Source organism: Paenibacillus amylolyticus, from assembly GCF_001570725.1.
GTDB classification, from domain to species: Bacteria; Bacillota; Bacilli; order Paenibacillales; family Paenibacillaceae; genus Paenibacillus; species Paenibacillus amylolyticus_A.
In genome coordinates this window covers 230,687-461,372 of sequence record NZ_BCNV01000001.1, presented here as the reverse complement: position 1 = coordinate 461,372, position 230,686 = coordinate 230,687, and the positions used below count along the sequence as shown (strand labels likewise).

The 230,686-nt window shown below is 46.3% G+C and carries 221 protein-coding genes, 6 tRNA genes, 1 pseudogene and 2 riboswitches (2 of these 230 cut by a window edge); of the genes and pseudogenes, 63 read left to right on the top strand and 165 right to left on the bottom strand.

Annotated features, from left to right (window positions below; translation table 11 throughout):
- The 18 genes from PAHA3_RS02100 to PAHA3_RS02015 form a co-directional block, all read right to left on the bottom strand.
- On the bottom strand, window positions 1-1,488 hold the 5' portion of the coding sequence (locus PAHA3_RS02100; protein ID WP_062833249.1) for a serine hydrolase domain-containing protein. It extends 318 nt beyond the left edge of the window; 1,488 of the gene's 1,806 nt are visible here — the first part of the coding sequence; it begins with the start codon at window positions 1,486-1,488; its stop codon lies beyond the left edge, outside the window.
- Window positions 1,489-1,592: 104 nt separating this feature from the next.
- Window positions 1,593-1,973: a hypothetical protein gene (locus tag PAHA3_RS02095; protein ID WP_062833248.1), complete on the bottom strand. Its 381-nt coding sequence runs from the start codon at window positions 1,971-1,973 to the stop codon at window positions 1,593-1,595.
- A 108-nt stretch (window positions 1,974-2,081) separates the two neighbouring features.
- Window positions 2,082-2,540: a hypothetical protein gene (locus PAHA3_RS02090; protein WP_062833247.1), complete on the bottom strand. Its 459-nt coding sequence runs from the start codon at window positions 2,538-2,540 to the stop codon at window positions 2,082-2,084.
- Window positions 2,541-2,902: 362 nt separating this feature from the next.
- Window positions 2,903-3,232 carry a hypothetical protein gene (locus PAHA3_RS02085; RefSeq protein ID WP_153028166.1) on the bottom strand — a complete coding sequence of 110 codons (330 nt, stop codon included), beginning with the start codon at window positions 3,230-3,232 and terminating at the stop codon, window positions 2,903-2,905.
- 96 nt (window positions 3,233-3,328) lie between these two features.
- A complete protein-coding gene (locus PAHA3_RS02080) occupies window positions 3,329-3,793 on the bottom strand; it encodes an SRPBCC family protein (RefSeq protein WP_062833245.1) in 465 nt (154 codons plus the stop codon).
- A 21-nt stretch (window positions 3,794-3,814) separates the two neighbouring features.
- Window positions 3,815-4,123, bottom strand: a complete 309-nt coding sequence (locus tag PAHA3_RS02075; protein WP_062833244.1) for a hypothetical protein — start codon at window positions 4,121-4,123, stop codon at window positions 3,815-3,817.
- 85 nt (window positions 4,124-4,208) lie between these two features.
- Window positions 4,209-4,619, bottom strand: coding sequence for a hypothetical protein (locus PAHA3_RS02070; protein ID WP_062833243.1), 411 nt, complete (start codon window positions 4,617-4,619; stop codon window positions 4,209-4,211).
- Window positions 4,620-4,665: 46 nt separating this feature from the next.
- Window positions 4,666-5,037, bottom strand: a complete 372-nt coding sequence (locus tag PAHA3_RS02065; RefSeq protein WP_062833242.1) for a retropepsin-like aspartic protease — start codon at window positions 5,035-5,037, stop codon at window positions 4,666-4,668.
- Entirely contained in the window at window positions 5,027-5,284 is a 258-nt protein-coding gene (locus PAHA3_RS02060) for a hypothetical protein (protein ID WP_062833241.1), read from the bottom strand. Before PAHA3_RS02060 ends, PAHA3_RS02065 begins: the two co-directional genes overlap by 11 nt.
- Window positions 5,285-5,512: 228 nt before the next feature.
- The gene (locus PAHA3_RS02055; protein ID WP_062833240.1) at window positions 5,513-7,234 is read right to left on the bottom strand and encodes a helix-turn-helix domain-containing protein; all 1,722 of its coding nucleotides are present in this window, start codon (window positions 7,232-7,234) and stop codon (window positions 5,513-5,515) included.
- A 45-nt stretch (window positions 7,235-7,279) separates the two neighbouring features.
- Window positions 7,280-8,056 (bottom strand): IucA/IucC family C-terminal-domain containing protein, encoded by a 777-nt coding sequence (locus PAHA3_RS02050; RefSeq protein WP_062833239.1) that lies wholly within the window; start codon window positions 8,054-8,056, stop codon window positions 7,280-7,282.
- 1 nt (window position 8,057) lies between these two features.
- The gene (locus tag PAHA3_RS02045; protein WP_062833238.1) at window positions 8,058-9,098 is read right to left on the bottom strand and encodes an ABC transporter substrate-binding protein; all 1,041 of its coding nucleotides are present in this window, start codon (window positions 9,096-9,098) and stop codon (window positions 8,058-8,060) included.
- A gap of 137 nt (window positions 9,099-9,235) precedes the next feature.
- On the bottom strand, window positions 9,236-9,514 hold the full coding sequence (locus tag PAHA3_RS02040) for a hypothetical protein (RefSeq protein WP_062833237.1): 279 nt from the start codon (window positions 9,512-9,514) through the stop codon (window positions 9,236-9,238).
- A gap of 153 nt (window positions 9,515-9,667) precedes the next feature.
- Window positions 9,668-9,973, bottom strand: a complete 306-nt coding sequence (locus PAHA3_RS02035; protein ID WP_062833236.1) for a hypothetical protein — start codon at window positions 9,971-9,973, stop codon at window positions 9,668-9,670.
- 5 nt (window positions 9,974-9,978) lie between these two features.
- Window positions 9,979-10,575, bottom strand: a complete 597-nt coding sequence (locus PAHA3_RS02030; protein ID WP_062833235.1) for a chloramphenicol phosphotransferase CPT family protein — start codon at window positions 10,573-10,575, stop codon at window positions 9,979-9,981.
- Between the two features lie 92 nt (window positions 10,576-10,667).
- On the bottom strand, window positions 10,668-11,396 hold the full coding sequence (locus PAHA3_RS02025) for a hypothetical protein (RefSeq protein ID WP_062833234.1): 729 nt from the start codon (window positions 11,394-11,396) through the stop codon (window positions 10,668-10,670).
- A gap of 34 nt (window positions 11,397-11,430) precedes the next feature.
- Complete coding sequence (locus PAHA3_RS02020) at window positions 11,431-11,781, bottom strand: hypothetical protein (RefSeq protein ID WP_062833233.1); 351 nt, start codon at window positions 11,779-11,781, stop codon at window positions 11,431-11,433.
- Window positions 11,782-11,865: 84 nt separating this feature from the next.
- Window positions 11,866-12,429 carry a histidine phosphatase family protein gene (locus PAHA3_RS02015; RefSeq protein ID WP_062833232.1) on the bottom strand — a complete coding sequence of 188 codons (564 nt, stop codon included), beginning with the start codon at window positions 12,427-12,429 and terminating at the stop codon, window positions 11,866-11,868.
- A 122-nt stretch (window positions 12,430-12,551) separates the two neighbouring features.
- Between PAHA3_RS02015 and PAHA3_RS02010 the strand changes: the two genes are divergently transcribed.
- A complete protein-coding gene (locus tag PAHA3_RS02010; RefSeq protein WP_062833231.1) occupies window positions 12,552-13,157 on the top strand; it encodes a hypothetical protein in 606 nt (201 codons plus the stop codon).
- On the opposite strand, the gene PAHA3_RS02005 is transcribed toward PAHA3_RS02010, so the two are convergent.
- The 18 genes from PAHA3_RS02005 to PAHA3_RS01920 form a co-directional block, all read right to left on the bottom strand.
- Window positions 13,132-13,509 (bottom strand): hypothetical protein, encoded by a 378-nt coding sequence (locus PAHA3_RS02005; protein ID WP_062833230.1) that lies wholly within the window; start codon window positions 13,507-13,509, stop codon window positions 13,132-13,134. The genes PAHA3_RS02010 and PAHA3_RS02005 overlap by 26 nt on opposite strands.
- 170 nt (window positions 13,510-13,679) lie before the next feature.
- Complete coding sequence (locus PAHA3_RS02000; protein WP_062833229.1) at window positions 13,680-14,324, bottom strand: DUF3885 domain-containing protein; 645 nt, start codon at window positions 14,322-14,324, stop codon at window positions 13,680-13,682.
- A gap of 57 nt (window positions 14,325-14,381) precedes the next feature.
- Window positions 14,382-14,549: a hypothetical protein gene (locus PAHA3_RS31190; protein WP_371327891.1), complete on the bottom strand. Its 168-nt coding sequence runs from the start codon at window positions 14,547-14,549 to the stop codon at window positions 14,382-14,384.
- 165 nt (window positions 14,550-14,714) lie between these two features.
- Window positions 14,715-16,037: an LLM class flavin-dependent oxidoreductase gene (locus PAHA3_RS01990; protein WP_062833227.1), complete on the bottom strand. Its 1,323-nt coding sequence runs from the start codon at window positions 16,035-16,037 to the stop codon at window positions 14,715-14,717.
- Window positions 16,038-16,101: 64 nt separating this feature from the next.
- Window positions 16,102-17,439, bottom strand: coding sequence for an LLM class flavin-dependent oxidoreductase (locus tag PAHA3_RS01985; protein WP_062833226.1), 1,338 nt, complete (start codon window positions 17,437-17,439; stop codon window positions 16,102-16,104).
- Between the two features lie 24 nt (window positions 17,440-17,463).
- Complete coding sequence (locus tag PAHA3_RS01980; protein WP_082762692.1) at window positions 17,464-18,045, bottom strand: GNAT family N-acetyltransferase; 582 nt, start codon at window positions 18,043-18,045, stop codon at window positions 17,464-17,466.
- A complete protein-coding gene (locus tag PAHA3_RS01975; RefSeq protein WP_062833225.1) occupies window positions 18,045-18,539 on the bottom strand; it encodes a DinB family protein in 495 nt (164 codons plus the stop codon). Before PAHA3_RS01975 ends, PAHA3_RS01980 begins: the two co-directional genes overlap by 1 nt.
- 51 nt (window positions 18,540-18,590) lie before the next feature.
- On the bottom strand, window positions 18,591-19,607 hold the full coding sequence (locus PAHA3_RS01970) for an LLM class flavin-dependent oxidoreductase (protein ID WP_062833224.1): 1,017 nt from the start codon (window positions 19,605-19,607) through the stop codon (window positions 18,591-18,593).
- A gap of 145 nt (window positions 19,608-19,752) precedes the next feature.
- On the bottom strand, window positions 19,753-20,505 hold the full coding sequence (locus tag PAHA3_RS01965; protein WP_062833223.1) for an amino acid ABC transporter ATP-binding protein: 753 nt from the start codon (window positions 20,503-20,505) through the stop codon (window positions 19,753-19,755).
- Window positions 20,502-21,212, bottom strand: coding sequence for an amino acid ABC transporter permease (locus PAHA3_RS01960; RefSeq protein ID WP_062833222.1), 711 nt, complete (start codon window positions 21,210-21,212; stop codon window positions 20,502-20,504). Before PAHA3_RS01960 ends, PAHA3_RS01965 begins: the two co-directional genes overlap by 4 nt.
- Window positions 21,209-21,904 (bottom strand): amino acid ABC transporter permease, encoded by a 696-nt coding sequence (locus PAHA3_RS01955; protein WP_062833221.1) that lies wholly within the window; start codon window positions 21,902-21,904, stop codon window positions 21,209-21,211. Before PAHA3_RS01955 ends, PAHA3_RS01960 begins: the two co-directional genes overlap by 4 nt.
- Before the next feature lie 27 nt (window positions 21,905-21,931).
- Window positions 21,932-22,759 carry a transporter substrate-binding domain-containing protein gene (locus PAHA3_RS01950; RefSeq protein WP_062833220.1) on the bottom strand — a complete coding sequence of 276 codons (828 nt, stop codon included), beginning with the start codon at window positions 22,757-22,759 and terminating at the stop codon, window positions 21,932-21,934.
- Window positions 22,760-23,101: 342 nt separating this feature from the next.
- Complete coding sequence (locus tag PAHA3_RS01945; protein WP_062833219.1) at window positions 23,102-23,479, bottom strand: hypothetical protein; 378 nt, start codon at window positions 23,477-23,479, stop codon at window positions 23,102-23,104.
- A 194-nt stretch (window positions 23,480-23,673) separates the two neighbouring features.
- The gene (locus PAHA3_RS01940; RefSeq protein ID WP_235599353.1) at window positions 23,674-24,270 is read right to left on the bottom strand and encodes a hypothetical protein; all 597 of its coding nucleotides are present in this window, start codon (window positions 24,268-24,270) and stop codon (window positions 23,674-23,676) included.
- Window positions 24,271-24,487: 217 nt separating this feature from the next.
- A complete protein-coding gene (locus PAHA3_RS01935) occupies window positions 24,488-24,871 on the bottom strand; it encodes a nuclear transport factor 2 family protein (RefSeq protein ID WP_062833217.1) in 384 nt (127 codons plus the stop codon).
- Window positions 24,872-25,003: 132 nt separating this feature from the next.
- Window positions 25,004-25,552 (bottom strand): DUF2716 domain-containing protein, encoded by a 549-nt coding sequence (locus PAHA3_RS01930; protein ID WP_235599352.1) that lies wholly within the window; start codon window positions 25,550-25,552, stop codon window positions 25,004-25,006.
- Between the two features lie 84 nt (window positions 25,553-25,636).
- Entirely contained in the window at window positions 25,637-26,290 is a 654-nt protein-coding gene (locus PAHA3_RS01925) for a hypothetical protein (RefSeq protein ID WP_062833216.1), read from the bottom strand.
- Between the two features lie 170 nt (window positions 26,291-26,460).
- Window positions 26,461-26,685, bottom strand: a complete 225-nt coding sequence (locus PAHA3_RS01920) for a helix-turn-helix domain-containing protein (RefSeq protein ID WP_062833215.1) — start codon at window positions 26,683-26,685, stop codon at window positions 26,461-26,463.
- 153 nt (window positions 26,686-26,838) lie between these two features.
- Here PAHA3_RS01920 and PAHA3_RS01915 point away from each other — a divergent pair, with 153 nt between their 5' ends.
- Window positions 26,839-27,126: a DUF6809 family protein gene (locus PAHA3_RS01915; protein WP_062833214.1), complete on the top strand. Its 288-nt coding sequence runs from the start codon at window positions 26,839-26,841 to the stop codon at window positions 27,124-27,126.
- A gap of 540 nt (window positions 27,127-27,666) precedes the next feature.
- Here PAHA3_RS01915 and PAHA3_RS01910 read toward each other — a convergent pair.
- The 9 genes from PAHA3_RS01910 to PAHA3_RS01870 all read right to left on the bottom strand — a co-directional run bounded on the left by PAHA3_RS01910 (window position 27,667) and on the right by PAHA3_RS01870 (window position 40,590).
- Window positions 27,667-28,995 (bottom strand): protein kinase domain-containing protein, encoded by a 1,329-nt coding sequence (locus tag PAHA3_RS01910; RefSeq protein WP_062833213.1) that lies wholly within the window; start codon window positions 28,993-28,995, stop codon window positions 27,667-27,669.
- A gap of 184 nt (window positions 28,996-29,179) precedes the next feature.
- The gene (locus tag PAHA3_RS01905) at window positions 29,180-29,884 is read right to left on the bottom strand and encodes a hypothetical protein (protein ID WP_153028165.1); all 705 of its coding nucleotides are present in this window, start codon (window positions 29,882-29,884) and stop codon (window positions 29,180-29,182) included.
- A 113-nt stretch (window positions 29,885-29,997) separates the two neighbouring features.
- The gene (locus PAHA3_RS01900; protein ID WP_062833211.1) at window positions 29,998-31,068 is read right to left on the bottom strand and encodes a hypothetical protein; all 1,071 of its coding nucleotides are present in this window, start codon (window positions 31,066-31,068) and stop codon (window positions 29,998-30,000) included.
- Between the two features lie 166 nt (window positions 31,069-31,234).
- The gene (locus tag PAHA3_RS01895) at window positions 31,235-32,008 is read right to left on the bottom strand and encodes a hypothetical protein (protein ID WP_062833210.1); all 774 of its coding nucleotides are present in this window, start codon (window positions 32,006-32,008) and stop codon (window positions 31,235-31,237) included.
- A gap of 126 nt (window positions 32,009-32,134) precedes the next feature.
- The gene (locus PAHA3_RS01890) at window positions 32,135-33,256 is read right to left on the bottom strand and encodes a hypothetical protein (protein WP_062833209.1); all 1,122 of its coding nucleotides are present in this window, start codon (window positions 33,254-33,256) and stop codon (window positions 32,135-32,137) included.
- Window positions 33,257-33,425: 169 nt separating this feature from the next.
- Window positions 33,426-34,541 carry a tyrosine-type recombinase/integrase gene (locus PAHA3_RS01885; RefSeq protein WP_305778486.1) on the bottom strand — a complete coding sequence of 372 codons (1,116 nt, stop codon included), beginning with the start codon at window positions 34,539-34,541 and terminating at the stop codon, window positions 33,426-33,428.
- A 336-nt stretch (window positions 34,542-34,877) separates the two neighbouring features.
- Window positions 34,878-36,920, bottom strand: coding sequence for a B12-binding domain-containing radical SAM protein (locus tag PAHA3_RS01880; protein WP_062833208.1), 2,043 nt, complete (start codon window positions 36,918-36,920; stop codon window positions 34,878-34,880).
- A 623-nt stretch (window positions 36,921-37,543) separates the two neighbouring features.
- Window positions 37,544-39,424 (bottom strand): DNA helicase RecQ, encoded by a 1,881-nt coding sequence (gene recQ / locus PAHA3_RS01875; protein ID WP_062833207.1) that lies wholly within the window; start codon window positions 39,422-39,424, stop codon window positions 37,544-37,546.
- 311 nt (window positions 39,425-39,735) lie between these two features.
- Entirely contained in the window at window positions 39,736-40,590 is an 855-nt protein-coding gene (locus tag PAHA3_RS01870; protein ID WP_062833206.1) for an Rpn family recombination-promoting nuclease/putative transposase, read from the bottom strand.
- Window positions 40,591-40,905: 315 nt separating this feature from the next.
- Between PAHA3_RS01870 and PAHA3_RS01865 the strand changes: the two genes are divergently transcribed.
- Window positions 40,906-41,427 carry a DUF5412 family protein gene (locus PAHA3_RS01865; RefSeq protein ID WP_062833205.1) on the top strand — a complete coding sequence of 174 codons (522 nt, stop codon included), beginning with the start codon at window positions 40,906-40,908 and terminating at the stop codon, window positions 41,425-41,427.
- Window positions 41,428-42,010: 583 nt separating this feature from the next.
- Here the strand turns inward: PAHA3_RS01865 and PAHA3_RS01860 are convergent.
- The 5 genes from PAHA3_RS01860 to PAHA3_RS01840 all read right to left on the bottom strand — a co-directional run bounded on the left by PAHA3_RS01860 (window position 42,011) and on the right by PAHA3_RS01840 (window position 47,686).
- Window positions 42,011-43,141: a glycosyltransferase family 2 protein gene (locus tag PAHA3_RS01860; protein WP_062833204.1), complete on the bottom strand. Its 1,131-nt coding sequence runs from the start codon at window positions 43,139-43,141 to the stop codon at window positions 42,011-42,013.
- 515 nt (window positions 43,142-43,656) lie between these two features.
- The gene (locus PAHA3_RS01855) at window positions 43,657-44,406 is read right to left on the bottom strand and encodes a class I SAM-dependent methyltransferase (RefSeq protein WP_062833203.1); all 750 of its coding nucleotides are present in this window, start codon (window positions 44,404-44,406) and stop codon (window positions 43,657-43,659) included.
- Window positions 44,393-45,922, bottom strand: coding sequence for a nucleotide sugar dehydrogenase (locus PAHA3_RS01850; protein ID WP_235599465.1), 1,530 nt, complete (start codon window positions 45,920-45,922; stop codon window positions 44,393-44,395). Before PAHA3_RS01850 ends, PAHA3_RS01855 begins: the two co-directional genes overlap by 14 nt.
- A gap of 66 nt (window positions 45,923-45,988) precedes the next feature.
- Window positions 45,989-46,978 carry a polysaccharide biosynthesis protein gene (locus PAHA3_RS01845; protein WP_062833202.1) on the bottom strand — a complete coding sequence of 330 codons (990 nt, stop codon included), beginning with the start codon at window positions 46,976-46,978 and terminating at the stop codon, window positions 45,989-45,991.
- An 18-nt stretch (window positions 46,979-46,996) separates the two neighbouring features.
- Window positions 46,997-47,686, bottom strand: a complete 690-nt coding sequence (locus tag PAHA3_RS01840; RefSeq protein WP_062833201.1) for a glycosyltransferase — start codon at window positions 47,684-47,686, stop codon at window positions 46,997-46,999.
- A gap of 310 nt (window positions 47,687-47,996) precedes the next feature.
- On the opposite strand from PAHA3_RS01840, the gene PAHA3_RS01835 reads away from it, so the two are divergent.
- Entirely contained in the window at window positions 47,997-48,707 is a 711-nt protein-coding gene (locus PAHA3_RS01835; protein ID WP_062833200.1) for a GT-D fold domain-containing glycosyltransferase, read from the top strand.
- 223 nt (window positions 48,708-48,930) lie between these two features.
- Here PAHA3_RS01835 and PAHA3_RS01830 read toward each other — a convergent pair whose 3' ends face one another.
- Window positions 48,931-49,338, bottom strand: a complete 408-nt coding sequence (locus PAHA3_RS01830; RefSeq protein ID WP_062833199.1) for a hypothetical protein — start codon at window positions 49,336-49,338, stop codon at window positions 48,931-48,933.
- 189 nt (window positions 49,339-49,527) lie between these two features.
- On the opposite strand from PAHA3_RS01830, the gene PAHA3_RS01825 reads away from it, so the two are divergent.
- From PAHA3_RS01825 to PAHA3_RS01765, 13 genes and pseudogenes are all read left to right on the top strand, one after another.
- A complete protein-coding gene (locus PAHA3_RS01825; RefSeq protein WP_062833198.1) occupies window positions 49,528-50,676 on the top strand; it encodes an RluA family pseudouridine synthase in 1,149 nt (382 codons plus the stop codon).
- A 51-nt stretch (window positions 50,677-50,727) separates the two neighbouring features.
- Window positions 50,728-51,306: a DUF1273 domain-containing protein gene (locus PAHA3_RS01820; RefSeq protein WP_062833197.1), complete on the top strand. Its 579-nt coding sequence runs from the start codon at window positions 50,728-50,730 to the stop codon at window positions 51,304-51,306.
- A gap of 157 nt (window positions 51,307-51,463) precedes the next feature.
- On the top strand, window positions 51,464-52,279 hold the full coding sequence (speD, locus tag PAHA3_RS01815) for an adenosylmethionine decarboxylase (RefSeq protein ID WP_036610662.1): 816 nt from the start codon (window positions 51,464-51,466) through the stop codon (window positions 52,277-52,279).
- A gap of 184 nt (window positions 52,280-52,463) precedes the next feature.
- The gene (gene flgB, locus PAHA3_RS01810; RefSeq protein WP_062833196.1) at window positions 52,464-52,874 is read left to right on the top strand and encodes a flagellar basal body rod protein FlgB; all 411 of its coding nucleotides are present in this window, start codon (window positions 52,464-52,466) and stop codon (window positions 52,872-52,874) included.
- Window positions 52,875-53,022: 148 nt separating this feature from the next.
- Window positions 53,023-53,511, top strand: a pseudogene (locus PAHA3_RS01805) (GNAT family N-acetyltransferase); the annotation flags it as partial.
- A gap of 159 nt (window positions 53,512-53,670) precedes the next feature.
- A complete protein-coding gene (locus PAHA3_RS01800) occupies window positions 53,671-54,126 on the top strand; it encodes an NUDIX domain-containing protein (protein ID WP_062835936.1) in 456 nt (151 codons plus the stop codon).
- A gap of 32 nt (window positions 54,127-54,158) precedes the next feature.
- Window positions 54,159-54,680: an ankyrin repeat domain-containing protein gene (locus PAHA3_RS01795; RefSeq protein ID WP_062833195.1), complete on the top strand. Its 522-nt coding sequence runs from the start codon at window positions 54,159-54,161 to the stop codon at window positions 54,678-54,680.
- A gap of 178 nt (window positions 54,681-54,858) precedes the next feature.
- The gene (locus PAHA3_RS01790; protein ID WP_062833194.1) at window positions 54,859-55,374 is read left to right on the top strand and encodes a sigma-70 family RNA polymerase sigma factor; all 516 of its coding nucleotides are present in this window, start codon (window positions 54,859-54,861) and stop codon (window positions 55,372-55,374) included.
- Window positions 55,371-56,708 (top strand): DUF4179 domain-containing protein, encoded by a 1,338-nt coding sequence (locus PAHA3_RS01785; protein ID WP_062833193.1) that lies wholly within the window; start codon window positions 55,371-55,373, stop codon window positions 56,706-56,708. Before PAHA3_RS01790 ends, PAHA3_RS01785 begins: the two co-directional genes overlap by 4 nt.
- 99 nt (window positions 56,709-56,807) lie before the next feature.
- Window positions 56,808-57,851, top strand: coding sequence for a S66 family peptidase (locus PAHA3_RS01780; RefSeq protein WP_062833192.1), 1,044 nt, complete (start codon window positions 56,808-56,810; stop codon window positions 57,849-57,851).
- 64 nt (window positions 57,852-57,915) lie between these two features.
- Window positions 57,916-58,221 (top strand): hypothetical protein, encoded by a 306-nt coding sequence (locus tag PAHA3_RS01775; protein WP_062833191.1) that lies wholly within the window; start codon window positions 57,916-57,918, stop codon window positions 58,219-58,221.
- Window positions 58,222-58,458: 237 nt separating this feature from the next.
- Window positions 58,459-59,220, top strand: coding sequence for a threonine/serine exporter family protein (locus PAHA3_RS01770; protein WP_062835935.1), 762 nt, complete (start codon window positions 58,459-58,461; stop codon window positions 59,218-59,220).
- Window positions 59,221-59,238: 18 nt separating this feature from the next.
- Window positions 59,239-59,697 (top strand): threonine/serine exporter family protein, encoded by a 459-nt coding sequence (locus tag PAHA3_RS01765; RefSeq protein ID WP_062833190.1) that lies wholly within the window; start codon window positions 59,239-59,241, stop codon window positions 59,695-59,697.
- A 116-nt stretch (window positions 59,698-59,813) separates the two neighbouring features.
- Here PAHA3_RS01765 and PAHA3_RS01760 read toward each other — a convergent pair whose 3' ends face one another.
- The 7 genes from PAHA3_RS01760 to PAHA3_RS01730 all read right to left on the bottom strand — a co-directional run bounded on the left by PAHA3_RS01760 (window position 59,814) and on the right by PAHA3_RS01730 (window position 66,213).
- On the bottom strand, window positions 59,814-60,365 hold the full coding sequence (locus tag PAHA3_RS01760) for a DUF2569 family protein (protein WP_062833189.1): 552 nt from the start codon (window positions 60,363-60,365) through the stop codon (window positions 59,814-59,816).
- Window positions 60,366-60,566: 201 nt separating this feature from the next.
- Window positions 60,567-61,700: a sensor histidine kinase gene (locus PAHA3_RS01755; RefSeq protein ID WP_062833188.1), complete on the bottom strand. Its 1,134-nt coding sequence runs from the start codon at window positions 61,698-61,700 to the stop codon at window positions 60,567-60,569.
- Window positions 61,701-61,773: 73 nt separating this feature from the next.
- Complete coding sequence (locus PAHA3_RS01750; protein WP_062833187.1) at window positions 61,774-62,478, bottom strand: response regulator transcription factor; 705 nt, start codon at window positions 62,476-62,478, stop codon at window positions 61,774-61,776.
- A gap of 294 nt (window positions 62,479-62,772) precedes the next feature.
- Window positions 62,773-63,240, bottom strand: coding sequence for a DinB family protein (locus PAHA3_RS01745; RefSeq protein WP_235599351.1), 468 nt, complete (start codon window positions 63,238-63,240; stop codon window positions 62,773-62,775).
- 175 nt (window positions 63,241-63,415) lie between these two features.
- Window positions 63,416-64,357 (bottom strand): DUF1963 domain-containing protein, encoded by a 942-nt coding sequence (locus PAHA3_RS01740; protein WP_062833185.1) that lies wholly within the window; start codon window positions 64,355-64,357, stop codon window positions 63,416-63,418.
- A 150-nt stretch (window positions 64,358-64,507) separates the two neighbouring features.
- A complete protein-coding gene (locus PAHA3_RS01735) occupies window positions 64,508-65,797 on the bottom strand; it encodes an ammonium transporter (protein WP_036610695.1) in 1,290 nt (429 codons plus the stop codon).
- Window positions 65,794-66,213, bottom strand: coding sequence for a hypothetical protein (locus PAHA3_RS01730; protein WP_062833184.1), 420 nt, complete (start codon window positions 66,211-66,213; stop codon window positions 65,794-65,796). Before PAHA3_RS01730 ends, PAHA3_RS01735 begins: the two co-directional genes overlap by 4 nt.
- A 287-nt stretch (window positions 66,214-66,500) precedes the next feature.
- On the opposite strand from PAHA3_RS01730, the gene PAHA3_RS01725 reads away from it, so the two are divergent.
- A complete protein-coding gene (locus tag PAHA3_RS01725; protein WP_062833183.1) occupies window positions 66,501-66,992 on the top strand; it encodes a DinB family protein in 492 nt (163 codons plus the stop codon).
- Window positions 66,993-67,106: 114 nt separating this feature from the next.
- Here the strand turns inward: PAHA3_RS01725 and PAHA3_RS01720 are convergent, their stop codons facing one another.
- Both PAHA3_RS01720 and PAHA3_RS01715 read right to left on the bottom strand, forming a co-directional pair.
- On the bottom strand, window positions 67,107-67,610 hold the full coding sequence (locus PAHA3_RS01720) for a GNAT family N-acetyltransferase (RefSeq protein ID WP_062833182.1): 504 nt from the start codon (window positions 67,608-67,610) through the stop codon (window positions 67,107-67,109).
- A 297-nt stretch (window positions 67,611-67,907) separates the two neighbouring features.
- The gene (locus PAHA3_RS01715; protein ID WP_062833181.1) at window positions 67,908-69,008 is read right to left on the bottom strand and encodes a peptidoglycan DD-metalloendopeptidase family protein; all 1,101 of its coding nucleotides are present in this window, start codon (window positions 69,006-69,008) and stop codon (window positions 67,908-67,910) included.
- A 221-nt stretch (window positions 69,009-69,229) separates the two neighbouring features.
- On the opposite strand from PAHA3_RS01715, the gene PAHA3_RS01710 reads away from it, so the two are divergent.
- The 3 genes from PAHA3_RS01710 to thrS all read left to right on the top strand — a co-directional run bounded on the left by PAHA3_RS01710 (window position 69,230) and on the right by thrS (window position 74,220).
- Window positions 69,230-69,991: a response regulator transcription factor gene (locus PAHA3_RS01710; RefSeq protein ID WP_062833180.1), complete on the top strand. Its 762-nt coding sequence runs from the start codon at window positions 69,230-69,232 to the stop codon at window positions 69,989-69,991.
- Window positions 69,988-71,748 carry a sensor histidine kinase gene (locus PAHA3_RS01705; RefSeq protein WP_082762691.1) on the top strand — a complete coding sequence of 587 codons (1,761 nt, stop codon included), beginning with the start codon at window positions 69,988-69,990 and terminating at the stop codon, window positions 71,746-71,748. The genes PAHA3_RS01710 and PAHA3_RS01705 overlap by 4 nt, the downstream gene beginning before the upstream one ends.
- A 471-nt stretch (window positions 71,749-72,219) precedes the next feature.
- Window positions 72,220-74,220 (top strand): threonine--tRNA ligase, encoded by a 2,001-nt coding sequence (gene thrS, locus PAHA3_RS01700; protein WP_235599350.1) that lies wholly within the window; start codon window positions 72,220-72,222, stop codon window positions 74,218-74,220.
- Window positions 74,221-74,262: 42 nt separating this feature from the next.
- Here thrS and PAHA3_RS01695 read toward each other — a convergent pair whose 3' ends face one another.
- A complete protein-coding gene (locus PAHA3_RS01695; RefSeq protein WP_062833178.1) occupies window positions 74,263-75,126 on the bottom strand; it encodes an SDR family oxidoreductase in 864 nt (287 codons plus the stop codon).
- A 103-nt stretch (window positions 75,127-75,229) separates the two neighbouring features.
- Here PAHA3_RS01695 and PAHA3_RS01690 point away from each other — a divergent pair, with 103 nt between their 5' ends.
- Window positions 75,230-75,772 (top strand): hypothetical protein, encoded by a 543-nt coding sequence (locus tag PAHA3_RS01690; protein ID WP_062833177.1) that lies wholly within the window; start codon window positions 75,230-75,232, stop codon window positions 75,770-75,772.
- A 56-nt stretch (window positions 75,773-75,828) separates the two neighbouring features.
- Complete coding sequence (locus tag PAHA3_RS01685; protein ID WP_062833176.1) at window positions 75,829-76,560, top strand: MBL fold metallo-hydrolase; 732 nt, start codon at window positions 75,829-75,831, stop codon at window positions 76,558-76,560.
- Window positions 76,561-77,184: 624 nt separating this feature from the next.
- Here the strand turns inward: PAHA3_RS01685 and PAHA3_RS01680 are convergent.
- Window positions 77,185-78,399 (bottom strand): PQQ-dependent sugar dehydrogenase, encoded by a 1,215-nt coding sequence (locus PAHA3_RS01680; protein ID WP_062833175.1) that lies wholly within the window; start codon window positions 78,397-78,399, stop codon window positions 77,185-77,187.
- Window positions 78,400-78,617: 218 nt separating this feature from the next.
- On the opposite strand from PAHA3_RS01680, the gene PAHA3_RS01675 reads away from it, so the two are divergent.
- Window positions 78,618-79,706: a M24 family metallopeptidase gene (locus PAHA3_RS01675; RefSeq protein ID WP_062833174.1), complete on the top strand. Its 1,089-nt coding sequence runs from the start codon at window positions 78,618-78,620 to the stop codon at window positions 79,704-79,706.
- Window positions 79,707-79,855: 149 nt separating this feature from the next.
- On the opposite strand, the gene PAHA3_RS01670 is transcribed toward PAHA3_RS01675, so the two are convergent.
- From PAHA3_RS01670 to PAHA3_RS01660, 3 genes are all read right to left on the bottom strand, one after another.
- Window positions 79,856-80,209 (bottom strand): hypothetical protein, encoded by a 354-nt coding sequence (locus tag PAHA3_RS01670; protein WP_062833173.1) that lies wholly within the window; start codon window positions 80,207-80,209, stop codon window positions 79,856-79,858.
- Window positions 80,210-80,419: 210 nt separating this feature from the next.
- Window positions 80,420-81,103, bottom strand: a complete 684-nt coding sequence (locus PAHA3_RS01665; protein WP_062833172.1) for a queuosine precursor transporter — start codon at window positions 81,101-81,103, stop codon at window positions 80,420-80,422.
- 378 nt (window positions 81,104-81,481) lie between these two features.
- Window positions 81,482-82,879 carry an L-cystine transporter gene (locus PAHA3_RS01660; RefSeq protein ID WP_062833171.1) on the bottom strand — a complete coding sequence of 466 codons (1,398 nt, stop codon included), beginning with the start codon at window positions 82,877-82,879 and terminating at the stop codon, window positions 81,482-81,484.
- Window positions 82,880-83,229: 350 nt separating this feature from the next.
- Between PAHA3_RS01660 and PAHA3_RS01655 the strand changes: the two genes are divergently transcribed.
- Complete coding sequence (locus tag PAHA3_RS01655) at window positions 83,230-84,930, top strand: methyl-accepting chemotaxis protein (protein ID WP_062833170.1); 1,701 nt, start codon at window positions 83,230-83,232, stop codon at window positions 84,928-84,930.
- 133 nt (window positions 84,931-85,063) lie between these two features.
- Here the strand turns inward: PAHA3_RS01655 and PAHA3_RS01650 are convergent, their stop codons facing one another.
- From PAHA3_RS01650 to cobD, 11 genes are all read right to left on the bottom strand, one after another.
- The gene (locus PAHA3_RS01650; RefSeq protein WP_062835933.1) at window positions 85,064-86,608 is read right to left on the bottom strand and encodes a cobyric acid synthase; all 1,545 of its coding nucleotides are present in this window, start codon (window positions 86,606-86,608) and stop codon (window positions 85,064-85,066) included.
- Window positions 86,609-86,711: 103 nt separating this feature from the next.
- Entirely contained in the window at window positions 86,712-87,596 is an 885-nt protein-coding gene (gene cobS / locus PAHA3_RS01645; RefSeq protein WP_062833169.1) for an adenosylcobinamide-GDP ribazoletransferase, read from the bottom strand.
- A complete protein-coding gene (gene cobU, locus PAHA3_RS01640) occupies window positions 87,593-88,153 on the bottom strand; it encodes a bifunctional adenosylcobinamide kinase/adenosylcobinamide-phosphate guanylyltransferase (protein WP_062833168.1) in 561 nt (186 codons plus the stop codon). The genes cobS and cobU overlap by 4 nt, the downstream gene beginning before the upstream one ends.
- Window positions 88,150-89,307, bottom strand: a complete 1,158-nt coding sequence (gene cobT, locus PAHA3_RS01635; protein ID WP_062833167.1) for a nicotinate-nucleotide--dimethylbenzimidazole phosphoribosyltransferase — start codon at window positions 89,305-89,307, stop codon at window positions 88,150-88,152. The genes cobU and cobT overlap by 4 nt, the downstream gene beginning before the upstream one ends.
- Before the next feature lie 45 nt (window positions 89,308-89,352).
- Window positions 89,353-90,156, bottom strand: coding sequence for an ABC transporter ATP-binding protein (locus PAHA3_RS01630; protein WP_062833166.1), 804 nt, complete (start codon window positions 90,154-90,156; stop codon window positions 89,353-89,355).
- The gene (locus PAHA3_RS01625; RefSeq protein ID WP_062833165.1) at window positions 90,153-91,199 is read right to left on the bottom strand and encodes a FecCD family ABC transporter permease; all 1,047 of its coding nucleotides are present in this window, start codon (window positions 91,197-91,199) and stop codon (window positions 90,153-90,155) included. The genes PAHA3_RS01630 and PAHA3_RS01625 overlap by 4 nt, the downstream gene beginning before the upstream one ends.
- A complete protein-coding gene (locus tag PAHA3_RS01620; protein ID WP_062833164.1) occupies window positions 91,196-92,194 on the bottom strand; it encodes an ABC transporter substrate-binding protein in 999 nt (332 codons plus the stop codon). Before PAHA3_RS01620 ends, PAHA3_RS01625 begins: the two co-directional genes overlap by 4 nt.
- A 371-nt stretch (window positions 92,195-92,565) precedes the next feature.
- Window positions 92,566-92,712, bottom strand: a riboswitch (cobalamin riboswitch).
- 144 nt (window positions 92,713-92,856) lie between these two features.
- Entirely contained in the window at window positions 92,857-93,516 is a 660-nt protein-coding gene (locus tag PAHA3_RS01615; protein ID WP_062833163.1) for a histidine phosphatase family protein, read from the bottom strand.
- A complete protein-coding gene (cbiB, locus tag PAHA3_RS01610) occupies window positions 93,510-94,487 on the bottom strand; it encodes an adenosylcobinamide-phosphate synthase CbiB (RefSeq protein ID WP_062835932.1) in 978 nt (325 codons plus the stop codon). The genes PAHA3_RS01615 and cbiB overlap by 7 nt, the downstream gene beginning before the upstream one ends.
- 44 nt (window positions 94,488-94,531) lie before the next feature.
- Window positions 94,532-95,353 carry an adenosylcobinamide amidohydrolase gene (locus PAHA3_RS01605; RefSeq protein ID WP_062833162.1) on the bottom strand — a complete coding sequence of 274 codons (822 nt, stop codon included), beginning with the start codon at window positions 95,351-95,353 and terminating at the stop codon, window positions 94,532-94,534.
- Window positions 95,334-96,488, bottom strand: a complete 1,155-nt coding sequence (gene cobD, locus PAHA3_RS01600; RefSeq protein WP_062833161.1) for a threonine-phosphate decarboxylase CobD — start codon at window positions 96,486-96,488, stop codon at window positions 95,334-95,336. The genes PAHA3_RS01605 and cobD overlap by 20 nt, the downstream gene beginning before the upstream one ends.
- Before the next feature lie 253 nt (window positions 96,489-96,741).
- Between cobD and PAHA3_RS01595 the strand changes: the two genes are divergently transcribed.
- Together PAHA3_RS01595 and PAHA3_RS01590 are read left to right on the top strand one after the other, a co-directional pair.
- Window positions 96,742-97,746, top strand: coding sequence for a lipoate--protein ligase (locus PAHA3_RS01595; protein ID WP_062833160.1), 1,005 nt, complete (start codon window positions 96,742-96,744; stop codon window positions 97,744-97,746).
- A 59-nt stretch (window positions 97,747-97,805) separates the two neighbouring features.
- Complete coding sequence (locus PAHA3_RS01590) at window positions 97,806-98,609, top strand: Cof-type HAD-IIB family hydrolase (protein WP_062833159.1); 804 nt, start codon at window positions 97,806-97,808, stop codon at window positions 98,607-98,609.
- Window positions 98,610-98,737: 128 nt separating this feature from the next.
- On the opposite strand, the gene PAHA3_RS01585 is transcribed toward PAHA3_RS01590, so the two are convergent.
- Window positions 98,738-99,061, bottom strand: coding sequence for a hypothetical protein (locus PAHA3_RS01585; RefSeq protein ID WP_062833158.1), 324 nt, complete (start codon window positions 99,059-99,061; stop codon window positions 98,738-98,740).
- Window positions 99,062-99,333: 272 nt separating this feature from the next.
- Window positions 99,334-100,272, bottom strand: coding sequence for a DMT family transporter (locus PAHA3_RS01580; protein WP_062833157.1), 939 nt, complete (start codon window positions 100,270-100,272; stop codon window positions 99,334-99,336).
- Between the two features lie 120 nt (window positions 100,273-100,392).
- On the opposite strand from PAHA3_RS01580, the gene PAHA3_RS01575 reads away from it, so the two are divergent.
- Entirely contained in the window at window positions 100,393-101,814 is a 1,422-nt protein-coding gene (locus PAHA3_RS01575) for an aminotransferase-like domain-containing protein (RefSeq protein WP_235599349.1), read from the top strand.
- A 143-nt stretch (window positions 101,815-101,957) separates the two neighbouring features.
- Here the strand turns inward: PAHA3_RS01575 and PAHA3_RS01570 are convergent, their stop codons facing one another.
- The 11 genes from PAHA3_RS01570 to cysT form a co-directional block, all read right to left on the bottom strand.
- Window positions 101,958-102,584, bottom strand: a complete 627-nt coding sequence (locus PAHA3_RS01570; RefSeq protein WP_062833156.1) for an ABC-2 transporter permease — start codon at window positions 102,582-102,584, stop codon at window positions 101,958-101,960.
- Entirely contained in the window at window positions 102,577-103,443 is an 867-nt protein-coding gene (locus tag PAHA3_RS01565; RefSeq protein ID WP_062833155.1) for an ABC transporter ATP-binding protein, read from the bottom strand. Before PAHA3_RS01565 ends, PAHA3_RS01570 begins: the two co-directional genes overlap by 8 nt.
- Window positions 103,444-103,448: 5 nt before the next feature.
- Entirely contained in the window at window positions 103,449-103,823 is a 375-nt protein-coding gene (locus PAHA3_RS01560) for a GntR family transcriptional regulator (protein WP_062833154.1), read from the bottom strand.
- 229 nt (window positions 103,824-104,052) lie between these two features.
- Window positions 104,053-104,634: an ATP-dependent Clp endopeptidase proteolytic subunit ClpP gene (gene clpP, locus PAHA3_RS01555; protein ID WP_017689971.1), complete on the bottom strand. Its 582-nt coding sequence runs from the start codon at window positions 104,632-104,634 to the stop codon at window positions 104,053-104,055.
- 18 nt (window positions 104,635-104,652) lie between these two features.
- The gene (locus tag PAHA3_RS01550) at window positions 104,653-105,525 is read right to left on the bottom strand and encodes an RNA polymerase sigma factor (RefSeq protein ID WP_062833153.1); all 873 of its coding nucleotides are present in this window, start codon (window positions 105,523-105,525) and stop codon (window positions 104,653-104,655) included.
- Between the two features lie 136 nt (window positions 105,526-105,661).
- On the bottom strand, window positions 105,662-106,447 hold the full coding sequence (locus tag PAHA3_RS01545) for an MBL fold metallo-hydrolase (RefSeq protein WP_062833152.1): 786 nt from the start codon (window positions 106,445-106,447) through the stop codon (window positions 105,662-105,664).
- A 288-nt stretch (window positions 106,448-106,735) separates the two neighbouring features.
- On the bottom strand, window positions 106,736-107,182 hold the full coding sequence (locus PAHA3_RS01540) for a hypothetical protein (protein ID WP_062833151.1): 447 nt from the start codon (window positions 107,180-107,182) through the stop codon (window positions 106,736-106,738).
- A 157-nt stretch (window positions 107,183-107,339) separates the two neighbouring features.
- On the bottom strand, window positions 107,340-108,404 hold the full coding sequence (locus PAHA3_RS01535) for a sulfate ABC transporter substrate-binding protein (RefSeq protein WP_062833150.1): 1,065 nt from the start codon (window positions 108,402-108,404) through the stop codon (window positions 107,340-107,342).
- Window positions 108,405-108,430: 26 nt separating this feature from the next.
- Window positions 108,431-109,495 (bottom strand): sulfate/molybdate ABC transporter ATP-binding protein, encoded by a 1,065-nt coding sequence (locus PAHA3_RS01530; RefSeq protein WP_062833149.1) that lies wholly within the window; start codon window positions 109,493-109,495, stop codon window positions 108,431-108,433.
- Between the two features lies 1 nt (window position 109,496).
- Window positions 109,497-110,294, bottom strand: coding sequence for a sulfate ABC transporter permease subunit (locus tag PAHA3_RS01525; protein ID WP_062833148.1), 798 nt, complete (start codon window positions 110,292-110,294; stop codon window positions 109,497-109,499).
- Complete coding sequence (gene cysT, locus PAHA3_RS01520; RefSeq protein ID WP_062833147.1) at window positions 110,291-111,106, bottom strand: sulfate ABC transporter permease subunit CysT; 816 nt, start codon at window positions 111,104-111,106, stop codon at window positions 110,291-110,293. Before cysT ends, PAHA3_RS01525 begins: the two co-directional genes overlap by 4 nt.
- Before the next feature lie 347 nt (window positions 111,107-111,453).
- On the opposite strand from cysT, the gene PAHA3_RS01515 reads away from it, so the two are divergent.
- Window positions 111,454-111,855, top strand: a complete 402-nt coding sequence (locus PAHA3_RS01515) for a secondary thiamine-phosphate synthase enzyme YjbQ (protein WP_062833146.1) — start codon at window positions 111,454-111,456, stop codon at window positions 111,853-111,855.
- Window positions 111,856-112,045: 190 nt separating this feature from the next.
- On the opposite strand, the gene PAHA3_RS01510 is transcribed toward PAHA3_RS01515, so the two are convergent.
- From PAHA3_RS01510 to tkt, 5 genes are all read right to left on the bottom strand, one after another.
- The gene (locus tag PAHA3_RS01510; protein WP_017689980.1) at window positions 112,046-112,648 is read right to left on the bottom strand and encodes a TetR/AcrR family transcriptional regulator; all 603 of its coding nucleotides are present in this window, start codon (window positions 112,646-112,648) and stop codon (window positions 112,046-112,048) included.
- Window positions 112,649-112,653: 5 nt separating this feature from the next.
- A complete protein-coding gene (locus PAHA3_RS01505) occupies window positions 112,654-113,286 on the bottom strand; it encodes a YigZ family protein (RefSeq protein ID WP_036610785.1) in 633 nt (210 codons plus the stop codon).
- Between the two features lie 182 nt (window positions 113,287-113,468).
- Window positions 113,469-114,824, bottom strand: a complete 1,356-nt coding sequence (locus tag PAHA3_RS01500; protein WP_017689982.1) for a glucose-6-phosphate isomerase — start codon at window positions 114,822-114,824, stop codon at window positions 113,469-113,471.
- A gap of 185 nt (window positions 114,825-115,009) precedes the next feature.
- Window positions 115,010-115,327 (bottom strand): pyrimidine/purine nucleoside phosphorylase, encoded by a 318-nt coding sequence (gene ppnP / locus PAHA3_RS01495; RefSeq protein WP_017689983.1) that lies wholly within the window; start codon window positions 115,325-115,327, stop codon window positions 115,010-115,012.
- A 334-nt stretch (window positions 115,328-115,661) separates the two neighbouring features.
- On the bottom strand, window positions 115,662-117,704 hold the full coding sequence (tkt, locus tag PAHA3_RS01490; protein ID WP_062833145.1) for a transketolase: 2,043 nt from the start codon (window positions 117,702-117,704) through the stop codon (window positions 115,662-115,664).
- A gap of 434 nt (window positions 117,705-118,138) precedes the next feature.
- Between tkt and PAHA3_RS01485 the strand changes: the two genes are divergently transcribed.
- Window positions 118,139-118,615 carry a hypothetical protein gene (locus PAHA3_RS01485; protein WP_062833144.1) on the top strand — a complete coding sequence of 159 codons (477 nt, stop codon included), beginning with the start codon at window positions 118,139-118,141 and terminating at the stop codon, window positions 118,613-118,615.
- Window positions 118,616-118,689: 74 nt separating this feature from the next.
- On the opposite strand, the gene purU is transcribed toward PAHA3_RS01485, so the two are convergent.
- Window positions 118,690-119,583, bottom strand: coding sequence for a formyltetrahydrofolate deformylase (gene purU, locus PAHA3_RS01480; RefSeq protein ID WP_062833143.1), 894 nt, complete (start codon window positions 119,581-119,583; stop codon window positions 118,690-118,692).
- A 43-nt stretch (window positions 119,584-119,626) separates the two neighbouring features.
- On the bottom strand, window positions 119,627-120,733 hold the full coding sequence (locus PAHA3_RS01475; protein WP_062833142.1) for a deoxyribonuclease IV: 1,107 nt from the start codon (window positions 120,731-120,733) through the stop codon (window positions 119,627-119,629).
- 169 nt (window positions 120,734-120,902) lie between these two features.
- Between PAHA3_RS01475 and PAHA3_RS01470 the strand changes: the two genes are divergently transcribed.
- The gene (locus tag PAHA3_RS01470) at window positions 120,903-121,370 is read left to right on the top strand and encodes a DUF2621 domain-containing protein (protein ID WP_062833141.1); all 468 of its coding nucleotides are present in this window, start codon (window positions 120,903-120,905) and stop codon (window positions 121,368-121,370) included.
- A 161-nt stretch (window positions 121,371-121,531) separates the two neighbouring features.
- Window positions 121,532-122,443 (top strand): TIGR01777 family oxidoreductase, encoded by a 912-nt coding sequence (locus tag PAHA3_RS01465; RefSeq protein ID WP_062833140.1) that lies wholly within the window; start codon window positions 121,532-121,534, stop codon window positions 122,441-122,443.
- Between the two features lie 25 nt (window positions 122,444-122,468).
- Here the strand turns inward: PAHA3_RS01465 and PAHA3_RS01460 are convergent, their stop codons facing one another.
- The 16 genes from PAHA3_RS01460 to PAHA3_RS01385 all read right to left on the bottom strand — a co-directional run bounded on the left by PAHA3_RS01460 (window position 122,469) and on the right by PAHA3_RS01385 (window position 136,834).
- Window positions 122,469-124,244 carry a DUF6382 domain-containing protein gene (locus PAHA3_RS01460; protein WP_062833139.1) on the bottom strand — a complete coding sequence of 592 codons (1,776 nt, stop codon included), beginning with the start codon at window positions 124,242-124,244 and terminating at the stop codon, window positions 122,469-122,471.
- 298 nt (window positions 124,245-124,542) lie between these two features.
- Window positions 124,543-125,052, bottom strand: coding sequence for an A24 family peptidase (locus tag PAHA3_RS01455; RefSeq protein ID WP_062833138.1), 510 nt, complete (start codon window positions 125,050-125,052; stop codon window positions 124,543-124,545).
- Window positions 125,053-125,070: 18 nt separating this feature from the next.
- Window positions 125,071-126,102 (bottom strand): hypothetical protein, encoded by a 1,032-nt coding sequence (locus PAHA3_RS01450; RefSeq protein ID WP_062835930.1) that lies wholly within the window; start codon window positions 126,100-126,102, stop codon window positions 125,071-125,073.
- A gap of 29 nt (window positions 126,103-126,131) precedes the next feature.
- A complete protein-coding gene (locus PAHA3_RS01445) occupies window positions 126,132-128,360 on the bottom strand; it encodes a hypothetical protein (RefSeq protein ID WP_235599348.1) in 2,229 nt (742 codons plus the stop codon).
- Window positions 128,341-129,015 carry a TadE/TadG family type IV pilus assembly protein gene (locus tag PAHA3_RS01440; protein WP_062833136.1) on the bottom strand — a complete coding sequence of 225 codons (675 nt, stop codon included), beginning with the start codon at window positions 129,013-129,015 and terminating at the stop codon, window positions 128,341-128,343. Before PAHA3_RS01440 ends, PAHA3_RS01445 begins: the two co-directional genes overlap by 20 nt.
- Window positions 128,999-129,187 (bottom strand): Flp1 family type IVb pilin, encoded by a 189-nt coding sequence (locus PAHA3_RS01435; protein WP_062833135.1) that lies wholly within the window; start codon window positions 129,185-129,187, stop codon window positions 128,999-129,001. Before PAHA3_RS01435 ends, PAHA3_RS01440 begins: the two co-directional genes overlap by 17 nt.
- Window positions 129,188-129,198: 11 nt before the next feature.
- Window positions 129,199-130,068, bottom strand: coding sequence for a type II secretion system F family protein (locus PAHA3_RS01430; RefSeq protein WP_062833134.1), 870 nt, complete (start codon window positions 130,066-130,068; stop codon window positions 129,199-129,201).
- Window positions 130,069-130,080: 12 nt separating this feature from the next.
- Entirely contained in the window at window positions 130,081-130,824 is a 744-nt protein-coding gene (locus tag PAHA3_RS01425) for a type II secretion system F family protein (RefSeq protein WP_062835929.1), read from the bottom strand.
- A gap of 40 nt (window positions 130,825-130,864) precedes the next feature.
- Window positions 130,865-132,169: a CpaF family protein gene (locus PAHA3_RS01420; RefSeq protein WP_062833133.1), complete on the bottom strand. Its 1,305-nt coding sequence runs from the start codon at window positions 132,167-132,169 to the stop codon at window positions 130,865-130,867.
- The gene (locus tag PAHA3_RS01415; protein ID WP_062833132.1) at window positions 132,166-133,383 is read right to left on the bottom strand and encodes a nucleotide-binding protein; all 1,218 of its coding nucleotides are present in this window, start codon (window positions 133,381-133,383) and stop codon (window positions 132,166-132,168) included. The genes PAHA3_RS01420 and PAHA3_RS01415 overlap by 4 nt, the downstream gene beginning before the upstream one ends.
- Window positions 133,384-133,544: 161 nt before the next feature.
- Window positions 133,545-133,928, bottom strand: a complete 384-nt coding sequence (locus tag PAHA3_RS01410) for a VOC family protein (RefSeq protein WP_062833131.1) — start codon at window positions 133,926-133,928, stop codon at window positions 133,545-133,547.
- Window positions 133,929-134,073: 145 nt separating this feature from the next.
- On the bottom strand, window positions 134,074-134,937 hold the full coding sequence (locus PAHA3_RS01405) for a DUF6612 family protein (RefSeq protein ID WP_062833130.1): 864 nt from the start codon (window positions 134,935-134,937) through the stop codon (window positions 134,074-134,076).
- Between the two features lie 61 nt (window positions 134,938-134,998).
- Window positions 134,999-135,421, bottom strand: coding sequence for a thiol-disulfide oxidoreductase DCC family protein (locus tag PAHA3_RS01400; protein WP_062833129.1), 423 nt, complete (start codon window positions 135,419-135,421; stop codon window positions 134,999-135,001).
- A 157-nt stretch (window positions 135,422-135,578) separates the two neighbouring features.
- Window positions 135,579-135,857 (bottom strand): hypothetical protein, encoded by a 279-nt coding sequence (locus PAHA3_RS01395; protein ID WP_017690003.1) that lies wholly within the window; start codon window positions 135,855-135,857, stop codon window positions 135,579-135,581.
- A 99-nt stretch (window positions 135,858-135,956) separates the two neighbouring features.
- Complete coding sequence (locus PAHA3_RS01390; RefSeq protein WP_062833128.1) at window positions 135,957-136,202, bottom strand: zinc ribbon domain-containing protein; 246 nt, start codon at window positions 136,200-136,202, stop codon at window positions 135,957-135,959.
- Between the two features lie 212 nt (window positions 136,203-136,414).
- On the bottom strand, window positions 136,415-136,834 hold the full coding sequence (locus PAHA3_RS01385; protein WP_017690005.1) for an organic hydroperoxide resistance protein: 420 nt from the start codon (window positions 136,832-136,834) through the stop codon (window positions 136,415-136,417).
- Window positions 136,835-137,218: 384 nt separating this feature from the next.
- Between PAHA3_RS01385 and PAHA3_RS01380 the strand changes: the two genes are divergently transcribed.
- On the top strand, window positions 137,219-138,514 hold the full coding sequence (locus tag PAHA3_RS01380) for an Nramp family divalent metal transporter (protein ID WP_062835928.1): 1,296 nt from the start codon (window positions 137,219-137,221) through the stop codon (window positions 138,512-138,514).
- A 130-nt stretch (window positions 138,515-138,644) separates the two neighbouring features.
- Here the strand turns inward: PAHA3_RS01380 and PAHA3_RS01375 are convergent, their stop codons facing one another.
- Both PAHA3_RS01375 and PAHA3_RS01370 read right to left on the bottom strand, forming a co-directional pair.
- A complete protein-coding gene (locus tag PAHA3_RS01375; RefSeq protein WP_062833127.1) occupies window positions 138,645-139,328 on the bottom strand; it encodes an HAD family hydrolase in 684 nt (227 codons plus the stop codon).
- A 168-nt stretch (window positions 139,329-139,496) separates the two neighbouring features.
- On the bottom strand, window positions 139,497-139,892 hold the full coding sequence (locus PAHA3_RS01370) for a hypothetical protein (RefSeq protein WP_017690008.1): 396 nt from the start codon (window positions 139,890-139,892) through the stop codon (window positions 139,497-139,499).
- Between the two features lie 118 nt (window positions 139,893-140,010).
- A riboswitch (cyclic di-AMP (ydaO/yuaA leader) is annotated at window positions 140,011-140,186 on the bottom strand.
- A 371-nt stretch (window positions 140,187-140,557) separates the two neighbouring features.
- On the opposite strand from PAHA3_RS01370, the gene PAHA3_RS01365 reads away from it, so the two are divergent.
- Window positions 140,558-141,037 (top strand): glutathione peroxidase, encoded by a 480-nt coding sequence (locus PAHA3_RS01365; protein ID WP_036610823.1) that lies wholly within the window; start codon window positions 140,558-140,560, stop codon window positions 141,035-141,037.
- Window positions 141,038-141,186: 149 nt separating this feature from the next.
- On the opposite strand, the gene PAHA3_RS01360 is transcribed toward PAHA3_RS01365, so the two are convergent.
- A tRNA-Leu gene (locus PAHA3_RS01360) sits at window positions 141,187-141,269 on the bottom strand.
- Between the two features lie 425 nt (window positions 141,270-141,694).
- Here PAHA3_RS01360 and PAHA3_RS01355 point away from each other — a divergent pair.
- From PAHA3_RS01355 to PAHA3_RS01345, 3 genes are all read left to right on the top strand, one after another.
- Complete coding sequence (locus tag PAHA3_RS01355) at window positions 141,695-142,396, top strand: urease accessory protein UreF (protein ID WP_167350837.1); 702 nt, start codon at window positions 141,695-141,697, stop codon at window positions 142,394-142,396.
- A 263-nt stretch (window positions 142,397-142,659) separates the two neighbouring features.
- Entirely contained in the window at window positions 142,660-142,863 is a 204-nt protein-coding gene (locus PAHA3_RS01350; RefSeq protein WP_017690011.1) for a hypothetical protein, read from the top strand.
- 27 nt (window positions 142,864-142,890) lie between these two features.
- Window positions 142,891-143,526, top strand: a complete 636-nt coding sequence (locus tag PAHA3_RS01345) for a hypothetical protein (protein WP_062833125.1) — start codon at window positions 142,891-142,893, stop codon at window positions 143,524-143,526.
- A 31-nt stretch (window positions 143,527-143,557) separates the two neighbouring features.
- Here the strand turns inward: PAHA3_RS01345 and urtE are convergent, their stop codons facing one another.
- From urtE to urtA, 5 genes are all read right to left on the bottom strand, one after another.
- Window positions 143,558-144,253, bottom strand: coding sequence for an urea ABC transporter ATP-binding subunit UrtE (gene urtE, locus PAHA3_RS01340; protein ID WP_062833124.1), 696 nt, complete (start codon window positions 144,251-144,253; stop codon window positions 143,558-143,560).
- Window positions 144,231-145,040 (bottom strand): urea ABC transporter ATP-binding protein UrtD, encoded by an 810-nt coding sequence (urtD, locus tag PAHA3_RS01335; RefSeq protein ID WP_062835927.1) that lies wholly within the window; start codon window positions 145,038-145,040, stop codon window positions 144,231-144,233. Before urtD ends, urtE begins: the two co-directional genes overlap by 23 nt.
- Window positions 145,003-146,094 carry an urea ABC transporter permease subunit UrtC gene (gene urtC, locus PAHA3_RS01330; RefSeq protein WP_062833123.1) on the bottom strand — a complete coding sequence of 364 codons (1,092 nt, stop codon included), beginning with the start codon at window positions 146,092-146,094 and terminating at the stop codon, window positions 145,003-145,005. The genes urtD and urtC overlap by 38 nt, the downstream gene beginning before the upstream one ends.
- A gap of 21 nt (window positions 146,095-146,115) precedes the next feature.
- On the bottom strand, window positions 146,116-147,021 hold the full coding sequence (urtB, locus tag PAHA3_RS01325; RefSeq protein ID WP_036610830.1) for an urea ABC transporter permease subunit UrtB: 906 nt from the start codon (window positions 147,019-147,021) through the stop codon (window positions 146,116-146,118).
- Between the two features lie 199 nt (window positions 147,022-147,220).
- The gene (gene urtA / locus PAHA3_RS01320; RefSeq protein ID WP_062833122.1) at window positions 147,221-148,471 is read right to left on the bottom strand and encodes an urea ABC transporter substrate-binding protein; all 1,251 of its coding nucleotides are present in this window, start codon (window positions 148,469-148,471) and stop codon (window positions 147,221-147,223) included.
- A gap of 261 nt (window positions 148,472-148,732) precedes the next feature.
- Here urtA and PAHA3_RS01315 point away from each other — a divergent pair, with 261 nt between their 5' ends.
- The 6 genes from PAHA3_RS01315 to PAHA3_RS29750 are packed head-to-tail and all read left to right on the top strand — an operon-like array spanning window position 148,733 to window position 153,516.
- Window positions 148,733-149,035 (top strand): urease subunit gamma, encoded by a 303-nt coding sequence (locus PAHA3_RS01315; RefSeq protein WP_062833121.1) that lies wholly within the window; start codon window positions 148,733-148,735, stop codon window positions 149,033-149,035.
- A gap of 17 nt (window positions 149,036-149,052) precedes the next feature.
- Complete coding sequence (locus PAHA3_RS01310) at window positions 149,053-149,442, top strand: urease subunit beta (protein ID WP_062833120.1); 390 nt, start codon at window positions 149,053-149,055, stop codon at window positions 149,440-149,442.
- Window positions 149,439-151,157, top strand: a complete 1,719-nt coding sequence (ureC, locus tag PAHA3_RS01305) for an urease subunit alpha (RefSeq protein ID WP_062833119.1) — start codon at window positions 149,439-149,441, stop codon at window positions 151,155-151,157. The genes PAHA3_RS01310 and ureC overlap by 4 nt, the downstream gene beginning before the upstream one ends.
- A 36-nt stretch (window positions 151,158-151,193) precedes the next feature.
- A complete protein-coding gene (locus PAHA3_RS01300; RefSeq protein WP_062833118.1) occupies window positions 151,194-151,886 on the top strand; it encodes an urease accessory protein UreF in 693 nt (230 codons plus the stop codon).
- 33 nt (window positions 151,887-151,919) lie between these two features.
- On the top strand, window positions 151,920-152,639 hold the full coding sequence (gene ureG, locus PAHA3_RS01295; RefSeq protein ID WP_062833117.1) for an urease accessory protein UreG: 720 nt from the start codon (window positions 151,920-151,922) through the stop codon (window positions 152,637-152,639).
- Window positions 152,614-153,516 carry an urease accessory protein UreD gene (locus PAHA3_RS29750; RefSeq protein WP_167350836.1) on the top strand — a complete coding sequence of 301 codons (903 nt, stop codon included), beginning with the start codon at window positions 152,614-152,616 and terminating at the stop codon, window positions 153,514-153,516. The genes ureG and PAHA3_RS29750 overlap by 26 nt, the downstream gene beginning before the upstream one ends.
- A gap of 108 nt (window positions 153,517-153,624) precedes the next feature.
- On the opposite strand, the gene PAHA3_RS01285 is transcribed toward PAHA3_RS29750, so the two are convergent.
- From PAHA3_RS01285 to PAHA3_RS01270, 4 genes are all read right to left on the bottom strand, one after another.
- On the bottom strand, window positions 153,625-154,050 hold the full coding sequence (locus tag PAHA3_RS01285) for a helix-turn-helix domain-containing protein (protein ID WP_062833115.1): 426 nt from the start codon (window positions 154,048-154,050) through the stop codon (window positions 153,625-153,627).
- A 172-nt stretch (window positions 154,051-154,222) separates the two neighbouring features.
- Window positions 154,223-154,305, bottom strand: a tRNA-Leu gene (locus PAHA3_RS01280).
- A gap of 17 nt (window positions 154,306-154,322) precedes the next feature.
- Window positions 154,323-154,398 (bottom strand) — tRNA-Lys (locus tag PAHA3_RS01275).
- Between the two features lie 105 nt (window positions 154,399-154,503).
- Window positions 154,504-154,575: transfer RNA gene (locus PAHA3_RS01270), tRNA-Glu, on the bottom strand.
- Window positions 154,576-154,883: 308 nt separating this feature from the next.
- Between PAHA3_RS01270 and PAHA3_RS01265 the strand changes: the two genes are divergently transcribed.
- Window positions 154,884-155,660 (top strand): DeoR/GlpR family DNA-binding transcription regulator, encoded by a 777-nt coding sequence (locus tag PAHA3_RS01265; RefSeq protein WP_062833114.1) that lies wholly within the window; start codon window positions 154,884-154,886, stop codon window positions 155,658-155,660.
- A 4-nt stretch (window positions 155,661-155,664) separates the two neighbouring features.
- Window positions 155,665-156,561: a Cof-type HAD-IIB family hydrolase gene (locus tag PAHA3_RS01260; RefSeq protein WP_062833113.1), complete on the top strand. Its 897-nt coding sequence runs from the start codon at window positions 155,665-155,667 to the stop codon at window positions 156,559-156,561.
- 69 nt (window positions 156,562-156,630) lie between these two features.
- Here the strand turns inward: PAHA3_RS01260 and PAHA3_RS01255 are convergent, their stop codons facing one another.
- Both PAHA3_RS01255 and PAHA3_RS01250 read right to left on the bottom strand, forming a co-directional pair.
- The gene (locus tag PAHA3_RS01255; RefSeq protein WP_062833112.1) at window positions 156,631-157,302 is read right to left on the bottom strand and encodes an MgtC/SapB family protein; all 672 of its coding nucleotides are present in this window, start codon (window positions 157,300-157,302) and stop codon (window positions 156,631-156,633) included.
- A 93-nt stretch (window positions 157,303-157,395) separates the two neighbouring features.
- On the bottom strand, window positions 157,396-158,055 hold the full coding sequence (locus PAHA3_RS01250) for a flavin reductase family protein (RefSeq protein ID WP_062833111.1): 660 nt from the start codon (window positions 158,053-158,055) through the stop codon (window positions 157,396-157,398).
- 108 nt (window positions 158,056-158,163) lie between these two features.
- Here PAHA3_RS01250 and PAHA3_RS01245 point away from each other — a divergent pair, with 108 nt between their 5' ends.
- Window positions 158,164-158,862: an ArsR/SmtB family transcription factor gene (locus PAHA3_RS01245; RefSeq protein WP_062833110.1), complete on the top strand. Its 699-nt coding sequence runs from the start codon at window positions 158,164-158,166 to the stop codon at window positions 158,860-158,862.
- Between the two features lie 105 nt (window positions 158,863-158,967).
- On the opposite strand, the gene PAHA3_RS01240 is transcribed toward PAHA3_RS01245, so the two are convergent.
- The 3 genes from PAHA3_RS01240 to PAHA3_RS01230 all read right to left on the bottom strand — a co-directional run bounded on the left by PAHA3_RS01240 (window position 158,968) and on the right by PAHA3_RS01230 (window position 159,693).
- Window positions 158,968-159,056, bottom strand: a tRNA-Ser gene (locus tag PAHA3_RS01240).
- A 6-nt stretch (window positions 159,057-159,062) separates the two neighbouring features.
- Window positions 159,063-159,138, bottom strand: a tRNA-Asn gene (locus PAHA3_RS01235).
- A gap of 93 nt (window positions 159,139-159,231) precedes the next feature.
- A complete protein-coding gene (locus PAHA3_RS01230; protein ID WP_062833109.1) occupies window positions 159,232-159,693 on the bottom strand; it encodes a SprT family protein in 462 nt (153 codons plus the stop codon).
- Between the two features lie 119 nt (window positions 159,694-159,812).
- On the opposite strand from PAHA3_RS01230, the gene PAHA3_RS01225 reads away from it, so the two are divergent.
- Window positions 159,813-160,169, top strand: a complete 357-nt coding sequence (locus PAHA3_RS01225; protein ID WP_062833108.1) for a hypothetical protein — start codon at window positions 159,813-159,815, stop codon at window positions 160,167-160,169.
- 178 nt (window positions 160,170-160,347) lie between these two features.
- A complete protein-coding gene (gene cmpA / locus PAHA3_RS29745; RefSeq protein ID WP_017690033.1) occupies window positions 160,348-160,491 on the top strand; it encodes a cortex morphogenetic protein CmpA in 144 nt (47 codons plus the stop codon).
- A gap of 160 nt (window positions 160,492-160,651) precedes the next feature.
- On the opposite strand, the gene PAHA3_RS01220 is transcribed toward cmpA, so the two are convergent.
- From PAHA3_RS01220 to PAHA3_RS01195, 6 genes are all read right to left on the bottom strand, one after another.
- Window positions 160,652-162,874, bottom strand: coding sequence for a Tex family protein (locus PAHA3_RS01220; protein ID WP_062833107.1), 2,223 nt, complete (start codon window positions 162,872-162,874; stop codon window positions 160,652-160,654).
- Between the two features lie 539 nt (window positions 162,875-163,413).
- A complete protein-coding gene (locus tag PAHA3_RS01215) occupies window positions 163,414-165,603 on the bottom strand; it encodes an alpha-galactosidase (protein ID WP_062833106.1) in 2,190 nt (729 codons plus the stop codon).
- A gap of 235 nt (window positions 165,604-165,838) precedes the next feature.
- On the bottom strand, window positions 165,839-166,189 hold the full coding sequence (locus tag PAHA3_RS01210) for a type II toxin-antitoxin system PemK/MazF family toxin (RefSeq protein WP_024630714.1): 351 nt from the start codon (window positions 166,187-166,189) through the stop codon (window positions 165,839-165,841).
- 3 nt (window positions 166,190-166,192) lie between these two features.
- Window positions 166,193-166,474 carry a CopG family ribbon-helix-helix protein gene (locus tag PAHA3_RS01205; RefSeq protein ID WP_017690037.1) on the bottom strand — a complete coding sequence of 94 codons (282 nt, stop codon included), beginning with the start codon at window positions 166,472-166,474 and terminating at the stop codon, window positions 166,193-166,195.
- A gap of 260 nt (window positions 166,475-166,734) precedes the next feature.
- A complete protein-coding gene (alr, locus tag PAHA3_RS01200; RefSeq protein WP_062833105.1) occupies window positions 166,735-167,922 on the bottom strand; it encodes an alanine racemase in 1,188 nt (395 codons plus the stop codon).
- 396 nt (window positions 167,923-168,318) lie between these two features.
- Complete coding sequence (locus PAHA3_RS01195) at window positions 168,319-169,518, bottom strand: outer membrane lipoprotein-sorting protein (protein ID WP_062833104.1); 1,200 nt, start codon at window positions 169,516-169,518, stop codon at window positions 168,319-168,321.
- A 249-nt stretch (window positions 169,519-169,767) separates the two neighbouring features.
- Between PAHA3_RS01195 and PAHA3_RS01190 the strand changes: the two genes are divergently transcribed.
- On the top strand, window positions 169,768-171,261 hold the full coding sequence (locus PAHA3_RS01190) for a serine hydrolase (protein ID WP_062833103.1): 1,494 nt from the start codon (window positions 169,768-169,770) through the stop codon (window positions 171,259-171,261).
- Between the two features lie 40 nt (window positions 171,262-171,301).
- On the opposite strand, the gene PAHA3_RS01185 is transcribed toward PAHA3_RS01190, so the two are convergent.
- On the bottom strand, window positions 171,302-173,182 hold the full coding sequence (locus PAHA3_RS01185) for an ABC transporter substrate-binding protein (protein ID WP_062833102.1): 1,881 nt from the start codon (window positions 173,180-173,182) through the stop codon (window positions 171,302-171,304).
- Between the two features lie 165 nt (window positions 173,183-173,347).
- Between PAHA3_RS01185 and PAHA3_RS01180 the strand changes: the two genes are divergently transcribed.
- From PAHA3_RS01180 to PAHA3_RS01165, 4 genes are all read left to right on the top strand, one after another.
- Complete coding sequence (locus tag PAHA3_RS01180; RefSeq protein WP_062833101.1) at window positions 173,348-174,643, top strand: MFS transporter; 1,296 nt, start codon at window positions 173,348-173,350, stop codon at window positions 174,641-174,643.
- Window positions 174,644-174,805: 162 nt separating this feature from the next.
- The gene (locus PAHA3_RS01175; protein ID WP_062833100.1) at window positions 174,806-175,015 is read left to right on the top strand and encodes a helix-turn-helix transcriptional regulator; all 210 of its coding nucleotides are present in this window, start codon (window positions 174,806-174,808) and stop codon (window positions 175,013-175,015) included.
- 1 nt (window position 175,016) lies between these two features.
- Window positions 175,017-175,787 carry a DUF3169 family protein gene (locus PAHA3_RS01170; RefSeq protein WP_062833099.1) on the top strand — a complete coding sequence of 257 codons (771 nt, stop codon included), beginning with the start codon at window positions 175,017-175,019 and terminating at the stop codon, window positions 175,785-175,787.
- Between the two features lie 50 nt (window positions 175,788-175,837).
- Window positions 175,838-178,045, top strand: a complete 2,208-nt coding sequence (locus tag PAHA3_RS01165) for a serine hydrolase (RefSeq protein ID WP_062833098.1) — start codon at window positions 175,838-175,840, stop codon at window positions 178,043-178,045.
- A gap of 150 nt (window positions 178,046-178,195) precedes the next feature.
- On the opposite strand, the gene PAHA3_RS01160 is transcribed toward PAHA3_RS01165, so the two are convergent.
- Both PAHA3_RS01160 and PAHA3_RS01155 read right to left on the bottom strand, forming a co-directional pair.
- Window positions 178,196-179,245 carry a hypothetical protein gene (locus tag PAHA3_RS01160; RefSeq protein WP_062833097.1) on the bottom strand — a complete coding sequence of 350 codons (1,050 nt, stop codon included), beginning with the start codon at window positions 179,243-179,245 and terminating at the stop codon, window positions 178,196-178,198.
- A complete protein-coding gene (locus PAHA3_RS01155; protein WP_062833096.1) occupies window positions 179,245-181,080 on the bottom strand; it encodes an HSP90 family protein in 1,836 nt (611 codons plus the stop codon). Before PAHA3_RS01155 ends, PAHA3_RS01160 begins: the two co-directional genes overlap by 1 nt.
- A 518-nt stretch (window positions 181,081-181,598) precedes the next feature.
- Here PAHA3_RS01155 and PAHA3_RS01150 point away from each other — a divergent pair.
- Window positions 181,599-182,444, top strand: coding sequence for a MurR/RpiR family transcriptional regulator (locus PAHA3_RS01150; protein WP_082762844.1), 846 nt, complete (start codon window positions 181,599-181,601; stop codon window positions 182,442-182,444).
- A 3-nt stretch (window positions 182,445-182,447) separates the two neighbouring features.
- On the opposite strand, the gene PAHA3_RS01145 is transcribed toward PAHA3_RS01150, so the two are convergent.
- Window positions 182,448-183,434, bottom strand: coding sequence for a Gfo/Idh/MocA family protein (locus PAHA3_RS01145; RefSeq protein ID WP_062835925.1), 987 nt, complete (start codon window positions 183,432-183,434; stop codon window positions 182,448-182,450).
- A 29-nt stretch (window positions 183,435-183,463) separates the two neighbouring features.
- Complete coding sequence (locus PAHA3_RS01140) at window positions 183,464-184,477, bottom strand: Gfo/Idh/MocA family oxidoreductase (protein WP_235599347.1); 1,014 nt, start codon at window positions 184,475-184,477, stop codon at window positions 183,464-183,466.
- Between the two features lie 240 nt (window positions 184,478-184,717).
- Here PAHA3_RS01140 and PAHA3_RS01135 point away from each other — a divergent pair, with 240 nt between their 5' ends.
- Both PAHA3_RS01135 and PAHA3_RS01130 read left to right on the top strand, forming a co-directional pair.
- A complete protein-coding gene (locus tag PAHA3_RS01135) occupies window positions 184,718-186,004 on the top strand; it encodes a hypothetical protein (protein ID WP_062833095.1) in 1,287 nt (428 codons plus the stop codon).
- 183 nt (window positions 186,005-186,187) lie between these two features.
- Complete coding sequence (locus PAHA3_RS01130; RefSeq protein WP_062833094.1) at window positions 186,188-187,813, top strand: helix-turn-helix domain-containing protein; 1,626 nt, start codon at window positions 186,188-186,190, stop codon at window positions 187,811-187,813.
- A 136-nt stretch (window positions 187,814-187,949) separates the two neighbouring features.
- Here PAHA3_RS01130 and PAHA3_RS01125 read toward each other — a convergent pair whose 3' ends face one another.
- Window positions 187,950-188,525, bottom strand: a complete 576-nt coding sequence (locus tag PAHA3_RS01125; RefSeq protein WP_062833093.1) for a GbsR/MarR family transcriptional regulator — start codon at window positions 188,523-188,525, stop codon at window positions 187,950-187,952.
- A 500-nt stretch (window positions 188,526-189,025) separates the two neighbouring features.
- Here PAHA3_RS01125 and PAHA3_RS01120 point away from each other — a divergent pair, with 500 nt between their 5' ends.
- Together PAHA3_RS01120 and PAHA3_RS01115 are read left to right on the top strand one after the other, a co-directional pair.
- A complete protein-coding gene (locus PAHA3_RS01120) occupies window positions 189,026-190,255 on the top strand; it encodes a quaternary amine ABC transporter ATP-binding protein (RefSeq protein ID WP_062833092.1) in 1,230 nt (409 codons plus the stop codon).
- Window positions 190,221-192,812, top strand: coding sequence for a glycine betaine ABC transporter substrate-binding protein (locus PAHA3_RS01115; protein ID WP_062833091.1), 2,592 nt, complete (start codon window positions 190,221-190,223; stop codon window positions 192,810-192,812). The genes PAHA3_RS01120 and PAHA3_RS01115 overlap by 35 nt, the downstream gene beginning before the upstream one ends.
- A gap of 244 nt (window positions 192,813-193,056) precedes the next feature.
- Here PAHA3_RS01115 and PAHA3_RS01110 read toward each other — a convergent pair whose 3' ends face one another.
- From PAHA3_RS01110 to PAHA3_RS01050, 13 genes are all read right to left on the bottom strand, one after another.
- Window positions 193,057-193,269: an immunity 17 family protein gene (locus tag PAHA3_RS01110; RefSeq protein WP_047842001.1), complete on the bottom strand. Its 213-nt coding sequence runs from the start codon at window positions 193,267-193,269 to the stop codon at window positions 193,057-193,059.
- Between the two features lie 294 nt (window positions 193,270-193,563).
- Window positions 193,564-199,122, bottom strand: coding sequence for an S-layer homology domain-containing protein (locus tag PAHA3_RS01105; protein WP_062833090.1), 5,559 nt, complete (start codon window positions 199,120-199,122; stop codon window positions 193,564-193,566).
- Between the two features lie 430 nt (window positions 199,123-199,552).
- Window positions 199,553-200,926, bottom strand: coding sequence for an ABC transporter substrate-binding protein (locus tag PAHA3_RS01100; protein WP_062833089.1), 1,374 nt, complete (start codon window positions 200,924-200,926; stop codon window positions 199,553-199,555).
- Between the two features lie 386 nt (window positions 200,927-201,312).
- Window positions 201,313-202,134 (bottom strand): carbohydrate ABC transporter permease, encoded by an 822-nt coding sequence (locus PAHA3_RS01095; protein ID WP_036669010.1) that lies wholly within the window; start codon window positions 202,132-202,134, stop codon window positions 201,313-201,315.
- Entirely contained in the window at window positions 202,131-203,093 is a 963-nt protein-coding gene (locus PAHA3_RS01090; RefSeq protein ID WP_062833088.1) for a carbohydrate ABC transporter permease, read from the bottom strand. The genes PAHA3_RS01095 and PAHA3_RS01090 overlap by 4 nt, the downstream gene beginning before the upstream one ends.
- Window positions 203,094-203,436: 343 nt before the next feature.
- Entirely contained in the window at window positions 203,437-205,254 is a 1,818-nt protein-coding gene (locus tag PAHA3_RS01085; protein WP_062833087.1) for an APC family permease, read from the bottom strand.
- Window positions 205,255-205,532: 278 nt separating this feature from the next.
- Window positions 205,533-206,378 carry a rhamnulose-1-phosphate aldolase gene (rhaD, locus tag PAHA3_RS01080; RefSeq protein ID WP_062833086.1) on the bottom strand — a complete coding sequence of 282 codons (846 nt, stop codon included), beginning with the start codon at window positions 206,376-206,378 and terminating at the stop codon, window positions 205,533-205,535.
- Between the two features lie 382 nt (window positions 206,379-206,760).
- Complete coding sequence (locus tag PAHA3_RS01075) at window positions 206,761-207,282, bottom strand: GNAT family N-acetyltransferase (protein ID WP_062835923.1); 522 nt, start codon at window positions 207,280-207,282, stop codon at window positions 206,761-206,763.
- A gap of 200 nt (window positions 207,283-207,482) precedes the next feature.
- Complete coding sequence (locus tag PAHA3_RS01070) at window positions 207,483-207,770, bottom strand: hypothetical protein (protein WP_062833085.1); 288 nt, start codon at window positions 207,768-207,770, stop codon at window positions 207,483-207,485.
- A gap of 187 nt (window positions 207,771-207,957) precedes the next feature.
- Complete coding sequence (locus tag PAHA3_RS01065; RefSeq protein WP_062833084.1) at window positions 207,958-208,446, bottom strand: DinB family protein; 489 nt, start codon at window positions 208,444-208,446, stop codon at window positions 207,958-207,960.
- Window positions 208,447-208,473: 27 nt separating this feature from the next.
- Window positions 208,474-209,409 carry a helix-turn-helix domain-containing protein gene (locus PAHA3_RS01060; protein WP_062835922.1) on the bottom strand — a complete coding sequence of 312 codons (936 nt, stop codon included), beginning with the start codon at window positions 209,407-209,409 and terminating at the stop codon, window positions 208,474-208,476.
- Window positions 209,410-209,624: 215 nt separating this feature from the next.
- On the bottom strand, window positions 209,625-210,791 hold the full coding sequence (locus tag PAHA3_RS01055) for a hypothetical protein (protein WP_062833083.1): 1,167 nt from the start codon (window positions 210,789-210,791) through the stop codon (window positions 209,625-209,627).
- Between the two features lie 61 nt (window positions 210,792-210,852).
- Complete coding sequence (locus tag PAHA3_RS01050; protein WP_062833082.1) at window positions 210,853-212,073, bottom strand: metal-dependent hydrolase family protein; 1,221 nt, start codon at window positions 212,071-212,073, stop codon at window positions 210,853-210,855.
- 225 nt (window positions 212,074-212,298) lie between these two features.
- Here PAHA3_RS01050 and PAHA3_RS01045 point away from each other — a divergent pair, with 225 nt between their 5' ends.
- Window positions 212,299-214,353, top strand: a complete 2,055-nt coding sequence (locus PAHA3_RS01045; protein WP_062833081.1) for a helix-turn-helix domain-containing protein — start codon at window positions 212,299-212,301, stop codon at window positions 214,351-214,353.
- Between the two features lie 5 nt (window positions 214,354-214,358).
- On the opposite strand, the gene PAHA3_RS01040 is transcribed toward PAHA3_RS01045, so the two are convergent.
- Window positions 214,359-215,225: a helix-turn-helix transcriptional regulator gene (locus PAHA3_RS01040; RefSeq protein WP_235599346.1), complete on the bottom strand. Its 867-nt coding sequence runs from the start codon at window positions 215,223-215,225 to the stop codon at window positions 214,359-214,361.
- A 93-nt stretch (window positions 215,226-215,318) separates the two neighbouring features.
- Here PAHA3_RS01040 and PAHA3_RS01035 point away from each other — a divergent pair, with 93 nt between their 5' ends.
- The 3 genes from PAHA3_RS01035 (at window position 215,319) to PAHA3_RS01025 (ending at window position 220,835) form a co-directional block, all read left to right on the top strand.
- On the top strand, window positions 215,319-218,438 hold the full coding sequence (locus tag PAHA3_RS01035) for a glycoside hydrolase family 2 TIM barrel-domain containing protein (RefSeq protein ID WP_062833079.1): 3,120 nt from the start codon (window positions 215,319-215,321) through the stop codon (window positions 218,436-218,438).
- Between the two features lie 175 nt (window positions 218,439-218,613).
- A complete protein-coding gene (locus tag PAHA3_RS01030; protein WP_062833078.1) occupies window positions 218,614-220,041 on the top strand; it encodes a VanZ family protein in 1,428 nt (475 codons plus the stop codon).
- 185 nt (window positions 220,042-220,226) lie between these two features.
- On the top strand, window positions 220,227-220,835 hold the full coding sequence (locus PAHA3_RS01025) for a hypothetical protein (RefSeq protein WP_153028161.1): 609 nt from the start codon (window positions 220,227-220,229) through the stop codon (window positions 220,833-220,835).
- A 118-nt stretch (window positions 220,836-220,953) separates the two neighbouring features.
- On the opposite strand, the gene PAHA3_RS01020 is transcribed toward PAHA3_RS01025, so the two are convergent.
- The 10 genes from PAHA3_RS01020 to PAHA3_RS00975 all read right to left on the bottom strand — a co-directional run bounded on the left by PAHA3_RS01020 (window position 220,954) and on the right by PAHA3_RS00975 (window position 228,523).
- Window positions 220,954-221,301 (bottom strand): hypothetical protein, encoded by a 348-nt coding sequence (locus PAHA3_RS01020; RefSeq protein WP_062833076.1) that lies wholly within the window; start codon window positions 221,299-221,301, stop codon window positions 220,954-220,956.
- 145 nt (window positions 221,302-221,446) lie between these two features.
- Window positions 221,447-222,505, bottom strand: a complete 1,059-nt coding sequence (locus PAHA3_RS01015; RefSeq protein ID WP_062833075.1) for a flavin-containing monooxygenase — start codon at window positions 222,503-222,505, stop codon at window positions 221,447-221,449.
- A gap of 208 nt (window positions 222,506-222,713) precedes the next feature.
- Window positions 222,714-222,950 (bottom strand): hypothetical protein, encoded by a 237-nt coding sequence (locus PAHA3_RS01010; protein ID WP_062833074.1) that lies wholly within the window; start codon window positions 222,948-222,950, stop codon window positions 222,714-222,716.
- Window positions 222,951-223,134: 184 nt separating this feature from the next.
- Window positions 223,135-224,769, bottom strand: a complete 1,635-nt coding sequence (gene groL / locus PAHA3_RS01005; protein WP_036611259.1) for a chaperonin GroEL — start codon at window positions 224,767-224,769, stop codon at window positions 223,135-223,137.
- A gap of 73 nt (window positions 224,770-224,842) precedes the next feature.
- Window positions 224,843-225,124, bottom strand: a complete 282-nt coding sequence (gene groES / locus PAHA3_RS01000) for a co-chaperone GroES (RefSeq protein ID WP_017690077.1) — start codon at window positions 225,122-225,124, stop codon at window positions 224,843-224,845.
- A 398-nt stretch (window positions 225,125-225,522) separates the two neighbouring features.
- On the bottom strand, window positions 225,523-226,305 hold the full coding sequence (tatC, locus tag PAHA3_RS00995; RefSeq protein ID WP_062833073.1) for a twin-arginine translocase subunit TatC: 783 nt from the start codon (window positions 226,303-226,305) through the stop codon (window positions 225,523-225,525).
- A gap of 78 nt (window positions 226,306-226,383) precedes the next feature.
- A complete protein-coding gene (gene tatA, locus PAHA3_RS00990; protein ID WP_036668966.1) occupies window positions 226,384-226,632 on the bottom strand; it encodes a twin-arginine translocase TatA/TatE family subunit in 249 nt (82 codons plus the stop codon).
- A gap of 210 nt (window positions 226,633-226,842) precedes the next feature.
- Window positions 226,843-227,328 (bottom strand): MogA/MoaB family molybdenum cofactor biosynthesis protein, encoded by a 486-nt coding sequence (locus PAHA3_RS00985; protein ID WP_017690080.1) that lies wholly within the window; start codon window positions 227,326-227,328, stop codon window positions 226,843-226,845.
- A gap of 37 nt (window positions 227,329-227,365) precedes the next feature.
- The gene (gene moaC / locus PAHA3_RS00980) at window positions 227,366-227,869 is read right to left on the bottom strand and encodes a cyclic pyranopterin monophosphate synthase MoaC (protein ID WP_303048966.1); all 504 of its coding nucleotides are present in this window, start codon (window positions 227,867-227,869) and stop codon (window positions 227,366-227,368) included.
- A 15-nt stretch (window positions 227,870-227,884) separates the two neighbouring features.
- The gene (locus tag PAHA3_RS00975) at window positions 227,885-228,523 is read right to left on the bottom strand and encodes a 5-formyltetrahydrofolate cyclo-ligase (RefSeq protein WP_062833072.1); all 639 of its coding nucleotides are present in this window, start codon (window positions 228,521-228,523) and stop codon (window positions 227,885-227,887) included.
- A 279-nt stretch (window positions 228,524-228,802) separates the two neighbouring features.
- Between PAHA3_RS00975 and PAHA3_RS00970 the strand changes: the two genes are divergently transcribed.
- Window positions 228,803-230,686, top strand: the 5' portion of a protein-coding gene (locus tag PAHA3_RS00970) for an ABC-F family ATP-binding cassette domain-containing protein (RefSeq protein ID WP_062833071.1). Its footprint extends 75 nt past the window's final position; only the first 1,884 of its 1,959 coding nucleotides appear in the window; its start codon is at window positions 228,803-228,805; the stop codon falls past the right edge of the window.

Genomic DNA, 230,686 nt, shown 5'->3' with positions numbered 1-230,686 from the left:
TCGTTTGTTAAGAAGCTTCCGGATCACATAGCCGATCAAAGCGATTAAAGTGAAAATGGCAGCAAGCACAGCAGGAATAAAAGATATTTTAATCAAGTTCACCTTTACATTCGATACAGGCAAATAATCAATGTAAGGAGTGACGGAAATTTTCTCAACAAGGCCATTATGCTCGACAACATTATAAGACTTTGCTAAATCAGCTTTTGTGAATTTCCTTATATCAAGGACCGTAAATAAATTAGTAAATCTAGATGCTGCCCGTCGTGCGGATTGAAAATATCCTCCCCCCTCCGAAGTAACTCTATTAGAATTGACGTTATCACCGAAAATCTCTTTAATAAGTCCATAATAATAAATTTCCTCAAAAGACTGGTTTGTCATAACTACCATCCCAAATTTAGTTTCGGGATCAAAGACAAGTTTACTGGAGAATCCTTTCAAATTCCCCTCGTGCATCAGCGTAGGCACCCAGTATTCCATCTCAACGAACCCATGCGCAAATCGCGGAGTAGAGGTCCCGTCATAATAGAGACTTGTTGATAACATTTCGTTTAACGTATCCCTGTTCTTAAATAATACATTGCTATCATCTACTGGCATCAGCGCTGCAAGGAATTTGCCTAAATCTTCTGCTGTCCCAATCGCTGCCCCTGTAGGATAAAACGTTACGTATACTCTGTTCTGAGGGATCAGTTTCAAATCTTTCGTATACCCTTCAATCTCATTCCTTCTTTGTACTAGGTCTGGATGATCTTGCCCCGTTGGATGAATCGAAGTGTCGTTCATATGAAGTGGTTCGAAAATATGTTGATCGACATATTCATAAAACGGTTGGCCACTTATCACTTCCACGATGTAACCGGCTAGACCAACGCCATAGTTCGAATAACCTACTATGCTATTCGGTTTATAGATCTGTTTCGGCTCATTTTTACGCAGCGTTTCTCCTAATTCTAACGTTTCATCCTCGGAGTAATAAAACACCTCGGCCGCTGTCTGATCTTCCCAACCCGCATTGTGATGCATCAGATTCATTAGCGTAATCGGATCATCATATTTCAGCTTTTTGAAAAATCCCTCTGGCAGATATTCTTGGATATCCGTCTCCAAATCAAGCTTTCCTTGTTCGACAAGTTGCATCACACTCGTATAGACCAACAGTTTCGAGATGGAAGCCCATTCAAACACAGTAGAGGTATCCGCCTTTCGCTGCTTCTCAATATCCGCGTAACCATATGCCTTATTCACAATGGTTTCACCATCTTTAATAGCCACAACCGAAACGGCAGCGGTATACTTCTCATACGAGGCAACATAAGCATCAATCGTTTCCTCTAACTTGGATAAAGGAATCCTGGATGGTGTAGTCTCAACCTGTTTCTCTTCAGCGTGGGCAGGTACCGCTATTGTCATAATGATAAATATGAATGACAGAACACAAGCGATTACTTTGTTTACCGTGTGATGTCTAAGATTCATCTGCATAGCTTCTCTCCTTTTATATTAAATGTTAATTACATCTCTTGTTTTCGAGTATGCGTTTTCAAAAGAGTCCACATGACTCTAAATTATTTTCAAATGCAATTACACTACATACAGGAGAGAGGTCGGAGAATTTCACCTTTCCAATTAACAATGTTTATTTCTTTATCTTTCAAGAGACACCAATCAATAATTTCTCCTATCAACTTTGGCGTGATGATCTCATCCCTCCATTGCGGTGTTAGTACTCTTCTGTATCCTACATATTCTGTTGTCCAACCTTCGAATTCTTCTCCGATGATGACTATAAATGGGGGCTTGATCTTAATACTGTTTTGTCCCACTTCATAAGTGACGATTAACTTCTTATCCTCAGAAACGATATGTAATTTGATTATTCCTTCATCGTCAATATCCGGTTCAACATACCAATAAAATAATCGTTTGGATCGAACGATTTTACGTTTATATTTTTTTCTTACGCCCATAGCTCACCTCACATATTCCTTTTTCTCTGTATGCAGTACTTCAACAGTTTGCCCATCCACATGAACACTTCATTATCCGATGTTGATGGGCCTTATGATTCATTCATTTTATTGCTTGGTTATTCTTTCTTTATTGCCTAATATGACTTCATGAATTTCATCATATAATTGTAAATCTATGAATTCTTCATGAATCCATAGTCCTTCCTCAACATCTCCTCCCCCCATACCTCCACTAATCCCATCACCAGGAAAGAGTTTTTCGTAAAATAGTCCTTGGCCCTCTCCCTCATTACAGTCCCATGCAATGGTATCTAAATCTTTTAATAGAGTATGTAATGTCTCCTCACTGCAATTTACTAATTTCATAGGGCAAGACAAGTAGATTTGTCCTCCATCATCACCTTCCATAATTACATATGCATCTGGAGTATCTAGAGCTTTCTTAAAACTGTCTATAAATTGATTGTTCGGTTGTCCATTTGCTTCATTAAGGATATGTCGAATAGGGCTATGGTGCTCTGGAATTACAGCCATCTCATTGTTTTCATCTTTTTTTCTTTCCAAAAGATACACCTCTTTGTTTGATATGTTTTCTTGGAGATATCTCAAATTAGTTATTTACTCCATAAACTCTTAATATCTTCTACTATAGTTTTTGAAATATGTTTGGATGAATCCTGCGGATACAACCATACTGTTACGATAAGAGTTAAACATATTGTTAATCCTAGAATAACTCGCCCAACAACTCTAAATTTGGTGTATCTAAGCGGATAATAAACTAAACTAGATAAGATCAGAATAATCATACCATTCACCAAAAAGGTCATGGGCAAGCTTATAATCCTGCCCTCCAACTCTTTTAATACAATTGCACATAACCTTTGGTGTTTACGAGCCCGAGAACCCTAACTGACCAGTAATTATTATTCTTGCTTCCATTGATGTGATTCGTGTAGTTTACCAGTTTCATAAAAATACTTTAGCACTTCAAGCATGGGTATTAGTTCTATACAAATGTTATCGCAATAATTTCCCAACTGACCACCAATAACTAGAGAAATCTCACTATTTCCCTTCTTATCGTTCATGAGCGTATATATATGTTCATCCATTGTAATAGACACTACAAAATATTCCGGTCCGCCTCCAACTAATGCTGAACCTGTGTCTGATACCTCAAAAAAAACTAATGTAAATTTATCTCCATCGAGTTTTCTCAAAAAACATAAACTGTCTGCCCATGTAGGGTTCATAACGATCTCTTCCTTAAATGTGGTCCCATTCCGTTCATCAATGCTAATAGAGTTTATCATTTTTTCCTTTTATCCTTTTTAAATCATTTTATTGGTTTAGATCCTCCACCTTAAATGCTTCACTACAGTTGAGTTATCTTGCCACTGAATAGGTGTACCATTGATGATCTGCACCAACACATCCAGACACCTATGCCATCCTGCGGCGGTATTCACTGCCCATGAATCATCGTTAAACGTATGGGTAAAAATCATTCGACAGCCTTTATCTTCTGCCTTCAATGAAATGTTAACCAGATCATCAACTTCACGGAAACCAAATACATATGGCTGCTCTAGCTCAGTAATAGTCCCCTCATATGTCGTTCCTTCACCATCATCAAAGGCAATCTTGCCACCCAGTCTGAGTTCCATCTCTCCTGTTGCGAAAGGATACCATTGGGCGAAGGAACTAGGCTTCGTGATCACAAGGAAAACATCTTCTGGATTTTGATGAAAAGATCGTTCAAACCTCAAAACATACCGACCGTTTGACTCATGTAATGTACCATATTCACTCATCATCAGATCCTCCTTCTTTCATCAGACATATCCATCTTCAGGTTCACGAACATCAAAACCCAACACTTTTGACGCTTCCAACTTAAATGTTTCTATCCAAGACGTCCATACATCGCTATCCATCTGTGCATAAAATGATAATCCACTTGGCTCATCGGATGTTTCAATGAAAACATCATCCCCTTCAGTGCCAAACCAATATGGAATTCCACTTTTATAACCAATCCAGCCTGGCATACTCTCATATACTTTAGAAACTTTATTCCATACCTCATCAGGCAGGTCATACCTTATATTTAGGTTGCAATTATGAGAGTTTATGTTGTTCATTTACATTCTCTCCTTCTACCTTAGACGTATCTCAAAATTCATCCTCTATTTTTATGTAAAGTACTACAACTCTTCCACCACTTGCTCAACATTGTATCTCTTGGTCCTTATACACTTTTTTCGTTATCATTTTTGTATATTTTAATCTCGTGATTTCAATCAGGTCATTTGGCTGCATCATATTCAGAATAGGACTATCTTTGATTAAAACTTTGCTATCACCTCGTCCCAATCCTTTGACTATAATGATATTTTTATTCTTCTTCACATCTACAATTTGTCCGATCGTTATGAACTGCTCTTGTTTCTTGAGATCAAGGTATGTTAAAAGTCCAAGTATACAAAGTATAATGCAGCCAAACATATATCCTACAGTTGTCCAAACAGGAGGATGATATGCTAAGTATCTAGTAGCTGCTTGAATTCCAATTAAAAAAATAAATAAAACGATGAGTAGCAATTGCATTTTTAATTTCCCTTTAGCTTTTTCGTTCATTGCTTCTCCTTCTAAGTAGATTTCACCATAGCCGTTATTTCAAAATTCACTTACGTAACTCTAGTAACTTCAAGTCAATAATAAAGTTTTGTTGTTTCAGAATATCCAACCCGAGAAGACCTTTATGATCTTTAGGCAATATGCCTACATCGATCTCTATATTCTCAATATAGTTTGTGCCTATTACAATCCTATCCATGATTTTTGTGTAGAAAGGAATACTCCCTCCAATCCCGTATGCTTCAAAAATCGAATCCCCTGTTTCATAAGTCACGCCGATTTCCTCTAAAATATCAGGACTAATGATCGTATGTGAAGATCCAGTGTCTATAATAACATCGTCTATTATCAGTGTTCTTCCTCTAAATGTAACGGTAAGTGACGTTGTAATTAGCTGTCCATCATAGTTAATTTTCATTCGTATTACGTCTCACTCTCATTAATGGATCTTTACGGAGATGAATCACAAAGTCTTGATTCGAAGTATGATATACAACGTTACCAGGCTCTACTCGAAAAAACTCTTTATTCGCATCTTGTTCTGATACGGTACGAATTGGTGCAACTTCATCTACAATTTTTTTGTTATCTTCCTCATGATAATGAATGATAGAAACCAGAACAAATTGGTCTGGGAACAGTTCTCTAACCTCTTGCCATTTCATGTGTTTTACCTCCTGTTATTCGTATTGGTTCAACTTTCTATTATTTTAACATATACCCTTACTTCATATATCATTCCTGTATTCATAACACCCAACCTAGTCCAATGTATCCTCACTCAAGTATGTAACATGTACAAAGAAACCGTCTCCTTTGGTAAATGGTTGCTCTCACTTCCATTTACTACGGAACGGTTTCTTTTGTTTTTCCCTCATGAAAAAGCTACCTGCTCAAGCCAACAACGCCTGCTCGATCTGATCCACAATGCCATTGATGCCTTTTGGTCCATAACAACCAATCCATGTCGCGGCATCTACGGAGTGTATTTGCTGTCGCTCATCCGTATCAAGCATCCCCCAGACACGTTGCTCGGTCGCAGATATACCCTCCTGCATGATCTCATTGCTAAGCAGAAAGTAGTGGCTCGCCTGCACAGCCGGTAGTCTCTCAACTGAAATATGATAGGCCGTGTCGGTGGTATCTGCTACAAATAACGGGACAGGCAGACCCAGATCACGGTACAGCACAGAACCTGTGCGGTGAGAGGCAGAATGTACGCGAACCAGAGAATCCAGTGGACGAATCAGTGCCACGCTCTTACCTGCCAGTACTGGAGCAAGTTCTTCAGAAAGCAATGTAGTTCGTCGGTGATAATCCGCAAGTATACGTTTGGCCTCTGCTCGCTTACCAGTTAATTCACCGAACAGGCCAAGAATGTTCTGCCAGCTCTCATTGCGCTTAAACATAAGAACTGGAGCGACCCGGCTGAGCCGTTCATAGTACTGATCATGTACCTCGGTGCAAATAATCAGATCCGGTGACAATCGTTCTACCGCAAGCAGATTAGGGTACTCATATGTTCCGAGTATCTCGGTACCCTGAAGTCCCGCCCTGATATATTGCGGGAAATGGAACGTTCCACTTCCCAATCCCACACTTCCTGCTGGAGACAATCCAAGCGCAAGCAAATGATCTGCATATTGCACATCAAGTACGGCAATTCGCTGTGGAGAACGGATGACAGGATATTCACCTCGCATATGGCATATCACTGGACCTTGGTCCGACTCGTACGAAGAAGCCATGCGATTCCGCAGCAAGGATTGAGCATAATTTGCATCTGTTTCCTTAGCGGCATCAAGCCGATAACGCAGCGGAGGGACGCCATAATATTTCTTAAATGCCCTACTGAAATAATACATATCGCGATAGCCCATCTTGTCAGCTATTTCTCCAATGGACGCATCCGTATGATGCAGCATCCGCGATGCATTTTCCATCCGTAGCTGGATGACGTATTCCATCGGTCCAAGCTGCTTCTCTTGTTTGAATCGTCGCTGTAACTGCCTTACGCTGCATCCGGCAAGGGCTGCCAGCTCCTTAAGCTCCAGATTCTGGCGATAATGCGATGATATATATGACACGACTACATCCACCAAGTCGGACTCTGCTCCGCCTTGACCACGTTCGTACTCCATGATCAGTTCATAGATCATCCCCTGGAGCAACGCATGGGCATGAAACCGTTCCAGTCCTTCGCCACGACGCCATTTGCCAACGATTTTTTCCGCATTCTGGATCCATTCTGCCTGAGTCACAGGGTTCTGAATAAACGAATTTTGCAGCGGATGTTTGCGATACGAGGGCATGGCATGGGAGGCTCCTTCCATGGAAGAAGCCTCGTACATGATTACGATATAATAAAGTTCGTCTGATCTGGCCGTCAGCGTAAAGGATGCTCCCTTCACCACATGACAGGCAAAAGAAGCTCCAATGTGGCAACCCTCGCCATCCATTGCAAGCTCCCCTTCGCCTCCATATGCCAACAGCAGCACATTTGAAGTTAAATCCGTTTCGTGTAAAACGCTGCCTGTCTGCAAAGTACCGCTATACCCGTCAAGCATCTTGATCGTTGTATCACTCCATAGACTTGTCTGTTCTTGCAGCGGCATTTCTCTCATCTCCTGACAATAGCAAAGGTAAAATTCTTGCTGTTGTCATTTTAGTTGAGATTCTTTCTCATTGTCAATTTTCGGACATTTGAGACAATATTCGCCTGACATCTGGTAATAGAAACAACAGGTGATCCGCTCGCTTTTGGCAACATGCACATTGTCCTTACAATCGGTGAAGCGGGTTAACGGATTCTTCCTCTCACCAAACACCTTCCCGGATGCCACCTGCGTCAGATAGGAAAAGTCCTCTTGAATGATCTTACTTTCCTGCTCTGTCTCGGCTTCATCAGGAGCGAATAGTCGGCCGATACGTACCATGATATTCTCCCAGAGAATACTCATCGAAAGAGGTGCAATCGCAGCAAGTGTCTTTAACAGAGGTGTAAGCTGTACCGCAAACATGCTCTGGACTGCCTTTTCCCGCCATACGCTCCTGTCTCCAGTCAGTTCTTCAGCCTGAAGCCCATTCACCGCTAGAAAAGGAAATCGTGTGCCGCCCTCATGATCTGAGAGCGCCGGATGATAGAGAAAGCTGTTCTCCAGCTGAAAGGTTACATGCTGATGATGAAACGTCATCGCGGTCACGAGCGGAGTCGTCCATAGATAGCCAAGCCTCTTGGCTAACATGGAGGCAGCGATTTTCATGTCAGGCGCATCGATATAGTTCTGAAACCAGCTGATATACTCTCGACACGCCTCTTCGTCATGCAACTCACTCAAAGCAATGGTACGGACACTATGTTCAGGCGGCTCACCAAGCAAAATCGAATGATCCTCTACCGTCTCTTTCCATAAGTCTGTCGAGAGATATCGGTTCATATTAGTTCGATCCGAGCAGGGCTTCCGCTGCCTGATCTACAATCAGATTAATCGCAAGCGGTCCGTAGTATGCAATCCACAGTGTGGAGTTTACGTCATACGTGCGGTTATTTTTCACAGCATCAAGAGACTGCCATACCGGATTGTTCACCATCGCCTCAGCTTCTGCCGCAAACAGCTCATCCGACAGGACAAAATAACGATCTGCCCCAATGTCAGGCACTTTTTCCATCGAGATTTCTACGGAACCATCTTCATTAATCTCTTGTACCAGAGCAGGCATTTTTAGCCCCAAGTCATTGTACATAATACCGCCAATGCGATGCTCAATCCCGTGAACACGAATTCCTTCTTTTCGTGGACGAATGATCGCCACTGTTTCATCGCCAAGTTTCTCTGACAATTGTGCTTTCAGCCCGGCGATTTTCTCTTCATACGCTGTACGCACTTTCTCTGCCTCGTCCTGCTTGTCTGTAATTTGGGCAACCGTAGCTAACGTATCACGCCAGTCTTCGTAGAAATCGAGTACCAGAGTAGGGGCAATTTTGCTTACACTCTCATACTGTTTCTCCTGGAAGTCCGTCATGATAATCAGATCGGGGTCGAGTGCAACAATCGCTTCCAGGTTAGGCTCGTCCCGTGTACCCAGAACTTCGACTCCATTCGGCTGGTCACCCAGGTACTCTGGAAAATCGGTATTCCCTCCTGCTATAACACTTCCTGCTGGCTTCTCGCCAATCGCTAACATCTGATCCAAAAACTTAACATCGAGAATTGCAATCCTCTGTGGTTTTTCGTTTAGAGTGATGTCACCCTTCATACCCTTGATCGTTACAGGAAAAGCTCCGTCCGTCTGCGTTTCCGCATTCGCAGGTGTCTCCGCTGGCGTTGCCGCAGATTGCTTACCGCTATCTGTACCTGTTGCGGCACCGCAAGCCGTCAGGACTAGAATAAGGGCCATCATCAAGCCCATGAGTAATCGTGATTTGTGAGCAGTGTAGGCTTTGTTACCAGCCGTTTGCCCCTTTGTTCCTTGTTTCATTTGTAAATCCCCCTTATGTATACTGGTGATAATGATTTTCATTATCGAAATATAAAGAGAGTATATACGATCTCCGTATCGTGTTACCATGTACTTTTGCGACATTTCATCCGGACTAATGCGACATCGCGAGCCGCTTATCCGCCCTTGAACTTTTCTGCAATGTACGCTTGCAATCGGTAGATGTCTGAAAGAAGATCTTCTTCCTCCGGCGTATTTCCATACTCCCCTAGCCAGCGCGGTGTGCAGATATGCCACTCGTTAGACATGTATTGCTGTTCATCCCGGTAGGCTATCATGTGCTCCAAGAAATACGCCAAAGAGCCGAAGGATTGTTTACCAGTATCGTTGATGATGGATTGTGTTTGTTCAATAATCGCCTGTAACAAGTGTTGAATATGATCTTCAGGATTCATACCGTTCTCCCCCTTGTCCACCAAAGGTTTTATAAACAAAAAGGAAGGTCCTTCTCTACTCCATAGAGATCAGACAACCTTCCAATCTTCTTTTAAAGACATAAAACATAAACATGTATTAACACATCTAATATAGAACTTATCATTTCGAATCTACTCTGGATATTCTATTGATGCCTCGATCAATTTATCTTCTTCATCAAAAACGTTCAGCACTCTCTCAATGTCATGCATTTCATAACTTCTAACAACAATGAGTTGCTGCATATGAAGACCTGGTGGGTCTATGTCCGGTCGAGACAAGTTATTTAGCAAACGTTCTGGTGTATATAAGATGCTCCATCGTCTGGAACCATCTGTAAAGACCATCGTGATCTCTATCCAATTCCATTCTTCCGAGTTATCCGATCTTACCTCATCATCAAAACGCCAGCTTACCAGCCTTGGTCTTAAATTCATTTCTTTTACGATGTTTTTACCTCTCTTCTGCTTAACTTCTTAAATACCGAGTATTCCTGATCGGAATTCATATAACTTAATATCTTTTCCGCACATGCAGCTGAACTAAGCTCTTCCGTGTTCACTTCCAGATCATATTCATCATAGGAGTATATGTAGTCGAACTGGGAATGGGCAAGTCCAATCTCGCGATCTCCCCTGCTCTGCTCTCTTCTGGTGAGTTCTTCTTTGGAGCAATGCACGCCTACAAACAATATCGGATAATCCGATAGTAAATTATAAAAATCATTAAACCACTTGTCATTGCTGATCACCGTATCCACGATGACATTCAAACCCATTTCCGAAAACAGTTTAATGGTTGCACAGTACAACGAATTGATGGGGTCGAACAGGATATCTGTCATCACATGGTGTTCCACTTCTCTTGTTGGTTTCATATCTGGATATGTATTGTCGATAAACTGATCATAATTATGAAGAAATTGATCTACAGATAGATGGTGAAACGGAACCTCTCCCTGATTTTTCATTTCCATCGCGATGCTCGTCTTCCCCGAACTTGACGTTCCGTTCAAAAATATAATGAGTCCTCGTTCCATATCTATCACCCTTCTCTATAAAATTGGCATTAACTACGACTTGTAGTTCTCAATGATCGCTTGTTACATGTGTTGTACATGATCTTCTATACTCATGAGCGACTGCCGATGAATAGCTTATTTTGAGTCCAATGAAGGTTATAACCATAACGGTATAACTCAAAGTAAGGAAACAGACAGTCTTTCGCTTCTTGCAAACCTCGGTAGCGGGGCCACTGTAAGTAATAGGCTACCCAATAATCGCAAGCGATGGAATAATAAGCTTCGCTCAATATTTCGACAGCTTCGTTGTAATCTTTGCGTGAGCTGAGAAGCTCTCCAAGTGCTTCGTAAACAGACTCGTTATCTTCTTCATCCATGCCTTGAATCGCTCTTTGCTCTAACTTGTTAATCTCCCCTGCTGCCAGCACAACGACCTCCGTCAGACATGCCAAATCTTGTAATGCTTCCTTAGCGGCGTCCGCTACTTCGTCATCCTCTGTCACCATGGAGAATAGGCTCTTCAATCCTCCGATTAACTTCTCCCCCAGATCACGCAACGTCGCCTCAGAAGCCTCCTCATTTCCACCGTTGAAATAACCTGGCACGTATTCACCTGTGAAGTCCTCCGGATTCAGTATCTCATAGATTGGACGTATTCTGTCCAGATAACGCTGACCGTCTGGAATCGGCTCAAACACACGTTCAACCCCTGCCCCAGATGGCATAAACCACTGAAAAAATCCGTACAGATGGTCTGCCTCAACCTGCTCATCGTCCGCTGGCTTGAATTCTTCTCCGCCCATCTCTAATAAATAGCGACCATATACTTGTGGATCCATGATATATCTCCTCTACTCTCTCAGTCTAATTAAACTACCATTCTCTCCATTCTTCCGTAATATCTTCATGCCCTTCAATCTGTAATCCAGCTTGCCTAGCAGCCTTGTCGATAAAATCAGCCAATTCTTCACGTTCCATCGTTTCAATGAAATAATCATTGGCCTCATTCATTTCATTAAAGGCAACCACCACTTCTTCTACAGCCTTTATTATCTGCTCGGAATCTTTCTTTTCTTGTAATGCGATTAATTGGTTTATAAAGTGATCCAAAGCTTTATCAGACATGAGTAATCTCTCTTCTGTAAAAAGCTCATCTCCGCCTTCAATCATTCTTTCGTTCCATAATTGGGTTGGTTTCTCATGAAATAAGTTATGTAATGTCATTGGAATCTTCCCTTCCATATTTCCATAATCAAAGATATCTATATTCTAGCTGTATCCACGAATGCGTACAAGTGTTCTTATATATCATTTCCAGAGCCTTGTCACATTCTCCAATTCCATCTCGTTGAATTCTAATTGATAGATGTCCGGTTTCTTGGTTTGGTTCATAAAATCCAATCCGTAACTCGAATCAAAGTAATTCATCATCAATGTCATAACATGTCCATGGGTGCCAATAGCTACTTTTTCACCCTTATACTCTTCTAAAATATGTTTTAACACGTCCACTGCTCTATTCTGGCAAACCATGTTCGACTCGCCTCCTGGCAATGCATAATCAGGGTCATCAAACATTCTCTTCGAGGCAGGCTCGAACTCTTCATCGGTAATCATATCATCTGAAAAATGTCTTTCTCGCAGATCCTCCATGATCTGAATATTGATGTCCAACACTGTTGCCAACCCCTCCAAGGTTAGGACAGCTCGGGCATATGGACTTGAGATAATAGTATGTATTCCTTCGTCTTTTAACATTTCTGTTATTTTAGCTGCGTTCACCTTGCCCTCCAAGGTAAGTCCTCTGGTCCTTTCCGTTCCTTCCGTGTACGGTGACTCCGCATGCCTAACCATATACACAATGGTCTTCATAGGATTCTCCTTCAATTCTTCTGACTTATACAATTAAATTTACAATAATTTTCAGATATGTGTATAGTAGAAATACAGCAAAATTCTTGCAAAGAACTCAAATTCAATGAGAGGATGAGATCATGTCTTTTTTCAAAAATAAAATTGTACTATCCTCTGTATTGATATTCCTAGCTGTTTCCATTGGTACATTAGCATATATGAATGGTCAATCGAAACAAGGGGAGCCCATTCATAAAGTCGTCAACCTTTCGGGCAATTCCTTAACTTTTCATGCAATAGATAAGCTCGATGCGTTTGCTGAACTGATCGTCATTGGCTATGGCATAGAAGACTTTAGAGATCGAGAACATGTCATTACTGCATTTGATGATGGGACTATGCAATCCTTTCACACCAATACGAACATCAAGATTGAAAAGATATTAAAGAAACCTGAAGGTTTCCCTTCAGATCAGAACGAATTAACGATCATCGAGCCCGTTAGCCTGGATGGAGACGTTAAATATACAGCTGATGACTATGTAGAACTGCAGAAGGGTGATAAAAGTGTGCTTTTCTTGATGAAAAACTCCTTTGGTGATTATGGATTAATCAATGATAACTTAGGCAAATTCAGCCTTGAAGGGATAAGTCAATATAGTGTACCTCAATCCTCCACTTCTCAAGCGTTATCCAATTACGCGACATTTCGTAAATCTGTCATGAAGAAGTACCATTTGAATTGAGGCTTACGTCAAAGGATGAAGTTATCGATTTTTGTCTAAAATCATTGGGTATCAATTTAATCTCCACGTTTAGATGAATAGATTCAGGCAGATTCATTTGAGTAATATTCTCATAACCAATGAAGTAATAATGATTTTCGTCCAGTTCTATCAAACCACCACCTGTTGAGCCAGAAGTTGAAATCAAATTTCCGTCACGATAAAGCTCACAAGCAATGTTATACTCCGTCAAACTAAACCCTTTCACTTCATATCCAATCTTGATTTGATTTTCCGTATAATCAGCATTTCGTAAACTAATCGCACCACCATCCACCATTTGGGTCCGAACTGCAATATTTGCTTCGGGCATCTCTGGTTGTCTTAATAGATAGCCTACTTTTAGGTACCATATAACTCCTAATACAACTACAGCAAGTACAATTATAGCAATGATAAACTTCTTTTCTTTTTTTTCATAATCCTTACTCCTTACATCTGAAAACGGTCTTGGATCATCGATTAAATTCAGGTTTCACCTCATTATCCTAGAAATACATTGTTAATTATCTCTCGATCATAATCTAGAATCCAATCGTTATATTCTTTATAAATACCCATTAGTTCTTCCCTTGCTGCTGAAATAACATCGCAACCTCTATCATCATAGATATGAAATATCGTTTTCTTACTTATATTAATGAAATACACCCTATGATAAATCTTTGGCTTAATTCCAACATCATGATTACATATAGCTTTGATTAACTGAGTATATTTCAAGTCCTTAACTCTGCATTTAGTCCAGTACCTATACATGGTGTTTCTTGGATCTTGCATGCCATCTGGTTCACAATCCAAACCTGAAAATATCTCAAGGCTCAAGGCTCTAATCGGCCCTTTCTTCTTGATATATTTTCTGTACAGGTTCAATTTTTTCACTTTATGTTTAGGCTTATCTCCCAAATAAGCTTGAGTTATGAATAGGACTTCATCTTCCTGATCATGAAGAGCCTTAAATAATTCAAGTGATCGATGATAAACTTGTTCCATGTAATACTCCGTACTCATTCCAAACATCAGAGAAATGCCAAGTTCGAATCGTATTCCAACATCCCAATTATAAAAAAGCGGCGGTTCTAAGGTCAGGTTTGGAAAATGCTCAGCCAGGTATGTCTTCAGATCCATTCTGTGACCTCCATTATTTTCTCGGATTTCATCTAATTGATTCTCTAGCTCTCCATTTCATATCTTGTTTGAAGCTCTTTTACAAAAAAAGTTCGCCAGGTGATCAGGGATTTCCTCAACAGCCGAATAGGCCTCCAATTTCTCTTTAAAGATGGTTGCCAGTTTACTGGCCTGATTCGTTCTAATTCCATTGACCGTTAAACTTAATCTGGAGAAATCATTCATTAACAGATTATGAATGAATAGACGATCTCTGTCGAACACACTCAAATGACAAAACAAAAAAAGAAACCGTTCTTTGGTGAAATGGATGTACCACCCAACCATTGGATAGAGACGGTTTCTTTTTATAATCAATGTACTATGATTCAACTTTTCTTGCCTACTAATTCAACCACCCTGCTTCACGTATCGATTAACAGGCACCGAAAGTCCCAGATTTCCCCGCAGCGTATCATGCTCGTATTCCGTACGGAACAGTCCACGTTGTTGCAACACAGGCACGACCAACTCTACAAAAGCTTCCAGTCCATTCGGTACGGTCGGCAGGATAATGAATCCGTCCACAGCCCCCTCCTCGAACCATAGCTGCATCATGTCGACAATGGTTTCAGGTGTGCCAAAAAACGGGGATCGGGGCTGTGCAACATGTAACGCAACCTCGCGCAGTGTCGATCCTTGCTCCCGTGCTTCCCGCTTAATCTGATCCGTAAAACTTCGGAAGCCATTGGAACCAAAATCACCTAAATCCGGAAAAGGCTCATCCAGATCATATTGGGTAAAATCATGATAATCAAAGTAACGACTTAAATATTGAACCGCATCATCAACAGAGCCCAGATGGAGAACCTCATCATATTTACGCTGGGCTTCCTCTTCGGTATGTCCCACAATCGGTGCAATGCCCGGCAGAATCAGTATGTCTTCAGGCTTACGTCCGAAGGAGACCGCGCGCTGCTTCAGATCATCGTATACCACCTTGGCTTCCTCCAGCGATTGACCGTGCACAAATACAGCATCAGCCGTTTTTGCAGCAAAATCCCGGCCCGATTCTGACGCGCCTGCCTGGAAAATGACGGGATGCCCCTGCTTCGAACGCGCAATGTTCAGCGGACCGGCCACCTCGTAAAATTCGCCTTTATGATTCAGCTTGTGCAGCTTCTCCGGATCAAAGAACACACCGCTTTCCTTGTCCCGAATCAACGCATCGTCTTCCCAGGAGTCCCATAATCCCCGTGTCACCTCCACGTACTCTTCCGCCATACGATAGCGGGTTTCGTGGTCGGGATGGCCTCCCTTGTTAAAGTTGTCTGCTACACCTTCCGATGGCGAAGTCACCACATTCCACGCTGCGCGTCCACCGCTGAGATGATCCAGGGATGCAAACTGGCGAGCTACGGTAAACGGTTCGCTATAGGATGTGGAGAGTGTTCCTGCCAATCCAATGTCTCTGGTCGATGCGGCAAGAGCAGACAGGACGGTAAGTGGCTCAAAACGATTCAAAAAATGAGGGATAGACTGCTCTGTAATATGCAAGCCATCGGCAATAAATACAAAGTCAAGTTTGCCGGCCTCCGCCTGTCTAGCCTGCTGGATGTAAAAATCGATATTTATGCTTGCATCTGATGGCAGCTCGGGATGTCTCCAGCCCGAAACGCTGGAGCCGACGCCGTGCAGTGATGTTCCCAGCCTTAATTGACCCTCTCTCGACATTACGGTTCCCCTCTCAGTTAATGTAATCTCATTTTTATGTCCGTTCTATCTGCAAACGTTTTGTTCAAAGTGCTTCTGCTGCTGTCGGCTGCTTTGCATAACGATTTTCCGGCACAGGCAAACCCAGATGCCCCCGTAGCGTATCGAATTCATATTCCGTGCGAAACACACCGCGCTCCTGCAAAATCGGCACGACGTCATCCACAAAAATATTAAGATCCTCCGGTGTAATCGGGTGTACGATGAAGCCGTCGGCTGCTTTTGTCTCGAACCAATGCTGCAGCGTATCCGCTACCGTCTCGGCCGAGCCGATGAACGGAGAACGTGGGGCCACCGCTTCAAGAGCAACCTGCCGCAAAGTCTGTCCATGCTCGCGGGCTCTTGCTTTGATTCGGTCCGTGCCACTACGAAACGAGTTCTGACCGAGATCACCCAACTCCGGGAATGGCTCATCCAGTGCATACTGGTGAAAATCATGATGGTCAAAAAACCGGCCCAACACGTCCAGCGCTTCCTCAATCGGAGTCTGTCTCGCAGCCTCCTGATATCTCTGCTCCGCCTCTTCGTCGGTTTTCCCAATAATCGGAACAATGCCTACCATAATGGAAAGATCGTCTGCCGCGCGTCCTTCCTCCACGGTACGCCGCTTTACATCCTCATAGAATGCTCTTGCGTCCTCAATCGAGTTTTGCCCTGTAAAAACTGCATCTGCACCCTTCGCCGCAAGCTGTTTTCCAGGCTCCGACGATCCAGCCTGAAATACTACAGGTTGTCCCTGCTTCGTACGTGCAATGTTGAGTGGCCCCGCTACCTTAAAATGCTTACCTTCATGATTGACACGGTGCAGCTTGGCAGGATCAAAAAAGACGCCCGTCTCCTTGTTTCGCACAAAGGCGTCCGTCTCCCAGGAGTCCCACAAGCCGCGCACAACGTCCAAAAACTCCTCGGCAATCTCGTAACGCTCCCCGTGGGTCGGATGCGACGCTTTGCTATAGTTTGTTGCCGAGCCTTCTAACGGCGATGTGACCAGATTCCAGCCTCCGCGCCCCTTACTGATGTGATCGAGAGAAGCAAACTGACGGGCCGCGTTAAAGGGTTCACTATACGAGCTGGATAGCGTGCCAACCAGCCCAATTCGGGTGGTTACTGCCGCAAGCGCGGACAAAATAGTAAGTGGCTCGAAGCGATTTAGAAAATGAGGAATTGATTTTTCAGTGATAAACAGCCCATCGGCAATAAACACAAGATCGAATTTGCCTCGTTCCGCTGTTTGCGCCTGCTGTGTGTAAAACTCAAGATTAACGCTGGCATCCACCGGCACACTAGGATGACGCCAGCTGGACATCGTTCCACCAACACCCAAAATAATGCTGCCTAATTTAAGCTGTTTCGCTTTACTCATGGTCACCCTCCCGCATTGATCCATTTATTGAAGCAGTGTAGTGTCAGCCAACTGCAAACGATAGCTTTTGACCAGCGTGTTCCCTGTTGTAAACTCCTTATCATGGGCTCGTTCAAAGCCTAGCCGCTCATAGAGACGGATGGCCTCTCCCATCATGTCCGAGGAATGAAGGTACAACAGATCCGCACCTTGTTCTCTCGCAAGTTTGGCGCTGGCTCGAATGAGCTCTGTAGCCACACCTCTGCCGCGCGCGTTACCAGTCACGCCCAGCAAACGGATAATCGGGGAATGGATGCCAAGCTCTGCATTGCCGTATGCTGTCTCGGATGAGGCATATACGAACACGCTGCCTACAACTTCTCCGTCCAGTTCTGCTACAAGCTTGGCTATTGTTGATGATTTCTCTATAGCTTCTACAATGCTTGCTTTATAAGCCAGCCATACATCCTGAGGAAGCTCTTGTTCATATTGGCTGTACGCCTCAAACAGGATGGCCTCGAGCAAGCGAACGTCATCGGCTGCCGCTTCTCTGATGATCAGTTCCCGGCTGTCATTGCTCGGATTCGGTTGTTGCCTTTCCGTTGATTGCGCCTCAGTCTTTCCCATCATTGCACCTGCTTTTCAGCCGCTTCTTGCTTGATTCTGCGAATCTGGTTGAGATGGTTCTCCACATGAGCTACAAAAGCCGGGATGATCGCAGATAGAGATACCGTCTCTCCTTTGAAGTTGATGCCGGTTTTGCTCCATTCCTCATCGCCCAGGCGCTCCAGTAGCCCTGCGTTGTATTGAACCAGGCCATGAGCAATCGTAATCAGGCGAGAGGTTTGCTCCTCATTTGCTTTCTGTCCAGCAACCCACGTATCCTGGTTAAAGCCGGGTAGCGTCGCTTTTGATCCTGCTAGTATTTCCCGGATGCGAAAGGAAACGACGATGCTGTGGTCCACCAGATGCGCCAGCACTTCGGTAACACTCCAGGAGGATGGAGACGATTTCCATTTCAACTGCCGCTCGGTCAGTCCCGCGATTTCCTGTTCAATCTCTTCATAAGCGTCTACATACGCCGATATGATTGATGTTGTCTTCCCTGTTGCGTTCCCCATGATTACCGCTCTCCGATCTTTATTATGAAATGAATTCGATTGTAAACATTATTAAGGTTGCACCAGTTCCTCTGTAAATGCTTCTCTAAGCAACTGGAAGGAACGAGTCCGCTTATCAAAATCAGGAATAATCGTTGTGAACACAAAGCTGTTCACACCATATTCCTCCGATAGTTCGAGTAGCCGCTTCCGCACCGTCTCCTTCGTGCCGCGAGTAATGTCCGCTTCGCGCTCAACCGCCGTATACGTTTCTCCCGCCTGCCTTGCGAATTCCGCTGCCTGCTCCAACGTCTGCACATTAACGGTTTTGCCACTGGCCAGCGTCACACGCACGCTTTTGTGCTGTCCCGCCAGCGCATTAGCCTCTTCTTCCGTCTCTGCCGCAATCACAGACAAAGCCAGAATGGCTTGGGGCTCCCCGCCATGCTCAGTGTTGAACTGTGTGCGATAAGCATCTAGCGCAGCACGAGCCGTCTCGGGATCACTGTTAATAAATAGGGCAAACGCATAAGGAAGCCCCTGCCTTGCCGCCAGTTCTGCACTGGAAACGCTCGTACCCAGCATATAAATACCCGCTGGCTGTCCTGGTAACGGATGAGCCGTCAGCCCTGGCTGCGCATGGGATTCACTCGCCGGAGAATGCAGGAAGTCCTTAAGCTCCACCAATTTGTCCTCCAACGTTTCCGGCTCTGCGACTCCCTTTTGCAGCGCCTTCGTGGAACGAGGTAAGCCGCCCGGCGCTCGCCCGATGCCCAATTCAACCCGTCCCGGGGCCAGCGTCGCAAGTATATTGAAGTTCTCCGCTACCTTGTATGGACTGTAATGCTGGAGCATGACACCACCGGAGCCGACCCGGATGGTATGGGTCTGTGCCAGCAAATACGATACGAGCACTTCTGGCGATGATCCGGCAACACCTTCCGAATCATGATGCTCGGCTACCCAAAACCGATCATATCCAAGGGACTCCGCGAGCTTCGCCAGTTCTACTGTATTTTTCAGCGCCTCCGCAGCCGTCTGGCCGGGAAACACGATGCTTTGGTCCAAAATTCCTAATGTAAATGACATGTACATTCCCCCTCCAATGTTCCTTGAATCAATTTCATAACTCACTAAAAATGTTTTTTTGTAACAAGATATAGACAAATTGAATCGTTTTGATCTATCTCTTGCCTTGATTGAAGTAGCTAAAGGTATTATGAAATTGATTCTCTTATATCGAATATGCGGCGTCAGGCGTAATGCGTTTGAGAAATTGCTTCGTGCGTTCTTCCTTCGGATATCGGAATAACTGCTTCGGATCGCCTTCCTCCACAATGACACCGCCATCCATGAATACAACATGGTTCGCTACTTCCTGCGCAAAACCCATTTCGTGAGTAACGATGATCATCGTTATTCCTTCCTCCGCAATTTGGCGAATGACAGCCAGCACCTCGCCTACAAGTTCGGGGTCCAGAGCAGAGGTCGGCTCGTCAAACAAAATAACCTCTGGATTCATCGCCAACGCCCGTGCAATGCCGACGCGCTGCTGCTGTCCACCTGACAGCTCGCTAGGGTACGAATCGAGCTTGTTTCCTAGGCCAACTTTCTCCAGCAAGGCCGCGCTGCGCGCCTTTGCTTCCTCCTTCGGCACTTTACGGACAGCGACAAGCCCCTCCATCACATTTTGCAGCGCCGTTTTGTGGCGAAATAAATTATATTGCTGGAATACCATCGCTGACTTTTGGCGCAGAGCATGGATATCCTTTTTGTTATGCTGCTTGTAATTCAGGGTAAAGTCTCCGATGCTGATATGCCCGGAATCCGGCTTTTCCAAATAATTGATGCAGCGTAGAAGTGTTGTTTTGCCAGAACCACTTGGTCCCAGAATGGCAACAACCTCTCCGCGCTTTACGCTCAGGTCAATTCCCGAAAGCACTTTGTTATCTCCGAAGCTTTTGTGTATTTGCTTTAGTTCAATCATGACACGCCTCCCCGGCTGTACGCCCTGAACCGCTTCTCTGCCAGCGCGGTCAGTCTTTCAATAGTTATGGTCAGACCCCAGAAAATGAGAGCTGCCGCCACATACGCCTCAAAAAACTTCCAGTTGGTCGATGCGACAATTTGCGCCTTGGCGTTAATCTCCACCACAGAGACCGCAAACGCCAGCGTTGAACCATGCAGCATACCAATCAGCATGTTCGAAATATTGGGCAGACTCGCCGCAAAAGCCTGTGGCAACACAACTCTACGCATCGCCTTCGATACTGTCATACCAAGGGAATAAGCAGCCTCGATCTGCCCGCGATCAACCGAGAGCAAGCCGGATCTAACAATCTCTGACGCATAAGCCCCAGCCGTAATCGAAAATGCGAGGTAGGCAAAGCCGATCAACGGAATCGACGCGGAGTTGAATCCAAGTCCGAGCGATGCTGTGACACTGTCAATCACCATGGGCAGACCGAAATAGATCAGAAGCAAATGCGTAATCATTGGCGTACCGCGAATAAATGTAACGTAGGCAGCCGCCAGCTGACTCAGCACAGGAATCCGAAATTGGCGGACAAGCGCAACGGCTGTGCCGATGATAAAACCGAAGACAACCGATACAGCGGTAATCGCCAGCGTAATCGGGATGACACCGAGAAGCTCCACGAAAGCGGTCCATACAAAGGAAAGATCAAAGCTCATATCGGAGCAAACCCCCTCTTCTGTACTTTCCGCTCAAGCACACGGAACACCCGATCCAGCACAAAGCTTAGAACAAAATAAATGAGAGCCAGTGAGATATACGCTTCGATAAAATGACGAGAGATCGTTGCCAGTGTGGAGGATTTACCGGTCATCTCCATGACACCCACACTGAAAGCAAGTGATGTATCCTTCAGGCTGCCAATCACCATATTGGAGAATATAGGCAGTGCCGTCACATATGCCTGCGGCAATACAATCCGGAAAAAGGCTTGTGGGCCAGACATGCCCAGCGCATAAGCGGCCTCGACCTGCCCCCGATCCACAGATGCGACTGAAGCCCGAATCATCTCCACCATAAACGCTCCGCTATTCAACGAGTAAGTCAAAATGACAAAATACAGCGCAGGTGCACGATTGGCATTAATGCCGAACAAACCTAAAATTTCCGGCACACCGTAATAGAACAAAAACAGCTGAATAAGAATCGGTGTACCGCGAAAAAAGGATACATACAGCTTAGACAGCTGTTTCAGCACCGGGATATTATACATCTGCGGCAATGCCGCGATGGAACTGATGATAAGACCAAGCACCATTGCACTAACTACAATTAGAAGCGTAGTACTGATGGTAGGTAGGAGCTTTACAAAGTAGTCAATGACATAACTGAATTCAAATGGTGCACCCATCGCAGCGACCTGCCTTTCCTCTACGTGTTATTTGGCTTCCGATTGCGTAGCGTCAAAACCAAGCCACTGCTCGCTCAGTTGCTTCAATGTGCCGTCAGCCTTAATTTCCTTCAGTACTTCATCGACACGGTCAGCGAGTTTTTGCTGCTCAGGGTCGTTTTTGCGGAACATAAACAGCGTGTCTGATTCACTGAGCGGCGCACCGACCAGTTTCAAATCGTTGTTTGGATCGATAAGTGGAAGGGTAAAGTCTGCAGCTATAGACGCTGCAACCCGTTTGGACTTGAGTTGTGAGATGAAATCGTTGGCCACACCGCTTGAATACACAATTTCAAGTGCATTGTCATGCTCCTTGTTGTAGTTTTCCAGCAAGATGGCTTGTGCACTGGTTGCTGTAGTAAATACTTTCTTGCCCTTCAAATCGTCAATGGATTGAATGGAGTTGTCATCTTTAAGAACGGCAATTTTGTTTTTCCAATGGGAATACGCTTCTTTGTTGAACAGATATTTCTCCTCGCGCTCCGGATTTTTTTCCATTTGATGTGCAACCATGTCAATCTTGTTCGTTTCAAGGCTCAGCAGCAAGTTGGTGAACTCCAGCGTCTGAAACTCGAACTCGTAATCATCAAGCCGTTTATCAATTTCTCTGACCAGTTCTACATCGTAACCTGTCAGCTTATCATTTTCGTCAATAAAGGCTACATTCGGAAACTGTGTGCCTGTTCCCACAATAATCTGGGTTGGTTCGCTTGCCCCCTCAGCTCCCGATGCCGTCTTCGCTTCTCCCCCGGTGTTGCATCCTGTCAACGCCAGAACTAGTGCAGTAGTTAGTGTTAAAACAGACCATTTTTTCATGTTTTTATCCCCCGTTATGTTTTATATTATTTTTAAACCACCAATTCATACATGTTAAGTAGGAATTAATTGATCTAAAAATATCATCCCAGTGGGAATATCGTCAACGGGTATACTTATAGAACTATTCTATATGTAAATTCAATTATTCAATGGGTACGATTACACGATTCCCCATTCACTATATTTTGTGTGAGGAAAGTCTTCTTTTTGTGAGAGTTTAGAGACATAGGATCGACAAAAAAAGCCGGACATTTAATGCCCCAGCTTCTTTGTTTTCGCAAGTATACTTTCAGTTCATTCAAACCATTCATACATATGTTAGTGCTTTCCAATCAACGTTCACATCCGATCGTCAATTTTCCATCCCTCGTTTTCGAAGAGTATGGAATACGTGGATTCATCTTTTTGACCATCTTCCCATGTTCTAGATACTTCAATTAAGATCTCATCATTTTCACTTACTTCAATGTTATTTATATCTACCGATTCTAACTTAAGAGAATTCTTGTTTAATTGATAATATACCTTAACCATCTCATCGACTGTTGCTTCTTCTGTATAGTCTCCTGTACACCATGCATATACGCTTTTCACATATGTTTCTGTCGTGTAGTCTTTCCATCTCCGGATATCATCAAAATGTTGAAAGTAGTTATTCACAGTAAGCATAAAATCATGATTAGGTATTTCTTGCACATTATAATTAATTTCTATCATTTCTCTTGTTCCACATCCCGTACTACAAAAGAAATTCAACTCGCAGACCAAGGCTCCATTAGGAGCCCCAGCTCGAATGTTCTGTTATCAGAAGTACTCCCCTTCTATGTACTACCTACAAGAGTCGTTTTAATATTACTTCTATTTCTTCTATTAAATCACTTTGAAAATAAATCTCCTGTGAGTGTCTCTGATCATAAAAACTCGTCTTTCAAAAACCAATGAAACATCTTTTGCTTCATTCGATTCGCTATGTCACCATTTCTTACCTTAATCCATTTATATAATGGTTCTTCTATAAATTCCAATAAGTCCTTTTTACATTTCTTAAGGCTTTCTGCCAGTTCATTATAGGTAAACTTAATGCTTACTAGTTCTTCCTTAAGTGGTTCCGGATCATCTGACCATACTAAGGCGTAATCATCAAAATACTGAATTCCAGGCGATGGGTCATGCCCAAGCCATGGACTTTGTTTAGCTTGAATTGAATGTTCTATTGATTGTATTTCTTCTAGCCCGCAACAGCAGCTAGGCATGATACATGTTTCATCATCCTGTATAAAAGCTACCCCACCTAGTATCGCCACTTCATCTTGTTCAAATAGCTCTTCAAAAGATTCTTCAAAAGACTTCGATACATCAATGTTGTTGTAGCCAAATAAATGCAGTAAAAACAATTCAACTTCAGCTTCACTACTTTTTGAGGATAAAAAAGTAAACTCCTTTCGATTCACTTCATTCTCAATCCAAATAGGTTTATCGTAATAAGGTTCTAGGATTACTGGTTTCATATAAGACAACTTAAACTTCACCTACTTCATCTTTTTATCTCGTTTTCAGGAATTTCAGCTATCGTTCCTGTATTCATGACGCTTGGCGTATGCCAAGTGTGTCCGGCAGCCTCTGCTTTCCTGAAATGCTTCTGCCGGACCGAGGGCGTATGCTCGATGCGTGAATATATTGTTATCTAATTTTCAAGGTAATCTATGAATAACTTTCAATAATGTTTCAACTATGATCTTCAATCAGTATTAAATTCTTATCTTTCATTTGAAATATTGATTTCCCTTGAAGTTTTAATGTTTCTCCTGCCTTCATTCCATTAGGGAGATCACTGGACAATACTCCCTCATAATCAATGTCAACCTCTGCTTTATCTCCTGCGAAAGTAATGTTCTTTATTACTTGACGCCTTTGAGAAAATACCTGAATTGACTGCTCTGCTAATGTGCGAAATTCCTGAATCCCCTTTGTTTCCGAATTCACTTCACCTTTAGAAATGTTTCGAAAATGAATATTCTCATTCAAAACTCCTATCATTCCATCAATGTTAAACGTGTTATATGCGCTCAGGTATTTTTCAATAAGGTCTTTTAAATTTGAGTTTTCCAAGTCGAATCACACTCCTAAATTTTGATATTACATAATTGTCCTGATTTAGATAACGTTCCTGTATTCAAGAGCCGACGCATGTCGGGTGTTCGGCGATTGCCGGACCAAGGACGTATGTCCGCAGCGTGAATATTATGTTATCTGAAGGTGGCTGCTTCTTCGAATTATTCCATCGAAAATATTTGGTTTATGTGTAATGAATTTTTGTACTAACTCTTCACCAAATATTGTAATACTCTGTTCCCAAGGATGTCCCAAATAACCAAAACTAAAATCCTTCTTTAAAAATAAGTAGTAATCACCGTCAGGATAAAATAAGATTCTTGGAGAAGCCTCTTGCAAGTATGGAGAATAATAAAAAGATTCATGCTGCCAATCTAATGCGTACAGATACTCGTGAGGTTCTAAACAAGATTTAAAAATGGTTTTACAGACTTCTTCTAATTCATTAATCTCTTCTTCTTTGTAATTCTTTATCATCTCAAAAGTTATATAAGGTCCATGGATTGAAAATGTAGGCCAATCCTTTGGATATATGCTTGGTTTAAACGAAAAATCTTTATCAAATTTATCCCAAACTCTTTTATATTCATTATCCTGTAATGGAATCCAATTATTAATAAGCTTCGCCTCCTTTTTATATTGTTTTGGATGAATTTCATATAACGTTCCTGTATTCACGACTCGACGCATGTCGAGTGTCCAGCGAATGCTGGCCCCAAGGGCGTATGCCCGTAGCGTGAATATTACGTTATATGAAGTCCGTTATTTATTTAACTTATTAAGCAATGATTTTACACTTGTAGTGGTATTTTTTGGATCTTCTTTTGTCCAAGCTACTGTCATGTTAAACTTTTTAAGTAAATTAATTAATTCAGTTATATCTTCAACAGATCCATCAGTGTATACATATAATTTCCTTAGAGTTTTGTCTTGTGGCTTTTTATCTTTAGAAAGTCTCATTTCGTGCTTTAATACTGTCCTATCACTCTCATCCACTATGTTTAACGGAGTAATAATACTTTTATTTTTTCTCAATTCAGCTATTTTATTGTTATGATTTATAGTTTTAGGAAAACTATCATTAAGTTGTTCAAGAAAATGCATAAAATCAAAAGAACCTTTATATGAATTTAATTGTAACTCTTCTACAAACTTCCTTTGTAATTGATCAGTTATATAAACTTCGAATTTTCCTTTCTCATGATTACCGTACATTTTTATATTCAACATACTTTTTGTATTTCTCAGATATACAAATAATTTATCTTTTGAATCTTTATCTTCTTCTGATAAAAACATCATAAATAAGAATCTTCCTTTCCCAATATGGGTTTCAAAGATTAATGTTTTATCATCTGATAACAGAGCTTCCGAATAAATATTATTCAATTCACTAAAATTAAACAGTATAGTCATTGGTTCTCCTCTCGATCTTTAGGATTTCATATAACGTTCCTATATTCATGAACCCGAAGGGGTGTCTGTTGAAATACCTCCCCGAAATCCATCCGCAGACCAAGGCTCCGAAGGAGCCGCTGCTTGAATATTATGTTATACGACGGAATTGCTTCTCGAATCTACCTTCACTATTGGTTTTCTTTTGGTACATACTCAATTAAATCTGATAATTTGCAATTAAATGTATCGCATAGCTTGAATAAGGTTTCCAGCTTTGTTGTTTCTATATTCGTTTCCCTATATAACTTGTTGATTGAGTTCCGACTTAAGCCCGATCTCACCATCAATTCTGTTATATCATCTATTCGATGCTCTGCCATGAGTTCTCGTATATTGCACTTGATTACGTTCATCTTTTCCCCTCCATAATTCTATCTTATCTTCCACATTAGCAATCATCAACGGAAAGCGAAGTTTTAACTCTACAAAATCAAATATTCACCTTGTAATTAACTTTTCAAGGTTATATAATAACTCTATAGAGTTAATTGAAGGAGGACTAATATATGTTTAATTCATTAGAATCATTAACAGAACCGCTTATAAGAATACGTCTAGAATTACTCTATACTGAGCTTCTGGAGTGTCATAAGGAATACACTCAGCTTTCTGCGGAGACAGATCAATATTTTAAAACACTTCGTGATGCTTTACCCGATCAACTTCAACATACGGTTTTTCTGTACGAAGACGCCCAAATTTCTCTCCAATCCATCCTAGAAAGAAGTATCTACATACAAGGTTTCAAAGATGCTCTACAACTCTTTAGTGAATTGCAAAACTCTAGCATTTAGAGGATCATATGATCCTCTAAATGCTAGAGTTTTTGATTCTGTCGTATAACGTTCCTCTATTCACGACTCAGCGCATGCTGAGTGTCCGGCGAATGCCCGCAGCGTGAATATTATGTTATGTGAAGTTATCTTCTTATGAACCAAATCGTTGCATTAATTATTAAAACTATTTTTATTGTACTTGATATAAGTGTTGACGCGGCAGACTATTCCTAAAACGTAAAGGGTTCGATTCAAACGTATTTAACCACTATGGTATGTACGCAGACTCATTGGCCGCTTCAAACAAAATAGAATTTGAAGCTGAGTAATGAACGTTAGTCAAAAGCTCCGACTTATCTATTCTTGTGGAAAGTCGCTTCATAGTTTGCGTACACGCCGAAGACAACATTTTATAATTTAATTATTACTTTCATTTCTGTATAACCTGAGTCTCTAAAGCTTCTCAATTCAGATAGCATACCTTCAGCAGCTTGATCTCTTGATTTTTCATTAGTAATCCTTTTATTACATTTACTGTATAACGAGGATTTACTCAACTCAAACAGAATTCATTGAATTTGAATCTATTATTCTTATAAATTCATCTATTACAATATAATCCAACGATCCATCTTTATTATAATAATTGTTCAATTGAGGAGGCGTATTGAAGCTAGAAACCTTTTTATCTACACAAACAAGTGCGGTAACAAATTTAGACATTGTTCCTGTATATTCGACGAAAATTCTTATTGCAGGCAGATTTTCATTTCTAAAGTGTTTAAGTATTGGAGAAATAAAATACTTTTTCTCGCAATACAATTCCATTTTTTTCTTTATATATTTTAAAATTTGTGTCTCTTCTTCTTGACCATTGTTAATGAAATGTTCTTGCTGACACACCAGCGAGTAGTGATAATCAATTAGTTCGTGTGTATCTACAATACTGTTAGCAGAGTTATGAAAATATCTGCCTTCCTCAGATTCCTTTTCTTTTTCCTTCAATTCTTTGTAACTCAAAACCCGCATTTTCTCCACTAATAACTTCTTGTATTCTTTAAGTAGATTTAAAAATTCCGTTATGTTTATTCTGTTTTTTTGTTCATATGAAGTAGCTTTTTCGAGAATATCATGAAGAAGATTTATTGGCCATTCTTTCCAATATTTAGCCACAGAAATTTCTATATCCGCACGATTATAAGTACCTTCAAAACAAAGGGTTGAGTTCTTAGTGATTAACATCCATAATGTTTTTGCTAAAGACCAAACATCTGCTGGTCTAGCATCTTTTACTTCTCCAGCACGTCTCATTTCCGGTGCAATTGTAGCATGATTTCCAACCCTTTCATCTTTTCCTGTTAAATCATCGTTTTCAAATTCAGGATATGCAACTAAACCAAAGTCACCAAATGCCCATGTATTTTTATAATAATAGATGTTACTAGGTTTAATATCTCTGTGTACAATTTCATGTTTATGTAATTCTTTTAATGTTTCGGCTAAAGAAATAAAACAATCAATAATTTCTTTTAAGTCATTACATCCGTTTAGTTTATTTGATATCGGTTCAGCTATTTCCATCACATACCATATTTCAACTCCTTTAAAGTCGTCTGTGTATTCAAATCCATCTTGCATACTCTCAGGAATAAATTTATATCTTATGGGAATTATTCCCTGTATATTATCCTGAAATTCTTCTACAATCTTAATTTCATTTAAAAACCGTTTTACTTTCTTTGCATCTTGTTTTGAATTTATTATTATACTTTTCAATGCATATTCTTTTCCGCTTTCGTCTTTAACTAGGAAAACCCTAGCATTTCCTCCAACACCGAAATTTTTGTTTATTACTTCATATGGAGCATATTTTTCATTTGATTTCATTAATTAGCACCTCTCTGAATTTGAGTTATTAGTTTTTGGAGAATTTCACATAACGTTCCTGTATTCATGAACCCCAAAGGGCTTGTCTGCTTTTCACTTCCTAGAACTACCTCTGCAATCCAAGGGCGTCAAAGACCGTCGCTTGAATAAGTTGTTATATGGTTTCGGGGCCATCATCGAATAATCAAATCAACCATTTTTTGTTTTTCTTTTCTTTCTTTTTTCTTTCTTCTTCTAAATATTCCTCAAATGTTGGTCGCATCATGCCTCCAACAAGGATAAAAGAAATAAAGTGCAATGGCGTTAATAATGTATTTTTTAAACTCTTTAATCTTAGTTTCTTGTATCGAACTATATCAATTCGACCATCAGGAGATAAATTTATATTGTATCTTATTAACATTCGTTCTCCGGTTATGGTTTCCCAGTACAACAAAAGTTTATCAAATCTTATAACTTCTTTGTCATATATAAAGTTTATGTTTTGGCCAGGTTCCAGTTCAAATGTTTCACATTCTATTAGTTTGTATCTATCTTTGAATATTTCAAAAATTATTCCAGTGGGGTCTATATTGGGATCAATTTTCTTAAAAATTTTGGTATTAATAAATAATTTAATATTTATTGCTACCCCTGGACCGAAGTTTTTAACAATCAATTCATTCTTCTCATCGTTTATCTTTAGTGGCCTTAAAAAGGATTTATGGGAAGAATGTATAACCTTATAAGTTGCAATTACATAAATAATTGTAACCACAAGTAAAAATATAGAGCTTATGGTCTGTAAAGCAACACCGTAATCTTGGAAGAAAGATATTATCAGTTCTTTCATAAAATCACCTACAAAAAAATTATTTGCCCCGACTGCATATAACGTTCCTGTATTCATGAACCCCGGAGGGGTTGTCTGGCGAACGCCAGATCAAGGACGAATGTCTGCAGCGTGAATATTATGTTAGATGAAGTTGATTTTTTTATAATGCCTAGATAATTTTAATCGAATTAGATGTCATACAAAACCAAAGTACCGTCAGAAAAAATTTCAATTCCTTCTTCTGATAATGATACAAATTGAATGTCACTATTTTTAAGGTTCAATTCATTTCCAGTTAATATATTCCACACTTTTTCAGCTATGCCGAACTTAACAAATCTATAAAAACCAAAATGTGAAAATAAAGAAATTTCATTATACATATAAGGACTCCAATTAGAATCAAACAAATAAAATCTCTCGTTTTCGTACTCGTATACTTCTGTAGGTCTTTCAAAAAACAATGGTTCATTTGAAATCAATTGTAATGAATAATTAAACAACCCTATTATTGAAAACCAAGATGCATAATGATATCTCATCAATGCAAGATCATCAAATTTAACCTCTTCCCTGTATTCAATGGGATCGGAATAACCAATAGTTGTATCCCAAGGGCTTTGAACATCAGCAAACCAAGCACCTGCAGCAAACGTCTGATTAATATTAATAGCTATATTGTTGTTTATTATAAAATTTTTGGCATTTTCACATTGTTCTAATCCTTCTCGTAAAGTGGTCTTCAAGTTTTTATTTGGAGAATTTGGGTGAGATCCCTTAGATTCTAAAATAGAAATAGTACTGTTTCCTATTTTACTTATTATAAAATCCGGTGCTTCTCCAGTATAATTACTTATGTTGTTAAAACTAGAAATATACCCTTCAAAATCGACCACTATAGGAGACTTAAGTACATCCTGCGCAAATATAAAATTAACTGCTTGGGCTAACTCTCCTATACGTCCTGTTAAAGAAAAATCTCTAAGTTTATGACGCGTATTAATGGAAAGTCTCAAATTTTTCTTTCTAGAATCAATCATACTTTGAATATTAAAGAATGAACTTAAAAAATAAAAATTCAAATCTAATTGTGTCGGATTTTTTGACATTATAGTCCTCGCCATTGCGACAGAAAGACGAATCGATGAAATAGTAAGTTTACCATTATTGCCAATTTGCTTAAGCCTAGCTCCCTTTGTTCTTACTGATGAACAATCATACTCGATTAACTGAATCTCTCTTTTTCCAAATACAAACAAGAATAGCTCCCCTTTTACATAAACTTATTGAAAACATGCTTTATCAATTTCATCTAACGTTCCTGTATTCACGACCCAGCGTATGCTGGGTGTCTGACGAATGTCGGACCAAGGGCGTATGCCCGCAGCGTGAATATTATGTTAGACGATGTAACAATCTTCTCGACTAATCTCTATTTTGAGTGTTTTCCTCATACGCTCTCATTATTTCATCCTTACTTCGATAATCACCTGGTAAGTATAGATGTACTGGCAATTTAGAGAATCGTAAGAAAATAGTTTCAAATTCATTATATCCATATCTTGAAAAATGAGTTATCTCTACTAATCTTGGATCAGGTGGATCAGAATCTAATGTCATAACGTAACCAACAGGTGGAAAAGCGATCTCACTCATTATTGTAAATTTTCCGTTAAGAGAACCCAGTCCTGTTATTCCTGTTTGCCTCATTCTTGATCCTGTCATCAAATAAGCAAAAATTCTAATCTTAGGTTCTAAATATTTATTCTCAGAATTCATAACAAATCTTACTAAGTCAGGATTCCCTTTAGCGAATCCTTCGCCATTAGCTGAAAAAAACATAGTTATAATCTGTTTAAGAACTCTACTCGGAAATATATGAAATGGATAATAAGTTGCTCCTTTTCCGTCCGATTTATCATGTAAAATCAAAGATTGATAAGTCCAATCAATAAAAGCATTTCCGTACCAAGCTCCTGTGTCATTATTACAGCTCGCACACAACGTATATGCTCCAGCGCCTTTTTGCTGAATTGCCCCCTTAATCTCTTCATCCGGCCCTTTAGTCATGAGATTTTCGAAGATTGCTTTAATAACGGGCTTATCGTTGAATGCTCCTCTTGGTGGAACATGCTCAAACGTTAATGGCCCATCTATGCCACATATATGGCATACTCCATTGACCGCTTTTCTTCCCATAGGTTTCCTCACTTGTTATGTCGTCTAACGTTCCTGTATTCACGACCCGACATATGTCGGGTATCCGGCGAATGCCAAATCAAGGGCGTATGCCCGCAGCGTGAATATTATGTTATGTGATTCCCCCTACTTCACTGATTCAACATTCTGAATCTTTGATGCTGATAACTTTGAGGCTCTAGCATCAATAATTATCGGCCTGATTATTAAGTTATATCTTACCTCTATACTTTTTGCTAACTCAAATATTCTATCAACTTTCCTAAATTCGTTTTCAAATAAGATAATTATGATAAAATATGCAGTTTCAACTTTCTCCGACAACATATATTGAACTGTTTGTTTTTCAATTCCGTGTTCTAGCTTATTAGAACCTCTCTTTATTTCTACAATTGTCTTTAAATTATTCCCATATGAGAACTTAAAATCAACAGGTCCTCTACCTGTTTCAGCCTCAGGTGTAATATCTATATTATTACTCTCACAATATAGCCTACTTATACTTTCTAATAATTGTTGAGCACTTGTTTCCTTCTTTGGAAGGCCATTCTCATTCCATAATAATTTGTGAGTGCCTCTTAAAGTCAAAGAATGACTAAAGTAATCTATGATTTTCTCAATATGTAAGAAAAATTCTTTCATATTCATATCTCTTATTATTCCATTACTGTGTTGTTTTATAATTTCCGTTGGATAAATTGATTGCTTAAGATCATTAAATTCTTTTCTTATATCATTTGGCATTAAATCTTCATATTCAGTAAGATCCACATTAAATGTACCTTGGAAATCAAATGGATTCTGTATAAAATATTTTACATACTCAGAAACACGCAAAAAATCATAATCTTGAAATAATATTTCAAGATAAAAATCCATATTATCTAAGTCAGATAATATATACTCGTCATCTGTTTGTTCTACTTCATGATCTAAATCTGTTGTACTTTTTTCTCTTCCCATTTCTTCAATTCTATCTTTTGAATAACATAACAATATATACAAAGCAAATTCATGAATCGGTTTAAGAGTGTGTAAATAATTATCAGAGGTCCAAAGATCTAATTCAATCATAGTCTTTATGCAAAGTTCTTCATTTTCTACCCATAGAAACTGTGGAAAAAATGAAGAAAACTCCTCTGGACCAAGAGTTCTATAGAAATCCATATATAAATCTAAATAATCATTTATTGTCTTATTAATCTCAGCTTTTGTCGATTCTTTAATATCACAATAAACCCTAATCATAATTTATTGATTCTCCTTTTTAATATTCAGGGGATTTCACATAACATCTAATTTATGCACTTCGTAAATACCACAGATCTTGCCTGATATCCGAACTACGTCTATGATAACCGATGCTGTGGTATTTGCGAAGAAAAATTTGGTGAAAAAGGTAGATTTATAGGAGCACTCACTCTCCCAGATCCAAACGATCCAGCGGGCTCTGAATACGTTGAATATTTTTCATACTCACATGCGTATATCGCTGAGTTGTTCGTGCACTCGTATGACCAAGTAGCTCCTGAATATAGCGCAAGTCTGTTCCGTTTTCCAGTAAATGCGTAGCGAAGGAGTGCCTTAAGGCATGAATACTAACCTTTTTTACAATACATGCGCGTTGTCTAGCTTCTTCAAAAACCTTCTGTACGCTGCGCTCGGTAAGATGCCGATCCGAAGATTGTCCCGGAAATAACCAACGATTGGGTCTATACTCCGTAATGTATTCCTGCACAATTTCCCAAGCTAGGTTAGAGAGAAGAGTTCTCCGATCCTTCTGACCTTTTCCCTGCCGTACAATAAGTGTCTGACGCTCAATATCCAGATCGCTGCATTGAAGACGAACGACTTCGCCAACACGAAGACCAGAAGAATACGTGAGAAACAGAATCGTCTTATGCTTTAGATTGGTAACAGATTTGAGCAGTTGAGCAACTTCTTTTTCTGACATGACTTTAGGTAATTTTATCTGCTTTTTGGGACGAATATACTGGATATCTGTAGGATGATGGAGTACATGTTTGCAATAGAAGCGAATTGCGCTGATCGTCTGATTCACACTTGAATGGGAGATCCCTTGCTCTAGCAAACCTAAACAATACGTCTGAACTTTGGAACTAGTCACATCGGTATCTTTAAGCGCAAGGCTACTGAGAAAACGTTCGACCTGATTACAATACGCTTTAATTGTTTTACGGCTGTATCCTCGTAATGTTAATGCCTTCTGTAGTGACTCTTTACTCCATGCATCACTTCCCTTGCTAGTTTTCCAATGCTGTAATTCCTCGCTTTCCACCCACAACTCCGGGGCAATCTGGACATCAACTGGATCAAATTGATTCATGAACTCCTGTATAGCAGCTGTGGTGTAAGGGATTATCCACACTTTTGGTTTGGATTCCCACCTTCTGCCCTTAATCCGACGAATGCGCTCAATATATGCAGGGTTATACGGGATGTAGATGTGCAGTAATTCAGCGGAACCTTTTGTTATGGTAATCGTCTCATTGGTAGTAGCATGTTCATTCATAGGAAACTCTTTCTGAAAAACAAAAAGGAAGGCCCTTCTTCATCCCCTAGGGAATCAGACGGCCTTCCGATGCTTTCGGAACATATATATTTGGTTTAAAAGTGAAGCGGAGCGCGACTTGTGCAATGACAAGCCGCGTAAGATGAGGTGCTGCGCCCAATGGGCAGCACCTCATTGAGAAGCACCGCGGTCAATAGCGCGGTGCTCATCAAGTCAGGCATCCCCCGTACATAGCGGTGATGCCTGTCCCAAACGTGCCACGGACCGTAAAGCCGTGGCACATCTTCCTGCTGAATGATGCCAATAGGCCATACAGCTCGTGTCAGGCCGCTGCACCTACATGGCAGCGGCTTCTTCTCCCAGCGGCAGCGTGTAATACTGCGCCTGCTGCCCTTCATGCTGCTGGTACACAACGACCAGCAGCGTCCGGCCTTTCGCGGCAAGCGGGCTGGCGCCAGCTAGCACACGCTCAAGCCGGAACGGAAGCACATCCAATACGGTGTGCTTCTGCAGTTCCTTTTCGCCGAGACCAAGGTCGGCGAAAGCACGGGCACCCATGACCGTCTGTGCGGTCATGGCCGAGGTCATCGGCAACGCACGCGAAGCGTTGCCGTCCACCATGTCCGCCGCTCCATTCGCGGCGGACCCTGTTGCGTCGCCCGAAGTGAGCGACGCTGCACCCCCAGCTTCGCTGCCGATCACACCCGCCGCATCTGCGGCAGAGTCTTCCCCGGCAGCAGCCGAACTTACCCCAGCGGCACTTGCACCTGTGCCGCTGCTTTCGAGCCATGCCGTGCCTGCGGCACCGGCAACACGTGGCAGGCGAACGTCTTCCGGACGTTCAGCCAACGTTTTCATATAACCCGCCCACTGGTCTTTCTGGAGCGGATCTTCCCACCAGATTTTGCGTGGTTTATATTTGTGACCGAGGAAATAATCTAGCTTCATCAGGCCGAGCACGATATCCATATGGGGCGTATTACGGGACTCCAAGAAGCTATGCAAACGGGTGAATAGATCCTCCAGTTGGTGACCAATCTTCTGCCACCCCTGACCTTCCCAGTAATCCCCAAACGCCTGGAAGAAATCAAACGGCGAGTTGAACTCCTGCTCCATCAGGTACTTCAACGTATGGTCCATCCGGTGTGCGTTCCAGTATTTCTCCAGCACATCCTCCAGCCGCTTCAAGCGTACGATGTCGCTGAACGGTAGCACATCACTGCCCAGAATCTCATACGGCGCGTGATCCATATACGTGTAATTGTATTTTTCCGCATCCAGACGCAGGCCCGTACCACGCAACATTTTAAGGAATCCGAGTTGAAGCTCTTCTGGCCCTAGGGCAAACACATCGTTAAACGTCTTGCGGAACGTATCGTAATTTTCCTCCGGCAGTCCGGCGATGAGATCCAGATGCTGGTCGATTTTTCCACTAGCTTTGACTTTATTGACGGTACGGCTCAGCTTGGCAAAATTCTGACGGCGTTTCACCAGTTCATTTGTCGGATCGTTCGTGGACTGTACCCCGATCTCGAACCGGAATGTGCCCGGCGGCGCATTCTCTGCCAGATAGTCCAGTACTTCGGGACGCATAATATCCGCCGTAATTTCAAACTGGAATACTGTTCCCTGATGATTCTCGATCAGGAATTTGAACATTTCGAGCGCGTAATCCCGCTTAATGTTGAACGTCCGGTCCACAAACTTGATCAGCTTCGCACCTTTCTCGATCAGGTACAGAATGTCCGACTTCGTCCGCTCAATATCGTAATACCGCACGCCGACCTCAATACTGGACAGACAGAACTGACAACTGAACGGACAGCCCCGACTGGTCTCAAAATAAACAACCCGTTTCCCAAGCTCCGGGATATCCTCATCAAAACGGTGCGGTGACGGCAGATCGTTCAGATCCGCTTTCGGGCGTCCTGGCATGAGAATGACTTCTTCCCCTTTGCGATACGCCAGTCCATAGACAAAGTGGAACTTCTTGCTTCCTTCCAGCTCCGTCAAAAGCTGATGCAGCGTCTCTTCCCCTTCACCCATGACGATAAAATCGACATTGGGAATGCGGTTCATCCAATATTCCGTATCGTAGGACACTTCCGGCCCGCCAAGCAGAATTTTCACGTTCGGCATAACCTTTTTCAGATTATCAATGACCTTAATCGTCTCTTCGATGTTCCAGATGTAACACGAGAAACCAATCACATCCGCGCCGCGCTGATACAGATCAGACACAATATTCATCACAGGGTCCTTGATCGTATACTCCGCCAGGTCAATATCAAAATCCTTCTCACTGTACGCCTTCAAACACCGCAAGGCCAAGGAGGTATGGATGTACTTTGCATTTAATGTAGAAAGAATAACCTTCATGGTTCACAACCTTTGCCTGGACACCCAGACCACATATTTTTTGATAAAAGGAAAGCATCACAGCCATCCTGCCCCGGATGCTGTTCATCTAAACCTCTTTTGATATACCCATTCCACCGATCATGGACATATCCAACTTTTGTCTTTCAAAGAGTGGACACTCTTTTCAAAAAGACATATACACCTGCCAAACGAAAACCACAACATACAGTATACAATCCGTACATTCAACCTACATATTGTACAATATAATGTCGACCATTCCTAACGCCAATGTCCACCCTTTGAAAGACAATTCACCATCTTTTGTCCACAATGAGGAGACATCATAATTAACCTCAAACTCAACTTCAACCTGTTAAAGACCTCATTCGCATTCCATCCACAATAGATATCCACATTTTACTGCCTTGAGCCTTTAGGTTTTAGCCTCGAACCTCTGCCGAACGCTTCCCCCGTATCATGGACGAACCATCGACTTGCATGAAGATAACTATCAACGTTGGATCAATTAAGCTTTACGTGTCATGAACTTCAAAGACTTGAAATGGCGAATGTAAAAAAAATCTCACTCCATCCCAACCAGCCAAGCTCACTCACATTCATCTTATACGTGCTCATACCTACTCATACTCGTAAAACGCATCGTCATCCGTATCCACTTCTTCTCCTGATTGCTTCTGGAAAAACTCCAGGAACGGCAGTCCGTACTTGCGGTACTTCACCTCACCGACTCCTTTGATATCCAGCATGTCACGTTCTGTCTGTGGACATACCACACTCATTTCGCGCAGGGTCGCATCATTGAAAATAATGTACGATGGCACATGCTCTTTCGCTGCCAGATCACGCCTGATCAGACGCAACTGTTCGAATACCGTCTCGTTGACCGCAGATGGCATCGCATCGCGACCACGACGTCCACCGTAGTTCGTACCCGAAGCCGTTGCCGCTGTCTTGCGGACCACACGCTGCATCACTTCACGCTGGCCTTTGAGTACTTCGACCGCCAGTGGTTGCAGACGAACGACCGGATACTGTCCCTCGGACAGCATCAGATATCCTTCGGATACCATCACGTTGATGATCTCCGAAATCTCACGTTCTGTCCGATTACCCATCACGCCATAGGTTGGCAGAGAGTTGAAGCCGTAATCGAGTACCTTTTTGGCACGAGAGCCTTTGAGCACCGAAGCGACCAATGATACACCATACCGTTCACGCATGCGGTGAATGCAGCTGAATATTTTCTGTGCATCAATCGTCATGTCTACCAACTCGCGGTCGTCTGTACAGGAACTGCACGTACCGCACGGCTTATCGTCATGCACCTCACCGAAATAATCCAGCTGCGCACTGCGCAAACAACGGGTCGTGTAACAGTAATCCACCATTTGCTGTAGCTTCCGGTAATCGTTCTGTTTCCGGTCGCCCTCCATCGGGTTCTGCTCAATCAGGAACTTCTGGGTGATAATATCCTGTGCCCCGAATAGCAGAATGCACTGGCTTGGCTCTCCGTCCCGTCCCGCACGCCCGGCTTCCTGCACATATGCCTCCATGTTCTTCGGCATGCTGTTATGAATCACGTAACGCACGTTCGATTTATCAATCCCCATCCCGAACGCATTGGTCGCTACCATCACTCGGATATCATCGTACAAAAAAGCTTCTTGGCTCTGGGACCGTTCATCGTCCGTCATGCCGGCATGGTAGCGTCCTGCGGGCAATCCCGCCTGCAACAACCGCTGATGCAGATCGTCCACGTCCTTACGGGTCGCGGCGTATATAATACCTGGCTCGCTAGCATGCTCGCGAGCATAGTTCAAAACAAAATCCTTCTTGCTCTCGCCACGCAGCACGCTAAACGCCAGATTATCCCGCCCAAGTCCGGTCACATATGTCTGCGGGTCCTGCAAACGCAGCAGCCGCAGAATATCGCCCATGACCTCGGGCGTCGCTGTAGCCGTAAAGGCCGCAACCACCGGCCGCTCTGGCAAACTATCCACAAACGGCGCTACCGCCAGGTAGCTTGTCCGAAAATCATGTCCCCACTGCGATACACAGTGGGCCTCATCCACGGCAACGCAAGAGATTGGCAAATAGCCCATCTCATCGCGGAACCAATCCAGCTCCAGTCGTTCAGGCGCGACATAGAGCAACTTCAGCTCACCGCGCTGCGCCGCGCGGATGCGATCATTCACTTCTTTGCCGCTAAGTGTACTATTAATATACGCGGCAGCAATTCCTGCGGTCGTCAACGCATCGACCTGGTCCTTCATTAATGAGATCAACGGGGAGACAACAAGCGTCAGACCCGAATATAACAGAGCGGGGATCTGATAACAGATCGACTTACCGCCCCCAGTTGGCATAATGCCGAGCGTATCTTCACGTTCGAGCAGGCTGGCTACAATCTTTTTCTGTCCCTCACGAAAGTCGGGGTAGCCATAATATTTTTGCAGGAGACCCTGCGCTTCTTCTAATGTAGGTGTTTGCACACTCATGTAAAGACTCCTTACTTATCACCGGTGTTCTTCCACCAGCTTGGTCCGATCCGATTCTGACATCCGAAAGCGGCACACATACCGCATCCTTGACAACAAAATGGCGTTCTCATGACTTGTCCGTCAAGCAAACGCCGCTCCCTTTAGTTTAACGGCCCAGCCCCGAATGAGCAACCGCGTTTTACTGTAAAACGTTTGAAGCTTCTTCATCAAAATAAAAACAACCGTCCTGCCCTAGTTGGACAAAACGATTGCATTTAATTCACAAAACTATTAAGTCATACAATAACTGTTTCACACTGGTGGTATTTCTAATTTTTCAACGCCTCAACTTCAGACACAGTTAGACCACTTGTTTCGGCAATAATTGAAACTTCAATTCCAAATGAGAGCATGTTTTTTGCAATCTCAATCGCCTTTCTTTTTTCCCCTTCCACTAACCCCTTGGCTATTCCCTTTTCCGTAGCCCATTCAATCATAGAAGCTTCATCATGCAAATACTTCTGCCGCTCTTCATACAAACGACGTGCTTCCCGATCCTGACTCAAGAACTCCAGCGTATCCATCGCCTTCTTCAAAGTAGGTTCATTCATTTGCAACACCTCCCAATTGGATTTGTCAGCACCTTTCAGGAACAAGAGCCAGTTAATCAGTCCACCTGCCATCGGAACGGATCGATCATCTAGTTTCGACAGCTCCATGAAATGCACTTCGAGATCATCACTAAGTTCAAGTCCAGTGTGGTCTTCCCTCAGATGAAAAACATTATGATAACGCTCATTCGTGATAAACGAGTAATTCAAAATATTAATGGTAACGCACTTTTTCAATTCTTTGTATGTCTGACCTTCCTGTAGCTGGCTCGAATAACGTTTGCTCCAGTAGTATAGGGTACGCTTTTCGATGTCATATTTATTAAATAACTGCATTTCAATGTTGATCAGCTTACCTTCAGCTGTTTTCGCCCAGATATCAAATATGGACTGTTTGTCCAGAGGAGCATCTTTGTCGGTATACGGGTTAAGTAGTACGATCTCTGTCAGTGGTTGTTCGCCCGACTCTGCAAACGTTCGGTTCAAGAACACCAGCAGGACATCTTTATTTTCTTCACTGCCAAAAATACGCTTGAAAACAAAATCGTTTCGAGGATCGAGCAAATCAGACATCTGACCATCAACTCCGTTTCTTCCTATTATACCATGCTTGTAATAATTAATTGCAGCATCAACCTCCTTTATGCAAGTTAAACATTCCATACCAAATACAATCTCTTATTGCTTATATAGTCATGAGGATGCTGTCTTTCTCCATTTATAATTTAGTCCCTTTTGAAATAAGGGTAATTTTAACTTATTTGTCACTAATAAACGCAGTGTGTTACCATTAATTTAATAAATAGCTTAAAGAGAAGACACCACTATATCTATATATCCAATTCCTTATCTCGTTCCTACCCAACATCTCTAAAGGAGAGCAATTTCATGAAACAACACTCTCAAGCTAGTGACTCTTCAGACATTTCACTACCAAAATCGTGGATACGTAGACACCCAATTCTCACTACATTTACATTGTTGATTCTTGTACTGTTTGCCGCCGTATTCCTGTATTTCTGGCTCCGTCCTTACTTTTCCACATTTGACCGTTCCGAGCTGGGGGAATTGAGTTATTCCATGCCTTCACGGAATGGTGAATATACCGCCGAGATTTATGGTGTGCCCTATGGTGGTGCGGCAGGTGGGGTTACGATGTGGGTTGATGTGAAGAAGACGAATGCCCCTGAGGACTCCACAGTAAAAACGATCTATCGTGCCGAGCACCACGGAAATAATCATCTCGAATGGGAAAGTGAAAACACACTCCGAATTGAAAACTGGAATGAGTACACAGATGAGACTATTACCCTCAACATTAATGAGGAAATATATGATGGCAGGGGCTGGGCGTGCAAGAGCTTACGGATGAAAGATCAGTCTGTGCGATGCCTGGCACCAGAAAAATAAAACAACATAGCAGCTAATATGACGGCTCTGAACACTCGAGGTCTCATCTTGATGAGTATCCTCACTGCACCGCATGTCAGAAGTTCCAACACTCTGTATACCTTGTAAAAATTTCACCAAATGCTACTTTCATTACACCATGGCAAGAGATACACGTGGCACGAGAAGCGTTAAAAGCCCCTCTCACCGACTCTTTCGGTTGAGCGGGGCTGCTCTTGTTCTGCATTTTATCGTTTATTTACTTATACTTCATTGGTGGTTTGATATGCTTTTTCACTAACAACTTCGTACTATAGAACTTTAAACATATGGCAGCACATAACTTATCTATCACATCTATTCTACCGCTTAATCATAAGCACCTTCTGCTTCTGCTTCTGCTTCTGCTTCTGCTTCTGCTTCTGCTCGCAATTGTGCCTTACACTCTATTTCCACTAACGCTTATTTTCACTGATCCGCCCTATCGCATCCTACCAGCAACGAATTAGTTTTTGTTGTTATTTCACTTCTACTTCAATCTATCTCCCCTATTTCCTAATCCAGTTTCAAACTCATCTGTCCTCAGCTGTCCTAATTTATCTCCCTACTTACGAGGTGACACTTCACCACGATCTTCCCGCTCCTTTATCTCCTTGCGCACCACAACTTCGAGCTTCTGCCGATTGGCAAGCAATCCGGGATCGTTCGGCAAATACTCACGGGCTTTGGTGTTATGCATCAATGCGTGCTCCCAGTTGCCCAGATGGGCATAACAAAGGGATAAACGGGCATGTGGCAGCCAAGTGCGGCAGGCCTCTGGTACTGGGCGCAGTCCCGGATCGCGGCTGCTCACGTCTACCGCCTGCATATACCAGTAGATCGCCGAGACGGGTTCCTGCCGCTCATGAAAACAGGCCGCAATGGCACAGCAGAAGTCGGCATGTGGCAGATCATACTGGAACGACTGCAGCAATGCACCGAGCTTACGGCCCGGCTCACCCAGTCGTTCATAACATTCCGCCAGCCGCGCGCAGGCAATGAGGCGATCCTCGCGGTAACCGCTTGGCTGCTCCAGCAGCTTTGCGTACCCGCGTGCCGCCGCCGCATACTGCTTGCGGTCATAACATTCGCCTGCATAATAAAATAGCAGGCGACCTTGGGCTACGCCCTCTTCGGCGATCCATTTGCGCAGAATGCGCACATTTCGCGCCGAATGATGTCCCGCTTCGCGGCGGTGCGTGACGGCAATATCTGCCGTAATGACCCCGCTCTGCGGGAAGCTGAGCTGCTCGTGCAGCCGGCCATGCCAGCGGCACCCGGCATCCCGCTTGACCAGGCGAAGGCGTCGGTCCGTCACGAGCGGACTCCCCTCCGGCCCCTCGGCCAGCGTGTAGTTCAAGATCACACCCGCCGTCTCCCCCTCAGACGGCAACTGCTGCTTCAACACCGCAAGCTTCGCCCGTTCCGATGGCAGCAGCACATCGTCCGCATCCAGCCACAGGATATACTCCTGCGTGGCTTTGGCGAATGACTCATTCCGGGCTGCGGCAAAGTCTTCCTTCCATTCATACGTGTAGACCTGGTCGGTATACTGCGCAGCGATGTCCATCGTACGATCTGATGAACCGGTATCCACAATGACGATCTCGTCTGCGATGCCGGCAACCGAATCAAGACAGCGCGCAAGCGTGCGTTCCTCGTTCTTCACAATCATGCACAGACTGATGGTGATCACGTTTTGAGCCCCTTCCTGTCGTACGCGTATTGCGAATTTTCATAACGGTTTTATTCTTTCTTTGACTAGGTACTTCGAGCAAAGTACTAGCATTTGGTATTTGGAACTTAGTATTGGTACAGGTACCACCATTCTCAAAGTTCAGTAAAGAATACTTATCATTTTCACCGTGGCTAACGAACTGAGGTGACGCTATTTGGTGCATTTCAGCCAATTGGAAAATGTAACGAATCTGAGGCGCGCTATTGTCGCATTTTAGGCAACCATTCGTCGTTTATCGCAGCTTTCGGATGAAATAGCGTCGCTGAGATTCGTTACATTTTTCCCCTCTCCCAAATCACCAAGATAAGGCGTGTGAGATTCGTTAGAACATAGAGTTACTCTGTCGTCACACTTATCAGCAGTTTGGAATAAAAATGCTCCATTTAAATATTCTGATAAGTGATCTAATAAGTGCTTTGTTAAGGGCTCTGAGACGCGTAGAGGGGAACTTTCGAGACCCCCGACCCTTTACTTTAAAGAGAGCCCCCACTCTCCTGACGACGAAACCGTTTCACCTGCTCCACCGCACTGTCTAGCGCCTTCTTGCGCTGTTTCATTACCCGTAGATGCTGTTGTTCCACCTCAGCAAAATGCGCATGATCCAGCTTCATCCACTCCATCAGTTGATCCAAAGTCGGTGACATATGCACCTGAGTTCTTCGCCGTCTGCGGGCTACGCAACATAGATATTTATGATGAACTTCCAGTTTCAAGACTTCAAAATACGGCATCAAGCACATTGCCAGGCTTCCCGCATAGAACGTCTGCTTGTGATCATAGAACGGATGATAGCCATACGGCACGGTTACAACCAGCGTCCCATCCTCTTGCAACAGCCGATGAATCTGGACCAATAACGTCTCCGGATGGGCAAAATGCTCCAGCACTTCTCCAAGCAGCACCGTGTCAAAAGTAGTTCTGACTTTCCATTGCGTAATGTCCAGCATTCGAAAGTCCACATTGTTCCTTACGGGCCTGGACTCTTTAGCAAGCTCTTCTTGTGCATATCGGATGCTCTCTTCTTCTAGATCGATACCGGTCACACGAAATCCTTCACGTGCCAGCAGAATGGATGTAATGCCCTGACTGCACCCGACGTCCAAGATGCGTTTGCCTGTTGCCTCACGGCACATCCAGTGGATACGCGTTCTCGTCGCTTCATGAGAATCTTCCGAATTAATCTCGCCGTAATAGCGTTCGCTTACACGATCATGATTTGCCATGGGCATCTCCCTGATCCTCGTCGGGATCGATCGCAGCTTCACGGCGAGTTACGGCGCCCTCGACTGCCACCTTGACTTCCTCTTTTTGCCCGGACCCTTCTACTCGTTCCTGTTGCTCGTAAACTCTCTTCGCCTCACGCTCAACAGGTTGGCCCAGCACCACAATATTTCCCCCGTGACATGCGGCGGTTGCATTGCGTGTATCGTAAATCAGCTTCGCATGATCCGCCATCTCCTGATAATCGAATCCCGAATGATCCGTGGTGATGATTACCAGGTCAGCTCCTGCCCACAATTTCGGCACCGCCGGACTAGCGTGAAGCACTGTACCGTCATCTTTACGGAAGACAGGCACCATTGGATCGGTGAAAACGACTTCTGCACCCGCTTCGCTCAGCAGCCGGTAAACGTCCAACGCAGGTGATTCGCGCAGGTCGTCAATGTCTTTTTTGTAGGCCATACCCGCGAGTACAACACGTGCTCCCCGCATAGATACACCATTCTGCTTCAGCAGCTCCCCTGCACGCTTCACCACTTTCTCTGGCATTTGCCGATTGGTTGCATCCGCCAGCTGGATGAATTGCAACTCCGATCCCTGGCGGTTTGCCGCCCAGGACAGATAGATCGGATCGATTGGAATACAATGTCCGCCGATGCCGGGACCGGGATAGAATGGCATGTAACCAAATGGCTTGGTGGCCGCCGCACCCAGCACCTCCCAGATGTTTACCCCCATCTGTTCACAAGCAGGAGTCAACTCATTCACCAGTGCAATGTTCACACTACGAAATGTATTTTCGAACAACTTTGCCGTCTCTGCTACCGTCGTTGAACTGACCGGAACAACCTCGTTGAGAAACGAGCCGTAGAACTGTTTACCATAATTCAGACAGGCGGGTGTGGAGCCACCAATAATCTTCGGGGTATTTTTCACTCCATAATTCACACTGCCCGGATCTACCCGCTCTGGAGAATAACAGACGTAGAACTGTTCTCCAGCTCGCCAGCCGTTTGCCGCTTCAATCGGTTGTTTCACGCGTTCTTCCGTCGTGCCCGGATAGGTCGTGCTTTCCAGAATAACTAGGCTGCCTTCCTGCAAATACGGAGTCATGCCATCCACCGCCGCCGAGATATACGAGATATCCGGTTGATGCTCAGCAGTCAGCGGAGTTGGCACACAGATGACAATGACATTGGCTTGCGCAATCACTGCATAATCGGTACTTGCCGTGAACAAACCTTTCTGCATCAGAGACTGTACAACCTCATCTTCTATACCGATGACATACGAATGCCCGGCACGCAGCTTGGCTACCTTGGAGGTATCGATATCGATACCGTGTACCTGATAACCTGCCTGTGCCATCTCCACAGCCATGGGTAAACCTACATAACCAAGACCGACGACAACAGCTTTCAGGGAGCGGTCATTGATGTGTTGCAGTGTATTATGTTGCCGCTGCCCTTCTTTTCCCCCGTGCTGCTCGTGCTGATGATTCTCTCCCATTCCTTCCACCTCCAAACGCTCCACCTCCCTTCGGTGGGCGTATCTGAAAACTCCAAACGAGTTTTGAGACACGCCCTAGTCGATATAGCCGCCTGCACGCAAGAAGCGGGCAATCGATGGCTTGTTCATCATGGCACTGTCCGAACGATACTCGGAGAAGTTCACACGAGGCAGGCTACTGTACTGATCGGTCAGTCCCTTGTCCTGATGCTCCGGCAGGATAACATAATACTGCGCATCGTATTGATACGTGCGCGGCGCTTCATAGGGCGAAATGAGCACTTCATGCAATTTCTCGCCTGGACGTATGCCTGTCACCTTATAATCGAAGGATGGACGACCTGCCTGTTCCAACATGACGGAGGCCAGTTCCGTCATCTTGCAAGCTTTCATTTTCATCACAAACGTCTCCCCGCCTACCGCCGCCTCAGCCGCCTTAAGCAGTAGATGTATGGCTTCGGTACGCGTCAGGAAAAAGCGGGTCATGCCTTTGTCCGTAATAGTCGGGCTCTTGCCTTCATCGATCTGGCGACGAAACAAAGGCACGACACTGCCGCTGGTTCCAAGCACATTGCCGCCGCGGATGCAGACAAACCGGGTGCTTTCACTCAGCCAGTTGGCACGGATCATCATTTTTTCACCCAAAGCCTTCGTCATGCCATATACGTTAATCGGATCTACCGCCTTATCGGTGGACACATCAATGACTTTGGGAACCTGCATGCGGATCGCAGCCCGAATAATATTCTGCGTCCCAATCACATTCGTCTTGAACGCTTCATCAGGTTGGTCCTCGCAGACCGGAACATGCTTCAGCGCAGCCAGATGGAAGAGTACATGCACGCCTTTGCACGCATCTTCCACTGCCCGATAATCCCGGATATCCCCAATGATGAATCGCAGACGCGGGTCATGGTTGAACTCACGCTGCATCGCAATCTGGGCGTATTCATTACGTGACAGAAGGCGAATCTCAGCCGGGTTCTGGTCCAGCAGCACCTCGGTCAGCTTTTGACCCCAGGAGCCTGTTCCTCCGGTAATCAGAATCGTTTGTCCTTGAATCATGGATGAATCCCTCCCAACTCAGATCATAAAGTCGCGTAATACCTGTGCCATCTCATCCCGGTTTAACCGGTCGTTGGGCGGTACTCGTTTGACTGAAGTATTACTGGAATGCACGATGTTGACATAATTGCGCGGAGCAAGCAGCTCATGCGGCAGTTCGATGACATTGCCATGTGTACCTCTACCCGGAAGCTTGACCCGGTACCCCGCTGCATATTCGGCCGTTTGATATAAATAGACATAGAATTGCGGAGAACGGTGAAATGCTGGCGCCATCTCGTTATTCACGCTATCCCACAGATATCCGTTCTGGTTAATTAGGGCCATCGTCTGCGGCTGTGGCTGAATATCATAGAGCTGTTGTACAAAAGTCTTATGATACAGATCATCCGAATCCAGACGGGCAATATAGAGCTGCTCCGCACCTTTGGCAAACGCCAGAATGGCACGCACACTCTCAATATTGGTTCCAAAACGAATATTGGAAGGAAGCGGCTCCTGACCTGCCAGAATCTCCTGCATCAAGTCCCCCGATTCCTTGGATAGCTTCACCACAGTTAGAAAATCCTGATTCGTCTGTGCCTTCAGGCAATGCAATGTGAACGTGCGGAAGATGCTCACCCGACGCTCCAGCCATTCCCGCGTCAACCGCTGCGGGTCCATCCCGTAATTGTTGAAGTTAATCTCAATCACAACTTTCCTGGACATAACATTCCTCCTCATGAACGCTGCAAACTCCGTTTACCGGATACAGACCTTTTTGAGCGTGATGATACCGTCTTCTACGAAAACCTCTTCTACCTGACTGATTGCTTACGAGAAACATCCCGCTTGCCAACCCAGCACTCTATAACATATGAATCGCTGATAGAAGCGGTAACGACAGATGTACTACCTTTCAACGAAATAGATTGATATACACCTGAAGATGGTGCCCTGCGGGTCGAACGTACATATCGTTACTGGCGCCGCAACATAGAATAGAGCAGTTCAATTTTCAAAGGGGGCTACCACTCGAATGGATTCGATCTATCTTGAAATGGAAGGTGTGCTTGATCAGCTTGAAGCGGCGCTTGTTGAACAGCGTCCTCTCTCTCTCGTGCGAGTCGGCGATGGCGAGAATATCGTCATGTCTCAAGAAACCGTATGGTCCACAAAACAGGTCCTTCAGGAGCGTTGGGCCATCAAAGCCAATTTAGGACAAAAAGGACTGAGCCTTCCCAACCCGCAGCTACGAGATGAAGTCGCGGCATCATTGCAACGGGCCGATATCGTCGGCATTCTTCCCCGCGGTGACAGCACCATTAACGCTCCGGATTATCTCAAAAGACCCCTGACCGATATGGTGTTTGCTCACTTTGGCATCTCTCCTCCACTGACTTGTCATGCCTGTGTCAATCGGGAGCTGGCACAGAATCCGCGTTTCTGGCAGATGCTTGCAGGCAAGCGCGTGCTACTCGTTACCCGAGAGATTGAGACACTGCGTGCCACGCTCGAACGGGAGCCATATCATCTAAACCTTGTGAATGCACTTCCCTTCGACAGCTATGATCAGATGCAGGAGACGCTTGAGTGGATTCAGACGAATCAAGATACCTTTGATGTCGCTCTCTTCTCCTGCGGCGTCAACGCGGTTATTCTTGCTGAGCGAACAGCTGCTCTCGCCGGTAAAGTCGCCATCGACTTTGGCAAAGCCAACAACATCATTCTGAAGGGTCGTGCCAACTAATCCACACGGACATCTCCTTCAGATGAGTGAGCTACATTGAGATGTACAGATGCTTTGTATGACAAAAACCCCCGACTCCTTGAGCCGGGGTTTCATGCTGAGCGCTAGTTGAAACCTATCGCTACGTTGCCTTGTACCTCTGGGTTCTGGGGTATGAAACGAACTCTGCCTTGGGCGAAGCGATCTGAAAGCACTCTGCCAGTTCACATTAGGTCTTTCACAACTAGCCAGTTGCTGCAATACCGTATAATATCTCCGGCCCGGTTCTTACTGCTGTGGACACTCCCGAGATAAACGAAGTATACACACTTTCCAGTGCTGGTGGTGCAGACAGATCCTGCGCTGTGAACGAATGAAATTCGGCACCGCCGTTCTGTCCAATCGTACCTTCAGCACGGTAGATGATATAGAAGGGATCATATAGGAATCCCCGTACCAGCTCCACCACAAAGGTATCTCCCAGTTCTCCCGTAACGCCTACCGTCCCGTTTAACGTAATAATGGGATTCACCACGCCCTGGGTCTGAAGACCAATCGTGCCGAATGCTTCCGGGGATGGACCTAAAGATAAACCGGGCTGTCCTACGGTTCCCGAGTTCATCGAAGTTCTCATATCGAGAAACACGCCCATGAGTAACACCTCCAATGCTATGGGATACCATATCCTATGAATCTCACAACTCTTCGGATTGGATGTATAGCAGTTTCCATGAACCTATTTTTATTTGTCGACTGTTAGTGGTATATTGAACTGCATAACGAAATGAACGGATCGTATGCACACAAGCGGTACAGGCTGTTCAGAAGGAGATTACTATTCATGAATAAACGCAAACGTCCAACGGGCAAAACATCGGGCTCGGCCAAGGGAAAATCATATGCTGGTTCATCCACAGCACGTTCCGGCAAGTCTAGCTTCTCATCTGCAAAAACATCAGGTGCTTCCGCATCACGCAATACGGAGGAGAACAAGAAGCCATTAGCCGCGAAATCGTCGGCCGCTCCCAAGAAAGCCGGAGGCAACAAATCCAAAAACGCCAGTGCTTCTAAACGCCCGGGCAATTCCTATTATCGCAAGCAGGAACCACCACGCCAGTACAAAGTGACCGAACCGGATGAATTGCTGAATTTCTTGCTGCAACATCTGAAATCGGGACGTAATGCGGTAAAATCCATTTTGGGTCGCGGACAGGTATCCGTGGATCAGAAAGTCGTAACCAAGTTTAATGAGGCTCTGACGCCAGGCCAGATTGTATATATTAGAAAAGAAGGTGCAGTCGCTGCTCCCTCCTTGACGGGTATTAACATTTTGCATGAAGACGATGATATCATTGTGATCCGTAAGGAAGCTGGACTGTTGTCCATTGCCGCTGACAAGACAGATGACCTGACGGCTTATCGCCAACTAACAGAGCATGTGCGCCGCACCAATCCACTGAACCGGATTTTTGTCGTCCATCGTCTGGATCGGGATACTTCGGGTGTCATGATGTTTGCCAAGAGTGAAGAGGTACAACAGAAGCTGCAGAACAACTGGAAGGAAAACGTGCAGGACCGCGTCTACGTTGCCCTTGTTGAAGGAACAGTAGCCAAAGAAGAAGGAACCATTTCTTCCTGGCTGAAGGAAACCAAAACGCTGAAAATGTACTCCAGCTCGCGTCCGAATGACGGACAACATGCGATTACACACTATAAACGTCTGAAGTCGAACCGGGAGTTCTCCCTGCTGGAAGTGCGTCTGGAGACAGGGCGTAAAAATCAGATTCGTGTGCACATGGAAGATCTCGGACATCCAATTGCCGGTGACAGAAAATACGGCGCACGCACAAGAGACCTCGGCCGTCTCGGACTTCATGCACGTTTACTCTCATTTATTCATCCCACAACCGATGAACTGATGTCATTCGAGACGGATATTCCAAAGCCATTCCTGTATCCGTTCCGTGCAGATGCTCCACCCGCGAAATAACTGCATATTGATATAGAATCGATTGATCACGTCTGAAAGGAGGAACGGACACTGAAAAACCTGTTAATCACCGGATACCGGGCACATGAATTGCAGATTTTTGGACAGAAGCATGAAGGTATTCCTTTTATCAAAAAGGCCATCTCCTCCCGCCTCACTCCCCTTGTCGAGGATGGTCTGGAATGGGTGCTGACGCCAGGACAATACGGTGTGGACCTGTGGGCCTGCGAAGTGGTGATTGATCTGAAGGAGACGTATCCACATCTGAAGCTGTCGATCATCACCGCCTTTCAGAACCCGGAGGAACAATGGAAAGAAGACAAGCAGGAGTATTACCGTTCCATCCTCTCGGGTGTGGACTATTACGGTGCGATTAGCAATCAACCTTATATCGGGCCGTGGCAGTTCACTGCACGGGATGACCTGTTGCTGCGCAAAAGCGACGGGCTTCTGCTCGTATATGATGAAGATGCCGGGGAAGGCAGTCCCCGTTTTATCAAGGAAAAAGCCGTGAAGAAACAGCAGAATGAGGACTATACGATCATTAGCGTCACTTCGGAGGATATCCAATCGGTCGCTGAGGATGAGCGCATGAACGATATTGCCGAATTCGACGATTCTTCATTTTGAAAAAATGTTGATCATCTGATGTCCATTCATGCATAGCTTTTATCAGAGGGTAAACGTATTTTGAATGACGTACATATGTTTTTTTTCGAGGCAGGTTGGGTATAAGTAGTATTATAACTGCGATGATATGTCGTATGGGATAAGGGGAACTGCAACCATGACAATTACGCCAGAGCAGCGCATTCAACTGCATGGATTTAACAACCTGACCAAGTCGCTCAGCTTCAATATGTATGATATTTGTTATACCAAAACCAAAGACGAACGCGAAGCTTACATTGAATATATTGATGAGCAGTATAACGCCGCCCGGCTGAGTAAAATTCTGAACAACGTCTCCGATATCATTGGGGCTCATGTGTTAAATGTTGCGCAGCAGGATTACGTGCCTCAAGGTGCGAGTGTGACGATGCTGGTCTCGGAAGGTCCAATCGTGGAGATCCCCGAGGAATCACTCGATGAATCTCCCGGCCCTCTGCCAGATAACGTCGTTATGCAGCTGGATAAAAGCCATATCACCGTACACACCTATCCTGAGTTCCACCCCAGTGAAGGCATCAGCACCTTCCGTGCGGACATCGATGTCTCCACTTGCGGTGAGATCTCACCGCTTAAGGCGCTGAATTATCTGATCCATTCCTTTGATACGGACATTATGACGATGGATTACCGGGTACGTGGTTTCACGCGGGATACGAGCGGTCGCAAGCTGTTCATTGACCATGAGATCGGCTCGATTCAGAATTATATTCCGGACGAGATCAAGAGCAGCTTCGATATGATTGACGTGAACGTCTATCAGGAAAACATTTTTCATACCAAGTGTAAACTGAGGGAATTCGATCTCGACAATTATCTGTTTGGGTACACCAAGGATAAGCTGAGCAAGAAGGAACAACAGGAAATTACCGAGTGGCTGAAACTGGAGATGGATGAGATCTATTACGGCAAAAACATCAATCGCCCCTCTTAAGAGGCTGTTCAATGGCTGATCCATGAGGGCAAAGTCTAAGACAAGTTATCATGAAGGCAGGGTTCTTTTATTCAGGGGACCTCCGGCATGGGCTTGTCTTTTTCTTTGTTATGTTGACAGTGTGCAACTTTATTTCTTATTATAGAAGTAACTGTATCAATCTACAGTGAAGGAGACTGAGCCCGTGATCGAAACGAATACGACAAGACGTAATGAATCACTGTTACAAGCACTGACTGCACAACACAATGCCATCACCAATAACATTGCCAATGCAGACACGCCTAACTACAAAAAGAAAACGGTAGAGTTTCAGGAAGAGCTTAGACGTATCGTTGAAAATGGCAAAACAGATCAGCTCGCCATGAAACGGACTCATGACAAACACTTTCCTATCAGTGATCCCAATTCTTCCATCGTACAGTACCGAATTGTCGAGAACAACGACACAGCCATGAATAATAACAACAATAACGTTGACATTGACAAGGAAATGGCGAATCTTTCGGAGAATCAGCTCATGTATAACTACATGGTCGATCGGGTCAGTGGACACTACAAAAAAATGAAAAATTTACTGAATGATTTGAAATAATGAATGTACAGCAGCCCGCGATGGCTGCTTTTTTTATGGTCTTTTCCCCTGAGTGTAGCTCGTTTGATGCCATTTTTCGGTATCGACTCCTGTTCGTAGTATAATGGGGAGAAACGATTGATTTCATATCGAACAAAAGAGGTGCAACATGGCTCCACGTCATTTAAATGGTTTTCAAGGTTCCAAAGTGAGGCTCGCGGCTCCATGCCCGGAAGATTGCATGCGTCTCTCCCGCTTTACGGATGATTATGAATATTTGCGCAACATGGATACCGATATCGCTATTCCGTTAACGCCGGATGAAACGGGTTCTTCGTCTGTCCGCCGAGACAACGGTTTTGAATTTGCATTACGTACACTGGAGGGGAATCGATTCATTGGCTTCACCGCCCTCTATCGGATCGAATGGAACAATCGGTCTGCTCGTCTGGCGATTGGTATCGGCGAAGAAAATGATCGGGGTAAAGGATACGGAAGCGACGCCTTAGCTCTGATTCTTCGGTATGGCTTCCACGAATTGAACCTGAACCGGATTGCGCTGGAAGTCATTGAATACAATGAAGCAGCTAGACGTGCGTACCTAAAAGCTGGATTTCGGGAAGAGGGTCGCCAACGTTCTGCGGTATTGCGGGATGGCATGCATTATGACCTGATCTCGATGAGTATCCTTGCGGAAGAATGGTCTATACAGTCTCAGCTTCCATTGTCATTCCAGTCCACTCGTACATCTGAATCTGGGGTAATGACAGCGGGTGGTTTCTCGCAGCGTAATACGACCGAACAAGCTGCGCTGTCCATGTCGGAGTTAAGTTCATATCCCAAAGGCGAACCTGAAATTGCGCCTCGGATCGGCGTAGGCGCGGTCATCCTGAATGAATGGGGCGAAGTGCTTCTCGCCTGGCGGAACCGCCAGCCCGAACAGCACACCTGGAGTATCCCCGGCGGGAAAGTCGATCCCTACGAATCACTGGAGACCGCCGTCATTCGTGAAATCAAGGAAGAAGTGGATCTGGATATTGCCATCGACAGTCTGCTCTGTACGGCGGAGACGATCCAGCCAGAGCAGAAGGAACATTGGATATCTGTTCTCTATTCCACCAAGGTAATCGGCGGTCATGCTCGTAATCTGGAAGAAGGCGGCGCCATTGGTGAGATCGGCTGGTTCCCATTGAATGATCTACCCTCTCCACTCGCCTGTTTTGCCGTACCTGGGCTGGAAGCTGCGAAGAAGTTATATAACGAATCCATGTAATTCTAATATTCCATCGGATGGAGGTATTCGCTATGAATCATGCAGAACAGATTAATCAGCTATTCCAGGCTGCACAGGAAGGCCACGTTGAGAAACTGCAGTCACTGCTTGATGCTGACCCGGAATTCGCCATCACTGAAAATCAAGATGGCCTTACGCCACTGGGATATGCCTCTCATTATGGACAAGCAGGAGCAGTTCGTGTTCTTCTGGAGCACGGTGCCAATGTTAACGCCATTTCTCATTCCAAGATTTCCTTTATTCCATCCAATACTGCACTGCATGCCGCACTTGCCGGAGAACGTTCGCCAGAAGTTATTCACCTTTTGCTCGAACATGGGGCATCCACGAGTATTCTGGATAGTGATGGACAACATGCGCTGCACTCGGCAGCATTTCATACGGATCAGACCGAACTCATCGAGATGTTACTCCAACATGGTGCCGATCCGAGTGCATTGAACTCATCAGGCCAAACCGCATTGCACATTGCACTTGAACGTGGCAACACATCTACAGCTTCGTGCCTGCAAGCAGCCGTTGCAGCTAGATAGCAATTATGTTCAGGTAGCGTGAGCAATACCGTGAGTAACCGTCAGGACTCTTTTTGGAGTACAAAAAGAAGGTCTGACGGTTATTTGTTGTTCGATTACATATTTTTTTCAAGAAATAAGAACCGTTTGGAGCCTTACGCAGTCTAATACTCAACATATCCATGAAAGGAGCAGCCATGTGACCCCTACTCAGCTCACCATCGCCGCACAAAAAGGGGATGCCGAGGCTTTTGCAGCCTTAATGGAATTGCATCAGAGCCGACTGTACCGAATTGCCTATGCCTATCTGCATAACGAAGGTGATGCGCTGGAAGCGATTCAGGAATCAACCTTCAGGGCGTTCCGCAAACTCAAAAAATTAAAAGAACCCTCTTACTTTGGCACTTGGCTCATCCGCATACTGCTCAACTACTGTGCGGACGAACGTAAACGCAAAAGTCGGTTCAGTCCCGTCACCGAGACTCATGAATCCAGCAGTTGGGATCGTCCTGCGGATCCGGATCTTGCTGCGGCCGTTTCCACCCTTGACCGGGATTGCAAACAAATTATTATCCTGAGTTATTTCGAAGGTTTCACCTTAACTGAAGTCGCCGATATTCTCGAAATCCCGACCGGAACCGTAAAATCCCGATTACATCGGGCACTCGGACAGCTCCGTGATCAACTTGAAACGAAAGGAGATGCATCCTCATGACAGATGAACAAAAATCATTCGATGCATTGGAAGAACGTCTGAATGCTCGCAAGACGGAGTACGAAACCATGCCTGTGCCCGATGCAGCCGCCTATCAGGCTGTGCAGTCGGGAATCCGCCAGGCGGCTCGTAAGCGCAAGTCCCGGCTGCGCTGGTATATAAGCTCCATCTCGGCAGCTGCCCTCATCCTGTTATTCACGGGATGTATCCGTGTCTCTCCCGCTTTTGCGTCCTTCGTGGAGCAATTGCCTGGCATGGAAGGCATTGTAAGCATGATTCGCCAGGACAAAGGATTAATGATGGCGATCGATAAGTCCCTCTTACAGAAAGTCGGGGTAACCGACGAGCATGATGGTGCTTCGGTGACCGTTGAAGGCATTATCACAGACGAGTCACGTATGGTTATTTTTTACACGATGAAAGGAATGAAAGATCTCGAAAAATTCAATTATAAGATCGATTTACTGGATGAGAACGGAAAAAATCTTCCTGTGGCATTTAGTTACGCTTATCCGACGCCTTCTCCAGACGAGAATGTGTATGAGAATATGATTGATGTGATCTTCTCGGATCAAGCCCTTCCTCCTGAAGAGCTAAGTGTTGTGTTTAAGTCCAGAGATACCGCAGGTTCTGAAAAGTGGAAAGTGACATTCCCGGTAGACAAAAATCTTACCAGAGGCATGAAAAAAGTCATTCCCGTGAATCAGACATTAACGGTGGATGGGCAGCGTATTGATGTGAAACAGGCTACTCTGTATCCAACCCGTCTTGTGCTTGATGTCAATTTTGATCCTAAAAATACCAAGAAGGTATTTGGCCTTAGTGATCTTCAACTGGTCGACGAGCAAGGTCGCGCGTGGAGAACAGATACCTCAACAGGTGAGGATGAACGTTCCATTTATTTCGAAAGCATGTACTTCTCCATACCGAAAAAGCTGACCTTACAAGGATCTGGCTTCTCCGGATTGGATAAAAAGGATCTGGATCTTTCACTTGACCTGAAGTCACGTCAGATTACAGGTGGTCCACCTGGATTGAAGATGGTTGGCAGCAAGGTTGAAGGTAAAGATCTAATTATCGACTTCTCTGTTGCTGGCAGTATGCAAGGTGGGTTCGTTCTCTCTTTCGGAAATGTTAAAGACAGTGCAGGTAAGTCATATAATGTTCCTGGAACCAGTTGGAGTGGTGGGGAGGGAACCGATGACAGTCACACGATTGTTTCTTCTACTGTCGAAAATGGAGCCAAGATGCAGGGGAAAATCCAAATGCACATTTCCACCTATCCCATGAAGGTGAAGTCCCCCTTCTCATTGGATATTCCGGTGAACCCTTAATCTTCCCTCAGCAGGCTGTGATTATCGCTACTATTCTATATAATGGAAACATTCATTATAAAACAAGCAATGATGTTAATAGGGAAGGTGTGGTTAGACATGAATCAACGTTCCATCCGTTATCCGCAGCCACTCGCTCCGGGAGACATGATCGGGGTGGCAGCCCCCTCCAGCGGTGTAGGCGAATCTCTGCACCATTATCTTGAGGAGAGCAAACGCAATATGGAGCGCCTTGGTTTTGGCGTAATGGAAAGCCCATCGCTCCGCCACAACACCAAATGTGTGAGTGCCTCCAAAGAGGAACGCGCCGAGGAAATGAATGAATTTTTCCGTGACCCAAATGTTCAAGCCATTATCCCTCCATGGGGTGGAGAGTTCCTGATGGATATATTGCCCCTGCTAGATTGGGAAGCCTTAAAATCGTTGCCGCCCAAATGGGTCATGGGTTATTCGGATATCAGTACCTTCCTGTTTGCCTATACCCTGCTCACCGGAACAGCGACAGCGCATGGCACTAATTATGTGGATTTAAGATCAAGCGCCATCGATCCCGTGACTGCGCGCTGGATTGATGTTTTACAGACCAATTACGGCGGACAGATCACACAATCGTCTTCCACACATTATCAATCGGCATGGAAACCGGAATTACCTGGATTCAACCTGGATACACCTTCCCTCTGGAAACAGCTCGGCCACTCGGAAGATGCAGATACCGCTGTGTCGTTCTCCGGTCGGCTGATCGGCGGCTGCATGGATACGATCTCCAGTCTGATCGGCACGCCATATGCACCCGTGGCATCATATCTGAATGAGTATTGTGCAGACGAAGGAACCATCTGGTATCTGGAGAGCTGTGAGATGAACGCGGGGGATATCTACCGTCATCTGTGGCAAATGAAAGAGGCTGGTTGGTTTGCAGGTGTGAAAGGTTTCATGTTCGGCCGACCTGCCGGTTATTCCGATACAGCGGATTTCAATTTCACCGATGCTCTTTCCTCTGCGCTTGGGGATCTGGGTGTCCCTGTACTGTACGATGTGGATCTCGGCCATATTCCGCCCCAGCTAACCTTTGTGAATGGAGCCCTAGGCAAAGTGACTTATGAAAATGGACGCGGGAGCCTGGAGATGGCGTTTGTGTAATCACCTTTTGTAGGCAGATGCATACCTTGAAGTAAGAACTTATTTTGAGGAAGGGTTGTGCATCATGTCTGAATCCACATCCACGCCATCCACGCGTATCGTGTATCAAGCCAATCAACCGATGCTTCAATCCGTGCAAAGTGTGCGGAATATGCTTCATCATACAGCCCGGCAGCATGTAGGCAAGAAGGTACAAGTCCAGAATATCGATGGGCAGGTATGGGAAGGTGTCATCATCAGTGCAGACCGGGGAATTTTGTATCTCCAGGTTACCCCGATGCATGGATATCCTGAACCGCGCGCCTTGTTTGGACCGACGATTTTGCCACTTGTGCTGTATGAATTGTTGGTTATTACACTGTTAATGTAGCTGGTATTATGCGTATATAACTGGACCCGCTTCAAGAAGCTTCGCTCCTGTGACCTTCAGGTCTTGGGAACGAAGCTTTTTTGTTGTCATAGCGTCAGTGCGGTATGATTCCTTGCGGGCGTGTGAAATATGATACAATGGTGTCGGCACCACGCCTTATCTCATATGAAACGGAGCTTGATCCGGTTGGAATACATACGTCATGATTCATCACCCGCATCTCAGACCGAGACGGGTATGATTGGCAACAACCCTACTGAACAATCCCGCGTGATCGCAATCTGTCTGCTCGCAGGCAAAATCATGCTGCAAAGCGGCGGTGAGACCTACCGTGTGGAAGATACGATGAAACGCATGGCCGCAGCGCTGGGTTTACCCCATTCGCACAGTTACGTTGTGCCAACAGGTATCTTCTTCTCTGTTGATGCAACCGAACCTGCCAAGTTGATTCGCATCTCCGAGCGTACGACGGATCTGGACAAAGTATCCGAGGTGAACGCGGTTTCCCGTCGCATCGGACAAGGGCAGCTCACTGTTCAGGAAGCCCATGATCTGTTGGTTCAGATTGAAGGTAAGCCCTCCTCCTATTCAACGGCTGTGCAGCTTGCGGCTGCGGCGTTATCCAGTGGTTGTTTTACCATTATGTTTGGCGGAGGCTGGACCGACTTTCTTCCGGCGCTGATCTGTGGTGGTATAGGTTATGCAGCAGTTATTGCCTTTCACCGATTGGTACGGGTCAAATTCTTTGCCGAGCTTACGGCATCCTTCGTCATTGGCCTACTCGCTTTTTTCCTCATCTACATGGGAGTGGGTCATGAACGGGACAAAATCATTATTGGTTCAGTTATGCCGCTGGTCCCGGGGCTACTGATTACCAACGCTGTACGCGATCTGATGGCCGGACATCTCGTATCCGGATTATCCAAGGGAGCTGAGGCATTTCTGACCGCCTTTGCCATAGGTACCGGCATTGCAGTTGTATTTTCACTTTTTATGTAAGACGGAGGAATGCAGGATATGCTCCATTTTATTGAACAAGCCTTAACCAGTTTTGTCGCTTCAGCCGCGTTCGGTATCATCTTCAACGCACCAAGGCGTATGCTGCTCCACGGTGGATTCGTCGGCATGATCGGCTGGATGATCTATATCGTGCTCGAATATGCAGCGGATGCGGTTCCTGCTACACTTGCAGCGACCATAGCCGTAGGTGTCATCAGCCAAGTATTCTCTCGCATGTTTCGTGCCCCCGTTATCATCTTCAGCGTCGCAGGCATCATTCCTCTGGTTCCTGGTGGACTGGCGTATAATGCGATGCGAAGCTTTGTGCAAAATGATTACGGTGCAGCCATGGAGATGGCCGCCAAGGCACTCATGTTATCCGGTGCTATTGCCGTAGGCCTTGTGCTGTCCGAGGTATTGAACCAGATGATACGCCGAATTCCTGAATCACTACGGACAAAACCATCATCCAAATGAACCTTCCAAATATATCCCCTACCTTGGTTGCAAAATAGCCCACGGTATACAAGCTTAGCGCTTTGTATGCCATGGGCCTTTTCGTTTAGGTTCTACCGTGTCACTAGCGAAGCCAGTTACTTCACAAACGTATTCTTCACCCGAATCGACTTCAAGAAGTACGGAATGAAGATACAGCACACCAGAATAGATCGTACGATCAAATGAAAAGCCGGAGTTGCATCCAGCACATGCTGTTCTCTTGGGATCTCATTTCGCGCAATCAGAATCCAGGTTACGATGCTTATAATCACATTCATCATGTACATCACCATCATCATGCGTGGAAACTGTCTCTTCCGTTTATATAAAAGAACGAGATTCACGATAACGATCATCAATAGAATGCTGCTGCTTATGAAGCCAAACCACAGGAGTGGACGGATCATCTCCGCGTAGATCTGAGGATCGACACCACGGCCTTCTTCCCATCTGGCAGGGTCCATGACGACATTCACCTGCGATACATCCGAGATGAGAAACACCAGCGCAAGCCAAAGACTGATCTGGATTAAAATAAGCCATCCACCCAATCCGGAGATACCAGGCCGTTCCGGTCTGATCCCGGTTTTGGGTTGCAGCGAGTTCATATCCATATCTGAATCCGAGTTACTATATTTACGGCCCATTTCATCCTCCTTTTACACTAGATAAAAAAACATATTATACTTTCAAATCTAGAATATATGTTATTCAATATAAGGAAAGAAGCGTCTGGCCTATGATCGCCCTCGCTTAGACGTCTATTGCATCGCGCGTTTCATTACCGTTGCGAACAATTCCGCTACAACACCACTTCCTGAGGTAGAATACCGAATATTTCTTAATTATTACTCCTCTGAATAATGACTTGTCGGAGCAACAATCACAGGGAATCGGGTAACAAAATCCGTTCTGCCGTTTTCACTGTAGGCAACGATACTTCCTCGATGCAATTCAATCATCGATTTGGCAATTGCCAGACCAAGACCAGTGCCACCCGTATCCCGGGAACGGGATTTATCCACACGATAGAATCGATCAAATAGATGCGGCAGATCCTGTGCCGGAATCGGTTCGCCATAATTACTAATGCGAGCGACCGCCTCTTCACCTTCAAGGGCCAGCCCAATCTCCATTAGTTTGCCTTGCGAACCATACCGGATGGCATTGCTGAACAGATTCTCATACGCTCGTACAAGCTCCCCTGGAGCCGCCTGAATCCATAGTGGTTCTTGCCCACCGATGATCTTATACTCCATACCCGCTTCCTCCAACATGGGAGCAAACTCTTCAGCCATTTGCATCAGAAACGAATTCAAATTCAACGCTTGTAAAGACAACGGAAGGCTCCCACCACTTACACGCGTATATTCGAACAAGTCATCAATCAGCTTGCGAAGAGTCAGGGATTTCTCATAGGCAATGCTAACATAATAGCGCATCTCAATCTCATCTTGGTACCGATCCTTCTCGATGTACTCCAGAAAACCCAAAATAGAAGTGAGCGGTGTTCTCAGATCATGAGATATGCCGGTAATCAGATCATTTTTGGCAGCGACCGCATTACGCTCTTCCTGAAGCGACAACTGCAATTGTTCAGCCATCTGATTAATGCTTGCAGCAACCACTCCAAATTCATCCGAGGTCTTCACCTCGATACGATGGGATAGCTCTCCTTTGGCAACTTCCTGAATTCCTGCCGTAATTTCATCCAGAACCCGCATCACCTTGCGAGAGAACAGGAAAAAAAACAGTACAAAACCGAGCACGCCTACCACAATCATCAAAGGCACCGAACCGATATTATTTACCAACCACCTGATCCCTTGGGCCGGTATTGAATAATGCGGATACGTCTGAGCTTCGAGGATAGTCTGTCCCACCTGACTGCCCCCGTACAAAATAACTGCAGTTAATATGCCGCTCAGCAGAAATGCATAGATAAATTTCCATCGGACTGTATTAATCAACTTAGCATTCATTGTAGAAACTCCCTGCCTGTGTTGTTCATGTCACATGAAATCCTAACGAGTATGCATGCATGAAGATTCATGCTCATTGCGGTTTGATCATCTTGTAGCCCACACCCCATACCGTCTGAATGAACTTGGGATGTTTGCTGTCGAGTTCAATCTTCTCACGAATCTTGCGAATATGCACCATAACGGTATTGTTCGACTCCATGAATTCTTCTTTCCAGACTTGACGATAGATCTGTTCCATACTGAGTACTGAACCTTGGTGACGAGCCAGTAATTCGAGAACAGCAAATTCACGCGGAGTCAGACGAACCGGTTGCTCATCTACCCAAACTTCATGTGTATCGGTATTAATGACCAGATCATCAATAACCCACTCGTGCTCTTTATTCTCCCGCCCTTCATTGAAGGTATGATACCTGCGCAGCTGGGATTTCGCCCGTGCGACAAGTTCAAGCGGGTTAAACGGCTTGGTCACGTAATCATCAGCACCGATGCTTAGCCCTGTGATTTTATCCATATCCATACTTTTGGCGGACAGCATGATAATCGGCATTTTCTGCTCTTCCCGAATTTTCATACAAGCTTCAATTCCGTCCATATTCGGCATCATGACATCCAGAATAATGAGATCAATCGGTTCTTTCTTCAATTGTTCCAACGCTTCAAGACCATCATTCGCAGTGAGGATCCGATAACCCTCGTTGCCAAAATAGATTTCCATCAGTTTAATAATCTCCTGCTCGTCATCCACAAGCAGAATGGTTGCTGGCTGGGCCACGGCATTATTCCTCTCTCTTCCACAATTCCTTACCTGCTCAAATTATACCACCGAGGTATACGTCTGCGAAAATATCCTGATCCTCAAGCACACGTTCAAACTTGATCATCATCCCATGTATCTCTTTTGGCCTCATCTGCTGAATTCATACCACAGAAGACACTGGAATTCTCCGATGTTTTAAGTATAGCTTGTAGTATTGTTGGACTGAAAACCGTTCTTTTTGAACACGTACTTATATGTATTCTATCCGTTCTTATCATTATCGTATGTCTCGTATTGAATAATACCTTTCTATTTAAAAAGCACTGATTTGGGCTCCTTGCCCGTCAGGGTTAGCATCGTATACAATTGTCCCCTATGATGATACACATGTCCCATAATCTCAAGCAACCACTCCAGCCGACTATAGGAAGCTCCCCAGTACGAGTCTGTCACATGCAGTAATTCTTCGGTGTTATACTGCCTGTATCTTTGGTACAGATACATCTGGTTATCAATCAAAGCCTGTTTGATCTCACCGAGCGAATTCACCTGGTTCTCCTCATAGAATAAAGCCATCTCTTCTTCCGATGCACCTTCGGAAATATAGACATCCGCTCGGCAGATCACAGACAGATGGGACAACAGTTCACCAACAGGCCGTTTGCCCTCAATTGGCGTCAGAGCCAAATCTTCTTCAGACAGCTGATCACATATATCAATTAACGATGTTACTGCCACATCAATATGTTTGAACGCAGATTGAATCAACAGATACACTTCCTTTTCGTCCCATTATACAGAACATATGATCGGTTATCAACCAAGATATCCCTCCTTAATATATAAACAAACTACACACCAAATCTAACAATTTACGAACAAAAAAGTCCTTCCTCCTTCATATAGACGGGATTCAGGACATTTTGTTGCCTATTTAATTTCAAATCTTCGCTCAACTTGAGTATAACGAACAATACGTTTGCTCGAATCGTCCAGCCTCCAAGTCAGATTTACGAATGAAAAATTGCAGTTCTCCGCAATCCCACCATTGGAAACCAATGGCATCATGCGTATCTATCTTCAACAGCAGCAGTGTATCGGATAGTTCCTGCCATGTCCGATCCTCATCTCCGCCGTAATACTTGGTCAGCTTCTTCTCACATTCCTGCTCGTTATAACTGTACTCTTCTCCCAGTGCGATCTGTAACAAGGCCCGATGCTCGGCATCCGGATGCTGCCCGTCAGGATATCCAAACATCCCACCCCAATTCAGCGTACTCGGATGATTCCAGCTCGATTCGAATTCAAGGTATCGGTCATACAGATCCACTTCTGCCTCAGTCTCATCGGTCTCATGCCGCGGAGGCGAGAGCTCGTTCAGCGCGTTGGCGTCGATATATGCATATGTAGGAAATTCAAGATTAGGAAGTACGGTCACCGAATGTGCGACAAACGGGGCTCCATCCAGCGCGGTATCCCCTTCTGGCTCTCGCCTTATCAGGTTATGGGCACTTGGCTCAAAAATCACACGATGTTCAATGGGACAGGCCGATTCATCCGTACCAACGAAAAAGTATAACATTCCCCGTTCTGGCAACGTCCCGCGTCCATCATTCGGTGTATAAGGTGACAAATCCACCAGGTTCAACTGGGCTAGGAAAGTCATCGGAACTCCTTCTTGTGTTACCGGCCACGCCATGCGACTCGGCAAATCCGGATGTCCACCTACACGTGAGTTTCCTGTTCTGCGATATTCGTCTATTGTGGATACATCGAGGCGAATTCCCCAGCGACTTGAAGATAACAACAGATCGGCAGCGACTCCCAAACCATATTCCTCAAGTGTTTTACGGGCTTTTCTGGTTAGACGTTCACATTGTTCTGGCTTAATCATATAGACCCTCCCCTTTTGACAATACACCTATGCTGAGACATATTCAGGTTCACACCTGTATATTCTTCCGTCCGGACGTCTTTCCCTGCTTCTAGCAAAAAAAGAGACTGACATGCCCTGTCAGTCTACTTCCTTAATTCTATATTCCATTTAACGATTGGGATCAGAAGACTTTTCCTGGTAAGCACGCATATGCTCCTCACCATCCAGGAATTCATGGGCCTGATGGGCTGCCATCACACCATGATAGCTAATATCCAGACCCAGGTCTTCCTCTTCTTCCGTCGAACGTACAGGTACAATTTTTCCAATCAGCTTTAATCCGATCCAAGTCATGGCGAATCCCCAGATGACCAGAGCTGTAAGTCCAAGTGCCTGAACTCCCAGCAACCTCCAGCCGCCGCCCATGAATAATCCACCATCCGTGGCAAACAAACCTACAGCAATCGTTCCCCACATTCCCGATGCGGCATGCACCGGGAATGCACCGACCGGATCATCAATCTGCCGACGGTCCAGCCAGTTGGTAGCAGCCATCATCAATAAACCGGATACTGCCCCAATGAATATGGCTGCTACATCGCCAACAAAAGCACATCCTGCCGTAATTCCGACCAGTCCCGCAAGTGAACCGTTAATAACCGATGGCGCATCCGAGCGATTGAAGCGGAACAAGGTGTACAGTAACGTAACCGCACCACCCGAAGCCGCAGATAACATCGTAACAATTGCAATGTGACCGATTCTTACATCCGTCGCACTCAGCGTACTGCCGGCATTAAAGCCAAACCATCCGAACCATAGCAGAAATGCACCTACAGATGCGAGTGGCAGATTACTCGGAAGGGCAATGGCACTTACGCCAAGTGGCGTGTACTTCCCTTTACGCGGACCAATGATAATTGCAGCAGCCAGTGCCGAGAATCCCCCTAATGCATGGATGACAGCTGAACCGGCAAAGTCCTGCATTCCCAGCTGACTAAGCCAGCCGCCGCCCCATGCCCAGTGTCCACCAATCGGGTAGATGATCGCCGTCATCAATATGATATACAGGAGGTAAGCACGGAAGTTGATCCGCTCTGCCACTGCTCCTGAAACGATGGAAATAACGGCAATGGTAAAGGCAGCCTGGAACAACCAGAATGTCTCAAGAGATACCGGTACATCCAGATGCGACAAATCCCCGTTCAGGAAAAAGCCCGTTACTCCGGCAAAACCGCCAACGTCCGAACCATACATCAGTCCAAAACCGATCGCATAGAACAGCAACGTTCCGATCGTAATATCAGCAAAAACCTTCATAATAATGTTCACACTATTTTTATAACGCACAAAGCCAGCTTCAAGCAGGGCGAATCCACCCTCCATCAATAAAATCATCGCTGCACTCAGTACGACCCAGACCGTATCAATTCCGGTGCTTAACGTCTCCAAAGTCATGCTTGTACATCCTCCGTTTCACTAAGCTGTATGAGCTCACGGATTGTATCGGGCGCAAGCTCAATCTCGTCCCGCTCAATGCTGTCCGGATGCTTAATTCGTTCTGCGATCTGATCCAATTCACGTATGCGTCTACGAATTTGTTCCATCTTGCGAAAACGTTCCTTCACCTGAACCATATATTCCACCGCCTGATGATGGGATGCGGGGCGTCCCGCAAACCATTTGCGTACGGTTGACAACGATTGATAAGCGACCTCTTCCGCTCGACGCTTTTGTTCGAACTGTTCGATCTTCTGCTTGAGCGTTTGGATCTCAGTTTCTTTTTTGACCTTCAGTCGTTCGATAAGGTACAATAAATCGGACGATGATATTTGCAATGCTGTATGGTGATACACCTCATCGATTACTAACATATCATGTCAGGACTCCTCACATATCAAGTTACTTGTTACCGATTATAGTTTGCCGGGGTCTGCCCGTCAATCTTTTTTTGGATTTGACAATTATTGAAATGAACCGTTCATAGATGAACGGCTTTTTTTTATTTTGTACAAATTACATCTAACAAGGTTAATCATGCCTACGATTCGCATTCATCCATCTCATTCTTTATGCTTATAGAATAAGCATCCACATTTTGGGTAATGGACATACACAGACTATTAGCATCATAGAACCCATATAAGGAGAGGATTGCACGATGTTTACTCGCAATGACGATATACGCAACCAGATCTGGGAAAGCGTCTCGGGACTCGAAGAAGAACAACTGAACCGAAAACCTTCACCCGAACAATGGAGTATCATGCAAGTACTGCGTCATTTGAATCTGATGGAACATGTCATTGGGAAACAAGCTCGTCTTGCGCTGGAGAAGGAACAAACCGTATCTGTGGACAAAAAACCTTATGAACTAACATTGGACCGTAGCCGCTCCATTGAGGCACCGCCCCATCTTCAGCCTCCAGCAGCGCCTGAAGCACTCGCAGACGTACGCAGTGATCTGGACGAATCCCATCAAGCGCTTAACCACTTTGCATTGGACCATGAACCCGACCTGCTACGCAGCAAGTCCTTTTCTCATCCCGTATTCGGTGAGATGGATCTTACCCAATGGATTGACTTTGCAAGTTATCATGAGGAACGCCATCTGGGACAGATTCAAGGAATTAAGCATCAACTTGGTGTATAAACACAACCTCCACGTTCACATAGCGAAGAATATAGTTGAACGACAAAAAACCTCCAATCCTATAACCTAGGTTGGAGGTTTTCAGCGTTCTTATCTCACAAATAAGCACAGCACTTATATTTTTTTGCCCAAAATCGCCAAATCTCTATTCACACCATCCAGCACAGCCACTTCGGGATAATACCCCCACTGTTCAAAACCATGCTTGCGCAATAACCCCAGACTCGGTTCATTATGTCCAAAGACAAATCCGAGAATCGTCGTAATTCCAAGCGCGGGACACGCCGCAAATACAGTTTCGAGCAAACGTCCGCCAGCCCCAATCCCGCGGCATTGCTGATCCACGTATACACTAACTTCCACCGTTCCATTATACGCAGGGCGTCCATAGAACGAGCTGAGACTTGCCCAAGCTACTACCTGCCCTGCCTGCTTCATCACCCAAAGCGGACGATGATCCGGTGAATGTTCCTCAAACCACGGAACACGTTGTTCCACCGTTACCGGCTCCAAATCCGCTGTCACCACGCGGCTCTCAATGGTGGAATTATAAATTTCCACAATCCTCGGCAACTCCTCGAGGCGCGCATATTCAATCTGCACATCTTCCAGCTTCATCGCTACTCCTCCATCATTCCAGATCGTACTATTATCATAGAGGATATTATAACGGAGAAGCGAAGTTTTCGTCATCCCTAACATTCAGACAGAGAAATCTGTATATGTTTAAGTAAATATTTACACGATAACGGAGAGGACAGAACCAATCAGAAGAAGCGAAGCGTGCGCCTTTATCCCCGGATTTTCCCCTTTATATAAGGAAATCAATAAAATCTGGGGATAACAGCGATCGGAAGATGGTTCTGACCGCGTAGTGGTCCAGTGTAAATTCAATGCTTTAACTTATATATAGCATTACTCTGGAAGTCCTTGAATTGTGTTCCCACGAGTGAACTGTTGGCTCTGGTCTGCCCAGCGAATGTTAATTGAGTGAGATGTGAACAGATCCGGGCCGTCCGATACCTGGAAATGCAGATGGGCTTCACTGGAGTTCCCCGAATTACCAAGCTCTCCGATAGGGTCTCCTTGCTTGAGCTTATCCCCTTTTTTGACCGAAACACTGCCTTCCTTGATATGTCCTGTGATGCTGTATTCACCATTTCCATGGTCAATCACCACATAGTTACCCGCCGGCTCTTCCGGATTCATGACACCCGGTACATTGTCCGGAATATCGTTCTTGATTTCGACGACTGTTCCGTCCGCAGCAGCATAGAGTGGTTCACCAAAAGCATAGTAGTTTTCGTTTGCCGTTGCTTCACCTTGATAACTTGAATTATTCTGTGTTCGAACAATATCCAGGGCGTAGCGCTGGGTTTCATGCGCATAATGATAGTTGGATAACACATCATTGCCTCCCCAGAATACATACCATTCCCCCTTCATGGGGAATTGGAACTCTGTTTTGGTGAATTTGGCATCCGTGTCCTCAAAAGTTTCTAACGGCTGAATTAAGAGACCCTCAATCTGATTTTCTTCAGAAAAATACACTTGAACACCTTTCGTTCCGGTTTGATCCTTCCAGCTATGCTCGGTTATTTGATTCATTTCGGCATCTACCACTAGCTCCCAAGATTCCACACCCTCCAGAAACTGGTTAGCCGCTTCCTTGAATTGTTCCAACGTTAACGTTCCCTTCAATTCCGGAGAAAACTGACTATAGATTGCATCCTTTGAACCGTTCATCAACGTATCTATGAAATTGTCCGGTGTAACCATCGTGCTCACCTCTGAACTTGAGTTCTGCTCCTGATTAGAGTTTTCGCTCGTTTCATTATTGGACGTCTGTTCGGCTGACTGCTGCTCCGCCTCGTCGGAAGTAATGGAGTTGCTGTTGCCACAAGCAGACAATATCACACAAGCCCCAAGGGTAATCGCAAGCACCTTCCAACCTCTTCTATGCTGTAATTTCGAATGTGTATTTTGTTCTGATTTCAGTTGACCTTCTCTGTTCATTCTCAACATCCCTTCTACTAATCGTTAACCTTTCCAGTTAAGTGTACAGAATGAGTCTTATCCTTCGTCTAACCCCAACTTACGAGTAGTTAAACTCGTCTTGCCTTCTGAGACTGCATAATTAAGATTCCGTTAAGATAGCTCGTACGCTATACAGCCCTCTTGGATGGTATGATTAACAATAAACACATCGGAAGTGATCAGGAGGTCATTTTTAAACTATGGATAACGTCTCATTACTGCTTGTGGACGATGAACAGGCTATTCTGCATATGCTCAAAACCGTTCTGCTCAAAGAGCAGTTTCTCGATATTGATACCGTTACAACAGGCGAAGCTGCCATTGAGGCCTGCAACAACAAGACGTATCATTGCATCGTGCTCGACATCATGCTTCCCGGCAAAAGCGGACTGGAAATCTGTCCTTTCCTACGGCAGGTCACCGATGCGCCCATCCTGTTTCTGACGGCCAAAACAACCGATTATGATAAATTAACCGGATTCGCTGTTGGTGGCGACGATTACGTTGCCAAACCCTTTAATCCGCTCGAAGTCGTTGCTCGAATTAAATCATTACTCAAGCGTTATTTACCTTCTAAAACCGTAGCGATCTCAGACCACGTCCCATCTAACGTAAATACGTCATCTCCCAGCACATCGGAAGGTGTGTACAACTTTGGACGATTCCAGGTGCTGGAATGGGCTGGCGAGCTTCGGGTTGAAGGAGAATCCGTATCCTGTCCGGCACTCGTATTTCAATTGTTGCTCTTTTTTTGCAAGCATCCCAATCGCATTTTTACCAAATCAGATCTATACGAGCGGGTCTGGGGCTCGGAAGCCATTAGTGACGACAATACCGTGATGGTTCATATTCACCGCATTCGGGAGCGCATTGAAGCCGATCCTTCCAATCCAGTATTTCTCGTTAACGTCCGGGGTCTGGGTTACAAACTGATTCAGCCGGAACATGTGTCACGCCCATGAGTATTCGTCGCAGGTTAATGACCCGGTTTATCGGGATGCTTGCCGGAGCCGTTGTTCTTATCATCCTGCTTGGTTCTGTAGCCACTTACTGGGTCGTGCAAAAGGTAAATGAAGTGAATCTGGTCGATGATTTTGCCCTTAACGGTCTGGACCAATTGATTAATACAGCAGAGATCCTGCCGGATAACACGATCCGGTATGACCCCGAATTGCTGAAGCAAGTAGATAAATATCAAGGCTGGCTCCAAGTGCTGGATGAAAACGGCTACGCCATTGATGACTACCACACTCCCGCCGATGTCCCAACTCACTACAAACCAGGGGAATTGATTGCATACTGGGAAAATCAAAAGCCCTTCCCTTATCAGATTGTTATGCTCATCCGGGAGAAGAACGGGAAGAATTTCACTTTGTTGTATGGCGAGAGTAACCCGGCCAAGTCGCTCATGAATAATATTCGTTCGGATCTCACTCTCACCAACGGGAAGTTTAATCTTCAACCGAGCCAACAGGAAGCCTTTCGTTCTGCCAATGCCTATCTTCAAGTATTGGATGCGTCGGGACGCGAACTCTCCTCCTTTAACAAACCAGCTGTGGGTGTACCAAGCGAATACACCATTCAGGAATTGGTTTTGCAAATTCGCTATCCAAGTCGATCAGGGAAGTCTATTGCCACGTGGTACGACGAACAGAATGAAACCACTTGGCTGATTAGCATCCCTGGTGATCCAGCAGCGAGCGGTGATCAGAATCCCTACCGTTTTATTCTGGAACCGGCATTGGTCGTATTGATTGTATCGATCATCATTCTGCTCATCTTGCTTGCCTTCTGGTATGCCAACCGATTCGGCTCGCCCATGCTGCATATGCTCCAATGGTTACAGCGTCTGGAGCGAGGACATTATGAGGAACCTACCGGAGCCTTCGGAGTGCCTCGCAGTCAGCGGCGTAACGGAAAGTGGAAACGAAAATATCATGTGTATGCTGAAGTGCTTCGCTCCATGCAGGCCCTGTCCCACACGTTGAAGCAAGATGAAGAACTCCGCAAACAGACCGAATCTCTACGGGAGGAATGGATCGCCGGCATAACACATGATCTGAAGACGCCCCTATCCTCCATCCAGGGTTATGCCCATATGCTTGAGGCAGATAAATATAGCTGGACCGAGGGAGAAGTCAGGGAATTCGCAGGCATAATGCTCGATAAATCCATGTATATGGACAGGCTTGTTAATGACCTTGCCATGACTTACCGATTACGGAGTGGGGGATATCAACCTGTGACGGAGGAAACTGACGTAAATGCGTTACTTCGTGATCTGATCCAGCGCGCCGAACGGAATCCTGCATATGGCGAAGGTCGCATTCTATTCCAACCGTCCAAAATACCGGTGTATGGACTTGTTCATATTCCATCGTTTGAACGAATCGTGGATAATCTGACCGCCAATGCCCTTCTCCATAATCCGCCCGAGTCCACCCTGATCGTCAGTGTTCATTCAGGTAAACAGGCAGATGAGTTCAGCATTCAATTTGCCGATAACGGAAGAGGTATGGATCCTGAGACGGTATGGAAGTTATTTGAACGATACTATCGCGGTACAGATACAGGCACGTCGGATGTTGGATCAGGCCTGGGCATGGCGGTAACCAAAGGTTTGATCGAAGCGATGAAAGGCCGTATTGAGGTACATTCCACGCCTGGTGAAGGAACGATCATTCGCTTAATATGGGATGGCCCATCCGAAACCAATTAAAATGTTCCGCTTGACCTTTCCATTTTCAGTCTATATAATCGACACTCAATAACACCTGTTCCAATATATTGATATTGAATGCAACACATTTCAGAATAACTTTAATGAGTTGATCTAACATATTTGGCGATGACCAGAGACATGATTTCGTTTGCGTGCTGCCCAGAGAGAGAGGGGATTGGTGAAACCTTCTTCAGCGAACGGACCGGAATTACCCCTCTGCAGCCGTGACCTCGAACCTCAGCATTTCGGACGTCCTTCAGATGTTCGGCATGCTGCCAGTAGAGTCCACCGTCTGATCCCCGATAACGGATTCCAATGAGGGTTATGATGTTTTCTGTTCCGGCGGCTGGCCGAGATCAGGGCGCACCATAACCAAATTAGGGTGGAACCACGAGCCAAGCGCACTCGTCCCTTTTCCGGGACGGGTGTTTTTTGCGCTTTCATTTTAAGAAATGGAGAGTGGTTCACATGAGCAAACAAGAAAACATTAACTCAGCAAGCAACAAATCAGGTAACGAAATAAACAGCCAAGTAAATGATCTGCAACAATCCAGTCATTCCATTGAAATCCGTCTGCAAGGTAGCGCGGTACGTTCTTACGAAGCAGGCATCACTGTAGGGGCGGTCGCCTCATCCATCAGCACAAGTCTTGGAAAACAAGCCATTGGTGGTATTGTAGATGGTCAGAATGTCGATCTTGATTGGGTGCTTGAGCAAAATTGCGAACTCGTCATCGTTACTTTGGATAGCGCAGAAGGTCTGTATCGTTATCGTCACAGCGCAGCACATGTGCTCGCACAGGCGCTCAAACGCATCTACGGTGCGGATCAAGTGAAACTGGGTATCGGGCCAGTCATTGAAGATGGCTTTTATTACGATGTTGATCTGGAGCATGCTTTGTCCATCAGTGATCTGACTGCCATTGAGCGGGAAATGAACAAAATCATTCAGGAAAATGAAAAGATCAGCCGCCGGGTGGTTAGCCGGGAGGAAGCCCTTCGCATCTTTGAAGAAATCCAGGACCCGTACAAGCTTGAACTGATTCGGGATTTGCCAGAGGACGCCGAGCTTTCGATCTATGATCAAGGAGAGTTCTTCGATCTGTGTCGCGGTCCCCATCTTCCATCCACTGGTCGAATCAAAGCGTTCAAGCTGTTGAATGTCGCTGGTGCGTACTGGCGGGGTAACTCGGATAATAAGATGCTGCAACGCATCTACGGCACTGCTTTCCCGAACAAAGCCCAGTTGGATGAACATCTGCACATGCTCGAAGAAGCGAAGAAACGGGATCATCGTAAACTCGGCAAAGAGCTTGAACTATTCATGTTCTCCGAAGAAGCGCCCGGCATGCCCTTCTATCTGCCCAAAGGTATGACTGTTCGCACTGAACTGGAGCAGTTCTCCCGTGAGTTGCAATTGCAAGAAGGATATCAGGAAGTCCGGACTCCTCTTATGATGAACAATCGGCTGTGGGAGCAATCCGGCCACTGGGAGCATTACAAGGACAATATGTATTTCTCGGAAGTGGACGATGCGACTTTTGCACTGAAACCGATGAACTGTCCCGGACACATGCTGATCTTCAAAAATACACTCCATTCCTACCGCGAATTGCCGATTCGCTTGATGGAATTTGGTCAGGTTCACCGTCATGAATTCTCAGGTGCGCTGAACGGCATGATGCGTGTGCGGACATTCTGCCAGGATGATGCCCATCTCTACGTCATGCCAGAGCAGATCGAGGACGAGATCAATCAGGCGATCTCACTGATCGGACGCATGTACGATATCTTCGGATTCGAATATAAGATTGAGTTGTCCACTCGTCCGGAAGATTCCATGGGATCAGAAGAGCTGTGGGATCAGGCGGAACGTGCATTGCAAAATGTATTGGATCGTCGAGGCGTGGAATATCGCATTAACGAAGGAGACGGTGCCTTTTATGGACCGAAAATTGACTTTCATATCCTCGATGCGTTGAAGCGCAGCTGGCAGTGCGGAACAATCCAGCTTGATTTTCAAATGCCGGATAAGTTCGACCTCACTTACATTGGCGAGGATAGCCTGAAACACCGTCCGGTCGTAATCCACCGTGCCATCTATGGTTCCATCGATCGTTTCATCGGCATCCTGACTGAACATTATGCAGGCGCATTCCCACTCTGGCTCGCACCTGTGCAAGTGAAGCTGCTGCCTGTATCAGATCATTACGCAGACTATGCGCTCCAAGTACAGAGTCAGCTCCGGGCTGCGGGCATTCGGGTAGAAACAGATCTGCGCAGCGAGAAGCTCGGGTACAAAATCCGTGAAGCCCAAATGGAAAAAGTGCCTTATTCACTCGTGCTTGGTGAGAATGAGAAAAATGCCTCATCCGCCTCTGTCCGTGCATACGGTCAGGGAGATCAAGGCATCCAACCTATTCAAGCTTTTATTGAAATGATCCAACAAGCTGTGAAGGCAAAAGTCTAAAAAATTAGCGGCTCTACTCTATGGTCAATCGCTTTCGTTAAATTACAACTTCTCGTCAGGCTTTAGCCCAACCTGTTCTTCGCTCCATGTCCAGAAACGCTCAGCTGAAGCATCATCAACGGCATGTGCCTTCAGCTGCTGCTCTTTCTGTTGATAGTAGTAACGCCCGGTGATCCCTACGACTTCAGGGCTTGTGGCCAGATAGACAGCCGTTCGCGCCCCTTCTTCAGGCGATAGAAAGAATGGAAGCTTACCCACAAACGCCATAATGCGTGTGCCGAATCCGGTATTACGATCTACGCCAATACTCGTTCCCACCGCACCAGGGTGTAGACAGTTTACCGTCACAGACGTACCTGACATTTTGCCGGCCAATGCACGAGTGAATAGCACGTTAGCCAATTTGGATTGGGCGTAGCTTTTGATCGGATTATAACCTTTATGCAGATGTGGATCTTCGAAGTGAATTTTACCCGCTTTGTAAGCACCAGACGAAACGTTCACCACCCGTCCCTGCTTCGCAGCTTTCAGAGGTTCTATCAAAAGTAAGGTCAGCAGGAAATGCCCCAGATGGTTAATACCGATACTTTGTTCGAACCCGTCTGAGGTTTCCTTCCGCTTGACCATCACTACCCCCGCATTATTAACCAAAACGTCAAGGCGATCATGACGCTCGCGGAATGTGCGGGCAAATTGGCGTATGCTTTCGAGTGACCCCAGGTCACACAGCATCAACTCAATCGCAGAAGAACCGGACTGACGTACAGCTTCCTGAAGAGCCTCCTGTCCACGCTTCTCACTGCGGCATGCCATAATTACGTGATATCCTTGCCTTGCAAGTTCAATGGTGGTCGCCAACCCCATACCTGAGTTAGCTCCTGTTACTATTGCTGTCTGATTGGACATAGGTACTTCCCTTCTGAACATGAGGTTCCGAAATTAGAGGCGCGACGACGGACAATATGAGATAATGATAGGATCACATCTCGGTTTCCATGGGAGGACAAGTATGCTGACCAAAGAAGATTTTAAAAAAGTTAAAAAACAAGCCAAACTTGAAGTCGCACTACTCGAACAGGAATATCAGGATATCTTGCAGAACGTTGATTCTACGCTGTATGAAAAATACGGTATCTTGGACCAGGAAGAAACACGTGAGCTCACCCGAAAACGCAAAAACCGAAGATATGCTTCACTGGTCATCGAACTATGCGCCATTATTGAACAAATGTTACATCAACTGTACAGAGACGTATATCAGAAAAAGTTTAATTCGACCCAGCTGATGAAAACTCCTGCCTATCGTGCGCGCTCTAACATGGAGATTATTCAAGCCGAACTGAGTAAAGAATTCATTGATCTGGAATCCGAAAAAGAACACTTCGCAGAAGCCCTTAGCCAGGTGTTTCAGACGAGGAACAAACTTGTTCATGATAACTTCTCATTTGTCTCGATCGTTAAGGATGGCAGTAATGAAGAAGAAACGTTTGAAACATTACTCCATACGGTAAAAAAGTATAGAAAACACTTAAAATATAATCGCCCTGAATAACAACAATCATTGCTAAAAAAGAAAAGGAGGTGTACCGGACTGCGGTCCGGACAACCATGAGCCATCCAACAACTTCGATTACTGTACTAAATCTCCAGATTCCCACACCTTCCGGGAATAGCCCCATATTTCCCGTCATGCTTCGTGATGTAGATGGTGTTACCTTGGTGGATACCGGCATGATTGGACAATTTGCTGAACTTCAATCCGCTTTGGAACAAGAAGGCGTTCAACTCTCGGACGTCAAACGTGTGATTATTACTCATCAGGACATCGATCATATCGGTAATCTGGGCGCTCTTCTGGATGCTATTCCCGATCTGGAAATCTGGGCACATGCCGATGAGATTCCATATCTAACAGGTGAGAAACCTTTGATCAAGTTCACGCCTGAACGTCGTGCACTTCTTCCCGCGCCCGTATTGGCACTGGCAGACCAGCTGCTGTTACAACTGCCTGAAGTGAACATCAGCAGAACACTGGCGGACGGAGACTTGTTACCCCTTCAAGGCGGTACACAGGTTATTCATACACCGGGACATACCCCAGGTCATATCTGCCTGTATTTCGGTGAGCAGCAGTTCCTGCTCGCTGCCGATGAACTTCGTGTGGTTGATGATGAACTGGTTGGCCCAGCACCACCCGCGACACCGGACATGCCAGAAGCGCTACGAAGCCTGAAAAAACTGACCGACCTTAAGCTTAATAAGGTTCTCTGTTATCACGGTGGAGAGTACATGAATGATCCAGCTCAGCGTATTGCCACACTTGCAGAGAGCGCAGAATAAGTAAAGAATGCGAAGCTGTGAGTGTTTCGGGAATTACACAAGCATCCTATTAACGCTGTTTCTCTTCGTGCAGCATTGTGCGGAGTGGCTCATTCAAGATTAGGATGACACATATATTACAATCAAGGAGCTGTCCCATACGTCATGAATTTGACGGGACAGCTCCTTTGATTCATTAACCATGTACTTCTACTACTGCACTGGTGTGCGTACGGTATCTTATATTACACCACGACATGCGCACACTATCTTCTATTGCACCACGACATGTCCGCAGTAGCCTCTAACGAATCTGAGACACGCTATATGCTATATTTTGAGCATTAAGATTTTCTAACGAACCCCAGACATCTTATTTACGAGTTTCACTGGTTTTTCCGCAGGTTTCAAGTGAATTTTGGTGATATAACGTGGCTGAGGTTCGTTACATTCTTCATCGACCTCTAAACGTTCATATAAGGTATGTCAGGTTCGTTAGAAAAAGAATAAAGAGCGATTCAGGACTTAAACTCAAGTTAAGCGGCATCCGTTAGTTTTAAACTTATCTCCATTCACTACCTTATCGCGATATCAATTCGGTTCGACGCGTCCTTCAACACTGATTTATCTCACCTGACTCCCTACTTAACTCTCCGGAGTAAGCACTATCAGCTTGTCATCCCCATCTCGTGGTGATCCTCGTCCATCCCGATTGTTTGTAAGCACATATAACTTCCCGTCCTCGCCAGCACTCACATTGCGAATTCGACCCCATTCATCTTCGAAGATGGGTTCCACCTGCTCGACCTGCGTACCATCTTCCGAAAGAGTAACCTTCAACAACTGCTCTCCACGCAGATTCGCGGCAATCAGTGAACCGGCCCATGGTCCTTCTTCAACAAAAGCTACACCGGACGGAGCCCATGTGTCATTCCCACTATGTGCAAGCGGAGCCTGATATGCGCCGTTGTCATCTTCGTCTCCCTCCACCTCGGGCCAGCCATAATTCTCACCAGCCACAATCCGGTTAATCTCATCATGATTCCGCTGACCATGCTCGGTAGAATAGAGATAACCGTTGTCTGGGTTCCAGGCCAGTCCCTGTGCGTTACGGTGTCCCATACTGTACACAGGCGAATTCGGCCATGGGTTGTCTGCAGGAATCGATCCGTCGAGACCAATCCGCAATATTTTACCCCCAAGGCTATCTTCGTTCTGTGACAGTTCCGGCTCATAGCGCTCACCTGTCGTAATATAGAGCAACTTGTCCGGGCCGATCTTGATCCGCCCACCATTATGATTCGTTCCGCCTGGAATGTTACCAAGCAGCTCTTGATCTATGACCGCTTTCCCATCATTCACCTTGAGGCGTAACACCCGATTGGCAATGTCGTCGCCTTCCACCAGATAGGAGTGGTACGCATACAAGTAACCGTTCTCCTCAAAGTCCGGATCTGCTGCAAGACCCAACAGACCTCCTTCACCTTCTTCATTAAACGGGGCTGAGAATTCAATCAGTGGTTCAGGGGTTAGTTTTCCATCCTCAATGACCCGAATCGCACCTGGGCGTTCCGTTACAAACATCCGACCATCAGGCACACTCACAATCTCCCATGGTGCATTTAGTCCTTCAACCAGAACGGAAACCTGATACGGAATAACTGCCTCTCCCTGCGCTCCACTCTCGTTTCCAATCGTACTGCCATTGCCTCCATTGGCTGTCTGTCCCTGACCTGTTCCCTGCCCCTGAGACGTCTGCTCTGTTCCTCCTGTAGAGGGATCGCCTGAAGAGCATGATGCTGTCAACAGTGCCACACTTAATAATGAAGCATACAGTGGGACGGTTACTCGATTATTCATGATTACATCTCCCTTCGCATATCGTTTTTTTGTTCTCTATAGTTGTGACGCTATTATTCATTTGTAAAGCGGTTTCGCCCTGTATTACCCTTCATACCAGCCAGTTAAACCAAGAATTCAAGGGATTCCGAGGACATGAAATCACTGCAGTTTGGAATTCCATCATAATCTTTTATAATAGAAGGATAGTATGAATGGAAAGGTGGACAACTACACTTATGAATCAAAACCCTTTATCTCGTCTTGAAGCCGATCTGTCCGGGCAAGGATTGGACGCCATGCTGATCACAGATCCAAAACATATCTACTATTTAACTGGATTTGCGAGCAATCCGCATGAACGCTTCCTTGGTCTGGTACTCGCACGTGGCGAAGAACCATTATTGATCGTACCCGCCCTGGACGCAGAAGCTGCCGCTGCCGCTTCCTCGGTATCCAACATTGCCACGCACACGGATACGGATAATCCGTACGCTTTGTTTGATCGTTATCAGGGGCGCTTGGGCCGAGTTGGTCTCGAGAAAGAATACGTGACGGTCGCACGTTATGAGCAGCTGACCGCCGCTCTCGGTGCTGCCAGCTTTGAAGATGTTGGCCCCCTGCTTCGCACATTACGTGTGAAAAAAACACCAGATGAGGTAGCCCGCATTCGCCACGCCATTCATCTAATTGAAGAAACTCTTCGTCAAGGCCTCTCTCATGTTCGTGCAGGCGTAACCGAGATTGAACTTGTCGCAGAGATGGAATATCAGATGAAAAAGCTGGGTGCCGATGGCCCTTCCTTTGATACCATGGTGCTCACAGGACCCAAAACAGGTCTGCCACACGGTACACCGGGTGAACGGAAATTGCAACATGGTGACCTGTTGATGTTTGACATGGGTGTGTATGCTGGAGGGTATGCCTCGGATATCACACGTACATTCGCTTTTGGTGATATCTCACCTGAACTCAAAACCATCTATAACACTGTGCTTGCAGCGAACGAAGCTGCTATCCAAATCGTGAAACCAGGCATTACCTGCGCCGAAGTGGATCGTGCAGCACGCCAGGTCACGGAAGAAGCGGGATACGGCGAACGTTTTATGCATAGGGTAGGCCATGGATTGGGTATTGACGTGCATGAGTATCCTTCTCTCCATGGAGAGAATATGGACATCCTGAATGAAGGTACCGTATTCACGATTGAACCGGGCATCTATACCGCAGCAGGCGGCGTTCGTATCGAGGATGATGTAATTGTGACTGAGACGGGTATCGAAGTTCTGACAACATATCCAAAAGAGCTGCAAATCCTTACCGACTAATCCAATTGGATCTATGTCAAAAACAAAATCCCGCAAACCCATAATATCATGGGTTGCGGGATTTTAATTAATACGAAGCATATCCAGCATATCCTAAATTACTCCGTCTGCATTCTACCTAATCTTATTCCCTGCTCACTCATTTACCCTTAGTCGAACTCATGCGTGATATCCTGCCAAGACTCCAGCTTTGGCAGCTGTTGCTTCCCCCAGTAATCCAGAAACCATTGAATAATCCCAGTTGTATCTGTTGTGCTGCAGCTGTAATGCCGGAAACCGTCCTCGCCTTCCTGCAAACGAATCTCCGCCACCATTTGCCCTGGTTCCTCAAGCGCAGCAGCCTGCATATACATACTTCCCTCCACCAGCTCCGAAGGTTTAAGTACTACGTATTCATGCAATTCCAGATTGGAGATCAACTCCACCAATAACGAGGCATTAATGCTATCATTCTCGTAGGTTGTGCCATTGCTTTCCAGTGTATAACGCAGTGTAGAATACATGTGCGATTCCCCTTTGGTTGAAGTCATTGTTGGCTAATAATAAATGATACACGCTCATAAACGACAGGTCGTTTATATTATAACTTTTTCATAAAAATGTAAAAAGGATTTTTCTTGTTTCGGGTCTTTTCTATGAAAAAACCCTTGCAGAGTCCGAAGTACAATGGACTGTGCACAGGGTAATTTTAAGTGATACTCTTTGAATATTGTCTAAGCTTCATCCTTAAACTTAAAGCTGCGTGCGGCATACAGAAACGGTGTTCCAACCGCAGTTAATACAAATTTGATAATATACGTCGTCAGGAAGATCTCCAGCCAAACATCCCAAGGATAGATAAACGCAAACGCGATTGTGCAGAACACCAGTGTATCCACGAATGAACTGATGATCGAACTGCCGTTGGTGCGAATCCACAACTGATTGCGCCCTGGAGCCACCTTGCGTAACCAGGAGTACAATCGTACATCCAGGAACTGACTGATGAAGTACGCCGTTAGACTTCCGAGTGCCAGACGTGGCAGCAGACCAAACAATGTTTTCATCGAATCCTGTGCAAAGTCCGTCGGTGCCGGTTCAAAGAACAATACCATCTGCATGAGAACCGTCGTCATGATGAGCGTGAAGAATCCGAACCATACGGCTTTGCGTGCCTCACCTGGTCCATATTTCTCATTGAGCAGATCACTGGTCAGGTACATACTGACATACATCGTGTTGCCAAGCGTCAGTACGATTCCCATAATATCTATCGTTTTGGTCACCTGAATGTTGGCTATAACCGTAGCCACACCAATCCAGGCATAGAGACCTTTTTTACCGAACAAGCGGTAACACAGCAGGAAAAATCCATAAGTTACGAGAACAAAAACTGCTCCCCACCCTAAGTTAAACATAAATACATACACTGCCTTCCTAGTTTTGATTACGCGGGATGGTTACGAACCGCGGTTTGGCTCAGGGCCAAAACATGAATACTCTATCACATTTCTCGTCCCTTGAACAGCACTAAATAACCCCAAGTCTATCTAAGTGACTAGAAGTCTCTTCTATATAACTCCTCTGTCCCCTCTCGACCTTATTACGTATTTCCTACCTTCATGCCGTTTACCACGTGTATCAAAAAGTAGCCGGCTTCACACAACGTGCACAGGTATGATGATGCGATTACCACAAAAAAACCGCCTTCCGGATTTCTCCGAAGGACGGTTTTACTAGCATGAACTGTAGATGGCTTTGGCTCTTATATGAGCCTCTAACAAGTCCATTCTGTATTACGCCTGAACAGCTGAATCCAGTTCACGGCTTTGATCATTGAATGTGTCTTGATCATTTTCTTTCAAAATTTTGCTGGTAACAAGTCCAGAAGTCATGGACCCGTTCACGTTCAATGCTGTACGACCCATGTCGATCAGCGGTTCAACGGAGATCAGCAATCCTGCCAAAGCTACCGGCAAGTTCATAGTGGACAATACGATCAGGGAAGCGAAAGTTGCCCCGCCGCCTACTCCTGCTACGCCAAATGAACTGATCATGACTACGAGGATCAAAGTCACAATGAAGTCCCAGCTCAGCGGATCGATGCCGACCGTTGGAGCAATCATCACCGCCAGCATGGCCGGATAGATCCCGGCGCAGCCGTTTTGCCCAATTGTAGCACCAAAGCTTGCAGACAGGTTCGCAATCCCGTCCGATACGCCCAATTTCTTCGTCTGTGTTTCGACATTCAGCGGAATGGCTGCCGCACTTGAACGGGACGTAAAGGCAAATACCAGTGTTGGCAGAACCTTTTTCAGATACGTCAGTGGGTTGAAGCCAGACAGCGCAATGATAATCAAGTGAATGATGAACATAACGAGCAACGCTACATAGGATGCGACAACGAATTTGATCAGCTTCAGAATCTCGTCTGGATTCGTGGTCGCCGTTACCTTCGTAATCAGGGCCAAGATACCGTATGGCGTCAATCGAAGTACTAACGTTACAATCCGCATAACTACCGCATATACCGCATTAACCATGCCTCGGAATGTTTCCGCCTGCTGTGGTTTTTTACGATCCAATCCAAGTACAGCCACACCGATGAAAGCGGAGAAAATAACAACCGCCAGTGTAGATGTGCGACGTTCTCCTGTCATATCCGCAAATGGATTCGAAGGAATGAATTCCAGCACTTGCTGTGGAATCGTCTGATCCTGTACATCAACAAGACGTTCCTCCATACGTTGACCTTGTGCAAGCTCCCGATCTCCACCCTCGATCTCAATGGAAGTCAGGTTGAAGCTAAGACTCGTTACAATGCTGACCCCTGCTGCAATCGCCGTTGTGATCAACAGGATCGCAATAATGGAGACACTCATTTTACCGAGGTTTTGCTTGCCTTTCAGATTCATGATGGCTGAGATGATCGATACCATAATCAATGGAATCACGACCATTTGTAACAAACGAACATATCCTGAACCAACCAGATTGAACCAATCGACCGACTTCGTGATGACATCAGAGCCGGACGCGTACACCAATTGAAGAATTACACCGTATACAACCCCCATACCCAAACCCGCAAATACGCGTTTCGTAAAGGAAATGTGTTTCTTCTGCATCCAGTAGAGCACACCCAGAAATGCCAGCATGATCACTACATTCAAAATGACTAGAAAAGTATCCATTACTATAAATCCTCCTCAACATGTGTGTAACCGGAAATGATCCGATTTTCTCTTCTATTTTTTATAAGACCAACAAGACATTTTACAATATACCATATAACAAACTATTCTGGTAGGTATTAATTGATATTATGTAATATGCATGTAACAGATTCATCTATTTCTGAAAAAAATACACCAAATCGTGAAAATTGTTCTATTCAACCTCCGGTTAATTCTGTAATATAGGTATATCCGCTTATTCCCAAGTTTTCTCAACGTATAAATTAGGCCTTTCTTCATTGGTAGATAGGTCTTATGATAACGGAAAAGCGACAATGTTAATGAACATGACGTGAAAGGATGATCCTATGTTTCGTAATCGCACCGTTGCCGGTAAAATCCGAGGCACTTTGTTCCTCGTTCTGCTGGTTGCTTCCCTGTTGTTCAGTATCAGTTTTTATGCCGTATCGATGAATATTATTCAAAGTTACGTGCTCCCGCAGTTCGATAAAGTCCTAAACACGTCCATTCAGGATATATACAAGAATACCTCTGCTTCAAAGATTCTACAGGTACAGAGTGGCGGAGCCGGTTCTGAAGGTGCTGCTATGACCGTAGAATCGTATCTGGCCGACAAAGCAAAAGAACACAATCTGGATGCCGCATACGTCGTTGCCATTCAAGATGGATCAGCCAAAGTGGTTGTTGCCAACTCTTCCTCAGGCATGAAAGCCCAGGATGAGATTAGTGTAGAACCCACAATGACTGCAGCGATCGAGAACAAAGAAATGGTAATCAGTGAGGTCTACTCCGATTCCTTTGGTGTACATAAAGCAGCCTTTATGCCAATCGCAGGAAGTAACATGATTATGGCTGTAAGCATGGACGCTCAGTTCATTCAAGATAAGATTACCCAGGTCTTCTGGTTATGTCTTGGAATTACAGCATTAGTCTTCGTGCTCGGCTGGCTTATCTCTACTAGTATGATCAAAAGAGTAACCAAACCAATCATCAAGCTCGTCCAACATAGCAAACAAATATCTCAAGGTGATCTGACCGCCGAACTCCAGATTCATGGCAAAGATGAAATTGCCCAGCTTGCCGCAAGCTTCCAGACGATGACGCATAACCTGAAAGAAATGATTAGCCGTGCCTTGTCCACGTCCGATGAAGTTGTGTCAGGCTCCAACGACCTGCTTCAGCGTGTTGAATCAATGTCTGGTATGGTTCGAAACTCCAGCCGCTCCGCAGAAGATGCAGAAAAAGGCAGCATCAGTATCGCTTCCAGTGCATCCGAGAACGCCAGAGCCATGGAAGAAATTACGCAGGGGATCATGCATATCGCTTCTTCTTCTGCTGAAGTGTCTGAGCAAATTGGCGAAGCAGCCAATGAGGCGGTTAATGGTAACCGACTGGCTCAGAATGCCGTTGAGCAGATGGAACGTGTAGGTCAGACAGCAAGCGAATCGTTGCGCTATGTTGAGACCATGAATGAACGCTCGGTAGCCATCGGCACCATTGTTGCTTCCATTTTTGAAATTACCAAACAGATTAACATGCTGTCACTCAACGCCTCCATTGAAGCAGCGCGTGCTGGTGAGCACGGGCGCGGATTCGCTGTCGTTGCCGGAGAAGTCCGCAAACTGGCCGAACAATCCAAGACAGCCACCGAGGAAATATCAGATTATCTGGGCACCATTCGTGAAGACGCTGAACGCTCGGTTGACGCCATGAATCGTGTAACCAAAGAGATTGGTTCAGGCACAACTGTCGTTCAACAAGCAGGTTCAGCTTTCCAACAACTGAATGAACTGATCCAGAACGTCAATCTAACCATCCAGACTGTCTCTGCTTCTACAGAGCAAGTATCCGCTGGTGCAGAAGAAGTGAGTGCGTCTGTTGAAGAAACCGCACAGATTACGTCCAAATCCCGTGAGAGCATGCTACAGATTGCTTCAACAGCAGATCTTCAGCTCAGCGAGATGGATTCACATTCGAATACGGTACGACATCTGCATGAACAAGCTGTAGAGCTGCAATCCGCCATGAAAAATTTCAAAATAAACTAACAGGTTAACCATTAACCTATCAATCTCTGTTTTAAACGCCTTTTAATCATAGGATATACAATACCCCCATGCCGCTAACATTCCGTTTCTAGAAAACGGTTTGTCGGACATGGGGGTATTCTTGTATAACAGCTCACTCGGGTGCTTGGACACCCATTATCTCGTACACACGCTTCATATCCAATGAGGACCGCAACGATTCGGCTACCCGATCGAACTCCATCTCCTTACGTTCATGCGCACTATATGTCTCCTGAAGTGGGGCTAGTCCCTTTGCTTCACGTAAGCCATTAAGCCACGAACGTCGGAATTGATCACTTTCAAACAAACCATGCAGATAAGTTCCCCACACACGGCCATCCACTGTGCCCCAGCCTTCATGGAATGCTTCACCACCTGGATGGGATATTTCAAATAGTGCGGTTACACGTTCAGGTTCGTGGCACTCGGTAACACCCATATGGATCTCATATCCATGAATAGGTAGTGGAGATGTTTCCACATCTGGTTCACCATACAGACGAATCGGATTCTGATGTTGCACCCGTCCAGAAGCCCTGACTGTCTGCTTTTCCTGAAGAAATGTTGTCGATAATGGAAGCCAGCCGAGTCCCTTCGCTTCCTGGATCTGATTCGCCTCCACTGCAAACGGGTCCTTCAGATGTCTTCCAAGCATCTGGTATCCGCCACATATCCCTACGAGCTGAACGTTATCACGTTCGGTCTGGCTGGCAATCGCTTGCTCCAGTCCAGACTCACGCAGGAACGCCAGATCCCCTATCGTATCCTTCGTACCCGGTAGAAGAATAGCATCAGGACTTCCCAATTCCTCTGGTGAGGTCACGTAACGCACATTCACATCCGGTTCACGGGAAAGGGCATCGAAGTCTGTAAAGTTGGAAATTCGCGGATATCGGATCACCGCCAGATCCAGCTCTGTCTTGCCAGTTTTACCATGACGCATGGAGTCCAGCACTACTGAATCCTCTGCTTCAATCTGAATATCTCTTATGTAAGGCAATACACCTAATACTGGAATACCTGTACGTTCTTCGAGCCAGTCTAGTCCGGGCTGCAAAAGAGACAGATCGCCGCGAAACTTATTGATGATAAAACCTTTTACACGCTCCACCTCGTGTGGCTCTAGCAGCTCCAGAGTGCCGACAATAGAAGCAAATACACCGCCCCGATCAATATCAGAGATCAGAATGACTGGAGCATCGGCCCAACCTGCCAGATTCATGTTGACGATATCCCGGTCTTTCAGATTAATCTCCGCAGGACTGCCTGCTCCTTCCATCAGCACCACATCATACGTGTCTCGCAACCGGTTCAGCGCATCCATTACCGTCTGCTTCGCTTCTGGCAGGAACTTCTGGCGATAATCTGATGCACTCATCTGAGCAAAAGGTACACCGTGTACCACGATCTGCGAATGCATGTCCCGCACAGGCTTGATCAGGATCGGATTCATATCCGTCGTGGCTTCAATACCACAGGCTTCGGCCTGCGCTCCTTGGGCACGGCCAATCTCCTTACCGTCTTCTGTTACGTAGGAATTCAGTGCCATGTTCTGTGACTTGAACGGGGCTGGCTTGAAGCCGTCCTGCTTAAATATACGGCACAGCGCCGTTGTAATCACGCTTTTCCCTACATCCGATGCCGTTCCTTGCAGCATGAGTACTGCCGCTGGTTGTTGTAATTGTTGCACAGGCGTATCTTCCACGTACCCTCACCTCAGTCTCCGTGTTATGTCTCACATTACTCATTCCGTGCGTTTTTCACAGCCAAAAGAGTCCCTGAAGCACACTCAGCACCGTTAGCAAAGCCGCTTCCAGTAGTTCATTCATCGCTCCGTATGTGTCCCCTGTAAGTCCGCCAAGCCTTTCACTGATGCGTGCAGCAACGAATTTACCGATAATGTAACACGCAAAAGGTACAATAATGACAGCCGACACAGGATACAACCACCATGGCAATGTTCCTATACTGCTCATCATGGCATCGGCAGTTCCTATATCCGGCCGGAAGATCCATACGGCAGCAAACGTAATTGCACCTGCAAAAAGGGTCAGTCCGACCGCAGAGCTGCGTGCACGCTGGACCTCCTTACGCTCACCCAATCCCTTGAATAAGACTGCGAGACCATCATCTCCACGTGCATTCGGCCAGGCTGAGATGGCATACACCATGAACCAACGACTCCAGATCATGGGCAGGATTAACAGCGCACCATAGATCCAGTTGCCACGTGCGATAAAATCGGCGATCAGAGCCGCTTTCATCATCAGCAGTAGGACGCAGGCGATCACACCCATAGCGCCTACACGGCTGTCCTTCATAATTTCCAGCATCCGCTCACGGGTACGATAGCTTAGTAATCCATCCGCCGTATCCATCCAACCATCCAGATGAAGACCACCGGTGAGCCATACCCATAACGTTAAGGTTAATACGGCAGCAGGAAAGGCTGGAAGTACCGCACCCGTTAAGGCCCCTGCGAGCCACACGCATAGTCCAATTGCAGCACCCACCAGCGGGTAATACACGACACTTTCCCGCAGTAATGGCGGGACGAAGTCAATCTGCATTTTTACCGGAAACCGGGATAAAAATTGAAAAGCGGCCGCAGCCGCATGTTTACGAGGATGATTGCGATCTGTCATAAACGATACTCCTTGCTTTTCAGCTCAATCGCAATGCCTACAGTTACCAGGAACACTTCACGACATATGGCTGCAATCCGCTGATTCAATATACCCGCCAGATCCCGATATTTCCTGCCAAGCGCATACTCCGGCACAATACCATCGCCCACTTCATTCGTGACAAGTACGAGCAGCCCCGGGTAGGACTTGATCGCTTCCACCAGTGCATCCATATGATTTTGCAATATCTGCTCGTCTTCGTGTTCATGTGCAAGCAGAACATTGGTCAACCAGAGCGTCAGACAATCGACCAGAATCGTCGGTGCAGACGTACCCGTATGGTCTTCTCCCATACGTGTAATGAGTGCCGGTAATGCGAGTGGTTCCTCCACCGTATGCCATAGATATCCTGATGCCTCGCGCTGATTCTGGTGCAGACTTATACGCTCACGCATCTCGTCATCATACGCCTGAGCCGTAGCCACATACCAAGCCTCTGAGGAACGTTGCATACAGAGACGCTCGGCAAACGAACTTTTCCCACTACGCGCTCCACCCGTCACCAACACACTCATAGCGAAACCTCTCCTTGAACCGTCGAAGCACCTGTACCATCAGAGTCCGCTATATCACCCTCACTTGCACTCACATCGGCATCCGAAGCCTTGTTCGTTCCATCGGATACCCCTGCACTTGCAAAGGTCGCCATCTCATTCAAGAGAAGACAGGCTGCATCAATCAGATGAAGGCTAAGCACACCACCAGTTCCTTCACCCAGCCGCATGTCCAGATCCAGCATCGGTTTCAGATCAAGTTCACGAAGCAGAGCTGCATGTCCACTTTCATGTGAAGTATGAGAAGCAATCATATAAGCCGTGCTCACGGGAGCAAGCTGTCTTGCAATTAATGCGGCCGCAGTCGAGATGAATCCATCCACGACAACAGGACATCCGTTCGCAGCTGCAGCAAGAATCACACCCGTCAGTCCGGCAATCTCCAGGCCACCCACTTTACAAAGTACGTCCAGTGCATCTTCCCGATTTGGGGAATTCACGCTCAGTGCCTGGCTAACCACGGCGGCTTTACGCTGCAATCCCGCATCATCAATCCCTGTTCCTCGCCCAACCGCTGAAGCAGGTGCAGTTCCGGTTAATGCACACATCACCGCTGCACTCGCGGTTGTATTACCAATCCCCATTTCCCCGGTAACGAACAACTGCGTTCCCTTTGCCACCTCTGCCGATACCACATCGACACCTGCAAGAATGGCTTGAATTGCTTCATCACGAGTCATTGCTGCACCCTTTGCCATGTTGGCCGTACCTTTACGAACTTTGCGGGAAAGCAGGTCAGGATGTTCCAGATCGGCATTAACCCCGATATCCACACAGATTACATCGGCTCCGGCGTGGCGGGCAAGTACGTTGACAGCAGCCCCTCCAGCCAGGAAATTAAGGACCATCTGCGGCGTTACCTCGGCTGGGAAAGCACTAATACCTTCCGCCACCACGCCGTGATCTGCGGCCATCACAATGACGGCTCTGCGATCCAAACGTGGACGAGCCTTGCCAGTGATTCCCGCAAGACGAATAACCAGTTGTTCCAGCTTACCCAGACTGCCGGGTGGTTTCGTCAATGCATCCACATGTGCGGAGGCTTCTGCCGCAATTTCTTCATTAGGACCCACGATCCGACCCAGTAACTGTTCCAACACCTGTTCATTATTCATACAGCCAGCACTTCCTTCATCAAAATATGGGTTGCCCCGCTTCGTTCATTCCTTCTCCCGCCGCAGCAAGAGCTGTGGGATTCCATTGTCAGGATGGTTCACCATCGCAGGTTTAACGCGAAAGATGTCCTGAATGTTGTCTTCAGTCATCAAGGTATGGGGCGTTCCATTCCCCACCACTTTGCCTTCTCGCAGCGCCAGAATGTGGTCGCAGAACTGCGCAGCCAAATTCAGATCGTGCAGCACAGCCACAATCGTAATGCTGTTTTTTTGCCGCCATGTCGATAATAACTCCATAAATTGCAATTGATATTTGATATCCAGAAACGTAGTGGGTTCATCCAGCAATAATAACCGTGGTTCCTGTGCCATGACCTTGGCGAGTGCCACCCGCTGACGCTGTCCTCCACTAAGTGCATCCAAAGGCCTTTCAGCCATATCGGTCAATCCCAATTCTTCCAGTACACGATCAACTACAGCCGCTCCATCTGCTGATTCTCGCCCAAGCCAATTCTGGTATGGATAACGTCCCATCTCCACGACATCCCTCACAGGATAAGAAATTGCAGGCAGGCCATCCTGTTGTAACACAGCAATCATGCGTGATAGATCTTTCCGACTGTATGAGGCGATATCCCGGCCATCCATACGTATACTGCCTGCGCTTGACTGCTCCGTTCCAGCAAGGAGCTGGAGCAGGGTAGACTTGCCACTGCCATTTGGACCAACGACACCCCACCAGTCCCCCTCCGTAACCTGCCAGGTCACCGCATCCAGGGCTTGATGACTGCCATACATTTTACCTGCCCCGGTAACTGCGAATAGCGGTTCGTCCGAATTCATACTCATGGCATCATCCCCTTCTGCAGTTTTTTGTTCCGGTGTAACAGGTAAGCGAAGAATGGTGCACCTACAAAGGCCGTCACCACACCAAGGGGAATTTCGGTCGGCGCCAGTAAGGATCGGGCAATCGTGTCTGCCCATACCATGAAGATGGCGCCACCAATGGCGGATAAAGGCACCAGCAATCGATAGTCAGGCCCCACAAGCAGCCGAAGCATATGCGGAATCACCAATCCAACGAAGCCAATAACACCGGATACAGAGACTGCTCCTGCGGTAAGAAGTGTTCCCACAGCAAGCACGGACAACTTCAACCGATCGACGCCAACCCCGATATGCGCAGCTTGACGTTCTCCCAGCGCAAGTACATTCAAGGAACGTGCACGGCTCCAGAGAAAGATCAGCCCTAACAGAAAATACGGGAAAAGGATGGCCGTATACGACCACCCGCGCAGAGCCAGACTTCCCATCGTCCAGTATATAATTTCATTAATGGTCTGTTTCGACATGGTCGACAGGAAGGAAACCACCGCTCCCAAGAAACTTTGCATCACTACACCAGCCAGAATCAGACTGTGTGTTGGTATTTTGCGCCCTTCACGAGCCAGGGACATAACAAACCATAATGTTAGTACGCCCGTCAAAAAAGCTACCAGTGGCAACGTCCAGATTCCGATCAGTGCATACTGCAATCCGAAGAAAATCAAAAAGGCTGCACCCACCGAAGCACCGGATGATACGCCCAGAGTGAACGGGTCTGCCAGAGGGTTCCGAAGAACCCCCTGGAATCCCGCACCGGCAATCGCCAGCGATGCGCCCACGAGCACAGCAAGCAGTACACGTGGGAATCTGACTTTCCATATAATCTGTTCGGCTGCTGCACTCCAGTCGGGCGTGATCCAGTCTCCGACCCATGGCAAGTGATGAAGCAGAATACCTGCAATGTCACGAATAGGCAAGGAAACCGAACCGATACCCGTGCAGATGAGCACAGTTAACACAAGCAGCGCGATCCCTGCCGATGCGTACACGGCCAGTTTTTTACTCATTGGAACAGGTCAGGATAGATCGCTTTGGCTACTTCTTTCAGACCTTCGGTTACACGTGGGCCTGGACGGCTGAGCAGATTGGCATCTAGGCCGATGACTGCATCGTTCTTCACAGCCGTGATTTGATCCCAGCCACTGCGAGCTTTAATGATCTGATCCAGTGTTTTGGAGTTTTCATCAATGACATCGTTGGCATACAGAATCACATCCGGGTTGGAGGCAATTACGTTCTCTTCATTAATTTCATACCAGCCCTCTTTGTCCGAAGCAATATTGCTACCACCGGCTACAGTAATGAGTTCATCCATAAATTCGCCTTTACCCACAGTCCAGCCTGGGGAGAATTCAACGTATACATGTTTCTTCTCTTCCGGTTTAACTGCCTTCACAGCTTCAGTTACATCTGTCACATCCTGTTTCATCTGTGTGATGATCTCCTGAGCTTTTTCTTGATGATCCGTGATTTTACCGAATGTTTCAATATTGTTCATCACATCGTCGATGGATTTTGGATCCGTTTTGAAAATGGTAATGCCCAGTTCACGCAGTTTCTTCACTGCATCTTCGCTCATGGAGATGCCTGTGAATACAATATCAGCTTCAGCCGCAATGATAGACTCTTCGTTCGGCTTCGTTATGCCACCCATTTTCGCTTTGGTTGTTGCCGCTTCAGGATAATCATCATAGTCGGATACCCCTACAATCTGCTCGTCCAATCCAAGTGCGAATAGTGTTTCGGTCTCAGCTGGAGACACGGATACAATTTTGGCTGGTGCCTTTTCAAATGTAAAGGACTCACCCGTTGCATCAGTAACGGTAAGTGGATATTGTGTTTTGAGATCCGTCTGCGCCTGGCCTTGGGACTGCTCCTGTGCCGGTTGCTGTGAAGTACCTGTGCCCTCGTTCGTTGTTGCATTGCCACATCCGGCCAAAGCCAGTGCGAGTGCCGCTGCACTCAGCAGGGACGCTACGCTTTTCCAATTCTTGAAATTCATTCTGTTATTCTCCCCTTCTCTATTTGTACTATTTTCTTGCATCGTGCTTGAGCTTTTACTACCCATGCCTTGGTGTTCCTGTACAAGTTAAACCCATCATTTCACACAGGTCCACTCCGATTGCAGTACCATCTTCCGATGTAGCTTTCTTGTAGCAAGCTTTAAGCGAACACTCCGTTTCTTCAGATCGGTTCTGCACTCTTCATTAACGTGTAAATGTCTGGTTCATCTTATATGAACAATAAAAAATCCCTAATCCTTACGTCAGGATCAGGGATGACGTCTCGCATATGGCGATCTGTACATGTTCAACATATTGTTGTGCATGCACATAGAACTGCCCGAAACGCTGTCCTTTCCTCGAAGGAACACCGGTTTGAACGTCCAGGGCAGGTAACCTGACTTACAGGAATTGTTCCTGATTTACAGTGGCGGGACCGTGCCGGACTTGCACCGGCTTCCCTATTTCACCCGTATGCCATCCATGACTGGATATAGCCATGAACCATTACTGCATGCACGCGGGACCCTTGGTCGCTGATATGGATTAACCCATTCAAGTGAGCCATCTGCATTCATGTTCAGACATTATTGTCTGTCACACGTAACTGCAGGTGCTGAAGTCACACTTCTGTTGTGATTATAGGTTATATTGCACATCCTTACAACCCGATTCCCGGAAAAGCTACCCTCGTGCCAACCCACTGATCTCTATGTTGTTCCAGCCGCACCTGTATCGCTTGCCCCGGAATCACCTGCGTATCCCAGAATTCCAGATTGGCAATGAGACGAGATAATGCATACCGGATTACACCCCCATGGGTGACAACAATAATAGTGGGCACGCCTGACTCAAGAGAGAGCACGGACGGACAATCCGACCCTATGCACTCTTGCAGAAATAAATCGATTCGTGCAGTGAATGACTGCCATGACTCCCCCTCGGGCGGGGTGACGTCCTGCGGAGCATCGATCCAGTCCCGGTACTGTTGGTTGTCCTTGAGTTGATCGTAAGTTAATCCTTCCCATTGACCAAAATCAACCTCTCGCAGACGTGGTTCCAGCTTCACATGGCCTAATAAATGGGGCCCGATCATTGCAAGCGTCTGCTGACAACGGAGCAGATCACTGCAATATACCGCATTCCACGAGACGTTGCTCAATTGCTCGCGTAGTGAAGCCAGTTCTCTTTCTGCATCAGGCAGCAAAGCGATATCGGTATGCCCCAGATATTTTTTTTCCACATTCCATGCGGTTGTGCCATGACGTATAAACAGAATATTTCGTTGCTGTGATCCATTCTGCCCTAGAGTTACTACCATAACAACGTACCTCCAGCGAGCCATATCCCGAGCGTTACCAGTGTACACAGGATTACAAAAGAACCCGCTGACCAGAACATGAGACGTGTCGTTCGCACAATATCCTCTGCTGCCATCGGACGTGTTGCCTCACCCATATAGGCACGAAAAGAAGCTACGCCATGGTACACATTGTGTCCACCAAGTCTGATCCCCAGTGCTCCGGCCACCGCCGATTCAGGAAAACCACTATTCGGACTTGGATGCAATCTGGCATCCCGGGTCACCATACGTGCTGCGCCTTTGGCATCCAGTTTCATGACCCATGCACCCAAGATCAGCAGGATGGCGGTGAGCCGTGCGGGAATCCAGTTAGCCCAATCGTCCAGACGGGCGGAAGCCCAGCCGAGATGCATGTACTTCTCATTTTTATAACCAACCATAGAATCCAATGTATTCACGGCACGATAGGCCATCGCAAGTGGTGCGCCACCTATTAACGCATAGAACAAAGGGGACACGATGGCATCCACAATATTCTCCGCTACCGTCTCCACCGTTCCTCGCACGACCTCCGGTTCATCCAGATGAGCTGTGTCACGTCCAACAATCATGCCAAGTGAACGTCTTGCAGCAGGCCAATCTTTCTGAACCAGATGGTGATACACCTCCATGCCTGCATCCTTTAACCCTTTGGAAGCAATGGTAGTTGCAATAAGCACCACTTCAGCCACTATTGCTACGACCGGATGAATGAGACCCAGCACATATACGAATGCCCAGGTAATTACAAACACCCCACCCGCAATTAGCAACGGAAATAATAGACCAGCCCTCTTCAGCCCGGAATCCGTGCTCACATGGGAACGAATGCTACGCTCTAGCGCAGAGATTGCTTTTCCCATGCCAATCACGGGATGAGGAATCCAACGCGGATCACCGATGCATCGATCAAGTATGTATGCCCCTATAATAATCCAGGCACCTGCCATTCCCGTCCAGAACGGCCAGGAGGCCAGTTGCCCTATCTGAAATGTCATTTCACCCTGTTCCTCTCTTTCCACTGCTGTCCCGCTTGCAGGCTTTCCGTGATCGTGTCATACACCAACCTGCCGATAGCTGCACCAATAACCGTAGCCGTTCCCGCATAAGCAATTAGCGGGTTGTGCTCGTGCACCTGACTCACCGCAAGTACAATAGCATCCGTTGTCGTCCCTGTGGCCAGCAGTCCATTCTCCGAGTCCGCAACACCGAAATCAGCCAGCGCCGCCGCTTTGGCTTCCACCGCAGTCTGGATTGCATTCACCATTGCTCCCGATGTCATTCGTCCGTTGAACCATAACATGACATTAATCGTGCCCGGGACATAGGGCTTCGTAAAGTGAGATTGAGTTGTAGATTTTAAAAGCTCTACGGCAACAGCCTCATTTCCCTCCGTATCAAATACGGTTCTTGCGGAACCTGCCCGCGCAGCATTGGACACCCCGGCTGTTGTACAACACAGAATTCCGAATGCCTCACTTGTGTATTCCTGAATGGAAGTATGCTCCAGTCGAACCGCAGTCAATAGTCCCGCACATTGATCAAGCTGCTCCTTCCATTCATGCAGAGAACATTCGATATCACGAGGAGGATCATCACATCGATAATGCCGATCCACATAGATATTAAATATTCGATCCAGTTCGAGCATCCCGCCGCCATATACCGCACTGGAAAGTGCACTTGCAGCAGCACGACTCGCAGCTCTAATATGTTGATCGTGTGCAGTAATCTTCAGCCCGGGCCACGAAGAGGAACGATATTCATTCTCGTCTGCCTCTGCATTCTTGTAGTAATTATAAAACGGCAGTGTCATCGCATGTTCCCCCTGCTCCGATCATGTGTCGCTTGTGGTCTGGCCGCCCCATTACACTTCCTAGCGCTTCGAGTAAGCACTCGTTGGCCTCTGCGTCCTTTACTGCCAAACGTACATGTCTTTCACCAAGTCCCGGATACATCGCACAGCTACGGATTAGAATGCCACGCTCGCCCAGGGCTGCCTGCATGGATGCCGCAGTCCAAGGTTCTGGTAGGCGCACCAAAATAAAATTCGCTTCCCCCGGTGTTACCACACAACCATACGACTCCAAGCCTGCCTTTAAACGCGCGCGTTCCCGTGCGATCTGTGCCAGTGTGTCCTGTTCGAACCGTTCTCCGCTGCGTAGACAGGCTTCACCTGCAATCAACGCCAGTCCATTCACACTCCAGGTCACCTGTTTCTCTGTCATCGCACGAATCCATTCCGGACGTCCCAAGGCATACCCCAGACGCAGACCCGGAATAGCGTAAAACTTCGTCATTGATCGAATGATGATCACCTGTGGATATTCGTCCAGTCTGGGTGCAAGAGATTGTCGTCTTGATTCAGGTATGAAATCCATAAATGCCTCATCGATGACCAGGACAGTACCTGTTTTCTCTGCTTTGCGAGCCAGACGATGCAGTATCTCTACCGGATATTGTACGCCATTCGGATTGTTGGGCTGACCGAGAAACAGCAGATCTACCTGTTCTATCAGTCGTTCAATGTCCTCAGGATCAGCACGCCACTCCAGTTCCTCTCGTCCCTCCACATGCTGGACTTCCGCACCGAATTGTCGCGCTAAAGAACGATATTCTGAAAATCCAGGTTCCACTGTGCCGACCTTCTGCGGAGCAAGTCCGAGCAAGATCAACGCCATGCTTTCAGCAGCGCCATTGCCTACCGAAATACGGTCCTGTGGCACACCCAAACGTTCACTGAGTACTGATTTGAACCCTCGATGGCCCGGATCAGGATAACGAAGAACCGACTGCAATCCTTGCTCCAAAGCCTCCAACACTTCCTTTGGCGGGCCCAACGGATTGATGTTTGCGCTATAATCGAGGAAATCCGCAGCGTTCCCTCCAAACCGGGATGCGGCCGTCTCCACGTCACCGCCATGTCCGAAAACTTCAATGTAACCGGTCATACTTCCGTCACCCTTTCTACATGTCCTTTTTATTATGGATGGCGTGGGAGGTACGGGTCAATCCCGTTTTACAAGTCTTTCTGCCATGCTGCATGTTGCTCGTTCGTGGCGACCCTTCGGTACCCCTTCTAATTCCTTTGTGTCCCAACCACAATTCGTTTACAATAGAAGAGGAATTTCGGTTTCGTTTGTTTTACAAGGTTCACTACATAAGGGATCTTGATCCCTCACATACATTAATGGAGGAATGACCATGCTGTTTGTTGATAACCAGGGCATTACAGATCCGTCTGTAAACCTCGCGATTGAGGAGTATATTCTGAAGCATCTGCCGATGGAGGATGACAGCTATCTGCTGTTCTACATCAATCGCCCGTCCATTATTATCGGAAAGCACCAGAATACCATTGAAGAAATTAATATCGAATACGTGCAGGATAACGGTGTGCAGGTTGTCCGTCGTCTTTCGGGAGGCGGGGCAGTTTATCACGACCTCGGCAACCTGAATTTCAGTTTTATTACAGCCGATGACGGTCAATCCTTCCACAATTTCCGTAAGTTCACCCAGCCTGTGGTTGAAGCCTTGCAGGAACTTGGGGTCAATGCCGAGCTAACCGGGCGTAACGATCTGCAAGTAGGAGAAAAGAAAATTTCGGGCAATGCCCAATTCTCCACGCGCGGCCGCATGTTCAGTCACGGCACATTGATGTTTAACCTGAATCTGGATCATGTTCAAGCATCCCTGAACGTAAATCCCGAGAAATTCAAATCCAAGAGTACCAAATCCGTGCGCAGCCGGGTTGCCAACATTCGTGATCTGATCGACAGCAACCTGACGATTGAACAGTTCCGCGATGAGCTGTTGCGTCACATTTTCCGGATGGAGCCACAAGACGTCCCGCAATATACACTCACAGAGAAAGACTGGGACAAGATCAAGGAAATCTCTGCCGAGCGCTATAGCAACTGGGACTGGAACTATGGTCTGTCTCCGGAAAGCAATGTGAAGCATACCCGCAAATTCCCTGTCGGCATTATTGACCTGCGCATGAACATCAAAGATGGACGAATTGAAGATATCAAAATCTTCGGTGACTTCTTCGGCGTAGGCGATGTGGCCGATATCGAAGATATGCTGCGTGGCAAGCGTTATGAAGAATCCGAGGTGCGTACTGCACTTGAGGGCCTGGATGTAAAACACTACTTCGGCAACCTTGAGCTGGAAGACTTTATCGGCCTTGTTTTCCTGGAGGAGTAAAGTTGAATTTATATAGATTAAGACCCGAATAGATACAGATAAAAAGGAGAGAAACTTACATGACCTACAAATTAATCGCAATCGATATTGATGACACTCTGATCAACGACAACAAGGAAGTAACCCCTGCCACGCAAACTGCGCTGGAACAAGCGGTTGCCCATGGTGTAACTGTAACGCTGGCGACTGGCCGTGCTTATGCTTCCGCACAAGCGCTTGCTCGTCAGACCGGACTTAACGTGCCAATCATTACGTATCAAGGCGCATTGGTGAAGAACTTGCTGGACGAAAAAGTTCTCTACGAGCGCTACGTTCCACAGGAGGCTTCCCGCAAACTGTACGATTATTGCCTGGAAAATAATCTTCACCTTCAAACGTACATTGATGACAAGCTGTATGCTCGTGAAGAAAACGACAAACTGCGTGATTATGCCAAATTGAACGGCACACAATATTACATCGAATCTGATTTCATCAAAGTCATTGAACAAAAAACACCGAAGCTGCTGATCATCGATGAGCCGGATTACTTGGATAAGGTTGCTGTTGACCTGCGTGAGTTGCTTGGACCACAAGTGCATATCACGAAGTCCAAACCTTACTTCCTCGAGATCATGCACAATGAGGGAACTAAAGGCCATGCTCTTACCTTCCTCGCAGACCACTTTGGTCACCAATTGAGCGAGTGCATTGCCATTGGCGACTCTTGGAATGACCATGAGATGTTGGAAGTTGCAGGACTTGGTGTAGCAATGGGTAACGCTATCCCTGCTCTTAAAGAGCTGGCTGATTACATTACGGCAAGCAATAACGAAGATGGCGTAAAAGAGGTTATCGAGAAGTTTGTATTGAACGCAGAGTAAGGTTCAAGCGAAGCATTTACTTTTATACATGTATTATGACAACACAAACAAACAGCCCTGTCAGCGATAGCTCGCTGTGCAGGGCTGTTCATATAAGTATAACTATGTATTAATACTTTTCTTAAAACTCATTTTTTATTGGCCATTTTCTCTAGTGCTCTAACGGCACGCTCACGTTGTTCCCTCTTTTCAGCCCGGTAGTGACTTGCATCCTCTCCCGCACTGCTAAAGAATCCCCAGAGCAGTCCAATCAAACTACCTACTATACTAGGAACCGCCTGATTCACCAAATAAAAATCCATATCGAGCTTAATACTTAGAAACAAAAGTCCACCCCAGATGATAAAATAGCCATAAAAAGCTAGATAACGATGACTAAATGCAAAAAATAGATAAATTAGAAATGCAACAAAACCTAAAACAATTGAAATCACATGAAATTCATCTTCCACAATAACGCAACTCCCTAATGCCAGTCTAGTTGTTTTGCATAAACTCATTGAACTCTAAAAATCTCTTTCACTTACATGCTCGGTTAAACTCTCGCTTTGTAGACCTTTCTCCTCTCTGCTTTGTTAAACGCACTCCACACTATATCATATCCGGCTTCTTCTTATAACTATATTTAATTCTTCTAAACAAAAAAACTCCCGTTTATGACATCTTACGATGGCGTAACCGAGAGCTTTAATTTCTTTCATTCCTTTGCAGAATTACACATTACCTATTTTACTAGAGGTTTGGAAGTTTGGACCAACGGACTCTTACGCCCACCTCGTTTTAACCAACCCATCACTTTTTCATTCATTGCCAAGAGACCTGCAACCACCAGTGCCACACCGATCCACGTAATCCAGCTGACATGTTCATTATAGACAACGGCACCCAGACCAACCGCAATCGGCGGGGAGATGTACAGCCAGGTTGCCGGGAACAGCGGATTCGTGCGAGACATGATCCAGTAGAACAGGCTGTGACCAACCATCGAGCCAACGACAGTCAAATAAATTACGGATGAGACAGCAGGCACCCAGTCCAGAGCAGACATATTCCACGATTCTGTCACCGCTGAGAGCAAGCTTAACAACAGTCCTCCATACATCATCTGTACTGCGTTGATTGCTACAGGGTTCGCTTCTTTGAACTGATTAATAACCTTCTTGGAGTATATCGCCCCTGCTGAATAACACACTTCGCCCACCAGAACGGCAATACAACCCCATAGCCATAGTGGACTTCCACCAATGGATACACCCGGCAGAACCACAAGCACGACTCCCGCAAAACCGATCAGACATCCCGTAATCATGCGTGCAGATGTTTTTTGTCGCAACAAAGCTGTCTGCATCAGCATAATCATGAGTGGACCTGTAGCTGACAAAATTGCACCAACGCCTGAACTCACATATTGTTCAGCCCAATATAAGGTCGCAAACGTACCAAACGTCAGTCCTGCACCTGTAATGAGCATTTCTTTACGCCACAGCAGGGAAATATTGACCTTGCCTTTCATCCACATCCACGCAAACATCAAAGCCCCTGCAACAATAAAACGGAGTCCAGCTGACAGAAAAGGCGGCATGCCTGCTTCCACTCCAATTTTAATTGCCAGAAACGTTGTTCCAAAAATAAGACACATTACGGTAAATGCGATCCCAACCATGCTAGCCCCTCCTTCATCTGTTCTCCATCATATAGCACTCTCTACAGAACAGAATAAACAAAACAGAACAGTTATCTTCCGTTTGCTGTTACAATAGTGTTCAAAAGGAGTGTGAGCCGGGTGGGCAAAACCATGATGATGACAGATAACAGCCTGAAACTATATGAGCAAGTCATCCATTATCTCGTTGTGCGTATAGAAGCGGGAGAGTGGGCTGAACATGAGAAACTGCCATCTGTACGAAGCCTGTCCGAGCTACTCGGCGTACATCGCTTGACCGTTTTCAAAGCGTATCAGGAGTTAAAAGAACGTGGGAATGTTTATGTGAAGGACAAGTCTGGCTATTATGTCAGTCCAGCAACCCCATTTTCTGTAACAGATCAGGCGGATGATCCCGCTGTGTCTGCCTGGCTGCATTGGGATTCACTAGCACGGGTACAGTCCCTTGAAGCAGAATACCAGTTTTCCAAATCGTTAATCGATCCCTCTCTGCTGCCCAACCGTTATTGGGGTGAACTGATGCGTGATCTGCTGGATCAATATCCCCGTTTGCTTGGCACGTATTCCACAATTCAGGGAGATCTGGAATTGCGAAGTGCGCTGGCAAGCCATTTAACGAAGAAAGAACGCTTCTATCTCTCGGCAGACGAAGTGCTCATTACCTCGGGTGCCCAGCAGGCCATCGATGTAATCTCCCGCAGTCTGGTCAGACCCGGTGATCGTGTTCTGATGGATAGGCCCACGTATGGCCCTGCAATGGAAATTTTCCGCAAACAGGGTGCCCGTCTGATCTTTACGGATATTCACCCCGATGGGTATGATCTGGAGCAGATTGAGCATCTGATGAAAACGGAGAAACCACGCTTATTCTATACGACACCAACCTTTCATAATCCGACCGGCGTTAATGTTCCAGTTGAACAGCGCAAGCAGTTACCGGAACTTGCAGAACAGTATGGTTGTTTTCTACTCGAAGACGACAGCACCTATGATATCTATTTTAAGGAGAAACCTCCTGCACCTATTTTCACCTACGACACCACAGGTCACACCCTGTACATTCGCAGTTACAGCAAGTATGTTGCACCCGGGCTGCGAATTGCAGCCATCATATGCCGTCAACGATTCATGCCAGGACTACAGGCTGTAAAATCACTGACAGATAACGGAACAGCCCTTCTGAACCAGAAGCTTTTTCTCCGTTATTTTCAGTCAGAACGCATGCATCAGCATCTGTCCAAGCTGCGGACCGCCATCCAGCTTCGAATGGAAGTAATGGAACAATGTCTTCTAGAAACGGACTGGACGTGGACCCGCCCCGAGGGTGGACTCAACTTTTGGGTTGAGCTTCCGGAGGGTGTAGATACAGGACGACTGCTTCACCGATGCATGGAGCAATCCGTTGCCTTTGTCCCCGGAACCGTATTCGATTCTTCGGACGATTCAGCTAACCGCAAGCTGCGTTTGTCCTTCTCTTATGCCCATGAGCAACAGATTCGGGAAGGTATGAGCAGGCTCATTACGCTGGCCAAAGAAATGTAAGGTTTGGATTTCCTGGAACTGACGTCACTCCGAAGATTATCAAGTGTAATTTGCAACTCGTATCGCTGCACCAAAAGTAAAGTCGCCTTATGGCGACTTTACTTTTGGTCTTCTATATTCTCTACCTTGCACCCGCTCTGTGCTTAAAGGTCTTTTCTTGCAAACAGGCGGATTGTAATAAGATAAGACACTACAAACAAACCTATAATGCCTACAGAAACCAATGCCATTGTCGTTGTGGTAATCATGCCGTTCTCGTTGACCATACTCATGAGGTACGCAACGGGTTGCGCCAGTATAATCATGCAGACCATGAATATCGCATTGATGATACCTGCCCCTTTTTTGCTAAGTCCGTAGAATAGAGGCATGTATATGGAGACTAGCACAAGCACCATGCCTACGGAAACGGCAATATCCATAAGTGAATAATTCGGTTTGTTCAGTTCAGGATAATTCAGGTTCACAAGCTCGTGAATTCCGTACGACGCGAGCACCCCAAAAAATGTATAGACTATAGCAGAGAGGTACTTGGCCTTCACAATCTGTTTGCGGCTAACCGGGAGCGTGACCAGAAAATTATGATTATGGTTCTTGATATCAATCATAGTTGCTAGCATAACCGAACCAAAGGCTGTGTAGATGCCTACAAAATACATCGACATTTCACTCTGTGGTATAAAGGCGAGACTAAATACCACCAGGTATAATCCAATCGTCCACAATGAACTTTTCAGCACAATGAAGTCTTTACGAAGCAGGTTAAGCATATTTGCGTCCTCCCTTCGCCGTAAAATAAATGAGGTCTTCCAACGTAGGTCTTTGTAAAAGAGCAAGCCTACCAAATAACTGTTCTGCCTCTGCCTTATGATCCGACAATGCTTCAAAACCAACGGCTGTCTCGCGTATTCCGATGAAATGCTTCCGAACATCGGAATCAAGCAGATCCATATCCCCTTTTACAATCGTATACCTTTCTAGCACATCATCTTTGGCTTCATTGAACACCAGTTTTCCTTGATGAATAAACGTAATGTAGTCTGCAATACGTTCCAGATCCGTCGTAATATGCGTCGAGAAAATAATGGATCTTGTTTCGTCCTGTATCATGTCCGCAAGCAGATCGAGCAGTTCCCGCCGAAACACAGGATCAAGCCCGGATGTCGGTTCATCCATAATCAGCAGATCCGCTTCATGTGACAAAGCTACGGCGAGAGAATACTTTATCTTCATGCCTTTGGAAAGGTCCTGGATCTTCTTTTTGGGAGACAGTTCGAACTGATCCAGGTAATCATTGAACGCTTTATCGTCCCATTTCGTGTAAAAAGGAGCAATCATTCGTGTCATCTCCCGGATCGTTAGATGCTCATAGTAAAAACATTCATCGGACACAATGCCAAGGCGTTGCTTGATGTCAACTTCCTGATTGGGCATCTCACTGCCCAATGTCTTGAGGCTCCCCTTATCGGGATGGATCAGGCCCGTAATCATTTTGATCAGGGTACTCTTTCCCGCCCCATTCGGACCAATAAGTCCCGTGATATATCCTTTTTTCACATCTAGAGATACATTATCTACTTTAAATAAGGGATAGATTTTGGTTACATTACGTAATTCGATAGCGTTCATTATGCTTATTCCTCCTCATACAACAATGTAAGATGATGGATTACATCCTGTGAACTCATGCCCAGTTCTTTGCTCTCACGAATCACTTCAAGTATCTTCTCTTCCAATTGTTTCATCCGCCGCTCCCGAATAAAGTCCTGATTGGCTCCGGATACAAAGCTCCCTTTGCCTACAACCGAATCGATCAGTTTCTCTTTCTCCAGCTCTTCATAGACACGTTTGGTTGTAATGACACTCACTTGCAGATCCTTGGCGAGCTGCCGAATGGAGGGAAGACTATCTCCAGCAACCAATTCTCCGCTCAAAATGCTTTGCCTAATCTGAGTTAAAATCTGCATATAGATTGGATCGCTTGATGCATTGGATATTAAAATGTTAATCTTTTCTCACCTCAATGATGTTACATAGTTTTCAGTAGGTATAGTGTATATATATAATATATACACTATACCTACTCTTAGTCAATTTTTATTTAATTTTTCTTATTCTGATTCGATCCATAGACACCGGCTAGCTAAATAATCTGGACGGCAAAAAGAGGACGTCAGTTTCCTGTTCGTCCTCTTGGTTAATCAAGTCCGAAAGGTCACATGACCTTCCGGGCTACTGTTATGAGCTGGATATGACCTTATCCACCAATCCATATTCGACTGCTTCAGCAGCGGTCAGGAAATAATCTCGATCCGAGTCCTTCTCAATCCGCTCAATCGACTGCCCTGTATGATCGGCTAACAGCTTGTTAAGGCGTTGACGGTGTTGAATGATGCGGTTAGCATGAATCAGCATATCGGATGCCTGCCCTCGCGTGCCGCCATGTGGCTGATGGATCATAATCTCACTGTTGGGCAGCGCCATACGCTTGCCTTTTGTTCCACCCACCAGCAAAATCGTGCCAAAGCTCGCCGCCATACCTGTACAGATCGTGGAGATATCCGGCTTCACGAATTGCATCGTGTCATAGATCGAGAACCCCGCAGTCACCGACCCACCAGGGCTGTTGATATACATCTGGATGTCCTTCTCTGGATCCTCTGCAGTCAAAAATAATAACTGAGCCACAATGGCATTTGCCATCTGATCCTCAATCTCTCCGGACACCATAATAATCCGGTCTTTGAGCAAACGAGAGTAAATATCATAGCTCCGTTCTCCGCGAGCTGTCTGTTCCACCACATAGGGTACTACATTCATGTGTGTCGCCTCCTCGGTTTAGGCAACCATGTTGACCGTGTACCCACCTCCATACGACAGCGAGTTCATACTAGAAGTGGAGTACCTGTACATCATTGGCTGCATGGATGGAGACGGCAAAGCCTGCTGCAAAATAGTACCCGCCACAGCCATCGGATCATCAGTCCGATTCAGGCACAGATCAATGATTCGAGCTGTATCTCCATTACGAAATGCCAGCAAATAGCTGCGCAGTTCCTCCCGATTGTCCTCCACTGCGCCTGCTTCATACTGCAATTCAGCGTCCGATCGTTCCAACCTGTGCCTCACTTCAGCTATGGCAGAGCGGGCACGACTTAACGCCGCTTTCACAGCGCCTTCTGTCGTATCCAGCATTTCCGCAGTCTCTGCCGCCTTATAACCCATTAATTCACGTAATACATATATCACTCGCTGCCACGGTGGTAGCTTATCTACAAGAAGTTGAACAGCAGACTCCAACTCCTCGAATCGTCTTTCCTCCTCCATCTCGTGCAGAAGCGGCTTCAAGCTATCCAGTTTATATGCTAATCTCTCCCGCTGACGTAAGATATCAATCCAGCTGTTGCGTGCAATACGGATCAGATAAGCTTCCCAGTTTATATCTTTATTCATCCCGGAAGATCCAACTCCACTCGACGACAATACTTTGAGACAGGTCTCCTGAACCAGATCTTCCGTGTCTGGAACTGATTTCGTCAGTGATAAACAATACGCATACAACGATCCCATCAGGTCAGGTAATACGGTATGGATGCTTTGGTTCAATTGATTTTTTCCGGCGTTACCACCGGATTCAATATCGGATTTATCTTTTTTACCATCATCATGTGGTCTGTTGATTCTGCAATCCACGGACTTCACAAAGGCCATCTTGGGGGCCCCCCTTTGCTGGTTCCTGATTGATTTTGACTTACACTATGTAAACGAAGAACCTCCTCCAAAGGATACGCTCTTCTGAAGTTATTTTTGTTACGCTCATTAAGTTGAGTTACACAATCGTTTCTAGCTATAAGGTTCCGAGCGGCACCCTCATCCCGGCAAGAGCAATCGTAATGCCTTGATCCAGCTTGTAATTCTGCCGTACATCAACGTCATGGGACATATGTGTAAAATAGGTATGACCCGGTTTCAGCTCCCTTAGCAGCTCCTGTGCTTCACGCATATCGTACACGGAACGTGTCGAGAATTCCGCAAGCTCATGCACAAAGCTCGTTCCGAGCACCAGCATATCCAATCCGTGCAACGGCTTTTTCTCAGTGGCCTTCAGGTCAATAGCATCTGAGCAGTACGCCCAGCTATACCCGCCTCGATCCAGCCGATACGCGTATGAATACCCATTATGCCCATGGCACACTTTCCAGGAATGCACGCTCCAGCCGCCGAGTTCAATATCATCATCTGTTTCCAGATAGTCCATATGACGCCCCAACCAGGGAAACTGTCCCTGAATGGTAGCAATCACTTCACGTGGTGCATATAAACGTCCCTTCACACCCAGCCAGCGGCATGCATCTGCCCATTCCGGCAATCCTCCAATATGGTCAAAATGAGCATGCGTGATGAGCAGCGTATGCACCATACGCAATCCCTGATCCTCCATCTGTGATCTCCAGTCCGGCCCGCAGTCAATCATGAATCCTTCGCTAGCACCATCGCCACTGTCAATCAGAACAGTAGAGCGTTTCCGTCTATTTTCTCCCGTAAGCCTCGCCTCTGTACATACTTCGCAATCGCAATACACACGTGGAACGCCCATCGCATCGCCAGTGCCCAGAAATGTTAGCTGATTCAATCCGCATTCCCCCTGAATTAATGATATGTAGATTGTAATCGTACACCTTTGTTTTTGCAAAAAAAAAGACCATCCCGCTGCAGTTCTCCACTGCAATTCGGGATAGTCCGTAGTCTGACCGTTCACCGTCAGACTTACAATTCCATGCTTCGCTCCATCGGGAGCTTGCGCTCATCCACATCTGGTGTGCCCGCTTATAAGCCGAGTCGCCCGCATGAAGATTAGGCCTTACCATATTTCACAGGCCATGACCCGATTGATTTAAGTCACATTAACCCAGCTCTGGAACTACACCAGTGCCCGCAGCTTCAATGTGAGTTCCCGACCTGCAGGTACTTCCTTCGAATCCGTAATGACCCAGTTGGATGCAAGTCGCTCTGCCAGTACATCTGCCTGTTCCGGTTTCAACTGCAATCCCGTGACGATTCCTTCACCCACCGTGAAGTCTTTCTCTGGTTGCACCTTAAAGGCCTTCTCCAACCAGATTCCCAGTCCACCACGCGTGTTAAAGGTAATCCGGTAGCCGTCTTTCACTGCTGCCTCCAAATTTTCACCGTGCTCGTCCGCATAGGAGAAAAATTCGTTATATCGGTATTCCTCTTCAGACACGGCGTCAAAAGCGGAAATGTCCTTCGCTTGAATAGCTTTCAAAATTTCTTCCTCAGGCATTCCCTTACCACGGGCCTGCTCCAGTCGAATCGCTGTACTTTGAGATAATTTGATCTCTGAACTCATCCAACTCACACCTTCCTGCAGATACTATGTAACAATCATGACTAAGTATACCTCTATTATATCCTTTTGACAGTAAAAAACCTCCATCTCGACTTCCATTGAAATGAAGGTTTAGTATGAACATATACGTTTACCTATTCAATTGCATCATCAATACTCATATTCCCGCGAGCACCTGATACCACACCCCGCGTTTGGAGTACAACGTACTGCGTACCTCGTCCCATCCACCCAGATAGGTGATATCAAATAATCCTTCAGGCGTTGGAAATGTGGACTCCGTCTGAGCAAATACATCCGGATCTACTGAACGAAAACCATGCTTGGCAAAAATATGCTGTGCTTCCGGTGTACGCAGATAGGCGACAAAGGCTTCCGCCAGTTCACGATTCCCGTGTTTGTCAGCATATTTATTCACCACGACTGCCGGGTTCTCAATCAGGATTGTATTTTTCGGAACGACGATGTCATAATCTACACCTTTGGCAATCCGGGCAAGTAATTCATTTTCATACGTGACGATCACATCACCCACACCATACTCGAATGCCGCCATCGAAGAGCGACCACTCTTGTCCAATGATTCAACGTTGCGATGTACCTGTTCGAGAAAAGCCTTGGCTGCGGCAGGATCTTTCTTCCCCTCTTGCTCCTCCGACAGTTTCAGCCCGGCACCGTAAATGGCATTAATATCCCATTGCGCGCCCCCGGATGTCTTTGGATTGGGGTAGAGTACCTTTACTCCCGGCTTCGTTAAATCCTGAAAATCACGAATTCCCAGCGGGTTGCCTGCTCTTGTTCCTAGAACAACAATCGAACGAGTAATCATGCCCTCATTAGGGGTCTGTTTCCAATCGGAGCTAACCAAGTCGGCTTTGACCAGCTTGTCGATATCACTCTCCATCGCGAGCAAGGCCACGTCAGCCTCGAATCCACCTACAATGGCTCTTGCCTGTGTTCCCGAAGCTTCATAGGATTCCTGGAAGTTAATCGTCTGTCCAGTCTTCGCTTTCCACTCCTCCTGGAACTTGGGTAGCAACTCACCTACAGCGTCTTTCGCTACACTATAAGCACCGATTACCAGCGTGTTGGATGAATCGTTACCTGAGGACTCGTTCTGTTCGCTTGACTCCTCCTGCTTGCTGCATCCAGCGGTCATGCAGACGAGCAGAAGCATGAGGGTAACATATAAGAGTATGGATTTCTTCTTCCTCGTCTGCATGGGCAAGCCCCTTTCTTCCACTCGATCTAAATCATCACCGGCATCGGATCTTCCTTCAGTCGGTTCTCAACCACCCAACTGTTGGAATCATTGAACAAGTATGCACGATGCACAAGGACTCTTATCTGTTGACCGATCTCCAGTGTTGTTTTCTCCAGGGAACGGTATGTGATTAACTTATGACCCTGTACTTCTACCTCTACCATCCATTCACTACCGCGGAAATGAAGATGTTTGACTGTACCTTTTTCCGTCGCAGACAACATGGTGAACTCGTTTTTCAAGCCGATCTCAATATACTCCGGTCGAATAAGCGCTTTGGTATGTTCACCCTCAACGGCATGTTCGAATCCTTTCAGTTGGGAAGCATCCTCCACAACCGTAGACTCTCCGATAAATGTAGCGACAAAAGGTGTCTGCGGATTTTTGTAAATATCCCAAGGCGTACCCTTCTGTTCCAGACGTCCCTGACTGATAATCATGATTTCATCCGCCACTTCAATCGCTTCATCCTGGTCATGCGTTACAAAGATCGAAGTGATTCCTACCCGCTCGATTAGCTCCCGTAACCATGAACGCAGTTCCTGACGGATCTTGGCATCAATGGCCGCGAACGGTTCGTCCAGCAATAACAGCTGCGGTTCAGGGGCGAGTGCTCTGGCAAAAGCAACACGCTGACGTTGCCCACCAGACAACTGATGGGGATAGCGCTGTTCGAAACCTTTTAACCCGGTCAATTCAACGAGTTCCATAACCCGATCACGGATCTGGGCTTTCGGCGTCTTTTTGACCTTGAGTCCAAAAGCAATATTCTCGAATACCGTCATATGTTTGAACAAGGCATAGTTCTGGAATACAAATCCGATGCCCCGCTCCTGTGGAGGCAGATGATTCACCACTTTTCCATGAAAGCGAATCTCTCCGGAACCCGGATTCTCCAGGCCCGCAAGCATCCGCAAAATGGACGTTTTCCCGCCTCCGCTGGGTCCAAGCAGACCGATCAGATGGCCTTTGGCAATATCGAATGAGACATCTTTTACCGCATGAAAATCACCGAAATGTTTGTTCAGATCACGGACTTCTACATGCATATCAATGCACTTCCTTTCGCTTCTTGGCCCATTCCATCATGAGCAGCAGCCCGACGGAGAAGGTGACCAGCACCAATGCCACACCATTTGCGGCAGCTACATTAAAATTCTCAACATCCTGATACACCAGCGTTGTTGCTGTCTGCGTTTTGTTCATAATATTACCGGATACGACCAGCACTGCACCGAATTCCCCAAGCGAGCGCGCAACCGTCAAGACAAGACCGTATACCACTGCCCAGCGGATCGAAGGCCAGGTCACACTCCAGAACGTTCTCCAGCCGTAGGCGCCCAGTGTAGATGCAGCCTCCTCTTGCTGTGAACCGAGTTCCTGCAGGACAGGCATAACCTCTCTGACCATCAGTGGAAATGTGACAAATAACGTAGCGATCACCATACCCGGGAAGGCATAGACCACATTGAATCCAATTCCTTCAAAAAAAGCACCCATAATGCTGTTAGGTCCCAGCATCAACACAATCATCAAACCGCCAATGACAGGAGATACGGCATAAGGCAGATCTACAATGCTGTTTAGCAGCCCTCTTATCCGTTCACTCAGCCATCCGGCACGAACCAGATACAGGGCCATCATGATGCCAAACAATGTATTTAACAGGGTGACCACCAGGACAACCAGTCCGGTCATCATCAAGGCGTGTAGCGCCTCAGGACGCATCAGCCCTTTCAGGAACCCGCCTGCCCCGTCTTCAAATGCGCCAATAAAAATGCGACCGAGCGGGATGATCAGCAGTACGATAAATACCGCAAACGTCAGTCCGATTAAGAGTCGTCTCATCGTCTTCTCCCCCGCATCTGTACCAGATTGATCAGCCAGAGGATCAGGAAGGAGAGCGTCAGGAGCAACACGGATACAGCAGCGGCTCCCGTTGGATTATCACTTTCAATCTCTCCGTAGATAAATACGGAAGCGGTCAATGTTCTTCCTGGAATGTTACCAGCCACCAGCACGACAGCTCCGAATTCAGCCAGTCCTCTGGAGAAAGCGAGCATCCCCCCACTGATCATGCCAGGTGCCATGGAAGGCAGAATAACCTGCATAAACGTGCGAGCCTTGGATGCCCCCATCGTGTACGAGGCCTCTTCCTCGGAAGGATCAATTTCTTCCAACAAAGGCTGCACTGCACGGATAACAAACGGAAACGTGACAAAGGTCATCGCGATAACAATTGCGGGCAGATGAAATACAATCTCAAATCCCATGGATTCTGCCAGTTTCCCGATGGCACTGACCGGACCCAAAAGCAGCATAATCATCAAGCCACCCACGGCTGTTGGCAATGCAAACGGAAGATCGACCAAACTGTTGAGAAATGATCGGCCCACAAAGCGATACCTTGTCAACACCCAGGCGATCATCGTGCCAAGAACCACGTTAATCAGCGTTGCAATAACGGCCAGCCGAATCGTCAGCAGCACGGCTTTCCACGCGATCGGGTCCATAATACTCTGGGCGAAGTTGCTCCATCCTTCAGAGAAGGAGTTGACGTACACACCGATGATTGGAAGTACAATAAGTACGATAAAATATAACAATACGGTACTGCGGAATCCCCAAGTCCATCCCTTATGACGAAGAACGGTATTCATTGCTGCGTTCCCTCCCAGCCTCCGGCTTAAGTTCCGGTCGGCAGTCTCCCTGCTTCGGTACGACATTTTTCCTAAGTTGGATTATATTACTTTATTATTATTCCCATTAGTCTACTTGGTTTTGCTTTTCTGATACTTTACCAGTTTGCAGTGCTAATCGTCAATGCTTTTATTGAATATAATTGGGCCACATATGAGATTAATTAATAAATATAACTTCAGGTTATTTCTGTCCTCTCCGTTATCATAAGAATTGCTCTTTTCACCTTGCATATGTGGTTTGTTTGGTATGTAGTGGTTAAGGTACAATCGAGGGTAAGAAATGAGATCCTAAGGAGTGATTTAACATGTTATATACGAAGAATATATCCACTTCCACACGAGATGAAATGAAGGATATCACACGTGACGTAAAGCAGGTTGTCCAGAGTAGCGGCGTGCAGAACGGGACGGTGCTTATCTACTGTCCACATACGACGGCGGGTATCGCCATTAACGAAAATGCAGACCCGGATGTGAAACACGATGTATTGTTGCGCCTGGACGAGGTGTATCCCTGGGAGCATCCCGAATATCGACATGCCGAAGGTAATACAGCCTCTCACCTCAAATCGATCACAACAGGGCCATCACAGACAGTAATTATTCATGAAGGCAGACTGCTGCTTGGCCAATGGCAAGGCATTTACTTTTGCGAGTTCGATGGCCCCCGTGAGCGGGAATACCTTCTCAAAATCATGGAAGGTTAGATTCGTCCCAACAGGCCTGTCACCAACTCAACCATTTTTGCAAACACAAACAGGCGGTCCACCCTCATTTCGGGTCGGAGCCGCCTGACTTGTTTTTTGGCGCATACTAACTTTCGCGAGACAACGTTATAAAGAATTAAAGTTATGACAAATCACCGCCCTGAAGTGTAGGGGTGCAACAATAGCGCCATTATTGGACGCCAGGCTGCTGACCCAGATTGCGGCACAGCACTTTGACATGAGACAGCGCAGACGATTCAATCTCCACAAACGTTAAACGGTCCTGAATGTAATAAGAAATGAATCCGTGCATAGCCAAAAATAGCGTACGCGGTACCCTTTGAATGTCTTCTTCCGTACAGTTCTCTTCATTCATATATTGTCTTATAATCGATGCAAACAATTCGAAGCAGCGTCCCTGTTCGGTACGACAATAGGACAACAGTTCTTCGTCCCTGATCATAAACATAATTTCGTATTGGTATGGGTTCTCCAGACCAAAGCGAATAAACTCCATCATAATGTGCTCTACCTTGCTCACATCATCACGAACCGGCCTGACCATGGCTTGCAGCAGTAAATGCCCCAGATGATTAAAATCTTCAACCACGATGGCATAGAACAGCTCTGCCTTTTCCTTAAAGTGATAATACAGCGACCCATGACTATAGCCCAGATGCTGGCCGATGCTTCGCATCGAAATGGCGCGGTATCCTTTGGTAATAAAAAGGTGCCTCGCCGCCTCCAGTATCCGCTCCCTCGACAACTCCTGTTCGACTGCTCTTCTAGCCATATATTTTATTCCCCTTCAATAAAATAAAGCCGCTGTCCCTCCGTGATCCGGGATTGCCCTTGCGTCAAATCCGTGATCCAGGCTACAAAAGCCTCGGTTTCACTATCCGGCGGAAGACAAGTCAACGTAACCTTATCGGTGAATCCAGTTTCACCTGTACGGACTTCCCGGCTCCTTAACTCATTTTCCACTTTACCCAGCCACGTATAATCCAGTTCAACAAACACTTCACGATGCAGCACGTTGGTAATGGCTTCTCCTGCTTCAATGGCTGCTACAGCTCCATCCGTATAAGCACGAATTAACCCACCAGCTCCAAGCATAATTCCCCCGAAGTATCGCGTAACCACAATTGCTACATTTTTTAATTTCTGATTTTTGATCACTTCAAGAATGGGTTTCCCTGCTGTTCCGCTTGGTTCCCCGTCATCGGATTGCTTCTGGATCTCATCGCGCTCCCCAATCATGTACGCAGAGCAGTTATGAGTCGCATTCCAATGTTTTTTCTTGATCTCATCGATAAAGGCAACCGCCTCTTCCTCTGTCGTGACCGGCATAATATGACCGATAAATCGCGACTTCTTGATTACAATTTCCAGATTGCCCGGTCCTCGAACCGTGCGATAACGTTCAATCATTCCAAATCCAACTTTCTGATCTTTTCCTGAGTCCAACTCCATTTTACAAGAAAGCAGTTCACCGCGCGAACGCGGACGAACTGCCCTGGTTATCTTCATCCGGGAACCCTGCATCTTACACGAACAGTGATTCCCCGATAGATTTACATTACCTTATTTAACTATATGAGCAGACCGATGAATTATTCGGAAAGTCTCGCTTCAAGCGCTGCTTTCTCTTCTTCAAAGCCTGGTTTGCCCAACAATGCGAACATATTTTTCTTGTAAGCTTCCACACCTGGTTGGTCAAATGGATTGACGCCCAGCAGATAGCCACTGATGCCGCATGCTTTTTCAAAGAAGTATACCAGATATCCGAAGGAATATGGAGTCATATCTGGAATGTTCACAATCAGGTTTGGTACTTGACCATCCGTATGTGCAAGCAGTGTTCCTTGGAACGCTTTTTTGTTGACAAAGTCCATGGTTTTGCCTTCAAGGAAGTTCAAACCATCCAGATCGTCTGGATCGGATTTGATTGAGATATGCTCCGCAACTTCAGTAACCTGGATAACAGTTTCGAAGATATTCCGGCTACCTTCCTGAATGAATTGACCCATGGAGTGCAAGTCAGTAGAGAAATCAACAGATGCAGGATAGATCCCTTTGTAGTCTTTACCTTCGCTCTCTCCGAACAACTGTTTCCACCACTCGGATACGAAGTGCAAGGATGGCTCATAGTTTACAAGGATCTCCGTACCTTTGCCTTTGCGATACAATGCGTTACGAACAGCTGCATATTGATATGCTTCGTTCTCAGCTACGTTCGGGTTGCTGTATTCTTTGGATGCGTCAGCCGCACCTTGCATCATTTCTTCGATGCTGATACCAGCTGCCGCGATTGGCAGCAAACCTACAGCTGTCAGAACGGAGTAACGTCCCCCAACATCATCCGGGATAATGAAAGACTCGTATCCTTCTGCATTGGCCAGTTCTTTCAGTGCACCGCGCGCTTTATCTGTTGTAGCATAGATGCGTTTGCGTGCTTCTTCTTTACCATATTTCTCTTCCAGTGCTGCACGGAAGATACGGAAAGCAATTGCAGGCTCTGTTGTTGTACCGGATTTGGAGATGACGTTGACAGAGAAATCTTTGCCTTCAACCAGATCCAGCAAATGAGTTACATATGTGGAACTGATATTGTTTCCTGCAAAATAGATTTCAGGCGTTTTGCGTTTGTCTTTTGGCAAATTGTTATAGAAAGAGTGAGTCAGCATCTCAATCGCTGCACGTGCACCCAGATATGATCCACCGATACCGATAACAATCAGTACTTCGGAGTCGCTTTGGATTTTGGCAGCTGCTTTTTGAATCCGTGCGAACTCTTCTTTGTCATAAGCCGTTGGCAGGTCAATCCAGCCCAGATAATCGGAGCCTGTTCCTGTTCCGTTGTGAAGCTGCTCGTGAGCGAGACGAATCGGTTCTGCGAAATAGTCCACTTCGTGCTGATTTACAAATTGCAATGCCGTGCTATAGTCAAATGTCACTTTTTTTGCCATGATCTCAAAAACCTCCTGATTTCGGTTATATTATTTCCGCGTATTCCATTCTAAACAACTTGCCTTAAGGATACTTCAAATCCACGGGGCTGACAAGCTTGGCGCTCGAACTTTGTCGTTAGAATTCAAGAAGCAAAAAGGGTAAACCGAATCCGCAGGTTGCGGTTCTGCTTACCCTTCTTATGTTATTCCGCCGGGTACGAGCAGACGTAGTCAGTAACGCTGCGTATCTCCAGTTTGAATTTGGATTCGGCAGGCACGTGGAACGTAGCTTGACCTTGAATCTCTTGCCACTCTTCTTCTCCGGGAAGCAATACTTTCAGATCTCCGGACAGAATCTCCATAATTTCACGGGAATCCGTACCGAATTCATAACTGCCTGGAAGCATGATGCCCAGAGTCACTTTGCTGCCATCCCCCAAAATAACCGTTCTGCTGGTTACCTGACCATCATAATAAATGTTGGCCTCTTTCACTACACTGACTTGATCGAATTGTGACATGCGTACCCGCTCCCCTGAAGTTAATGAAAACAAAAGGCAAAACAGATCAGGGCGATAACGAGTCACCGCCCATCTCTGCGGAAATAACTTACTGCCATGGATCAGGAGAGTATGAAGCTCTCCCAACCATAGCAGCGCTTATGAAGCTTTAAGTGCGTGTTCAAAAAGTTAGGTTTTCAGTACCGAGAAGATGGGATGAAGCTAGAAATGGAGTAGCGGAGCGTAGGAGAAAACTACGTGAGCAACGGACATTTCGGCTGAATCCCATATTCGATGCTGATGATGCCGTGAGGCATCCTTCGTAATCAAAAGCAGACTTTTTGAACAACCTCTATTACAGTAATGCTTTTACGCGGCTAACCACGTTGTCCACTGTAAAGCCATATTCTTGGATAACACGGTCGCCAGGCGCGGAAGCACCAAATGTGCTGATTCCGAGAATGTCACCTTGATCTCCAACATATTTCTCCCAGCCCATTGGATAAGCCATTTCAATCGCAAGACGAGCTTTAACATCCGGTAGAAGAACGGACTCTCTGTAAGCTTTGTCTTGTTTCTCGAACAGATCCCAGCTTGGCATGCTGATTACGCGAACTTGAATGCCTTGTTCAGCAAGTGCTGCTTGAGCTTTAACAGCCAATTGCACTTCAGAACCTGTAGCGATGATTTGTGCTACCGCTTTGCCATCTTTTGCATCAGAGACAACATAAGCACCACGTTTCACGTTCTCACGTGAACCTTCAACCGTACCTTCCAGAATCGGCAGGTTTTGACGAGTGAGTACGAGTGCAACCGGGTTGCTCTTGTTCTCAAGCGCGTAAGCCCAAGCAGCCGAAGTTTCATTACCATCAGCCGGACGAATAACCGTCAGGTTAGGAATGATACGCAGGGATGCCAATTGCTCGATCGGTTCGTGCGTAGGACCATCTTCACCAACAGCGATACTGTCGTGAGTCAGAACATACGTTACAGGCAATCCCATCAGGGCAGCCAGACGAACAGCCGGACGCAGGTAATCGGTAAATACGAAGAACGTACCTCCGAATACTTTCACACCGCTGTGCAGTGCCATACCGTTCATTGCTCCAGCCATACCGAATTCACGGATACCGAAGTAGATGTTACGACCGGAGTAATCTTCAGGTGTGAAGTTCTCCAGGTTGTTCAAATGAGTCATTGTGGAGCTTTCCAAGTCAGCAGATCCACCTGTCAGTTGTGGCACGTTGTGCGCCAGACCGTTCAGAGCGTTACCGGATGCTACACGAGTGGAAAGAGCTTTGTCTGTTGCTGCATATTTAGGAAGATCACGGTCCCAACCTTCTGGAAGGTCGCCGTTAATCGCTGTTTCGAATTGAGCTGCCAGCTCAGGGAATGCTTTTTTGTACTCGGCAAATTTCTCGTCCCAAGCTTTGTTAGCAGAGATACCACGATCTTTCACTTGTGCAAAGTGATCGCGAACTTCAGCTGGTACGTGGAAGTTTTCTTCGTAAACCCATTTGTAATACTCTTTAGTCAATTTAGCTTCGTCTGCACCCAGTGGAGATCCGTGAGTACCGCCGTGGCCGCCTTTACCTTGTTTGTTCGGGCTACCGTAACCGATAACCGTTTTAACTTCGATCAGTGTAGGACGCAAAGTATCTGCTTGACCTTCCTGAATTGCTTTTTCGATTGCAGGCAGATCGTTACCATCTTCAACGCGCAGCACTTGCCAGCCATAAGCTTCAAAACGCTTCGCGATACTTTCGGAAGAAGACAAATCCAATTTACCATCCAACGTGATGTCATTGGAGTCGAACAACATGATCAGTTTGCCCAGGTGCAAACGTCCAGCCAGGGAAGCTGATTCATGAGATACGCCTTCCATCAAGTCACCATCGCCACAGATTGCGTAAGTGTAGTGGTCAACTACGTTGAATTTGTCTTTATTGTATGTTGCGCCCAGTTGAGCTTCAGCCATCGCCATACCTACAGCCATTGCAATACCTTGACCCAGTGGGCCGGTTGTTGCATCAACACCTGCAGTATGTCCAAATTCCGGGTGACCCGGAGTTTTGCTTCCCCATTGACGGAACTGTTTCAGCTCTTCCATTGGAAGATCATATCCGCTCAGGTGCAGCAAGCTGTACAACAACATGGAGCCATGTCCTGCAGACAGGACAAAACGGTCCCGGTTAACCCAAGTTGGGTGGTCCGGGTTATGAGTCATCGTTTTTGCAAAAAGTTGGTACCCCATTGGAGCGGAGCCCATAGGCATACCCGGATGTCCGGAATTTGCCTTCTCAATTGCATCAATCGCCAAAGTACGTACGGTCGTAATCGACAGGTTGTCGATTGTAGTGTTCTCGTCTTTTTGAATCGCTTCGTTCTTGTCAGTCATGGTTTGTCCTCCTCATGTCTTTAGATAAGTCGGGTGCGCAAGCGAATCCCTCTCATCAACCAAGCAAACCGAATTTCACAATAAGTGAATCCGCTTGAGTGTTTCATTTTGACTTATTCACTTTTGTATTGTATCACTTGGCGTGAAGCTTTTCCATAACCTTCTTTTAGAAGTTCGGGAAAAATCGGTGGTTTGTGATGAATAATCCTTGGTCTATCAAGCAAAAATCGTACTGTACAAGGTACTAAATTCCAAAAGCAGACTTAAGGAGCCTCGCAAATCCATCGCATGAAGTATAACCTCTAAGCCGAAAACCATGCATTTTTTAGTTATCCATCCGTAATTCACATATAATATTCCTGAAGATGGATTCGAAAGTTGCGCTGTGGTTTACTTTTCAAATGTACTTGTGTCAATCATAGGAGGTCGCGATCATGACAGATCCTGCTGCTAACCCATCCCCATCCGTAAAACACTCATTACCCTGGATATTTGGCATTTTAACTGGTATTCTCTCTGGAATTGTCCTGGGATTTTTCCTTAAAATGATTCAGGCCTACACTGATGAACAAGTATATACTCTGCTTCTGAATATCGATTTTGTGCCTGGCCTTCCGCCAACTTTACCCGAGTTCATTGAGTTTTCTTTACACCTAATCGTGTCCGTTGTCATCGCCATCTTCTATTTGTGGTGGGTACAACGGTCAGGCCGCTCCATGTTCAAAGGAATCTTGCTTGGTGCTGTTTCGTCTCTACTCTATATCCCACTCTCTCAACTATCTTCACGTGTGCCAGACCTGTACCATGTGGCAGCCATCCTCTACTGGGTTATTGGACATCTGCTGTTTGGTATTGTGCTTGGCTTGTGCGGAAAGTATATGAATGCGAAAAAAGCGACTCCCACTTCGTAAACGAATTGGGGTCGCCTTTTTGTTAGTCTATTACGTGGTTCCGAATCAACCTTGCGCAGTATTAAAGCATGAGCTTAAAATACGACGGTTTTATTTTCATGAACGAGAACTCGATCTTCGACATGCCATTTCACGGCACGTGCTAGCACAACACGCTCAATGGTACGTCCAATACGTTTCAGTTCGGTTACATCATCACCATGGCTTACACGCTGCACGTCCTGTTCAATAATCGGGCCGCCATCCAGTTCTTCCGTAACATAGTGCGCTGTCGCACCGATAATTTTGACACCACGGTTGTACGCTTGCGCATAAGGTTTACCGCCCACGAAGGCTGGCAGGAATGAATGATGGATGTTAATGATTCGATTACGGTAGTGCTCGATGAACATTGGAGAGATGATCTGCATGTAACGAGCCAGAATGATCACATCCACATCATTGCCGATGACGTCCAGTTGACGCTGTTCTGCTTCTTTTTTCGTATCTGCTGTAACCGGAATATGATGATATGGAATGCCAAATGATTCTACATAGTCCTTCATGTCCAGATGGTTGCTGACCACAAGAGCAATATCTGCATCCAGGTCGCCTGCCTGCCATTGCCACAACAATTCAACCAGACAGTGATCTTCTTTGGATACAAAGATAGCAAGTTTCTTTTTGCGGCTAACCGCAGATAGCGTCCATTCCATTTGGAAACGGCTTGCCACTTCTGCAAAATCGGCTTCCAGTTTCGGCAGGTTGATTAACAACTGCGGAAGATCGAACTCGATTCGCATAAAGAACATGCCGCCAGCAGGGTCCATTGTATATTGGTCCGACTGAACAATGTTTGCACCATGCTGGTGCAGGAAATGAGACACGGCAGCAACAATTCCTGGACCATCCGGACAGGAAATGAGCATGCGCGCACGATCGGCGCGGTTTTTAGAATCAGGGCGTACTTGTTTAGCATGGATCTCCATCGGGTTATTCTTCCTCCTTCAATTAAGCCATGACCTGCGGGGGTTAACCCGCAAGCCAGGCAATCAAGCGATGATTCAGTTGTTCTTCATTCAAATGCGGGAACAGTGCGGCTTCAGTCACCATGTCATAGAGACGTTCCAGCGGCTCGCGCGGATCTGCCTTTTTGGCTTTGGCATCATTTTTGAGCAATGTCCATACATCCAGAATATACGAACGAGACTCAATCTCTTTAGCTTTGAAAAAGTGTTGCAGCTGTTCTACTTCTGTCAGGAATTCCTGGCCGAATCGACCGGCAACATCCCCACGCAGCAGCGCAATCTCCACTTCATACATTGGACGCTGTGTCTTGGCCTCTTTACCAATCCAAGGTGTCTCCAGAATAAATGGACGTCCTTGAAGCTTCTCATGGTTCACGATGCGGTTAATCGCCTCAAACCCGATCCAGCCAGAGCCAATCGGTGTATGACGGTCCTTGTGCGCACCCACAGCATTCTTACTATCATTAATATGCATTACGGCAATGCGGTCAAGTCCTACCGTGCGATCGAATTGTTCCAGTACACCGTCAAAATCATTAACGATATCATATCCGGCATCATGAATGTGACATGTATCCATGCACACAGTAAGGCGCTCGTTATACGTCACTTTCTCGATGATCTGGGCGATCTCTTCGAAACTGCGTCCCATCTCCGTACCTTTGCCAGCCATGGTCTCCAGAGCGATGTTCACATCCGTCTCTTTCACACCCTCCAGCACTTCATTCAACCCTTCTGCGATCCGTCCGATCCCATAGTGAGCATCTTTGTCTGTAAATGCGCCGGGATGTAATACAATGTTTTTCACACCAATGGCATGTGTCCGACGAATCTCTTCCTGCAGGAAATCTACAGCCAGTCTAAACGTGTTATCTTTGTAAGAGCCAAGATTAATAATGTACGGTGCATGGACAACGATATCTTCCATTCCACCCTCTTGCATGGCAATCTTGCCTTCTTCAATATACATGGACTCAATGGGCTTGCGACGCGTATTCTGTGGTGCACCCGTATATATCATAAACGAACTGGAACCGTACGAGGACGCTTCCTTCGTTGCACTCAATAATCCCTTGTCCGAAAAGGACACGTGGGAGCCGATTTTCAGCATTGATGATCCCCCTTAATCTGAATTATCCCTTATTCTAACGCGATTATCGAAATAAATCTAGAAATGCGCTATAATTCGGGATAGAGGCTATTTTTGGCAGCTAATATGTGGAACATGGTGGGCGGAATCCGTCTTTCCGTGAAAATCAATGAACCGAGGTGACTCCGCAATGATTTTCGACTCCTACGCGATGATACTGACCAGCAGTTCCCCCAGCAATTGGTTTATGAATACGATCGCATTCTGGACTTTTTTATTGCTTGGCAGCATGTGTATCGGTGGATTTTTTATGATGCGCAAGTTTTTGAAAGTGCTACCAAAAGCGGATGGAAGGTCCAAACTGGATTGGCAGAACTATTGGGTTGAAGCCAGCCGTCACTTATGGACCGATGAAGCCAAAGCTTTTTTGGATCAACTTGTGGAGCCTGTACCTGGACCATTTCGTGACATCGCCAAACATTCCATTGCAGCAGAGATTGGTAAAATTGCAGTTGAGGACAACGCCACGGAAGTCTCGAGAGATCATTGCATCAAAGGATACATTATTGCCACACCGAAGCGGGATAATAAGTTTTTAGTAAAATTTTTGGAGAAAAACAAAATTGATTATTCCCCTTATCAACATTTGATTAAATAAATTACAAAGATGAGTTAAGCCATATATGGATTTGGTTAATTAGATACAGATATGCTCCGTCAGGTAAGTCGTTCCCAACAAGGCATTGCTTACCGTCCGGGGCTGTTTGTCGATTCAAGGGCTTACGTCAGCGCAGTGAAAATACAGAGAGGATGTTCGATATGAAAATTGCTATTTGTGGAGGTACCGGGTTTGTCGGAGGAGCACTTGTGGATTACTGGCTGCAAGCCGGACACCATGTGAAAGTCATTACACGCAAACTGCCTGACTTGCATAATCCAAGTAAGAATCTTACATATATATCGTGGGAACAAGTCGAAGAACAACCTCAATTGCTGGAAGGTATGGATGCCCTCGTTAACCTTGCCGGGGAAACGTTGAATCAACGTTGGACAACCAAGGCGAAGCTGGAGATTGTTGAATCCAGAGTCACGACTGTGGCCCGGGTAGCCCGATTGGTGGAATCACTGGAGCAAAAACCTGAAGTGGTCGTTCAAGCTTCTGCCATGGCCATCTATGGGACCTCACCTACCGAAACCTTCGATGAGAGCAGTCCGCAAAAGTCCATGAATTTCCCATCACGGGTCTCCGAGCAATGGGAAGTTGCTGCAGATGCAATTAAAAATGTAAGACTCGTTAAGATTCGGGTTAGCTTGGTACTCGGACATAAAAAAGGTGCATTTCCATTAATGAAGCTGCCTTATATGCTGGGTGTTGGCGGAAAGATTGGTAGTGGCAAGCAGTGGACAAGCTGGATACACATTATGGATATCGTCAGACTGATTGACTTCACCATTCAGAATAAACAGATTTCCGGGCCAGTCAATGCTTCCACACCAAATCCGGTTACCAATGATGAATTTGGTCGCACGGTGGGTAAGGTGTATCATCGCCCTCACTGGTTTCCCGTACCCAGCTTCCTGATAAAAACCTTGGTGGGAGAACTATCCGTTGTCGTGCTTCAAGGGCAGAGAGTCATTCCACAAAAAGCACTCGACCACGGATTCCAGTTCACCTTCCCAACCTTAACCCAGGCCCTTGAAGATCTGAAGCACCGTGGCTTATCAGACTGATTGCACCACGGGAAGGACCCATAGCTTACCCAACTGACCGATAGGTGTAAACAGATTCAGCCAGGGTAAAAGTATCTCCATCCGCCAATGGATACTCCTTGTAAGGAGCAAGAATATTGCCTTGAAGAATGGTTCCATTGACGGAACCCAGATCCTTAATCACATAGCCCGATTTGTTCCGGCTCAATTCCACATGAGCACGGGACACACCGGTCGCTGTATCCACCCACTGAACCATGTCTACTGATCTTCCGATTACAAAAGACGCTCCCTGCACATCCATCCGTTCATGTTGGTCACCGCTTCCGGATCTTCGTTCAAGATAAAATGAAGGTACTACCGGTCCTGCCGCTATAACATTACCTCCAGCCAGTTTCTGCAAGTTTACGGTGGCTTCCGCAACTGCATCCTGTCGAATTAGCTCTGAAGTTGAATCTACTGTTCTATCCTGGTGCTGAACGAATGTTGGTTCGGAATGTTCAGTGGTCATATGCAGATTCTGAAAACGGGAATGCATATGACCGTCTGAAACCGATTCAGCCATTTGGTTTATACGTCCCTCTGAGCGATCAGCTGTATTCCAACGCCAACTCTCCTGAAATAGGTCCTGTTCAGCTTCCGTTTGCTTGCCTTTGTTCTTACCTAGGCTGAATGAAAAAGACCGCTTATTCACAGCGTCATTCTGAGGGCTCCCCTTACGCTTCCACGTCCATCCTGCTACACCAAGCAAACCAAGGCTTAGTAACGCCGATATGATCATCTGTGTCTGCCCAGGTTGCTCCATGTATACGAATCTCCATACCAATGCCATGGCCACCATGCAGCCCAGTATGATATAGGTTACTTTGGAAGATCCGGACTTCTCCTCCATTTCCCCATCAACATGCTCTAGCGAATCATATGAATTACTTAGTCCCTTATCCATGGCGCTTGAGCCATCCAATGCAGATTGTCCAGATGAGCGTCTGCCTGGAAAGGTTCGGGATCTCTCCGGAATGTCTTCAACCTCAGAAGCACTCATTTTCTGCGGCTGACGGAAATTTAGCTGCGGCTCCACAGAATCATTTTGAACAGGAGTACTGGGTTGATATGGTCGAGAATGACCAGTAACTTGCATGTTATCCCGCTCAGTTAACGACGAATGCGAAGCACCTCTTGCTCTTGGAGCATCGCCCATTTCCGACGTTTTGGACGAAAGGAATGCTGCGCTTCCTCCACTCTCCTGCTCATCAGCGTATAACTCTAGTAAAAGCTCTCTCAACTGTCTGATATCCCAGTGTTCATTGTCGCATAGTTGCAGAACACGTTGAATGCCTTCTCCCTGCAGTTCCTGTACATGGGCCATCAGTCTGATTACCAGCTCACGGAATTGCTGAGGCGTCGAATCGACTTCAACCGCATCCATGATCGGTACATATACCATCCCAAGCTCACCCTGTTCGAATGAACCATTCATGAACAAGTACTCCTCCTGAATCCATAATTTGCGAGGCTCCAGCATATATTGTCGGCATTCCGTAAAGGCATCAGCCAGTTGGAACAACAGACCATACAGAACACGTAACTGGATTTTGCTTGACTTTAACATCTGGGATAACATCTTGTAGCCTGATATGTCGTACTGCAAAGTGACATTTCGGTCTACTTCACGAACATGAACAGGAAGAATTCGCGGAATCTGATTGGAGGACAACATCCCCATCTGTACCCGACTCAATTCCTCCATTCGTAACCCTTCTGCTTTCTCCAAAACCATGAAAGCCCCGCCATTACGGATAAAATCTCTCGTTAATCCATACATGCCAATCCTCTCTTTCCGTTGTTATATAGGATCAACTAAAGAAAGTTACACTGGGTACTTCGATGACGGAACAACCTTCCGATCGCTGTTATCCCCAGATTTCTTGATTCCCTTTGTAAAGGGGAAAATCCGGGGATAAAGGCGAGCGCTCCGCTTCTTCAGGTTTTTTCCGTCCTCTCCGTTCTCGTGTAAAAAGTTTAGTTGATATAAGTTAAGTTACAATACACCACACTCTTCCACTCCAATCGCAGTGCTATCTTCGATCACTGTTATCCTAACGTTTTCCAGACTCCTGATATCAAGGGAAAAGTCCTGAGATAAGCACCGTGATAAATCCAGGTAACACCGCCAGCATAAACGGAAACTTCAATGTCTTCTCTTTATTTACCAGCTTGAGAGAACCGAGCATGAAAAAACCTGCAAGACTACCTGCCATGCCTCGAATTCGTTTTGCTGAATCTTTACGGAATAGAAGTATTACTAGACCAATTGCTCCCGCATACAAAACGGAATAAATAATGACATGAATGCCAAAAGCAAGCCCCGTCCATGCGCCTATCCCACCAAACAATTTCACATCTCCTGCCCCTACCGCTCCAATTGCATACATCAGGAACAAGATACCAAAACCTGCTGCAAACCCGGCAGCTGAGAACAAGAAACCATCCCATCCTCCCCAGATGATATGGGCCAGCACGCCAGTGGCTGTCACAGGTAAAGTCAATCGATTTGGAATTTTCATGGAACGAATATCTGTAATAAAAGCTGCAATGACGTATATGCCACAGGCAAAGTAAAACCACTCCACCCTCCATCATCTCCTTTCTTATTTTCTGGAGGCCACGTTAAACGTAGTCTCCGTCTTGCCACCGTCTCCTGTCTCGACAACAAAACTCCATGTTCCTTCTGTTGTCCGAGTACCGACAAACCAGTTCCATTCAATAATTCCATTCTCATCCGCAGTGGCCCAACCGATGTGCTTTGCAGAACTTTCACCTGACTTGTAAAATATCGTTAAGTTGGCTGTCGCTCCTGGTTCTACCTTCACCTTGATCGTTGCATTGTTGCCTATGTAAGCCGGGTCAGGCTTCCACAGTACCGTTGCTGAACCCGCAGTATCCCCGTCTCCTCCACTGCCATCTGATCCTTCTCCCGTATCTCCAATCCATACCCGTTCTGCCGCAGCAGCCTGAATGCGCAGCGACTTGCTGAGAAAGGGTACTTTTACCGGCAATTCATAACTCAGTTCAAGTCGGAAATAAGGATTTGTTTTGTTCTTAAGATCAGGTATGGAAACACCGTTCACATGCACACGTTCCATATCCAGCAGAGTTGGCTCGATAAATGGTTGAAGCAACGGTTTGACCGTCGGATCAAGCACCGTTTCCAAGACTGATGTCTTGATCTCCTGTAGTGGCTGTTCACCACTGGCCGCTGCTGAGCGTACCCAATCACTTAATGGCTCAGGTAGAGAAGAAGCATAACCTTCTGCCCATTCCGTTAGAGACAACTCAGGTATCATCCAGCCCCCTCCAGAGCCTTCACCGCCGGCAGAATCAGAAGGTGTGAACACAAGGGATACCGGATATATTTTCGTTGACAGCTGCTTTACCGCTTCCCCCGCCGTACTTTGCAGCGCTGTGGAGATTAGAGTCATTTGTACAATGAAGATTAGAAACATGATAAAGAACAGAAAGACAGGCAACACCAGCGAAGCTTCCAATACCATGCTTCCCTGTTCCTTTTTCGGAGAACACATCTGCTTATTCAGAGACTTCAAACGTTGCAATCTGATTATTCGTGTTAAACGAATATGCAATTTTGCACTCTCTTTTTCATATCGTTGCTGCTTATCCATAATCCCTCCACCGAAACGATCCCGATTAATCAATAGGAATAATCCGCCTTCCGTTCAATGAAAAATCGCCCATCTTCAACCTGATCCGCACTCCCCATAACTGCACCTATGCTTCTAACTACCCCTGGTAAAAACCACAACTTGATGCTGCTGCGCATGTTACCCGAAGCATACGTTTGTTTCTCATTCGGGTTCACACCGGTATTCAATCGGATCAGCGCCAGCATTCTGGACATTTTGCGCTCATTGTTGCTATGCATCAAGAGGAACAATCGGAGATGGTCCCTGTACGTCAGTTTGACTTTGATATACTTGGACAATTCCACACTGCCCTCTTTCGCTAGTTTCACCATATCCGCAATGGCGTTTGTAATCCCGTATAAGATTGCCGCAGATAACACGAGAAGAGGATTCCCCAGCTTGCTGTGCTCAATTAACCCTTCTGCCGTTCGAATAGCTAACCTCATCCCAAAGATCTCTGCATATGCCGCAGCGATGTTGCCCGAAGGGTTATGAAACCCGTAGACGATATACTCCAATTCCTGATTCTCCAGTTTGAAAACATCACCAGCATCTCCACCACCTTCAGTCCAGTTTAATAGCTGCCCAAAATCCATGGAGTTGAAATAGGCTAAGGCATATTCATTCTGAAACAATTCGTCGCCAAGACTATCCAGCAGACCGGACATCCCGCCAAACAAACTGTCCATTCCCTTCATGGCATCGCCACCAGATTCATAAGGATCACCCGCAATCTCTGCCTTTTTGGCATCCTCACGACTAGCCTCGTTAAAAGCAATATTAGCGTTGTAATATTCCTCCAACTGTTTGAAAGCGTCCATTGAACCGGAACTTCCATTCTGGATTTGCGACAAGATTCGTTTGACTTCCTTCAATTTCCCTTTGGATTCTTTGTCATTCGCCTTACGCTGGGCATCCGACCCACGACCACTCTCCAACTGCTGCTTACTCTGTTGAATGAGGTTGGCAGGACCGTTGCGTACGTAGCTGTCCATGTATCTTTCGGTAATCTGACTTGCCTGTCTGACCGCCGGTTTAATCGGAACCCCACTCATGCCCGTGACACTACGAAGCTGATTATTCAACTCCATGTTGTCTCTTCTGACGTTGTCGAAGTCCGAATTCTGTGAAACCACACGTGCCTTCAACTGATCAAATAGGCTATCTGCCCTTACCAGCTCTGAGGCGAGGGAACGTGTGCTTTTGGCTTCACTGCCTGATCCACTAGATGCAGGACTCGTTCCAGGCAGATTGGCGTTGCCCACGTTGTCATAGCTGGCATTCTGTGAACGGTTCTCCCCCTCCGCAATCACACGTTTCATTTCCTCATTAATCTTGCGCGCTTCTTCGATCTTGGACTGTGCTTCCTCCAGCTTCGTTTGATGGGCCTGTAACGCCGGTTGTATAATCATGCTGATGCCTGTCACCACATTACCAACACCAGTCCGATAACGTGCCAGTTCCAATATGTATCGTTGCTCTCTGAACGGCAGTCCCTCATCCGCCTGTTTCTTGTTTAAATAATCTGCATAACGTGCCGCTGCCTCGGCAGCTGTCTCTGGTGTATCTTCCAGCATCTCTTCATAGATGGCCTGTGAAGGCGGATCCATGATCAACTTTGGAAGATTCTTCAGTTTCTCCGCGGATTCCGTCTGATTGGCGATGGCTTCGTCCAGTAATTCTTCACGTTTGTCATATAACTTCTGTAATTTTTTCAGCAAGTCTACCGTGTGTGCAGCTTCCTTCATCTCGTCTGACATCGGTTTGAACCGATTAATCACTTCAAGGGTAAAATCTACTGGAGCACGATACTTCATATCCTCCTGAATCTGGCGATTAAATATATCGAATCTGCCCAGTTCACGCTCCATGCTCAGCGAAGTTGTATCCCACTGGATATCCAGAATGGGAAATCCATCTTTTACAGCTGAAGGCTTCACACTATCATTCAGCACTTTAGCCATAATTGCATCCCCACTGCTGTCGCCATACCCGAATAAACCATACTCCCGGAGTGATGTGTCATAGGCTGACATGACGGATCTCATCGCAGCATGAGTCATGCGTTCGGTCTGCACCTTGAATGCCGCTATACGAGCGTAATCAATAAATATAGCGACAAACATATAAACACCGGCCAATATTAATATTAAAAAAAGGGTTACGGCTCCCAACTCACCGTCTTTTTTTCTAAACAGCTCCGCCCTCCTCCTTTTCTCACTTTTTGCTTTTGCCAAAATGCTGTACAACCTGTCCTGCTTCCGCAGCAGTACTCGCGGCTTCTCCGCCTTTTCCTTTAAACTTGGCTGCGTAATAACGGACCAGATCGACCGTTCGAATGAATTCCACCGGTTCAACAACTGCGGATGATCCCTGGGTCTGAACACGGTTACCTGAATCGAACAAAAAAGAAGGAAGAGGCAGAGAGATTACTTGGTCCAGCTTGGTCGTTATCTTCCGCTGAATTAGAGAATTCTGATACTCAATTGTTCCTTTCATGGCTGAGGGCATATGTTGCACCGCTTGTGCTAATTTCTGTTCCGAGAGACTTCCGCCTTCACCAGCTGGTACAGAAACGCTAACCTGATTGTCCGCTCCCGCCCAGCCAAACAGTGCGCCAAGCATACGATCGTCCGTCAGTCTCCAGTACAGATTGTCATGCTCTCCAGCGACAAATTCACCAGTCATCGCCTGCTTATGGCTGTTGTCCCAGCTATAGGCTGCACGTTCGGAAGCTGCATAGGCGTGTTGATTCAAAAATGTCTTTTGATACATGTACATGGTGAAAAAGAGCAACAACACAAGAATAAACAGCACGACAGGGAAGATCAGGGAGGCTTCAACGGTGAAGCTCCCTTCTTCCTTCTTCAGCCTGTTATTCGAAAAACTCATTACTTTTATCGCTAACATTCTTCAACAGTCTCTCTACCAACGTCTTAATTTGGTCTTTAAAAATCAAAGCAATAATGATAATAACCCCGATAATCAGAATCAGCTCCAACGTGCCGAGTCCGTCCTCTTCTTTCCAAAATGCGCTTACCTTGTTTTTTAACACTTCCATCATCCCAATTCCTCCTACATATTCATCATCATAAAAGCAGGTGCCCCGATCATGACCACAATCGTAAAAAAGATCAGTACCATCGGAAACACCAGTTTGGAAGAAGCCTGTTCTCCCTTCGACCGACTAACAGCCTTGCGTTTCTCCCACAACACATGTGACAGATCCCGCAGCGCCAATACAAAGTCACCTCCCCCACGCCGGAAATTCAGCAGCACCGTAGTCGTAAAAATTGTTACTTCCTGCACGCCACAGCGGCGGCTGAACTGTTCAAATGATTGTTGAAATGAGTAACCATTATTCCAATCTCCCACGGTCTTTCTGAGTTCGTTGTACAGCGGATGATCCCGTTCTCCCTGGCTTGTCACACAGTGAACGATGGCACGCTGAACGGTCTCCCCAGCGCCCACCAGCAGAACAATTCGGTTCAACAGCTCGGGCAGCTCCATGAGGATGTCCTGATCTCTCCGCTGGACCTTGGTATTGAGGTCTTTATAGAGTGCAAAGGGTAACGCGATACCCAACGCAAGTCCACCTACCATGCCTCCAATGCCCATATCTCCAACGAGTGTTAACAGACAACCTACCATCAACATGAGCCACGTATAGGTCAGCATTTCAGCACAATAGAGCATCGTTTTCTCCCCACTGTGCTGTATGCCATACATTTTCTGAATGGCATGTTGCATTCGAAACATAAGCACAGGCAATCTGCGTCCAATCTCGAACTTGTCCAAGATAAACAGGAAAGGACCATGCAGTTTCTTCAGTCGTAATCCTTCCATATCCAGCTTGCGCAGATGCCGGTAGGTCTGTCCCCGGGTTCGATCCAGCACCAGCCATCCCGCTCCGAGCATCCCTGCGACTATAACGGGAAGCAGCATCGTTTCAACTCCTTATACTTTGATATCCATAATTCGAGTAACCCACAGATAACAGCAGGCCAGTACTGCCAATGCACCACTAGAGATGAGATACCCCATCCCGCTATATAACGGCTCCATAAAATCCTTGGCGGTCAGATTGAGAAATATCAGAAAAATAAATGGAGCGGCAAACATCACCTTTGATTCGAACTTTTTCTGCGATACCGCGACCATAATATCCTGCTGAATGTCCAGCTTCTCACCGATCACCGCAGATGTACGACGGACAACCTCAACCAGATCCCCGCCAGTTCGTTTGCACGTAATGAACACGTCTGCAAAATTCGTAATATCCTCAATCTGCGCCCGATCCGAGAAATCCTGTAGCGCCTCTTCAATCGGTTGTCCATACTCCATCCGTGTTCGCAATATCGTGAACTCACGAATAAGATCGGTATCCGCTTCCGGGTTCAACATCCGCAAATCCTCCACCGATTCCTTGAATCCATTTTCCACAGATTTACCTGCGGCCAGTGCCGAAGACAATGCATATAACGCTTGCTTAAAATGTAAACTGAGTGTCATCCTTCTTCGTTCCAACAGCACCTTAGTCCAATGTTTGGGTACCCATATGCAGCCCACAGCCAGAATTGCTCCAGCCAACCAGTGATGGTAGAACAGAATTCCGATGCCAAAAAACAGCAGACCACTAATTAGCATACAGACCATTCGTTGTCTCCGGGAAAGCGTATATACGGTGTAATCCGTCAACATCTGTCTGGCTTCACCCAACTGTAATCACCTTCCAATGACTTTAATTCACGTTGTTATCTGATGAATCTGTTTCGACACTGTATTGTTCTATGTATTCATCCAGCCATTCCCCGAGCCCAGCCATCTGAATTTTATCCACCTTATTCAACTTTCCAACCTGTACTAACCCACCAATAATTTTGCCTTCCCGCTCTTCGTGTTCCTGGAAACGAAACAGTGGATTCAGCAAAACCTCACCGTTCTGCATGCCAATCACTTCACTAATCTCCGTTACCCGCCGTGAGCGGTCTCGTAGCCGGGACAAATGTACAAAAATATCGATTGCCGAACTAATCTGCTGTCGTACAACGGCAATGGGAAGATCCGCGCCACTGAGCACCATCGTTTCCAGTCTGCTTATCATGTCCGAGATAGTATTCGCATGCCCAGTTGATAAGCTTCCATCGTGACCAGTGTTCATGGCCTGCAACATATCCAGCGCTTCTGCGCCCCTGACTTCCCCAATCACAATCCGGTTCGGGCGCATCCGTAAGGAGGACTTGATCAGATCCCGAATAGATATCTGCCCTTTGCCTTCGGTATTGGCATTCCGCGTTTCCAGTGATACCAGATTCGGTACCGTAACAATCTGTAGTTCAGCCGAATCCTCAATCGTTATAATCCGCTCATCCGCAGGGATGAATTGGGATAAGGCGTTCAGAAAGGTCGTTTTCCCCGATCCAGTCCCACCTCCAATGAAAATGTTATATTTGCTCCGTACCAACTGTTGCAGCAGTTCTGCGGCTTCTTCATGCAGGGCTCCCTTTGCAATCAGATCAGACATCTTCATCGGTTCACTGGGGAATTTACGAATCGTCATCGTGGGACCTTTCAAAGCAATCGGAGGCAACACGATATTGACCCGGGAGCCATCCTTTAACCGGGCATCCACGATTGGAGAAGACTCATTCACAATCCGGTTTACTCCGGATACAATCATCTGAATAATATCCTCGAGCCGTTCCCTGGACTCAAATTGTAGGGTGATCTGGCTGACCTCACCTTCCTGCTCTACAAAAATTTCCTTGTGACTGTTGATCATAATCTCCGTAATATCGGGATGATCCACGAGCGGCTGCAGAATATCCAATCCACGAAAAGAGTCAAACAATCGCTGTACCAGTGTATGACGCTCTCCGGAGGTCAAATCATCCAGCTTCGAGTCAGTGAGAACTTTGCGTTCTATCCCCTTCCACAGTTCATCATCCCCAGCGGAAGAGGTTAAATCCAGGCCTGCCCTGACCTCCCTGCGCATGATCTGAAACTGTTCTTCACGATCCAGTATTCGATTGGCTGACTCCGTCATAACGCCCACCGATCCTGCTTCTGAATTCGCCCCGTCTGCTTCAATTCTTCTTCTCCATCTTGTACCAGCATGGCACATAGTCTTTTCACTTCGCGTTGGAAGATCGGAGAACTAAGCATGACTTCCTCCTGACTAAGCTGCTTCCAGGAAGGGATATATGGCAAAACCGCATCCAGATGCAGATCAGGCCGCGGAAGTGCATTAACGACATTGTCCCGATATTTGTTAACCACAAAGCGTGAACGGTCCAGCACACTTTCGTACAGATCTGGCTTCGTACGCTCGGTATGCTGTAACCATTGTCCCCATCGATGCATAGCAGATATATCATCCTCAACCAGCCAGACAAATGCGTCTGCTGCATCCAGCACCCCTTCACTGCGTCCGTCCCAGCCGGAATCGCCATCCAGAATGAGCACGTCATATTGTCCGCAATCGGTCAAATAACGAAGCAAATTCGACGTATCCTCACGAGTCATTTGCAACAGTTCCTTCCGATTCGATAACGGCCAGAATACATCGGATTTCAGCCCTTCATGCCGGATCACATATTCATCTACAGCCTTGGAATGAACCTGTAGCTGCTTGCCCGATTCCTTTCTGCCTACCTTCAGATCGTATAGCAAGCGTGACAGCCCCGTCTCCGCATCCGGGTGATGCCGTCCACTTCTGGAAAGCCCCTTCTCCAGAAACGGGAGCGCACTGTCCAGCGTCTCCAGATTGAGATAGAGTACAGCATAACCTGCAAGTCCCAATTGCTTTGCCATATGCAGGGCCACTGCCGTTTTGCCACTTCCACCCGAAGCGGATACTACGCCAATAGAGAGAGTCTCCTGTCCCGGGCGATGCATCTTCTTGCGGCGTGGTTGCCGGCAAGCATGTATCACAGCATCCAGCAAAGTGGGCAAAGGTTGGAATTTCATCAATCGCTTGGCCTCATCCACTTCTTCCAACCCTTCACTAAGCATCAACCAAGGTACACCCGATGCTTCTCCGCCGTTGCTCAGCCAGTTATTCAAAAACTCCGGTTCCGCAATAACCAAATCCGGCAATTCCCGACCCTCTTGCTCATTCATGTAATCCCTGAACGAATCCCATTGCGAGAACGCCGTGAAACGCACATGAAGACCGGACGAATTCCCCTGTACATAATCAAGCCAGGCACTAATGTAATCTCTATCTTTGGAAACCAGCACTGCCTTCAGTACAATCAATTTCTCCTTCCCTCCCTGTCAAAAAGCACAAAAAAGCACCGTCCAATACCCGCATAAGTATGCAGTATATGGACGGTGCTTCCGTCACGTGCTATGAATGTATGGATAATATAGCATACAATTTCTGGTGGAGCAAGGGATTTATTCTAACCCTTTTTCCCTTAAGAGTGATACGGTGAGTCGAACTCAATAATGTTACGATCGGGATCAAGTACAAAAATTTGCGCGAATCCAGCTACACTGTCAGGTCTCGCTTCATACTCAATTCCCTGCTGCTCCAGCCAAGCTATAGTCCCTGAATAACTGGTGACCCAGATCGCAAAGTGACCGTCTGTTGTATCAATACCAGCCTCGCGCAGCGTGTGACCCTCCGGGTGCTGTAACAGATGAAGCTGCTGACTCCCGATAGCGTACCATGTACCCGTGGAGCGGAAAGCCGGACGTTCAATCTCCTGCATTCCCAGTAACCCCGAATAGAACTTCTTCGCGATTTCCAGATCACGTACAGCCAGACTAACGTGGTGAATGTGTGCATATTCAATCATCTTTTATATCCCCCTCTCTAATTAAATATGACTATACTATAACACCTTGAACCCTGACCATAATCTCCGTTAAAAAGAAAAACACCTCTGAATTCAATCGGGTAAACCTCTCGGCTTACACAGATCTAGTTCAGAGGTGCCTGTTTTATTTAGCGCTATCCAATGCTTCTTGTGGAATCTTGATCTCTTCCACTTGATCGTGGTTAGAAAATGTACTCGACATTTTCATGTCCATCGTCATTTTCTGTCCATTCTGTTCCATCTCCATGACCATGTTTACGTCCGTACCTGCAGGCAGGTAGGTTTCTTTGTTGATCATATATTTCATCTTCATGCTGGTGATATTCATCTGATCAAGCATGGCTTGCATCTGGGCATCCGATCCATTTTGCTCCATCACGGCTTTGGCCAGTTCCTTCACATTATCACCGGATACGTCAGCGTTAATGACATAATTGTCGCCTTCTTCGGTCACTTCAGTATCTTCTTCGATCTTTTTGAATTGCTCTAATTCACCTTCGGGATTCATGCTTGCTTTCATCTGCTCAATAAGTTCACTCGTTTGAGCTTCAGGAATTGCAACCCATTGATCCCCAACTTGAGAGTAGATTTTATCCGAAGTGATATATTGCTTCACGTTCTGCGCTTCCTGGCCGGACATTTCCATATTCATCTCTTGATAGATCATCATTGGATCTTTGATAATATCCATCTTGAGCGATGTTTTAACTTGTTGATCCTGGGACTGTTCACCAGCATCCAGTTTCAGATTCTGATCAATGTTTGCTTCGGTTGTGAAGCTCTTCATTTCTTTGGTAGCTGCATTGGTTTTGGTAATCAACTCGTCCAGGGTAGGGATCTTTGTTTCCTGCTCCGCAGGTGTATTGCCCTCGTTAGACGTTTCGTTGTTAGTCGCTGGCGGCGTTGCCGTATTATCTGTGTCGTTACTGCATGCTGCCAAGCTCACTGCTAATAATGCCCCGATAAATATTGTAGTCCACTTCTTCAAGTTGTTGTCCTCCCAAAATAGATATGATCTGTAGTGATTACCCAATAATTCCCGTTATTAATCACAAAAACCGATCTTTGATCTCCGGTGTAGGCAACATGCACGTTTCATCCTTGCCAAACCAACGATAACGGTTGCGCGCAACCCAGTTATAGACTGCATTACGAATAAATTTCGGTATGATTATGAATACATATAACAATGGATAAGGAAACTTCAGACCTTTCGCCAATCGCAGCGCGGCGGTCGAACGTGTATAGTAACTTCCATTTTCGATCAGAACAAAGGTGTCCATACTATCTGTCGACAAATTGCCTTTCTCCAGCAATTCCTTGGCTACATCGGATTGGAGCGAAGCAAAATGATATTTTCCTTCCGGGTCACGCTTAATAATCCACTTGGTTAAGCCCTGGCAGAAGTGACAGACGCCATCCACCAGTACGATGGGATGTCCCTGATGCACATCTGTTTGATTTGCTGTCATATTTGCTGCCTCCTATTGTTCCGGTTAGAGTAACTTACCCAATCTGAGCCTTCTTGTTCACTAATTCTAAATTTATTTCTTCTAGAGGTAGTTCACTTATAGAGATAAAAAGAAAAAGAGCGCAGGCATTGTGCCCACGCTCGTATCTGTCCGACAATTACTCCGTAACTGCCTTTTCCATCCATTGGTCATCGATCATCTGTTGGTGCAGGTCACTTGCCCACTGGTCCATACATTTGCAAATGAAATCTTTGCGACATACTGGACAAGGGGTTTTCTGCAGACGGCTGATATTGGTCATCTTCCATTCCGGGGAACGGGAGTAGAATACACGGCATTTAGTACCGTCTACCAAATTCATTTTGAATTCATACAATCCGTCTTCCTTGTTACCATAAGCTAATTCTAAATCTGCAATACGCGGTCTATAAGACATGGATATCACCTGTTTAATTCAAATTTGGTTCATGCAATGACACTACTCAGTACTAAGTTATATTAAAGAAAATTCAGATCAATGTCAACTCGCGCATATCTACCCGCCAAACAGAATATCCAGAATAGTCCCGACTTGCCCCTGTTTTTTCCCTTTCAAGACATCCGGATCAAAAATTTCAACATACCCGCAGGAAGCACAGCCCACAAACAGGTAGTGGTTATGCTGAATATCGAACACCTTGCTCAGGCCTGCTCCTGACATGGAAGCTTCCTTAATGTTACAATCCGTGCCCCTGCATTTCGTACATACAAATCGACGCTCGATCATCTCTTCAATACTCATCTCGGTTCCCCCTTTATGGAATATGTAGCATGAAGTGGGAGTGCAGTTATGTAAAATAGTACGCGATCTGGCATATAATCTCTTTGCACCATGTCCATATATTATAATCAACACAAAACCCTGCCGATTGCCAGCAGGGCTTCGTACTTGAACATCAGGTATCCAGAATACCCTGCTCTATATGTTCCCCGTTACTTTCCGGGAGTCAAATCTTAGACCACGTTTAATACAACATCAATGTTACCGCGTGTTGCTTTGGAATAGGGACAGAAATCATGTGCCTTGCGGGCGAGATCTTCGGCTTGACTGTGATCCACACCAGGCATACTCACGTCAAGACGAACAGATAACTGGAACCCGTCATCCGCAGGGTCTTTACCTATGGATACGTTACTTGTAACCACCACATTCTCCAATTTTACGCCCGCTTTGCGTGCTACATTGGCAAGAGCACTTTCATAACAAGCGCCATATCCAGCTGCAAAGAGTTGCTCAGGGTTGGTACCTTCACCACCGGAACCACCAAGCTCTTTGGGCATTTTCAGATCATGCTTGAGCACGCCATCAGAAGAAGTCACCGAACCTGTACGTCCACCTTTAACTGTCGCTACTGCTGTATATAAAGCTTCCATTAAAATCTCTCCCTCATCATTATATTTTTTAACTGCCTTCCTTTCAATTTAAACTTCTGGCTCATTTTGAAACGCATTTTGGATCTTTATCAGCTTTTACATCTTTATTATTTTCATGCATTTCAACTTCATGGCTGTATTTTCTCTAAGGTTGGGTAATATACGAAGGGGCATCTTCAAGCTGCAATCGAAATTTTGTGCTGATACATAAAAGTTGCACTAGACAAAAACATTTGAAGGAGTACAATGTAACAATAAACATAAAAATTTAGATATATCATAAGCGGTTCATTCCGCATCAATATTTCAAAGTCAGGTGATTATCGTATGAGTAAAAAAAATCCATTCAACGCTCCTTCAAAAGAATCATTATCCACTGCGGGCATGGCCCCTTCGCTCGGAGAAGCGCATAGCTCCATGAAGGTTCCGCAGAATGCTGCATGGTGGAAGAAATTCCTCGCCTTTGTAGGCCCCGGATACCTCGTTGCCGTAGGTTACATGGACCCCGGCAACTGGGCAACAGATATTGCAGGCGGCTCGCAGTTTGGGTATACCTTGCTATCCGTCATCCTGCTCTCAAACCTGATGGCCGTTGTCCTTCAGTCGCTGGCTGGCAAGCTCGGCATCGTCACTGGACGGGATCTGGCTCAAGCCTGTCGTGAACGATTCAGCATGCCGGTCGTCATGATGTTGTGGATTCTGTGTGAGCTTGCCATTGCAGCCACTGATTTGGCTGAGGTTATAGGTTCTGCCATCGCGTTGAAGCTCTTATTTAACATCCCCATGTTATACGGTGTGATCATCACCGCAGTCGATGTACTCCTGATACTCGTCCTGCAAAACAAAGGCTTCCGCGCTTTGGAGACACTCGTCATTGTGCTGATGGCAACCATTGCCCTATGCTTCGGGATTGACCTGTTCCTGGCGAAACCGGATATGGGCGGTGTTCTGCACGGTTTTGTACCGAATGTCGAGATTCTGCAAAATCCGGCTATGCTCTATATCGCTATTGGTATTATTGGAGCAACCGTAATGCCGCATAATCTGTACCTGCATTCTTCCATTGTGCAGACCCGTCAGATTGAACAGACACCACAGGGCAAAAAAGAAGCCATTCGGTACTCCACCATGGACTCTACGATCGCGCTGACACTGGCCCTGTTCATCAATGCAGCTATCCTGATTGTATCTGCCGCTGTATTTCACAGTGCTGGTATGACGCAGGTTGCCGAGATCGCTGATGCCTATCATCTGCTGACCCCTCTATTAGGTACTACGGTTGCAAGTATCCTGTTCGGTGTGGCTCTGTTAGCATCAGGTCAGAACTCTACCCTCACAGGTACACTCGCTGGACAAATAGTTATGGAAGGTTTCCTGAACATTCGAATTCCGGCTTGGCTGCGCAGACTGGTCACCCGTCTGATCGCCATCATCCCGGCGGTGATTGTCACAGCCATTGCAGGAGAACACGGCACAGAAGAACTACTCATTTTGAGCCAGGTCGTGCTTTCTCTTCAATTACCTTTTGCTGTAATTCCCCTGGTGATGTTCACAAGTGATAAAAAAAGCATGGGTGCATTCGCCAACAAATTGTGGCTCAAAATCATCTCATGGATCATTGCCGCTGTTATCGTTGTGCTGAATGTATATCTGATCATTCAGACGATCCGGTTGTTCTAATCTCGTCCTAATCAACTAAATGTCAAAAAGGCTGATCACTCCGGTATGCTATACCCAAGTTGCTCAGCCTTTTTTGTTGCTGCACAGCAACGTGTTTTCATTTAGAGCAGAACCTCTTGAACGCAATCATCTAATTCTGATTTGGTATCAGTAACGGCAGGAGCTGATCCAATGAATCAACGGTCCAATCCGCACGGTCGTCATCGGAGAGTTCCGGTTGGAATCGCCCATAACCCTGCATGATTCGAATCGTGTGCATACCCATCTTCCGGGCAGGAATAATGTCGTTATCGATCCGATCCCCAACCATGACAGCTTCCTCTGGTTCACAGCCTGCCTGTTTCAAGGCCACAGCGTATAACTCAGGGTCTGGCTTGGACACTCCTTCTTCGGCTGAACACGCCAGAACATCAACATACTTCCGCAAGCCGTAGCTCTCCAGTCTCTCTTCCGTTCCAAGACTCTGATTGGCAATAATGCCAATGCGATAATACCGTGACAACTTCTGCAGAACGGAATCCGCTGAAGGAAAAGGACGTTCAAGATCTTTTTGAAACTTCAGCTTGTCCTGAATCTGTTTCCGGTGGCCCTCGTCTTCAATGAATGTGCTAATAGCCACTCTCATGGGCCATTGCTCGTATTTCCGGTAACAGCTCGCGAACAGTTCGCGTACCGCCTCAATTTCTACTGGATACCCTAAAGCACAAGCTTCACGGACGAACTGTCCGATAATATCATCAACCGGCTCCCATTCATCCACCAGCGTATCTCCAACATCAAAAAATAACCACTTTAACCCACTCACATCCGGCATGCCAATTCCTCCCTGTAAGCATAAAAAAAGAAGACCCACCATCACGCATGAGTCTCCTCAAATTTCCGTTTATCGATGAATCAATTTCATAATACCTTGAGTGAATTTGATTCTAATACATTCAATTATAACAGGCACCTTACACCTGAGCAATCACAAGCTATGGCATTAACCATTGAGGAGAAAGCCGACTTCCCCATTGAGCGAATATACAATCCGGTCTGCGCCCATCCCGCGATAGATGCCCTTTGGATGACTCTGCTCCGTGATGACGCACAGGGATTTCGAAGTCCATGAACGGCAGATCTGTAAATAACGACAGGTCAAATTCAGGCTGTTCTCGAAAATAAACACGTTGCCTACGCTACCCTGCGGCAAAAACCATTTTTGAGCTGCAGCCGTATTCATGCGAATGACATGCTCTACCCCGATTCTGCGGAGTCTCCGCTCTTCCCCTGCACTGTTGGTTAGAACGGCAAACGGCATTTTTTTGTACATCAGCAATTTGATAAATTTGCGTCCTGCTTCATTTGGAGCAGTCACTAAGATCATCTCAGTATCCATCATTCGTTCCTCCCTTGGCGTGAAAAGACAACAAAAAAGAAGCGTGGGGGACCAAGGCCTCCCGAACGCTTCTTAAATAACCCATGGCGAAAACGCCATGAACCAGCGTACGGCTTGTTGCCTCTCCCTTTAACGCTTACGAGGTTAGCTGACGGATTCGGGCGCGAGAGTCGCCCTATTTCCGGCTGTCACCGGAAAATTCACCCCATGAATGCCTACTGTCCTGGACAGCGCATTCCGTTGGTTCCCCCGTTTCCCACTCATGAATGAATGGAAACTCAGCGATTAAAACATCGTTCGTATATCTTAAAGTAAGATCGAGCGATATTATCGTTTGTTTCGTTTTTCAAGTACAATTTAGTTTAAATTGAAATTACGTTATGAATCATACACCCGCGCCATGACGCTGTAAAGTCCGCACAGATCACCGAATCGGCAGATTTCTGCCAATACTCATCCAGAATAACGCTTACAATAAGGTTATACTCTATCCATCTCTTCAAGGCTATCTAATTCTCACGCTGACGAAAATCACTTCGCAATTCATTCACGTATTCTGCACAAGTTGCCTGTTTTGATTCTTTTAACACCACATTAGTTTTGCAATATTTAATTGCAACCAATATAATAGAAGATATAAGAGTATATCAATGGAGGCGATTTAGATGACAGTCTACGATTACAAAGTGAATACCCTTCGCGGTCAAGAAGTTGAAATGTCCGACTACCGTGACAAAGTGCTCCTGATTGTGAATACGGCAAGCTCATGCGGCCTTACTCCTCAATTCAAAGGTCTGCAAGAACTGCAAGACAAGTTCCAGGATGCTCCATTTGAAGTTCTTGGTTTCCCAAGCAACCAGTTTGCACAGGAAAAAGGTTCTTCCGACGATATTGCCGAGTTCTGTCAGATGAATTATGGCGTGAGCTTCCCCATGTTTGAGAAAATTGATGTGAACGGCTCAAGCGCTCACCCTCTCTTCCAGCACCTTAGCACAGAAGCTCCTGGCCTGCTCGGCTCCAAAGCAATCAAATGGAATTTCACCAAATTCCTTGTGGATCAGAACGGACAGGTCATTAAACGTTATGCTCCCAAAACAACACCGGATAAGATTGAAGAAGATATCAAGAACTTACTCCAAAAATAATACACAGGCCACCCGTAGCCGGAAAGGTAGAGCTCCATTACCTCCGATCATGGATGGCCTTTTTTTCAACCCCGATGTCAGACTGTTCAAAAAAGATAAAAAAAGAAGCTTTCCAATAACGGACAGCTTCTTCTTCATCGTTCATATGATGCGGTCGAGAGGACTCGAACCTCCACGGGCATACGCCCACTACCCCCTCAAGATAGCGTGTCTGCCATTCCACCACGACCGCATGTCGTAAATAATCGGCAACAGAATTGATTATACCGGGTTCTGTTCTAAAAGTAAAGTGTTTTTTAATACTTCTTTTTCAACTAGGCATTTTCATCAAAAATCGCATATTCTCGTCATCTTTACCCATGAACTGCATATTATTAGATTCGATCCCCTCTTTTTCGGTAAGAGCCGATCTTGTTGATTCATTTATATATAATCCCCCTACATTTCTCAAACATTTAACTTTAAATGTTATGTAAAATAACACAAATATTGAATTTCAGATTTAATCCATTGAATTTCAATGACACTATTGACAAAAAGCGGACATTTATGGGATGATAACTATCATATAATTCGGATTTTCAAACATAAAGCAAACAATAAGGAATATAAATGTTACTTAAAGTGACATTTAACGAACACAGGAGGCGAATGATTGTGAACCGTGGGAATAAGCTGCTCGATTATGTTAAACTGCTTGATTCCTCTATTCAGGTTGGAGGGTTCACCCATTCCTTCGGCATGGATATCCATATCAAGGAGGGTACCATTCGTAATGCTGAAGATCTCGAATCATTCATGCGTTGTCAGTTGCACCCCAGCATCGTTCGTCTTGAAGGCATGGCCATCAAAGGCATCTATACCGCAGCGGATCACAAGGATACATGGCGGATAGCCTTGATCGACAAGCTCGTACATGTTCAGCGAACTCCTGGAGATCTCAGAGAAGAAGCTGCTAGCATGGGTAAACGATTGATCAGACTCGCACGCGCTCTGCACCCCTGGATTGATTTCAGCCAGCTCGAACAGACCTTCGCCAAATATGATTCGGTTGGCTGCCTCTCCACTGTTCACGCCTGGATTAACCACCACCTCGATATCCCTGTCGAGGCGGCAGTTCTTGGTTATCTGCATTCAGCCATGAATGCCTGCATAACCGAAGCCTCCAAAGTCATTCCCCTGAACACCGATACAACCAAAGATCTGACGGTACGCCTGGCCGCAGATCTGGAGAATGAATGGAACACCGTCAGCGCCTCGGCTGCGGATGGACTGGCACAGCCAACCTCGATGTCCATGAAATCGTTTTTCCCCAGTTTCCATATGCTTGGAGCTGGACTTCATGCCTACAGGGCCTAATCCTCGTCCACCTACTCTTACTCCCCTTCATTCAGACACAAAAAAACACGCGGCAACCTCCTTGCCGACGTGTTTTTTGTCATTTCATTGGTTTATTTAACGTATTTACGCCATTTTACATCACAAAATACACTTTTTTCCGTCTTTTTTAATTGTTAGATGACGGATTTACGTATATAATAAAATATACAGCTCGCATTTCTATATATTCTACATGAAGAAAGAGCGACTGAATACTACATTCTAACCAGGGGTGAACCCTTTTGAACAAGAAAAAGCCAGTGACTCCGTTCGGATGGGCCATCAAACGACGGCTAACCGAACTTCAAGTGGATCAGAAGACCTTTTGTGAACAGCATGGCATCCCACCCTATCGTTTATCCAATCTCATTCACGGCACACGCAAAGCAACCCGATTCAGACACCTAGTCGCTGATATTTTGGATATTCCAGATGAACTGAGATAAGATTTCTGCCAAAGGAGGACCCCATCCATGAGACATGTTACATCCGATCTGGAGAGGCTGTCGTTCCACTCCATAACTCACCAGCTCATCATCGTTGATCACGATTGGATTATCCAAAGTTGTAACCGTGCTTGGCAACAGGAACTCGGTCAACTATTACCGAACCCGGATGCGAACAGTACTCATAGACATTACCTGCATCTGTTGGAAGCCTGGGCATTACAAGGCAAGAACGCCAATATGGCACTTGTCGCACAGAATTTGAAAGAACGCGGAACACCCTTTAGTCGAAATCATACATATGACATCTGCGTGTATACGGTATACAACGAAGAGAGGTGGTTTCGTGTGGAACTCACCCCTCTATCGCACACTAACTCAAACCTGAATACCGATCTCGCTTTGATTGCCCACATGAATATTACCGAACAGAAAAAGACAGAACGCCAATTGAAGAAGGCTCTGTCTGACGTTCGTACCTTGCGAGGATTACTGCCTATTTGTGCTGTCTGCAAACAAATCAAGGACGAAGAGGAACATTGGAACTCCGTCGAGAGTTATCTGGAGAAACACACCCACGCCGAATTCACCCATGACATCTGCCCGGAATGCATCCGGCGGTTATATCCGAAATACTCGAATATTCTGGACAAGCGTTCCTGAACCCACTCTGCACTCGATACGATAACTACAATTACACAGACAGATGATGTTCAAACTGGGACATATCCAGTTCTTGCGGTGTCCCATGTAGGGTAATAGTACCTTTGTCCATGATATAGATATAATCTGCGGCACTGCGCACAAAATCAATACTCTGCTCGACCAGCAGAACCGAGAGGTTCCCCTTTGCCTTGAGCTGTAAAATAACCTGCCGAATGTCCTCCACGATGGAAGGCTGAATGCCTTCTGTCGGCTCATCAAGTAGCAGTAACCCCGGACGCGAAGCCAACGCTCGAGCAAATGCCAACTGTTGCTGCTGTCCACCACTCAGATCTCCGCCCTGCCGCCCATACATCGTAGCAAGCACAGGGAACATCGCCAGCACATCCTCCGGGAACGTCTTTACACCCGGTGCGCTTGTCTCCAGGCCAAGCAACAAGTTCTCTTTCACCGTAAGCTGTGGGAAAATCTCCCGCCCCTGCGGTACATAACCGATCCCCGCCCTTGCCCGCTTGGCTGTATCCAACGTGGATAACTCCTGATTTTGCCACTGAATATTGCCCTTGCGTGTTTTGAGCAGCCCCATCAATGTTTTCATCAACGTCGTTTTGCCTACACCGTTACGGCCCATCAGACACACCACCTGCCCAGGCTGTACATCCAGGCTCACACCACGAAGCACATTGCTTTCCCCGTAGCCGGATTCAATTCGTTGCAGCGACAGCATGGTCATCCCTCCTTTTGCCCAGATACACTTCTGCCACTTTCGGATCCGCCTGCACTTCCGCCATCGTACCTTCCTTCAACAGTTTACCTTCATGCATCACGGTCACCTTGGCTGCGAACTCTCGCACAAACTCCATATCATGCTCCACGACCACAACCGAGCGTTTACGCGCAATCTCTTGCAGAAGTCGCCCGGTCTTGTGTGTTTCTTCATCCGTCATGCCTGCGGCTGGTTCGTCCAGCAACAACACACGAGGCTCCTGCAAGAGCAACATGCCGATCTCCAGCCACTGCTTCTCCCCGTGGGATAATGCTCCTGCACGGGCGTTAATGCGGTCTTGCAGACCAATCTGGAGGCTAATATGCTCCATGGCAGCACTCATCTTCCCATATCGTCGAATACCGATGGCTTGCAAAGGTGAACGGCGAGTCTCCGCCGCCAGCGTCAGATTCTCCTGTACCGTCAGACCCGCAAAGATCGATGGCGCCTGGAATTTGCGTCCCACACCTTTGCGAACAATCTGGTGCTCCTTCAGTCGTGTTAATTCCGTACCATCCGCCATCTTCACCGAGCCGGACATGGGTTTTGTTTTGCCGCATATCACATCCAGCATCGTTGTTTTCCCAGCACCATTGGGTCCAATCAGAAAATGCAGGTCATGCTCATGCAGCTTCAGATTCATGCCTTTGACAGCAACGAATCCACCAAAGGCTACCGTAATATCCTCCGCTACCAACACCGTTGATTCCTCAGTAGACTTCAGGTTTTTCCCGAGTGACTTGGACATGCGCACTCTCTCCTCTCCGCTTCAGCAAGCGAACGACGTGACGATACACACCTACAATACCGTTTGGCATGAACAAGACTACCGTTACAAAGAGCCCACCAATGACGAACAGCCACCCTTCAGGGTAAGCCTCGCTTATGCCTGTTTTGGCTGCATTCAGCACCACTGCTCCGATGACCGCTCCAATAAGCGTACCGCGACCACCCAGCGCAACCCACAGGACCATCTCAATGGAAGGCACAATCCCCATCATCGATGGCGAGATAATACCGACCTGAAGAACAAACAACATGCCCGCGATGCCTGCAAGCGCACCGGAAAAAGCAAAAGCCAGTGTTTTATATCCTGCCGGATCATATCCGAGGAATCGCACACGATTCTCTCCATCCCGCGCAGCTTCCAGCACCTGACCGAACCGGCTGTTCACCATTCGACGACACAGCACATAAGCGATCACCAGAACAGCAAGCGTTATATAGTAGAGAGCAATCGTTGTTCCTGCGGAATGAAGTGTAAATCCAAAGATCGAATTATACCCGGTAATGCCATTCGTTCCGCCCGTCCATTCCTGTTTGCCCACAAACAATGTCACCGTAATGAGAACCAGGGCTTGCGTCAGGATCGTAAAATATACACCGGTAATCCGGTTACGGAATGTAAACCAGCCCAGAGCAAAGGCGAGCAATGCGGGAAGGGCTATCCCCAATAACAGCGCCACCGGGAAAGAGCGAAACGGTTCCCAGAACCACGGCAGGCCGCTGAGACCACTCCATCCCATGAAGTCCGGAAGTGTTGCACCGCTAGCCTGAAGTTTCAGATACATCGCCATCGCGTACCCACCCAGACCGAAGAACACACCATGGCCTAGACTCAGTACACCTCCATATCCCCAGATCAGATCGAGACCAATGGCCAGGATCGCCAGCGCCAAAAACTTGGCTAACAGACTCAGACGAAACTCCGTGGAGATCAGTGGAGCGAGACACATCATGATCAGTACCACCGCCCAGATAATCCTCATTTTCAGACTGCCAGTCTTGAGTAATGCCGACATGAACTAACCCCCTTCTTCACGTTAATCGAGACTCCGTGTGCGCATCGCGACCAAGCCGCGTGGTTTCCATTGCAGAAAAGCAACGATACATACGAACACGAGCACCTTTCCAATGGAAGCCGAGGTATAGGTTTCGAACAACGTGTTGAACATACCGATCCCCAGTGCACCGCACACGGTTCCGACCAATTTCCCCACACCACCCAGGACAACCACCATGAACGCATCCACAATATAATACGTACCAAGCGAAGGACCAATCGGACCAATGAGCGTTAACGCACAACCAGCGATTCCAGCGATTCCCGAACCAATCGCAAAGGTCATGCCATCTACCCGTCGTGTCGAAATGCCCAGACAGCCCGCCATGCTACGATTCTGCATTACAGCCCTCATTCGTCTTCCGGAAGATGTTCGATAGATATAGAGGTACATGCACAGCAGCACAACCGCAACCAGTGCGATAATGAAAATTCGTTTATACGGAAATACAATGCCATCCGAGATCGCCAATCCACCATTGAGCCAGGCTGGACTGGATACCCCCACATTCGGCGCTCCGAATATCGTACGGGCCAGTTGTTGCAGCATCATGCCTACACCCCACGTCGCAAGCAGACTGTCCAACGGCCTGCCATACAGATGCCTGATCAACACCACTTCAAGCAACCAGCCAATCAGAGCAGCTACAATGAACGCAATCGGCAGAGCCACAACAAAGTAGGCACCGAACCACGCCGCTGGAGCATAGGACATGAACAGATTTTGAGTTACATACGTTGCATATGCACCGATCATGATCAGTTCACCGTGAGCCATATTGATGACATTCATCAGCCCAAACGTTACCGCCAGACCGAGTGCAATCAACAACAAAATCGAACTGATACTCAGACCGTTGAACATCTGCAGGATAAACATATCCATCGCTATCCCCTCCTCCATACCGTGACTCTCGATATTTCACATGATATCAATTAGCGGCAGCAACACATTACACACCACAGTAACGCTTTACCGCAATGCGGTGAGAGGATGTGTTGTCACACCCTCGTCTATGAATTGGCTGCTTTGAAACAAGTTGCCTGTTTTATTGCAAGGTTTCTATGTTATCGAGGTTTCTAGGTTATTTAGCGCTGAGGGATGCTCCCCATTCATACGTTTTCAGATAAGGATCCGGCTTGACAGGCGCACCAGAATTCCACAATTCCTTGAACTGCCCGTCTTCCTGCACCTCACCAATCCGCACCGTTTTGTAGATATGTTGATTCTCTCCATCCACGGTTACCTTACCTTCCGGGGCGTCAAACTCCAGACCCTTGGCAGCCGCTTTCACCTTCTCCACGTCGGTTGATCCTGCTTTTTCCACCGCCGCCTTCCAGAGATAAACCGCTACATATCCCGCTTCAATTGGATCTGCTGTCACTCGATCAGCGCCATATTTTTCTTTATACTTGGCAACAAATGTTGCATTCTCAGGCGTATCCGTTGTCTGATAATAATTCCATGAAGCCAGGTGGCCCTTCAATACGTCTGCGCCGATGCCACGGATTTCTTCCTCCGCCACACTCACCGACAGGGTCGTCATCTGATCTGAGGAGATTCCAGCATCCTTCAATTGTTTGAAGAAGGCTACATTACTGTCTCCGTTCAGCGTATTGTATACAATATCAGGCTTTGCAGCCTTGATTTTGCTAATGATGGTACTATAATCGGTATGGCCCAGCGGTGTATATTCCTCACCCACCACTTCGCCGCCTTCTGCTGCGAGTTGCGCCTTAATGACCTGATTGGCCGTTTTCGGGAATACATAATCTGAACCGAGCAGATAAAACGTCTTGCCCCTGTTCTCCAGTAACCAGGTTACGGATGGAACGATCTGCTGATTCGTTGTGGCTCCTGTATAAAAAATGTTTGGCGATGATTCCAATCCTTCATATTGCACCGGATAAAACAATAGACCTTTGTTCTGTTCGAACACCGGGAGCATAGCCTTCCGACTTGCAGAGGTCCATCCTCCAAATACCGCAGCGACCTTATCTTGTTGTAGTAACTTCCCAGCCTTCTCCGCAAAAGTAGGCCAATCCGAAGCGCCATCCTCAACTACAGGTTCGATCTGTTTACCCAGAACTCCGCCCGCGGCGTTAATCTCTTCAATAGCTAGCATCTCGGCATCTTTAACAGATACCTCACTGATTGCCATCGTTCCGCTGAGGGAGTGAAGAATGCCAACTTTGATCGTATCACCAGATGCAGCCGGCTCTCCTGTACCACCTGAACCCGAAGCTTCAGGCGGCGCCGCACCCTCCACACATCCTGTCATCACAATGACCGCACCGAGCAAAACACTCCATAACTTGACCGACCTCTTCTTCAATAGCCTACACTCCCTTTTTTTAGTCTATTGACGAACATTAAGGACATTTACACCCGAAATGTTCGTTGATCCAAATTATGGAGTGTTACACTCTTCATGTCAATATAGCTTACATAATTTTATTTCATGCCTACTCATTTCATGCATGCTGCTAATAAGCCCGGAAGCTTATTGACAAAGGATTCACCCTGTGTGAGTATATTTAACATATAACATGATCCATGAACATATCAGACATTATAAGCGAAAGGTCGGATTGCCTTGCACTGGACTGAGCAGGAAAAGGAAAAGCTCCTGATTACCGTGGCCGCTAACCTAGCCCGTGAACGAAGAGCACGCGGACTCAAGTTGAATGTTCCCGAAGCCATCGCCTTGTTGACCTCCGAACTTATGGAACGAGCACGGGATGGAATGAGCGTTGCCGAATTAATGAGATACGGAGGCACCATCCTGACACGCGAAGACTGCATGGATGGCGTTGCCGATATGATTCCTGAAGTACAGGTAGAAGCTACATTTCCTGACGGTACGAAACTGGTTACCGTACATGAACCTATACGCTGAGAAAGGCAGGAGAAACCATGATTCCTGGTGAATATCGTTTGAAGCCAGATGACGACATCATCTGTCATCCGGATCGTTCAACCCTACGCCTCATTGTCCTCAACCGCGGCGACCGCCCCGTCCAGGTCGGCTCTCACGTTCACTTCTATGAAGTTAATGCAGCACTGGACTTTGATCGCACGTCAGCTTTTGGACATCGCCTGCACATTCCGGCAGGCACAGCAGTCCGCTTCGAACCCGGTGAAGAGAAGCCGGTTGAACTCACGACCTTTGGCGGCAAACGCCAGATTCACGGGTTCAACGGATTAACCGAAGGTTCTGCGGATCAAGCTCCTGATCCACAGAAACTGGAGACATTCCTGAAGACGTTCTCTCCACCCATACAAGATGGAGGTGAACCTTCATGAAACGAATGAGCCGCGAACAATACGCGTCCATGTTTGGACCGACAACCGGCGATGCCGTAAGACTTGCAGATACCGAACTATGGGCAGAGATTGAACATGATTATGCCGTATACGGAGATGAGAGCAAGTTCGGGGGCGGCAAGGTTATCCGCGACGGGATGGGCCAGTCTACGACTGCTCTGCGAAGTGACGGCACTCCTGATACTGTTATCACCAACGCTATCATTATCGATCATTGGGGCATTGTAAAAGCGGATATCGGCATTCGGGATGGTCACATCTGCGCCATCGGCAAATCCGGTAACCCGGATACAATGGATGGCGTTCATCCCGCACTGGTCATCGGTGCTTCCACCGAAATCATCGCCGGTGAAGGCATGATTGTAACTGCTGGCGGCATTGATACCCATATTCATTTCATCTGCCCACAGCAGATTCAGACTGCATTATCCTCCGGGGTCACGACCATGATCGGCGGCGGAACAGGACCCGCAACAGGAACCAAAGCCACCACCTGCACACCAGGAGCCTGGCACATCCACCGGATGTTAGAATCGGCAGAGGCTTTCCCCATGAACATCGGTTACCTTGGCAAAGGCAACAGTTCCAGTACCGCACCTTTAATTGAACAGATTGAAGCTGGGGTAATCGGCCTGAAGCTGCATGAAGATTGGGGCACTACCCCGAGCGCTATCGACGCTTGTCTTACTGCCGCCGGGGAACATGATGTTCAAGTGGCTATCCATACCGATACACTGAACGAAACCGGATTTCTTGAAAACACACTGGCTGCGATCAACGGCCGGACGATCCACACCTACCACACGGAAGGCGCTGGTGGCGGACACGCTCCTGATATTATCCGGGCCGCTGGGGAGTCCTACGTTATCCCCTCATCAACTAATCCAACACGACCATACACACGCAACACTGTAGAAGAGCACCTTGATATGTTGATGGTGTGTCACCATCTGGACCCATCCATCCCCGAAGATGTAGCTTTTGCCGATTCGCGGATTCGTCCTGAAACCATCGCAGCCGAAGACATTTTGCATGATCTAGGCGTGTTCAGCATCATCAGTTCCGATTCACAGGCCATGGGCCGAGTGGGCGAAGTCATTATCCGTACCTGGCAGACAGCCGACAAAATGAAAAAACAGCGCGGCAAACTCGAACTCAACCCGGATTCTCCCTCCGATAACGATCGGATCAAGAGATATGTCGCCAAGTACACCATCAATCCCGCTATCGCTCATGGAATCGGACACCTCGTCGGTTCGGTGGAAGTTGGAAAGCTGGCAGATCTAATCATATGGAAACCGGCTTACTTCGGTGTAAAACCCGAGATCGTCATCAAGGGTGGCATGATTACGTTCGCCCAGATGGGTGATCCCAATGCGTCCATCCCGACACCTCAGCCCGTATTCGGCAGACCGATGTTCGGAGCCTATGGTAGCGCCATTGCCAGCGGATCGATCACATTTGTATCCCAAGCCGCAGCAGAAGCAGGGATCAAAGAGTCATTGGGCTTGAAAAAACGGGTTGAACCCGTCAAAGGCTGCCGCTCAGTCAGCAAAAAAGACATGATTCATAACGACGTCACCCCCGTTATTGAAGTCGATCCCGAAACCTATGAGGTGCGCGCCGACGGCGAGCTTCTCACCTGCGAACCCGCAGACGAGTTGCCCATGGCACAGCGGTACTTTATGTTTTGATAGGAATACGGATTAGCTGATAAGGGGGCACTCATGATGAACAGTGGCACGAAGCTACTCCGTTACGTTCAGCTGCTGGATTCAGCCCTGCCCATCGGTGGCTTCTCCCATTCCTTTGGCCTGGAAGCCTACACGCATGATGGCACCGTACGAAATACCGCCCAGCTTGAACAGTTTATTCGCAGCCAGCTTCATTCCAGTCTCGTACGACTAGATGGTCTTGCCATCAAAGGCGTCTATCAAGCCATAAAACAACAAGATGCCGCTCTACTTGCTCTGTATGACAAACGTGTCCACGCCCAGCGCTCCCCCCGGGAACTCAGGGAAAGCGGACACAAAATGGGAAAGCGACTGCTCAAGCTCGCCCGTTCACTCTATCCATGGATGGACTTTTCCCTGATTGATAAGGCCATACAGGAATACGGCGCATATTGCGGCATCACGACCATTCACGGTTATATCAACTATCAATTGGAGATTGGATTGGACGAAGCCGTTACCGGGCATCTGTATACCTCAGTGAACGCTTATGTGAACAGCGCACTTCGCCTGCTGCCCATCGGACAAACGGAAGCGCAGATGTTGATTCAGAAACTGCTTGATGATATCGAAGCGGAATGGGCTCTCATTCGGGAAAATGACCCGGAAGACATGCACAGCTTCGGAATCGCCCAGGAAATCTATGCCATGCGACACGAGACTTTACCCGCGCGGCTGTTTATGTCTTAACTACAACTTTTATCTAACCTAGGAGGAATTGTTATGTGTGGAGGAGCTAATCATACGCATCATCCGGAGTGGAAACGCAACGAATTTGATCGGAGTCGTCCGATGCGAATTGGAATTGGTGGACCGGTAGGTTCAGGTAAAACAGCCCTTGTGGAGAAGCTGTCCAAGGCACTGCGTACACGGTATAGCCTTGCTGTCATCACGAATGACATTTATACCAAGGAAGATGCCGAAATCTTGCTGCGTCAGAACGCCCTGGCACCAGAGCGTATTATCGGCGTTGAGACAGGCGGATGCCCGCACACGGCTATTCGTGAGGATGCCTCCATGAATTTTGAAGCAGTTGACGAGTTAATTGAACGCTTCCCGGATCTGCAACTGATCTTCATCGAGAGCGGCGGCGATAATCTCTCTGCTGCATTCAGTCCGGAACTGGCTGATGTGTTCATCTACATTATCGACGTTGCCCAAGGAGAGAAACTTCCTCGCAAAGGCGGTCCCGGCATCACGCGTTCAGATCTGCTGTTAATTAACAAAACCGACCTCGCCCCTTACGTTGGAGCAAGCCTGGAAGTGATGAAAAATGATACCGAGCGGGTACGCGAAGGCCGTCCTTATGTCATGTCTAATCTAATGAGCGGTGAAGGTGTATCCGAGATTGTCCACTGGCTTGAACATCAATATATGGATGACGATGCTTCCGCTGCACATCTGCATTCACACAGCCATGAGCATGGCACTCACTCGCATTAATTCATCTTCTGTCCCCACGGGAACAGAGATGAATCGGGACGAAAGTGCAGGTGAGCCCGTCACGCGCCACAGCGAGCTTCGGGCCACCTTCGCCTTTCAAGGCGAGCGAACTGTCATGACTGATCGTTATTACAGCGCCCCCCTCCGGTTTAGCCGATCCTTTCGACCTCCCGGAGGTGGAACCGAATTATGCGTGTACACGTCAGACGTTTCTCCCGGAGTCCTCAACGGGGATCACTATCATTCCGAGTGGGAATTAGGGGAAGGCACCCATGTCATGCTGAGCAGCACATCTGCTACCAGGCTTCATCCCACACCTTCCATTCCCTCATCCGTCAATCATCACTTTCGGTTGGGAAAAGGGGCCACGCTGGAATACTTTCCTGAATGTGTGATTCCTTTCAAAGGCAGTTCATCATCACTCACTGTAACCTTTGAGCTGGAAGAACAGGCGATCCTGGCCTATGCAGATATCTGGTCTGCCGGACGGATTCATCGGGGAGAAGCATTCCAATTCGAGCGTTACCGCAGCTTGACGGAGATATGGCAAGGCGAGAAACTGGCTGTCTGGGATCGATTCGGACTCGAACCGGAAACCGATGACCCCAAACACTCAGCATCCCTCCTTCACTATACTCACACGGCTGCATTGTGGATGATTGCCCCGGGACTGGGTACTGCCCAGCTGGAACAGGTCAGATCCGCTCTGCCACCAGATGGACGAATGCTCGCAGGGGCAAGTTTGCTGGCAACCGGCGGCATCGGCGTTCGACTCCTTGGCATGGCAGCCTGGGAGCTTCAGGAACAGTGTCTTCAGATCTGGAATACACTTCGTCCCCATCTGCTGGGCAAAGAAACCCTCGTTTTTCGTAAATAAAGATATCGATCATAAGTTAACACAAAAAACCTCTGAACTGTCTCCGAGTGTGTTCGGATTAGTCCAGAGGTTTTTGTACATTCAGTCTAAGGATGCTGTCCATATCACTTACGCTTCGTTTCCCTCAGAATTGTTCTCTGATTTGTTGTCAGCCTTATAGCGATAGTCGCCTGCATCTTTGCTTTCCTTGGATTTTCGGTAACGGGTAAACTCGATATATTCACTGATAAAAGACTGTTCCACAGTCGATAATTCGCTTTCCTGGCAATTCAATTGCCGCAACACGTCAAAAAAATAATCCTCCCGTTTTTCCCGCACCATCGCTTCCTTCGATGGACGCCCAATCATGAGCCAGTCGAGGCTCACATCAAAAAACGAAGCAATCTCAATTAACTTATTCGTACTCGGAATAGACTTGCCACGTTTCCAATCACCCAGATTGCCCGTGCTAATCTTCAGCTGTTGGCAGAAAGCCTTCTTGGTCATTCCTCGTTCGGCAATCAGGTGTTCAATTCGCTCATAGATCGACTGCATACAAGAACCGCCTTCCAACCGTAATAATCAACTCATCTGCTTGAATTATACCACATTATTCCTGAATGCTCAGCCTTTAAATCCCCGAAATATGATGAGGTATAACGTATAACACAAAGATAGACTCCCACGAATAATCATGAGAGTCTATCTTATAACGTTGTTGCTGTGATGCGGTCGAGAGGACTCGAACCTCCACGGGTATACACCCACTACCCCCTCAAGATAGCGTGTCTGCCATTCCACCACGACCGCATATTCAATTGTAAAAATGGTGAGCCATGAAGGGCTCGAACCTTCGACACCCTGATTAAAAGTCAGGTGCTCTACCAACTGAGCTAATGGCTCTTGCTGTAAACTTCACCGGATGTGCCACGCTTCATTCTTGTCTCTAAGAGCAATGACTTGAGGATTTCTCATCGAAAATATAGATCTCATGAGGTGGTGAAGATATGACCCGTAGGGGATTCGAACCCCTGTTACCTCCGTGAAAGGGAGGTGTCTTAACCCCTTGACCAACGGGCCTTAATAACAAGTTGTCTTTCTTGGCGACAAGAATGAGTATACCACAGGACATTTTATACTTGCAACACTTTTTTTAAAATTTATTTCCCAAGCCTTTTTTGCCTGTTGATACTGCTCTTCAGAAACCCATTAATCGCCACCTTCCCTATTCATGCCAATGTCATCACTGTGCAGGAAAAATGTAAATCACCCATTAAAACACTTACAAAAACTTATATTCACTTATAATATTGCAAAGCACATTAAGAATACTTATAATTAAAGTATCAGTATAAGTACGGTCATCCATACAACCGGAGGTGACATGTTTGTTTCAAGAAGAACGAATGCAGCTCATTGTTGAACATCTACGCAAACACAATCGCATCTCAGCCGATGATATTGTCACCTTGTTTGATGTATCACGGGATACTGCACGCAGGGATCTGATCAAGCTTGAGGAACAGGATGCCATTATTCGAACACGTGGCGGTGCGATTCTCCCCCCTCCTCCGCAAGAATTCAGATCCTACAAAGACCGTTTACTCGATGTATCTGAGGAAAAAAGAGCCATCGGCAAACTCGCTGCGGCCATTGTAAGACAAGGCGAGATCATTATTCTGGATTCTTCCACGACCGTGCAGGCCTGTGCCGAGAACTTGAACGGCAAATCCTGTACCGTCATTACTAATTCGATTCATTCCGCTGATCTTCTCTCCAATCACACAGCTGTCCAGATTCGTTTACTCGGCGGCAAAGTGGATAAGGAACAACGTTATGTCTACGGTACCTCTGTTATCGAGACTCTCTCCCACTATTATGTAGATAAAGCCTTTATCGGAATTGGCGGTATCACCATGGATGGCTTCAGCGCTTCCGAAGAGGAAGGGAAAATTAAACACCAAATGATGAAGGCTGCCAAGAAAGTCGTTGTTCTTGCCGATCAATCCAAGTTTGATAGACGTTATGGTTATCGTTTTGCCGACTGGTCATTGGTGGATGTCTTGATTACGGATCAATGGCCAACCAAAGAATGGCTTGTTTTTCTAGCCGAACAACAGGTTGAGATTCTCATTCCTGAACCTACAGATGATAAGGAGTTGTAAATATATGAAATTATTTGCCACAGATTTAGATGGAACTTTATTGAACAGAGACAGCCAGATTAGCCCGGAGAATGCAGCAGCCATTCAAAAAGCACAGCAATCCGGTATGAAGGTTACAATCGCTACAGGACGTGTCTACTCCGATGTGGTAACCATCAGCCGCGAAGGCGGAATCAAAACCCCAATTATCGGCTCCAACGGAGCGACGATTCATGATGCAGACGGTGAACGTCTATTCCATCTTCCACTTGAACGTGACACAGCAGCTTCCGTCATGCAGTGGCTGGAGGATCATGATTTCTATTATGAGGCCTCAACGCAGCAAGGTATCTATGCCCCGCTTAGCAGTCATGAGACCTTGCTCGCCGAGATGGAACGCGTTCTTGGTTCGAACCCTGGTGAGGACATTGCACGCATGATTCGGGCCATCAAGAAACACTATGACAAAAAAGATTATCACCGCGTAAACAACCATAGCGAAATCCCGGCAGAAGCCTGCATTTACAATATTATGGCCTTCTCCATGAATCCGGACAAAGTAAAGGCAGGACGAGAACACTTCGCTTCCCGATCCGATGTAGCCATGGTTGTATCCTTTGAGCATAACTTCGAAATGCAGCACCCGGACGTATCCAAAGGTAATGCCCTCACCAAATTGGCGGCTCACCTGAACATCTCCATGGAAGATACAGCAGCGATTGGCGATAACTTCAACGATGTCTCCATGTTAAAAATGGCAGGACTCGGCATCGCCATGGGTAATGGCGAACCAGAAATTCAGGCATTAGCCAAAGCCATAACACTGACTAATGTGGAGCACGGTGTCGCACATGCCATTGAGTGCCTGCTTGAAGGTAAACCCGTATCCCGTCCGGAAACGATTGTCGGAGAAGGGCAGTAATTGAACCTGTACGGAATTAACCACTGAATCTGGATGGATGAGTCAGCTTTTGATTCAAGCTGGTTCGCTTCATTTCAACTCAGCAGATCGAACATGAGGCACATCCTGTAACAAAATAATCAGTTGCTCGCCCCGGTATGAACCCGGCAGTTGCAATGTGAACTCAAGCACAGTCTCTTCTTCAGAGTCTGTGCTTTTTTGCTGTTCTGTTTTAAATCCGATGACCGAGATCTTTTCCTGCCCCAGCAGTGCCAAAACACTCTTCAGAGCCTCTCCCTCCGTTTGCAGGTGGATGGTTAACGTCTCTGTTCGGGCGGATACCAGCCAGCGTGTAGGCCGATGCAGTAGCATCTGTGCCACTACAATAAGCAGCGTCACGCCTGCACCTGTCCAATACAGACCTGAACCCACCGCAAGTCCCATGCCTGCCGTAGCCCATATGCCAGCCGCTGTGGTCAATCCTCTGACGGTATGCCGCTGCGTAAAGATCATGCCAGCGCCAATGAACCCCACACCGCTAACAACCTGTGCAGCGATCCTAGATGGATCCAGGGACAGATTGTCCCAACCGGCCTGATCCTGAAATCCGTACTTCGACACAATCATCATCAGGGCAGCACCGACGGCGACCACAAAATGAGTACGAATTCCTGCCTCTTTCATTCGGTTCTTGCGCTCATATCCGATTAGCACACCACATATTCCAGCTATGAGTACACGCATCAAGTATTCCACTTCCATGCACATCACCTCTTTCATTATGTATATGCTTACATGTGTCTATCTTTACTATTACCCAATCTTTCCCCGACTAATAAAAAGCCTCTACTCAGGTCAATTCTCTGCCCGAAAATTGCCCCCTTGTCTCTCTCCCAATCCGTAATAATGTCTAAAATTATATATCAGCGGATGCCATTCCTCCGGATTGATCTTGTTCGGTCCAGATATTAGTCTTGTGTGCGCGTGCACCTTCACGGCTTTCGCTTCCACAATCGCCATGAATGGTGTGTGTTCAGGAATACGTATGTGTTGAACAACGGCTTCAATCTGAAGCGGACATTCAGCTATTTTATCTGGAGCCACCTGAACCGAAGATTCAGATGTCAGTCCAGCTACAGTGAATTTATCCTGGCAAAACGTATAGCCCATCTGCCTTTTCTCCTCAGGAACCGGGGTAACTCCCGTATAACGCCCCAATGCCTCAACCTGTTTCCACATAGATGCATCTGGCAAATTAATCACACACTCAGGGTGTCGACTCAGATTTTGATAGGCTTTGCCCTGTATACCTAGACCAAGAACCAAACAATCCCCCAGCGCCCAAGATGAAGACAGTGGAGACAGGTTGGTTGACCCATCCTCGTTTAATGTGCTTAACAGCAATACGGGCGTACCATAATATAAAATACTGGGATTAAGCGTTTCATGTTGAATCACTTCTGAACTCTCGGACAACTGCTCTATGGCAAAGTCCTGTTTCGTTATCTTTTTCATATTCTGTACCTCTCCTGTTCCAATTCCATTGGTTTATAACCTCAATCTGACCCGTAGGGACGATAGAACAAAATTGTAATACAGGAATAGTTCAGATATGATCGAAGTATGAATGTATATCCAAATATTACTGTTGTTGCGTCGTTAATTGCTGATCCAAGCCGCGCTATTTTTCTGTCGTCTTTGCTGGATGGGCGGGCGTTGCCCGCAGGAGAGCTTGCTCATATGGCAGGCGTCACTCCCCAGACAGCAAGCAGCCATCTCGCTAAACTCGTAGTGGGAGGATTACTCGAAGTCGAACAACAAGGACGCCATCGATACTACCGTCTGGCAAGCAACGAAATTGCTAATCTGATTGAAACGATGGCCAGTATTGCTCCACCTGTACAGATCCGCTCTCTCAAACAATCCGATCAGCTTCAACAACTGAGTTATGCACGGACCTGTTATGGTCATCTGGCTGGGAAATTAGGAATCTCGCTCTGTGAGACCTTACTACAGAAGGGTTATCTTTCAGAGCCCGAAGAGAAACATAGCAAGGATTATCAAGTTACAGAGAAAGGAATGCAGTGGTTTACTACGTTCGGTATTGAACTTCAAGTGAAGCCGGGGTCACGCCGTGCCATCGCTCGTAAATGTCTGGATTGGAGCGAACGCCGTCATCATCTCTCGGGTATGCTTGGGGAACAACTCAGACATCGATTATCGGAACTGGACTGGATTCGTCAAAAAACAGGAAGTCGCTCTGTCGAAGTAACGGATGCTGGCAAGAAAGGTTTATACGAGGTGTTGGGCATTTCACTTTAAGCAGAAGCGTCTATGAGGGACAACCAAGGATGAGAACGCAAAAAATCCCCTTTACACTGACCGTTAATCGGTCTAATGTGAAGAGGATTTTTTGGTAATTCAGAACGGAGAGAGAGGGATTCGAACCCTCGCACCGCTTACGCAGTCTAACCCCTTAGCAGAGGGTCCCCTTATAGCCACTTGGGTATCTCTCCAAGAAATGGCTCCCCGAACAGGGCTCGAACCTGTGACAACTCGATTAACAGTCGAGTGCTCTACCAACTGAGCTATCAGGGAAAATTAATCTTGATTAACTTAATTTATCATGATTAATAATCCAAGTCAACATGCCTTTCATCACTTTCTTACGTGCAGTGAACGATGCACACATCAGATATTCTGAAGACCCAGTTTTCCCGCACAACGACCACAGCGGTAACGCTTCGGATCTATTTTCCGCTTGCGCAAATATTCCGTACCACAGCTCTTGCACACCAGCTTATAACGATAGGGCAGAGGTTTTCTGCCTTTGCCGTCAGGAAGTGATTGACAGTAACGCGAACCGCCCACTTTCTGCAACAAAGCCTTGAATTCCGGGTCACGATGCTGATAGCCGCGTCCACGAATATGCAAATGATAGTGGCACAGCTCATGCTTGATAATTTTTTCAACCTCATCCCGCCCGTAGGCTTCGAGTTGATGGGGATTGATCTCAATCCGGTGACTTTTGAGCATATAACGTCCACCTGTAGTGGTCAGGCGACCGTTAAACAACGCTTCATGGGTGAACGGCACTCCGAAATGATCCAGTGATACCTGTTCAATCCATTGTTGCAATTCCTCATTTTCCATCGGTATCCTCTCCTTGCACCCCCTCGGAGCATTTGTTTTTCCCGCATAATACTTGAATTTTAACCGTTTCGTAGGCTACACTGTCAAGTAGAATGTATGAGGGGAGATTATTACTCGTTATGCCTACAATGCGCTATGTCATCTTGCAGCAGGAACAACAATTGCAGTTTGTGGAAATGCCGGCGGATTACGCCTATCAACTCAGTGCGCTCAATCTGCGCCTGCACAAGGAAATCGATAAACTCACTGCAGCAGATGTCCCTGTCCTGCCTTGGGCGATTGCCGAATGTGACAACCTGGATCTCCTGAACGAAAACCTTTCCATTATCGGTGGCCTTGATTATATCAATGCGCTTGAAGAATCTTTTGCAGCACTACGTGAAAGCCATTATCCCTTGATTTCCCTACTTACCGAAATTCGGGCGCTTCAGGCCCAATTGGAACAATGGTATGAAGAAGAGATGGAAGCTCTCTAATTCACTCCAGATCTCATTTTAAAAATGACAAGAACGAAAAGCGCATCTCCCTGAATTGGGATTTGTGCTTTTTGGTATTAATATTGATTTGCCAGTGTCCTTCACTTAACCCGCACAGTCCAGGCTATTGCCACATATGCTAACGTACAGATGAATTATGCAAGAGGAGGAGATACCCTTGCCTCAATGGCTTTGCAATCAACTGATGCGTGCATTTCACAAAAAGGACAGCCGGCAAATCAAGTTGCTGAACGAATGCTGGTTCTTTTATCGTAACAAACCAGCAAATGGCACACCGCGCAGCGCGGAGAACGAACTTTAAGAGGTTGTTCAAACAGTCCGCTTTTGAACACGAACTTTAAGCAAAAGCCCATGATCATAGCCATCGTACTTACCAGAGGAATTAGAACGGATAACGGGACCATTATTGTCGACACAAACAGCCTTCCCTGTCAGGGAAGGCTGTTCTCCAATCCTATTACTTAGGAAGACTGTTGCGCAGAAGCAGGCTTCTTCATCGTAAGGCCGACACGGCCTTTTTTGGTATCCACATTCATAACCCAGACTGTTACATTATCCCCAACAGACACAACGTCCATCGGATGTTTAACATACCCGTTGCTGAGCTGCGAGATATGGACAAGCCCGTCACTCTTAATTCCAATATCAACAAAGGCACCGAAATCAATTACGTTCCGAACTGTACCTTGCAGCTCCATGCCTTCCACCAGATCCTCAATCTTCAATACATCCGTACGGAAGATTGGCAATGGCATCTCTTCACGCGGGTCACGACCCGGGCGCTGCAAGCTGTCCAGAATATCACGCAATGTAGGCACACCTACGTCCAGTTTCACGGCCAGTTGCTCTGGCTGTTGCTCCGACAGTAACACCGACAATTCCTTGCTTCCCAGCTTGTCCAGTGCAACCTGAAGCTCCTTGAACAGCTGATCAACCACCTTGTAGGACTCAGGGTGAATCGGTGTACGATCCAGCGGATTCTCGCCCTCGCCAATACGCATAAATCCTACGCACTGTTCATACGTTTTGGCACCCAGACGCGGTACCTTCTGAAGCTGACGGCGGTTCGTAAACCGGCCATTTTCTTCACGGTACTTCACGATGTTTTTGGCAATCGTAGCATTAACCCCAGCAACGTATGACAACAACGAAGGTGAAGCCGTATTCACGTCCACACCTACATGGTTAACTGCGGATTCCACGACAGCCTTCAGGCTTTCTTCCAGGATCTTCTGGGATACGTCATGCTGATATTGACCCACGCCAATAGCTTTGGGATCAATTTTAACCAGTTCCGCCAGCGGATCTTGTACCCGGCGAGCAATGGAAGCTGCACTGCGCTCGGCTACATCCAGATCTGGGAACTCTTCTTGCGCCAGCTTGGATGCAGAATACACACTTGCACCTGCTTCGTTAACAATCAGATATACGAGACTTTCATCACCGTTCTCCTGAATAATCTCGGCAACAAACTGCTCCGTTTCACGCGATCCCGTACCGTTACCTATAACGATCAGTCCAATATCATATTGCTTGATCATCCGGTGGAATACTTCCGCAGCTTCACGTTTCTTGTTGTGTGGTGGCGTTGGGTAGGTCACAGCCACTTCCAGCAACTTGCCCGTATCATCTACTACAGCCAGCTTACAACCGGTACGATAGGCTGGATCGACCCCCAGCACACGTTTGCCATGAATCGGCGGTTGAAGCAACAGGTTACGCAGATTGGCCGAGAATACCGATATGGCCTGATTTTCGCCCTTTTCCGTGAGTTCTCCACGAACTTCACGCTCGATGGAAGGCGCAATCAGCCGCTTGTAAGCATCTTCAATCACATCACGCAGGATATCCTGCACGGCAGAAGCACCACGAATGATCTGTCCTTCCATATGGCGATGGGCCGGTTCTGCCTGTACGTCCAGGCCAACTTTCAGAATACTCTCACGTTCACCGCGATTAATCGCGAGAATACGGTGTGGAGGCATCTTTTTGGCTAATTCGCGGTAATCATAATAATTCTCGTACACAGACTCCTCTTGCGCATCCTTCGCTTCCGAAGTCAGCATGCCGTGATCCAAGGTGTACCGACGAATCCAGGCACGAATGGCAGCATCGTCTGCGATGTTCTCCGCGAGAATATCTTTGGCTCCCTGAAGCGCCGCCTCCGCATCTTCTACACCCAGTTCAGCATTGATATATTTCGCAGCTTCCTGGAGTGTATCTCCTTGTTTCGGTTGACCCCAGATCCATACAGCAAGGGGCTCAAGACCTTTTTCCTTGGCCACACTGGCACGTGTTTTCCGCTTCTGACGGAACGGACGATACAAGTCTTCCACTTCCTGCAGCTTCACAGCTTGGGTAATGGAGTTCTTCAGTTCTCCGGTCAGCTTGCCCTGTTCCTCTATAATACGGATGACTTCCAATTTGCGATCCTCAAGATTGCGCAGATAGACAATGCGTTCCTCAATTGATCGCAGCTGGTTCTCATCCAGCTCTCCAGTCATTTCTTTACGGTAGCGGGCGATAAATGGAATCGTATTGCCTTCGTCCAGAAGCTCCGACGTTGTGCGGACCTGCTTCAAGGACAGTGACAGTTCCTTGGCTACCTGTTTGATGATTCGTTCATGGCGTTCTGCCTTTATTGTTTCTTCATTGGGTTCCAGAACCGTTTCCTGTTCAGACAAAATAAATCCCTCTTTCCTTCCTGAATCGTTCGTTACAATCATTTCAGGGCAGCTTTGCTGCTGTAATTACAGTATAGTTGAACCATTTGTTTCTTCCACTCTACCCTATATTATCACAAAATCACGTCCAGATTTCCATCAATCCGCAAGCATACAAGTTCTGACAGAATGATGTCATCCTCCAGCCTTCCCCATTACAGCAAAAAAAGACCGAAAAACGTCCACACGACGCCCCCCGGTCTTTCCTTTTTTAAAACTTTAAATGCAATTGCAATCTAATAAGTGAAACTGCTCATTTACACGATAACGGAGAGGACAGAAAAAGCCTGAAAAAGCGAAGCTAAAAGCTTTCTGTAAGAAAGCTACTTCGAAAGTATACACTCGCCTAAAAGCTTTCTGAAAGAAAGCTACATCGGAAGCATACGCTATCTCCGGATTTTCCCTTTGAGAAAAGGGAATCAAAAAAAACTGTGGATAACAGCGATTGAAGGTTGTTCTGTCATCGTAGTATCCGTGTAAATAAAATGTAATTCACTTATCTAGACGCGCTCGAACCGGAACATTTCGCTCAGATAGTCTCCTGATGCACTGCCTACCGAAATACCGCCATACATCAAGGCATCGCCGGTAAAGGTCTCTGATCCGCCTTTCAGACGGTAATCCGCATTAGGGTCCAATCCTTTCAGCTTCAGGCGCTGAAGTGGCGCATTAGGCTCAGAGAGCACGCGGAAGTAGAATACAACAGCTTCGCTTCCGTCCGGTGCAATAAACATCCACGCTGTCTCATTGCCTTCAAACGGACTGAGCAAACGGCGGAATGTTCCATATTGAACCGTTCCACGGATCTCTTTGTACAGCTCAACCTGCGCTTTCACGATTTCGTTCTCTTCCTCCGTGAATTTCGTCAGATCCAACTCATACCCAAAGTTGCCCGACATTGCAACATGTCCCCGAATCTCAAGAGAAGTGATCCGGTTCACCTGATGATTCGGTACCGCCGAGATATGCGATCCCATCGAACTCACTGGGTACACAAGACTCGTACCGTATTGAATCCGCAGACGGGAGATCGCATCGGTGTTGTCACTTGTCCACGTCTGTGGCATGTAATACAGCATACCTGGATCGAAGCGCCCACCACCACCTGAACAGCTCTCGAACAGAATGTTCGGGAATGCCGAAGTGATTCGTTCCATGACGTCATACAACCCCAACATGTAACGATGCGCTGTCTCACGCTGTCTGTCTGCCGGAAGCAACGCAGAACCCACTTCCGTCATATTCCGGTTCATGTCCCATTTCACATAAGTGATTGGTGCCGAACCAAGTACATCTGTTAACATGCGTACAATCTCATCACGTACATCCTGACGAGAGAAGTCGAGTACCAGTTGCTGACGTCCTTCTGTCCGACGACGATCTGGCACATGCAGACACCAGTCTGGGTGCGCACGGTACAGCTCACTGTCTGGTGAGATCATCTCCGGCTCAAACCACAATCCGAACTGCATATCCAGACCTGTTACCCGGTTAGCCAGATCATCCAGACCCTGTGGCAATTTGTTCTTATCTACAATCCAGTCGCCCAACGAGGAATTGTCGCTGTCCCGGTGTCCAAACCAACCATCATCCAAGACAAACAGCTCAATACCCAGCTTTTGTCCAGCACGAGCGATCTGTTCAATCTTGTCCGCATTGAATCCAAAATAAGTTGCTTCCCAGTTATTGACCAGAACCGGACGTTCCGCATTGCGGAACTTACCACGTGCAAGACGCTCCCGGTACAGTTCATGGTAGGACTGAGACATACCATCCAGACCTGCATTCGAATATACCATAACCGTCTCAGGTGTCTGGAACGCTTCCTGTGCCTCCAGCTTCCAGCTGAACTCGAACGGATTTATCCCGAGCGACACACGGGTGGTGTGGAACTGATCCACTTCAGCCTGTGCAGTGAAGCTACCGCTATAGACGAGACTGAATCCGTAGACTTCACCCTGATCTTCATCTGTGCCTGGTGTCATCAGTGCAATAAATGGATTCTGCTGGTGACTGCTTGAACCACGACGGCTCTCAATCCCTTGCAAGCCTGAAGCAAGCGGTCTGCGAACGATATCACGTTCCCGTGTCCATGCACCTGACAATTGCAACAATTCATAATCCGCATGCGGGAAATCAACAGAAGAACTGAGCGCACGCACCACATTCACTGAGGTAGCGCTCTCATTAACGATACGCATGGAGCGTGTAATCGCATTAAATGCCGTAAAGGCTGTATAGGAAAGCTCAATTTTGATGCCTGCAACGCGGTCTTCCAACTCAATAACCAGCGTCTCTGCTTCTTCATCGGATTCAACATACGTTGCTGGTAATCCAGTAAGCGCTATCTTTCCTTTGACCAATCGATGGCCTGTATACGTAAACTCCGAAACCGTTGAGCCATTCTCAAGTTCCAGTTGGATTGCCGGATTACGGAAATCACTTGTGCCATACACGGGTAGTTCCACTGCCAATGTATCAAATGAAATCGTACGGTCCTCTGGTACCGGGTTCGGACTGAAAGATGCTCGTTCTGTACGAACATGCAACCAGCTCAGATCGGTGTCGCGTAATTTTTTGCCATAATACAAATGCACCAAATATCCTGAAGGCAGTACCTGAAATACATAACTGGCCTCACGGGTTTGTAAATGAAACTGAAGTTTCTCTTGATTGATGTAAATGCTCATATGTCTCCTCCACCTCTATATATAGGTCTTTCGGGTAAACGGTTTCTCAGGTTCCATTATAACGAAAAGATCGCCAATGTTCTACGCTTTCATCAAGCTTTAATCAAAAGAGCGTACAACAGCCCGAAGGATGCCATACGCTCTTTTGGTTACAGTCTGAAATTAGTGTGTTCCCTCACAGGAACATCCATTGCCAACGGACGGCAGGACAGCGTACAAGACGCTGGTTGCTGCCTTAAAAATCGATTAAACCCAGGCTGATCTGTAAGGCTTCGTTGACCAATTTCATGGTCTCCTCGTCCAGATGGGTAATCTTGTCAGTCAGCCTCTGCTTATCAATCGTCCGTATTTGTTCGAGCAAAATAACCGAGTCCCGGTCAAAGCCGTGTGCCGCCGCATCAATTTCTACATGCGTTGGCAGCTTTGCCTTCTGGATCTGGGCGGTGATAGCCGCCACAATACAAGTTGGACTGAACCGGTTGCCGATATCATTCTGGATCACCAGAACAGGCCTGACTCCACCTTGCTCGGAACCGACAACGGGAGAAAGATCCGCAAAAAAAACGTCACCACGTTTTACGATCAATGTCTACACCCCGCTAACTAAGCGGTCCAGAGTGCTGTCCGCATCTTCCTCCGCATGAAAGGCTTCGGATGCCATGGTCAGATTAATTTTTGCCATCTCCATGTATCCGCGCTGCATCGTTTCACGGATGTAACGTTTCTTACGCTCCGTCAAATACAGCTTCATAGCCTGCCTAATCAATTCGCTGCGGTTGGAATTCTCCAGCGCTACGATGCCATCCACTTCCTGCAAAAGATAATCAGGTAAACTGATCATGATCCGCTTGGTGTTCTGCAAGTTGGCCACCTTTCTTCCACCCCCACAAACCTTTCGCCATTGTGAACCAGTATTACGTTTTTCCAGAACTTTTATACAAAGGAATATATATGCCCCGAGTATATCAAGTATGCTGTACTCCATTATAAACACGGGGAACAATATTCGTACAGACCAAACATCTCATTTCAGGATTTAAATCCTTATCGTCATACATAATTCGAGATGCTCCGACAGTTTTCCTTCTGTTCTGAAAAAAAGTTTATTGGTAATGACGTCCAGTTCACCTGTCAGGATGTCAAAAGTGGATTGATTCTGGCGACTTCTGCTCCCCCACGGGTGTAGACCCGTGGAATGCGGTGCGCCATCATGCAGATCACTTCATAAGCAATCGTACCGAGCTGGATTGCCACCTCGTCTGCGGTTATAACGCCACCAGACTGATGACCGATGAGGACAACCTCTTCGCCGACTTGAATTTCTTCCGCTTCTTCCGCGAAAGATTGTAACGACACCATACACTGATCCATGCAAATCGTACCGACGACAGGAACGCGGCGGCCGCGCACAAGCACTTGTGCTTTACCTGTCAGCATTCTTGAGAATCCGTCTGCATAGCCGATCGGCAGGGTCGCTATTCGTTCATGCCCTTGTGTAACATAACGGGTTCCGTAACTGATCCCCCAATGGGGTGGCAGTGTTTTAACCAGAACCGCCTTCGTCTTCAGCGTCAATACCGGGGACAGCTTCACCACCTGATGATTCACCTGAGCCGAAGGATACAATCCGTACAGGCTGATTCCTACACGTACCATATCATAGGATAATTCCGGTGTATCAATGGCAGCGGCGCTGTTCGCCGTATGTATAATCGGGATGACACATCCCTGATCCCTGAGCGCATGAACCACGCTTTGGAACCGTCGATACTGCTCCAGTGTATAGGTTTTGTCTTCTTCATCCGCTTTGGCAAAATGGGTAAACATACCTTCCAGCATCACCTGATCGAGCGAGGCCACTTCCTCTATGAAAGCCAATGCCTCATCGCCAGGCAACAGACCTAATCGGCCCATACCGCTGTCGATTTTAATATGAACCTTCAATTGGTTAGCGAATGTGCTCGCATCCAGATGTCGAATGGCATCAAGCACTTCCCTGCTGAACAGCGTGATGGTCACATCATGTTTCCAAGCAACAGCGATCCCTTCCGGCGGCGTATAACCCAATACCAGAATTGGAATCGTAATCCCATGTTGTCGCAGTTCCAGAGCTTCGTCAAGAAAAGCAACACTTAAGTAATCCACACCCACTCGTTCCAGTTCTCTAGCCGTCTCCACCGCTCCGTGTCCATAGGCATTGGCCTTCACACAGGCGAGGAATTTCATGCCCTGAGGCAATGCCTCGCGGAAAGCTTCTACGTTAGTACACAAATGATCCAAATTGATCTCCGCTTCGGTCGGCCGATATTGTCCTTGCACGTTAAGTCACCTTCTCTAATCATCTTAATCCGGCTCACGTCAGACTCCATCGTAATGCTCCAGCATGTGACTGTCAAATGAACCGAAGTTTCGCATTCAAAAACAGATGCAAGGTGCGCCGTTTGAGGAACAAATGCGAACACAGAAGAAGACCAATAAGCGAGATTGGCAGGGCAAAATTTCACTTTCCACCCCAGCAAAAATCTGCTTATATCGATTATTTACCCGGTTCCCTATGTGTAGAAGCGCGTTTTGCATTATTGGGTGCTCGGAGTAAGAAAAAACAGTCCCAGATGTACACATGTCTCACATCAAAGCAAAGCACCGGAGAACGGGTCTCCGATGCTTCTTAGCATTCCTTATGTTTATGCTACTATTCGTTCATTTGTTCAAAAATCATTTGCCTGACTCTTCCTGCATCGATGTTGCAATGCGTACCATTTCGTTCTGAGGCAGGTCGGCACTGGTGATCCGATATTCTATGCCATCTGTCATCCATGTCAGAGTCTGCAATGCATCTCCGCTGATCATCCCCAGTGTGAATCCAAGATCCACTACACTGGATGGAGCAAGCGATACGGCTCGATCCTGTGGTCTGGCTTCAAATATTGTGTAATTATATGTTCCTTCATAACGAAGCATAACCGAGTAGTCTCCCGCTTCTTCCAGAATCTGATCATCCTTGAGCTGCACGCCTTCCGGTGCATAGGTCGGCTGAATCACGCCGAAGCTGTCTGCCCCTTCCGGTTCTGCAAGTGTCGGCTCTTCGCCTTCCTGACCTGTTGCAGCACCCTCTGTACCTTGCTGCTCTGTGTCAACACCTACACCCGACTGTCCATCCGTGACAGCTCCGTCTGGTTCTGGCGCAGTCTGAGGATTGGCAGGTTCTTTACCGCCCTCATTACCTGTTTGCTCCGCAGGAGCCACACCAGAGTCTGTTCCCGTTTTGCCGCCTTCTTCTGTATTGGCTGTCATGTTACGTTGCATGTCAAAGGCGTCTTTCTCAAATGCAGCACCGAATTTGAAGGAATCAAACTTCACATCCACGACCACATTGGCATTGGAGTCGGATACCTCCACCTGTTTCGGAGCGTAATCCGATTTGTTCAGCCAGATTTTCTGTCTGACGAGTGCATGTGTATTATAATTGGCAGCTACATCAAAAACATAGCTCTCCTTCTCATCCGCAAACTGACGGGTCGTATCCCCCGTAATGCTCCGAATCAATGTTTCGTAGAGATATACCTGTCCTTGGTTATCTGGCCAGTTGCTCTGGAAACGGAAGCTCTTGTTCTGGCTAGGCGTCAGAACAAACACACCCTCATCGTTACGCAAGACAATCTGTGTTACATCCTTTTTGGCATTGGTTAACGCAATACGATAATAGGAAGGCTTCTGATGCCATACCTCGACCTTGTACTGCTGCGGCGTATCTCCGGTATGCAGCGTCATCACGCCTGCCCCCTGGTAACTTTCCATCTCTCCTACGACTTCGTTCAGATCTTTGACCACAGCTGCCGCATCCTTCTTCCCGCAGGCGGCAAGCAAGACCGATAAGACCAATACCATGGCAAGCATCCATGATATTCGGCGCATGACATCATCCCCTTTAGCACATGTTTTCACTTCAGGATTGTGCTTGCAGCAGAACCCCTACTTGATTAGTACATGTCTATGAGGGACTTGTTCGATATATGCGGACTAGTTTGACAAGCATGCAGTGAAGTCAGTTAATACGGCATTGCTACGCAAAATCAGTCTCGGGTAGGATGTTAACTTTATCCAGAAAAGGCATAGTGGATTGTAGGAAACGATCCATTTCATTGAATATCGGGAGGGGAAGGTATGACGACAACTCAGCTTCGCGCATCACTGGAAGGACTGGATGAATTCATCGACGAGCAACTTCAACTATGGAAAGGTGTCGGCACAGCGGTGGCTGTAATCCATAAGGATGAAGTCATCTGGCAAAAAGGCTACGGGTACCGTGATCTGGAGTCCAAACTTGAAGTTACCCCCAATACGCTGTTTGCCATCGGTTCAAGTACCAAAGCCTTTACCGCAGCAACTGCTGCTCTGCTTGTGGATCAGGGGATACTGGACTGGGATGCACCTGTGAAGACCTATATGAAAGATTTCCGGATGTTCGATCCGGTGGCAACAGAACGTCTCACCATTCGCGACATGCTGTGTCATCGTTCCGGTCTTCCAAGACATGAGTTGGTATGGTACAACTCCCCACGTACAAGAGAAGAACTTGTTCGTACATTACAGTATCTGGAGCCGAATCAAGATTTCCGAAACAAATGGCAGTATCAGAACATGATGTACATGACGGCAGGTTATCTGGTTGGACAATTGAAAGAAAATTCGTGGGAAGAGGTTGTTCAAAAGTCTCTATTTGACCCCCTAGGTATGAACTCAAGCCTGTTCTCTGTCGATGAGATGCAGCTTCAGACTGACTATGCTTGTCCTTATATGGAACAGGATGGTCAGCATACAAGAATACCATTTCGAGCTATTGACGCTGTTGGCCCAGCTGGTTCCATTAACAGTAATCTGGTCGACATGATCGCATGGCTTCAGTTCCAATTGCATTCAGGAGAGTGGAACGGACAATCTTTGATCTCTAAGGAACAGATGAAGGTTATGCACAGTCCTCAGATGGCTTGTGATTCAGCATTCAACAGCAAAGAGCTGCCTGTTAGTACATATGGTCTGGGCTGGATGATTGAGCCGTATCGTGGGCATGCCATGATTCATCATGGTGGGGGTATTGACGGCTTTACGTCACAGGTTGCCTTTTTGCCAGAGGAGCAGATCGGGATCGTAGTAATGAGCAATACCAACGGAAGTGTTATCCCGTATACGGTTGCTTTTCATATCATGGACCGACTGCTTGGATTGGAGCCCGTTAATTGGAGTTCCAGAATGAGCAAATTAATGGGAAAAGAACCAGCAGAAACAGAGACTAATCCGGAGAATACTTCGGAATTATCTATTCACCCAGAAACTGCTGTTGAGCAAAACATTGAAGAACCTCAAGTTGCTCCGTTTGATCGTCCTCTCACCGCTTATGCGGGTATTTACACGCATCCTGGTTATGGCGAAATGTCCATTCAGGAAACAACGGACGGGTTGCAGGCAACCTTTAACGCGATCGAAATGCCTATGGAATACACCGGAAAAGATACGTTTTCGGTCGAATTCGTGTTATTCGGTCTGAAGGTCATATATACGTTCACCCTGAATGAATTATCAGGCGTCGCTCAATCCATCTCCATTCCTTTGCTGCTTGAGCCGGGTACGAAGCCTATTGAATTTACCAGAGTTTCGTAAATGAACACCTGATTCATTCCGTTGTGGTAGCCAATCCTACCTACCACAACGGAATATACACTGGATAACTCGTATCCTCTTCAGCGGTACCAGGTCTTCTCTTCACCCACAATCGGCGCAGATCAGGCAGACCATGTCCCGCAACATGATAACCACGCAGAGAAGAATGATGGGCATGTTCTTCCTTGAAGCTGTAGGTGGGCAGAAGCAGCGCCTCCTGAATCAATCGATCTTCCAACTGAATCAATCTATTCAACCGCTCCGCAGGTTCCTTAATCATGACAACGTGTCCACATTCCTGTTCCAGTTCATGTCTCCAGTAATCATTCATCGCAATCAGGAATAACGTGTTCTGGAAGGTATACATCGTCACGAGACTCAGCACGACATGATCATCGAAAACTTCTCCTGTATAGATCAGATCACAATCCCTGAATCCATCTTGATAGACTGCATGGACCGGGTCTCCCGGAATAATGCATATATGTAGACCAATCTGTTCACATCTCTCTGCAAACCAGATCATGTCCGCCTCCATCTTCTCTCCTTCTTCTACCCACAGAGATAACATTTGCCCATGGTAAGAGCTGCGACGTAATAATGCTGAGGCGCGCGCCAGCGAAGACTCCACGGAAAGTACTGGTTTAGCAGAACCATCCGGTTGCTTCGATTGCTGTTTCCACGGCACCCCTTGATCCGGTCTCTCCGTTAGATGCTGCTTCTGAACTCGTCCTCGAATCAGACTATAGGCAGCCTGCGTGTTCGTGCTCCCGAGCGCTTCCGACAACTCATGCGCATTCAATAGCTGTTGAACAGCCCGACGAAAATTCACATCATGCTGCGGCCCTTCCTTTTGCATATTAAACGTCATATACACACCGCCCTGCATCTCATGCTGTACGGCACGAGGTTGTGCATCCGGAAATAAATCATGCTTGATGATGGACTCCGCCTTTGCCGAGTGAGGGAGCTGCCACACTTCAACACGATCCACATAAGCCCGGCCTCTGAAATAGGCATTGAACACCTCAAGCACAAGCAGCTTCGAATCATGACGAGTCAAACGATAAGGTCCTGTTCCAATCGGATGAAGCGGGTTCATCTCCACATCTCTAGGCAGGATAGATGCACACATACTGCTCATCAGATCCGGGAACATGAAGTTTGGCTTATTCAACACAAAACGTACAGTCAGCTGGTCATACGCCTCTATGCTCTCAATCGAACCAAACAGCGGCCTGCAAGGGTTACTCCTGTCGGAGATAATGCGATTAAAGGTAAACTTGACGTCCTCTGCATCCAGAATCTTTCCATGATGAAAAGGTATGCCTTTGTGCAGATAAAAGGTCCATTCCCTTCCATCTGCATGACTCTCCCATGCCATAGCCAGACTCGGCTCGCAGACTTGACGTTCAGCATTATAGCGAACCAAACGATCGAACACCTCTGCAATGATGAAAACTTCTCCCCACATCGCCGTCTGCGTTGGGTCGAGAGTCTTAAACGGCGTATTTTGCGGAATCCGTAATGTATCCACTCGCCCTCTGGCCCCTTCGTTCGAACGCAGACCGAATTGATGCTGCATTTGCTGCATCAGATGTTCTCGCATCGTAATTGGTAAGGTGGAGACAAGTTCATAGGCGTCCTCGATCCTGTTCCCATTCAGGAGATGGTCATACCGTTCACGAACCACATGAAGCAGCGGGACGCAAAAGACAAGTATCGATTTTTTGCCTCTACCGCGCTGCGGGTTCCACATGACCCATCCGTTCTCTTTGAATTTGTTCATAATGAGGTTCATATTACGCATGGTACAGCACAAATGATGGGCGAGTTCACCTACCGTTGTATGTATTTCTTGTTCATCATGCACATGCAGAAAGTTCAATCGCAATTGAATGTAATGTTCTGATACGTCCATTTATGCCCTCCCTTCTCCTATGTTCTAAATTCTATCTTTCAACTACTTAGCTCCATCTACTAAAATACGAAATCCATTCGGTTGCTTCTACAGTTTTTCTTCAGGTTTTCCTCCATTATACTCAGTAACATCAACATGACCAGCGGGAAGGAAGAAGAACGACTTATGAAATACGCCGATTTGCACCCGAACATCAGGATACGCATCATTACTGATTTTTTCACCGATCTAACCCAGAAGTCCATCATTCCATTCATGGCAATCTATCTGAGTGTTCAGATTGGCGCAGGTTTGGCGGGCTTATTGCTGACGGTCAATATTGTGGCATCCATGATCGTGGGATTGTGGGCAGGATATTGGTCGGATCGAATTGGGCGGAAGAAATTAATGGTGATTGCACAAATACTGCAGGTAGTGGCTCTACTCTGCTTGGCCATTGCAAACTCGCCGTGGATGGATTCGATCATTGTCACTTGTCTCATGTTTCTGCTCAGCAGCCTCAGTTCAGGGATCACCGTCCCTATTGCTAATGCCATGATTGTTGATGTAAGCAGTGAACATGAACGTCATTATGTATATGGGTTGCAATATTGGACAACCAACGTAGCTGTAACCTTTGGCGCACTGATGGGCGGACTATTTTTCGAGTCATTTCGTTTTCTGTTGTTTAGTCTGGTATGTCTAGAAAGTATGGCTACCCTATTTATTTTGGTCTTTATGATTCAAGAAACAATAGATAAACGCACGTACAGTGTTACCGGTCAATCCAAGGATTCCGATCCATCCAACAGACTAATGGAAGCCAATGCTCCCATCCAGAGGAACATACTGAAAACGTACTGGGCGGTCTTTCAAGACAAACGTTTCATGATATTTTTTACAGCCACTGTACTTGCGGTCTCCCTGGAATTTCAGTTGGATAAATACATCGCTGTTCGTCTAAAAAATGAATTCACCGCCCAACTGTTCGGTTCAGATATCTCAGGTCTACATATGTTCAGCCTGATCATGGTCATCAACACTGTAATGGTCGCCTTGGTTGCCATTCCGTTCTCCAGATGGATCGGTCGCTTCCCGTCCCGATCTATCATGACTGTCGGTATGCTCCTCTATACCGCAGGTTTCACCGCACTCGCTTTTAGCAACTGGGCCTGGTTACTCATCTTATCCGCTATACTGCTTACCATTGGAGAATTGATGTACGCCCCTGTTCGTCAGGTCATGCTCGCGGGTATGATTCCCGATTCGGACCGTGCTGCCTACATGGCCGCTGACGGGTTGAGCTATAACGTGGCTGCCCTCCTCGGAAGTCTCGGGTTAACCATAGGAGCCTTTCTGCCTTCATATGCGATGGCTGGTCTATATGTACTCATGGGGCTTGGAGCGCTCGTCTTTTTCCGAATGTTACTTCGAAAGCCAGAGGAACAGAATGAACATCTGCCGTGTGCAGATGCATCTTGATTTCACTTTTCCTGCAACAAAACAATCATGTAAGGGAGCCCGGCAGGCTCTCTTTTTTATGCCCATTATCATCACATTAAAGTAAATTATCATAAACATTTTGTATATTATAGTTTACATTTAGACAAATATCATGTACATTAGGTTCATGGAGGTGAGCAAGTGGAAGAATTGCACAATCACGTTCGGGAGTTACGGGCCAGAGACCGACTGTCACAAACGGAACTAGCCAAACTCATCGGCGCATCCCGTCAAACCATTGCTTTGATTGAACGTGGGGATTACTCCCCATCAGTCGTCCTGGCATTAAAAATAGCCCACGTCTTTCGTGAACCCGTCGAAAAAATCTTTGAATTGAAAGGTGGAGATTAGATTGAAAAGTTCATCATCCTCATCCATTAAGAAGCGGTTGCGTCTTCCCTTGTATGCAGCAGGTGGCGCTGTAGTTGGTTTTATCGGAGCTAGCGGGGTCCGTAAAGTCCCTTCTGACCTGAACTGGACGCTGTCCGTGTACTATGACTATGATCTTTTATTTGCAGTACTGGCTGCTTCGTTGGTGGTTATGATGTTGTGGAACATATTCAGTCTCTCCCGCACGCCATCTGTTCCTCCGATGGAGGAAGATACTTATGGAGAGTCTGATTCACTAATCTCACCCGCGGAGCGTTCCCTTGGAAAAGCGATGATCCTCAGCGGATTCAGTGTTATTGTTGCGTTTACCTGGGCAGCACTGGCCTTGTCCTTGTACGCATCCAACAGAAACATGCCGAATTTCCCAGAACTGTTTAACCTCGTGAATCTCATTGGTGCATGTATCTCCATTTTCCTCGTTGTGATCCTGCAAAGTCTGACGCTCAAAAGATATAACCGTTATTTCCCTGATCGTGCACTGGATCTCAACTCGCGCAATATGAAGAAAGATCATTTCGAGAAACTCGATGAAGGTGAGAAATGGATCGTGTATCGCGCAGCCTATCGTTCTTTCCAAATGATGAACCTGTTGCTCGGTGTCGGCATGTTGTCCATGGTGCTGTATTCGGTTCTATTTACCTTCGCTCCATTCCCAATCGTTATGCTCTCTATTATCTGGATTGCCAACATCGGAATCTATTATCGTGAAACCTATCGTGCGAGTAATCAGTAATACATGGGTGAGTAACTATTTTGTAAATATTTTCATAAAGGAGTGTTTGCATGCATTTATCCAAACGAAACACCCGCTTCAGGTTCACCTCCCTAACTGGAGCCTTCATGGCTGTGGTTCTGTCACTCAGTCTGTGGGTACCCGCGGTTCAGGCGGATACCCCGACTCCAGTAGCTGCTGAGCAAGGAAAGACGAAAGCGCTGACAACCGAATCGGCTGCAGCTTTTCTGGATTCATTCTTCGATTCACCTGAGGCAGAGGCCCATTATGTTGGAGCTTCCGTTGTTGTTGTGAAGGATGGCAAAGTTCTGGCGGAAAAAGGATATGGTTTCTCCGATGTGGAGAGCAAAACAGCTATCGATCCGAAAAAAACCGCTTTCCGTGTAGCCTCTGTCTCCAAAACGTTCACGTCAGCAGCTGTAATGCAGCTGGTGGAGCAAGGCAAGGTTGATCTGCAAGCTGATTTTCAGACCTATGTGAAAGGACTCGAATTCGATAATCCTTTTGACAAACCTGTTACTGTGGAGAACCTGCTCACACACACGACCGGATTCGAGATTCGTGATCCACAGCAGGAAGACATCCATACTGATTTCGACAAGTACATAGCGATGGAGGATTACGCACAGCAGCATATGCCTCCTGTCGTTCGAGAGCCTGGTAGTGCCTACATGTACGATAACTTCTCGTTTTTGCTACTCGGCATGATTGTCGAGAACGTAAGCGGTGAGCCCTTTGAATCTTATATGCAACAACATATCTTCAAACCGCTAGGCATGGATAACAGCAGCTTCATGCTGGACGAAAAGTTCCAAAAGCAACTAGCTACAGGCTATGATGCGACACACAACCCGCTGGATCTGTACACCATCGCTCCAACGCCAATGCCTCAAGGCGGCATGCTGTCTACCGCAGAGGACATCGGGAAATTCATGATTGCGTTCCTGAATGATGGCGTGAAGGACAACGAGCGGATTCTCAAGGAATCCACAGTGAAAAGCATGGAACAATACCGTTCCTCCATTCATCCCCTGTTACCGAACACCACGTATGGATTCGAAGCTGCATTTCAGCTTCCAGGTGCAGGAAGTAGTCCAAAAATTATTACGAAAGCAGGCGACCTGACTGGATTCAGCTCTTATCTCTTCCTTATTCCTGAGCAAAATACAGGCGTCTTCCTGACGTATAATCAGAATGGAGCACTTCGTAATCTGTTCTACCCGGCATTCATACAAAATTTCTTCCCACAATATGCAGAGCCTGTACAGTTCAAGGAATACACGCCGCAATCCGCAGCTGAGCTGCAACGCTTTACCGGATTGTACGCGGATCTTCGACTTAGCACGATTGTAAGTTCCTTGAAAGGTGGCGGGGATAAGCCAGGACAACTGAGTATTAACGATGTATTCCTGGGTCAACGCAACCTGATTCAAGTGGAAGATAATCTCTTCAAGGATGAATTGACTGGTCAATTCACAGCATTCAAAGAATATGCAGATGGCACCACATACATGAAAGAACCTTACCTCAACCCTATGGGCTATGAGAAAAAAGGACAAAAACCTATGGGCTTCCGGGATGTTCGTGAGAACAGTCCTTATGCTGAAGCAATCTATGCCATACAATCTCTTGGATATTATGAGAATGATGCTAGCAAGTCTTTCCAACCAAAATCAGCTGTGACACGAGCTGAATTTATTGAGAACACGCTTAAACTGAGTGGATTGAAACCCAGCAAAACGACGCCTCCTGCTGGCACCGACTGGGCAGACCATGCGGCAGCCGGATATATTCAACTTGGATATGAACTAGGTATGATTACTGGCACGGACGAACAGCAGTTTAAGCCAGATCAAGTGATTATCCGACAGGAAGCCATGGTCATGATGTGGAGAGTTATGCAACTGCAATATCCTAGCGAACTGTTCAATGATGTGAAACTTGCGGGGCACACAGATGAATGGGCTGTACCAGCCATTCAGATGATGTATACGCTCGGTATCCACGGACCTGAGGTGAAGGTACTGGAGGATGGTTCTGTTGATTTCCTTTCCCGCAAACCTCTGATTCGTCAGGAAGAGGCTGCGATTATGTATGCACTGCTCACACAACCAACTGATCAAATCGTCGCTGAACTGATGGCGGCTCAGCAACCACAAGCAGAACCTGCTGAAGGAGCCGAGCCTGCAGATGAGACATCTGAAACTGCGCCGGTTCCTGTACCAGCGACAGTCCCTTCTGCAGCACCAGCACAATAAAAATAAAACATCTTCAAACCGATTAGATCTATCATCCTCATGATGTATGACAAACAGGCTTGTTCGGAAGGGTAAAATCCTTCTCGAACAAGCCTGTTTCTTTACTTTTCATAACTTACAATTCTATCTATTACGGGGTTATATCAGTTCCTATCCGAGCAATGAAGAGACATGACGATTGCCATTACGCTGGTCGTACTTGTCCGCCGCTGTTTGGGCATATCCCGCAAAATAATCCGCCAGTTTACGCAAATCTCCTGGATCTCCTTCATACGGGAAGGACGCAGGCAGACGTAATCGGTATTCCGGGGATTCGTCCGCCCAGCGGCGTAACAATGGTGCCGTTCTGGCGTAGAACAACATTTTGGCAAATGGATCTTCATTAGCCATCGCAAACACCAGACTTTCTTCCAGCACATCAATCCCCTTCGCCGGATTGGTACGTGCAAGATAATCCATCTGCTCAGCAAAGCTTCTCACAAAATCATTTTGACCCTTGATCAACCGGTAGCCCTTTTGCTGATGCTTGTCTGCTTCCGCAGTCCGCCCCAAACGGTAGAGTGGCATCAAGATCTCCGACAACGTAAGATGCGGAATCTCCGCGCAGCTCATCCGGCCTTTCAAGATAGGTTTTGCCATTTCAAGCACCTTCTCGTCGTCACCAGTAAGGATAAAATAACGCATCATCTCATCCTGTTCACAGGCTTCACAGTCACTCATAAAGTCTCGATCCATCGTTCTGAACTTGGCATAACTGCTTCCTGCCTCCTCCAGCTCCCCAAGATCCATAGAGATGCGGAATCGATAGTACCAATACGAACGTTCGCTGTAGCCAAATGACTTGAAACGCTGTCCGAAGTCCTCAAGCAGCTCCATTATTTTATCGCGTGATACTTCCGGGAAACTGGATAGTTTGCCTAGAATCCATTTATACGACCACATTAACGTTTCTTCATCATATTCTTCTGGCTGTTGGTCGAACTTGCCCAGCTGCCAGGAAAAAGCAATCAGTGCCTTCATCGGATAACCGCAGAATGTTGCTGTCTCCACAATCTCCGATCTTGCTTCATATGCTTCTTCTTCCATGCCGTTCACATCGGCAACTCTTGCTACTTCCTCCAGCATACCCAGCTTCGCCGGACCATTAGGCAAGCCGTAAGCCTCGTCCATCAATTCCTCAAAATCCATCTCTGTCTTCATCAGGCATCCCCCTTACGATCTGTATTTGCACGCAAACCCCAATCAATAAAACGAACGATGCCCTGATTCAGCACTTCCAACTCCTGCCGGTTCATCGCATAATGACCCATCATCAATGCATTAACATACAACATCTCAATGGCAATCGGCGTCATTTGGTCATCCGGTGACGTTAGCACACGCTCAATAATCGGATTGTTCACATTCAGGTACAAGGTTGAATATCCCGCCGAACTGATTCCAGAGGATAAGGAGCCCAGGATGGATGAGAACAATTCCGTGCTCTCTTCGCTTGCTTTTTCCAGCGCACGGAGTGTTGAGGATTCCTGCGAAAGAGTGAACAACACCGGCAGATCCGACGGCTTGAAACCTTTCACCTCTGCTCGACAACGGAAGCGCTGCAGAGCAGAATCGGCGAGTCGCAACGCATCATAATACTGATTACGCTCAGCCGGTGGCACATCCGTGAAGCTCATCGAGACCTGATCCGGCTCTAGCCGTTCCGTGCGTACATTGTGCACAGCCATCGGCAGTGTCGCCATCAACTCACTGTCATAGATGTAGCCACCGTTAATAACCAGCATCGATTGTGCCGATGCCACATGATGAATCTGACGGTACTCATCGACAGAGGACGTGAAATACAATGTCTCTCCTTCATCGATCAGCTCACCCAGCTCCCGGTGTCCTCTGGTGCTCTCAAATGGCAGCCAGCGGTGAATCATCGCGAAGAATGCTTGATCCTGAACAGCAAGTGCCTTCATGGACAGGGCATGCAGACGAATTAGCTTCTGTAGACGTTCCGTCTGGCTCTCGGCCATGTCGACCAGTCCCTTGCGAAGTGCGTCTCCGAGTTCGGAGCGAACTTCCTCCAGTTTTTCATTTTCATAAAAATGTTCTCGTGAAGCCGTCGGTTGAAGCTCATCTGTCCAAATTAGACATTTCACGAAGAAAGCCCACTCTGGCAAAATGTTCTCTGCTTTCTCGGAAATCAGCATTCGCTTCAGATACACCCGGTGAGAACGCTTGGCATTCAGATTAACTGCGTGTGGCAGTACAAAAGCAATACCTCCGGTACGGCCTGAAGCGGTCGTCAATGGAATGAAGTCCTGGAACTTCTCCCCAAGCAGACGTTCACCAAAAGCCAATACCTCTGCTCTGCGTGAACGTGCGAGTGCAGGGTCCATCAGCCAGATCGGCGTCTCGCTATTCACCACATGTTGCACACCTTCATGATGCAGCGTGACCGGATACGGCAATAACGCTCCGTAATAGAACAAGGCCTCTTTCACATAATCCGCTTCAAAGTAGTGAACCGCGTCTGGTGTGCAGCGCAGATATACTTTGGTGCCTGGGGACAGCTGTGTGTCCAACTGCCGAATCGTATAGGTGCCATCCGGCTTGCCCCGCCACTCCATTGAAGGTCCGCCCTTCGCGGATTGCGTCAGCATGACAATTTCATGACTCACCATGAAACAGGATAACAACCCGATCCCGAAACGTCCGATAAATGAAGTCTCTCCGTCCAGCAGCGCTTGCTGCCCCCGTTTCGAGGATTGTCCAATCATGGCCAGGAATTCATGGATATCAGCTTCAGTCAAGCCGATGCCGTTGTCCTCCACCATCATGGTCAGTTGCTCCCCGGTTCCTGTCAGTTCAACACGCACTTCACCCTGATATCCTGGCTCCGCCTCCGTTCTTGCGGTAATCGCATCAGTCGCATTCTGCATCAGCTCGCGCAAGAACACTTTCGGACTGCTATATAGATGGTTGGATAATATCTGGATCATACCACTCAGGTTCACTTGAAAACGATATTCATTAGATGCTGTCATGACTCACTCACCTTCCTCTACGTCCAAACACAATATGTACCCATACGATGTATTCATATGGATGTGTTAGACGAATTTATTATGTAATCGTTAAAAACAGACATTCCCGTGACAGGTACGCCAAAATATCACGTCAAGCCGGCCTTGGATAACCAAGACCGGCGTTAGATGAATATTTCAGACATTCATGAGACGGAAGGCCTTATCTTTCATTACCACGTTATGAAGAGCAATGAAACGGATGTTCTACCCTTAAAATAAGGATACATCGTACAGGCCATAGTGAAAACAAACCTTAGACCCGATTTGAAGTAGAATTGATGGGAAGTGCGCACCCTCCATCCGGGACTATTGACGGAGAGATACATTTTTTTTCGTCATGCCTTTGAAGTTTGGTTCTGCTTCGTCTAGTTACGCTATGGAATAGTCGTCAACTAAAGTGAAAAAGTCAGATCTGAATGATGTGGAGTTTAGCGAGGAAATTCAACAGATTGAGAAATAAACAAACGCAGGTTATGATGTGGAGACATGTATATTGGGATGATTATAGAGAGGAATGGAAGAACAGCATGGAATCCAAACTACTTCAAAAATTAAAATATGCTTCCCAATTAACGGCACAGGAGAAGCATATTGTGAACTATATCCTGAACAACCCCGAAGTTGTATTTGATTCTACAGCCCATGAACTGGCTCAGCAGACCTATACAAGCTCATCTACCATTGTTCGCCTATGCAAAAAGCTGGGTACCAAAGGGTACCCAGACTTTCAGCTCAAGCTTGCTCTTGAATACCAACAGATACCTTCCGCGTTGCAGACGCAGGATCATGCAATTGCAGAACAAGGCAACGTGCTGGCTGCCATCGACTCGGTTCCTTACCTGTATCAGCAGGCGCTGGATGATACGCGCCGGATGTTAAATGCTCCTGTTTTGCTACGAATCGCTAACTGGGTCAAAGAATCCGGACGTATCGATATCTATGGCAGTGATATGAATTATTATCTGGCTCAACAGGCTTGTGCCAAGTGGAATGAACTCGGCATATCTGCGATTGCTCACAATAGTCCCAACATGCATTACTTGAACACGATGAATCCCAACAGCCTGACGCTGTCTTTTGTTATCTCGCACACAGGTGAGAATCAATCCATGATTGAAGCTGCCAAAGTGCTCAGCAACAAACAGATGAAAGTCATCGCGGTTACGGGCAACAACCATTCAACGCTGTCCAGACATTGTGATGAAACGCTGCTGGCTTATGGATACAATGAACAGTTAAGACTGTCCAAAATGTCTTCAATGGTCTCGGTACTTTATATTTTCGACATGTTGTACATGAGCAGCATTAGCGATACGTATTAACGATTAAAGCTGGTCCGCTGCAAATATAATCCCGGCATCCTTACGCGCACTCATGAGTACACTCATCACAGATTGGCTGTGTTCGAGCAGTTCGTAACACCGTTTGTGGTCACCACTTGCATGGATGTCCCTGAACGCTTCCCACTCATAGTACAGCCAATTGGATTTGGTCTGCGCATTATACTCCTCAGCAGGCTCATTCCCGATCTGAAGCTTGATCTCCCGGCAACCGTTTGCTCCTCCCACAATCTGAAGATAACCTTTCTCGCCCTGAATGAGTACAAAGTTCATGCTGCTCGTGTCTTTGGCACCTACACACTCCGCAATAAATTCCGGATATTTGAGAACCACAACTCCTGACGTATCAATGCCCTTTGCATGCTGGTTGGCAGTATACGATACGGCATTCGGACTACCGAACAAATTCATAACCAAATGAAGATTATAAATATTGATATCCATCAGCGCTCCACCAGAGAATTGTGGATTAAATACATTCGGTGTTTGCCCTGCAAGCAGATCATTGTATTTGCGCGAGTATTGACTGTAGTTACACTGGATGAGTTTGATCGGACCAAGCTTCGGTAGTTTCTCCTGTATGACTTTAATATTGGGCAGATGAATGTTGGAGATGGCTTCAAACAGCAACAGATTCTTTTCTTTCGCAAGTGCAATCAGCGTCTCTGCTTCCTGAAGCGTGGATGTGAACGGTTTTTCACATACGACATGCTTGCCATGTTGTAGTGCCTGATAGGCCTGTTCGTAATGCATGCTGTTCGGTGAAGCAATATATACGAGATCTACATTCGCATCTGAAAATAGGGATTCCAGGTCTGTATAGATTGTACTTACCCCATATTTACCCGCAAGCTCCTGTGCTGTTTCTTTCTTCCGGGAGTACATCGCTGTACAAGTAACATCTTCCAGTTCATTTATCGCGGACAAAATGGCATCCACAATGGACCCTGTACCAATCGTTGCTATATTCATCATATTGTTTCGCTCCTGTCGTTGATTTGTCAGTTGGCTTTCTTCGCCGCTTCGATTCCGTCATGTAAAATATCCAATACATATAAAACCTCATCATCCGAGACCGGTTTATCACCGTTATGTCGAATGGCATGAAGCAGTCGATCATATAAAATGCCATAGTCCGTTGCTTCCGAAGGAACTTTCTCCGTATGTGATGTTCCCTCATCGTCCACATAACTAATCGTACCCCAGTTATCCTCTGATTCAGCTTCAATGGATACCTTGGTTCGTCCATCTCCACTTTTCGTTTGGTGCCCACTGCTATATTTAACGAAGCTTCCCCGATCCCCGTGTACAATGAATTTCGGATGCTCGATCTTCACAAGCAGGCTGCACTTAATCGTAGCCTTCATTCGTCCATAACGAAAATCAATATCGATATAATCATCGGATTCACCCGGCGCGATCAAACTCCGAACATCATAATCAATTCGGTCGGCTACACCATAAATGGAGATTAACTGATCGATGGTATGCACGGCCAAACCATGCAGCAACCCAAATCCGCTTCTGGCATACTGTGGGTGAAAATAGTCATAGTGGGACTGGATTTCAACAATATTCCCCAGTTTGCCGCTCTCAATCACTTTTCTCAATGTCAGAAAGTCACCATCAAATCTGCGATTTTGATTCGCCATGGCGATGAGATGTTTACGATTGGCTAGTTCAAAGATATCTTTGGCTTCCGCAGAAGTAGAGGCAAAAGGTTTCTCCACCAGCACATGTTTCCCGTGTTCCAATGCCAGCCTGGCGTACTCCACATGGCTATCCACATGGGTGGCAACAACAATCAATTCAATCTCATCATCTTGCAATATGTCTTCGATATTCGTCGAAAAAGTAATCTCGGGATAGAGTGATTCACGCTCTGTATCGCCAACCCGATCTTCCTCCCGACGGTATATCGTCTTCACCTTGATGTTTTCTTTCTTGTCCAGATAAGGCAAATGATAGTTCACCACTGCGTTCCCAAATCCGATGATCGCCATATTCAATATCATGATCGCTCACTCCTCTGCTCTGGTTGAGTGTAATGTTATCACGATCAAGTCAGGCGGAGAATGCTTTGGGGCGGGATTGGCAGCATCATGCGCAATTCGATTTCAGGTTTGAAAATGTATGAAATTCAATTTCATTCTCTTCTTTTTTTCATGTTCGAGATCTAACATATCTTCCATAGTTTACCGATATAACATAAGGCGTTAATTACATACATATAGAACGAAGGGGACGATGAAAGAATGAAGACAGGGTATACATACGTACAACGCACCATCTGTACATTACTGTTATTTACACTCATTGCAGCAGTAACATTGGGAGGCGGAACCGCAGCCCAAGCAGCTTCACTCAGTCAATCCACAGTGTATTATGAGTCCGATGGCGTCTTGTACAAAGTATCCGCTGATGGCAGCAATACGACAGAAGTATTAATTGATTTCCAAGGGGTGGACTTGCACGCAGCAGGCTCTTATCTTTACTACACTCAGACCGCTTCTTCCACAACATTGCTTCGAGTTCCGAATGACGGGTCCAGCGATGCGGCAGAAACATTTGCTACAGATGTACTGAGCTATTACACGGATAACGGATTCATCTATTATCTGGATGCTACAGGTACCATTTATCGCGCTAATGGCAATAGTGACGCTTCAACTGTCTCCAAGATTGCTGACAAAGCCGATACCGATTTTCCATTTCTCCTTGTAGCCAAAGGGCGTGCTTACTATAATGCACTGGTTAATGGAAACACGTGGATCGTATCCAAAACGTCCAACGGAAGTGGAGCTGTGCAGCGGATTGCCGCAGGCGCAGTGGAAGGACGTTATTTTACGAATCAAGCCAAAAACGAACTGCAACTGATGGTGAATACAGACCCCTACGAGGACTTCTATTCCACCAATGCTGTTGTCATGTATAAGGTGAATTACAACACTGGCAAGGCAACTGCAGTTAATCCCAAAGCCAAACTGGATGTGAATGCAGTATATTCCGGTGGTTGGGGTAACAATCTCTACGTGTATAACAAGGGAATCGATCTCGACAGCAATAAGGATTACAACTATGCCAAAGGCAAAGCGTTCGCGTTAACAACTTCAGCCAAAACGCTTCAGCTTCATAACAAAAGCATCCGGGAAGTAAGTGCCTTAGGTACAGACAAGGTTGTCCTTATTGATGCAGACAAGAAGGCTTATGCCAAAACGGTATCCGGCAACAAAGTGACCAAGTCCGCCAACCTGAACCTGAACAATGTAACGTATGTTGCAAATCAATTGACCAATGGTACAGCTACGGCTGCATACATCTCGGGCAACAACGGTCTCTATTCGGTCAATACAGCTCTCAAGGTAACTAAACTTACAGGTGACGAATGGGATGCATTCCATATCAGAGATGATGTTGCCGGCCTGTTCTACATCAATGCCAAAGATCAGTATCGCTTGTATCACGTGCAAACGGGTGGAACAGGGAAAAAAGTAATGAGTGACGTTTTCCTCGACAATATTCTATTGGTGACACCGTACTAACATATCCTGTTGATTCAGGCGTGCCTATTCATCGGACTTGTCCATAACAAAAAGGATTACCTTGCAGCCATACGGGCTCTTGGTAGTCCTTTTTTGGTTGTCGAAAACTATTTTTCAAAAACATCTTCCATATGAGAATGATAATTGTTATCATTAAGAAAATAAGACAAAAGGATGGTCCGTATGACTGAACAGTTTCCCTTCATTGCTGAAACCTCATCTCTACCGCTCCTCTCCTCCATGTGCCGTGTGCGTCGTGGGGAGAATTTCCGTGTGCAAGGCAAGACGGTGTCCCGGCCCATGCTCTGTCTTATTTTGCAAGGAGACGGTGTTCTGGTCCTGAATGATACAGTCTATACGGCGCAAGCGGGCAGCTTGTTCGTGTTGAAGTCAGGTACAACCATCGAGGCCGCTGCACGCTCGAAAGTGACCGAATTTATATTGCTAAGCATGGATACGGTTCGTTTGCAGCAAGTGCGCGGCGAATGGAAAATGACCTCTTCACCCGCCTTCCCGCTGGATTGGCAGACAGGCAGGTTGCTGGTTCGTCATGAGCAGCAGGCTTTATTACGTTTGGAACAACTGTATGAAACCTATCGCGGTCTTCAACCGGATCACTTTATCAGTATACATAGCCAGCTGCATGAACTGCTGCAGTTTCTCTCAGAGAACCGGCTGGAAGCCAATCATGAGAAAGTGGACCCTGCCTTGGAGCGCAGTATTATGTATATGCGACGTTACATGAGTGAAGGAATCAGCATGGATCAGCTTGCCAAGATTGCTGGACTCACACCCAGCTCCTATTCTCGCAGTTTCAAGAAAGCCAAGGGTATGTCGCCGACCGATTATCTGAACCGTTTACGTATAGACGAAGCCAAAAAACAGCTGACAGAGGAATCTTGTGTCCTCAAAGACGTCGCGATATCTGTCGGGTATGGCAATGAGTATTATTTTAGCCGCAAATTCAAACAAACCTTGGGCATTGCTCCCAGCGTATATATGAAAAGAGATCAGCTTCGCGTAGCTACGGCATCCATCATGGGATTCCACGAGAATCTGGCTTCGCTTGGACTGCGCCCTGTAGCTGTGCTGGAAGGAGTTCTTGACCGAGAATCGGATGAATATGAACAAGAACGCCGATTAACCAGACAATTCGATCAACTTCGGCAGGCGAAGCCAGACTTGATCATCGGTGATTTTTACCATAAGCCTTATTATGATCGCCTGAAAAGTATTGCACCCACCATCATTTTGGAGTCCACTGACGACTGGAAAGAGAACCATATTCGCATAGCCGAACTGGTCGGACGCGAGAAGCAAGCGTTGCTGAATTTCAAGGAACTTGCGTTCCGCAAGCTTGAAGCAGGACTGAACCTCCAATCTTATTTCGGACAAAAACGCTTGGCACTGATGGAAATTACGAATCAATTCATTCGATTACAGGGGACTGGCGAGCATCCATTAAATCGCTTGTTGTATGTTGAATTGGGACTCCATCCTGCCCAGCTTGTGTCTCCCGAAAGTTCCAGAAATGAGTATGTTGCGGATAATATCCCTGTGCTGGACACAGATTATCTGTTGATCCATCGTACTTCGCTTCAGCCTGCTAGTGAAAAGGTATTCCGACGCATGAAACAAACGGCATCATGGCATCGATCACCTGCCGTGCTGCATGGTAACGTTCATGATATCTCAAATTGGCATCTCTTGTGCTGGAACCCGGTGGGCCAGTTGCAGATTCTGAACGAACTGGAGCAGATTGATCAGCAGTCTGTTGTCTTTCCTCAGGCAGGACTGATCGGACATTAGATATGAATATTAGCTCCTACGAAGTGACCGGTGTGCAGAGTTATTTTCTCCATCGTTTTCCTTCATTATAATTAAATAAGATATTGCACAAGCCAAAGGGCCCTCTCCTATAACGGAAAGGGCCCTTTACATGTAATTATGAATGTTCCTTGATCTCTTCCTTCGGAACCAACTTGTATATCTCTTCATCTTCCATGGTATCAATCAACCGATCCAACCATTTGTAGTATGCTTCCGCTTGCAAAACCTTATGTTTGTCTTCCATCAGAATGTGGATAAGTTCAGCATCTGCCTGCTCATCCAGATCTTCGACTAACCGATTCAGTTCTTCAATCGATTTGCGTAGAATCTGAAGGTTACTCTCCACGGCTTTTCTCCACTTAATCGCAAAATAATCCGTAAATGTCTGGTGCCAGTCATACTCTACTTCATATAGGTCTTTCCTGGAGCCTTTGCTCCATACTTTGTTTACCATTTTCAAATCCAGCAGTGTTCGTACACCTGTACTCATACTCGTTTTGCTCATTTCCATTTCCCGTCCCATATCGTCAAGGGTCATTGGCTTGTCTGCAAAAAATAGCAATCCATATAAGTGTCCCGTAGACAGCGTAACGCCGTAAAGATCCATATTACGTCCAATGGCTTCAATCACGCGTTTACGAATCCTCAGCACGGTTGCCTGCTGTTCCTCTTGTAAATGGTCCAAGCCCATGCTTGCAACCTCCATTCTGAACATTCCACAGTCTTGGCAAAATAATTGCAACACTTTAAAAGTCCTGCTTACATGGGAAAGCATCCGGCCGGACATCCTATATGCCAGAGGGCTTTCTTTCACCCAATGTATGAAAATGGGAACTTTACCAGGCTACATTTGCCTATGACTATCTTTTAACCAAAAAATTCAGCTTCAATTCAGCTCATTTTCTATTGTAGGAAAAGCGATATCAAATGTAAAGGAACCTTATTAGACAGAATAAGGAGAACGACGGAGCATATGGGAGGAAAACTTTGTACAGTTTTTACTGTACAAACATTATGTACTGTTTATTCGGTTGCTATACGGGGTAAGTATTGTTAGAATACAAAACGTTACCCAGAAAGACGGGAAGCGAAGCAACAACTACCGGATTTCGTGGCTGGGCGCATAAGTGTATGGGCTTATGGATGCTGAAAGCCGTTCGAAGTGCACAACACATCAGAAGGGGTGAAAACATGACCATACTTGAAGTGAAAAACGTAAGTAAATTGTTTGGACCCCAAACCGAGCAAGGTCTGCAATTACTGGAGCAAGGTTGGGGTAAAGAAAAGTTGGCCAAAGAAAAACAGATAACGGTTGGTGTCAACCGGGTCAACATGGACATTAAGGAAGGCGAGATTTTCGTTATTATGGGACTGTCCGGGAGTGGTAAATCCACACTGGTTCGGATGTTCAATCGTCTGATTGAACCAACATCCGGAGAAATTCTGGTCCATGGTAAGGATCTACGTAAGATGAACAAAGAACAATTGCGCGAAGTGCGCCGGAAAACGATCAGCATGGTCTTCCAGAAGTTTGCGTTATTCCCGCACCGTACCGTTCTTGATAATGTGGAGTATGGATTGGAAATACAAAAAGTAGATAAGGAAGTACGCCGCGAGAAGGCTAAATCCTCACTTGAGCTGGTTGGCCTTAAAGGCTGGGAAGATAAAATGCCAGATGAACTCAGTGGCGGGATGCAGCAACGTGTCGGCTTGGCCCGTGCACTTGCCAATGACCCGGAAGTACTCCTAATGGATGAAGCCTTCAGTGCACTTGATCCATTGATTCGCCGTGATATGCAAGATGAGTTGATCGAGCTTCAGGATAAAATGAAAAAAACCATTATTTTCATTACCCATGACTTGGACGAAGCGCTGCGCATCGGCGATCGTATTGCCCTCATGAAAGACGGCGCAGTCGTGCAGATCGGTACACCGGAAGAAATCATGATTCAACCGGCCAACTCATATGTGGCCCGCTTCGTCGAAGACGTGGATCTGTCCAAGGTCCTTACAGCATCTCACGTAATGCGTCGTCCTGAAACAATTACGCTTGACCGTGGTCCTCGTGTTGCCCTCGAATTAATGCGCGAACGTGGTATTTCCAACCTGTTTGTCATTGACCGTTCGAAAAAATTGCTTGGTGTCATTACAGCTGAAGATGCAACTCGTGCCATGCGCGAAAACAAAGTATTGAACGACATACTGATCACGGACGGGCCGACGGTGTCGCCTGAGACTCTGATTCATGAATTGTTCGAGATCGTAAGTTCTGCCCATGTGCCGCTCGCTGTTGTTGGTGAGAATGGCCGTCTGCAAGGTGTTATCGTCCGCGGTGCCCTGCTGGGTGCGCTTAGCGGTGAAGTTGCAGTAAAGGAGGAACTTGTGAATGATTCCCAAAATACCACTCGCATCGTGGATTGAATCCATCGTTGACTGGATGAGCTCCTCGCTCTCCGGATTGTTTAAAGTTATCTCTGTTGTTATTCAGGAAGTGGTCGGATTCTTCTCCGGGCTGTTCATGTTGCCACATCCACTCCTGTTCATTGCGATATTGGGTGTTCTTGCGTTCCTCGTAGGTCGACTCCCACTGACACTATTCACGGTTATCGGGTTCTTGCTCGTAGATAACTTGGGGTACTGGTCCCAATCCATGGACACACTCGGCCTGGTTATCACTTCAGGATTGGTTTCGATCCTGCTTGGTGTGCCTGTCGGAATCTGGCTCGCATACAGTAAAACTGCGGCGCGTATCGTCACACCGCTACTTGACTTCATGCAGACAATGCCTGCATTTGTCTACTTGCTGCCTGCGGTTACATTCTTTAGCCTCGGTGTCGTTCCAGGTGTTATCGCATCGGTTATATTCGCGATTCCACCAACGATTCGTCTGACTCACCTGGGCATCAAACAAGTATCTGGCGAATTGGTTGAAGCAGCCGACGCATTCGGTTCAACTTCCATGCAAAAGTTATTCAAAGTACAGCTTCCACTCGCTTTGCCTACCGTGATGTCCGGTATTAACCAGACGATCATGTTGTCACTGTCCATGGTTGTTATTGCATCCATGATCGGTGCACAGGGTATTGGTGCGGAAGTATATCGTGCCGTAACACAGCTGCAAATCGGTAAAGGTTTCGAAGCCGGTCTCGCTGTTGTTGTACTCGCGATTGTGCTGGACCGTTTTACACAAAATCTGTTTATGCCAGGTCGCAAAAAGACCTCACGCATTACAACGAAGCAAAAAGCATGGATCACTGCTGCAGCAACATTCCTTGTGTTAGTAGCTGGTTTCTCACAATACTTCGTTGGTGGCACGACTTCCGCTGGTGGCAACAATTCAGCAGCCAATGCTGTAGGTCAAGAAGTGAACTATCAGATTATTGGTATCGATCCAGGGGCTGGTATCATGAAGTCCACAGCTAAAGCGATCGAAGACTATAAACTAACTGATTGGACCCTCATTGAAGGTTCTGGTGCAGCGATGACTGCTACATTAGACAAAGCCATCAAAAATGAAGACCCAATCATCATTACAGGTTGGACTCCGCACTGGATGTTTAACAAATATGATCTAAAATATCTGGAAGACCCTGAGAAATCTTTCGGTGATGCTGAAGAAATTCATACCATTGCCCGTAAAGGTCTGAAAGAAGATCACCCTGTTGCGTTTGAATTCCTATCCCGTTTCCAATGGACATCCGATGAAATGGGTGAAATGATGACTGCCATCCAGGATGGCACATCCCCGGAAGAAGCAGCGAAAGCTTATGCCGAAAAACATGCCGATCAGATCGCTGAGTGGACCAAAGGTCTGACTCCAGTGAACGGTGATGCGTTCAAACTGAGCTATGTGGCTTGGGATTCCGAAATCGCAAGTACCAACTTGCTGAAATATGTGATGGAAAACGACTTGGGTTATAAAGTTAACGCTTTGCAAGTCGAAGCCGGACCGATGTGGACGGGTGTTGCCTCAGGTGACGTAGATGCCTCTCCAGCAGCTTGGCTGCCATTGACACACGCTGACTACTGGGAACGTTACAAAGACCAGGTAGACGATCTGGGTGCCAACATGACGGGTGTACGTACAGGCCTTGTGGTTCCTAGTTACATGACTGAAGTTAACTCGATTGCAGATTTGGAGACAGGTGCGACTTCTTCCTCCACTCCATCGGCAAGTGCTAATGTGGGCGAAGAGGTGAATCACCAAATCGTTGGTATTGATCCAGGTGCAGGTCTGATGAAGGCTACTGCAAATGCTATTGAGCATTACGAATTGTCTAATTGGAATCTGATCGAAGGCTCTGGAGCAGCGATGACGGCGTCGCTGGACAAAGCTTATAAAAATGAAGAGCCCATCATCGTTACGGGTTGGACTCCTCACTGGATGTTCAATCAGTATGATCTGAAGTATCTGGACGATCCAGACTTAATTTTCGGCGATGCAGAGGAAGTTCACACGGTTGGACGTAAGGGAATCAAGGAAGATCATCCCGTTGCCTATGAGTTCTTCTCTCGCTTTAATTGGACTGCGGATCAGATGAGTGAAATCATGACTGACATTCAAAAGGGCGTTTCGCCTGAAGAAGCAGCCAAGACTTATGCTGAAAAACATCCAGACCAGATTAAAGAATGGACTACCGGGTTAACTCCTGTTAGTGGTGATAATCTACGTCTTGGTTATGTGGCATGGGACTCTGAAATTGCGAGTACGAACCTGATGAAGTATGTGCTTGAGACGGATCTGGGTTATACCGTCAAAGCCCTACAAGTCGAAGCTGGTCCCATGTGGGCAGGCTTGGCAGCAGGTGATATCGATGCTTCTCCAGCCGTTTGGCTCCCGCTTACACACGGGGATTATTGGGAGACGTATGGTGACCAGATTGAAGATATTGCTGTCAGTATGACAGGAGTTAAACAAGGTCTGGTTGTTCCAACTTACATGGATATCAACTCTGTTGAAGATTTAAAAGATAATTAAACCAGATTGAGATGGATAAACCTGAATTTGGTAAAAAAAGACCACCGAAATTTTTCGGTGGTCTTTTTCTTATGGCTATGTTTTTTTCAGACATGCTAATTTGATTGGGTATTCAATCTTAGTAATACTGCTACCTTAAGCATTCAAACGCTTTTTTCCATTCAACGCTTCACACATATCCGCTTACTTCGCTCTTGAACCCTCTATGTAGATATTACTTGGTGAGTTCGATTATTTCCAACAACTATCCGATCAGCAACAGTAGTACACCAATGACAATCATGACAACACCGAGAATACCATATACCACTCTTGCTCCCTGCCGTCCAATGGTCTTCACAAAAATTCCTGCTCTAAAGCTCTTCATAAACCAGTCCCAGTTGTTGATTCCTCCGAGCAAACTAAAAATTCCTGCCGCTATGGCAAATAGTGCGATTAAAACGGGTTGATCTTGCATTACGTCAAGACTCCTTCAATATAATCCTGTCTACTATACCTTCACTTTGGGAAAATTAACAGGCATTAATTGGGCGTATCTCAAAACTCGCTGAAGTGCATCTTTCACCGCCTTTTCGCCCCCTGCTGCGTCACTTTCCCTTGACGTGCCCCGGCACGCCTGCAGAAAACTTCCTTGCTTGGAACGAAAATTCGGCAACATCTACTTCCTTCGGAATTTTCAGACACGCCCTAGAAAAAAACAGCTTGCAGATGGAAGTCTGCAAGCTGTTCTGTTACGTCTGTATTATACGTTTTATTGCTTTTGCAACTCGCTTGCCGTCAATAGCAGAGTTACCACTTCAGCACGGGTTGCTTCCGCGAGTGGGTTAAACATATTCTTCCCTGTTCCCTTCACCAGTCCTGCATCATATGCAGCAGCGATATATGGAGCAGCCCACGCCGGTACTTTATCTGCGTCCGCGAAACTCAGTACCGGATTCGACTGTACCGGGAGACCGAGTGCTCTGACAAGCATAACTGTCATCTCTACCCGTGATACTTTGCCTGATGAACGGAACGTATCATCCGTATAGCCACTGATGATGCCTTGATCGACTGCTTGAGCAATAAAGGATTGTGCCCATGCAGGTATTCCCGCAGCATCCTTAAACGTCAATGCCTTGTTGCTGGCCGGAAGTTCAAATGCTCTGCCCAACATCACAATGAATTCGGCGCGTGTCGCTGGTGCATTCGGACGGAAATTACCATCCTGATACCCGTTCACAATTCCCCGGGAAATGGCCTGCTCAATAGCAGCCGCAGCCCAATGATTTCCGATGTCCTTAAGGTCTACAACCGGTGTGGTTGGATTAGGAGTTCCTCCATTACCCGGAACGGTTGGCGTAGTTGGGTTCGTAGGATTGGTTGGTGTGGTTGGAGTTACAGGTGTAGTAGGTGTTGTAGAACCTCCACCACTGCCCGGATTACTTCCATTATTGCCGCCACCATTACCAGGATTGCTTCCATTACCGTCCCCCGGAAGTGGTGCCCCCTTCAAATCCGTACTGCGTCCTTCCGTTTTTTGATCAACTGTACCTACACGGTCCAGATGTTCATGGAAGATTTCATAATCGACCAGATTCAATTCGTAGAATCGATTATCATCTTTCGCTGTTCTCATAGCACGGTAGAAGTCTCCACCGTTAGCCATAAATGAATTGGTAGCGACGATATAGTACCCGTTCGGATCGATATCCGAGTACGTACCATCTGCATTTTTAATCTGAACTTTGACCACACGTTGACCCACTTGGGTCACGGTATTGGTCGTTGCATCAATTTTTTCGCCTGGTTTGGTGGAATCGTAGTAGAACCGCATGCCTGCCACTTGCGGGAAGCGCCCTTCTCCTGTTTCCACACCACTAACGCCATTTTCCAGCGCGGCTGTGATTTCTTTGCCTGTCATTTTCAACGCAGACAGATTATTAGCGAATGGCATCACAGTCAGGAGATTGCCCAGCGTAATATCCCCTGTCTGGAATGAAGCACGAATGCCACCGCCGTTCTGGATCGCCACGTATCCTTTGACGTCGTTTTCCTGCACAATGGATTTCACTTTCTCCAGCATACCGTCTGTCATCAGGTTTCCTAAGTTGGTTTCCTGTTTCCGCACAGTGCCACGTTCTCCATCCAAGAAGACATTCGTCTTACCGATAATCGTTTTCTTGAACTTTTCCAACTGAGGAGCATATTCTTTCAGCTTGTTTGCAGCTTCCACATCATCAGCATAGATGAATTGGTTGGTAGCATCTTTCGCATCCAGACTCAACAATTTGCCGTTCCACTTCTTCAATATACCGGCTTCATCAAACGTAACATCCAGTTGACCAAGAGAAACGTCATATTCCCCGGTTTGCACAACCAATGTTGGCTCATCTTGGCCGCCCACAACAATCGGTTCCTTCAAAATGGTGTGTGAATGACCACCTACCACAATATCGATCCCTTCTACCGCTTCTGCCAATTTGAGATCCTCTGAGTAGCCAAGGTGAGTCAAAGCAATGATTTTATTAATACCTTCATTTTGAAGCATCTGTACAGTTGCTTGTGCACTTGCCTTATAATCTACAAACTTCAAGTCATCTCCCGGTGAAGAAAGAGATACCGTGTCCGGTGTCGTCAATCCAAAAATACCGACTCGCTCACCATTCACTTCCGTAATAATCGCCGGATAGATTTCAGCTTTCTCACCCGGATCACCGATGCTATTGTTGTACAAACCACTCAAACTCGCATCTTTTGAATAATCAATATTGGCACTCACGAACGGGAACTCTGCTTTTTCAATAAATGCTTTCAGCACGCTTGGACCTTTATCAAACTCATGGTTACCAAAAGTCATGGCATCATATCCGATCATGTTCATGAACTCCAGATCAGCCAGACCGTTAAACAGATTGAAGTACAATGTACCAGAGAATACGTCCCCTGCATCCAGTACCAGGGTATTATCATTGCGCGCTTCCTTAATTGCTGTTACTCGGCGCGGGATGTTATCCAGATGCGCATGTGTATCATTCGTGTGCAGTACGCGCAGGTTGAAGTCCCCGTCTTGCACTTGATCTCCAATACTTAATTGTGCGAGCAGTGGATCATGGTCGCTCACCCGTCCATCCGCTGTCTCAAAATCGGCATTCACATGTACCACTTCGATGGATGCCGTCTCAGTCAAGTTTTTACTCACCAGAATGTGATCCAGTGTCTGAGAGTTTCCATCATAGATGTAGGAATACCGCTGATTTTCTGGCAGTTCGTTTACCAGATTGTCCAGTTCATTACCTTCAACAATATTCAAAGTATTTGAGAATTGGAAGTCATTAAAATCACCGAGAACAGCGACATTGACCTCAGGGTCTTTGTTCAGTAACTCCTTCACAAACCCATTCACTAACGCAGCTTGCTTCGCACGTTGAACTTCACTGCTTCGAGTCGCAGGCTGTATGCTTCCAAAAGGTTTCAGGTCTCCACCTTTGGAATTGAAGTGGTTAGCAATCACCACTACACGTTCACCATTGAATTCGAATTCAGCGGCAAGCGGCTTGCGGGAGCTAGCGAACGCCTCGTCACCTGGTGCAATACGCCCCGGATTATTGGAGAGACTGCCGTCAGCGCCTACCTGAATTGCTGTTGTCGCACTTCCTTTAATTCCTGCCTTCAGGGACACACGTGATTCATTATACAGAAACCCTACACGAATATTGGCACCTGGTGCTCCGCCATCCTTGTTATTTTCCGGAGCGATATCTGTGTATTTATACGTAGGACCACCTTTAGTTGCAATGGCATCAATTAGGGTTTGGAAACTAGCATCTGCAGCTGTTGCTCCACTGTCCGTTGCTCCATCATTATCTTGCACTTCCATAATGCCGATAATATCTGGATTTTTCAGATTATTGACGACAATGCCGCCAATTTTAACAGCTCTAGCCGCATCCTTTTGACTGAAATTCTCTACATTGAAAGTTGCAATCGTCAATTTGTCATCGATGGGTTGAATTTTTGTTATTGCTTGTTCAAGGGAACTCGGTGTGATTGCCGGAAGATTACCTTCAGGAATCACTTTAAAATTCCCATTGGAGTATGTCATAACCCCTTTAACGGAGCCAGCTAGCTTGTCTCCCGTTTTGACGGCTTGGGATGGTTTTTTATTGATGAACAGCCGTTGCGGATTAAGTGAACTCTCAAACGGCTCTGCACCATCCCCTGTCAGAATGACACCGCCCGCAGGCGTGCGCAACGGATTGTTGGGACCATTATCTACAACAACAGCGAGACCCGGTTCACTGGAATACGGACCGATAATGGTAGCATTATCGAGTTGTACCCTCATCCCTTCTAGACTCTCATAAAAGTCAATGGCATCCTTATCCGGATTAAACTCGCCGAATTGATCGGAATCAATTACGGTAGGAATCATGCGACCATTAGTACCCAAAACCACAGGTTCAGGTAAATCTTTATTACTGTCTTCAACCGAAATTATTGTAGCTACAATTTCCGTTATCGCCAGCTCCGTTGTTGCTGTTGCATATTCTTTCACCTGTCCAGATACGCTCACCTTGTTACCTACTGTCATTCCATGAGACGACTTATAGACCAGAATACCTTCAGATGTTCTGTCATCGTTATCTTCCATGCCAGGAATCTCCTGCATGTAGAAGGAAGTTGCGTTTACAACATGAGTCACAATGCCTTCCACATTTTGCACAGCCAAGCCATCGTACAAGGAGTTATGGGTGGCCCCTTGAATATCGTGGATTCTAAGATTGTTCAGTTCCTGAAGAACCTTGTACGTATAGGTATATACATTACTTGTATTCCCACCAGACACTGCAATAGCTTTAATAGCAGTATCTTCATCTACTTTAATTGGCACAGTGTACCGCGTAGATGTTGGTGTAGGGTTAGTGCCATTAACCGTATAATAAATTTCTGCTCCCGCCATTGGTGAGGATAAAGTCACCGTAGATCCTTTTACAATTCCCCCTGAAGGAACACTAGCTGTAACAGAAAGCAGATTCTCGACAACATCCGCTGCTGTGCGTGGGATTAATTCGAGACCATAGCTTGTGTGATAAGTCATAACGCCTGTCACTTTTTCGTATGTTTTGCCTGTTGCCAGTGCAGTGGGGCTATTTTTGGCATAGATCGTGATCTCTCGACCATCCACATCTGTCGCAAAAAAGGTGGAACTGCTACTTCTTGTCACCGTGACCCCATTGACTTCGACAAGCATCCCTTCATAGATGCCGCCCGAACCCTTGCCTCCGTCTTCAGCAGGTGCAAAGTCTTTGGATGTCAACGTAAGCGGTTCAGGAATTTCTTGTGTTTTATCCAAGATCTTAATATAACCGCCTGGAAATCCTGCTTTATCCTTCTCTACCTGGAGTAGACCGTTATAAATGGTGAGCGGACCATACGCTTCAATCCGGTCACCTGGCTCAACAGTTGAATCTGTACCACGAATGACGATTCCAGCATTCTCATCCTGAATATATAGATTCGCCATTCCTCCTGATTCCTCTCGGTAGGTTACAATCCCTTGAACGGTAACCGGAGAGTTTTCAGGCTTGTTTCTGGCATCAGATATTGAAATTGGAGTATTGTCAACGATCGTATAATTAAATAAAGCAATTGCACTATCCAGCAAGCCTTCTTTGTGTGCATAAGCTTCAATGTGCATAGCATCATTAACCGTGATGGGAACTGTGTAAGGAAGAAACGCATTTTCATCATTTAACTTGTAGTATACGGCTGCACCGACTGTAGTTGTTCCCAAAGTAACCTGTGTTCCTGACGGAACGGCCCCTGGGGACGGATTAGCTGTGACATTAGCCACTTCCGTTTCCGGTGTCTCATCAATCAGTTGAAAAGTTGTTGATGTAACGGATCGTATACCTTTAGAAGTGAAATATTGAGATAACGTACCATTGTTAATACGTACTTTGGATTGATATAAGGAGGGATTACTTTGTAGTCCGAACGTGCTGCGAGGAGCAGTTGTGGGTACTTGAACAGGCATCATCTTACTAAGATTTGTTTCGGTTGGACTATCAGCAATTGCAAAATTAGTGTCTACAGTAAAGGGTGGATTCAAATTTACACTTGGACCGTTGCTGTAGGTCCCGACAACATAACCTTCAACCGTTGCGGTTGAATCATCCGAACCAAGAGCGAGCGCCTCTGCAACTGTTAGCAGTTCATCCGCCGCTGCAACTTTGTTGTTGAATAAGCCAGCAGGTATGGCACCCGTAATCAGCAGGACCACAGCTAAGAATAACCTGAGCCAACTCTTTATTTGCTTACTTTGCATCTTTTTCCTACCCCCATGTTTTAAATTTTCAATCATTTGTTCAGACAGCTTGTACATTAGTTCAAATATAAGATAACTGAATAACTGACTCATGTAAACATTATTTCTTCATTATGAAATAAAATAGAACATATACATTACAGAAAGAAATCATTTTCTCTTTCTCAAGGCTAAATAGGACTAATTTAAGATCAAAATTATGTCTTTTTGATCTTTTAGAGTCATGTTTATGTGCACATTAAACTATTTACGTCATATAAATTAACATAATAGATATGAATCGTTTATTATTTCGACATTTAATAACAGCATCTATCTATCCCTTTTTAAGAAATATCAGACTTAAGTCTTATAGAATTTCAAGACACAGGCATAACAATACGACGATCAGGTTTGATCGCCGCATCTTTATTTTGAGATTAACCTAAAATTATTTCTTCACCGTGCTGTTATATTGCGCAATCTTGTCTGTAATTTGTTTGGCTGCGGCATCTAATGCTTCCTGTGGTGTACCTTGTCCATTCAGGACCGTTTCAATCGCTCCTTCGACAAGTTGTCTGGCTTCTGGGAATACACCCATTAATGCCCCGGATGTTGCTGTCGAATCCGCGGAAGCGTGCAATTGATCGACTGCTGTCTGGAATTGCGGGTACTTCGCCATATTATCCTTTAATACTTGCTCATTGTAGGCTGCTGTCGTAATAGGGAAATATCCTGTCGCAACACTCCAGTTCGCTTGTACCTCTGGTGTAGCCAAGTACTTGATGAACTCCCATGCCGCTTGCTGTTGTGCTTCGGATTTGTTGTTCATGATGTACAAGCTCGCTCCACCCACCACAACGCCGCCTTCTTTGGCATCCGCTGGACGAGGCAGGAAGCCTGTTCCCAGTTCAAACTTGCCGCCTGAACCTTCTACGATTTTACGCAGGCCAGCCGTAGAATCGAGGGTCATACCGATTTGCTGTGCTGTAAATGCTGCTGTCGTATCGTCTGTGCTACGTCCCAGATTGGAGAGGGTTTTCTCATCAATCATCTTTTTCCACCACGTTAATGTCTTCACTCCAGCTTCCGAGTTCAACATTGACTCTGTAGCCGCTTCGGTTCTTCCGTTTCCATTGTTTACATAATCTGCATTCTGGTTCGCAAAGAACTGTTCCATGAACCAGCCGTAGATCGCCATGGATGCTCCTGGCTTACCGTCTTTCGCCAGTGCTTTTGCTGCTTGTTCAAACTCTTCATACGTCTTCGGCGGGTTCTCCGGGTCCAAACCTGCTGCTTTGAACATATCCTTGTTGTAGTACAGAATCGGGTTCGATGTGTTAAACGGCATCGCGTTCAATTTGCCATCGATGGTGTAGTATCGGATGATGTTCGGCTCCAGTTGGGACAGGTCGAACTGATCCTTGTCGATGAACTGCTGTACTGGTGTAATCATGCCTGAATCGATCATGAACTTGCTACCGATCTCGTAGACCTGGATAATGTCAGGACCGCTGTCTGAGCCCATGGATGCTTTGAGTTTGTTCAGACTCTCATCGTACTTCCCTTGATAGATGGGCTTCACCTGAATTTCCGGATGACTAGCGTTAAAGTCGGAAGCGAGTTGATTAATGGCTTTCTCCCCTGCGCCAGACATGGAATGCCACCACGTCAATTGTGTTGTTTCAGCGGCGGCCGCTTCTGCTGGTGCGCCACTTGCCGGGCTGCTTGTTTCTGCTTTCGTTCCGCAAGCGGAGATGACCAACATGAGTGCAGCCAGCATTAATGCAAATGTTCCTCTTTTTTTCAAACGAAATCCGTTCATAATCGCTCTCCTTTTATATGGCTCGCTTGCAATAAAATCTTGGGGATGAAGCGATGTGGCCGTTACGGTTACGAATCGTTCTTTTGATCGCTGTTATCCCCGGATTTCTTTCATCCCCTTTCAAAGGGGGAAATCCGGGGATAAAGGCGAACGCTTTGCTTCTTCAGAATCGATTTCGTCCCCTCCACTACTACCGTCGTTCATTTCAACATCTTATTTGAAGCACGAGCCTCATTTTATTCGCTCCTGGTATCCAATTCCTTGACCTTGTACGAAGATACAAGGTTTAAATCAAAATCTTTAATACAGAACCTTTAGATTACAAACTTAAGATCAAAACCTTCAGAACTTACATTTCACTTAAACACTTGTAAAACTTCCCACTCCTACCCCTTCAGCGCGCCTGCGGCCATTCCGCGGACAAGCTGTTTCAACCCGAAAATCAATAGCAGTAAGGATGGTAGAATGACCATGGCTGTTCCGGCAAATACCAGATTCCACGCTGTGGATTCCTGGAACTCCAGCATCGAGATTCCGATTTGTGCGGTTCTCATTTCCGGTGTGTTTGTCACCAGCAGCGGCCAGAGATACGAATTATACATACTTAAGAATGAATAGATTGCCAGTGTTCCAAGTGCCGGACGGGACAAAGGCAAGACGTGCGATATGAAATAGCGAATATGACCACAACCGTCGATCCTCGCCGCCTCGAACAATTCCTTGGGTAGCTGCATGAAGAACTGTCTCAGCAAGAATGTACCAAACGCCGTTGCCAGAAACGGCACCGTAAGCCCTTGATAACTATCCAGCCAGCCCCAGCTACGAACCGTGAGGTAATTTGGGATCATTGTTACTTCCCATGGAATCATCATCGTTGCGACAAACATGCTGAAGATGACGTTTTTGCCTTTGAACTGCATTTTTGCAAACGCATAGGCTGCCATACTCGCTGTAATCAATTGACCAAGCGTCGTCAGTCCTGCGACAAGAAAGGTATTGCCGATAAATCGACCGATCGGAACAATATCAAATACTTCGCTAAAGTTGGACAGATCGATTGAATTTGGAATGATATGCGGCGGATAAGCGCTCGCATCTTCCGGCGTCATAACGGCCATGAAAAAGGTGTACATCACCGGATACAGCACAAGCGCTGCACAGATCGTCAGTAATACATACAACAGCGTTTTGGTCCATGTCGCACTCATTGGTAATGCACTTTCCTTTCTACCCATTTGAACTGGATCAGAGTCAGCAGCATAATTACCACAAACAGGATCAGTGCCTGCGCACTACCTGTACCAAAGCGGAAATTAACGAAGGCTTCCTGATAGATGGAATAGACGAAAACATTCGTACTGTCCATCGGGCCACCCCGGGTTAGAATGTTGATCTGACCGAACGATTGAAAAGCACCAATGATCGATACGACCGTAACAAAGAATAACGTTGGTGACAGTAGCGGCATCGAGATTTTGCGAAACGTAAGTAAGGGTCCTGCGCCGTCAATCTTGGCGCTCTCGTAGATCTCATCCGGAATGCCCGCCAATCCACTGGATAGGATAATGTAGTTGAATCCAAGATTCATCCAGATCGTCATGATGGAAATTGAGATCAATGCCCAATCCGGGCTGGTCAGCCAAGGAATTGGATCGATGCCTACTTTGCCAAGCAGATAATTCAGCATGCCCAGGGTCGGATGGAAAAGAAACTTCCAGATGACCGCTGACGAACCGACGGATAACACCACCGGCAGAGAGAATACAAATTGGAACACACGCATTCCCTTGAATCGGTTGTGAGTCAGTGCAGCCAGAATCAGAGCAGCCAGCATGCCCGTAGGCACTGTAAACAGGACAAATAGCAAAGTCACTTTCATCCCTTGCATAAACAGTCCTGACTGGAACACCGCCTTAAAGTTATCCAGTCCCACATAAGCCGCAATTTGTCCCGTCGGATCTGTGGAATGCAGACTGAGGTACACGGACTTAAACATCGGGTAAAACAGAAACACTGCAAACAAAAGCAGCGATGGTGCCAGGAAACCATAGGCCAGCATATTCTCCCGCATTCGCTGCACACGCAGCGAGACTGTCCGGCGCTCACTCGTACCGGATACGCGCCGTTTGGCGGCGGGCAAGCTGATCCGGTTATCAAGCTCACTCATCGGATTTTCTTCCCCCTTGTTTCACGCATTCAGTGTGTGTGAAATGCTACATCCACTTCAGCACCACGTTATCTAGTGTAAGAGTCGAATGTCACAGCAAAATCCGTTCTGAATCAACGTAACGTTAATCATGGACAAGGCTGTTTACGCAAATGTGCATCAAATCAAAAGTGAAATCCAAATCGGATTTCACGACAAAAAACCGCAAGAACTCCCCTGTTTGGAGATGTCCCTGCGGTTTGATGTGTAAATGGAATATGAACGTTTGTCTATTAATGAAAGTGACTCACTTTACATTAATCTGTAAATCTTCCAACCGGGGTGAAGCGATTAACCCTTCGAGTTAACGATTAAGATGATATGGCACCGTGGTGACAATCACGTCTTTGTAATTGATCAGATAAGCCCGGATCATGAAGCTGGTCTGGTTGTGCAGTACATTCTGCCACCAGTGCTTGGTGATGAATTGCGGAATCAGAATGGTGATATGATCGGTCTCGGCCGTTTTCCACTCTACGGTATCAATGAATTTCTTCAGCGGCCCCATAATGCTACGGTACCTCGATTTGATCACAACCAGACGAACGCCTGGATTCCATTCTTCCCACTTCTGCTCCATCTTGCGTATCGCCTCATCATCGAATCCAATGTACAGTGCGACCACGTGATCCGACATCGTCTGGGCGTAACTGATCGTATTCATAACGACCCGGGTAATGCCTGCAACAGGAATGACAATGGTATTGCCTTTTTTGGCTGGCTTATCGACCTGAATATCAATCCGCAGCTCATCGGCAATGTTGCAATAGTGACGGTGAATACGCATGAACACATAGACAACGAGCGGCAAAAAGATAAAGATGACCCATGTCTGCGTGAACTTGGTGAAAATAAAGATCAGGGTAATCGATAGTGTAGTCAGCATACCGACTGTATTAACGAGCAGTTTCATCTGCCAGCCTGATGGTTTGACTTTGATCCAGCGAATCATCATGCCAAGCTGTGACAGAGTAAATGGAATGAATACCCCTACCGCATAGAGCGGAATCAGACTTTCCGTATTCCCTTTGAACCCGACCACCAGCAGCGCAGACATCACACTGAGAAAAATAATCCCGTTGGAGAAGCCAAGACGGTCACCTCTGACCATGAACATATGGGGCATATATTTGTCTTTCGCCATCATGAAAGACAACAACGGGAAGGCCGAATACGCCGTATTGGCTGCCAGGAACAGGATTAGTGCCGTCACACCCTGGATAATAAAATACATCCACCCTCTGCCAAATGTGGCTTCGGCAATCTGGGAAATAACCGTGGCATGGGGATCAGGCTTCACCCCATAACCGAAAGCCAGCAACGTGATGCCAATGAACATGGCTCCCAATATACAACCCATGAGCAGTAACGTACCGGCAGCATTTTTCTCGGCAGGCTGCTTGAAGTTCGGGATCGCGTTACTTACCGCTTCCACACCAGTCAACGCAGAACATCCGGAGCTAAATGCTTTTAGTAACAAAAAGATACTCACATGGGATAGACTTGTTCCGAATTCAGGTGCAGCTGCGTCCATCCCCCCGGCAAGAAGTTTGATTCCGCCTGAGATAATCAGAACCGCAATCGAGAAGATAAATAGATAGATGGGGATCGCCAGCACAGACGCTGACTCCGTCACTCCCCGCAAATTCATAATCGTTAGAAAAACAATCATAATGAGTGCAATCACAACACTGTAGTCATGCAGCATAGGAAAAGCCGACGTAATCGCATCCGTCCCTGCAGACGAACTTACCGCAACGGTCAGAATATAATCGACCAGCAGAGATCCTCCGGCAATCAGACTGGATGTTGTACCCAGGTTATCCTTGGCTACGATATAAGCGCCGCCCCCTGTTGGATAAGCAAATATCGTCTGGCGATAGGAAAAAATTAAAATGACGAGTAATCCCAGCACGGCGATGGAAATTGGAACAGAGTACCACAGGGCGGCGAATCCGGCCGCAACGAGCACCAGCAAAATCTGTTCCGTACCGTAGGCAACGGACGATAGGGCATCCGAGGACAGGATGGCAAGTGCCTTCCATTTCCCCAATTTTTCTCCATCCAGTTCAGCCGATTTCATTGGCTTGCCTATTAAGATTCTCTTCATTTTGCCAAGCATGATCATAACTTCCTTCCGTCTCTCATCTGTGAAGCATTGTTATTATGCAAAATCGCAGAGCCGTTGACAATACGTCATTTCACCCGAATTTCGCCAGCGCGTGATAATGCATTCTACGATTCAATAATCGATAACAAAGCCATTCTTGTTCAGCAATTTGAACTTTTTTGAACCAAAATGACGATTGTTCGTCAAAAAAAAGGAAATGGCCTTCGGTTCAATGAACCAAAGACCACTTCCTTGATCTATGCGTTGACTATAAAACAATCCAGATTCCCTTAACTGCCCAGAATGCCGGGACGAGGGGTGACACCAAACGCTTGCGCCAGTGTGGTCAGCTGCTCATCCGTAATTCTCTGCCGGATCTCGTGACCAGCAACCAACATATACACTTGGGCTGCCTTCTCAATCGTCTCGATCAGACCAAATGCTTCGTCAATCGTTGTACCTGTTCCGAATATGCCATGCTGCGGCCAGATGACCGCGTGATATTCTTTCATTTTCTCAGCCGTTTCGCGGCCAATCTCATTCGATCCAGGAATCATCCATGGAATGATGCCAATCCCATCAGGAAATACAACCACACACTCCGTGCACATCTGCCAGAGGGTCTTGGTGAATTTTGCTTCATCCAATTCGTGGATAAACGTCATCGCCAATACATGAGTGGCGTGGTTGTGCATGACAACACGGTGGTTGGGGTCCAATTTCAGACGTTCGATATGGCTCATGAAATGCGTAGGCAACTCACTTGTTGGATTCGCGCCCGACTTTAATCCCCAGAGCACTTCCAACTCCTGTCCATCTTGCGATACACGTAGCAGCCCCAGATTGCTCTCGGGATCAGCGAGTACATTTTTGAAATATTTGCCCGATGCCGTCACGATAAAATACTTGCCTGCCAGCTCCTGCACCGAAAATGCCGGTTTGATCTTGCGAATCACATGATGGATATCGATATATTGGTCAACTTCTTCTTCCTCCAGCAGATAGCTGACATTACCGCCATTGCGCTCATCCCAGCCATTTTTCCACATATGTTGTGTAATTTCGGCCATCTCACGGATAAATGGAATATGGAAACCTGCAGCCTGCGTTGTTTCATTCGTAAGGGTCACGTTCATAATCATTCTCTCCTTATATTGAAAATAATATGGCTTGCCACGTACATAGTAAGTTCCTTTTTTCACATTCATTATACCTTTGTTTATCTTTGATAGTCAATAATAAACACAGAAATAAACTTTTATTTATTTTTGTTTAGTTTTGTTTATTTGAAAATAAAACAAAAAAATACCCCACCGGCGCCCGGCGGGGTCAGTCACACATCTATTTAACACGAGAAGGGGTTTACAAGAGTTATCATACCTCTGCTACCTTAATAGAAGCTGAAAGCGAAATAAAAAAAGCATGAAAAGCGAGCTGAGCCAGTATGGACCGCGTACCTCTTTTGGATCGGATTCACGTTAAGTTGTTATGTTAAGCCTGTCCATATTGGAAGGATATTTAAGGACTTTGCAGCGCATAGGATGGATGCATCTTACCAGTCGGTTCATACCGTTCGTCACCTGTATACTCAAATCCCAGCTTAATCAAGATGTGACGCGACACTTCATTATCCGGATGATGCCCGGCAAACAGTGCCTTCACGTTCATTTCGTCAAAAGCATACTCAATCACTGCCCGCGCCGCTTCCTGGGCATACCCTTTCCCCCAGTGATCCCGGGTTAGATGAAATCCCAGTTCATAGATATCCTCTTCTGGTGAATATGGACGCAGGCCACAGCAACCGACAAATACCTCCGACTCTTTCTCAAAAAGGGGCCAATATTGCACACCCGCTTCCTTCTGCCTTTGAATCTCCTGTGTTAATCGTGCTTCTACTTCGTCCTCGCTCAGAAATCCCTTGCTGCTAATCCACTTGGCAACCTCATGATCGCCCCACAGCGCAAACGCCAGCGCACGATCTCCCTCGTTCCAAGTCGCACATTCCAACCGTTCGGTTTCAAATAAGATTGTTCTGTTCATCATCCACTAACCTCCTGTATGCCAACACAAGTCTGCGTGCCGCCTATACCTTAAATTAATCGAATGACCGTCAGGGTAAACAAATATGTATAAAGACTCTAGTATAATATCACTTTCAATCCAGAAGGTTCTACCCAAAAAAAAGAATAGCCCCTGCCGACATCATGTCCGGCAGAGGCCAATCTACTGTATTCCACCAATTAGAAATCTGCTACGGCGAATTGAATTGTTCCGGAAGCTGCGCCTCCAAGGTTTGCTAATAATGCAAAAACCAGAACTCCACCTGCAGAAATGGTAAGGCTGCTGTTTACAGGAACAACGTAAGTGACTACAGGTTCATTAACACGTGTTATTACGAGAGATACCGGGAAAGGTCCAAAGTTGTTCACTGTAGCGCTGGCATTCGCACCTCCAGCCAAGTTTTCGTAGTAGGACTTGCCTACACCAGCTGGAAGATTGTAATACTGTAATGGTAAAAGGACGGCCATTGAAATCACCTCCTTTTGCTTTGATACGGTATTCTATGTTCAGAAACTAGTAAAGCCACGGTGAAATGACCGTGTTATAACGTCCATTTTTAATAGACACCATAGATTGATAGACAACTGTACGCAAAAATGCCCCACCGAAACGTCCGATGGGGCCAATTAAGCTTATTTTATAGAACAAGGTTATTTAGGCATACAGCATGAAAAAGTTCAGTTCATGGCCCTGCTGCTTGAGGTAGTTATACAGCTGCGAACGGTGATGGAACACATGCGTTAACGTTTCAATCTGCCATTGCGCCTGCAAATGACCATGTTCCATATAGAAAGCTTTGGTAGAGCGGTTTAAATAATCTTCTTCACTCAATCCCGTGATATATGCTTTGTAGGATTCGAAATTGCTCCACAAGGTTGCTTCGAGCTTCTCGATATCCTCGATTCCGGACAGGCTGTTCTCCACCAGACCAACGTCTGCTTCACTTTTCTCCTGCATAATGGCAAGATCCGATGCCGTGATCTGGATAAAGTGATGCACAAGCTCCACCAATGAACGCATATTCTCCTGTGGACGAACCGACCAATCCTCCGAACGGATCAAGCGAATTAACGAAGCCCCCGTCCGTACGCCTGTTTCCAACTCATTTAACAAATGATCCCGAATCTGCAATGTTCCATTCATATATGATGTCTCCCTTATCTTTTATTCTCACGATTTAAGTATAACCGACGGTTCTACAGATCTATTGTACAAATCGGACAACATCCTGCCATGCTCTCTGGCTGCCGTCAATGGAGTCTCTCCATAAAACTTGCGAAATTGCCGAATCAGATGGGCTTGGTCAAAAAATCCATGATTCTGGGCAAGCATTGCCCAGTCCGCCGTGTTCCCCTGATGAATATCGCTCAGCACACGATGAAAACGAACCACCTCACTGAATCGTTTGGGACTGATTCCGACCCACTCTGAGAACTTGCGATGCAGCTGCCGCTCACTGATCACTTCACGCATCGCCAGCTCCTGGACAGTCATACGCCCCCCATCTATAAAGATGCGGTGCAGCACGTTTTTCATCAGATCGTTCTCAGATGTGCTTGCCTGCACAGACAATGGACTCAAGTACGCATTCATAACCTCTACCCGCTCTGCAAAACGATTCGTTTCGGCCATCCGCTCCTGAAGCTCGTTCAGCTTCTCTGGCCAACATTCCTGAAGGGCAACTCGCTTATCCGTAAACCATTCCAGAGGCATGCCATGGAAGACATGCGCACCACCTGGAAAGAATCGGACACCAAAGGTGTAATCTCCAGCAGGAGGGCCTTCATCGGATCGCTCAGGTACAGCGAACGGCTGTGTATAATTACCACAGTAAGCATAGGAATGTTCTGAACAGACCGGGTCGTATGTAATCAGCATATCCGTGCAACCATCCGGCAATACCCTTGCAGGGGCAGTCATCATCGATGGCTCTCGACATTCTCCCCAAATAACATCAGCATGCGTGTTCGGAAGAGATCCTGATTCCCAATAACAGGCCACATAAGCCATCAAGCCGGCAGCAGGTATTTTCTCAACATAATAACTGTTAGGGTACGTTCCATTTATCTGAATAGGCTTAAACAACGGGTGCAGGCTGTGATCCACCATTCCATCCTCCGATCACTAGAGTTGGTTACACATTATGTATTCATCTATCATACCATCAACAGTAGAAATGAAGAAAAAAAGTGCCCTATCGGAGGACAATCCGATAGGGCCAGTCACACATCTATTTAACACGAGAAGGGGTTTACAAGACTTATCTTACCTTCACAACCTTAATGGAAACTGAAATTGGGATGAAAAGAACATCAATTTTTCTAAAGTGTCTTGATCAGGATGGACGCAATCAACACGGATGCTGTTGTGACCGTTGTGAATCCACCCACCAGCATCGGCGTTAAAATCTCATCGAGGATGGCTTTGCGTTCATTTTCATCGCGTCCAACCGAACGGCTTACTTCCTCACAGATAATGTAGTCCCCCGGAAAACCGAATAGTGCAGTCAATGCTACAGGCAGACCTTTAAGCGGATCCCATTTGAATAGCTTGGAGCCAAGAAATCCACCAATCAGCACCCCAACTACACCGATTGCGATAATGAACAACACCGGAATAATGGAACTGACCACCGCATCGAAAGTGATCGACTCCATACTTGTCATTACTACTACAATTAGACCTATCATGGCAATTCCCGATGTACTTGCTTTATCCAGAATACGAGATGGGAACAGCCCGATCAGATGTCCTAGAACCCCAAGCAACAGAGCCCAGATACTGTAGCTAAGTCCGGTTACATTTCCCAGATAAATCGAGAGACTGCCCATTATGAACAAGAGCAACAGCAGAATAGGTGCAGTCTGGAAACGCTGTGGAAGGAATGTTTTGGCATTCGCTTCTTTAATGTTCACATGACCTTCCCCAGCAACCTTGTTCTCAAAAGCGCCCTGCTTCTGCAGTTTTAACGCATATCTGCGCAACATATTGGTTGCAATCGGCATCCCCACGAGGGAATGAATCCCAAGAATAACAGCCGGAATTGTAATCAGATGACCCAGGTTCATCTCCTGCAACTTCGTGGTTGTGATCAGATAAGAGATAATGCCACCGACAACCGGACTTGATCCGGCAACAGCCGTAGGATAACCATAGAACGGTGATACGATTAACAAAATGAGACCTGTAGCTGTGAGTGATGCAAACAATGAGATCAGTATTGCTTTATATTGGGAACGTATTAATTTCAGCGGTATTAATGTCCCCATGTGTACAATCAGCGGAGCCACCATGAGAGCCCCGAACGCAGTCAGAGCAGAGCTGGAGACCGCTCCTTTGGGAAATAACCCCGCCCAGTTCAGCAGCAAATATCCAATCAGAATAACAAGCAAGGAAGGAATTCGCGCTTTGGACCAGATCGAAACCAGTTCCCCTATAGCTAAAATAACAAGTAATACTGTGGCGATATATATCGGTTGACTAAACATGGTGGCTTCTCCCCATTCTCTATGTTGTCAGTGCAGTTCAGTACACGTAGAACCATCTTTCTTATTTCAAGCGTTCACCTGATAAATAGACCTGTTCGATATTCTCTGTGTTTTCGAGCAGTCCAATATCCGTCAACGGATTCACATTCAATACCAGCAGATCAGCAGCTTTGCCGGGTTCAATCGTACCGATCTCCGCTTCCATCTGCATCGCTCTCGCCGCATCTCTCGTTGCAGCTACGATCGCTTCCATCGGTGTAAATCCAACATCTTCAACAAGCAATCGAAGTTCGAGCGCATTCCCGCCATGCTCAACAGGTGCACACGTGCAGAAATCTGTCCCTACTGCAATGGTTACGCCTGCCTTACGCGCAATAATCATGTTCTCAATATGCTCCTGATATACACTTTTGGCTTTGCGGATGCCAAATTCGGGAACACCGTATTTATGCCCTTCTTTGATGATCCGATGTACAATGGCCAACGTTGGAACCAGAACCGCCTTTTGATCCAGCATCATGCCAATGCCTTCTTCATCAACGTAGATCCCGTGTTCAATGGTGCGTACGCCCGCTTCCAGCGCATTTTTGATCCCCTGTGCACCTTGCGCATGTGCAGCCACATAAGACTGTACCGCTTCCGCTTCATACACGATTGCCTTCAGCTCATCCATGCGGAATTGCGACCAGCGAGGGTCATCTTTCTCCGAAAGTACCCCGCCTGTGGAACACACTTTAATAAAATCCGCCCCTTCACGGAACTGCGTGCGAGTTGCCTTAATGACTTCCGGAACGCCGTCACACACGGTGAAGATATTCAGTTCCGTTGGAATCATATGGATATCTGCATGCCCACCCGTCTGAGAAAGCATATGACGGGAAGTTTTAATCCGCGGCCCCTTCACCACACCTTCCTTGATCAGATCGCGAATGTATACAGCAACATGGCTTCCGACATCCCTGACGGTTGTAAAGCCCGCGTTGATTAGCTTCGGCAGATCCTGAAGTGCTCTTCCCATCTGAAGTTCATTGGCTTCCAGCGCCACCGCAGCCATATTCAGATTTTTGGCCCCGTGTACATGGACATGAGCATCAATTAATCCGGGCATCACCGTTTTGCCTGTTACATCAACAAGCTCGGCATGTTCCGGAATTGGGACGGTTGCCTTCGCGCCCGCAGCTATGAATTTCCCATTCTGAACCAGAACCACACTATCGGAAACAGGCTCTCCACCTTGTCCATCAATCAACAATGCACCTACAAAAGCAGTAATTTGACTCATCTGCACTCCACCTCTCTACTGTTGTACTACGATGAAATTGTATCGTGTTAAAGTTAATGACATTATATAAGTTGCAAATGTATAATGTCATTGTTGATAGCAACAGCATTCTGATTATAATTATGGTGATATAAACAATATAGATTATAAATTACACAGCATAGTGATGATCATGTTATATATGTAAGCATTTTTCCATGTGAACACGAAAGGGGTACGTTTGCTATGATTCATGAAGCGGTTCGCTCATTTATGGTTCAGGTCTTTGGATCTGCTCCGTACGGAATCTGGATCAAGGATGAATACGATTTCCAGTGGAATAACTGGCTGCGTGAAGGAGAGGTACCTGAATATACAGATCAAGAACAGCTCGAGTCATCCTGGAAGATTCTCAGGTATACGTTTGTTTTTTTGTCCAATATCAACATTCGTGTGGTTATCGATACCCAGAAGCAACTGACTCTGCTACAGAGTGAACGTCTGGAGTCTTTGATTCGGGAAGGACTGCTGAAACAGCAGATTGAGATGGAACGTGCACACAATGATCGATGGTTGACCGGACTGCGGGAGCTGACCTGTTCCCTGGAGCTGAATGACTTGTTACTCAAAATCATGGAGAATGCGCTGCATGTCATCCCCTCCCTTTCCTGCGGACTGTTCATGATGGTTGATCCGGACTCTGGCAAGATGATCCCTAGAGCCAAAGTCGGTTTTCAGGATAGTGTGTATCAATATCAGGGCGAGCTGGATGAGGGCATTACGGGAAAAGTATACGAGGAAGGCATTGGCCGAATGTATAGCACACCGGATGATGCCTTTGAAGATATGGGCAATGTCAGTCAGGAGAATGCGGATATCATTGTAAGTTCACTGCCTGACGGTATTATGGCAAAAGGACTTATCGCCGTTCCCGTGACTATGAACACCCACAAAATCGGGGTGATGCTGGTATACCAATTTGAACAAAACAGACGATTTGCCCCACATGATCTGAATATAATGCAGGGGTTTGCGGATCAGGCAGCCATTGCCATCTCCAACGCCACCATGTATTCAGAACTGCTGGAAACGAACCGATATCTCGTTAGCCGCAATGAAATCCATAATCAATTCACGGCACTTTCCATAGAACATGTGAGCCTTGGACATATCATTGAGACGGTTGGATCGATGCTGAAGCTTCCCACCTATTATGTGGACATGGCGAGGAATGACTGGTACCCGCTCATCCCGGAAAGTGCCTTGCTAAGTGAGCTCGATATCTATACCGTTCTGGACAGTCAGTTTAACCCCATCACCTTATCCGGTGGAGCAGATCATAGCGATTATTACCTCTATCCCATTGTGAATGGATCTCTGGTGCTTGGCTGTTTTGCCATCCAATTAGATCATCCTTTAGGGCAGTTGGATCATGTGATTTTGGAACAAGGCGGAGCTATTGTGATGCTAGAGATGGTGAATACTTACTCACTCACCGAGATGTCCTATCGGAAAAACCACGATTTCTTCAGCGATCTGGTGCAGTATAGAGAACCACAGCAGTTGGAGGCCCGACTTTCCAGCTTTCAGTTGCCAGCCCATCAGTCCTTGTTCGTCGCTCAATTGCAGCTCTATGGGGAACATCCTGATATGAAAACAACTGAAAATTGGGTACGCAAGTTGATTGGATTTATCGAAAAGGAGCTGGGCACCCGTGAACATCTATTGTTCAGTGCACATCACAAAATTACGATTCTGGCTGCTGCATCCGAGCCAAAGGTCAGACACTGGATCATCAACAGACTGGAAACGGCCGTGGAGAAATGGACCACCTCCAAGACTCCTGCCCTATCCATTGGCATTGGTGGACTTTATCAAGGGCTTGAATATGTGTCCAAAAGCAATGACGAGGCTACACGCTCGTTGTCCTTTTTGCTGAAACAGAACAAAGCGGGCCTGATGCTCTACGAAGAAATCGGGATTAATCGGCTGTTTCTGAATCAGGAACCGTCCGATATCGAGAACTACATTCACGAAATTCTGTCCCCTCTTCAACAGCAAAAATCAGGAGAACTTGAACTCACACTCAAAACCTACATTGCCGCGAATCGTTCAGTGCAAACCACAGCCGAACGTCTGCATATTCATACCAATACGTTGTACCTGCGCCTGCGCAAAATAGAGGAGATTCTAGGTGTTGATCTGAACGATTCCGAGGGTTGGATGAAGGTGTATCTGGCATGTCATTTAAGTGAGGTATACTCTGTTGCTCCTACCGCAAGTGGAGCATTGAAATTGTAACTCCATCAACTCAGTCCGTGCAGTTTACGGAAACGCTCCGGACTCATGCCTGTATGCCTTTTGAACATCGCACAGAAATAACTGGCGTTCTCGTAGCCCACCCGATCAGCAACTTCATAGATTCGGAGCTCTCTCTCACTGAACATGAGTTGTTTGCTCCGATTGATTCGTTCCTGGTTCACGTAAAATACAGGTCTGGTATGGAGCGCCTTCTGAAACAGTCTGCACAAATATTGAGGAGACACGACCGCCACATCGGCCAGTTCCTTCAGCGACAGTGAACGATCCAGATGCTCTGCGATATAACGCAGCACAGGCTTCAAGCGCTCCAGATCATCATTATAGTTGGCAGATACGATGAGTAGTGGCTTCAGATCCAGCAACAGAGCATATAATTGTTTGGAACACTCCACATCGTAATCTGCATAATCCGTATCACCGCCATTCTCACCTCTAACCAGAAGTTGCTCCAGTCCATGCAGCAGTGTGGCTGTCCGGAGTCTGCACACGCGTGAACCGGTAATACCTGCATAAGATAATAGCTGACTGGCCTCTCTCCCCTGAAACGAGACCCAAGCCAGCTCCCAGCGGTCACTGATGGGCATATATTTATGCGGAACATCAGGGTACAGAACGAAAACGTCACCTGGTCCGACGATGTACTCTTCGTCTTGTATAATTAGTCTCCCCTGACCATGAATGATCTGGTGGATCTGATAATCCGGGAATCCCTCTGGACGCTCAGTTTCATATTGGTGCTCCCAGTATCCAACCGTGGTCATATAGATCGGCAGGCGAGCAGCTTCTTCTGTTTTACCAAAAAAAATCCGGGTATCCATCCAGTACACCACTCTCTCCGTCGTTAGTTTCATATTGTGATATATATGGGCAATATTCTTTATTTTCTAAGTATCAATTCAATTCTATAATGACAATATTATAACATTTCAGAAGGAGTTGCTGTTATGCGAAAGAAACTAATACATACCCCTCCGGCGAATGGATACCCGGAATGGAACAACAATCCCGAAACTTTTCAAGTAGGCCGTCTACCCGCACATGCGTCTATGGTAGCGTTTCCATTCGTGGAAGAAGCATTGTCCAATGAATCCAGTGCATCACCGTGGTACGAATCGCTGAATGGTCAATGGAAGTTTGCCTTTGCGGAGACACCAGAGCAGCGGATTTCATCCTTTTATGAGAACAACTATGATGCCAGTGACTGGGACGAGATCGCCGTTCCTTCCAACTGGCAGCTACAAGGTTACGATTATCCCCAATATACGAATATGACGTATCCGTGGGTCGAGCGTGAGCCTGAACTGAAGCCACCATTTGCACCAACAACTTATAATCCGGTGGGTTCGTATATCCGTACGTTTACGGTTCCTGGAGATTGGAAAGACCGGCCTGTCCTGCTGCACTTTGAGGGCGTTGAATCTGCCTTTTATGTATGGGTTAACGGGGAATTGGTCGGTTATAGCGAGGACACGTTCACACCCGCTGAGTTTGATATCACTGCGTATCTAACGGAAGGTGAGAACAAACTGGCTGTGGAGGTATATCGCTGGTGTGATGCAAGCTGGCTGGAGAATCAGGATTTCTGGCGGTTAAGCGGCATCTTCCGTGGTGTATACCTGCATTCACCTTCACCGGTTCAGATCGCCGATTTCTTTGTTCGGACCGAACTGGATGACGCGTATCAGGATGCGGAGCTACTGCTGGATATGAAATTATTTAATCATAATGCCGCGCAGACCACTGCCGGATTGTCCGTTCAGGCACAGCTCTATGATGCACAGCAACAGACTGTATTAAAACAGCCACTTACTGCGGCCGTTACGTTCCAGGGCGAGGATGAACTTTCATTTAAGTTGTCAGCAGAGGTTATAAAGCCGCTTCTATGGAGCGCCGAGTCCCCTCATCTATATACACTTGTGCTGTCCATTCAGAACGAATCAGGCGAAACGCTGGAGGCTGTTCGCAGCCGCATTGGATTCCGCAAGTTTGAACTGAAAGACGGCCTGATGCAAATCAACGGCAAACGCATTGTGTTCAAAGGTGTGAATCGTCATGAGTTTTCCCCGGATACCGGTCGAGCCATTGGGCGGGAAGACATGATCCGTGACATCGAGCTGATGAAGTCCTATAACGTTAACGCCGTGCGCACATCCCATTATCCGAATCAGTCACTCTGGTACGAACTGTGTGATGAATATGGTCTGTATGTCATTGACGAAACGAACTTGGAGACTCACGGCACGTGGTACTATGGGCAAAAGGAAATGAATGAGAATAACATTCCCGCGAGCAAGCCGGAATGGCGTAATAACGTAATCGATCGCTGTAACTCGATGTTCCAGCGGGACAAAAACCATGCGTCCGTGATTATATGGTCTCTGGGTAATGAGTCATTCGGCGGCGATAACTTCATCACCATGTACGATTATCTGAAACAAGTCGATCCAACCCGTCTCGTTCATTATGAAGGGACTTTCCACTATCGCCCTTCTGATTCAGCAAGCGATATTGAATCGACGATGTATATCAGCCCTGAAAATGTAGAGAATTATGCTCGCATGCAAGGACCGAAGAAACCTTATATTATCTGCGAATACAGCCATGCCATGGGTAACTCCTGCGGTGGTCTGCATCTGTATTGGGATTTGTTCGATAAATATGATGTGTTGCAGGGTGCATTCATCTGGGACTGGGTCGATCAGTCCATTCGTACCACTACGGCAGACGGTGTTGAATATTTCGCTTATGGCGGAGACTTCGGTGAATCCCCGCATGATGGCAATTTCTGCGGTAACGGACTGATTCTGGCCGATAAGACGGTTACACCGAAGCTGGAAGAAGTGAAGAAATGTTATCAGAACGTTCGTATGGAAGCTGTTGATATAAAAGACGGCTTGCTGCGCATCCGAAACCAGTTCCTGTTCACGGATCTGAGCGAATATTCGCTCGTATGGACACTGGCACACGATGGTGTTTCCGTAGAGAACGGCATGCTGGATATCGAAGCACCTCCTGGCGAATCGGCTGAAGTCCGTATCCCATATACGCCATCGTCTGATTTGTTCAAGGAAGCGGTGTTGACTGTATCTCTGGTTACGAAAGTTGCAACCAAATGGGCAGGAACAGGTCATGAGATTGCCTGGGATCAGTTCGCAGTATCTCCGCGCTTGCGTCCAATCCAACCGGTACACCAAGGACATAGCAATGCGCTACATGTTCAGAGTGTGCAAGATGAATTGAAAGTCGCTACAGGCCAAGTCACGTTGAGCTTCAATTCAGCTACTGGCACGCTCACGTCCTATCAAATCAACAATCAGGAGCAATTGCTCGCACCTGTCCGCCCGAATTTCTGGAGAGCCATGACAGACAACGATATGGGGAACCGCCTGAATGAGCGTTCTGCCTTCTGGAGGGATGCTCACGCTACCAGCAGATTAATTCGCTTCGAGCACCATGTAGACGAACAAGGCATTCTCGTGACGACCGATTATACGTGGGATTCACATCCGGGATGTACGCTGTCCATCTCGTACCGAATTGACCCGGATGGCGTATTGGAAATCAGCCAAACTCTTGTTCCAGGCGAAGGCTTACCTGATCTACCGGAGTTCGGTATGCTGATGCAACTGAGTAACAGTCTGGATACAATCTCTTGGTACGGCAGAGGGCCACACGACAACTACGCAGACCGTCTGACTAGTGCACGTCTCGGCTATTACACAGGTACGGTTGCGGATCAATTCGTTCCATACCTGAAACCACAAGAGTGCGGAAATAAAACCGATGTACGTTACGCTGAAATTACGTCAGCAGATGGTCCAAGTGGTCTGCATGTTGAAGCCACCATCCCATTTGAAATCAATGCGTTGCCGTGGACACCTGAGGAACTCGAAGCCAATGACCATGTGTATAAATTGCCTCAGAGCACGCAGACCGTGGCACGTATCAATTACAAACAAATGGGTGTCGGTGGGGATGACAGTTGGGGCGCACGTACCCATGCTGAGTACACCTTGCCAGCCAACCGTGCGTATCACTTCACCTTTACCGTAAGACCTGTATAACATCAAGCAAGCACTGCTGGCAGTATGCCGGCAGTGCTTTTTTTTGTATTCATACAACCTTACATTATTGAAAGATTCGTGAAAGATAGATACATAGGAGTTACAACCAACATTGATTATACTTTAAACCAACAAGAGGCTGACAATGAACATTAAATAAATGGAGGGTTTACAAATGGATTTAATACAGATTATAGGCAGAATATTGCCTATCTTAGCTATTGCATTGGCTGCGGGAGTTGTTGTAATCGGTATTACTTATTCCGTGTATATTGCATATAAAAAAAGAGGGGGTAAACGAAGCATAACCCGGAGACAATTTATAGCGTCATTTTTGCTCTTGGGTTGGTTTGTCATTGTCATGACTTTAACCACATTTAGCAGAGGAGCTAATTATGAGGGTTGGATCAATTTAGAGCTATTCAGTGGCTATATAAATGCATGGAATCAATGGTCGTTGAGCGAATTTCAGCTCATCATTTTTAACATGTTGATGTTCGCACCACTCGGTTTCATACTTCCGCATATCGGAATGAAAACGCGTCACGTTAAGCCCGTGCTACTCATATCGCTGTTGGTAACGTTGGGTATCGAAATTTTTCAAATGAGCACCGGCAGGGGAATATTTGAACTTGATGATATTCTACATAATACACTAGGTAGTATGGCAGGATATTTGTTGATGAGAGCGATCCTCGACAGTGTTGAGCAAAGAAAGATCACCTTAAGATCACTATGGAAGGCACTCTGCATACCACTAGTTTTTACGATGCTTTTTTCCAGTGCTTTTATCATTTATCACAACAAAGAACTTGGTAATCTCTCCATACGTCCAGCTATTTCTCAAAATATGAATCAAGTCGAAATCACGCTTAACACAAGGTTACCGGATGAGGCCGAGAAAGTGTCTCTTTATCGCAGTAGTGAAATCCACAACCTGGAATATGCCAAACGAGTTGCCTCTCTAATGAAAGATTATTTTGAATTACATCAGAAAGGTAGCATATCTATTGATGGATACAACCGAATTTGGACTTTTCTTGACAATACGGGAACAGAATTTACCTTTAATTATGACGTCAGCAGAGGCACATGGTCGCTGGCATCTAATATCGAAGCAAACACTCCTGTAGAGCCTGAAGATTTAATCAAACAAGGACAAGAGTACGGCAGTTGGTTGACTCAGAATGACTTATTGCCTAAGAAAGCGATATTCAGCACGCAAAATGGAGACACGGTTCGATGGGATATCGAAAAAAAAGTTACAGATATCGCGAAGGGTGACAGTGATTATGATACCGGACTAATTATCATTGTCCCATCAGCAGAACCTATGATTCCTCAGAATTTATTATACTTTATGAATAAAAATATTTATGTGCGAGTCGTTGATATTATCAGTCCGGCTGAGGCATACGAAGAAATTCCCAAGGGAAACTTTTATATCTATAACAGCTTAAAGAAAGGAGACAAACTAAATGTGAACAAGTATGAATTGACTTACACCTATGATTCGAAAGGTTATTATCAGCCAGTTTATCGATTCGAAGGAGAGATCAATGGAGAGCATTGGGATGCTTTGATCCCAGCAGTAATGAATTGATTTCAGCTTCTGCCTGCCTTGATGTATGAGTTTGAAGTTTTTCATGAGAACATTATAATAAATGGGGTGCTTGAACGATGAAATTATTTTGATTACGAGGTGAGAATTTGCAATATCTGTTTACCGCTCTTTTCATTCTTGGTTTCATTACTTTCTTGGGATTTCTTGTTCTGATGATCTTATCTATGCGCAAAGGTAATAGGTTGCCGATCAAATACATTTTTCTAACAACGGCCTGTTTTGCCATTGCTTCAATTGGGTTGTATGGCATGCTGACTTTATCTTCGAACTCTTCTCAGTCTGGAGAAGATCAGCCCCCTTCATCTCAGATCGAACTTTCTGGTCTTCATATGACTACCGATGAATTCCAAAACAAGTTTAATGGTGCCGTGGGCAAATACCGACTGAATGGTTTGAGTATTACCCGCTTGAATATGAATAACTCTTCTGAGCAGGGCACTAGCGCTTTCGAGTATATATTCAATGATGAATTGCGCTTGGTTGGTGTAGTGAATGCAGATGAGAGCGTACAGGAAGTCAGGTTATATGGAACTGGTGATACGCGTAAACCAACGGGTGGAATTTTTTTGACTGCTATCGCCACACTCATTCTCACAACCAATAGTGAGTACACGTATAACGATGCACAAGATGTCATCCAGGATATCGGTCTATTGGATCGTGATGTGAATCAGTCTGATTTTGATGGAGCGACTATTCGCAACGGATTGGAATATCGCTTCAGCGTTCAGGATCATGATCACTCGACGTTTGAAATAACTGTTGCGAAATAAGATGCGATTGTGTAAAAAGGCCGCTCCATGAAGGAACGGCCTTACGTGTGATATGTACTGTTTGAATAGTTCAGTGTTTGCCACCAAACCAATGATGGACACCCCCACCATACGAGCGTTACTCAAAAGTTACAATCTCGCTTTGATTGTTCCAACTCATTTTAAAGGTAATCGGATTTTTCATTTTCTCCGTCTCAGTAATTGTTCCCGACATTGTGAACGGTACCCCTTCTTCTTCAAGTGATTTCCCCTGTTGTGATAAATTGTTGCCAGTAAGGTCAAACACAAAATCCTTTATACGCTTTTCATCACCGATGTAGGTTATAGTATAGATTCCTGTCGATCTCTGAAGAGCTATATTCCAGTTATCGCTCTTTCCGCGGATTATATCATCCGCACCACAAGCTGAGAGAATAGATAAAAGCACTATAACACAAAGAATCATTGGCAGTTTAAACAATTTCATAATATCCCTCCTTTTAGGAATATACCCAAAAATGTGAATTATGATATTTGCTAATCATTCCTGATATCTAATCTATAAAGTTGAACTAAAGTTATTTACACAGACACTACGATGACAGAATAACCTTCCAATCGCTTTGTATAGTTTAATATGATTTACCTTTGATATGACTAACGATTCTCTGAGCATCGTACTTGACCCATCCCAACAGTGCTGAACCTCGTGATGTTTGCCAAGGTAGTCCTACAAAGTACAGTCCAGCAACCGGTGATACGCCTCTCTCATGTAAAATTGCACCTTGGGCATCAAAAGCAGTATTGATATCGATCCAACTATCGTTTCGCTTAAATCCAGTCGCCCAGATAATATTGTCTATTCGTGTCTCACTACCATCCTCATATAGGATGCGGTCATCTATTGCATTTACAGCACGTGGGCGCATGTTAACTTTCCCTTCGATCATCAACTCTTTTAACTCATAACCATATACGTACTCAGGCTGATTTCGCAACCATTTTCCAACCATACGATCTGCACTTGCACGTAATACGCCTAGCTTTTCAAAATACCAGAATATACTTCGTTTCATGATATGCAAAGGCCTAAAAGTAATATTTCGAGCTATGGATATGTATACGGTTTGTTGTTCATCTGATGCTAACTCTACAGCGATTTGGGCACCTGAATTGCCTCCGCCTACAACTACTGTTGCTCCAGGGATCAATTGAGAAATATTTCTATATTCTGATGAGTGAAGCTGAATCACATGCTCGGATAATGATTTCGCAAACTGAGGAACATTCTTGGTCTGGAAAGGCCCCGTCGCAACGATAATATTGCGCGCTTCAATCATTCCATCATTAGTTTCAGCATAGTACATCTCATCTTGCTTCGTGAGACGGGAGATTAAACAGTTTAACTTTATAGGAAGATGCATTTGCTTGGCGTAACTTTCCAAATAATCTGCAATTTCATCTTTGCTTGGCAGACTATTTTCATTTCCACTAAGAGGCATTCCAGGTAACTCATCATACATTCGCGGGGTAAAAAGACGTAAGGAATCGTACCGTTTACGCCAAGATTCCCCGATAGATGAGGCAGCATCAACGATTAAAATAGTTAACCCCGACTGCTGAAGATAGTAACCTGCTGCCAAGCCTGCTTGTCCAGCTCCGATAACCAATACATCGTACATATGTATCATCTCCAATACGGTTTATATATTTATATATGAACACTTATTCATATGTTAATTTTACTTAACAACTCTTTGTTTAGCAATAGAAGAAAACATCAGTACTTTTTTTAAAAAAAATCAACAAAAAAGACTCCCTCACGGAGCCTTTACTCATTTCAGCCTATTTTGCCTGTAACGTAATTTTTGATGATATTCCTAATATGCTGGTTAGTTATTACCTGGTGTATCGATCGATATCATCGTTCGCAGACTGATGCTCTCTTCTATGATGATCTTCATGCTGACGAACGTCATTCTTTAACTTTGCTAAGAATCCCCACCCCATAAAGGCAAGTAATAGCACCGTAATCAGTGCATAAGCGAAGCTATATAGATTCATATAGAAGTTGATAAAAATTGCAGCGAGCATCAAGCCCAGAATCCATAATACCCACTTCGTACCCTTTCTCAAATCATTTCCTCCTCAAATAGTTCCTAATAAACCTTCTATGTATCACTGTACATACGAAATCATAGAAACAAGGTTTCAATCTCAGGGCTTCCTATTCAGAGCACTTTAATCTAATTATATAAAAAAAGACTCCCTCTCGGGAGCCTTTCATCTAATCGGCATTACAAAGGTTTTTACACCTTTATTACATCATGCCGCCCATTCCACCCATACCGCCCATGTCAGGCATTCCGCCACCAGCACCTGCTGGTTCTGGTTTGTCAGCGATAACCGCTTCTGTAGTCAAGAACATTGCTGCTACGGAAGCAGCGTTTTGCAATGCATAACGAGTTACTTTCGCAGGGTCAACGATACCAGCTTCGATCATGTTAACCCACTCGCCAGTTGCAGCGTTGAAGCCGATTCCTGTTTGTTCTTTTTTCAGACGTTCCACGATTACGGAACCTTCTTCGCCAGCGTTAGCTGCGATTGTGCGGATTGGTGCTTCCAGAGCACGCAGGACGATGTTTACGCCTGTTTGCTCGTCACCGGACAGAGCTACAGCCGCAACCGCGCTATATACGTTCATGAGCGCTGTACCACCACCGGATACGATACCTTCTTCAACCGCAGCGCGAGTTGCGTTCAGGGCATCTTCGATGCGAAGTTTGCGTTCTTTCAATTCTGTTTCAGTAGCCGCACCAACTTTGATTACTGCTACACCGCCGGACAATTTAGCCAGACGCTCTTGCAGTTTCTCTTTGTCGAACTCGGAAGTTGTTTCTTCCAGTTGTGTACGGATTTGGCTAACACGTGCATCGATATCGGATTTGTTACCAGCACCGTCAACGATGATTGTGTTTTCTTTCGTTACACGGATTTGACGAGCTGTACCCAGTTGTTCCACAACAGCGGATTTCAGGTCCAGACCCAGTTCTTCCGTGATCAATTGGCCACCAGTGAGGGCTGCGATGTCTTGCAGCATTGCTTTACGACGGTCACCGAATCCTGGAGCTTTAACAGCTACAGCATTGAATGTACCACGCAATTTGTTCACAACCAGCATAGCCAGTGCTTCGCCTTCGATATCTTCAGCGATCAATACCAGCGGTTTGCCTTGTTGAACGATTTTCTCAAGCAATGGCAAGATGTCTTGCGTGCTGGAGATTTTTTTGTCTGTGATCAAGATGTACGGGTTGTCCAAAACAGCTTCCATTTTGTCCGTATCTGTGATCATGTAAGGAGAGATGTATCCACGGTCGAATTGCATACCTTCAACCACTTCAAGCTCTGTAGCGAATCCTTTGGATTCTTCTACAGTGATTACGCCGTCTTTACCCACTTTTTCCATAGCTTCAGCGATCAGTTCGCCTACTTCTTCGTCAGCTGCAGAGATTGCTGCAACTTGTGCGATGGATTGTTTGGAATCAATTGGTTTGGAGATGGATTGCAATTCAGCAACCGCAGCTTTAACCGCTTTGTCGATACCTTTGCGGATACCAATTGGGCTAGCGCCCGCTGTTACGTTTTTCAGACCTTCTGTGATCAGCGCTTGCGCCAATACAGTTGCTGTTGTAGTACCGTCACCGGCAACATCGTTGGTTTTCGTTGCTACTTCTTTAACCAGTTGTGCACCCATGTTCTCGAATGCATCTTCCAGTTCGATTTCTTTAGCAATGGTTACACCATCGTTAGTGATGAGCGGGCTTCCGAATTTTTTCTCCAGAACCACGTTACGGCCTTTAGGACCGAGTGTTACTTTTACTGCATTAGCCAATGCGTCCACACCACGAAGCATGGAGCGACGAGCGTCTTCACTGAATTTAATGTCTTTAGCCATGTTAAGAAAACCTCCCTAGTTTTTGTTGGAAAATGGTACTGCTATATGGTTCGGTTGTCCGATTAAATTTGAATTAGTCGAGAATCGCGTGAATATCGCTTTCTTTCATAATCAAATATTCTTTACCTTCGAATTTGATTTCTGTACCGGCATATTTGGAGAAAATAACGCGATCTCCTTCTTTCACTTCCAGAGCCACACGTACGCCGTCTTTCAATACTCCAGCACCAACTGCAATGATTCTACCCTCTTGCGGTTTTTCTTTGGCGGAGTCCGGGAGTACGATCCCGAAAGAAGTTGTTTGCTCTTGCTCCAGTGGTTCTACCAATACGCGTTCACCTAAAGGTCTGATCATGAAAAATAGCCTCCTTTTGAAATTATATAACGTTACATTGTAGGTTGTAGCCATATGTATTAGCACTCGACAGTGTTCAGTGCTAACAACCAACTTTATGATACTCAACTTGAAGCATGATTTCAAGTCCTTTTGACGAATTCCTGCGAGAATTTACGTTGAATTTACACCAACACAACCAAATAACACCCGGTATGCCTGGATAAATGTTGCAACTCGCTACTCTTATTCTACGAAATTCTTGTGCCCTTCTGCAACGTTAGCAGAGAGTCCCTTTCCCATTGTATCCATTGCTGAACATATTATGCCTGCTTGTCCTGCCTTGTGTGTGACAGTCTACAGAAATAGCCCGGATAAGAACAGACCGTCTTTTCCGGGCACATTACAGATCGTTTCATTCAGCCTGCATGCTTCTTATCCTCAGCACGAACGTAACGGGATTCAATCTCTTGATCGGCCGCAAGCTGCTTGCGGTATACGATTGCAGATAAAAGCACACTAATCTCATATAACAAGAGCAAGGGAATCATCACCAGAAGATCGGATATGAAGTCTGGCGGTGTAATAACCACTGCAATGAAGATCAAGACAAAGTAAGCGACCCTACGCATCTTGCGAAGACGAATTGGATTCAGAATCCGCAGTCCTGTCAGGAACATAATAAGTAAAGGAAGCTCAAATAACAGGGACACAGGCAACACAATGCCAAACAGGAAGCTGAAATACTGTTTCATCCCGTAGGTCTCCACAAGTCCCATCTTCTCCGTAATGGCTGTTGTAAATGCGAGTGCCATCGGAAATATGACATAATACGAGAAAGCCATACCTATAAGAAATAACAGAAACACATAGGGCACATACTTCAGCGTTGCTTTTCGCTCGCGCGGCTTTAGCCCTGGACTAACAAACTTCCAGATTTGATACACCGTAAACGGCAGCGTAATGATAAGTGAAAACAAACCGGCAATCTTCATGTAGATGCCAATCCCGTCCCAGAACGAGAAGGCATGCAATACAAAACCTTTAGCCGACTCTGACTTGGTCAGATATTGATATACCGGGTCCGCCACAAAAAATCCTGCAATCAGTCCCAGCACAAAAATGCTTAATACGTAGATCAGCCGCTTCCGCAGCTCGCTCAGATGTTCCGTAATCGACATTTCTTCCATTTGCTGCGTCATGCCTGCCCCCCATTATTGCCAGCTTAAAATACAAAACCCTTCCGGCAGGAAGGGATTTCTCTTTCATTGCCGTCAAGATTATTCCGGCAGGCGTTTGTCAGCAGGCTTGTCTGCAGGTGTGCTCTCAGCCGCCAGCGGTTTCGCTTTCTCCTGCTCTTTGCGATTGGAGGAGTCATCCTCAGAGATAATCTCGCGAGCGCCCTCTTTGAATTCACGGAAGGTACGCCCAACTGCACGTCCCAGTTCCGGAAGTTTGTTGGGTCCAAACAACAACAATGCAATCACGGCCAGCAAAATAAAACCCGTTGGTCCAATGGAACTAAACATTGATATTCCTCCTCGTCTTCAAGGTTCAAAGATGCGCATATTCGGCCATACGGTCATAGATGTCTCTGCTGCGTTCTTAATTTAAGCCCATCATACCACAGATGTAACCACTTACATAACCCGCAATATTCACAAATAAGAGATATCACATTTTTTAACCAACAACGATTTATGTCTAGTCAAATATAATGCCTAAGAGTCCGTACCTGCTTATTGCTTGAACTGCCCCGTAACCATGAGCAGCGCTTCCGGAAGCTGATCCATAATGGCAGCCAGATGTTCATGCACACCCTTCGGTGTACCTGGCAGATTGACAATCAGCGTACGTCCACGAATACCACATACACCACGGAACAGCATGGCAGAACGGTTTTTACTCATTACACTGTAACGCATGGCCTCTGCCATTCCGGGAACTTCCCGTTCAATCACGCGACGGGTCGCCTCTGGAGTAATATCACGAATGGCCAGCTCCGTACCACCGGTAGTCAGCACCAGATCGGCGTGAAAATAATCCGTCATCTCAATCAAAGCCGCAATAATCTCATCGGGTTCATCCGGAACGATGCGATACTCCACGATTTGACCACCCAGCTCTTCTTCCACCAGTTCCCGAATGACTTGTGCACTCGTATCCTCACGTTCCCCGCGGGCTCCTTTGTCGCTGGCTGTCAGGATTGCTGTTCTCCACACCATAAAGATCACCCTTCTCCTCTATGAAAATAAATATTGCTTATCGGCTGTAATCGCCGTTTTTGCCACCACTCTTGGAATTCAGCATGGTTGGACCGATAATCATATCTTTTTGCATCGCCTTGCACATGTCATAGACCGTCAGTGCTGCAGCCGAGGCAGCCGTGAGCGCCTCCATTTCAACACCCGTTTTGCCTTCCGTTTTGACAGTGACTTCAATGTGTAATTCATCCACTCCGTTATCATGAAAACGAATATCCACACCCGTCAGTGCCAAGGGATGGCACATCGGAATCCAGTCCGACGTTTTCTTTGCCCCTTGAATCCCGGCAATCTGAGCCACAGCCAGAACGTCACCTTTGCCGATTCGGCCCTCCCGAATCGCTTCCAGTGTATCTGGATTCATCGTCACTTTCGTTACGGCCACAGCCGTACGTACGGTAATTTCCTTACCCGAAATATCAACCATCCGGGCCCGCCCCTGTTCATTAAAATGGGTCAGTTTGCCACCGGAAGCCTGGCCGTTATTCGCTTCTGAACTCAATCACATCACAACCCTTTATTCGATATGTAATATACCTTCGGTTGTTATCAACAGATCAATCCGCAGATCGAGCAGGTCCATCGGAATCTCATCCTGTAGCTGACCCGGCAATACCATTGCAGCCATCAACGGTTTCTTGTCCGTCATCGCACATTGTACTGCAAGCGTCTCGGCAAAACGGTCATAATAACCGCCACCATAACCAATGCGCCCTCCATGTAGATCATAACCAAGCCCAGGTACCAGAACGAGATCGATATCCGGCCAATCTTCAGGTGAAAGAACTTCACAGGAATCCTTGGGTTCTGGTATGCCCCATATGCCTGGCTCCAAATCCTGTTCTCCGGTTACTTGCCTCAGTTCCATTCGTGGTGGATTTGCCAATACCTTCGGTGCTAACATCACATCTCCATGGTTCCAACCCTCTTGAAACAGAAACGCTGTGGATGCTTCGCTTCCATAGGACAAATAACTGAATATGACGAGTGGTCTGTTCACGACCTTCCGCTTGTCCTGTCTGAGGCGCTCCAGCTCACGCTTCATCCCAGCATTAATCTTAGTCATTGCCTGCTGACGCATGCTCGCATCCATCAGATCGCGGCTCTGTCTCAATCTGGATCGAAGCTGGCTTTTCAGTTCCGCATGATCCTGCATATCCTTGAATAACCTCCTGTTGATAGGGAAGGTAGAAAAAAGCTCTCATTAAAAACATTTTATATGTTATGACCAGATGTCATCTTGTTGAAATGGTTAAAATGATTCATTTTCTGCAAAATCCTCATGTAATAACATGCCTTCTTTCAGTTTATCATTGATTGATCAAAAAGACTACATGCCCCATGCGTTCCCAATCGGTGCAATTGCTCTGTATTTCATGTAAACTGAGATGTAGTTGTCAAATCAAGAACTGGACCTATGGAGGAACTTAATTTTATGCTGCTGCAAGTATCCGGAATTATCAAACGTTTTGGTGTCGATCCAATCCTGGACGGCGTGAACTTACAAATATTAGAACGCGAGCGCATCGGCCTCGTTGGTGTAAACGGTGCAGGGAAATCCACTTTGCTTAAAATTGTGGCGGGTGAAATGTCTTATGACGGAGGACAGATTTTCAAATCCAAAGAAACGACGCTCGGTTACCTGGCTCAGAATAGCGGGCTGCAATCCGACCGTAGCATTTGGGAAGAAATGATGAACGTGTTCGCTCACCTGACACAGGCTGAAGCCGATTTGCGTCAGATGGAACGCGACATTGCCGACCCTGCCCAGATGGAAGACGAGAAAAAATATGCTGACCTGCTGGAACGTTATGCGAAACGCTCCGACTGGTTCAAGGACCATGGCGGCTACGAGATGGAAACTCGCATTCGCAGTGTATTGCACGGGATGGGATTCGGTGAATTTTCGCCTGACACCCCTATTGCTACCCTGAGTGGCGGGCAGAAAACACGTCTTGCGCTTGCTCGTATTTTGCTTCAGGCACCTGATCTGCTCATGCTGGACGAGCCTACCAACTATCTCGATATCGCCACTCTTACATGGTTGGAAGATTATTTGAGAGGGTATTCAGGCGCACTGCTCGTGGTATCCCATGACCGTTACTTCCTGGATCGACTCGTAACGACCATCGTGGAGATCGAACGTCACCGCTCCAAAAAATACACGGGCAATTACAGCCGTTATATGGAACTCAAAGCTGCCGAGTATGAAACTCAGATGAAGCAATATGAGAAACAGCAAGGCGAAATCTCCAAGATGGAGGATTTTGTTCAGAAAAATATCGTGCGTGCTTCGACGACCAAACGGGCGCAAAGCCGCCGCAAGGCCCTCGACAAAATGGAACGCCTGGATAAACCGATGGGAGATTTGAAAAAAGCCCATTTTTCATTTGAAACCGCCGTTATGTCTGGCAAGGAAGTGCTTCGTGTGGATCAGTTGTCTGTCGCTTATGACGAGGCTTCTCCATTGTTCCGTAATGTATCCTTCGATCTGCGGCGCGGGGAAACCGTTGCTCTGATTGGTCCAAACGGTATTGGTAAATCCACCATGCTGAAGTGTCTCACCGGAAGTTTACGTCCGGTAACCGGAGATATTCAATGGGGAACGAAAGTGCAGATTGGCTACTATGATCAGGAACAGACGGGGCTCAATCCGTCCAACACAGTTCTGGAAGAGCTGTGGAGTGCCTATCCCGGGATGGAAGAAGCACGTATTCGGACCGTACTGGGGAACTTTTTGTTCAGCGGTGACGATGTGCTCAAGAAAATCTCCTCCCTCAGCGGTGGTGAGAAAGCACGTGTCTCTCTCTCCAAGTTGATGCTGAAGGAAGCCAACATGCTCATTCTGGATGAGCCTACGAACCATCTCGACCTGTTTGCCAAAGAAGTGCTGGAAGCCGCATTAATGGATTATGAAGGCACCCTGCTGTTCATCTCCCATGACCGGTACTTCCTCAACAAAATGGCTGAACGGATTGTTGAGCTTCATCCAGGTGGAACGGAACACTATCTCGGAAATTATGATGATTATGTGGAGAAGAAACAGGAGCTTGAGGACATCGCACGCGAAGCTGCTGAGGGACGTCAGGCTTCGTCCAAGAACTCGTCCAAATCCGATCTGAGTACATCCACAACCGAAAAATCCGGAGCTGCTTCATTCGAAGCGGAAAAACAGGCGAAGCGTGAAGAGCGTAACCGTCAACGCAAGCAGGAAGCTCTGGAACAGCAGATTGCGGACCTGGAAACGAAGATTACCGAGCTTGAGGAGCAGATGGCTCTGCCTGAAATCTATCAGGATTATATGAAGCTGCAAGAACTC

Coding starts and splice junctions, on each gene's coding strand:
- PAHA3_RS02095 (WP_062833248.1), bottom strand. CDS start 1,973: ATGGGCGTAAGAAAAAAATATAAACGTAAAATCGTTCGATCCAAACGA.
- PAHA3_RS01140 (WP_235599347.1), bottom strand. CDS start 184,477: ATGATATTGAATATGGCGATCATCGGATTTGGGAACGCAGTGGTGAAC.
- PAHA3_RS01650 (WP_062835933.1), bottom strand. CDS start 86,608: ATGCTGCAAGGAACGGCATCGGATGTAGGGAAAAGCGTGATTACAACG.
- urtB (WP_036610830.1), bottom strand. CDS start 147,021: ATGGATATGTTTATCCTGCAGATGTTCAACGGTCTGAGTATCAGTTCG.
- PAHA3_RS01515 (WP_062833146.1), top strand. CDS start 111,454: ATGTTATATACGAAGAATATATCCACTTCCACACGAGATGAAATGAAG.
- PAHA3_RS01260 (WP_062833113.1), top strand. CDS start 155,665: ATGAAATTATTTGCCACAGATTTAGATGGAACTTTATTGAACAGAGAC.
- PAHA3_RS02045 (WP_062833238.1), bottom strand. CDS start 9,098: ATGAAACAAGGAACAAAGGGGCAAACGGCTGGTAACAAAGCCTACACT.
- PAHA3_RS01185 (WP_062833102.1), bottom strand. CDS start 173,182: ATGGACGTATCAGAACATTACATTCAATTGCGATTGAACTTTCTGCAT.
- PAHA3_RS01670 (WP_062833173.1), bottom strand. CDS start 80,209: ATGTATTCTACACTGCGTTATACACTGGAAAGCAATGGCACAACCTAC.
- PAHA3_RS01905 (WP_153028165.1), bottom strand. CDS start 29,884: ATGAATACAGGAACGTTATATGCAGTCGGGGCAAATAATTTTTTTGTA.
- PAHA3_RS01510 (WP_017689980.1), bottom strand. CDS start 112,648: ATGGCTAGAAGAGCAGTCGAACAGGAGTTGTCGAGGGAGCGGATACTG.
- PAHA3_RS02085 (WP_153028166.1), bottom strand. CDS start 3,232: ATGAACCCTACATGGGCAGACAGTTTATGTTTTTTGAGAAAACTCGAT.
- PAHA3_RS01450 (WP_062835930.1), bottom strand. CDS start 126,102: ATGGATAAGCAGCAACGATATGAAAAAGAGAGTGCAAAATTGCATATT.
- PAHA3_RS01655 (WP_062833170.1), top strand. CDS start 83,230: ATGTTTCGTAATCGCACCGTTGCCGGTAAAATCCGAGGCACTTTGTTC.
- PAHA3_RS02035 (WP_062833236.1), bottom strand. CDS start 9,973: ATGAATTTAAGACCAAGGCTGGTAAGCTGGCGTTTTGATGATGAGGTA.
- PAHA3_RS01195 (WP_062833104.1), bottom strand. CDS start 169,518: ATGCGCCGAATATCATGGATGCTTGCCATGGTATTGGTCTTATCGGTC.
- PAHA3_RS01705 (WP_082762691.1), top strand. CDS start 69,988: ATGAGTATTCGTCGCAGGTTAATGACCCGGTTTATCGGGATGCTTGCC.
- PAHA3_RS01680 (WP_062833175.1), bottom strand. CDS start 78,399: ATGAATAATCGAGTAACCGTCCCACTGTATGCTTCATTATTAAGTGTG.
- PAHA3_RS01160 (WP_062833097.1), bottom strand. CDS start 179,245: ATGAAGACAGAGATGGATTTTGAGGAATTGATGGACGAGGCTTACGGC.
- PAHA3_RS00985 (WP_017690080.1), bottom strand. CDS start 227,328: ATGGTGTGGAGAACAGCAATCCTGACAGCCAGCGACAAAGGAGCCCGC.
- PAHA3_RS01800 (WP_062835936.1), top strand. CDS start 53,671: ATGTCGGAGTTAAGTTCATATCCCAAAGGCGAACCTGAAATTGCGCCT.
- PAHA3_RS01925 (WP_062833216.1), bottom strand. CDS start 26,290: ATGACTATACTGTTTAATTTTAGTGAATTGAATAATATTTATTCGGAA.
- PAHA3_RS01890 (WP_062833209.1), bottom strand. CDS start 33,256: ATGATTAGGGTTTATTGTGATATTAAAGAATCGACAAAAGCTGAGATT.
- PAHA3_RS01615 (WP_062833163.1), bottom strand. CDS start 93,516: ATGGTAGTAACTCTAGGGCAGAATGGATCACAGCAACGAAATATTCTG.
- PAHA3_RS01250 (WP_062833111.1), bottom strand. CDS start 158,055: ATGAAAAAGATAACGAAACAGGACTTTGCCATAGAGCAGTTGTCCGAG.
- PAHA3_RS01400 (WP_062833129.1), bottom strand. CDS start 135,421: ATGACAGCAAATCAAACAGATGTGCATCAGGGACATCCCATCGTACTG.
- PAHA3_RS01970 (WP_062833224.1), bottom strand. CDS start 19,607: ATGTCATTTACATTAGGAATTTTGGACCAAAGCATCGTGTTTCCCGGC.
- PAHA3_RS01425 (WP_062835929.1), bottom strand. CDS start 130,824: ATGTTGACGGATTACACCGTATATACGCTTTCCCGGAGACAACGAATG.
- PAHA3_RS01230 (WP_062833109.1), bottom strand. CDS start 159,693: ATGGAAAATGAGGAATTGCAACAATGGATTGAACAGGTATCACTGGAT.
- PAHA3_RS01025 (WP_153028161.1), top strand. CDS start 220,227: ATGCGCAAAGGTAATAGGTTGCCGATCAAATACATTTTTCTAACAACG.
- PAHA3_RS01535 (WP_062833150.1), bottom strand. CDS start 108,404: ATGCAGACGAGGAAGAAGAAATCCATACTCTTATATGTTACCCTCATG.
- PAHA3_RS01895 (WP_062833210.1), bottom strand. CDS start 32,008: ATGGGAAGAAAAGCGGTCAATGGAGTATGCCATATATGTGGCATAGAT.
- urtC (WP_062833123.1), bottom strand. CDS start 146,094: ATGTCGGCATTACTCAAGACTGGCAGTCTGAAAATGAGGATTATCTGG.
- PAHA3_RS01960 (WP_062833222.1), bottom strand. CDS start 21,212: ATGAGCTTTGATCTTTCCTTTGTATGGACCGCTTTCGTGGAGCTTCTC.
- PAHA3_RS02050 (WP_062833239.1), bottom strand. CDS start 8,056: ATGAACCGATATCTCTCGACAGACTTATGGAAAGAGACGGTAGAGGAT.
- PAHA3_RS01465 (WP_062833140.1), top strand. CDS start 121,532: ATGAAAATTGCTATTTGTGGAGGTACCGGGTTTGTCGGAGGAGCACTT.
- PAHA3_RS01045 (WP_062833081.1), top strand. CDS start 212,299: ATGATTCATGAAGCGGTTCGCTCATTTATGGTTCAGGTCTTTGGATCT.
- PAHA3_RS01920 (WP_062833215.1), bottom strand. CDS start 26,685: ATGAACGTAATCAAGTGCAATATACGAGAACTCATGGCAGAGCATCGA.
- PAHA3_RS01885 (WP_305778486.1), bottom strand. CDS start 34,541: ATGAATGAACATGCTACTACCAATGAGACGATTACCATAACAAAAGGT.
- PAHA3_RS01050 (WP_062833082.1), bottom strand. CDS start 212,073: ATGAGTCAAATTACTGCTTTTGTAGGTGCATTGTTGATTGATGGACAA.
- PAHA3_RS01980 (WP_082762692.1), bottom strand. CDS start 18,045: ATGGGAAAGACTGAGGCGCAATCAACGGAAAGGCAACAACCGAATCCG.
- PAHA3_RS01300 (WP_062833118.1), top strand. CDS start 151,194: ATGAACAGTGGCACGAAGCTACTCCGTTACGTTCAGCTGCTGGATTCA.
- PAHA3_RS01620 (WP_062833164.1), bottom strand. CDS start 92,194: ATGAATTTCAAGAATTGGAAAAGCGTAGCGTCCCTGCTGAGTGCAGCG.
- PAHA3_RS01725 (WP_062833183.1), top strand. CDS start 66,501: ATGTTTACTCGCAATGACGATATACGCAACCAGATCTGGGAAAGCGTC.
- PAHA3_RS01540 (WP_062833151.1), bottom strand. CDS start 107,182: ATGAGTTCAGAGATCAAATTATCTCAAAGTACAGCGATTCGACTGGAG.
- PAHA3_RS01345 (WP_062833125.1), top strand. CDS start 142,891: ATGAGACATGTTACATCCGATCTGGAGAGGCTGTCGTTCCACTCCATA.
- PAHA3_RS01110 (WP_047842001.1), bottom strand. CDS start 193,269: ATGCAAGATCAACCCGTTTTAATCGCACTATTTGCCATAGCGGCAGGA.
- PAHA3_RS02080 (WP_062833245.1), bottom strand. CDS start 3,793: ATGAGTGAATATGGTACATTACATGAGTCAAACGGTCGGTATGTTTTG.
- PAHA3_RS01035 (WP_062833079.1), top strand. CDS start 215,319: ATGCGAAAGAAACTAATACATACCCCTCCGGCGAATGGATACCCGGAA.
- PAHA3_RS01665 (WP_062833172.1), bottom strand. CDS start 81,103: ATGTTTAACTTAGGGTGGGGAGCAGTTTTTGTTCTCGTAACTTATGGA.
- PAHA3_RS01310 (WP_062833120.1), top strand. CDS start 149,053: ATGATTCCTGGTGAATATCGTTTGAAGCCAGATGACGACATCATCTGT.
- PAHA3_RS01735 (WP_036610695.1), bottom strand. CDS start 65,797: ATGACTTTGGAGACGTTAAGCACCGGAATTGATACGGTCTGGGTCGTA.
- PAHA3_RS01975 (WP_062833225.1), bottom strand. CDS start 18,539: ATGGGGAACGCAACAGGGAAGACAACATCAATCATATCGGCGTATGTA.
- PAHA3_RS01730 (WP_062833184.1), bottom strand. CDS start 66,213: ATGTTAGTAATCGATGAGGTGTATCACCATACAGCATTGCAAATATCA.
- PAHA3_RS01910 (WP_062833213.1), bottom strand. CDS start 28,995: ATGAAATCAAATGAAAAATATGCTCCATATGAAGTAATAAACAAAAAT.
- clpP (WP_017689971.1), bottom strand. CDS start 104,634: ATGAATGTAGTACCCTATGTGGTGGAACAGACAGCTCGCGGAGAACGG.
- PAHA3_RS02055 (WP_062833240.1), bottom strand. CDS start 7,234: ATGCCGCTGCAAGAACAGACAAGTCTATGGAGTGATACAACGATCAAG.
- PAHA3_RS01880 (WP_062833208.1), bottom strand. CDS start 36,920: ATGAAGGTTATTCTTTCTACATTAAATGCAAAGTACATCCATACCTCC.
- PAHA3_RS01865 (WP_062833205.1), top strand. CDS start 40,906: ATGAAACAACACTCTCAAGCTAGTGACTCTTCAGACATTTCACTACCA.
- PAHA3_RS01795 (WP_062833195.1), top strand. CDS start 54,159: ATGAATCATGCAGAACAGATTAATCAGCTATTCCAGGCTGCACAGGAA.
- PAHA3_RS01165 (WP_062833098.1), top strand. CDS start 175,838: ATGCATTTATCCAAACGAAACACCCGCTTCAGGTTCACCTCCCTAACT.
- PAHA3_RS02025 (WP_062833234.1), bottom strand. CDS start 11,396: ATGGATCCACAAGTATATGGTCGCTATTTATTAGAGATGGGCGGAGAA.
- PAHA3_RS01055 (WP_062833083.1), bottom strand. CDS start 210,791: ATGTTTAGTCAACCGATATATATCGCCACAGTATTACTTGTTATTTTA.
- PAHA3_RS01475 (WP_062833142.1), bottom strand. CDS start 120,733: ATGCTGAAAATCGGCTCCCACGTGTCCTTTTCGGACAAGGGATTATTG.
- PAHA3_RS01390 (WP_062833128.1), bottom strand. CDS start 136,202: ATGAGTATTGAAGAGATGATCGAGCGTCGATTTGTATGTACGAAATGC.
- urtE (WP_062833124.1), bottom strand. CDS start 144,253: ATGCTGTCGCTGCAACGAATTGAATCCGGCTACGGGGAAAGCAATGTG.
- PAHA3_RS01225 (WP_062833108.1), top strand. CDS start 159,813: ATGCCTACAATGCGCTATGTCATCTTGCAGCAGGAACAACAATTGCAG.
- PAHA3_RS01015 (WP_062833075.1), bottom strand. CDS start 222,505: ATGATACATATGTACGATGTATTGGTTATCGGAGCTGGACAAGCAGGC.
- PAHA3_RS01675 (WP_062833174.1), top strand. CDS start 78,618: ATGAATCAAAACCCTTTATCTCGTCTTGAAGCCGATCTGTCCGGGCAA.
- cysT (WP_062833147.1), bottom strand. CDS start 111,106: ATGAATACCGTTCTTCGTCATAAGGGATGGACTTGGGGATTCCGCAGT.
- PAHA3_RS01385 (WP_017690005.1), bottom strand. CDS start 136,834: ATGGAAGCTTTATATACAGCAGTAGCGACAGTTAAAGGTGGACGTACA.
- PAHA3_RS01685 (WP_062833176.1), top strand. CDS start 75,829: ATGAGCCATCCAACAACTTCGATTACTGTACTAAATCTCCAGATTCCC.
- PAHA3_RS01145 (WP_062835925.1), bottom strand. CDS start 183,434: ATGAATATAGCAACGATTGGTACAGGGTCCATTGTGGATGCCATTTTG.
- PAHA3_RS01985 (WP_062833226.1), bottom strand. CDS start 17,439: ATGAGTAAAGCGAAACAGCTTAAATTAGGCAGCATTATTTTGGGTGTT.
- PAHA3_RS01840 (WP_062833201.1), bottom strand. CDS start 47,686: ATGTCCAGGAAAGTTGTGATTGAGATTAACTTCAACAATTACGGGATG.
- PAHA3_RS01845 (WP_062833202.1), bottom strand. CDS start 46,978: ATGATTCAAGGACAAACGATTCTGATTACCGGAGGAACAGGCTCCTGG.
- PAHA3_RS01410 (WP_062833131.1), bottom strand. CDS start 133,928: ATGATTGAATATGCACACATTCACCACGTTAGTCTGGCTGTACGTGAT.
- PAHA3_RS02005 (WP_062833230.1), bottom strand. CDS start 13,509: ATGCCCGAAGCAAATATTGCAGTTCGGACCCAAATGGTGGATGGTGGT.
- PAHA3_RS01590 (WP_062833159.1), top strand. CDS start 97,806: ATGACCTACAAATTAATCGCAATCGATATTGATGACACTCTGATCAAC.
- PAHA3_RS01855 (WP_062833203.1), bottom strand. CDS start 44,406: ATGGCAAATCATGATCGTGTAAGCGAACGCTATTACGGCGAGATTAAT.
- PAHA3_RS01130 (WP_062833094.1), top strand. CDS start 186,188: ATGACTGAACAGTTTCCCTTCATTGCTGAAACCTCATCTCTACCGCTC.
- PAHA3_RS01100 (WP_062833089.1), bottom strand. CDS start 200,926: ATGAACGGATTTCGTTTGAAAAAAAGAGGAACATTTGCATTAATGCTG.
- PAHA3_RS02075 (WP_062833244.1), bottom strand. CDS start 4,123: ATGAACAACATAAACTCTCATAATTGCAACCTAAATATAAGGTATGAC.
- PAHA3_RS01830 (WP_062833199.1), bottom strand. CDS start 49,338: ATGGGCGTGTTTCTCGATATGAGAACTTCGATGAACTCGGGAACCGTA.
- PAHA3_RS02060 (WP_062833241.1), bottom strand. CDS start 5,284: ATGAAATGGCAAGAGGTTAGAGAACTGTTCCCAGACCAATTTGTTCTG.
- PAHA3_RS01565 (WP_062833155.1), bottom strand. CDS start 103,443: ATGAACGCTATCGAATTACGTAATGTAACCAAAATCTATCCCTTATTT.
- PAHA3_RS02015 (WP_062833232.1), bottom strand. CDS start 12,429: ATGAAGACCATTGTGTATATGGTTAGGCATGCGGAGTCACCGTACACG.
- PAHA3_RS29750 (WP_167350836.1), top strand. CDS start 152,614: ATGAGCATGGCACTCACTCGCATTAATTCATCTTCTGTCCCCACGGGA.
- PAHA3_RS01710 (WP_062833180.1), top strand. CDS start 69,230: ATGGATAACGTCTCATTACTGCTTGTGGACGATGAACAGGCTATTCTG.
- PAHA3_RS01770 (WP_062835935.1), top strand. CDS start 58,459: ATGATTGGCAACAACCCTACTGAACAATCCCGCGTGATCGCAATCTGT.
- PAHA3_RS01550 (WP_062833153.1), bottom strand. CDS start 105,525: ATGGCCTTTGTGAAGTCCGTGGATTGCAGAATCAACAGACCACATGAT.
- PAHA3_RS01940 (WP_235599353.1), bottom strand. CDS start 24,270: ATGAAACCAGTAATCCTAGAACCTTATTACGATAAACCTATTTGGATT.
- cbiB (WP_062835932.1), bottom strand. CDS start 94,487: ATGGCAGGTGCCTGGATTATTATAGGGGCATACATACTTGATCGATGC.
- PAHA3_RS00975 (WP_062833072.1), bottom strand. CDS start 228,523: ATGCAGGATCATGCGGAACTGAAAAGCCAGCTTCGATCCAGATTGAGA.
- PAHA3_RS01070 (WP_062833085.1), bottom strand. CDS start 207,770: ATGGCCGTCCTTTTACCATTACAGTATTACAATCTTCCAGCTGGTGTA.
- PAHA3_RS01030 (WP_062833078.1), top strand. CDS start 218,614: ATGGATTTAATACAGATTATAGGCAGAATATTGCCTATCTTAGCTATT.
- PAHA3_RS01780 (WP_062833192.1), top strand. CDS start 56,808: ATGAATCAACGTTCCATCCGTTATCCGCAGCCACTCGCTCCGGGAGAC.
- PAHA3_RS01065 (WP_062833084.1), bottom strand. CDS start 208,446: ATGAATGGAACATTGCAGATTCGGGATCATTTGTTAAATGAGTTGGAA.
- PAHA3_RS01990 (WP_062833227.1), bottom strand. CDS start 16,037: ATGTCGAGAGAGGGTCAATTAAGGCTGGGAACATCACTGCACGGCGTC.
- PAHA3_RS02065 (WP_062833242.1), bottom strand. CDS start 5,037: ATGAAAATTAACTATGATGGACAGCTAATTACAACGTCACTTACCGTT.
- PAHA3_RS01470 (WP_062833141.1), top strand. CDS start 120,903: ATGATTTTCGACTCCTACGCGATGATACTGACCAGCAGTTCCCCCAGC.
- PAHA3_RS01965 (WP_062833223.1), bottom strand. CDS start 20,505: ATGATTGAACTAAAGCAAATACACAAAAGCTTCGGAGATAACAAAGTG.
- PAHA3_RS01125 (WP_062833093.1), bottom strand. CDS start 188,525: ATGGGCTTGGACCATTTACAAGAGGAACAGCAGGCAACCGTGCTGAGG.
- PAHA3_RS01690 (WP_062833177.1), top strand. CDS start 75,230: ATGCTGACCAAAGAAGATTTTAAAAAAGTTAAAAAACAAGCCAAACTT.
- PAHA3_RS01155 (WP_062833096.1), bottom strand. CDS start 181,080: ATGACAGCATCTAATGAATATCGTTTTCAAGTGAACCTGAGTGGTATG.
- PAHA3_RS01580 (WP_062833157.1), bottom strand. CDS start 100,272: ATGGTTGGGATCGCATTTACCGTAATGTGTCTTATTTTTGGAACAACG.
- rhaD (WP_062833086.1), bottom strand. CDS start 206,378: ATGAACGTGACCCTTACGAATGAAACAACGCAGGCTGCAGGTTTCCAT.
- PAHA3_RS01420 (WP_062833133.1), bottom strand. CDS start 132,169: ATGACGGAGTCAGCCAATCGAATACTGGATCGTGAAGAACAGTTTCAG.
- groL (WP_036611259.1), bottom strand. CDS start 224,769: ATGGCTAAAGACATTAAATTCAGTGAAGACGCTCGTCGCTCCATGCTT.
- PAHA3_RS01440 (WP_062833136.1), bottom strand. CDS start 129,015: ATGAGTTTTTCGAATAACAGGCTGAAGAAGGAAGAAGGGAGCTTCACC.
- PAHA3_RS01395 (WP_017690003.1), bottom strand. CDS start 135,857: ATGTCTTATAGACCGCGTATTGCAGATTTAGAATTAGCTTATGGTAAC.
- PAHA3_RS01525 (WP_062833148.1), bottom strand. CDS start 110,294: ATGAGACGACTCTTAATCGGACTGACGTTTGCGGTATTTATCGTACTG.
- PAHA3_RS01075 (WP_062835923.1), bottom strand. CDS start 207,282: ATGAACAGAACAATCTTATTTGAAACCGAACGGTTGGAATGTGCGACT.
- PAHA3_RS01180 (WP_062833101.1), top strand. CDS start 173,348: ATGAAATACGCCGATTTGCACCCGAACATCAGGATACGCATCATTACT.
- PAHA3_RS01765 (WP_062833190.1), top strand. CDS start 59,239: ATGCTCCATTTTATTGAACAAGCCTTAACCAGTTTTGTCGCTTCAGCC.
- PAHA3_RS01915 (WP_062833214.1), top strand. CDS start 26,839: ATGTTTAATTCATTAGAATCATTAACAGAACCGCTTATAAGAATACGT.
- recQ (WP_062833207.1), bottom strand. CDS start 39,424: ATGAGTGTGCAAACACCTACATTAGAAGAAGCGCAGGGTCTCCTGCAA.
- groES (WP_017690077.1), bottom strand. CDS start 225,124: ATGATCAGACCTTTAGGTGAACGCGTATTGGTAGAACCACTGGAGCAA.
- PAHA3_RS01095 (WP_036669010.1), bottom strand. CDS start 202,134: ATGAGTGCGACATGGACCAAAACGCTGTTGTATGTATTACTGACGATC.
- ppnP (WP_017689983.1), bottom strand. CDS start 115,327: ATGTCACAATTCGATCAAGTCAGTGTAGTGAAAGAGGCCAACATTTAT.
- PAHA3_RS01105 (WP_062833090.1), bottom strand. CDS start 199,122: ATGCAAAGTAAGCAAATAAAGAGTTGGCTCAGGTTATTCTTAGCTGTG.
- PAHA3_RS01715 (WP_062833181.1), bottom strand. CDS start 69,008: ATGAACAGAGAAGGTCAACTGAAATCAGAACAAAATACACATTCGAAA.
- PAHA3_RS01040 (WP_235599346.1), bottom strand. CDS start 215,225: ATGAAACTAACGACGGAGAGAGTGGTGTACTGGATGGATACCCGGATT.
- PAHA3_RS01785 (WP_062833193.1), top strand. CDS start 55,371: ATGACAGATGAACAAAAATCATTCGATGCATTGGAAGAACGTCTGAAT.
- PAHA3_RS01150 (WP_082762844.1), top strand. CDS start 181,599: ATGTGGAGACATGTATATTGGGATGATTATAGAGAGGAATGGAAGAAC.
- PAHA3_RS01775 (WP_062833191.1), top strand. CDS start 57,916: ATGTCTGAATCCACATCCACGCCATCCACGCGTATCGTGTATCAAGCC.
- PAHA3_RS02020 (WP_062833233.1), bottom strand. CDS start 11,781: ATGACATTACATAACTTATTTCATGAGAAACCAACCCAATTATGGAAC.
- PAHA3_RS02000 (WP_062833229.1), bottom strand. CDS start 14,324: ATGGATCTGAAGACATACCTGGCTGAGCATTTTCCAAACCTGACCTTA.
- PAHA3_RS01365 (WP_036610823.1), top strand. CDS start 140,558: ATGACAGTCTACGATTACAAAGTGAATACCCTTCGCGGTCAAGAAGTT.
- PAHA3_RS01660 (WP_062833171.1), bottom strand. CDS start 82,879: ATGGATACTTTTCTAGTCATTTTGAATGTAGTGATCATGCTGGCATTT.
- PAHA3_RS01255 (WP_062833112.1), bottom strand. CDS start 157,302: ATGGAAGTGGAATACTTGATGCGTGTACTCATAGCTGGAATATGTGGT.
- PAHA3_RS01135 (WP_062833095.1), top strand. CDS start 184,718: ATGAAGACAGGGTATACATACGTACAACGCACCATCTGTACATTACTG.
- tkt (WP_062833145.1), bottom strand. CDS start 117,704: ATGACTGACAAGAACGAAGCGATTCAAAAAGACGAGAACACTACAATC.
- PAHA3_RS01630 (WP_062833166.1), bottom strand. CDS start 90,156: ATGAGTATGAATTCGGACGAACCGCTATTCGCAGTTACCGGGGCAGGT.
- PAHA3_RS01245 (WP_062833110.1), top strand. CDS start 158,164: ATGAATGTATATCCAAATATTACTGTTGTTGCGTCGTTAATTGCTGAT.
- PAHA3_RS01595 (WP_062833160.1), top strand. CDS start 96,742: ATGCTGTTTGTTGATAACCAGGGCATTACAGATCCGTCTGTAAACCTC.
- PAHA3_RS01945 (WP_062833219.1), bottom strand. CDS start 23,479: ATGATAGAAATTAATTATAATGTGCAAGAAATACCTAATCATGATTTT.
- PAHA3_RS02040 (WP_062833237.1), bottom strand. CDS start 9,514: ATGAATCCTGAAGATCATATTCAACACTTGTTACAGGCGATTATTGAA.
- tatC (WP_062833073.1), bottom strand. CDS start 226,305: ATGACGCAGCAAATGGAAGAAATGTCGATTACGGAACATCTGAGCGAG.
- PAHA3_RS01570 (WP_062833156.1), bottom strand. CDS start 102,584: ATGCTTAACCTGCTTCGTAAAGACTTCATTGTGCTGAAAAGTTCATTG.
- ureG (WP_062833117.1), top strand. CDS start 151,920: ATGTGTGGAGGAGCTAATCATACGCATCATCCGGAGTGGAAACGCAAC.
- purU (WP_062833143.1), bottom strand. CDS start 119,583: ATGGAGATCCATGCTAAACAAGTACGCCCTGATTCTAAAAACCGCGCC.
- PAHA3_RS01955 (WP_062833221.1), bottom strand. CDS start 21,904: ATGGGTGCACCATTTGAATTCAGTTATGTCATTGACTACTTTGTAAAG.
- PAHA3_RS01760 (WP_062833189.1), bottom strand. CDS start 60,365: ATGGGCCGTAAATATAGTAACTCGGATTCAGATATGGATATGAACTCG.
- cobS (WP_062833169.1), bottom strand. CDS start 87,596: ATGACAGATCGCAATCATCCTCGTAAACATGCGGCTGCGGCCGCTTTT.
- PAHA3_RS01695 (WP_062833178.1), bottom strand. CDS start 75,126: ATGTCCAATCAGACAGCAATAGTAACAGGAGCTAACTCAGGTATGGGG.
- PAHA3_RS01870 (WP_062833206.1), bottom strand. CDS start 40,590: ATGTCTGATTTGCTCGATCCTCGAAACGATTTTGTTTTCAAGCGTATT.
- PAHA3_RS01755 (WP_062833188.1), bottom strand. CDS start 61,700: ATGAATGCTAAGTTGATTAATACAGTCCGATGGAAATTTATCTATGCA.
- PAHA3_RS01430 (WP_062833134.1), bottom strand. CDS start 130,068: ATGCTGCTTCCCGTTATAGTCGCAGGGATGCTCGGAGCGGGATGGCTG.
- PAHA3_RS01215 (WP_062833106.1), bottom strand. CDS start 165,603: ATGAGCATTTACATCAATCAAGAGAAACTTCAGTTTCATTTACAAACC.
- PAHA3_RS02070 (WP_062833243.1), bottom strand. CDS start 4,619: ATGAACGAAAAAGCTAAAGGGAAATTAAAAATGCAATTGCTACTCATC.
- PAHA3_RS02030 (WP_062833235.1), bottom strand. CDS start 10,575: ATGGAACGAGGACTCATTATATTTTTGAACGGAACGTCAAGTTCGGGG.
- speD (WP_036610662.1), top strand. CDS start 51,464: ATGACAATTACGCCAGAGCAGCGCATTCAACTGCATGGATTTAACAAC.
- thrS (WP_235599350.1), top strand. CDS start 72,220: ATGAGCAAACAAGAAAACATTAACTCAGCAAGCAACAAATCAGGTAAC.
- PAHA3_RS31190 (WP_371327891.1), bottom strand. CDS start 14,549: ATGAATGATTTCTCCAGATTAAGTTTAACGGTCAATGGAATTAGAACG.
- PAHA3_RS01120 (WP_062833092.1), top strand. CDS start 189,026: ATGACCATACTTGAAGTGAAAAACGTAAGTAAATTGTTTGGACCCCAA.
- PAHA3_RS01435 (WP_062833135.1), bottom strand. CDS start 129,187: ATGATGGAAGTGTTAAAAAACAAGGTAAGCGCATTTTGGAAAGAAGAG.
- PAHA3_RS01190 (WP_062833103.1), top strand. CDS start 169,768: ATGACGACAACTCAGCTTCGCGCATCACTGGAAGGACTGGATGAATTC.
- PAHA3_RS01950 (WP_062833220.1), bottom strand. CDS start 22,759: ATGAAAAAATGGTCTGTTTTAACACTAACTACTGCACTAGTTCTGGCG.
- PAHA3_RS01020 (WP_062833076.1), bottom strand. CDS start 221,301: ATGAAATTGTTTAAACTGCCAATGATTCTTTGTGTTATAGTGCTTTTA.
- PAHA3_RS01370 (WP_017690008.1), bottom strand. CDS start 139,892: ATGGATACTGAGATGATCTTAGTGACTGCTCCAAATGAAGCAGGACGC.
- PAHA3_RS01720 (WP_062833182.1), bottom strand. CDS start 67,610: ATGAAGCTGGAAGATGTGCAGATTGAATATGCGCGCCTCGAGGAGTTG.
- PAHA3_RS01375 (WP_062833127.1), bottom strand. CDS start 139,328: ATGCCGGATGTGAGTGGGTTAAAGTGGTTATTTTTTGATGTTGGAGAT.
- cobD (WP_062833161.1), bottom strand. CDS start 96,488: ATGACCGGTTACATTGAAGTTTTCGGACATGGCGGTGACGTGGAGACG.
- PAHA3_RS01505 (WP_036610785.1), bottom strand. CDS start 113,286: ATGATTGAACGTTATCGCACGGTTCGAGGACCGGGCAATCTGGAAATT.
- PAHA3_RS01605 (WP_062833162.1), bottom strand. CDS start 95,353: ATGACACTGCCGTTTTATAATTACTACAAGAATGCAGAGGCAGACGAG.
- PAHA3_RS01115 (WP_062833091.1), top strand. CDS start 190,221: ATGATTCCCAAAATACCACTCGCATCGTGGATTGAATCCATCGTTGAC.
- PAHA3_RS01460 (WP_062833139.1), bottom strand. CDS start 124,244: ATGTATGGATTAACGAGAGATTTTATCCGTAATGGCGGGGCTTTCATG.
- PAHA3_RS01500 (WP_017689982.1), bottom strand. CDS start 114,824: ATGGCAAAAAAAGTGACATTTGACTATAGCACGGCATTGCAATTTGTA.
- urtD (WP_062835927.1), bottom strand. CDS start 145,040: ATGTCCAAGTCACTCGGGAAAAACCTGAAGTCTACTGAGGAATCAACG.
- PAHA3_RS01085 (WP_062833087.1), bottom strand. CDS start 205,254: ATGCTTGGCAAAATGAAGAGAATCTTAATAGGCAAGCCAATGAAATCG.
- ureC (WP_062833119.1), top strand. CDS start 149,439: ATGAAACGAATGAGCCGCGAACAATACGCGTCCATGTTTGGACCGACA.
- PAHA3_RS01825 (WP_062833198.1), top strand. CDS start 49,528: ATGAATAAACGCAAACGTCCAACGGGCAAAACATCGGGCTCGGCCAAG.
- PAHA3_RS01625 (WP_062833165.1), bottom strand. CDS start 91,199: ATGAGTAAAAAACTGGCCGTGTACGCATCGGCAGGGATCGCGCTGCTT.
- PAHA3_RS02010 (WP_062833231.1), top strand. CDS start 12,552: ATGTCTTTTTTCAAAAATAAAATTGTACTATCCTCTGTATTGATATTC.
- PAHA3_RS01090 (WP_062833088.1), bottom strand. CDS start 203,093: ATGAGTGAGCTTGATAACCGGATCAGCTTGCCCGCCGCCAAACGGCGC.
- tatA (WP_036668966.1), bottom strand. CDS start 226,632: ATGTTTAGTTCCATTGGACCAACGGGTTTTATTTTGCTGGCCGTGATT.
- PAHA3_RS01285 (WP_062833115.1), bottom strand. CDS start 154,050: ATGCAGTCGATCTATGAGCGAATTGAACACCTGATTGCCGAACGAGGA.
- PAHA3_RS01740 (WP_062833185.1), bottom strand. CDS start 64,357: ATGATTAAGCCAGAACAATGTGAACGTCTAACCAGAAAAGCCCGTAAA.
- PAHA3_RS01835 (WP_062833200.1), top strand. CDS start 47,997: ATGGATTCGATCTATCTTGAAATGGAAGGTGTGCTTGATCAGCTTGAA.
- PAHA3_RS01485 (WP_062833144.1), top strand. CDS start 118,139: ATGACAGATCCTGCTGCTAACCCATCCCCATCCGTAAAACACTCATTA.
- PAHA3_RS01380 (WP_062835928.1), top strand. CDS start 137,219: ATGGCCCCTTCGCTCGGAGAAGCGCATAGCTCCATGAAGGTTCCGCAG.
- PAHA3_RS01530 (WP_062833149.1), bottom strand. CDS start 109,495: ATGCATGTAGAAGTCCGTGATCTGAACAAACATTTCGGTGATTTTCAT.
- cobT (WP_062833167.1), bottom strand. CDS start 89,307: ATGAATAATGAACAGGTGTTGGAACAGTTACTGGGTCGGATCGTGGGT.
- cobU (WP_062833168.1), bottom strand. CDS start 88,153: ATGAGTGTGTTGGTGACGGGTGGAGCGCGTAGTGGGAAAAGTTCGTTT.